At 59.3% G+C, this 230686-nt stretch carries 192 protein-coding genes, 6 tRNA genes, 2 CRISPR repeat arrays and 1 riboswitch (2 of these 201 cut by a window edge); of the genes, 116 read left to right on the top strand and 82 right to left on the bottom strand.

The window, feature by feature from the left end:
• Positions 1-489, bottom strand: the 5' end (the start) of a protein-coding gene (locus CCANI_RS11185; RefSeq protein WP_146324434.1) for a class I adenylate-forming enzyme family protein. 930 nt of this gene lie to the left of the window's left edge; the window shows 489 of its 1419 coding nt (coding positions 1-489); its start codon is at positions 487-489; its stop codon lies beyond the left edge, outside the window.
• A 1-nt stretch (position 490) separates the two neighbouring features.
• The gene (locus tag CCANI_RS11180; protein WP_146324435.1) at positions 491-2428 is read right to left on the bottom strand and encodes an ATP-dependent DNA helicase; all 1938 of its coding nucleotides are present in this window, start codon (positions 2426-2428) and stop codon (positions 491-493) included.
• Between the two features lie 178 nt (positions 2429-2606).
• Between CCANI_RS11180 and CCANI_RS11175 the strand changes: the two genes are divergently transcribed.
• Positions 2607-3605 carry a hypothetical protein gene (locus CCANI_RS11175; protein ID WP_146324436.1) on the top strand — a complete coding sequence of 333 codons (999 nt, stop codon included), beginning with the start codon at positions 2607-2609 and terminating at the stop codon, positions 3603-3605.
• 102 nt (positions 3606-3707) lie between these two features.
• Here the strand turns inward: CCANI_RS11175 and CCANI_RS11170 are convergent, their stop codons facing one another.
• The gene (locus tag CCANI_RS11170; protein WP_425457333.1) at positions 3708-5051 is read right to left on the bottom strand and encodes a nicotinate phosphoribosyltransferase; all 1344 of its coding nucleotides are present in this window, start codon (positions 5049-5051) and stop codon (positions 3708-3710) included.
• Between the two features lie 78 nt (positions 5052-5129).
• Here CCANI_RS11170 and clpS point away from each other — a divergent pair, with 78 nt between their 5' ends.
• From clpS to CCANI_RS11145, 5 genes are read left to right on the top strand one after another with little or no spacing between them, the layout of a single operon-like run.
• Entirely contained in the window at positions 5130-5438 is a 309-nt protein-coding gene (gene clpS, locus CCANI_RS11165; protein WP_146324472.1) for an ATP-dependent Clp protease adapter ClpS, read from the top strand.
• A 7-nt stretch (positions 5439-5445) separates the two neighbouring features.
• On the top strand, positions 5446-5988 hold the full coding sequence (locus tag CCANI_RS11160; protein WP_146324438.1) for a DUF2017 domain-containing protein: 543 nt from the start codon (positions 5446-5448) through the stop codon (positions 5986-5988).
• Positions 5989-5991: 3 nt separating this feature from the next.
• Positions 5992-6972 carry a P1 family peptidase gene (locus CCANI_RS11155; RefSeq protein WP_146324439.1) on the top strand — a complete coding sequence of 327 codons (981 nt, stop codon included), beginning with the start codon at positions 5992-5994 and terminating at the stop codon, positions 6970-6972.
• The gene (locus tag CCANI_RS11150; protein WP_146324440.1) at positions 6969-7595 is read left to right on the top strand and encodes a rhomboid family intramembrane serine protease; all 627 of its coding nucleotides are present in this window, start codon (positions 6969-6971) and stop codon (positions 7593-7595) included. Before CCANI_RS11155 ends, CCANI_RS11150 begins: the two co-directional genes overlap by 4 nt.
• Entirely contained in the window at positions 7592-8638 is a 1047-nt protein-coding gene (locus tag CCANI_RS11145) for a hypothetical protein (protein ID WP_146324441.1), read from the top strand. Before CCANI_RS11150 ends, CCANI_RS11145 begins: the two co-directional genes overlap by 4 nt.
• A 4-nt stretch (positions 8639-8642) precedes the next feature.
• Here CCANI_RS11145 and CCANI_RS11140 read toward each other — a convergent pair whose 3' ends face one another.
• Entirely contained in the window at positions 8643-9194 is a 552-nt protein-coding gene (locus tag CCANI_RS11140; protein WP_146324442.1) for an NAD(P)H-dependent oxidoreductase, read from the bottom strand.
• 133 nt (positions 9195-9327) lie between these two features.
• Here CCANI_RS11140 and CCANI_RS11135 point away from each other — a divergent pair, with 133 nt between their 5' ends.
• The 6 genes from CCANI_RS11135 to CCANI_RS11110 all read left to right on the top strand — a co-directional run bounded on the left by CCANI_RS11135 (position 9328) and on the right by CCANI_RS11110 (position 14143).
• Positions 9328-9981 (top strand): hypothetical protein, encoded by a 654-nt coding sequence (locus CCANI_RS11135; protein ID WP_146324443.1) that lies wholly within the window; start codon positions 9328-9330, stop codon positions 9979-9981.
• Positions 9982-10090: 109 nt separating this feature from the next.
• The gene (locus CCANI_RS11130; RefSeq protein ID WP_146324444.1) at positions 10091-10786 is read left to right on the top strand and encodes a hypothetical protein; all 696 of its coding nucleotides are present in this window, start codon (positions 10091-10093) and stop codon (positions 10784-10786) included.
• An 18-nt stretch (positions 10787-10804) separates the two neighbouring features.
• Entirely contained in the window at positions 10805-11602 is a 798-nt protein-coding gene (gene murI, locus CCANI_RS11125; protein ID WP_186750243.1) for a glutamate racemase, read from the top strand.
• 61 nt (positions 11603-11663) lie between these two features.
• A complete protein-coding gene (locus CCANI_RS11120) occupies positions 11664-12434 on the top strand; it encodes an MBL fold metallo-hydrolase (protein WP_146324446.1) in 771 nt (256 codons plus the stop codon).
• Between the two features lie 178 nt (positions 12435-12612).
• Complete coding sequence (locus CCANI_RS11115) at positions 12613-13275, top strand: hypothetical protein (RefSeq protein WP_146324447.1); 663 nt, start codon at positions 12613-12615, stop codon at positions 13273-13275.
• Entirely contained in the window at positions 13259-14143 is an 885-nt protein-coding gene (locus tag CCANI_RS11110) for a hypothetical protein (RefSeq protein WP_146324448.1), read from the top strand. Before CCANI_RS11115 ends, CCANI_RS11110 begins: the two co-directional genes overlap by 17 nt.
• 1295 nt (positions 14144-15438) lie before the next feature.
• Here CCANI_RS11110 and CCANI_RS11105 read toward each other — a convergent pair.
• From CCANI_RS11105 to CCANI_RS11095, 3 genes are read right to left on the bottom strand one after another with little or no spacing between them, the layout of a single operon-like run.
• Positions 15439-16215: an ABC transporter permease gene (locus tag CCANI_RS11105; protein ID WP_146324449.1), complete on the bottom strand. Its 777-nt coding sequence runs from the start codon at positions 16213-16215 to the stop codon at positions 15439-15441.
• A complete protein-coding gene (locus CCANI_RS11100) occupies positions 16212-16337 on the bottom strand; it encodes a hypothetical protein (protein WP_281284995.1) in 126 nt (41 codons plus the stop codon). The genes CCANI_RS11105 and CCANI_RS11100 overlap by 4 nt, the downstream gene beginning before the upstream one ends.
• Complete coding sequence (locus CCANI_RS11095; protein ID WP_186750250.1) at positions 16334-16957, bottom strand: ABC transporter ATP-binding protein; 624 nt, start codon at positions 16955-16957, stop codon at positions 16334-16336. Before CCANI_RS11095 ends, CCANI_RS11100 begins: the two co-directional genes overlap by 4 nt.
• A 67-nt stretch (positions 16958-17024) precedes the next feature.
• On the opposite strand from CCANI_RS11095, the gene rph reads away from it, so the two are divergent.
• Positions 17025-17753 carry a ribonuclease PH gene (gene rph / locus CCANI_RS11090; RefSeq protein ID WP_146324451.1) on the top strand — a complete coding sequence of 243 codons (729 nt, stop codon included), beginning with the start codon at positions 17025-17027 and terminating at the stop codon, positions 17751-17753.
• A 3-nt stretch (positions 17754-17756) separates the two neighbouring features.
• A complete protein-coding gene (locus CCANI_RS11085; protein WP_146324452.1) occupies positions 17757-18449 on the top strand; it encodes a non-canonical purine NTP pyrophosphatase in 693 nt (230 codons plus the stop codon).
• Here CCANI_RS11085 and CCANI_RS11080 read toward each other — a convergent pair.
• From CCANI_RS11080 to CCANI_RS11070, 3 genes are read right to left on the bottom strand one after another with little or no spacing between them, the layout of a single operon-like run.
• Entirely contained in the window at positions 18435-19364 is a 930-nt protein-coding gene (locus CCANI_RS11080; protein WP_146324453.1) for a S41 family peptidase, read from the bottom strand. The genes CCANI_RS11085 and CCANI_RS11080 overlap by 15 nt on opposite strands.
• Positions 19365-19373: 9 nt before the next feature.
• Complete coding sequence (locus tag CCANI_RS11075) at positions 19374-20351, bottom strand: S41 family peptidase (protein WP_146324454.1); 978 nt, start codon at positions 20349-20351, stop codon at positions 19374-19376.
• A gap of 5 nt (positions 20352-20356) precedes the next feature.
• Positions 20357-20560 carry a helix-turn-helix domain-containing protein gene (locus CCANI_RS11070; protein ID WP_146324455.1) on the bottom strand — a complete coding sequence of 68 codons (204 nt, stop codon included), beginning with the start codon at positions 20558-20560 and terminating at the stop codon, positions 20357-20359.
• 301 nt (positions 20561-20861) lie between these two features.
• Between CCANI_RS11070 and CCANI_RS11065 the strand changes: the two genes are divergently transcribed.
• On the top strand, positions 20862-21410 hold the full coding sequence (locus CCANI_RS11065; RefSeq protein WP_146324456.1) for a hypothetical protein: 549 nt from the start codon (positions 20862-20864) through the stop codon (positions 21408-21410).
• A 3-nt stretch (positions 21411-21413) separates the two neighbouring features.
• On the opposite strand, the gene CCANI_RS11060 is transcribed toward CCANI_RS11065, so the two are convergent.
• Positions 21414-21752 (bottom strand): DUF3817 domain-containing protein, encoded by a 339-nt coding sequence (locus tag CCANI_RS11060; RefSeq protein ID WP_146324457.1) that lies wholly within the window; start codon positions 21750-21752, stop codon positions 21414-21416.
• Positions 21753-21758: 6 nt separating this feature from the next.
• Complete coding sequence (locus CCANI_RS11055) at positions 21759-22148, bottom strand: hypothetical protein (protein ID WP_246118221.1); 390 nt, start codon at positions 22146-22148, stop codon at positions 21759-21761.
• Between the two features lie 76 nt (positions 22149-22224).
• On the opposite strand from CCANI_RS11055, the gene CCANI_RS11050 reads away from it, so the two are divergent.
• The 3 genes from CCANI_RS11050 (at position 22225) to CCANI_RS11040 (ending at position 23153) form a co-directional block, all read left to right on the top strand.
• A tRNA-Leu gene (locus tag CCANI_RS11050) sits at positions 22225-22309 on the top strand.
• A 161-nt stretch (positions 22310-22470) separates the two neighbouring features.
• Positions 22471-22713 carry an ADP-ribosyltransferase gene (locus tag CCANI_RS11045; protein ID WP_345364437.1) on the top strand — a complete coding sequence of 81 codons (243 nt, stop codon included), beginning with the start codon at positions 22471-22473 and terminating at the stop codon, positions 22711-22713.
• A 62-nt stretch (positions 22714-22775) separates the two neighbouring features.
• Positions 22776-23153 (top strand): hypothetical protein, encoded by a 378-nt coding sequence (locus CCANI_RS11040; RefSeq protein WP_146324459.1) that lies wholly within the window; start codon positions 22776-22778, stop codon positions 23151-23153.
• A 1417-nt stretch (positions 23154-24570) separates the two neighbouring features.
• Here CCANI_RS11040 and CCANI_RS11035 read toward each other — a convergent pair.
• On the bottom strand, positions 24571-25554 hold the full coding sequence (locus tag CCANI_RS11035; RefSeq protein ID WP_146324461.1) for a putative endonuclease domain-containing protein: 984 nt from the start codon (positions 25552-25554) through the stop codon (positions 24571-24573).
• A 659-nt stretch (positions 25555-26213) separates the two neighbouring features.
• Here CCANI_RS11035 and CCANI_RS11030 point away from each other — a divergent pair.
• Both CCANI_RS11030 and CCANI_RS11025 read left to right on the top strand, forming a co-directional pair.
• Positions 26214-26417 carry a hypothetical protein gene (locus tag CCANI_RS11030; protein ID WP_146324462.1) on the top strand — a complete coding sequence of 68 codons (204 nt, stop codon included), beginning with the start codon at positions 26214-26216 and terminating at the stop codon, positions 26415-26417.
• Positions 26418-26566: 149 nt separating this feature from the next.
• Positions 26567-35503 (top strand): fatty acid synthase subunit beta domain-containing protein, encoded by an 8937-nt coding sequence (locus tag CCANI_RS11025; protein WP_425457336.1) that lies wholly within the window; start codon positions 26567-26569, stop codon positions 35501-35503.
• A 488-nt stretch (positions 35504-35991) separates the two neighbouring features.
• Here the strand turns inward: CCANI_RS11025 and CCANI_RS11020 are convergent, their stop codons facing one another.
• Together CCANI_RS11020 and CCANI_RS11015 are read right to left on the bottom strand one after the other, a co-directional pair.
• The gene (locus CCANI_RS11020; RefSeq protein ID WP_146324463.1) at positions 35992-36243 is read right to left on the bottom strand and encodes a hypothetical protein; all 252 of its coding nucleotides are present in this window, start codon (positions 36241-36243) and stop codon (positions 35992-35994) included.
• Between the two features lie 524 nt (positions 36244-36767).
• Positions 36768-37676, bottom strand: coding sequence for a PIG-L deacetylase family protein (locus CCANI_RS11015; protein ID WP_146324464.1), 909 nt, complete (start codon positions 37674-37676; stop codon positions 36768-36770).
• A gap of 579 nt (positions 37677-38255) precedes the next feature.
• On the opposite strand from CCANI_RS11015, the gene acpS reads away from it, so the two are divergent.
• Positions 38256-38681 carry a holo-ACP synthase AcpS gene (gene acpS, locus CCANI_RS11010; RefSeq protein ID WP_146324465.1) on the top strand — a complete coding sequence of 142 codons (426 nt, stop codon included), beginning with the start codon at positions 38256-38258 and terminating at the stop codon, positions 38679-38681.
• Here the strand turns inward: acpS and CCANI_RS11005 are convergent.
• The 3 genes from CCANI_RS11005 to bcp all read right to left on the bottom strand — a co-directional run bounded on the left by CCANI_RS11005 (position 38630) and on the right by bcp (position 40380).
• Positions 38630-39199, bottom strand: a complete 570-nt coding sequence (locus CCANI_RS11005) for an isochorismatase family protein (RefSeq protein WP_146324466.1) — start codon at positions 39197-39199, stop codon at positions 38630-38632. The genes acpS and CCANI_RS11005 overlap by 52 nt on opposite strands.
• A 61-nt stretch (positions 39200-39260) precedes the next feature.
• A complete protein-coding gene (locus CCANI_RS11000) occupies positions 39261-39905 on the bottom strand; it encodes a TetR/AcrR family transcriptional regulator (protein ID WP_146324467.1) in 645 nt (214 codons plus the stop codon).
• A 4-nt stretch (positions 39906-39909) separates the two neighbouring features.
• A complete protein-coding gene (bcp, locus tag CCANI_RS10995; RefSeq protein ID WP_146324468.1) occupies positions 39910-40380 on the bottom strand; it encodes a thioredoxin-dependent thiol peroxidase in 471 nt (156 codons plus the stop codon).
• A gap of 217 nt (positions 40381-40597) precedes the next feature.
• Here bcp and CCANI_RS10990 point away from each other — a divergent pair, with 217 nt between their 5' ends.
• On the top strand, positions 40598-40873 hold the full coding sequence (locus tag CCANI_RS10990) for a DUF3618 domain-containing protein (RefSeq protein WP_146324475.1): 276 nt from the start codon (positions 40598-40600) through the stop codon (positions 40871-40873).
• Between the two features lie 172 nt (positions 40874-41045).
• Here the strand turns inward: CCANI_RS10990 and CCANI_RS10985 are convergent.
• A tRNA-Lys gene (locus tag CCANI_RS10985) sits at positions 41046-41121 on the bottom strand.
• 394 nt (positions 41122-41515) lie between these two features.
• Between CCANI_RS10985 and CCANI_RS10980 the strand changes: the two genes are divergently transcribed.
• Positions 41516-42706 carry a L,D-transpeptidase gene (locus tag CCANI_RS10980; protein ID WP_290211192.1) on the top strand — a complete coding sequence of 397 codons (1191 nt, stop codon included), beginning with the start codon at positions 41516-41518 and terminating at the stop codon, positions 42704-42706.
• A 32-nt stretch (positions 42707-42738) separates the two neighbouring features.
• Positions 42739-43206: a hypothetical protein gene (locus CCANI_RS10975; RefSeq protein WP_146324469.1), complete on the top strand. Its 468-nt coding sequence runs from the start codon at positions 42739-42741 to the stop codon at positions 43204-43206.
• A 63-nt stretch (positions 43207-43269) separates the two neighbouring features.
• Here CCANI_RS10975 and CCANI_RS10970 read toward each other — a convergent pair whose 3' ends face one another.
• The 6 genes from CCANI_RS10970 to CCANI_RS10945 form a co-directional block, all read right to left on the bottom strand.
• Complete coding sequence (locus CCANI_RS10970) at positions 43270-44766, bottom strand: peptide MFS transporter (protein WP_146324470.1); 1497 nt, start codon at positions 44764-44766, stop codon at positions 43270-43272.
• A gap of 358 nt (positions 44767-45124) precedes the next feature.
• Complete coding sequence (locus tag CCANI_RS10965; protein WP_290211189.1) at positions 45125-45553, bottom strand: hypothetical protein; 429 nt, start codon at positions 45551-45553, stop codon at positions 45125-45127.
• A complete protein-coding gene (locus tag CCANI_RS10960) occupies positions 45553-45840 on the bottom strand; it encodes a hypothetical protein (protein WP_290211188.1) in 288 nt (95 codons plus the stop codon). Before CCANI_RS10960 ends, CCANI_RS10965 begins: the two co-directional genes overlap by 1 nt.
• Positions 45841-46281: 441 nt before the next feature.
• Positions 46282-46662 carry a transposase family protein gene (locus CCANI_RS10955; protein ID WP_146325725.1) on the bottom strand — a complete coding sequence of 127 codons (381 nt, stop codon included), beginning with the start codon at positions 46660-46662 and terminating at the stop codon, positions 46282-46284.
• Positions 46663-46678: 16 nt separating this feature from the next.
• The gene (locus CCANI_RS10950; RefSeq protein WP_146325724.1) at positions 46679-46963 is read right to left on the bottom strand and encodes a helix-turn-helix domain-containing protein; all 285 of its coding nucleotides are present in this window, start codon (positions 46961-46963) and stop codon (positions 46679-46681) included.
• 236 nt (positions 46964-47199) lie between these two features.
• On the bottom strand, positions 47200-47343 hold the full coding sequence (locus CCANI_RS10945; protein WP_186750460.1) for a hypothetical protein: 144 nt from the start codon (positions 47341-47343) through the stop codon (positions 47200-47202).
• Between the two features lie 369 nt (positions 47344-47712).
• Between CCANI_RS10945 and CCANI_RS10940 the strand changes: the two genes are divergently transcribed.
• Positions 47713-48018, top strand: a complete 306-nt coding sequence (locus CCANI_RS10940) for a transposase family protein (protein WP_146325727.1) — start codon at positions 47713-47715, stop codon at positions 48016-48018.
• 748 nt (positions 48019-48766) lie between these two features.
• Positions 48767-54956: a CRISPR direct-repeat array (repeat unit 28 nt; unit sequence GGAACATCCCCGCGTGAGCGGGGAAAAC).
• Positions 54957-55091: 135 nt separating this feature from the next.
• On the top strand, positions 55092-55874 hold the full coding sequence (locus CCANI_RS10935; protein WP_290210929.1) for a transposase family protein: 783 nt from the start codon (positions 55092-55094) through the stop codon (positions 55872-55874).
• 7 nt (positions 55875-55881) lie between these two features.
• A CRISPR array of direct repeats spans positions 55882-66534; the repeat unit is 28 nt; unit sequence GGAACATCCCCGCGTGAGCGGGGAAAAC.
• 85 nt (positions 66535-66619) lie between these two features.
• Here the strand turns inward: CCANI_RS10935 and cas2e are convergent.
• From cas2e to cas3, 8 genes are all read right to left on the bottom strand, one after another.
• Positions 66620-66961: a type I-E CRISPR-associated endoribonuclease Cas2e gene (gene cas2e / locus CCANI_RS10930; protein ID WP_146324096.1), complete on the bottom strand. Its 342-nt coding sequence runs from the start codon at positions 66959-66961 to the stop codon at positions 66620-66622.
• 3 nt (positions 66962-66964) lie between these two features.
• Complete coding sequence (cas1e, locus tag CCANI_RS10925; protein ID WP_146324097.1) at positions 66965-67930, bottom strand: type I-E CRISPR-associated endonuclease Cas1e; 966 nt, start codon at positions 67928-67930, stop codon at positions 66965-66967.
• A gap of 7 nt (positions 67931-67937) precedes the next feature.
• Complete coding sequence (cas6e, locus tag CCANI_RS10920; RefSeq protein WP_290211553.1) at positions 67938-68579, bottom strand: type I-E CRISPR-associated protein Cas6/Cse3/CasE; 642 nt, start codon at positions 68577-68579, stop codon at positions 67938-67940.
• A 17-nt stretch (positions 68580-68596) separates the two neighbouring features.
• Complete coding sequence (gene cas5e / locus CCANI_RS10915; RefSeq protein ID WP_146324099.1) at positions 68597-69298, bottom strand: type I-E CRISPR-associated protein Cas5/CasD; 702 nt, start codon at positions 69296-69298, stop codon at positions 68597-68599.
• Positions 69298-70437 (bottom strand): type I-E CRISPR-associated protein Cas7/Cse4/CasC, encoded by a 1140-nt coding sequence (gene cas7e, locus CCANI_RS10910; protein ID WP_146324100.1) that lies wholly within the window; start codon positions 70435-70437, stop codon positions 69298-69300. Before cas7e ends, cas5e begins: the two co-directional genes overlap by 1 nt.
• Before the next feature lie 29 nt (positions 70438-70466).
• The gene (casB, locus tag CCANI_RS10905; protein ID WP_146324101.1) at positions 70467-71090 is read right to left on the bottom strand and encodes a type I-E CRISPR-associated protein Cse2/CasB; all 624 of its coding nucleotides are present in this window, start codon (positions 71088-71090) and stop codon (positions 70467-70469) included.
• Complete coding sequence (casA, locus tag CCANI_RS10900) at positions 71087-72703, bottom strand: type I-E CRISPR-associated protein Cse1/CasA (RefSeq protein ID WP_281284994.1); 1617 nt, start codon at positions 72701-72703, stop codon at positions 71087-71089. The genes casB and casA overlap by 4 nt, the downstream gene beginning before the upstream one ends.
• Positions 72704-72822: 119 nt before the next feature.
• Positions 72823-75672, bottom strand: a complete 2850-nt coding sequence (gene cas3 / locus CCANI_RS10895) for a CRISPR-associated helicase Cas3' (protein ID WP_146324103.1) — start codon at positions 75670-75672, stop codon at positions 72823-72825.
• Between the two features lie 446 nt (positions 75673-76118).
• On the opposite strand from cas3, the gene cmrA reads away from it, so the two are divergent.
• The 7 genes from cmrA to CCANI_RS10860 all read left to right on the top strand — a co-directional run bounded on the left by cmrA (position 76119) and on the right by CCANI_RS10860 (position 82644).
• On the top strand, positions 76119-76919 hold the full coding sequence (gene cmrA / locus CCANI_RS10890) for a mycolate reductase (protein ID WP_146324104.1): 801 nt from the start codon (positions 76119-76121) through the stop codon (positions 76917-76919).
• Positions 76919-77551, top strand: a complete 633-nt coding sequence (gene orn, locus CCANI_RS10885) for an oligoribonuclease (RefSeq protein WP_146324105.1) — start codon at positions 76919-76921, stop codon at positions 77549-77551. The genes cmrA and orn overlap by 1 nt, the downstream gene beginning before the upstream one ends.
• Positions 77552-77596: 45 nt before the next feature.
• Positions 77597-77669, top strand: a tRNA-His gene (locus CCANI_RS10880).
• 350 nt (positions 77670-78019) lie between these two features.
• Positions 78020-78247: a hypothetical protein gene (locus CCANI_RS10875; RefSeq protein ID WP_146324106.1), complete on the top strand. Its 228-nt coding sequence runs from the start codon at positions 78020-78022 to the stop codon at positions 78245-78247.
• A 235-nt stretch (positions 78248-78482) separates the two neighbouring features.
• Positions 78483-80399, top strand: a complete 1917-nt coding sequence (locus CCANI_RS10870; protein ID WP_146324107.1) for a beta-glucoside-specific PTS transporter subunit IIABC — start codon at positions 78483-78485, stop codon at positions 80397-80399.
• A 17-nt stretch (positions 80400-80416) separates the two neighbouring features.
• Complete coding sequence (locus tag CCANI_RS10865) at positions 80417-81829, top strand: glycoside hydrolase family 1 protein (RefSeq protein ID WP_146324108.1); 1413 nt, start codon at positions 80417-80419, stop codon at positions 81827-81829.
• The gene (locus CCANI_RS10860; protein ID WP_146324109.1) at positions 81826-82644 is read left to right on the top strand and encodes a PRD domain-containing protein; all 819 of its coding nucleotides are present in this window, start codon (positions 81826-81828) and stop codon (positions 82642-82644) included. The genes CCANI_RS10865 and CCANI_RS10860 overlap by 4 nt, the downstream gene beginning before the upstream one ends.
• 303 nt (positions 82645-82947) lie before the next feature.
• Here CCANI_RS10860 and CCANI_RS10855 read toward each other — a convergent pair.
• Positions 82948-83021: transfer RNA gene (locus tag CCANI_RS10855), tRNA-Arg, on the bottom strand.
• 106 nt (positions 83022-83127) lie between these two features.
• Here CCANI_RS10855 and CCANI_RS10850 point away from each other — a divergent pair.
• Complete coding sequence (locus CCANI_RS10850; protein ID WP_146324110.1) at positions 83128-85164, top strand: bifunctional copper resistance protein CopD/cytochrome c oxidase assembly protein; 2037 nt, start codon at positions 83128-83130, stop codon at positions 85162-85164.
• Positions 85165-85668: 504 nt separating this feature from the next.
• Positions 85669-86244 carry a single-stranded DNA-binding protein gene (locus tag CCANI_RS10845; RefSeq protein WP_146324111.1) on the top strand — a complete coding sequence of 192 codons (576 nt, stop codon included), beginning with the start codon at positions 85669-85671 and terminating at the stop codon, positions 86242-86244.
• On the opposite strand, the gene fepB is transcribed toward CCANI_RS10845, so the two are convergent.
• On the bottom strand, positions 86234-87310 hold the full coding sequence (fepB, locus tag CCANI_RS10840) for a Fe2+-enterobactin ABC transporter substrate-binding protein (RefSeq protein WP_146324112.1): 1077 nt from the start codon (positions 87308-87310) through the stop codon (positions 86234-86236). The two genes, CCANI_RS10845 and fepB, sit on opposite strands and share 11 nt — an antisense overlap.
• 275 nt (positions 87311-87585) lie before the next feature.
• Here fepB and CCANI_RS10835 point away from each other — a divergent pair, with 275 nt between their 5' ends.
• Genes CCANI_RS10835 through CCANI_RS10825 form a run of 3 tightly spaced genes read left to right on the top strand, consistent with a single transcriptional unit; the run spans position 87586 to position 90343 of the window.
• Complete coding sequence (locus CCANI_RS10835; RefSeq protein WP_146324113.1) at positions 87586-88497, top strand: FecCD family ABC transporter permease; 912 nt, start codon at positions 87586-87588, stop codon at positions 88495-88497.
• On the top strand, positions 88494-89561 hold the full coding sequence (locus tag CCANI_RS10830) for a FecCD family ABC transporter permease (RefSeq protein ID WP_146324114.1): 1068 nt from the start codon (positions 88494-88496) through the stop codon (positions 89559-89561). The genes CCANI_RS10835 and CCANI_RS10830 overlap by 4 nt, the downstream gene beginning before the upstream one ends.
• On the top strand, positions 89552-90343 hold the full coding sequence (locus CCANI_RS10825; protein ID WP_146324115.1) for an ABC transporter ATP-binding protein: 792 nt from the start codon (positions 89552-89554) through the stop codon (positions 90341-90343). Before CCANI_RS10830 ends, CCANI_RS10825 begins: the two co-directional genes overlap by 10 nt.
• Position 90344: 1 nt before the next feature.
• Here CCANI_RS10825 and CCANI_RS10820 read toward each other — a convergent pair whose 3' ends face one another.
• Positions 90345-92069 (bottom strand): siderophore-interacting protein, encoded by a 1725-nt coding sequence (locus CCANI_RS10820; protein WP_146324116.1) that lies wholly within the window; start codon positions 92067-92069, stop codon positions 90345-90347.
• A gap of 178 nt (positions 92070-92247) precedes the next feature.
• Here CCANI_RS10820 and ettA point away from each other — a divergent pair, with 178 nt between their 5' ends.
• The 4 genes from ettA to CCANI_RS10800 all read left to right on the top strand — a co-directional run bounded on the left by ettA (position 92248) and on the right by CCANI_RS10800 (position 96398).
• Positions 92248-93918, top strand: coding sequence for an energy-dependent translational throttle protein EttA (ettA, locus tag CCANI_RS10815; protein WP_146324117.1), 1671 nt, complete (start codon positions 92248-92250; stop codon positions 93916-93918).
• A gap of 216 nt (positions 93919-94134) precedes the next feature.
• On the top strand, positions 94135-94575 hold the full coding sequence (locus CCANI_RS10810; RefSeq protein ID WP_146324118.1) for an acyl-CoA thioesterase: 441 nt from the start codon (positions 94135-94137) through the stop codon (positions 94573-94575).
• Complete coding sequence (locus CCANI_RS10805; protein ID WP_146324119.1) at positions 94576-95181, top strand: DUF8185 domain-containing protein; 606 nt, start codon at positions 94576-94578, stop codon at positions 95179-95181.
• 86 nt (positions 95182-95267) lie between these two features.
• The gene (locus CCANI_RS10800; RefSeq protein ID WP_146324120.1) at positions 95268-96398 is read left to right on the top strand and encodes a cystathionine gamma-synthase; all 1131 of its coding nucleotides are present in this window, start codon (positions 95268-95270) and stop codon (positions 96396-96398) included.
• A gap of 36 nt (positions 96399-96434) precedes the next feature.
• Here the strand turns inward: CCANI_RS10800 and CCANI_RS10795 are convergent, their stop codons facing one another.
• Positions 96435-98045 carry an FAD/NAD(P)-binding protein gene (locus CCANI_RS10795; protein ID WP_146324121.1) on the bottom strand — a complete coding sequence of 537 codons (1611 nt, stop codon included), beginning with the start codon at positions 98043-98045 and terminating at the stop codon, positions 96435-96437.
• A 4-nt stretch (positions 98046-98049) separates the two neighbouring features.
• On the bottom strand, positions 98050-98430 hold the full coding sequence (locus tag CCANI_RS10790) for a globin (protein ID WP_186750198.1): 381 nt from the start codon (positions 98428-98430) through the stop codon (positions 98050-98052).
• Here CCANI_RS10790 and CCANI_RS10785 point away from each other — a divergent pair.
• Both CCANI_RS10785 and CCANI_RS10780 read left to right on the top strand, forming a co-directional pair.
• Positions 98429-98947: a hypothetical protein gene (locus tag CCANI_RS10785; protein WP_146324123.1), complete on the top strand. Its 519-nt coding sequence runs from the start codon at positions 98429-98431 to the stop codon at positions 98945-98947. The two genes, CCANI_RS10790 and CCANI_RS10785, sit on opposite strands and share 2 nt — an antisense overlap.
• Positions 98944-99783, top strand: a complete 840-nt coding sequence (locus CCANI_RS10780) for a PrsW family intramembrane metalloprotease (protein WP_186750201.1) — start codon at positions 98944-98946, stop codon at positions 99781-99783. The genes CCANI_RS10785 and CCANI_RS10780 overlap by 4 nt, the downstream gene beginning before the upstream one ends.
• A gap of 1055 nt (positions 99784-100838) precedes the next feature.
• On the opposite strand, the gene CCANI_RS10775 is transcribed toward CCANI_RS10780, so the two are convergent.
• From CCANI_RS10775 to pepN, 7 genes are all read right to left on the bottom strand, one after another.
• The gene (locus tag CCANI_RS10775; RefSeq protein WP_246118197.1) at positions 100839-102344 is read right to left on the bottom strand and encodes an alpha/beta hydrolase family protein; all 1506 of its coding nucleotides are present in this window, start codon (positions 102342-102344) and stop codon (positions 100839-100841) included.
• A gap of 76 nt (positions 102345-102420) precedes the next feature.
• Positions 102421-103638 carry a glycerate kinase family protein gene (locus CCANI_RS10770; RefSeq protein WP_146324125.1) on the bottom strand — a complete coding sequence of 406 codons (1218 nt, stop codon included), beginning with the start codon at positions 103636-103638 and terminating at the stop codon, positions 102421-102423.
• Positions 103639-103672: 34 nt separating this feature from the next.
• The gene (locus tag CCANI_RS10765; RefSeq protein WP_246118198.1) at positions 103673-105223 is read right to left on the bottom strand and encodes an SLC13 family permease; all 1551 of its coding nucleotides are present in this window, start codon (positions 105221-105223) and stop codon (positions 103673-103675) included.
• A 4-nt stretch (positions 105224-105227) separates the two neighbouring features.
• On the bottom strand, positions 105228-105890 hold the full coding sequence (locus CCANI_RS10760; protein ID WP_146324126.1) for a response regulator transcription factor: 663 nt from the start codon (positions 105888-105890) through the stop codon (positions 105228-105230).
• Positions 105887-107326, bottom strand: a complete 1440-nt coding sequence (locus CCANI_RS10755; protein ID WP_246118199.1) for a sensor histidine kinase — start codon at positions 107324-107326, stop codon at positions 105887-105889. The genes CCANI_RS10760 and CCANI_RS10755 overlap by 4 nt, the downstream gene beginning before the upstream one ends.
• Positions 107327-107376: 50 nt before the next feature.
• Positions 107377-107766 (bottom strand): hypothetical protein, encoded by a 390-nt coding sequence (locus CCANI_RS10750; RefSeq protein ID WP_146324127.1) that lies wholly within the window; start codon positions 107764-107766, stop codon positions 107377-107379.
• A 110-nt stretch (positions 107767-107876) separates the two neighbouring features.
• Complete coding sequence (gene pepN, locus CCANI_RS10745; protein ID WP_146324128.1) at positions 107877-110429, bottom strand: aminopeptidase N; 2553 nt, start codon at positions 110427-110429, stop codon at positions 107877-107879.
• Positions 110430-110516: 87 nt separating this feature from the next.
• On the opposite strand from pepN, the gene CCANI_RS10740 reads away from it, so the two are divergent.
• On the top strand, positions 110517-110738 hold the full coding sequence (locus CCANI_RS10740; protein WP_146324129.1) for a hypothetical protein: 222 nt from the start codon (positions 110517-110519) through the stop codon (positions 110736-110738).
• A gap of 5 nt (positions 110739-110743) precedes the next feature.
• The gene (locus CCANI_RS10735) at positions 110744-111364 is read left to right on the top strand and encodes a mycothiol-dependent nitroreductase Rv2466c family protein (RefSeq protein ID WP_146324130.1); all 621 of its coding nucleotides are present in this window, start codon (positions 110744-110746) and stop codon (positions 111362-111364) included.
• A 100-nt stretch (positions 111365-111464) separates the two neighbouring features.
• Here the strand turns inward: CCANI_RS10735 and CCANI_RS10730 are convergent, their stop codons facing one another.
• Complete coding sequence (locus CCANI_RS10730) at positions 111465-111938, bottom strand: Panacea domain-containing protein (protein WP_146324131.1); 474 nt, start codon at positions 111936-111938, stop codon at positions 111465-111467.
• Between the two features lie 1120 nt (positions 111939-113058).
• On the opposite strand from CCANI_RS10730, the gene CCANI_RS13580 reads away from it, so the two are divergent.
• The 8 genes from CCANI_RS13580 to CCANI_RS10695 all read left to right on the top strand — a co-directional run bounded on the left by CCANI_RS13580 (position 113059) and on the right by CCANI_RS10695 (position 119159).
• A complete protein-coding gene (locus tag CCANI_RS13580; protein ID WP_146324132.1) occupies positions 113059-113199 on the top strand; it encodes a subtilosin A family bacteriocin in 141 nt (46 codons plus the stop codon).
• Between the two features lie 130 nt (positions 113200-113329).
• The gene (locus tag CCANI_RS10725; protein ID WP_146324133.1) at positions 113330-113509 is read left to right on the top strand and encodes a hypothetical protein; all 180 of its coding nucleotides are present in this window, start codon (positions 113330-113332) and stop codon (positions 113507-113509) included.
• 4 nt (positions 113510-113513) lie between these two features.
• A complete protein-coding gene (locus tag CCANI_RS10720; protein ID WP_146324134.1) occupies positions 113514-114284 on the top strand; it encodes an ATP-binding cassette domain-containing protein in 771 nt (256 codons plus the stop codon).
• A gap of 64 nt (positions 114285-114348) precedes the next feature.
• The gene (locus tag CCANI_RS10715; RefSeq protein WP_290211159.1) at positions 114349-115350 is read left to right on the top strand and encodes a hypothetical protein; all 1002 of its coding nucleotides are present in this window, start codon (positions 114349-114351) and stop codon (positions 115348-115350) included.
• Positions 115351-115376: 26 nt separating this feature from the next.
• Positions 115377-116747: a radical SAM/SPASM domain-containing protein gene (locus tag CCANI_RS10710; RefSeq protein ID WP_146324136.1), complete on the top strand. Its 1371-nt coding sequence runs from the start codon at positions 115377-115379 to the stop codon at positions 116745-116747.
• Between the two features lie 15 nt (positions 116748-116762).
• On the top strand, positions 116763-117563 hold the full coding sequence (locus CCANI_RS10705; protein ID WP_290211153.1) for a hypothetical protein: 801 nt from the start codon (positions 116763-116765) through the stop codon (positions 117561-117563).
• Positions 117560-118303 carry a hypothetical protein gene (locus tag CCANI_RS10700; RefSeq protein WP_146324138.1) on the top strand — a complete coding sequence of 248 codons (744 nt, stop codon included), beginning with the start codon at positions 117560-117562 and terminating at the stop codon, positions 118301-118303. The genes CCANI_RS10705 and CCANI_RS10700 overlap by 4 nt, the downstream gene beginning before the upstream one ends.
• A gap of 73 nt (positions 118304-118376) precedes the next feature.
• On the top strand, positions 118377-119159 hold the full coding sequence (locus CCANI_RS10695; protein ID WP_146324139.1) for a hypothetical protein: 783 nt from the start codon (positions 118377-118379) through the stop codon (positions 119157-119159).
• Here the strand turns inward: CCANI_RS10695 and CCANI_RS10690 are convergent.
• Both CCANI_RS10690 and CCANI_RS10685 read right to left on the bottom strand, forming a co-directional pair.
• Positions 119084-119920: a GmrSD restriction endonuclease domain-containing protein gene (locus tag CCANI_RS10690; RefSeq protein ID WP_146324140.1), complete on the bottom strand. Its 837-nt coding sequence runs from the start codon at positions 119918-119920 to the stop codon at positions 119084-119086. The two genes, CCANI_RS10695 and CCANI_RS10690, sit on opposite strands and share 76 nt — an antisense overlap.
• 24 nt (positions 119921-119944) lie before the next feature.
• On the bottom strand, positions 119945-121090 hold the full coding sequence (locus CCANI_RS10685; protein WP_146324141.1) for a TIGR04053 family radical SAM/SPASM domain-containing protein: 1146 nt from the start codon (positions 121088-121090) through the stop codon (positions 119945-119947).
• Between the two features lie 115 nt (positions 121091-121205).
• On the opposite strand from CCANI_RS10685, the gene CCANI_RS10680 reads away from it, so the two are divergent.
• Positions 121206-121676, top strand: a complete 471-nt coding sequence (locus CCANI_RS10680) for a ribose-5-phosphate isomerase (RefSeq protein ID WP_146324142.1) — start codon at positions 121206-121208, stop codon at positions 121674-121676.
• 125 nt (positions 121677-121801) lie between these two features.
• Here the strand turns inward: CCANI_RS10680 and CCANI_RS10675 are convergent, their stop codons facing one another.
• Both CCANI_RS10675 and CCANI_RS10670 read right to left on the bottom strand, forming a co-directional pair.
• Entirely contained in the window at positions 121802-122632 is an 831-nt protein-coding gene (locus tag CCANI_RS10675; RefSeq protein WP_146324143.1) for a DUF1542 domain-containing protein, read from the bottom strand.
• A gap of 198 nt (positions 122633-122830) precedes the next feature.
• Positions 122831-123073 (bottom strand): hypothetical protein, encoded by a 243-nt coding sequence (locus CCANI_RS10670; RefSeq protein ID WP_146324144.1) that lies wholly within the window; start codon positions 123071-123073, stop codon positions 122831-122833.
• A 210-nt stretch (positions 123074-123283) separates the two neighbouring features.
• Here CCANI_RS10670 and CCANI_RS10665 point away from each other — a divergent pair.
• The 6 genes from CCANI_RS10665 to clpX all read left to right on the top strand — a co-directional run bounded on the left by CCANI_RS10665 (position 123284) and on the right by clpX (position 128415).
• Positions 123284-123355, top strand: a tRNA-Gly gene (locus tag CCANI_RS10665).
• 621 nt (positions 123356-123976) lie between these two features.
• A tRNA-Pro gene (locus CCANI_RS10660) sits at positions 123977-124050 on the top strand.
• 95 nt (positions 124051-124145) lie between these two features.
• Complete coding sequence (gene tig / locus CCANI_RS10655) at positions 124146-125546, top strand: trigger factor (protein WP_146324145.1); 1401 nt, start codon at positions 124146-124148, stop codon at positions 125544-125546.
• Between the two features lie 201 nt (positions 125547-125747).
• Positions 125748-126326 carry an ATP-dependent Clp protease proteolytic subunit gene (locus tag CCANI_RS10650; protein WP_146324146.1) on the top strand — a complete coding sequence of 193 codons (579 nt, stop codon included), beginning with the start codon at positions 125748-125750 and terminating at the stop codon, positions 126324-126326.
• Positions 126327-126350: 24 nt separating this feature from the next.
• The gene (locus tag CCANI_RS10645; RefSeq protein WP_146324147.1) at positions 126351-126977 is read left to right on the top strand and encodes an ATP-dependent Clp protease proteolytic subunit; all 627 of its coding nucleotides are present in this window, start codon (positions 126351-126353) and stop codon (positions 126975-126977) included.
• A 148-nt stretch (positions 126978-127125) separates the two neighbouring features.
• Positions 127126-128415 carry an ATP-dependent Clp protease ATP-binding subunit ClpX gene (clpX, locus tag CCANI_RS10640; RefSeq protein WP_146324148.1) on the top strand — a complete coding sequence of 430 codons (1290 nt, stop codon included), beginning with the start codon at positions 127126-127128 and terminating at the stop codon, positions 128413-128415.
• On the opposite strand, the gene CCANI_RS10635 is transcribed toward clpX, so the two are convergent.
• Both CCANI_RS10635 and CCANI_RS10630 read right to left on the bottom strand, forming a co-directional pair.
• Positions 128412-130313 carry a vWA domain-containing protein gene (locus CCANI_RS10635; protein WP_146324149.1) on the bottom strand — a complete coding sequence of 634 codons (1902 nt, stop codon included), beginning with the start codon at positions 130311-130313 and terminating at the stop codon, positions 128412-128414. The two genes, clpX and CCANI_RS10635, sit on opposite strands and share 4 nt — an antisense overlap.
• A gap of 315 nt (positions 130314-130628) precedes the next feature.
• A complete protein-coding gene (locus CCANI_RS10630) occupies positions 130629-131354 on the bottom strand; it encodes a TetR/AcrR family transcriptional regulator (protein WP_146324150.1) in 726 nt (241 codons plus the stop codon).
• Between the two features lie 677 nt (positions 131355-132031).
• Between CCANI_RS10630 and CCANI_RS10625 the strand changes: the two genes are divergently transcribed.
• Positions 132032-133012 (top strand): malate dehydrogenase, encoded by a 981-nt coding sequence (locus tag CCANI_RS10625; RefSeq protein WP_146324151.1) that lies wholly within the window; start codon positions 132032-132034, stop codon positions 133010-133012.
• Here CCANI_RS10625 and CCANI_RS10620 read toward each other — a convergent pair.
• Positions 133009-134484, bottom strand: coding sequence for a PucR family transcriptional regulator (locus tag CCANI_RS10620; protein ID WP_146324152.1), 1476 nt, complete (start codon positions 134482-134484; stop codon positions 133009-133011). The genes CCANI_RS10625 and CCANI_RS10620 overlap by 4 nt on opposite strands.
• A gap of 118 nt (positions 134485-134602) precedes the next feature.
• Here CCANI_RS10620 and gabT point away from each other — a divergent pair, with 118 nt between their 5' ends.
• The 5 genes from gabT to CCANI_RS10595 all read left to right on the top strand — a co-directional run bounded on the left by gabT (position 134603) and on the right by CCANI_RS10595 (position 142067).
• Positions 134603-135949 carry a 4-aminobutyrate--2-oxoglutarate transaminase gene (gene gabT / locus CCANI_RS10615; RefSeq protein WP_146324173.1) on the top strand — a complete coding sequence of 449 codons (1347 nt, stop codon included), beginning with the start codon at positions 134603-134605 and terminating at the stop codon, positions 135947-135949.
• Positions 135939-137405, top strand: a complete 1467-nt coding sequence (locus CCANI_RS10610) for an NAD-dependent succinate-semialdehyde dehydrogenase (protein WP_146324153.1) — start codon at positions 135939-135941, stop codon at positions 137403-137405. The genes gabT and CCANI_RS10610 overlap by 11 nt, the downstream gene beginning before the upstream one ends.
• 74 nt (positions 137406-137479) lie before the next feature.
• Complete coding sequence (locus tag CCANI_RS10605; protein WP_146324154.1) at positions 137480-140173, top strand: valine--tRNA ligase; 2694 nt, start codon at positions 137480-137482, stop codon at positions 140171-140173.
• On the top strand, positions 140170-141645 hold the full coding sequence (gene folC / locus CCANI_RS10600; RefSeq protein WP_146324155.1) for a bifunctional tetrahydrofolate synthase/dihydrofolate synthase: 1476 nt from the start codon (positions 140170-140172) through the stop codon (positions 141643-141645). Before CCANI_RS10605 ends, folC begins: the two co-directional genes overlap by 4 nt.
• Positions 141642-142067, top strand: coding sequence for a DUF4233 domain-containing protein (locus tag CCANI_RS10595; protein WP_146324156.1), 426 nt, complete (start codon positions 141642-141644; stop codon positions 142065-142067). Before folC ends, CCANI_RS10595 begins: the two co-directional genes overlap by 4 nt.
• A gap of 51 nt (positions 142068-142118) precedes the next feature.
• Here the strand turns inward: CCANI_RS10595 and CCANI_RS10590 are convergent, their stop codons facing one another.
• The 6 genes from CCANI_RS10590 to CCANI_RS10565 all read right to left on the bottom strand — a co-directional run bounded on the left by CCANI_RS10590 (position 142119) and on the right by CCANI_RS10565 (position 149562).
• Entirely contained in the window at positions 142119-143720 is a 1602-nt protein-coding gene (locus CCANI_RS10590) for a monocarboxylic acid transporter (protein WP_146324157.1), read from the bottom strand.
• Positions 143717-144040, bottom strand: coding sequence for a DUF485 domain-containing protein (locus CCANI_RS10585; RefSeq protein ID WP_246118200.1), 324 nt, complete (start codon positions 144038-144040; stop codon positions 143717-143719). The genes CCANI_RS10590 and CCANI_RS10585 overlap by 4 nt, the downstream gene beginning before the upstream one ends.
• Positions 144041-144319: 279 nt before the next feature.
• Complete coding sequence (locus CCANI_RS10580; protein ID WP_146324159.1) at positions 144320-145903, bottom strand: APC family permease; 1584 nt, start codon at positions 145901-145903, stop codon at positions 144320-144322.
• Positions 145900-146742: a universal stress protein gene (locus tag CCANI_RS10575; protein WP_146324160.1), complete on the bottom strand. Its 843-nt coding sequence runs from the start codon at positions 146740-146742 to the stop codon at positions 145900-145902. The genes CCANI_RS10580 and CCANI_RS10575 overlap by 4 nt, the downstream gene beginning before the upstream one ends.
• On the bottom strand, positions 146742-148118 hold the full coding sequence (locus tag CCANI_RS10570; RefSeq protein ID WP_146324161.1) for a flavin monoamine oxidase family protein: 1377 nt from the start codon (positions 148116-148118) through the stop codon (positions 146742-146744). The genes CCANI_RS10575 and CCANI_RS10570 overlap by 1 nt, the downstream gene beginning before the upstream one ends.
• A 16-nt stretch (positions 148119-148134) precedes the next feature.
• Positions 148135-149562, bottom strand: a complete 1428-nt coding sequence (locus CCANI_RS10565; protein WP_146324162.1) for a gamma-aminobutyraldehyde dehydrogenase — start codon at positions 149560-149562, stop codon at positions 148135-148137.
• Between the two features lie 238 nt (positions 149563-149800).
• Here CCANI_RS10565 and ndk point away from each other — a divergent pair, with 238 nt between their 5' ends.
• The 4 genes from ndk (at position 149801) to rpmA (ending at position 154209) form a co-directional block, all read left to right on the top strand.
• The gene (gene ndk / locus CCANI_RS10560) at positions 149801-150211 is read left to right on the top strand and encodes a nucleoside-diphosphate kinase (RefSeq protein WP_146324163.1); all 411 of its coding nucleotides are present in this window, start codon (positions 149801-149803) and stop codon (positions 150209-150211) included.
• 375 nt (positions 150212-150586) lie between these two features.
• On the top strand, positions 150587-153421 hold the full coding sequence (locus CCANI_RS10555; protein ID WP_146324164.1) for a translation initiation factor IF-2 N-terminal domain-containing protein: 2835 nt from the start codon (positions 150587-150589) through the stop codon (positions 153419-153421).
• Between the two features lie 168 nt (positions 153422-153589).
• The gene (gene rplU, locus CCANI_RS10550; protein ID WP_146324165.1) at positions 153590-153898 is read left to right on the top strand and encodes a 50S ribosomal protein L21; all 309 of its coding nucleotides are present in this window, start codon (positions 153590-153592) and stop codon (positions 153896-153898) included.
• A 44-nt stretch (positions 153899-153942) separates the two neighbouring features.
• The gene (gene rpmA, locus CCANI_RS10545; RefSeq protein WP_146324166.1) at positions 153943-154209 is read left to right on the top strand and encodes a 50S ribosomal protein L27; all 267 of its coding nucleotides are present in this window, start codon (positions 153943-153945) and stop codon (positions 154207-154209) included.
• A gap of 79 nt (positions 154210-154288) precedes the next feature.
• Here the strand turns inward: rpmA and CCANI_RS10540 are convergent, their stop codons facing one another.
• Entirely contained in the window at positions 154289-155329 is a 1041-nt protein-coding gene (locus CCANI_RS10540; protein WP_146324167.1) for an LLM class flavin-dependent oxidoreductase, read from the bottom strand.
• A 103-nt stretch (positions 155330-155432) separates the two neighbouring features.
• On the opposite strand from CCANI_RS10540, the gene obgE reads away from it, so the two are divergent.
• From obgE to proB, 5 genes are all read left to right on the top strand, one after another.
• Positions 155433-156935, top strand: a complete 1503-nt coding sequence (obgE, locus tag CCANI_RS10535; RefSeq protein ID WP_146324168.1) for a GTPase ObgE — start codon at positions 155433-155435, stop codon at positions 156933-156935.
• Positions 156936-157218: 283 nt separating this feature from the next.
• The gene (locus CCANI_RS10530) at positions 157219-158010 is read left to right on the top strand and encodes an ABC transporter ATP-binding protein (RefSeq protein ID WP_146324169.1); all 792 of its coding nucleotides are present in this window, start codon (positions 157219-157221) and stop codon (positions 158008-158010) included.
• Positions 158007-158789: a transposase family protein gene (locus tag CCANI_RS10525; RefSeq protein WP_290210929.1), complete on the top strand. Its 783-nt coding sequence runs from the start codon at positions 158007-158009 to the stop codon at positions 158787-158789. The genes CCANI_RS10530 and CCANI_RS10525 overlap by 4 nt, the downstream gene beginning before the upstream one ends.
• A 204-nt stretch (positions 158790-158993) precedes the next feature.
• Positions 158994-159842 (top strand): ABC transporter permease, encoded by an 849-nt coding sequence (locus tag CCANI_RS10520; RefSeq protein ID WP_146325760.1) that lies wholly within the window; start codon positions 158994-158996, stop codon positions 159840-159842.
• 100 nt (positions 159843-159942) lie between these two features.
• Entirely contained in the window at positions 159943-161046 is a 1104-nt protein-coding gene (proB, locus tag CCANI_RS10515) for a glutamate 5-kinase (RefSeq protein ID WP_146325765.1), read from the top strand.
• On the opposite strand, the gene CCANI_RS10510 is transcribed toward proB, so the two are convergent.
• Entirely contained in the window at positions 161043-161888 is an 846-nt protein-coding gene (locus tag CCANI_RS10510; protein WP_146325761.1) for a hypothetical protein, read from the bottom strand. The two genes, proB and CCANI_RS10510, sit on opposite strands and share 4 nt — an antisense overlap.
• A gap of 81 nt (positions 161889-161969) precedes the next feature.
• Between CCANI_RS10510 and CCANI_RS10505 the strand changes: the two genes are divergently transcribed.
• The 8 genes from CCANI_RS10505 to CCANI_RS10470 all read left to right on the top strand — a co-directional run bounded on the left by CCANI_RS10505 (position 161970) and on the right by CCANI_RS10470 (position 169320).
• A complete protein-coding gene (locus CCANI_RS10505; protein ID WP_146325762.1) occupies positions 161970-163247 on the top strand; it encodes a glutamate-5-semialdehyde dehydrogenase in 1278 nt (425 codons plus the stop codon).
• A 90-nt stretch (positions 163248-163337) separates the two neighbouring features.
• Entirely contained in the window at positions 163338-163661 is a 324-nt protein-coding gene (locus CCANI_RS10500) for a hypothetical protein (protein WP_146325763.1), read from the top strand.
• A 778-nt stretch (positions 163662-164439) separates the two neighbouring features.
• On the top strand, positions 164440-164940 hold the full coding sequence (locus CCANI_RS10495; protein ID WP_146325764.1) for a transposase: 501 nt from the start codon (positions 164440-164442) through the stop codon (positions 164938-164940).
• A complete protein-coding gene (locus CCANI_RS10490) occupies positions 164940-166028 on the top strand; it encodes a DDE-type integrase/transposase/recombinase (protein ID WP_290211129.1) in 1089 nt (362 codons plus the stop codon). Before CCANI_RS10495 ends, CCANI_RS10490 begins: the two co-directional genes overlap by 1 nt.
• 562 nt (positions 166029-166590) lie before the next feature.
• A complete protein-coding gene (gene nadD, locus CCANI_RS10485) occupies positions 166591-167241 on the top strand; it encodes a nicotinate-nucleotide adenylyltransferase (protein ID WP_146325775.1) in 651 nt (216 codons plus the stop codon).
• A 57-nt stretch (positions 167242-167298) separates the two neighbouring features.
• On the top strand, positions 167299-167766 hold the full coding sequence (rsfS, locus tag CCANI_RS10480; RefSeq protein ID WP_146325776.1) for a ribosome silencing factor: 468 nt from the start codon (positions 167299-167301) through the stop codon (positions 167764-167766).
• The gene (locus CCANI_RS10475) at positions 167763-168482 is read left to right on the top strand and encodes a histidine phosphatase family protein (RefSeq protein WP_146325777.1); all 720 of its coding nucleotides are present in this window, start codon (positions 167763-167765) and stop codon (positions 168480-168482) included. Before rsfS ends, CCANI_RS10475 begins: the two co-directional genes overlap by 4 nt.
• 22 nt (positions 168483-168504) lie before the next feature.
• Positions 168505-169320, top strand: coding sequence for a DegV family protein (locus CCANI_RS10470; RefSeq protein WP_146325778.1), 816 nt, complete (start codon positions 168505-168507; stop codon positions 169318-169320).
• A gap of 19 nt (positions 169321-169339) precedes the next feature.
• Here CCANI_RS10470 and CCANI_RS10465 read toward each other — a convergent pair whose 3' ends face one another.
• A complete protein-coding gene (locus tag CCANI_RS10465; RefSeq protein ID WP_290211123.1) occupies positions 169340-170110 on the bottom strand; it encodes a DUF4352 domain-containing protein in 771 nt (256 codons plus the stop codon).
• Between the two features lie 341 nt (positions 170111-170451).
• Between CCANI_RS10465 and CCANI_RS10460 the strand changes: the two genes are divergently transcribed.
• On the top strand, positions 170452-171234 hold the full coding sequence (locus tag CCANI_RS10460; RefSeq protein ID WP_290210929.1) for a transposase family protein: 783 nt from the start codon (positions 170452-170454) through the stop codon (positions 171232-171234).
• 159 nt (positions 171235-171393) lie between these two features.
• Here the strand turns inward: CCANI_RS10460 and CCANI_RS10455 are convergent, their stop codons facing one another.
• A complete protein-coding gene (locus tag CCANI_RS10455; RefSeq protein WP_146323547.1) occupies positions 171394-172668 on the bottom strand; it encodes an alpha-hydroxy acid oxidase in 1275 nt (424 codons plus the stop codon).
• 290 nt (positions 172669-172958) lie between these two features.
• Between CCANI_RS10455 and CCANI_RS10450 the strand changes: the two genes are divergently transcribed.
• The 5 genes from CCANI_RS10450 to holA all read left to right on the top strand — a co-directional run bounded on the left by CCANI_RS10450 (position 172959) and on the right by holA (position 177925).
• Positions 172959-173468: a ComEA family DNA-binding protein gene (locus CCANI_RS10450; protein WP_146323548.1), complete on the top strand. Its 510-nt coding sequence runs from the start codon at positions 172959-172961 to the stop codon at positions 173466-173468.
• Between the two features lie 147 nt (positions 173469-173615).
• Positions 173616-174290, top strand: a complete 675-nt coding sequence (locus CCANI_RS10445; protein WP_146323549.1) for a ComEA family DNA-binding protein — start codon at positions 173616-173618, stop codon at positions 174288-174290.
• Positions 174287-175939: a ComEC/Rec2 family competence protein gene (locus tag CCANI_RS10440; protein ID WP_146323550.1), complete on the top strand. Its 1653-nt coding sequence runs from the start codon at positions 174287-174289 to the stop codon at positions 175937-175939. The genes CCANI_RS10445 and CCANI_RS10440 overlap by 4 nt, the downstream gene beginning before the upstream one ends.
• A gap of 195 nt (positions 175940-176134) precedes the next feature.
• The gene (locus CCANI_RS10435) at positions 176135-176968 is read left to right on the top strand and encodes a TspO-related membrane protein (RefSeq protein WP_494337370.1); all 834 of its coding nucleotides are present in this window, start codon (positions 176135-176137) and stop codon (positions 176966-176968) included.
• A 12-nt stretch (positions 176969-176980) separates the two neighbouring features.
• Entirely contained in the window at positions 176981-177925 is a 945-nt protein-coding gene (holA, locus tag CCANI_RS10430) for a DNA polymerase III subunit delta (RefSeq protein WP_146323671.1), read from the top strand.
• An 80-nt stretch (positions 177926-178005) separates the two neighbouring features.
• On the opposite strand, the gene rpsT is transcribed toward holA, so the two are convergent.
• Positions 178006-178269, bottom strand: a complete 264-nt coding sequence (gene rpsT, locus CCANI_RS10425) for a 30S ribosomal protein S20 (protein WP_146323552.1) — start codon at positions 178267-178269, stop codon at positions 178006-178008.
• Between the two features lie 245 nt (positions 178270-178514).
• Positions 178515-178711, top strand: a riboswitch (cobalamin riboswitch).
• A 46-nt stretch (positions 178712-178757) separates the two neighbouring features.
• On the opposite strand from rpsT, the gene CCANI_RS10420 reads away from it, so the two are divergent.
• Genes CCANI_RS10420 through CCANI_RS10405 form a run of 4 tightly spaced genes read left to right on the top strand, consistent with a single transcriptional unit; the run spans position 178758 to position 181356 of the window.
• Positions 178758-179480: an energy-coupling factor ABC transporter permease gene (locus CCANI_RS10420; RefSeq protein WP_146323553.1), complete on the top strand. Its 723-nt coding sequence runs from the start codon at positions 178758-178760 to the stop codon at positions 179478-179480.
• The gene (locus tag CCANI_RS10415; RefSeq protein ID WP_146323554.1) at positions 179477-179809 is read left to right on the top strand and encodes an energy-coupling factor ABC transporter substrate-binding protein; all 333 of its coding nucleotides are present in this window, start codon (positions 179477-179479) and stop codon (positions 179807-179809) included. Before CCANI_RS10420 ends, CCANI_RS10415 begins: the two co-directional genes overlap by 4 nt.
• Positions 179806-180543, top strand: a complete 738-nt coding sequence (cbiQ, locus tag CCANI_RS10410) for a cobalt ECF transporter T component CbiQ (protein WP_186750064.1) — start codon at positions 179806-179808, stop codon at positions 180541-180543. The genes CCANI_RS10415 and cbiQ overlap by 4 nt, the downstream gene beginning before the upstream one ends.
• A 15-nt stretch (positions 180544-180558) precedes the next feature.
• Complete coding sequence (locus CCANI_RS10405) at positions 180559-181356, top strand: energy-coupling factor ABC transporter ATP-binding protein (RefSeq protein WP_146323556.1); 798 nt, start codon at positions 180559-180561, stop codon at positions 181354-181356.
• Positions 181357-182401: 1045 nt separating this feature from the next.
• Here the strand turns inward: CCANI_RS10405 and CCANI_RS10400 are convergent.
• Positions 182402-183022, bottom strand: coding sequence for a type II toxin-antitoxin system PemK/MazF family toxin (locus tag CCANI_RS10400; RefSeq protein ID WP_246118161.1), 621 nt, complete (start codon positions 183020-183022; stop codon positions 182402-182404).
• Between the two features lie 156 nt (positions 183023-183178).
• On the opposite strand from CCANI_RS10400, the gene lepA reads away from it, so the two are divergent.
• The 4 genes from lepA (at position 183179) to CCANI_RS10380 (ending at position 188017) form a co-directional block, all read left to right on the top strand.
• Complete coding sequence (gene lepA, locus CCANI_RS10395) at positions 183179-185026, top strand: translation elongation factor 4 (protein ID WP_146323557.1); 1848 nt, start codon at positions 183179-183181, stop codon at positions 185024-185026.
• 562 nt (positions 185027-185588) lie between these two features.
• A complete protein-coding gene (locus CCANI_RS10390; protein ID WP_146323558.1) occupies positions 185589-186371 on the top strand; it encodes a hypothetical protein in 783 nt (260 codons plus the stop codon).
• 33 nt (positions 186372-186404) lie between these two features.
• Positions 186405-186965, top strand: a complete 561-nt coding sequence (locus CCANI_RS10385) for a hypothetical protein (protein ID WP_146323559.1) — start codon at positions 186405-186407, stop codon at positions 186963-186965.
• Positions 186966-187042: 77 nt separating this feature from the next.
• Positions 187043-188017 (top strand): hypothetical protein, encoded by a 975-nt coding sequence (locus CCANI_RS10380; protein WP_146323560.1) that lies wholly within the window; start codon positions 187043-187045, stop codon positions 188015-188017.
• Between the two features lie 282 nt (positions 188018-188299).
• Here the strand turns inward: CCANI_RS10380 and CCANI_RS10375 are convergent, their stop codons facing one another.
• The 3 genes from CCANI_RS10375 to CCANI_RS10365 are packed head-to-tail and all read right to left on the bottom strand — an operon-like array spanning position 188300 to position 190724.
• Entirely contained in the window at positions 188300-188980 is a 681-nt protein-coding gene (locus tag CCANI_RS10375; protein WP_146323561.1) for an energy-coupling factor transporter transmembrane component T family protein, read from the bottom strand.
• Entirely contained in the window at positions 188977-190206 is a 1230-nt protein-coding gene (locus tag CCANI_RS10370) for an ATP-binding cassette domain-containing protein (protein ID WP_186750072.1), read from the bottom strand. The genes CCANI_RS10375 and CCANI_RS10370 overlap by 4 nt, the downstream gene beginning before the upstream one ends.
• Positions 190203-190724: an ABC transporter permease gene (locus CCANI_RS10365; RefSeq protein ID WP_186750074.1), complete on the bottom strand. Its 522-nt coding sequence runs from the start codon at positions 190722-190724 to the stop codon at positions 190203-190205. Before CCANI_RS10365 ends, CCANI_RS10370 begins: the two co-directional genes overlap by 4 nt.
• A 110-nt stretch (positions 190725-190834) precedes the next feature.
• Between CCANI_RS10365 and CCANI_RS10360 the strand changes: the two genes are divergently transcribed.
• The 5 genes from CCANI_RS10360 (at position 190835) to CCANI_RS10335 (ending at position 199968) form a co-directional block, all read left to right on the top strand.
• Positions 190835-191452 carry a TetR/AcrR family transcriptional regulator gene (locus CCANI_RS10360; RefSeq protein ID WP_146323563.1) on the top strand — a complete coding sequence of 206 codons (618 nt, stop codon included), beginning with the start codon at positions 190835-190837 and terminating at the stop codon, positions 191450-191452.
• Between the two features lie 279 nt (positions 191453-191731).
• Positions 191732-193474, top strand: a complete 1743-nt coding sequence (locus CCANI_RS10355) for an IS1096 element passenger TnpR family protein (RefSeq protein WP_146323564.1) — start codon at positions 191732-191734, stop codon at positions 193472-193474.
• 600 nt (positions 193475-194074) lie between these two features.
• On the top strand, positions 194075-196666 hold the full coding sequence (locus tag CCANI_RS10345) for a hypothetical protein (protein WP_146323566.1): 2592 nt from the start codon (positions 194075-194077) through the stop codon (positions 196664-196666).
• 134 nt (positions 196667-196800) lie between these two features.
• Positions 196801-198828 (top strand): 3'-5' exonuclease, encoded by a 2028-nt coding sequence (locus tag CCANI_RS10340; protein WP_146323567.1) that lies wholly within the window; start codon positions 196801-196803, stop codon positions 198826-198828.
• Positions 198829-198840: 12 nt separating this feature from the next.
• Positions 198841-199968, top strand: coding sequence for a hypothetical protein (locus CCANI_RS10335; RefSeq protein ID WP_146323568.1), 1128 nt, complete (start codon positions 198841-198843; stop codon positions 199966-199968).
• A gap of 19 nt (positions 199969-199987) precedes the next feature.
• Here CCANI_RS10335 and CCANI_RS10330 read toward each other — a convergent pair whose 3' ends face one another.
• The gene (locus CCANI_RS10330) at positions 199988-201055 is read right to left on the bottom strand and encodes an alpha/beta hydrolase (RefSeq protein WP_146323569.1); all 1068 of its coding nucleotides are present in this window, start codon (positions 201053-201055) and stop codon (positions 199988-199990) included.
• Positions 201056-201064: 9 nt separating this feature from the next.
• On the bottom strand, positions 201065-202993 hold the full coding sequence (locus CCANI_RS10325; RefSeq protein ID WP_186750076.1) for a solute carrier family 23 protein: 1929 nt from the start codon (positions 202991-202993) through the stop codon (positions 201065-201067).
• Between the two features lie 113 nt (positions 202994-203106).
• Between CCANI_RS10325 and CCANI_RS10320 the strand changes: the two genes are divergently transcribed.
• From CCANI_RS10320 to CCANI_RS10300, 5 genes are all read left to right on the top strand, one after another.
• A complete protein-coding gene (locus tag CCANI_RS10320; RefSeq protein WP_146323570.1) occupies positions 203107-203313 on the top strand; it encodes a DUF4177 domain-containing protein in 207 nt (68 codons plus the stop codon).
• A 131-nt stretch (positions 203314-203444) separates the two neighbouring features.
• Positions 203445-204980 (top strand): PTS transporter subunit EIIC, encoded by a 1536-nt coding sequence (locus CCANI_RS10315; protein WP_246118162.1) that lies wholly within the window; start codon positions 203445-203447, stop codon positions 204978-204980.
• Entirely contained in the window at positions 204973-205473 is a 501-nt protein-coding gene (locus CCANI_RS10310; protein WP_146323571.1) for a PTS sugar transporter subunit IIA, read from the top strand. The genes CCANI_RS10315 and CCANI_RS10310 overlap by 8 nt, the downstream gene beginning before the upstream one ends.
• A 1-nt stretch (position 205474) precedes the next feature.
• The gene (locus CCANI_RS10305; RefSeq protein WP_186750085.1) at positions 205475-205948 is read left to right on the top strand and encodes a CAT RNA binding domain-containing protein; all 474 of its coding nucleotides are present in this window, start codon (positions 205475-205477) and stop codon (positions 205946-205948) included.
• Positions 205932-206291 carry a PRD domain-containing protein gene (locus CCANI_RS10300; RefSeq protein WP_186750093.1) on the top strand — a complete coding sequence of 120 codons (360 nt, stop codon included), beginning with the start codon at positions 205932-205934 and terminating at the stop codon, positions 206289-206291. The genes CCANI_RS10305 and CCANI_RS10300 overlap by 17 nt, the downstream gene beginning before the upstream one ends.
• Here the strand turns inward: CCANI_RS10300 and CCANI_RS10295 are convergent.
• The 3 genes from CCANI_RS10295 to CCANI_RS10285 all read right to left on the bottom strand — a co-directional run bounded on the left by CCANI_RS10295 (position 206288) and on the right by CCANI_RS10285 (position 209264).
• Positions 206288-207544, bottom strand: coding sequence for a protein adenylyltransferase SelO (locus CCANI_RS10295; RefSeq protein WP_146323574.1), 1257 nt, complete (start codon positions 207542-207544; stop codon positions 206288-206290). The genes CCANI_RS10300 and CCANI_RS10295 overlap by 4 nt on opposite strands.
• Positions 207545-207587: 43 nt before the next feature.
• Positions 207588-208088: a neocarzinostatin apoprotein domain-containing protein gene (locus CCANI_RS10290; RefSeq protein ID WP_146323575.1), complete on the bottom strand. Its 501-nt coding sequence runs from the start codon at positions 208086-208088 to the stop codon at positions 207588-207590.
• A gap of 99 nt (positions 208089-208187) precedes the next feature.
• Complete coding sequence (locus CCANI_RS10285; protein WP_146323576.1) at positions 208188-209264, bottom strand: DUF418 domain-containing protein; 1077 nt, start codon at positions 209262-209264, stop codon at positions 208188-208190.
• A gap of 33 nt (positions 209265-209297) precedes the next feature.
• Here CCANI_RS10285 and CCANI_RS10280 point away from each other — a divergent pair, with 33 nt between their 5' ends.
• Positions 209298-210569: an alpha/beta fold hydrolase gene (locus CCANI_RS10280; protein ID WP_186750095.1), complete on the top strand. Its 1272-nt coding sequence runs from the start codon at positions 209298-209300 to the stop codon at positions 210567-210569.
• A gap of 228 nt (positions 210570-210797) precedes the next feature.
• Positions 210798-211940 (top strand): hypothetical protein, encoded by a 1143-nt coding sequence (locus CCANI_RS10275; protein WP_146323577.1) that lies wholly within the window; start codon positions 210798-210800, stop codon positions 211938-211940.
• Positions 211941-211960: 20 nt separating this feature from the next.
• Here the strand turns inward: CCANI_RS10275 and CCANI_RS10270 are convergent, their stop codons facing one another.
• Positions 211961-213331 carry an HNH endonuclease signature motif containing protein gene (locus CCANI_RS10270; protein WP_146323578.1) on the bottom strand — a complete coding sequence of 457 codons (1371 nt, stop codon included), beginning with the start codon at positions 213329-213331 and terminating at the stop codon, positions 211961-211963.
• A 492-nt stretch (positions 213332-213823) separates the two neighbouring features.
• Between CCANI_RS10270 and CCANI_RS10265 the strand changes: the two genes are divergently transcribed.
• The 3 genes from CCANI_RS10265 to CCANI_RS10255 all read left to right on the top strand — a co-directional run bounded on the left by CCANI_RS10265 (position 213824) and on the right by CCANI_RS10255 (position 216787).
• Complete coding sequence (locus CCANI_RS10265; protein ID WP_146323579.1) at positions 213824-215092, top strand: AAA family ATPase; 1269 nt, start codon at positions 213824-213826, stop codon at positions 215090-215092.
• A gap of 18 nt (positions 215093-215110) precedes the next feature.
• Positions 215111-215761 (top strand): RloB family protein, encoded by a 651-nt coding sequence (locus CCANI_RS10260; protein WP_146323580.1) that lies wholly within the window; start codon positions 215111-215113, stop codon positions 215759-215761.
• A 114-nt stretch (positions 215762-215875) separates the two neighbouring features.
• Positions 215876-216787, top strand: coding sequence for an ADP-ribosylglycohydrolase family protein (locus CCANI_RS10255; protein WP_146323581.1), 912 nt, complete (start codon positions 215876-215878; stop codon positions 216785-216787).
• Here the strand turns inward: CCANI_RS10255 and CCANI_RS10250 are convergent.
• From CCANI_RS10250 to CCANI_RS10240, 3 genes are read right to left on the bottom strand one after another with little or no spacing between them, the layout of a single operon-like run.
• Positions 216784-218436, bottom strand: a complete 1653-nt coding sequence (locus CCANI_RS10250) for a phospho-sugar mutase (protein WP_146323582.1) — start codon at positions 218434-218436, stop codon at positions 216784-216786. The genes CCANI_RS10255 and CCANI_RS10250 overlap by 4 nt on opposite strands.
• Positions 218433-219101 (bottom strand): deoxyribose-phosphate aldolase, encoded by a 669-nt coding sequence (deoC, locus tag CCANI_RS10245; RefSeq protein ID WP_146323583.1) that lies wholly within the window; start codon positions 219099-219101, stop codon positions 218433-218435. Before deoC ends, CCANI_RS10250 begins: the two co-directional genes overlap by 4 nt.
• A gap of 31 nt (positions 219102-219132) precedes the next feature.
• Entirely contained in the window at positions 219133-220419 is a 1287-nt protein-coding gene (locus tag CCANI_RS10240; RefSeq protein WP_146323584.1) for a thymidine phosphorylase, read from the bottom strand.
• 157 nt (positions 220420-220576) lie between these two features.
• Here CCANI_RS10240 and CCANI_RS10235 point away from each other — a divergent pair, with 157 nt between their 5' ends.
• Entirely contained in the window at positions 220577-220984 is a 408-nt protein-coding gene (locus CCANI_RS10235; protein WP_146323585.1) for a cytidine deaminase, read from the top strand.
• Between the two features lie 44 nt (positions 220985-221028).
• Positions 221029-222243 (top strand): NupC/NupG family nucleoside CNT transporter, encoded by a 1215-nt coding sequence (locus CCANI_RS10230; protein WP_146323586.1) that lies wholly within the window; start codon positions 221029-221031, stop codon positions 222241-222243.
• 14 nt (positions 222244-222257) lie between these two features.
• Here the strand turns inward: CCANI_RS10230 and CCANI_RS10225 are convergent, their stop codons facing one another.
• Complete coding sequence (locus CCANI_RS10225; RefSeq protein ID WP_146323587.1) at positions 222258-223214, bottom strand: sugar-binding transcriptional regulator; 957 nt, start codon at positions 223212-223214, stop codon at positions 222258-222260.
• A 494-nt stretch (positions 223215-223708) separates the two neighbouring features.
• Between CCANI_RS10225 and CCANI_RS10220 the strand changes: the two genes are divergently transcribed.
• Entirely contained in the window at positions 223709-227344 is a 3636-nt protein-coding gene (locus CCANI_RS10220; RefSeq protein WP_146323588.1) for an exonuclease domain-containing protein, read from the top strand.
• Here the strand turns inward: CCANI_RS10220 and CCANI_RS10215 are convergent, their stop codons facing one another.
• The 4 genes in view from CCANI_RS10215 to CCANI_RS10200 are tightly spaced (at most 8 nt apart) and all read right to left on the bottom strand, a layout consistent with a single transcriptional unit that may run on beyond the window.
• Positions 227345-228838 carry an ATP-binding cassette domain-containing protein gene (locus CCANI_RS10215; protein WP_146323589.1) on the bottom strand — a complete coding sequence of 498 codons (1494 nt, stop codon included), beginning with the start codon at positions 228836-228838 and terminating at the stop codon, positions 227345-227347.
• Positions 228835-229632 (bottom strand): ABC transporter permease, encoded by a 798-nt coding sequence (locus CCANI_RS10210; protein ID WP_146323590.1) that lies wholly within the window; start codon positions 229630-229632, stop codon positions 228835-228837. The genes CCANI_RS10215 and CCANI_RS10210 overlap by 4 nt, the downstream gene beginning before the upstream one ends.
• Before the next feature lies 1 nt (position 229633).
• Positions 229634-230569 (bottom strand): ABC transporter permease, encoded by a 936-nt coding sequence (locus CCANI_RS10205; protein ID WP_146323676.1) that lies wholly within the window; start codon positions 230567-230569, stop codon positions 229634-229636.
• Between the two features lie 8 nt (positions 230570-230577).
• On the bottom strand, positions 230578-230686 hold the 3' end of the coding sequence (locus tag CCANI_RS10200; RefSeq protein WP_146323591.1) for an ABC transporter substrate-binding protein. 1415 nt of this gene lie beyond the right edge of the window; 109 of the gene's 1524 nt are visible here — the last part of the coding sequence; the start codon falls outside the window, past its right edge; the stop codon is at positions 230578-230580.

Genomic DNA, 230686 nt, shown 5'->3' with positions numbered 1-230686 from the left:
TTTCGAAAATTGCACCGTGTTGGACACCAAATTCGCGTGCGTAAGCTGCACCGCCTTCGGCAGCCCCGTAGTCCCCGAACTCATGGGCAAGCACGCGACGCTCTCGGCCGATGGATAGGCGCCTGACCAGCGGTGGGGAAAGCTGCGGAGTTCGGCGATGGTCGCGGGGTCGATAATCAGTTTGGAGTGCGTAAGGGTGAGTTGCGCCTGTACGTCGGCCGCCGTGGCGTAGGTGGCTACGGGGGTGACGATCGCGCCGCACGTCAGCGCCCCGTGAAACGCCACGGTGTAATCGATGCTGTTCGGCAGGCGCAGCGCAACCACGTCCCCCGGTTCGATGCCGCGTTCGATTAGCGCCGCCGCCACGTACGAAACCTCCGTTGCGAGCTGCGCGTATGTCACCTCGCGGGCCTCGTCGATCATGGCCACCTTCGAAGGCAGCTGGCGAGCGAACAAAAGTTCGGGCAGGGAGCAGGAGGGGAAGTGCATGTTAGCTAACCAGTCGGGTCAGGGCCGCGCGCACAACGGCCGGATCGGTGGTGCGCCAAAACGGGGGCAGGGAAGCAAGGAGGAAGTTGCCATAGCGCTTGGTTGCGATGCGGCAATCGAGCATGGCCACCACGCCGCGGTCCGTGGTGCTTCGCAATAAACGGCCCGCACCCTGCGCCAATAGCAAAGCCGCGTGGGTGGCGGCGATCTCCATAAACCCATTGCGGCCCTTCGCATCGGCGGCCTTTTTGCGGGCCTGCAAGAGCGGGTCGTCGGGGCGGGGGAAGGGGATGCGGTCGATCAGCACGAGCGAACAGGAACGGCCGGGAACGTCCACGCCCTGCCACAAACTCAGCGTGCCAAACAAACACGTATTCTCATTTTTGGCGAACTTTTCCACCAGCGCGCCGGTGGCATCATCGCCCTGGCACAACACCTCAAACGGCAGCCGCGCCCGCATCGCCTCCGTCGCCTGCACCGCCGCGCGTTTTGAGGAAAACAGCCCCAGCGTTCGTCCGCCAGCGGCCATGATCAGCTCGTAGATTTCGTCCAAGCATTCGTTTGAAAGCCCGTCGCGCCCAGGTTCGGGAAGATGCCTTGCCGCATAGAGGATTCCCGCCTTCGCAGGGTCAAACGGCGTGCCCACATCCAGCGCATCCCACGTTCCGCGTGCCAAACCCCAAGACGCCGCCATCGCTTGAAAATTGCCGCCAAGGCTCAAAGTCGCCGAGGTCAAAACCACCGTTTTGCGCCCGAACAATTGCGAGTGCAGCAACCCGCCGATCGACAGCGGAGCCACCCGCAACGTGCCCTCGCTCCACCACACCACATCCTGGTGTTTTGCGGGGTTGACCTCTTCGAATACATCGAGAATCCGGACGAAACTATCGTGAAGATCAACGAGGTGATTGCCCAGCGTTACGCGCTCGGCGTGGCGGTCCGGATCATTTGCCGCCTCGCCGTCCGGGGCGCGCGACACCTCCACCTTTAATGACCACAGCGCGTCCCGGAGCGCCACGAGCGGCCCGTCCATGCCCGCAGGCAATCGCTCCCAGCGGCCCTCGCGCGCGGAATCCAGCGAAATTTTGAGCTCTTCCGCAAGGTCCGCAACCTTGTTTTCCGCACCGATTTTCGATGCCCGCTTTGCCGCAAGTTTGAGCGAAGCTACGGTGATCTCGGAGGTCGCCACCGCCGTGATTCTGCCATCCAATTCGTGCGCCTCATCCACGATCACGGCATCGTGGTGCGGCAGGATATCCACATCCGCGAGCGCATCGATGGCCAGCAGGGCGTGGTTGGTCACCACAACGTCGACGTTGCGCGCTTCGCGCCGGGCCTGTTCGCCAAAACATTCCTCCCCGACCGGGCATCGAGTGGCCCCCAAACACTCCTTGGCTGACACGCTGACCTGCCGCCACGCGAGGTCCGGCACGCCGGGTTCGAGGGTGTCCCGATCCCCGGTCGTGGTTTCATTCGCCCATTCGTGCAATCGGCGAATATGCTTGCCGAGCCACGAAATGTCCTTTTCATCAATCAGCGCTTCCTCGACGTCCTCGTCCGGCGCCAGCTTGTTTTTGCACAGGTAATTCGAACGCCCCTTTAGAATCGCAAACGTGGGGCGGCGCGACAACAGCGGTTCCAGGGCGTCGACAAGCCGGGGAAGGTCGCGATCAACCAGCTGCCGCTGCAATGCAATAGTTGCCGTGGAAACTACCACCGTTGAATTCGTTGCCTGCGCGTGCCTAATCGCTGGAATCAAATACGCGAGCGATTTTCCCGTGCCCGTGCCCGCCTGCACCGCGAGATGCCGTTCCGCCTCCAACGCCTGCGTTACCGCGTGCGCCATCCGTTCCTGGCCGGCACGTGGCTGTCCGCCAATACTTTCGACGGCCGCGCTGAGCATGTCCGCAGTCGAAGGCGCGGGCGGCTGGTCAGTCATCGGCAGGCTTTCTACAGCAACGGGTAAGGAGCTACCACATTGTAAAGCTTGCAGCTTCAACAATGGTCCTCCGGCGGGGTTAGCGGGTGTGCAGAACCGCGCGCCCACCAAAGGGCCTTTCCATTCCCCGCTGATTAGGGCACACTAATGCAAAGCGGCGCGGCGAAAAGGAACCGACATGATGCACCAAGTTGGCAACAACGAATACGTAACACGTGCGCGCAGGATCGGCGTGCGGCGAACGATCAGCCAGGGCTTTGCCAGCTTCCGCAAGGGGCTGCTGGGGCAAAGCGGCATTCCGGTTGGCGTCTTCCTCTGGTGGCTGATCGCCTCGATCTGGTGGATCCCACCCCTATATCCGCTGCTTATCCCGATAGTGTTGGCGGCGATTATTACGGGGCGAGGGCTGCCCGCGGCGTCGAGAAGCATATTGGCGGTGAGCTTCCTTATCGCCACGGTGGCGCTGAATCCGCTTTGGACCATGGTCGAATGGCTGGAATCTGTCGACGTGCGGGTGCTGCTGATGGGGCCGACCGTGTGTTTCGTGGTGTGCATCGCGGCGATGATGCAGCTTTCGATCGTGGGCGATGTGGCGGCGGAGCAACGTGGCGAACGAGAGTTCTATTGGATGGCTGCCGCTCGAAAGTTTATGCCAAGAGGGGAGGGCGGCGAATGGAACGCGCGTTTCGCCGCGGCCGAAGACCCGACGGAACGGACGCGGATCGCCAAAAGTGCAACCTGGCACGCGCTGAAACTCCGCGGCGCCGATGCTATCGGCAGCCTGCTCGGCGAACGCGGCTTAGGTTGGGGGCTACTCGCCTGGGTTGCGTTAGTGATCGTGGGCTGGTCGCCATTGTGGTTCCAGGTCACCGCGCCGGTGGTGGTAATCGCCGTTTTGTTTGGGCTGATCGTCAGCAGCGAAGCGACCCCAAGTCGGCGGGCAGCGATTGGCGCGTGCTTCGCTTTGGCGACCGGGGCCTACTATTACATGACCGTGGCGTGGCGGATCGGGTTTGATTATGCAGACGCCGGCAAAGACATTCCGTATGTGTGGGATTATGTTGGAACGGCATTGTTGATCTGGTTGGGATTCGGGGTCGCCGGGTTTGCCATCACTATGGTGAGCGCACTGCGGGGCATGCGGAAGGCCAGGAGCGCGGCCGGCGGCTCCGAGTAGGTTGCGGGCGGCCCGCCCCGCCGTCCACGCAACCCGCCCCTCCGTCCACGCGCCCCGCCGCCCAACGCAACCCGCCGCCGGGGTAAACCTCGATCCGACAACCTATTCGGATTCGAAGCCCACGAACCGGGTGTTCAGCACGGGCTCGTCGCGGGAGAGGGCGAGGCCCTCCCAGGGGAGGGTCACCAATTGTTTGGCCAGGTAGTCGCGCGAGTCCTTAAGCGTGGGCAGGCCGTCGACAATCGCGCCGTCGCGAATCAGTGGAACGGTGAGTTCGGTGGCGTGCAAGGTGCCAATATTGGGCTGCTCGGAAGCGAACGGATAGATAATTTCTTCGACGGCGGTTCCGGAGCTGCGGTGTGCGCGAAGGGCGCGTTTTGCCCCGCCGACGCTCTTTTTGTGCCGTGAGCGTTTGGCTACGGGCATGCCGTCGACTTCCACGAGTTTGTACACCATGCCTGCGGTGGGGGCGCCGGAGCCGCTGACTACGGAGGTGCCTACGCCGAACACGTCGACGGGGTCTCCACGCAGGCCGGCGATGGTGAATTCGTCGAGGTCAGAGGATACGACGATGCGTGTGTTGTGCGCGCCCAGCGAGTCTAGCTGTTGCCGCACTTGGCGGGTGAGTACGCCGAGGTCGCCGGAGTCGATGCGCACGCTGCCGAGCTCAGGGCCCGCCACTCGAATGGCCGTATCGACGCCGCGTGCGATGTCGTACGTGTCCACCAGCAGCGTCGTCCCCACCCCGAGCGCCTCCACCTGGCTGCGGAAAGCCGCCTCCTCGTTGGGGGTGCCGTCTTCGTTAATGTGTACGAGCGTCCATGCGTGCGCGGCGGTGCCGGAAGCGGGAATGCCGTACCGGTACGCGGCTTCGAGGTTCGAGGTGGCGTCGAAACCCGCCAGGTATGCCGCGCGGGAGGCGCTCACGGCGGCGTACTCGTGGGTGCGGCGGGAACCCATCTCAATGATCGGCCGGCCATCGGCCGCGGTGACCATGCGGGCGGCCGCGGTAGCCACGGCGGAATCCGCATTCATGATCGAAAGCACGACGGTCTCTAAGACCACGCATTCGGCAAACGTACCGCGCACGGTAAGCAGCGGCGAATACGGGAAGTAGAGCTCGCCTTCGCGGTAGCCATCGATATGGCCGCGGAAGCGATAGTTGCGCAGGTATTCTAGGGTTTGATCGTTGAGGAAATCTAGGTCTGCCAGCTGTTCGTCCGTAAACACAAAGTCCTGCACGGCCCGCAATACGCGCGGGGTTCCGGCGACCACGCCGTAGCGGCGCTCGCCGGGGAGGCGGCGGCCAAAGACTTCGAATGCGCACTGCCGGTGTGCGGTACCGTCGGCTAACGATGCCTGCAGCATGGTCAGCTCGTATTTATCGGTGAGCAGCGCACTTGAGCGATTTGCGGGCAAAGAAGATCCATTTGAGGGGTTATTCACGTCACCCATCGTAGACCTTAATACGGTGGTGCACAGCACGAAATGTATCGACCCACTAATCTAGTCCACATGAACGCGATGAGTACTCCGTCCGCCCCCATGGCGATGCCGGACCTTGACGAGCAGATCGAAGTGGACGTTGCCACGAGCGAAAACCTGCCCTGGATGTGCATCGTATGGGATGATCCCGTCAACCTCATGAGTTATGTCGCCTACGTGTTCCACACCGTTTTAGGATATGACAAGAAACGCGCCCACGAATTGATGATGCAAGTGCACACCGAAGGCAAAGCGGCAGTCAGTTCGGGTGAGCGTGACAAGGTAGAAGCAGACGTAAAGAAGCTGCAGGTCGCTGGCCTTTGGGCCACTATGCAACAGGCTGGGTAACAAAGAAATGGCACTTTGGCGGAAAAAGAAAGGGCTGATGAGGGCCCCCAAGTACGTGGCTACGTTCGATCCGATGGAGCGTGAAGTCCTGGGGGAATACGCCGCAATCGTTGCGGAGGCCCTGATTCAACGCTGCCGCACCGCGCCGAAAGACGATCTCGCCGAGCTTACCGGCATGCCGAGTGGGCACAAGGAGCCGCCGCAGGATCCGTCGCTCGCCCGCCTTCTCCCGGATTTCGAACGGGAAGGCGATGAGGAGTATGACGGGGACAACGCCCTGCTGCGGTCCCTGCACGAAAACGATATTTGCCGCGCCAAGCTGGAAAACCTCCAGGTGATCGCCGAGGCCCTCGGCCCAGACGGCGGCGTTTCCGTACAGGCGAGCGAGGCCCAGGCACAGGCGTGGTTGTATGCGCTCAACGATATCCGCCTCTATATCGCGTCTGGCGAGCTCGAGGGCGGGGAGGCCGTTGAGCAAGACCGCGATAACGTGCTGAACTGGCTCGCGTACAACGAGGAGTCCCTGCTTAACGCCATTATGGGGCCGTAGGCCATGGCACAGCGTTACCTTTCGGACGCCGGATACCTCAGCGATGTTCCGGGTTTGCATGTCGGGCACACCAGTTTGGGGGATACCGGCGTGAGCGTTATCGTTGCGCCGCAGGGGGCTACCGCGGCTGTCGACGTCCGCGGCGGCGGCCCCGGCACGCGGGAAACGGATTTGCTCGAGCCGCACAATACGGTCCAGCAAGTACATGCGATCACCCTGTCTGGGGGTTCCGCCTACGGCCTCGCCACCGCGGATGGGGTGATGGCCGAGTTGGAGCGCCGCGGCATCGGCTTCCCCGTGATCAATGACATCATCGTGCCCATCGTCCCCGCCGCCGTTATTTTCGATCTCCTCGTGGGCGACCCCCAGCATCGCCCCACCGCCGACGATGGCCGCCGCGCCGTGATCGCCGCCCTTGATGCACCCTCCCAAAACCACGCCGCCCAGCCCGAATCCGGCAATGTCGGCGCTGGTTGCGGCGCTACCGCCGGGGCGTTGCGCGGCGGCTTCGGCCAGGCGAGCGTGAAGGTCGGGGAGTTCGTGGTGGCCGCGGGGGTGGTGGCCAATCCGGTGGGCGCGGTTATTGATGCCCGTGATGGCTCGTTATGGGCTACGCACGATATTCCCCCCGTTGATCTCGCGGCGTTCGCTGAGCTGCGCCCGTTGGCCACTAAGCTGAACACTACGATCGGCGTCGTGGCTACGGACGCGCCCGTGAGTAAGCAGCAGGCGAAGCGCCTTGCCATGGTTGCGCATGATGGTTTGGCGCGCGCGATTCGCCCCGCGCATTCTCCATTGGATGGCGACACATTGTTTGCGCTTTCCACGGGGGAGCCGCGCGGTGTGCAGCTCGAAGACATGGTGCAATTGTCCTCCGCCGCCGCAGAAGTTGTGCACACAGCTATTATCGACGCCGTGACTTCCGCATCCCCCGGATACGGGCTCACGTGCTACCGAGACATAGCTCTGGAGGCCAATACATGACCACAACCAATAACCAACCCGGCACGTTGCAAAAGGGGACTCAGCGCGTTGTGGGCGCGCTGTTTCTCGCCATCGGCTACCTCGTGGTGATCTGGGCCGTTTTTCTTATCGACGCCGCGAGCGGGGGCGCCCTGCGCTTCTACGGCATCCACCCGCTGGACGTCAGCGGGTTGACCGGGATTTTCACTGGCCCGTTTCTGCACGCGGGCATTGAGCACTTGGTGGGCAATAGCATGCCGGGTGCGGTGTTTGTGTTCCTGATCGGGCTGTCGGGAAGACGGGTGTTTTGGGAGGTCACGCTGATCGTGATGCTTATCGCCGGGGCGGGCACCTGGGTGTTGGGTGGTATTGGCACGAACCATATCGGTGCCTCCGGGCTGATTTATGGGTGGTTCGCGTATTTGGTGATCCGCGGCGTGGCCAACCGTAGCTTTACCCAGATCGTGTTGGGCGTGGTGCTGGCGTGCGCGTATTCCTACTACATTTGGGGGATCATCCCTGGCACCCCGGGCATCAGCTGGCAGGGACACCTGTTCGGCGGCATCGGCGGGGCGCTGGCCGGGTGGTTTATTACTTCCGATGATCCGCGGCCGCGCGCCGTGGAGAAGCGGGTCCGGATATGACCCGACCAGGCGGGCCCGGCGACGACGAACCTACGGAATGGATCGGCCAGCAATCCGGGCACGTCGGGGCGCGGGGCCTCGGCGCGCAGAGTTTCGGAGCACAGGCTGGGGCGCGGGGGAATCGCGAGATCGGTTGGCCCACGGCGGCGGCGGGGGATTCGCTCTCCGGCGGCGATCCCCACGGTGCGAGCGAGGCGTCTGGCGCATCGCACATAGATCCGCCTACCGAGCACTTTGCCCCGCAATCCCACGCCCCGCAGTCTCACGGCCAGCCGCAGGCCGTGCAACCGCAAGCTTCCCTGCATGGCGGGGTCCACGGGGGCGTCGATAAGCAGTTCGGTGGCGGGTATTTCGCTCACGGTGAGGATGCGCACAGCGACTACGCCCCCGCCGGGGAATACGAGCCGGCCGAGGCCGCGGACGCGCAAGCTGGCGATGAATACGGCCAATCTTTCGGCCCGGACACTGGCGAACACGTTGCCTATCAGCGCCCTTCCAGGCAAAACACCGGGCTGTGGATTTTGGTGATGTCGCTGGTCTTGGTTCTTGGGCTGTTGCTCGGCGTGTCCGCGTATTTCTTGTACGCCGGTTTTCCGAATCAGCGTTCTAACGATCAACCTGCGGAAACCAGCGCCGGTGCGCCCGATAGTAATGCGGGGGATTCTATCGGCGAGGATTTGCCGATCACGTCGGACGCGGAACGCCCGCCGGAGGAACCTGTGGACGATTCGGACGGCTATGGGTCGCGGCCCACCGATGTTGACCTGCCGGCCGACGCGACCCCCGCGAACCTTTTCGCACGCACGGGCTATAAGAACGGCATGTTGTTTAACCTGTATGTGGCGGGCGGCGCTACGGACGAATTCGCCTTGTCCGTTCAAACTGAGTATCGAACCAAATGGCCGGGTTTCGATCCCCCGCGCGGGGAACATTACCTGAGCGTGGACGTCGCTGGCCAGGGCGAAGTGGATCTGGCGTGCAACGATAACGGCAGCTACGTCCTGTGCGCTACCGCCTCCGGCAAGAAGGTATATATCGTGTAGCGCCTCAACGCCCGTATTTGCGCAGGTGTTCGACGTAGTCGGCGGCGTTTTGGGCGAGCGCGGCGAGTTGCTCCGCGGAGGGTGCCACGTTGCTGTCCGGGCCGTGGAATCGGAAAACTGGCTGATAGTTGGCCTGGATGTAATTGGCCGTGAGTTCGAATGGCCGGAGGGTTTCCGCCACGGTGTAGCCGACCGCGCCGTCGTGTGCGTAGGAGCCTTCCGGGCTGCCGAATGATACCGCGATGCCGAGGTTGCGGCCGCGGAATGCGTCGCCGCCGGGTCCGTACGCCCATCCGAACGCGAGGACATCGTCGAACCATTGTTTGAGCAGCGGCGTGCAGTTAAACCAGTACACGGGGAATTGCAGCACAATGTTTTCGTGCTTTTCCACGAGGCGTTGCTCGGCCGCCACGTCAATCTTGCCGTCGGGGTATTCGCGGTAAAGTTCGTGCACGGTGAATTCCTCGGGGTACTGCTCCAATTCCTGCACCCAGCGCTTATTGACCACCGAACGTTCAATATCAGGATGGCTCACAATCACGAGCGTTTTTGCCATGCTTAAAGCTCCTTTAATAGGGACGGTATTCGGTTACGACCCTACGCTTTGAACCCATGCACGGCAGCACATGGCAGAATATGTTCATTGCGTAAGAGCAACCTTTCACCGGCGTAGAAACAAGGGCAATACCGTGACCTTTCACAACAATGAGCAGCCTCAGGGGGATGATCAACCCACCACGTATTTCCCGCCCGCGCCGGAGCCCGAATACGCCGCCTACGAGCAGCAACAGTGGCCTCAAGGTTACGAAGGGTACGCGGAATACGACGCCGCGCCCCCAAAACGCTCGAACGGGATCCTCGTTTTCCTTGGGGTTCTGGTTTTCGCGCTCGCCGTGTTTTCCGGCGCGGCGGCGCTGTATATTTTCGGCCCGCGTACCCCCGATCAGACGAATGCGCAGCAGGCTTCGGATTCGGAAGAGCAGGAAACCACCGAGCCGGAGGTGGAGAATCCGGCCGAGGAATTCGGTCAGCGCCTTGAGGCTTTGGATCGGCCGCAGCAGGCGAAGTTGCCTCCGGAGGCGCAGCCTGTGAACGTGGCTGCGAAGCAGAATCACCCCGCTGGGAACCTGTTTAATGTGTATAAATCTGGGCCAGTTTCGGATGAATTCGCAGTTGAAACTCAGTATGAGTACGTATCCTTGTATACGGAGCCACCCGCCGGTGACCATTTGCTTTTGGTGTTCGATTCGGGTGCCGATGATTTTGTGGAGCTGCATTGCCAGGATTATTCGTCGTATGTGCGCTGCGTCGCCCCAGGGAACCGATACGTGTATATCGCGTAGGGGTGCGCGCTAGCTCCGCAGATCTCAGGGTCTTGCCAAGCTCTTCTTTGTCAGGTCTACTCGTAGGAACAGCAGGGCCTAAGCCTTATATGCGGAACAGGATGCAGCGATGACCACCAATGGCTACCCGAAGCCCACCGGTAATTGGGGCGGTGGCAATAACGACCCGACCATGCAGTTCGATCGCGTAAACACCTCCAACGATTTCAGCTACCCAGACTCATATCAAGCGGAACCACCCTACGGGCGCAAGCAACGCAACCCCATGCTCATTGCGCTGATCGTTATTACTGTGCTGGTGTTTATCGTCCTTATCAGCGCCGCGATCTTCGCCTACCAGACCATGAAAGAGCCCCCGATCAGCGGCGGCACGGATACCTCCCAGGCGCAATCAACCACCCAGGAAGAAAAGCCCACCGCAACCACGAGCACACCGCGAACTTCGAAAACAACGGCGAGTACCACGACGTCGAAAAGCAGTACTACTACGCCGGGGGCGCCGCCGGGGTCGCGGCCCACTGAGGCGAACCTGCCGCCCGGCGTCGAACCTGTAAATAGTGCGGCGCGCAACGGTGCGGAGGCGGGGTATCTTGTGAACCTGTATAAGTCGGGCAATACTTCGGACGAATTTGCGAATGCCGTGCATCAGGCGTACCTGGCGCAGTATTCGAAACCCCCGGCCCGCGCGCATACGGTGACCGCGGAAAGCCCCGTGACGGGGAAGACCTACGAAATGACATGCACGGACGAAGGTTCGTTTGTGCACTGTACGGGAGGGGTGGGCGCGCACGTGTATATGGCGTAGCTCGCTACGATGGGGTGCGTGAATAATGCGCCCATAGGTATTTTCGATTCCGGTGTCGGCGGGCTGACGGTGGCGCGTGCGATCGTCGATCAGCTGCCGCACGAATCGATCATTTATATCGGCGATACCGCCCACGCACCATACGGGCCATTGCCCATGGAGACGGTACGCGCTCACGCCACCCGCATCGCCGATGAACTCGTGCGGCGCGGCTGCAAACTCATCGTTATCGCATGCAACACCGCAACCGCAGCCTTCCTCGACGAGGCGCGCATGCGTTACGACGTCCCTATCCTCGGCGTGATCCACCCAGCGGTACGGCGCGCGATCGCCACCACCCGCAACGGGAAAATAGGTGTGATTGGTACGGTAGGCACGGTCAACTCAGGCAGCTACCAACGGCAATTCGCCCAGGCGTCGGGCGTACAAGTGTTCGCGCAGCCCTGCCCCAGTTTTGTGGACTTTGTGGAGCGCGGAATCACCTCCGGCAGGCAAATCCTTGGGGTGGCGCAGGCATATATCGAACCCCTGCAAGCGGCGGGGGTAGACACGCTGGTGTTGGGTTGCACCCACTACCCCCTCCTAACGGGGGTGATCCAGTTGGCCATGGGCGACAATGTGACGCTTGTCTCCAGCGCCGAGGAAACTGCAAAGGACGTGCTGCGGATACTGAGCGAACGGGACATGCTTGCGAGCGAGGGGTACACGGCGACGCGGACATTCGAATCTACGGGTGATCCGGCCCTGTTTGCCCAGTTAGCGGAGCGCTTCCTTGGGCCGCATGTGACGGAAGTAAGTTTATTGGAAGGGATGTAATCTTCGCGGCTTCCACGCCATTTGAATACGCCATTTGGGGGATTCGTGGCAAAGTAACCGTATGAAGTTGACCATTCTCGGGTGTAGCGGCAGCTTAAGTGCGCCCGGCAATCCTGCCTCCGGCTACCTCATCACGGTGGACAACGCCCCGTCGGTGCTTATGGACATCGGACCTGGCGTTCTCGCCAGCCTGCAGGAGGTTCAAAACCCCTCCGACACCCACGTAGTGTTAAGCCACCTCCACCCGGACCATTGCCTGGATTTCCCCTCCTTGCTGGTGTGGCGGCGGTACCATCCGACCGCGCGCGCAGAGCAACGCCACCTTTGTATCGGGCCCATGGATACGACCCACCGCCTGGGGATGCTTTCGAGCGACGACCCCGACGGCGTCGATGATATGTCCGATAGTTTCGCCATTACGTCGTGGGTGGCGCGGCAATCCGAAATCGTGGATAGATTGCGCATTACCCCTTACCCGACCGTGCATCCGATCGAGTCTTATGCGATGCGCGTGGTAGAGCCCCACACCGGTGCCGTTCTCGCATACTCTGGCGATTCCGCATACACCGACGAACTTATCGAATGCGCCGCGGCCGCCGACCTTTTCTTATGTGAAGCCACCTGGGGCGCCAGCAGCGAGGGCATGACACCCAATATTCACATGTCCGGCGCCGAGGCGGGGCGCATCGCCCAAAAGGCAGGCGTACGCGAGCTTGTGCTGGTGCATATTCCGCCGTGGGGCGACCCCGAAGGTGCTAAAACCGCAGCTGAGGCCGAATTTGACGGCAAGGTGACCATTGGGCGGCCCGGGATGGAGTTTACGTTCCTGTGATAGTCTGCGCGTGCGCTATTAGGTGAGCGTCGCGTTTATTTTGGGTTGTGAATGAGTGCCACAGGGGTTGTTTATAAACCTTAAGGTAAGCTTGGATTCCGCTAGTAATTAGATTTTAGTAGCGGTGGGATTTTCGCGCGGGCGATGATCTCACTACACGCGTGAGGAGAACTACACGGTGAGCAGCCAATATCCGGGCCAAGGTGGTCAACCAAATCCGAATAACCTGCCGCAATACAGGGTGCCGAACAATCCGCCGCAAGCTCAACCGCAGCAGCCCCAACCGCAGCAGCCGTTTTACCCGCAACCCATGCCCAGCCAACAGCAACCGTCCGGTGGTTCGCGCGCCGGGCTGATTATTGTGGCCGTCCTTGCGGTGATCTTTGTGGCCGGTGGCATCGGCACCGCGATCTATTTCCTTTCGGGCAGCGTGACCGATTTCGTGGGCAAGGTCACGGGCTCCGCGACGACGACCTCCGTGCAAGCTCCTCAATCTAGCGCGGCTGCGGCGACTCGTGCGCCGAAAACCGTCACCCCCACTTCGGCGGCGAATCAGGCTGTGAATTTGCCGGTAGATGCCGTGCCGGTGAACGAAAACGCAATGCGTAATGATCCGCCGGGAAGCTACCTTAATTTGTACAAGTCCGGTCCCACTTCGGACGAGTTTGCGCACAGCGTTCATAACGCATACCTGCAGCGTTACTCCACCCCGCCCGAGCGGATGCATACCGTGGATGCTTATTCCCCCGTCACGGGTCGAATTTACACAATGCATTGCCAAAAGCGCGGTCAGATGGTGCACTGTCAAGGTGGCAACGACGCGAATGTCTATTTCCAATAGTGTCAAATTAATCAGCGTTTTCCTGGCGGCGGCGACCGCGACGGCGTGCACGATCGGCACCCCGAAGCCCACGTCTGCGCCGAGTCCGACCGTATCCTCCAGCGCCGCTCCGACCGCCGTGTCCAGCAACCCCGGAATCGAGCACGTGTACGACACGGTTACCGACCTCGAACACCAGGGCCATAGCGTCGGCATCGTTGTCCTCGGCGAGGAAGGCGCTGCCCAATTCGGCGCCTTGCGAGAGGGCCCCGCATGGTCCACAGCCAAAGTTCCGCTCGCCACAGCCGTCCTTCAAAGCGAACACTCTGCCGAATCCACTCCGCTTATCGACGCCGCGATACGCGAGTCCGACAACAACGCCGCTGACACCATGTGGAACTCGCTCGGAACGCCCGATCAGGCCGCCTTAAAAGTCTCCGAAGTGATCCATCGCGCCGGTGATGGCCGCACCCAAGTGCCTTCTGAACAGCTGCAACCCGGTTTCTCTGTGTTCGGGCAGACGCGCTGGGATCTCGCCGGGCAGGCAAAATTCCTCGAAGGCTGGCGTTGCGACCCCGCAGCCGCCCCGGTTTTAGCCGCCATGCGTGATGTGGTCAGCGAGCAACGTTACGGCCTCGGGCGTATCGAACACACTGCCGTAAAAGGGGGTTGGGGTCCAGATCCCGATGGCAAGTATTTGGTCCGCCAATTCGCCTTGGTCCCATGGGCCGGCGGTGACATAGCCGTGGCAATCGCGGTGCAACCCCAAGACGGAAGCTACGAAACCGGCAAAACCCTCCTCGATGTTCTTACCGAAAGCATGCGGGAGTTCCTCGCCGCCCCACCCGGCCAATCCAATTGGAAACCCTTCGCCCCCTGCGGCACCTAACTCTTTAACCGCCCACTTCAATCGCCTCGCTCGGACGTCCGCCTCGGCCCTCGGTCGGGCCCTCGGTTCCGCGACCTCGGTCGGGTTCTCGGCTCGACTGCCTCGGAAGCGATGGGTTGTGCGCTGCGCGTGAGGTTTTTTACACACGAATCCCGGATTCTGTGTAATTTTCATCGCTCAGGACCGCCTGAGGCCGTCGGTGCGACATTTTTTACACAGATTTCGGGATTTTGATGTAAAAAATATCGGTAGACACCGTTCAACTCCGGATGGGACGATAGGTTGTGTGTGACCGACCATATCAAAATGGGGCACGAAAGGCAATTCGGCAATGGTTCAACAAGAGTGCCAAATTTCGAGGGCTCAGCGGGGTTGCTACGGCGATTCTCTGGAAAACATTGGCATGTAAAACATTTATGGCCAAATTGAATTAGGCTAGGGGTCGACGTGAGGTGAGCCGTCGGCGGGCAGGTAATTGTCGCCTAAGCGACTGGCAGTCGGGGTTGGGTTCTCCTAATTCGGCGGGCTGCCGGGCGAGGGAGTCCATTCACAGTCCTTGTTTGAGTGACCAAGAACGCTTCAAAAATATTCTCCTGGGCCGACTCGTTGTTGCGCGCCATCGGTAGCGGCCGTTTGGAAAACACTGGAAACGACATCGGTTGTGCGCCGCCGGAGTGTACTGCCGGACTCCACACCACACGCCCATGTACGATCTGCCTCGCCGCACAGGATCTGCCTCGCTTTCGGGCCGGATTATCCTGAGGAAACGCGGCCACGCAGGATCTGCCTCAGGCACATCTGCACGCGGCTAGCAGCAGATGTGCAGCGGCCGGGATTCTTGTTCGCCCAAATTAGCCCCGTGAATAAACCCCGAGTTTCAACTTCGGCGGATTATTGCCGAAACGCCGGGGCAAGCGCGTCGAGACGCCGAGGCATGGGGGTCGAAACGCTGGGACATGGGTGTGGATTGTTGGCTGGCTGCCTGGACGATGGTGTCGAGGGGCCGATTGGGTTGTGTGCTGTACATGAAGTTTTTTACACACGAAACGCGGATTCTGTGTAATTTTCATCATCCTGGGCCGGCTGAGGCCGCTGGCGCGATATTTTTTACACAGATTTCTGGAATTTGGTGTAAAAAATATCGGTAGACATCGTTCAACTCCGATCGGACCGATAGGTTGTACACTGTTGAAAGGCGCGCATAGGTGATTTGGGGGATATAAAGGTATGGGCGCGAAGCTCGCAAGGCCTTAGAGGGGATTTTTGGGTTGTGCGCAACTATAGCTGGGGTGTGGTTAGCGGTCGACGAGGCGCTCCAGGCGAAGGCGATGCGAGGTGTCGAAGAGGCGAAGGAAGGCGAGGGTAAGGATCCAGACGCTGGCGAGGGTAGTTCCAGCGGCAATGGTGAACATGATAAAGATTTGGTAACGGACGGCGGTGGTCGGGTCGGCACCGCCAAGGATTTGGCCGGTCATCATGCCGGGGAGGGACACGATGCCCATCACCGCCATGCTGTTCAGGGTGGGGATCATGCCGGCGCGCATGGCTTCGCGGAAGTGGGTATGGGTCGCCTCCCACCGGGTGGCACCTAATGCGAGTCTGCCTTCGATAAGGTCGCGCTCGGTTTCCAAGGCATTTGTGTAGCGGTCGAGGGCGAGGGAGACACCGGTGAGGGCGTTGCCAAGCACCATGCCCAAGATCGGGATGGCGTGCTGCGGGTTGAACCAAGGCTCGGGGCGCAGGATACCAACCAAGGCGATGCCGCTGAGGAGGTAGGCGGAGCCAAAGACGGCGAGGAAACTATCAAGGAGAATCTCGGGGTATTTGCGGGCGGGCCGGCTGGCGGCAGCGTGCGCGGCGAGAGCCGTCATGATCAGCCCGATCCCGGCGACCAGCCAGCCGGAGGAAAGGGTAAACACCCAGGTCAGGATCATTCCCACCAGCAAGAGCTGGGCGGTCATGCGGACACTGGCCACGATAATGGAACGTTCCAGGCCAAGCCGCAGTGCGATCGAAAAGGCCAGGGCAATCAGCATAAAACCTGCCCCGAACGCAAGTTGTGTCAGGCTCATGCTTCCTCCACCAGGGCTTCCTCCGTCAGGGCCGCATCCACCAGCACAGCCTCCACCAGCGCTTCCTCCACTAGGGCCGCCTCCACTAGGGCCGCATCCACCAAGGCCGCCTCCAAATTCATGCTTTCTCCAATGTGATCGCTGCGGTGCCCACCCGCTGGTTTTCGGCATCGTTGTGGCCGACCCAAACCACTGCGCGCTGGTCCTCGGCGATGGACCAATCCAGCAGGAAGGTTTCCACGCGGCGCGCTAGGTCCGCATCGAGGGCGGCGGTGATTTCGTCGGCAAGTAGGACGCGGGGTTCCAGCAGCACGGCGCGCACCAAGGCGATGGATTGGGATTCCCCTCCAGAAAGCCGCATCGTCGATTGGTCCAGCAACTCCGCGGGCCGCCCCAACAAATCAAGCAATTCCAAAGCGCGCGCCTCCGAATAGGAACGCCCCTGGTGGGCGCGAAATGCAAACCCGGCTTGCAGCGCCGCGCGAACCGTACCTGTGGGAAAGGTCGGCCGCTGCGGGATATACATCACGTGCGAACGCCAAGCGGGAATGCCCCAGGTGCGGGAGGAGCGGGCGTCGAGAAGCACGGTGCCTTCGTGGGGGTCGAGTTCGGCGATGCTCCGCAGCAACAAAGTTTTCCCGCAGCCGGAAGGGCCGGCAACCACCATGCGTTGTCCGGGGCCGACGGTGAGGGTGACCGGCCTGAGCAAGCCGTTGCGGGCGACGTCGCGCAATTGGAGCATAGTATCGAATCTACTCGTGCGCGGCGGTAAAGCGTGGGGCGCCGGAGGTGGGTAGTACTGTGTTTGCATGACTGATTTTTCTCGTGCCGACGGCCGCGCCCTCGACGAACTGCGTCCCGTCACCATAACCAGGGGTTTTACTAGCAATCCGGCGGGTAGCGTACTCGTTGAATTTGGAAATACGCGGGTGATGTGCACCGCCAGCGTGGAGGAGCGGATCCCCCGGTTTAAGGTCGGCTCCGGGGAAGGTTGGCTTACCGCCGAGTACGCCATGTTGCCCGCCGCCACCCACGAGCGCATGCCGCGGGAATCGTTGAAGGGGAAGGTGAAGGGGCGGACGCATGAGATTTCTCGGCTGGTAGGGAGGTCGTTACGCGCGGCCATTGATTTGCGCCAGCTGGGGGAGAACACGATTGCGATTGATTGCGATGTATTGCAGGCGGATGGGGGCACGCGCACCGCGGCGATCACCGGCGCGTATGTCGCGTTGGCCGATGCCGTGGCGGAGCTTCGGCGGCGCGGGGTACTCACCGGGAATCCGTTGCTTCCTCCGGTCGCCGCCGTGTCCGTGGGCATTATCGAGGGCAATGTGTGCCTTGATCTCCCGTACGAGGAGGACTCCCGCGCGGAGGTGGACATGAACGTGGTGATGACGGCCGCAGGCGAGTTCGTTGAGGTCCAAGGCACCGGCGAACACAACACCTTCAGCCGCGCACAATTTAACGCGCTTCTCGACGCCGCGGAAAAGGGCTGCGCCGAACTCATCGCCCTTCAGAAAGCCGTGTTGGAGAGCTAGATCATGTTATTGCACGTCGCATCGCACAACCCCAAGAAGCTCAAGGAGCTCCGCCGCGTCCTCGACGCCGCCGGCGTGGCGGGAATCGAACTGGTGTCCTCGGAAGACCTGCTGGGCTATCCGGAACCGGTGGAGGACGGCCGCACCTTTGCCGATAATGCGCTGATCAAGGCGCGGGCCGGGGCGAAGGAAACCGGGGTGACCACCATTGCGGACGATTCGGGCCTTACGGTGGAGGCGTTGAATGGCATGCCGGGGGTGCTATCCGCCCGGTGGAGCGGTAAGCATGGCGATGATGCGGCGAATAACGCATTGCTGTTAGATCAGTTGAGCGATGTGCCGCATGGGCGTCGTAACGCGGCGTTCGTATCTGTGTGCGCGGTGGTCACCCCCGATGGGGAGGAGTATGTGGAAAAGGGCGTGTGGGCGGGTCGCCTCGTGCGCACTCCCGTAGGCGCAAATGGGTTCGGTTATGACCCCCTCTTCGTGCCCGCCGAGGAAGACGAACGTGTGTCCGGAAGCGACGAGCGGCCGCGCACCTCCGCCGAACTCACCGCGGCGGAAAAAGACGCGCTTTCCCATCGCGGCAAGGCGCTTGGCCTGCTGGTGCCCGTGCTGGTGCAGCTCGCGGCGGAGGCGGCGGCGCGCGGCGAAGGTGTAGGGCCGGAAAACAATAGCGCGCTATCCGTGGAGTGAGGCCCAAGTGAGTGCGTCGGTAACTGGGTCCGCCGTGGGGGAATCCGGCTCGATCGGCTCGCCGCAGAACTCCGCACCCGTGCGCGCCAAAATGGTGTTTGTGGTGAGCACAAAGCTCGTGCCGTCCGGCATCGGAAACACCGCGTTCCAGCAGGTCAAACCGTAGGTTGGGGTGCCAAAGGTGCGGGTATCCACCAGCCCGCGGAACGCTAAGGCCACCGCCTCCCCGGTGCCGCGGGTATGCTCCCCAATGAGCAGGGCGACGGGCACGGTGTACTTCTGTTTGCCGTCGATCACCGCCTGGTATTCGCCGTCATCCACCTGGCCGTAAAACAGCGACACCGGGGTGAGATCGTTGGTGTTATCCCGGTAGGAAAACGCCACGCCGTCCGGAAGCAGGGGGCTCACCGCGGCGAGCATTTCCGCCAGCTCACCATCGTGGGCGGCGCGCAAATCAATGACCACTGATTTCGCCCCGGATTCCAACTCCCGGATAATGCTTTTCGACGTCGCGTTCGCATAATCGGAGGCGCTAAACCCCGGCAAGGTAACCAACACTGTGTTCTCCTTGCGCTCTACCTTCGGTACCCCGGTGGGAATCGGGGCGGGCGCCGAATCAATCACGCCGGAACGTTTACCGCCGGCGGCCTTAAGCAGGGCGTCGGCAATCTCGTGAGCCTCCGCCATGCTGTGGGCGCGCGGCATCTTCGCACGCGCAACTAACTGCCCCTTATGCGCGGTCATCGACGCGGCATCAATGCCGTAGCGCATAGCTAATTCGAGCGCCAATTCGCAATAGCGGCGCGGCGAAGGCTTAATCAAATAGAACGGGCGGCCAAAATACCTGGCGCCGAGCGACGGGCCATACCGATACACAGCCCCGGCCCCAGCAAGCACAATCAGTGGGAGATTCATGCTACTAGGCTAGCTGCATTCGTGCTTCAACCATTCCGTTGCTTTCTCTACAGGCTGGTCCGTGTCTACGTCGGGGGCAATCGGATCCTCCGCAAACGCCTCCCCGGTGCGGGCCACATCCTGCGCATTGGTCAGCAGAATCGCCGCGCCATCCGGCATGTTCACGTTCATATTGGAGGATGCGTAACCCGCCGTGGGTTTGCCGAATGACCTGGTATTATCCAGGCCTCGGAAGGACAACAATGTGGCCTCCCCGGAGCTCGCCGTGTGGTCATCCGTAAGCAGGGCGACCGGGACCGTAAACTTCTCGCTCGCCTGCGCCGTAACGGGGGTACCGCCGCCCGCCACGGAGGAACCGGAAATAGTCACATCGCTGGAGCCCACACGCTGCCTAAACGTGAGCACCGTGCCGTCCGGCAATAGGGAACTCAACCCCGCCAACATCGGGCCCATATCGCCGCCCGTATTGCCCCGCAAATCCACGATCACGCCGCACGCGCCGGGGACATGCGTGCTTAACCCCGCGGCCAGCGTGTCCGCGTACTCCTGGGCGATCGGTCCTTGCAGCAACTCCGGAACTTTTGCCTGGACGATATCATCCTGGCGGGTCACCGTGGGCAACTCCGAATTCTCCTTGGTACCCTGCTGGTTTTCCGCCGGCGGCACCAGGCGGGAATGCTTGCCGCCCGCAGCTTTGAGCACATCGTTGATCAGTTCGTGGGTGTCCGCGACGCTCTCCGCCTGCGGAAGCTTGGCCTCCGCCGCCTCGCGTGCCGCGGCGAACTCGGGGGAATCCGCGTACAAGCCGTGCCGTTCGGCGAAGTCAAAAGCGAAGGTGGCGTAGCGGTGCGGTGTGGACACCATGAGAATCGGGCGGCCGAGCAACGCGGCACCCAATTGCGGACCGTAAAACCAGGTGCCTACCAGCGCCAACACAACGAAAAGGATTGCGAACCCCCCGAAGCAGCCCAGGACTTTCTTCTTCATGGCTCTTACCTCACAGTGAATAGGTCTCCCGGCTGGCAATCGAGCGCTTCGCACAGAGCTATCAATGTGGAAAACCGGACCGCCTTAGCACGGTTGTTCTTTAGGATGGACAGATTGACTACGGTCACTCCCACTTTCTCCGCCAAGGCGGCGAGCGTTAGATTGCGTTCCGCTAGCAATTTGTCCAAGTGGCAGTGCACTTCAGGCATTGGATGTGTCAACCCTTCGTTGTTCCTCCGCGCAATTGCGCCGTTGAATGCGGTTGCGAGCGGGCGTGCGCGGTTAGTTTCGTATAAGGTATCGATTACCGTCAGCATATATCGAATCGCGATATGCTGCAAGGGTGCGGTTTGTTGGAGCGGGGGAGGGTGCCCCTTCTTGGGGGTGCTTGTGGTGCGCGATGGGCGTTGGTGAGGGGCGCTAGTGAGGGGTGTTAGTGGGGGCTTGTCTGCCGCGCAACTTATGTGTGGGTGGTGCCTCAATGTTCGACGATAAATTAGGGTGTAGAACATGAGTTACCAGAGGTTCGCGCCCAACGTTCACTCATTGGCGATCTGGCTGTTATCCGCATACCTTTTCTATTGCTTACTACTGTTCTACGCCATTCCCGAGCTCATGGCGTACACGGGTCCTAGCGTTCCGCTGGGCATGCGGCTGCGCTACACCGAGGACGAGGCCTTCATATGGCTAAGTAGCCTGCGCGACGACGGCAGCTTTTACTACCTGTACTTTTATAGCGCCCTGGACATGGTATTCCCTGCGCTATACGGGTATGCACTGTTCCGAGCGATACGTTATTTATTGCAGCTGACGGCCCAGCGGTGGCGCGGCGCGCAAAAACTGCGCTGGTTAGCGGCGCTCCCCGTGATCGGCGCTGCGTTCGATTACCTAGAGAATTGTAGCATTATCGCTATGGTTGTGGGCTTCCCAGAATTCCCCGAGAGCATCGCTGCCGCCGCGAGCCTAGGCACATCGCTGAAAACGGTGTGCATGGCTGCCGCGATGTTGACGTTTTTGGCGTTGCTCCCCACCGCCGCCGTCAGTCGAACTAGAGGTTGAACGCTAGAGGTTGAACGCCGCGCTGACTTCTTTACGACGTCGCGCCTCCACCACAAACGACAAGAACGGCACCGTCCCCGCAAGCGCCGTGGTGATCCACTTGGTCGGTTCCCAGCGGGCCTTTGTGCCCAGGTTCAGGGTGGCCACGAGGTACAGCATGTAGAACAAACCGTGCAATTGGCCGATAATGTTCGCCCACGCCGGCATCTCTATGCCTACGATGTAGTGCAGGACCATACGAGCGCACAGGATAAGGAGCCACACGCCGGTGACCCAGGCGGCGATAGAAAACAATTTCAAAGCCTGGGCGACGCGGCGGGCGCGTTCGGGGTTTACAGTCACAGTTCCTTAATCCTTGCTTTCATCTGATTGCCGCTTCCGACGCCGCGTGGGCGTGTTCAAGCGATTAAACGTTTCAATATCCATGGTGGGGCGCTGCGGCAACACCGACGCATCGATCTCCGTGACCACGCCGCGCTTTTTGGCCTCGTGCTGCTCCCGCTCTACCGGGGAGACGCCGGTCTCCTTCACCTCAGACTCGTACTGATTGAACTTCCGATACGCGTACACGAAAAACGCGCCGAAAGCAGGCCATTGCAAGGCGTATCCCAGGTTTTGGAACGTGCCGCTGCCAGACTGGAAACGCGTCCACTGCCAATAGGCAAGACCAAACGTCGCCAGCACCGCGAGGGTCAAAAAGACGATAGGTACAATGCGCCGAGGCCGGATGTTGCTCACAGTGCATAAGGGTATCAGCCTCAGCAAAACGCCGGGTTTGATCCTTCCGCCTCACTCTGTAAAATGCTCCCATGAGGCGCCCGTGGCGGAATTGGCAGACGCGCTGGATTTAGGTTCCAGTGCCTTAGGGCGTGGGAGTTCAAGTCTCCCCGGGCGCACCACGCAAACCCCCAATAACTGGGGGTCTTTTCGTGCCACCCGCAAAATCCGACCATTTCACGGAGCGTCAACGGAGTTCGAAAGCGCATCACCCCTTGCCAACGCTAGCCTGCGTTTGGGCGGTTAATCGGCTGCGCGGGCACCTTATCAGTGGTGGCTAAGGATTATCGACGCCGCAGATACACTTTCGTGGATTCGTAAAGGGATCAAGGCGTGGGGGTATATGTCCACGTCGACGCACGCGGACGAAGGTTTCGGCCCCATCGAATTGCGGCTGACCGTGCCGAAGGGGACGAAAGCGATCTATGTGGGTTGGGATAGCTCGCGGGATAAGCACACGGCGTTGTCAGAGTACCCTTTTGAAGAAGAGCTCATCCTTGGTTCTTGGCCGGCAAGTTCGGTATAGAATTGATCGCGTTGAGAATAATAATGGCGCGACGACGGTGTTTGCGGAGGTGATTGGGCAAGATGCTTGACCGGTATAAGGAAATGGGCTTAGAGAGGTTGCCCACCAAACGCTACATGGTCGACTCTGAACATGGCACCCCAGGAACAGCATGGATTTATCGGGGCGCGCGGGGGTTCGGCGCCGTATGCTTCGATGACATTGATGTACTCCGCTCGGGTGGTGAACAGGAGTTCCACAAGTGCACTGACTGGGATTTAGCGAACCGGATTCAGGGCTTGGCCAATGATTGCGCCAAGCGTGACCTGTCGATACCCCAAGCACTCGAGCACATTAGGGAGGTTCTGGGTGCTCCGGTTTTAGTTGTGCCGTTGAAGAACATCAACGAAGCTGATGCAGACCTAGTACCCGCAGTCAAGTCCATTTTGGATAGTGAGTAGCGTTTCTTGCTATGAGCCGTCACGTTTGTGGCGGTTTTTGTTATGCCGCTGGCTTGGTGGGAGGGGCAAGCCAGTGGCGGGCTGGAATAGCCAATGAATGGCGTCGTCTAGTTGGTAGATTGACCGGGTTCGATGCCCGGCGGCGCGCGGAAACCCCACACCTGGTTTGGTTGTGGGGTTTAGTTATGCGTCAGGCCGAAACGGTGGGCGTTGCCGAAAAGGGAAACAAGCAGGAGGAAACTATGAAGACACGGGTCCCGTTTTGGGTTCGGCGTATTGAGGGCGGGCAAGGTGATGCTGCGGCAGACAACCAATGCGGACGCCAGCTCCGCGCCTCCACAAACGCAGGACGCGGAAAGCGCCACGGAGCATTGGAAAGCGCAGGCACGCAAATGGGAACGCGGCGTGGTCTCTTGCCGTGGCAGATGTGCCTGAGGCAGATCTCACGCGGCGGTTTTGCGTTCCTGCGAAAACACCACTGCGCGACGACCGGCATGTCGAATCTGCCTGACCGGGGTTTGTGGGCCGATCTCGGCCCCCAACTCGCCGCATCACTTGGTGTGTTGGTGCGGATCTGCCTGGTTTTCCACCCGCGACAGATCTGCCTGAGGCAGATTCGTCGCGGCCGCATTTCCCCAGGAAAACTCGGCCCAAAAATCAGGCAGATCCGGCGGGGCGAGGCGGATCGTACATTGCCGAAGAGTGGCCAGGCAGATTGTACGTGGCTGTTGAGTGTGGACTTTGGTGGTTGACAATCGATGTGGTTCCAACGTGTTTGAGGCGGCCGTGACCGATCGCAGGTAAGGATGCGCCGCCCCTGCAGCATGGTGCGGGATCGGGTGGTCGGGGAGGATCTGCCTAGTTTTCTGCCGTGGCAGATGTGCCTGAGGCAGATGTAACACGGCCGTTTCGCGTTCCTGCGGAAACACCACCGCGCGACGACCGGCGTGTCGAATCTGCCTGGGCATGGAAAATCGTCAGCTATGAGCGCGGAAAATTCCGGCCTCCAACGCGCCACTTCACCTGGTGTGGAGGATCTGCCTGCCTTTCCACCCGCGACAGATGTGCCTGAGGCAGATTCGTCACGGCCGCATTTCCCCAGGAAAACTCGGCCGAGAAACCAGGCAGATGTGACGGGGCCGGACTGCAGCCAGGCAGATTGTACGTAGCCAGGGAACAGGGGCGCTTCAGCTACGGGCAGTTGCGGGGTGTTGCGGGTAGACGGAAGTGGCAGGGCAGGCGCGGTGCACAAATTGTGCCGGGGTGCGCCGGGTTTCGGGCTCACCGAAAAGTGTGGGCGCGCACCAACAAGGTGGGTCGGCGACCACGCCAAGATAGTTGGGGTGCAGCGAATGATCGCCGTGAGGATTCGGCCGTCAGGATTTAGCCATCAGGGTTCAGCCGTTAAGGTTCGGCGTCAGGATTCGCCGTTTGGTGTTGGTGGTTGTGTGTTGGTTTCGGCGCGGTGGATGGCGCGGCGCAGGGTGGTGATCAGTTCGCGGGGTTGTTGCAGCAGCCCGTGGGTGATACGTAGTGGTTCCCACCCGAGTTCGCGTAGCCGGATCAACACTTTCGCGTCGTAGTCACGTTGGCTGCGTTGAAGGTGGTGGGCACCGTCGTAGAACAAACCAACACGAATATCGGGCCAGCCGGAATCAAGCACAGTCAGCAGGGGTGTGCCATCGTCGACCAGCGCACCGGAATCATAGATCGGGATTTGCACCTCCAGGTGTTCGCGAAGCTGCTCGGCAATCAACCGCAACACAGTCTCCTGGGGCGACTGCGCCCCGGTGCGGGACAGGTTCAGCAGTTTTTTCAGCTGGCGGGCGCTGAAAATATTCCGCGCGATGTCACGCACCAGCTGAAAGTTTAGTGTGGTGCATGCGCGCAGCGCGTCGATCAACTGGATGGCGCGGACCTCCCAGTTAGCAAGGTTAGGCACTTGGTAGACCCACCAGGAGTGGCGGTCGCGCTGCAGATCAATCAAGCAATCCACCAGGGCGTATTCGGGGGCGACGACCTGCATGCCGGGTAGTTCCTGGTCCGGTGTCCACACCCTGGTGCCCGGCCGCAGTCTGCGGCGGGTGGCGTCGAACACGCTGTGGCTGCGTTGGAAATTACTGGCCACATGCACGGTGATGTGGGCATCATCCACCCAATACTTCAGGCCGGCATAAGCTGCGGCGGCCCAGCCGCCGATAATGACATTCGGGGTTTGGGTGAAATGCGCCCGAGCCCGCAGCATGATCGGGGCGGCAAACCCCAGGCGCTGCGGGTGATACCGCGAACCCCACTCCACCTCCCGGCTCGCACGACAGTACCCACGCGGCATCGCAAGCCGACGAGTGATGTTGATGAAAGAGGTGTCAAGCAGTTTGGTGCGACGCTGAAACAAACCCATAGCACCAGGGATAACCCCAAAACAGCACAAAACCTAGGGTTTTCCCAGACACACCCCACCAACCTGTGGATAACTTGAAACTATCCACAGGCACACGGGGTTCCAACGGCAACAAGGTGGCGCGAAGCACGACAAACTGGTATAAGCCGAACGCTACTGCAGGGGAGACGGCGGAAAACAACGTTGCAGGCAGGTGGATTATTTGCGTGCCCCTAGAAGTGCAGTGGCGAGTCGGATACGCATCAGGGCCGGCGGACGGGCTCATCCAGTGGTTGTTTATCAAACCAGCCAGCTGCAAAGAATTCCCTGCAATTGATGTCCGCTCCAAAGGCGAAACGGCTAATCCAACGCCACAAGCCAGAGCTGTTTCATCCACCCCGACCACCAATATCCTCGCGCGCCTCGGTAACATCTTCGCCGCATCCGAAGCCGCGTCTCAGGCACCGGAGATGCGCCAGCCGGAGGCTCGCTCCGAGAGATAGTGAAAGCTTGGGTACGATTCGGGCATTTGGGTGTGCGTGGATGCCCAGTGTGGCGCGGCGTCGATAAGCGCGGGGCGCTGTCGTGTGAACGTGCTTGCGGGGGTTGGGTGAGGGCGTGAAACGCTGCTTTGGCGGCTGCTCTTGCTCTTGGCGCGCTCGTCGGGTTGGGTAGATGCTATGAGCATTTCGCGGCATTTGGATCGGTATATGGATGATCAGGGCATTGTTCCCACTGCCGAAGTGGAGCCTGATCACCCTTGTCAGGTGTTCGAAGGCGCGGAAGGGCTGCGGGTTGTTGAGCTAACCCCGCAGGTGCGCTTGGATGAAGCTCGCGAGGCGGTTCAGGAAATCTTAGGGGTACCCGTTTGGGGGGTGCGTTGAACTATCCTTAATGGGCAAATCCGTGCCGCGCCAGCGCCGCCCATGAGTAAAATATGACAACTTCCTCATGTTCTGTGGCATATTTGTTTATCTAATATTTTGGCACCTCTGTGTGCCGGAACGAATCAACCAAGGGAGCGAGTATTATCGTGACTGATCATCAGCGTTATTTCCGTACTGCATCCAATGGGGAAAGCCTGCTGGGCCGCCTCCGCGACGAGCCGTTTGCGCTGTGTTTTGCCGGGCAAGGGTTCGATTGGATGGGTACGCTGCGGGAGTCGCTGGATGCCGGGGTTCGTGAGGATGTTCGCCAGATCGTCGACGCCGCCGCGCAACTTATCGCTCCCGTTATGGATGACCTCGCCGGCACCCGCCCGCAAGGCTTCCACCCTTTGGAGTGGGCCGCGCAGGAGGAGCCGGCGCTGGATTATTCGCGCGCGGTGGTGAGCGTGCCCGGCATTTTCCTGTCGCAGATCGCCAATCTGATGACGTTGGAGGCGCAGGGGCTCAATGCGGAGGCCGCCGTGGCAGTCATCGGGCATTCGCAAGGAATTTTGGGTCGGCCGCTGCTTAAGGATGCGTCCCGTGCCGCCGAGGTGCTGGCCTACGCGGAGCTGGTGGGCGCCGTGGCCACGCATACCGCGCTGGCTACCGGGCTGATTGTGCAGGGGGAGAAGCGCCCGATGGTCATGGTGCAGGGCGTGACCAACCAGCAGCTCGTGGATATTATCGACGCCTTGTACCCCGCCGGCACCACGGACATCGCCGAATGCCCGTGCGTGGGCCTGCGCAATGGGTTCGATTCCTTTGTCATTTCCGGCCGTCCCGCAGCCGTCGCTAGGGTGTGCGATACCCTCGCTGAATTGGCGGAGCGCGATGCCGAACAAGTGGCCGCCAAGGTGCGCGGCGGCAGGCCGTTTTCCCCGGTGTTTACGCCGTTGAACGTGGAGGTGGCGTTCCACCATCCGGCGCTCGCCCCTGCCGTCGATCTGGCTGGCGAATTGGCCGAGAAGTGCGGCTTGGATCCGGAGGTGGCGCGGTCCCTGACCCAGGAGATCCTTGTGGATCACGTGGACTGGCTTGCGGAGACGAACAACGCTGCGAATAGCGGCGCGCGTTGGATCTTGGAGATCGGCCCCTCGGGCGGGGTTTCCGCGCTCACCACCGCCGCGCTGGCGGGCCGTGGCATCGGCGTGCTGGACGTTTCCAGCGCGGAGGGCCACGCGGCGCTTTTCGACGCCGGAAAGGCCCCCGCCGACCCGGTCGATTACTCCACCTTCCTCCCGCGCGTGATTGCTGGTCCGAAACCTTATGTGGAAACCGCCTTTACCCGGCTGACCGGGCGTTCGCCCATGCTTTTGGCCGGTATGACGCCCACTACTGTGGATCCGGAGATCGTGGCGGCCGCCGCCAATGCCGGGCACTGGGCCGAGCTCGCGGGCGGCGGGCAGGTCACCCCGGAGATTTTGGACGAGCACCTTGCGCAGCTCGATGAATTGCTAGAGCCCGGCGTAAACGCCCAGTTCAACTCCATGTTCCTGGATCCGTACCTGTGGAAGATGCAGGTCGGCGGCAAGCGCCTGGTGCGCCGCGCCCGCGCGAACGGTGCCCCGATCGATGGCATCGTGATCACCGCCGGCATGCCGGACCACGATGAGGCCGTGGAACTTATCCGCGAATTGCGTGCCGAGGGCTTCCCGTGGGTGTGCTTCAAACCGGGTGCGGTCAAGCACATCCGCAATGTATTGTCCATTGCCAAGGATGTTCCGGACGTGCCGATCATTATGCAGGTGGAGGGCGGTAAGGCCGGCGGACACCATTCCTGGGAGGATCTCGATGAGCTGCTGATCGCCACCTATGCCAGCATCCGCGAGCACAGCAATGTGGTGCTCTGCGTTGGTGGCGGCATTGGCACGCCCGAACGCGCAGCCGATTACCTTACCGGTGCGTGGGCGGAAGCCTACGGGCTGGCCGCGATGCCCGTGGACGGTATCCTCGTGGGCACCGCGGCGATGGCTGCCAAGGAGGCCAAGACCTCCCCGGCCGTCAAACAATTGCTGGTGGACACCAAGGGTGCGGACGAATGGGTCGGCGCTGGCCAGGCGAACAATGGTATGGCTTCCGGCCGCTCCCAGCTCGGTGCGGACCTGCATGAGATCGATAACTCTTTCGCCCGCGCGGGCCGCTTGCTCGACGAGGTGGCGGGGGACAACGAGGCCGTGCAGGCCCGCCGCGCGGAAATCATTGAGGCCATCGGCCGCACCTGCAAGCCGTACTTTGGCGATCTTGCGGACATGACCTACGAGCAGTGGCTGCGCCGCTACCTAGAACTTTCCGGGCCGGTCGAGGGGGAGTGGATCGACTCGTCGTGGCGCCGCCGCTTCGAAGAAATGATCGAGCGTACCGAGGCTCGTTTGAGCGATGTAGACCATGGCCTGTTCACCCCGCAGGTTGCGGTGCAGGGTCCGGCAGCGGCGGTCGTCGATACGCTGCTGGCCACGTATCCGAACGCGGGTACGGATACGCTGCACCCCGCGGACGTTGCCTGGTTCTTGGAATTGGCGCGTACCCCGGGCAAGCCCGTGAACTTCGTACCTGTGATCGATGCGGACGTGCGTCGTTGGTGGCGTTCGGATTCCCTGTGGCAGGCGCACGACCCGCGCTACTCTGCCGATGAAGTGTGCGTTATCCCCGGACCTGCGGCCGTTGCGGGCATTACGCAGGTGGATGAGCCGATCGCCGATCTACTTGCGCGTTTCAACCAGGCCACCATCGATCGCCTGACCCCGGTGGAGGCCGAACCCGCCGGTGTAATCGAACGCATTATCGCCGCGCCGGGCACTTGGTGGGCGGGCCGCAACACGGTCTCGCTGATTACGCGCCTCGGCGATGAATCCGCATGGGTGATCGAAGGCAAGAGCGCCTCGCATCCCACCGGCGCCACACTTACGGAACTCGATGACTCGCACGCGGAACTCGTCGTTCCGCTCGCAGGTTCGACAGCCTTTGGCACCGTTGCCGAGCTGCGTATTCGAATCACTGTTCCGGAGCTGCGCAGCGCCGTGCCGCAGGTGACCCGCGAGGACGCGGAAGCCGCAATGTCCGAACTCACGCGCATCGCGGCGGGCGGCACCCTCGCGGAGGTAACGAACGGTGTGGCCACCTGGACCACGCGCATCGACGCCGATCACGTGGCCAACTACATCAATGTCACCGCCGGTTTCCTGCCGCTGGAGGTGGCGCCGAGCGGGGTCGCCCCAGACGTATTGGTTGGGCGCGCCTGGCCCGCAGTATTTGCAGCTGTGTACGATGCGATGATCCCGGGCACCGAAGACCACCGCGTGGTGGAAGGCATGCTCAGCCTGGTGCACCTGGAACACCACGTCACCCTGCTGCGCGAGCTGCCGGAATTCACCGACAATGAGCTGATTGTTACCGCGAGCACCGATGAGGTCACCGATACCGATATCGGACGCATCATGGTGGTGCGCTGCCGGGTCGCCTGCGACGGCGAGCCGCTGGCCACGCTCACTGAACGATTTGCGGTGCGCGGCCGCACCGGGAAATCCACCGCACGTACGAACACCTCTGCGTTGCCTTCCGTGGTGAATACCCCGCACTCGTTCCGCTCATTTGTTCAGGTCAAGGCGCCGACGAACCTGCGTTCCTTTGCGGTGGTTACCGGCGACCGCAACCCCATCCACGTTTCCGATACCGCCGCCGCGCTGGCAGGATTGCCCGGCGTGATCGTGCATGGCATGTGGACCTCCGCCATCGGCGAGCTTGTTGCCGCAGGTTCCTCCGGCCGCGTGGTGGAGTACACCGCCACCATGCTTTCGCCGATTCTGCCCGGCGCTAAGGTCGAATTCAATGTCGAACGCGTGGGCGTGGATAGCCGCCCCGGTTGCGCCGAGGTGCGTGAGGTTACCGCCACCGTCGACGGCTCCCCGGTACTCACCGCCACCGCCGTGATGGCCGCGCCGAAGACCTTTTACGCTTTCCCAGGCCAAGGCATCCAATCCCAGGGCATGGGCATGGAGGCGATGGCCAGCTCCGCCGCCGCCCGCGACGTGTGGGAGCGCGCAGACCGCCACACCCGCAGCAAGCTGGGCTTCTCCATTTTGGAGATCGTGCGCAATAACCCGAACGAAGTGATCGTGCACGGCGAGCGCTTCCACCACCCGAACGGCGTGCTCTTCCTGACCCAGTTCACGCAGGTGGCCATGGCCACCCTTGGTGTCGCACAAGTTGCCGAAATGCGGGAGGCGTCCGCGCTGAACCAGCGCGCCCTGTTCGCCGGGCACTCGGTGGGCGAGTACAACGCGCTGGCCGCCTACGCGCAGGTGCTATCCCTGGAATCCGTGGTGGAGATCGTGTACCGGCGAGGCCTGACCATGCACCGCTTGGTGGACCGTGACGAGCACGGCAATTCCAACTACGGCCTCGCCGCGCTGCGCCCGAACAAGATGGGCCTTACCGCCGACAATGTTTTCGATTACGTGGCAGAGATTTCCAAGGAATCCGGCGAATTCCTGGAGATTGTGAATTACAACCTCGCCGGGCTGCAATACGCCGTGGCGGGTACCGTCGCTGGCCTGCGGGCCCTGCAGGAAGCCGCGGAAAAGGCCGGCCCCGGCCAGCGCGCCTTTATCATGATCCCCGGCATCGATGTGCCTTTCCACTCCTCAGTGCTGCGCGACGGCGTCGACGATTTCCGCCGCCACCTGGATTCGCTGCTGCCGGAAACCGTGGACCTGGATGTCCTTGTCGGCCGCTATATCCCGAACCTGGTCGCCCGCCCGTTCGAGCTGACCCAGGATTTCTTGGCCGCCATCGCCGCGGTGGTGGATTCGCCCTACATTTCGGATCTCCAAGAAAACTTCGACGATGTGGAAGAGCAAAAGCTGGCCCGCACCGTGCTTATCGAGCTGTTGGCCTGGCAATTCGCCTCCCCTGTGCGCTGGATTGAAACCCAGGACCTCGCGCTCACCAAGCTTGGCGTCGAACGTTTCGTCGAGGTTGGTGTGGGCTCGTCGCCGACCATCGCCAATATGATGAGCCAGACCTTGGCGCTGCCGCAGTACCGCGAAGTCGACGTGGAAGTGCTCAATGTGGAGCGCGAGCGCGCCATCGTGTTCGCCACCGATGAGATCACCCGCGACGTGCCCGCGGCGGAGGCTGCGGAGGAGCCCGCCGAGGTCAAGGTGGAGGAAAACCAGGCGGTGCAAAACACCGAAGCCACCTTTGCTCCCGCGCCTGCCGCGGCTGGTCCGCGCCCTGATGACCTCGACTTTACCCCCGCGGACGCCACCGCTATGTTGATCGCATTGTGGACCAAGGTTCGCCCGGATCAGATGGGCACCAGCGATTCGATCGAAACCTTGGTCGAGGGCGTGAGCTCGCGCCGCAACCAGCTGCTTCTCGATCTCGGCGTGGAATTCGGCCTGGGTGCCATCGACGGCGCGGCCGATGCGGAGCTCAACGATTTGTACGCAACCGTCGGCCGCATGGCCAAGGGTTACTCCGCGTTCGGCCCCGTGCTTTCCGACGCCGTTGCGGATTCCCTGCGCCGCATTCTCGGCCCGACCGGCAAGAAGCCCAGCTATGTATCCGAACGTGTGACCGGTACGTGGCAGCTCGGTCAGGGCTGGGTCGACCACGTGACCGCCGCCGTCGTCATGGGCGCGCGCGAAGGCGCCTCCCTGCGCGGCGGGGACCTTGCCACCCTGCCGATTTCCGACGTCGACGCGCTTATCGACGCCGCCGTGGCGCAGGTCGCAGCCGACCACGGCGTGGCCGTCGCCCTGCCAGCCGCTGGTGGCGGTGCCGGTGGCGTGGTGGATTCCGCCGCGCTTGGCGAGTTTGCCGAACAGGTGACCGGTAAAGCCGGTGTCTTGGCGGCCACCGCCCGCACCATCTTGACGCAACTCGGCCTCGACCACGCCCCGAAGACCGCGCAGCTCACCGGCGAAGAAGCCGACGCAGCTCTGTTCGAATTGGTTTCCCGCGAACTGGGGTCCGATTGGCCGCGCATGGTCAGCCAGAGCTTCGACCCCAATAAGGCCGTGCTTTTGGACGACCGCTGGGCCTCCGCCCGCGAAGACCTCGCCCGCGTGGCACTCGGCGAAGATATCGCCCCCGATGTGACCGGTGCCGGTGAGGCCGTGGCGCGGCAAGCCGAATATTGGGGCCTGGATGAGCTGGCCAAACAGGCCCGTTCCACCGCTGGCCTGGACTTTGCCAACGAGGTCGCCGTGGTTACCGGCGCATCGCCGAACTCCATCGCGGCGGCTATCACCGCCGAATTGCTGCGCGGCGGCGCCACCGTGGTGGTCACCACCTCCTCGCTGAATCACAAGCGCCTGACCTTCTACAAGGACCTGTACCGCACCCACGCCCGCGGCCAGGCGGCCCTGTGGGTGGTCCCGGCGAACCTGAATTCCTACACGGATCTCGATTCCGTGATCGAATGGATCGGCACCGAACAAACCGCCACCGTGAACGGCGAAAAGAAGGTGCTCAAGCCGGCGCTCGTGCCATCTGTGCTCTTCCCATTCGCCGCGCCGCGCGTCACGGGATCCCTGGCGGACGCCGGCCCGCGCGCAGAAAACGAGATGCGCCTGTTGCTGTGGGCGGTCGAACGTCTTATCGCAGGGCTGTCCGCGCTGGGCGTCGATACGCAGGTTGGGCATCGCCTTCATGTGGTGCTGCCGGGCTCCCCGAACCGCGGCCGCTTCGGTGGCGACGGCGCGTACGGTGAGTCCAAGGCCGCGCTCGATGCGCTGGTGACGCGCTGGCATGCGGAACCCGTGTGGGGGCAACGCACTTCGCTCGTACATGCGCTTATCGGCTGGGTGCGTGGCACTGGCCTTATGGGCGGAAACGACCCGCTTGTGGAGGCTGTTGAGGCGGCTGGCGTCACCACGTTCTCTACCGAAGAAATTGCCGAAAAGCTCGTCGCGCAGATCGCGCCCAGCGTGCGTGCCGACGCCGCGAGCGCGCCCGTCATCCTCGACTTCACCGGGGGACTCGGCGCGGCGGACCTAGATCTTGCCGAGCTGGCGCGTAACGCCGCACGGCCCGCAAGCGGCCCCAAGGGCGAGCAACCCCGAAGCCTACGCGCGCTGCCGACCCCGTACCGTCCCATCGTGCCGACCACACCTTCGTTCGAAGGCAAGGTGACCCAAAAACTCGACGATATGGTGGTGATCGTAGGCGCCGGCGAGCTCGGGCCGCTGGGCTCCGCACGCACCCGCTTCGATGCCGAACTGACAGGCGATCTCACCGCCGCCGGCGTGGTGGAGCTCGCGTGGAGCATGGGCCTGATCCGGTGGGAGGACGGCTGGGTAGACGCCGACGGCGCGGACATCGCCGAATGCGATATCTACGAGCGCTTCCACGACGAGGTAATGGGACGAATCGGCGTCCGCCGCTACCACGATGACTTCGGCATGGTGGATAATTTCGCCCCCGAGCTCACCACCATCTACCTGGACCGTGACCTGCAATTCAGCGTCGCCGACCAGGCAACCGCACGCACGTTCGTGGACTCGGATCCGGAGCTCACCAGCACCTGGTTTGATGAGGAATCCGGCGAATGGATCGTGGTGCGGCGCGCAGGCTCCGCAATCCGCGTGCCCCGCCGCATGGCCATGACCCGCTTCGTCGGCGGCCAAATCCCCGAAGGTTTCGACCCCGCCGTGTACGGCATTCCGGCCGATATGATGGACAACCTCGACCGCGTGGCCGTGTGGAATATCGTATGCACGATCGAAGCCTTCCTCACCTCTGGGTTCTCCCCGGCTGAGCTCATGCGTTCGATTCACCCGACGCGCGTGTCCTCCACGCAGGGCACCGGCATGGGCGGCATGGAATCCCTGCGCTCCCTGTATGTGGACGGCATCCTCGCGGAACCGCGCCAGAACGATATCCTGCAGGAGGCGCTGCCAAACGTTATGGCCGCGCACGTGATGCAGTCCTATGTCGGCGGCTACGGTCAGATGATTCACCCGGTCGCCGCGTGCGCCACAGCTGCGGTTTCCGTGGAGGAGGGTACCGATAAGATCCGCCTGGGTAAGGCCGACTTTGTGGTCGCCGGCGGTGTGGACGACCTTTCGATCGAAGGCATCACCGGCTTCGGCGACATGGCGGCCACCGCGCCTTCCGCCGAACTCGTGGGCAAGGGCATCGAGGATCGTTTCTTCTCCCGCGCCAACGACCGCCGCCGCGCCGGCTTCGTGGAATCCGCCGGTGGTGGCACCATCCTGCTGGCCCGCGGTTCCCTGGCCGCCGACCTTGGCTTGCCGGTCCTCGGCGTCATTGGATTCGCAGAATCGTTCGCAGACGGCGCACACACTTCCATCCCCGCTCCGGGCCTCGGTGCCCTCGGCGCGGCACAGGGCGGACCTGAGTCCCGCCTGGCGAAATCCATGGCTGCGGTGGGTGTGGATGTCGACGAAATCAGCGTGATTTCCAAGCACGATACCTCCACCACGGCCAACGATCCGAACGAGTCTGACCTGCACGAACGCTTGGCCACGGCGATGGGCCGCAAGCCCGGCAACCCGATGTTCGTGATCTCGCAGAAGACGCTCACCGGCCACGCAAAGGGCGGCGCCGCGGCCTTCCAGATCATCGGTCTGACGCAGGTGCTGCGTTCCGGTTTACTGCCCGCGAACCGTTCGCTCGACTGTGTGGATCCGGTGCTGGCCAAATACGAGCGCCTCGTGTGGCTGCGCAAGCCGTTGTCCTTCACCGCCAAGGCCGGCCTTGTCACCTCCCTCGGGTTCGGACACGTTTCCGCAATGATCGGCGTGGTGCACCCCGGCGCCTTTATTGAGGCGCTGCGCCAAGAACGCGGCGGTGACGCCGTGGCGAATTGGGTCCAGGCCGCCGTGGCACGCGAAAATGGTGGCTATCAGCGCATCTTGCGAGCCATGCATGGTGGCGACGTGCTCTTCGAACGCCCCGTCGATCGCAACCTTGGCGGCGGCGGCACTTCCGCCAAGGAGCGCGAGGCCGCCATCCTGCTCGACGCCGGTGCACGGCTTATCGACGGCGTGCTCCGCACCAGCGACGAGTTTTAACCGGCATCGCTGGGTCTGGCGGGGCTAGTGGGTCTGGTGGGGCTAGTGGGTCTGGCTGGGCTGGTGGGGCTGGCTGGGCAGGTTGCCCGCCGGTCCGCCTGGCCCGGCTGTGTTGTTGGCTCTTGCCAGCTCGGTGGGCGGGCAGTCTGGGTAACGGGTGAGAGTTTGATATATAACTAACACTTTTCGTGCTACTACGCCTTCCGCCGTAGCAAGCCCGCTGAGGCCTTGAAATCCGCTACCCTTGGTCGACTATGGCCAACTTCCCAAAATTGCGCCATTTTGCTACGGTAGGACGCACGCAACTTATTGGCGGGTTCGGAGTTGAACGGTGTCTACCGATATTTTTTACATCAAAATCCCGAAATCTGTGTAAAACATATCGCGGCGGACGCCCTGGGCGGCCCCGGATGATGAAAATTACACAGAATCCGGCTTTCGTGTGTAAAAAACTTCATGTGCAGCACACAACCTATTCTCGCGGACGGCTAATGGCCCGCCGATCGCCTGGATTGCGCCGTCACCACCGATAGCCCGCCGCCGAGCGCCCTACGTGACTCGATCCAACCCCGCGCTTCCGCCTTTTCCGTGCCACGATACGCGGAAGGTTTCGCCAAAGCCAATGAGAAGGCTATGAATTCATAGCGAGTGGCGCCGAGGCTGGGGCGCGAGCACGACAGCTCTGGAAATCGGGGATAATCCGCCAGGCCGATGCCCGCCAAGCCTAATTCTGGGATCATAGTTTTTAACTCGGTAGCGTATATGAAACTATATATGTTGAACAATTCAAGGTTTACGCCGTAGCAGCCCCGCTGAGGCCTTGAAATCCGCTACCCTTGGTCGACTATGGCCAAGTTTCGCAAAACGCGGCATTTTACTATGGTAGGCCGCGCACAACTTATTGGCGGGCTCCGAGTTGAACGGTGTCTACCGATATTTTTTACATCAAAATCCCGAATCAGTGTAAAACATATCGCGGCAGCGGCCCTGGGCGGTCCCGGACGATGAAAATTACACCGGATCCGCGATTCTGGTGTAAAAAACTTCATGCGTAGTGCACGACCTAATGCTAGTGAGGAATCTGGCGCTTGCTCGGGCCATGGTATGGCGGCATCCCTGTCGGGAAACCTAGTCGGGCACCCCAGTTAGGCATCGCAGTTGGGCATCGAGGCTGGTTACCGCAGCCGGGCATCGCGGCCGGGCACTCCAGCTGGGTACCGCCGCTGGGCTGCGGCGCGACATTGCCGCCGGCGCGAACCCAGCTCTACATGCCGGCGAGGGAGGAATCGACCAGCCGCACCACCTCGAAACCTTCGGCGAATTTCATCTTGGCCTGGGCACCGCGGAACGCGGCGATGCCCTTGATCTGCTCGGGCCCCATATACGGTTTGCTCAACTGATCTTTGTGCTGCGCCACGGCATGCAGTTTCACATTGACGTAGTCGGTTAAGTCCACAAAAAATGAGGGATTGAAGTCGCGGGTGGTCGAGGGGCTTTCGTAGCACAAAACCGAGGGGTTCCGGCGGGCGGCGCGGAGCGTGGCAAAGTGCACGGCAAGGTGGTCTTGGTGCTGGTCGTTGCGGGAATGCGTCAAGATCACATTGGGCTGAAAGCTATCAATCTTACGTTCGATTGTTTGCATGATTTCGAGTTCGTGCTTGGATAGCTCGGTGTCCGTGAAATCGTAGACGTCGAGTTGCGAGATGCCCATAAAGGTCGCGCCGTTGCGCGCCTCGCCGGGCCGCACTTCGGCATTGCCGCCGACTTTACCGTTGCACATGACGATGGCGTGCACGATATGTCCGGCGTCGGAAAGCTTCGAAATGGTTCCCCCGCACGCTATTTCTAAATCGTCGGGGTGCGCACCGATGGCCAGCACCCGCATTGGGTGCACCACCTGGATAGAACGGATTTTCTGGTGGGCTATTAGGAAAACTAGGTAGCCGAGGCAGCCGCATACGCAGGTGTGCAAGATGCCTTCGACAATTTGATGTTGGTGGAAAAGTACTAGGATCGCCTGCGCCACGCATACGGCGCTGCCTATGGCGATAAAGGTGCGGTGCATGCTTCTTCCGTTGCGGAAGCTGCGATGAAACCACCGCGCTTGTCGGGGTTGGGCGAGATACACCGTGAGCGCGACCGCGGCGCATGTGCCCAGGATGTGACCGTACATGCCTTATGGTGCTTTCAGGAAATAGACGAGGCCGTTAGTGTGCTGGGGGCGGTAGCTGCTAGGAGGCCCGCATCTCACTTGCCAAATGTGCTCCACTTCACTTTCCTCTGCAAATTTATTTAGTAAATTGCGAATTAGACTTTATCACACGCCAAGACTTCCGGGGATGTATAAAAAAATAAAATGAGGGAAATTTAATGAAGCGATTCCTGTGTGGAGCGTGATAGTTGCTGCGATACGTCAAAAAGGTTTTGTATAACAATTTGGGTATCTCTTGTGCAATATCTTAGCTGAACCCGCGAAGTTCCGCATCTCTGCAGCTCGGGTAGCTCACAAACTGCCAGCGGTTTTCAGGTTCGCCGCCCGGAAAAACCAAAACCTGGGATTTTCCACAACTGATCGCCCGAAATATTCGCTCGCACCATTGTGCGGATAAAAGCATGAAAGTAAACAAATAGTCCCAGTTCAATTGCAGTTTGGTGGAAGTGTGCAGCGCGCGGCCGTCGATAATGGCGACGATGCCCGGAAAGCCGCCCCAAACGCCTGCAGCTGAGAAATCTGTGAGGGTAAGATTTTGCCATGGGTATTTCGGTTGGCATCGACATGGTGCACATCCCCGGCTTCCAGGAGCAATTGGCCCAGCCGGGCAGTAAATTCGCCGCCGTGTTCAGCGCCTACGAACTACGCCGAGCGAACAAATATACGGGTAAGCGCAGGGCCGAACATCTCGCTGGTAGATGGGCCGCGAAGGAGGCGTTTATCAAGGCCTGGTCGCAGGCGGTATACGGAAAGCCCCCGGTCATTGCGCCGGAGGCTGTGAATTGGGCGGAGATTGAGGTCCGCGCGGACGCCTACCATCGGGTGGCGTTTATGTTGCACGGGGCCATCGCAAAAGGGCTCGAATCGAGCGTGGGCGATGTGGAGCTACAGCTGAGCATCACCCACGACGGCGATTACGCTGCGGCGAGCGTTTTGCTTATCGACACCCCCGCCTCCCGCATCTGATCCAGCGCGGGCTGCGGGTCGCCGACAGCTGCGGTGAGGTCGTGCAGGATTTCCACCTGGAAGCCCTCGCGCACGGCGTCGAGCGCGGTGGCCTTGACGCAGAAGTCCGTGGCGATGCCGACGATGGTCAATTCCGTGATGCCGTGGTCCCGCAGCCAATCCGCAAGTCCGATCGAAGAACCGGCCAGGTGGCCTTCGAAACCGGAGTAGGCGGCCGTGTGTTCGCCCTTGTGGAACACCGCATCGATGAGGTCTGCATCGAGGTTCTTGTGAAAGTCCGAACCGGCGGTATCTGCCACGCAATGTACCGGCCAGGTATCAATGAAGTCGGGGTGGGGGGAGAAGTGCCCGGCCGGGGAGACGTGCCAATCCTTGGTTGCAACGATATGGGAATAGCGCCCCTCAGCTGCGCGAATGTGTTCCGTGATGCCGGCGGCTACTTCGGAACCATGGATGGTGGCAAGGGAGCCCCCTGGGCAGAAATCGTTTTGAACATCAACAATCACGAGTGCCTTCATGTGGCACAGTCTAACCCGAATGAGGTAAGCGCGATAGGCCTGCCGGAAACTCATAGCAAGGCTACATCGTTGCCACAGCAAACAGATACGCTAAGATCATGCGTTTGATTTCTGCCACAGTTGTTCGGAAACGCGGCTCGTTTAATTGATGGTCGCGCACGGCATAGTTCAGCAGCGAAGACACCGTATGCACCATGATCCCCGCCAGCGCAAAACGCTCCGCATCCGAAGCCGTTGTGGCGAGCGGCCGCATCACTTTCGCTATGATTTCTAAGACTTCTTGCTCAGTTGCCGCCGCCGTGGCGCGCGTCGCGGGCGTGGATTGTACCGCGTGCCACACCGCCCGCCGGGATGGATCGTCGTGCCACAGGGAAGCCAGGTGATCAATAAACTCATCCAGAAAGTCCGGCCATTGCAACGCCGGGACGCGGGTGGAAAACTTGGTCAGCTCCGAAACCACCCCGGCGGTATCCTGACGATCCAGCTCGCAGATCATCACATACTTATTGGCAAAATACTGATACAACGTGCCGATCGGCACACCCGCCCGACGAGCCACCTCATCGAATGTAAAAGATTCAAAGCCGACGTCCACAAGCACCCCGCGGGCCGCCGCCAGAATCCGCGAATACTTCTCGCGGCTCCGCTGCTGCGCAGGGCGCTTTCGAGGGACGAGGATCTCCGAATCCTCCACTAGATCCGACATACACCTATTCCAAATCTCGCAAGATCCGGGCCACATGGCCCGTCGCCCGCACATTATAAAACGCCTGCTCGATCTTGCCATCGGCGCCAACAATAAAGGTAGAACGAATCACGCCTTGGACAACCTTGCCGTAATTCTTCTTTTCCCCAAACGCACCCCACGCCCGCATTGTCGATTTCTCGGGATCCGAAAGCAACGGGAAATTCAACTCATGATCCTCGCGGAACTTAGCCAATTTCTCCGGCGTATCCGGCGAAATGCCTACCACCTTCAAATCAAGACCGTTCAATTGCCCCAAACTATCCCGAAAATCGCAGGCCTCCTTCGTGCACCCAGGCGTATTCGCCCGCGGGTAGAAGTACACAATGACCCGCTCGCCCGCGAAATCACCCAAGGACACAGTGTTACCCGCATCATCTTCTAAGGAAAAAGCCGGCGCCGCATCACCAATAGCAAGGCGTACTGAATCAGTCATGTTGTTAACAATACCGTGACCCCAGAAATTGGGTACCCCCAGGGTCCGAGCATGCAATGCGATCCTTTCCGCAGGTAAAAACGGCGACCCGCTACGGTGGAAAGCATAAGCGCGGCGTCGAAAAGCGCAGGTAGGAGGGTGGGCGTGCACACACAACTCCCATGAACTACCGTTAACGGTAATTAACGTACACATCGACCAAGACGTGGAGAACGACGTGGCCCGCAATATTGACGCCATCGAGCGCGACATCGAACGTACCCGCCGCCAACTGGCAGGCACCCTCGACCAGATCGCAGAGCGCAGCCGACCACAAAACCTCGTGGACGACGCACGCAAAGGCCTCCTCGAACGCCTCAAAGACCCTCGCGTACAACTCATCCTCGGCGGTATTGCAGGCGTAGTAGTCCTTGGCGTGGGCCTAAGCATCCGCCGCAGCCGCAAATACCACCGCGACCTACGCGAATTGCAATTAATTCTGGCGCAACGCTAATAACGCGGCTATCCAATGCGAAAGCGCCTGGGACGCGACCGTGCGGAATGGGCGCAGATAGTTTGCTGCCTAAATTAACTTACAGGCAATGAGAATCGGGGGTGGGTGGGGGAAAGCGCATCCGCGCGCAACAAAAAACCGGCACTGAAGTATACCTCAGTGCCGGCTTAGGTGGTGGGCCATCAGGGACTCGAACCCCGAACCCGCTGATTAAGAGTCAGCTGCTCTGCCAATTGAGCTAATGGCCCGTGCTGTGCAACGAGATAGAATATAACCCGCACTATGGAGTCAGGGCAAATCGGCTGGTCAGCGGCCCTTTTTACGGTTGGGTTTGGCGCGGTGTTTTGGGGAGGCGCGGCGTCGAAAAGCGGTGCGAGGGCGGGCCGTGCGGGGAGGCCGTGTATGGGCCGCATTGGGGGATTATTTTTGGGGCGCAATTGGGGGTCGCGTAACTTTTGTAAAACGCAAACCCGCAGCTTATAGGTGGTGCACGAGGCAACCGGGGGCTTTTGCAACGTTTCGGCAACGTTTTTTGTTCGCCTGGAAAACCGTCATCTTTTGGGCAGACGTGCGGTGTATTCTCGGGTGGCGTGCACACCGTGCATGTACCTGTTGAGGTTGGTGGCAGAAAGACAGTTGAGGATGAGTGTTTCTGGTGTGGCCCGTTCCAGAATGGGCCGTGTTGGTGCGGCGATACTCGCCGTAACCGCAGCGGCGGCATTGCTCGCCGGATGCACCATTGATAATGGTGGTACCGATAGTTCCGCGGCCTCCACTACGAAAGCGGCACCTGAAAAGCCCGAAGTAAGTGTGAAAAACGGAGCTGTTGACGTGAATCCGGCCGAGCCGGTCACAATAAAGACGAAAAAGGCGCGCCTCAAAGAGGTGACCATGACGAACCAAGAAGGCAAAGTAGTAGCCGCGGAGCTAGCTTCGGACGGGAAGTCCTGGACCACCACCGAGGAGCTAGGGTTCTACCGTGATTACACCATTGACGCCGTGACTAGCGAGGGTGAAAAGGTGCACACCACGTTTTCCACGGTGAAACCAGCGGCGGAGGCCAACGTAGCACTATCCCCAATCCCAGAATCGGTGGTGGGGATCGGCCAAACCGTATCCTTCCAATTCGGCGTGGGTATCCCGAACCGCAAGGCGGTGCAGGATGCCATCACGATCACCACGGAACCGAAGGTGGAAGGCGCCTTCTATTGGATTAGCGATAGCGTACTGCGCTGGCGCCCAGAAAACTTTTGGGAGCCGGGCACGCAGGTAACAGTGGACGCCAAGCTTTACGGCGTGGATCTTGGCGAGGGAGTATACGGCGGGCTGGACAACCAATCTTCCTTCACCGTCGGCGATAGCGTAATCGCCGAAGTCGATGATGCAACGAAGATTATGACCATTTCCCGCGGCGGGGAGCAGGTAAACTCCATGCCTGTTTCCATGGGGTCGGCGAAGTTCCCAACGCCCAACGGCACCTACGTAGTAGGCGACCGTAACCCCCAAATGGTGATGGATTCCTCAACCTACGGTTTGGATGTGAATTCCGCGGACGGCTACCGCACTGACGTGCAATTTGCCACCCAGATTTCCTGGTCTGGTATTTACGTGCACGCGGCGCCATGGTCGACGTGGGCACAAGGAAGCCAAAACGTTTCGCACGGGTGTATCAATGTATCTACTGCCAACGCGCAGTGGTTCCAAGACAACGTGAAACGCGGCGACGTGGTGATCATTAAAAACACGATAGGTGGGGAATTATCAGGCTACGATGGGTTGGGAGATTGGAACATCCCGTGGGAAACCTGGAAAGCAGGCAACGTCGATAAGTAACGCGCTTCTCGACGCCGTGGAAAGGAGTGCTCGTGCGTACCTTCCTGGTGGCCTGCAGCATAGCGGCCACTTCCGCGGCACTAGTTGCTTGTAACCTGGAGCCCACGCCGGCCCCCGCCACAAGCCCTCACGCCATATCCATCACGCCCGTGCCCGAGGGTGCGGGCGTTGGCGTTGGTGTCGGTGTTGGTGGGGATGCGGCGGCGGGCTCGGCGCAGCAGGAGGGAAGCGCCGTGGGACAGCACGCGGACCCAATGGCGCTGGACATCGACCACAGCTATTGCCGCGACTTTGCCGCGCAAATCGGTGCTACGGACGCGGACAACGCAGTGGAGACAGAACGCACCTGCACCGCAGCAATAACCGAGGCCGTGGCCCGGCAGGAACCCGTGGCGATCGACATCGATGGCGACGGCACCGCCGCAACATGGGAGCTAAACCAGGCATTTGGCGAGGCCAAAGCCTTTATGGCACCCTTCACCGCCGCGCCGCGGGGTTAGCGCGGGGCGGCGGGGGTTGGTGGGGGGTGGTTGGTTGTGGCGGGTGCGGTTGGTTGTGGCCGGTTAGCGGATCCCGCCGAAAGCCTTGATGATCGGCTTGGCCAGCAACCACATGATCACGCCGAGCAAGATTGCCGTGGTGCCGAGGGACATGAAATATGTTTGCTCGGCGGCCCCATCGTTGGGGTTGTAAAAGCCCGCAAGCGTGCCCGAAAGCGCGGTGCCGATGGACAGCGATAGCATGTGCAAACTCATCATGCGCGTGGGGAACGCGTGCGGCGCTACCTTGGTGGCAAGCGACAATCCGACCGGGGAGATGAGGAGCTCAGCCACCGTAAAGATAAACAGGATCCACACGATGAGCAGGAACGGGGTGGAGTTAGGCCCGCCGCCCGCGAACGGGATAAAGAAGAACGGTGCCGAGCCGACAACGATCAAGGCGAGGGCGTACTTTACGGGGCTGGATGGTTGACGGTCCCCAAGTTTCAGCCACATTGTGGCGAAAACGCCGGCGAAAATAATGATGAACACGGGGTTGATGGAGTTAACCCACGCCGGGGTGATTTCAATAGAACCGAACGTGCGGTTGAGGCGTTGGTCCGAATACACGGCGAGCACCGTGAATTGCTGTTGGAAAATAGAGAAAAAGGCCACCGACGCAAGGAACATAGGAATGAAGCCGAGGAGGCGGCGCTTTTCCGCCGGGGTGGTTTCGTGCGACATAAACATCTGCAGGAACAGAATGATTGCCGACAACCCCGCGATAATAGACACAACGTTTGAAAGCTGGCCGGGTTGAATGATGCCCGATTGGGTGACCACAACGATAATCACCACCACAAGAACGGCAATAATTGAATAGGGCAAGTACTTTCCCTTAGGCAGCGGATTGGAAACGCGGCGCCCGGCATTGCCCAACGAACGCTTACGCAGCAGCGTGTATTGCGTCAAGCCGATTGCCATGCCGATTGCTGCGAGGCCGAAACCGAAGTGGAATCCGAACTGCCCCCAACCCCAGCCGGTAAGCAGCGGGCCGAATAGCGCGCCGATATTGATACCCATATAGAAGATGGAGAAACCGCCATCGCGCCGCGGGTCGTCCTTCTCGTACAGCTCGCCAAGAACTGTCGACGCCGTGGTTTTCAAACCGCCCGAGCCAAGCGCAATCGAAACGAGGCCAATGACGAGGCCCGGATACCCCGGAATCAGCGATAGCGAAATATGGCCGATCATAATCAAAATGGCCGAATAGAACAGAGTTCTCTCCGGGCCGAGAATTCTATCTGCAACCCAGCCGCCACCGATGCAGGCGAGATAGACCATGCCGCCGTACGCGCCAACAATGGCGGTAGCAACAGTTTCATCAAGCCCAAGGCCGCCATCGGAGGCCGAGTGGTACAAATAAAACACCAAAATGGCCTGCATGCCGTAGAAGCTAAACCGCTCCCAAACTTCAACGCCAAACAGGTTTGCTAAGCCCCATGGGTGGCCGAAAAACGTCCGGCCATGCTCGGGAGCTTTTCCTTCCGAAGCAACAGGTGTCGCAGATCCAGTAGTCATAAAACTAGCGTAGAGACCGGAAATACCTAAAGCTATAGAAATTAGAGGATCTAACGATGATTAAAAATGTGTAATTCGACTAAAGGTGCGAGCGTGGGCGCATGGAGGCGGCGGTGAGGCGTGAAATGGGGCCAAGAGTGGGCTACTGGATAACCTTCTTGATAATTTAAATACCCCGCGTAAGCAGGGACGACATGGAGCTGGCTTCCTCTACTTCGGTAGAGGACGGAACATCCCCGCGTGAACAGGGAAAACAAGGTTGAAAACTGTAAGTATCGTGTCCGACACGGAACATCCCCACGAGGGCGGGGAGAACTAGCATCTATGCTACCATGTGGTATTGCATCGCGGTACATGCTTACGTGAGCGGGGAAAACCCGAATTCATTGCTGTGGCGCAGCGGTGCTGGCACCGTTTTGATTTCATTGTTCACGCGGTAAAACGTTCGCAATCCGCCGAGCAAGGGCTCCTCGGAATCGACATGGCTGAAAAAGATTTTATAGACCGATAATCCCTGCTCACGACCGTCGCGAAGCAATGCGGCGATACGTTGACGCTCCGGGGCGCTAATCGTTTTCGGCGGCGCGGCCTTTGGGTGTTGTGGTGGTTTCTTCGGCCGCGGATGCCGCCGGTAATACAGGGTTGTTTTCGCAAGCCCAAGCAGCTTCAACGCCGCGTTTTGGGTATAGCCAGCCGCCGCAAGCAACTCTAAAATATGGTCTTCAAGCTTAACGAACTCATCGAAATCGGCTTGCTGCTCTGGGGAAAGTTTCCGGCCACCACGCATCAACGATCGGTATATTTTTGCATGGCGGCGATAGCTTTTCCCATCGCCTCCACCGCCTTGGCATGCGCAGTGGTGGCAGCATCCTTATCCGCAACCACCTTTTCCAATTCAGCGATCCGCGCCTCCAATTTGGCGTGACGTGTTTCCCACTTCGCGCGCGCAGTCTCCCACTTCGCGCGCTCGGTCTCCAGCTTCGCACGCTCCGCCCCCAGCTCGGCGTTAAGCGCCTCCAATTCCTGATTGCGCTGTGTCAGCCGAGAAAACTCCACGATATTTTCATCACTCATAGGAATATTTTTTTCGCGGTGTTAACCCGATGTCGAGCGTGCCCGCCGCAAGCTGCCGCCGCCACAAATACAACTGCCGCGGCGTCACCCCGGCTAGCCGGAGTGATCTGCACAGACATTTTGAACCTTCCTTCCACGTCTTCGTGACCGTCATGGGGAAGCTTCCGAAAGTTCGCATCTTCAATAGCAAGGTACGCCGGAGGGAAAACGCGTGTAGTTCGGAGTTCGGCAAGCTTATGATCCGGAGCATCCCCGCGTGAGCGGGGAAAATGTTGGGGTTCAGTTCTCAAACCCCCTGATAGACGGAACATCCCTGCGCGACGTGAGCGGGGAAAACTTGCCGCAGGCTGCGGCGCAGCTCAGGCGCCCCGGAACATCCCCGCGTGAGCGGGGAAAACGAAACAGGAGTCTTCGCTCTTCTAGCTGCGCATGGGGGTCTATTCATGGCGTTTGAAGAAGAATAGTCCGATTATTATTGAGAGTGTTGTGCGGAATGTTGGGTGTGGTCTGCGGTAGCGGAGTGCTCGGCATTTGAATTCTTTGAGGTGCGATGATTGCTTCGATGGCCCAGCGGATGTGGTTGACCGAACGGTTGTATGTTTTGTCGTGTTCGGTGAGTGTGCCGCCGGGTGGTTTCCGTACTGGGGTGATATCAGCGCAGCCGATATAGCCACGGTCACCGATGATTCGGGCTGGGCTGTTGGCAAAATATTCCAGCAGTCCGGTTGCCTGTAATGTTGCAGCGTCATGGGTGCTTCCTGGCAGTGGATCGGAGATAAACACTGGTTCGTGGTAGAGATTGCAGGCCACTTGGATATTCATTCCTGCTTGGTGGTGCTTACCGGAGTAGTTTTCGTAGGTGGTCCTGGTAGTCCACGGTGGGACATAGGGTGCCGTCAACAATGATGTCTTCGTTGGGGTTGATGGACTCGACGGTGGGGATATAGCGGTGCAAGTAGGCACATAGGTGCTTGCCGAGTACGTTGATCAGACGGCTGACGGTGGCTTGGCTGATGCCATAAAGCTCGGCGATGACTTGTTGCGGAATGTTCAAGCGCAAGTACATCAACACAACCACGACGCATGTTTGGATAGCGGGAATACAACGGCAGCCATACGTCATGGTGCCTTGGCCGTACAGCGTGGCTGCATGTTCGACAAGGCAGGATAGTTGCTGGGCGGTAATCCCCGTGGTGGAGCATCCAACAATTGAAACTTTGGTGGTGGTCTTGTTTGATGGTGTAATCCTCTACCCGTAATCCTTTACCAAAGGCTTCGCTATATGTGGTGACGCGCCACAGCGCGGGCGGTGTTTTTGTTCACTCAAACAAGCCCCGTGAATAAACTCCCCAGTTTCAGTTAAAATAAATCATTAATATCCTGATGTGTCACCGGATCAATTAGGGGATCGTATTCCAAAAACTCTTCCTCGCTAATTAGTTCGATTTGAGGTTGCGGGGTCGATGGCGGTATGGTAAAAGCTGCGCGCAGGTTCATCTCCATTGCAATCATTGTATTTCTCTTTTCTCGTCTTGCTGGTGTCTTGTTTTTGGAACCATTCTACCAAGAGCGCGGTTCGCTATGATGCATGTTGGGTCAAGGGCAATTAGCTATGAGGGTAGTTCAACCGCTGGGGCTTTGCCTGGCAGACTTTCCGACCTCAATACCCCCGAGCGCAGCAAAGGCTTTTGCAAGGTTTACGCATAATGAATTTATGCCTAACCGCAAATGCCTTGTACGCTTAAGCCAATACGAGCAAATGTTCGACTGATGAGATTGTCGCGTTGGCCAACGACATCGAAACCGCAGGTTATACGCATCATTGCCCCCTTAGTTTGGGGTTAGTCAGCAGCCTGGAATGCGCCTTGGTCTATTACTGGAGTAAAAAACCTCCCGCAACGTGTGATCGCCACGATCTATGGGGTGTCCCAACCGACTATTTCCCGCGCCATCAACGCAGTCCTTGACCTTTTGGAACGCTTTCTCCCAGCCGCACCAACCGTGGATGATCTCGTGCCAACGCGCCATCGCGTCCTCGATGGGACATTGGTCCCATGCTGGTCGTGGAAAAGGCACCGACAGCTGATCAGCGGCAAACGCAAAGCCACCGGCCACAACCTCGCGGTCTTAACCGATCAGAGCGGCAACACCTACGTACATCAGCCCGCCAATGCCTAGGAGCTCCCACGATCAGCGCATTGCAGACAAACTGCGCATCACCACCGTGCTGCCAGGCGACTCTGTCACCGCCGACCTTGGATACGAAGGTACCGGTTTTGACATCCCCCAAAAACGCAAACACGGGCAAAAAGTTCTTGAGCCCTGGCAGCAGCGCTGCAACAATGCCCTTGCATCCATCCGCTGGGTCACACGAACAAGCAATCGCCCACATCAAAAACTGGAGAATACTTCACACCGACTGCCGATTACCCATAGCCACCACGAAGCGCACAATACTAACCCTCACCAAACTATTCTTCTACAGAAACACCTGAATAACCTTCAAGATGTTCATATTGGGTTTTGTGAATTGCATGATATTTCTATCTTCCGGGTAAATAGTTTCGTTTGCAGTGCAGGCGGATCGGAACATCCCCGCGTGAGCGGGGAAAACTGGTTATTGTGGAGGGGTAGCCCCCTGGTTCTGGATGGTTGTTGCTTCCAGAACCAGCGGGGCTACGGAACATCCCCGCGTGAGCGGGGAAAACTCGAGAATTCCCTCGCCCGTGCGTAGCTACCCAGGAACATCCCCGCGTGAGCGGGGAAAACCCCGAACCTCTCATCTACATAGCCCTCGTGATCGGAACATCCCCGCGTGAGCGGGGAAAACCTGGCTGGAGACAGGAAAAAACCCCGCTGAAAAGGAACATCCCCGCCGCGTGAGCGGGGAAAACCCCGGCCACCTGCGCGATGAGCGGCGCGACCGCGGAACATCCCCGCGTGAGCGGGGAAAACGCTCGACTCCTGGACGTTCGAAGGCCTCGGACGGGAACATCCCCGCGTGAGCGGGGAAAACTACCACCCCAAAAAATGTGGTTTGACCAGCGGAGGAACATCCCCGCGTGAGCGGGGAAAACTCTCTGGACCTGGTGCGCTCCCCATGTCCCGCGGGAACATCCCCGCGTGAGCGGGGAAAACACATCTGCCATGACAGCGCCGATTTCTCGAGCCGGAACATCCCCGCGTGAGCGGGGAAAACGGCAACCTCCCAAAATGGGGTGCAGCGCACGATGGAACATCCCCGCGTGAGCGGGGAAAACGCCCAGCTGCTCCAGGAGCCCGACGAAATGATCGGAACATCCCCGCGTGAGCGGGGAAAACAGGAACCCGAGTTCCACCAGCCCGTCTGCGGGGGGAACATCCCCGCGTGAGCGGGGAAAACCGGCGCTGTTCACTGTGGAATTTTTCAAAGATCGGAACATCCCCGCGTGAGCGGGGAAAACGGCAACCTCCCAAAATGGGGTGCAGCGCACGATGGAACATCCCCGCGTGAGCGGGGAAAACCGAGCGCCTGGAGCCCACCACCCTCGATGGCCGGGAACATCCCCGCGTGAGCGGGGAAAACGCTGTGGTTTTGGCCGTGGATAATGCAAGCGAAGGAACATCCCCGCGTGAGCGGGGAAAACCGTGCCAAGGAGTTCGAGGGATCGTGGGATGACGGAACATCCCCGCGTGAGCGGGGAAAACTTTGGCGGATGCTGATTTGCAACGTCAGTCGGCGGAACATCCCCGCGTGAGCGGGGAAAACGCCTGCTCGGCCACCGCCTCGGAGGCGGCGGTTGGAACATCCCCGCGTGAGCGGGGAAAACGTCGGCTGCAACGTTGCTTGTGTCTTCGAGACTGGAACATCCCCGCGTGAGCGGGGAAAACAGGGCGCTTCGCAGGATCCGAAGCCTCCTTAAAGGAACATCCCCGCGTGAGCGGGGAAAACTTAATGACACTTCGACTGGTCGGCCGGTGGAAAGGAACATCCCCGCGTGAGCGGGGAAAACCCCCGTCTGTGGGTGGTGTGAAGAATCTCACAAGGAACATCCCCGCGTGAGCGGGGAAAACAGGATGCGAAGCGTATGAAGGCTGATCGTCAGCGGAACATCCCCGCGTGAGCGGGGAAAACGCCAGTGTTCCGGCCATTCTGCAACTGGGGTACGGAACATCCCCGCGTGAGCGGGGAAAACCGGCCCACTCAGCGTCGAGCGTCGCTTTCAGGAGGAACATCCCCGCGTGAGCGGGGAAAACGGAATCGGAAGTTCAGTCAGGAGGTTGAGGTGAGGAACATCCCCGCGTGAGCGGGGAAAACCTACCCCATCGATTTGCGAATAGCCAGCGATAAGGAACATCCCCGCGTGAGCGGGGAAAACCTGTTTGAGTCAGGGCGGGCGCTGATGAAGGGCGGAACATCCCCGCGTGAGCGGGGAAAACGCCACGGATAATCCAGGTGGGCCAAAGTGGCGCGGAACATCCCCGCGTGAGCGGGGAAAACCTCATCCCCATCCGCGTCCGCGTCGTGTTTGGCGGAACATCCCCGCGTGAGCGGGGAAAACTGCCATGATGCGGATTTCGTGCACGCCACTGTAGGAACATCCCCGCGTGAGCGGGGAAAACCGGAGGTGAAGACCGCGCTGCCGAGTCATGGAGGGAACATCCCCGCGTGAGCGGGGAAAACCGGAGGTGAAGACCGCGCTGCCGAGTCATGGAGGGAACATCCCCGCGTGAGCGGGGAAAACGACCTCGTCTGCGAACGTCTCCGGGTCGTAATCGGAACATCCCCGCGTGAGCGGGGAAAACGTGAAGTCACACACGGTGAGGGGGCGCTGGTCAGGAACATCCCCGCGTGAGCGGGGAAAACCGCGGTCGCCGCTGTCGATGGTGTAGGGGTCTGGGAACATCCCCGCGTGAGCGGGGAAAACATAGGTGATTCGCGACTAAAGGTCGACAGGGTAGGAACATCCCCGCGTGAGCGGGGAAAACGCGAGAAACCAGAAACCCGCGGAGGCTCCCAAAGGAACATCCCCGCGTGAGCGGGGAAAACATCGTGATCAGCCGGTGTTGACGGCTGCCGCGCGGAACATCCCCGCGTGAGCGGGGAAAACGGTTCGCCTGGTGTGTGGAAGGCGGTGGTTCCGGGAACATCCCCGCGTGAGCGGGGAAAACATAGGTGATTCGCGACTAAAGGTCGACAGGGTAGGAACATCCCCGCGTGAGCGGGGAAAACGCGAGAAACCAGAAACCCGCGGAGGCTCCCAAAGGAACATCCCCGCGTGAGCGGGGAAAACATCGTGATCAGCCGGTGTTGACGGCTGCCGCGCGGAACATCCCCGCGTGAGCGGGGAAAACGGTTCGCCTGGTGTGTGGAAGGCGGTGGTTCCGGGAACATCCCCGCGTGAGCGGGGAAAACCCATTCTGCCGCGCCACCATCAAAACAATATTCGGAACATCCCCGCGTGAGCGGGGAAAACCCGTCGCCTTCAAATGAAACGAATTAAACACCAGGAACATCCCCGCGTGAGCGGGGAAAACACCGCCTCAATCACCCGCTCCGTCACCAACCCAGGAACATCCCCGCGTGAGCGGGGAAAACCCATTCTGCCGCGCCACCATCAAAACAATATTCGGAACATCCCCGCGTGAGCGGGGAAAACTCCTGGGGATTGTTTGATTCGTGTTCACGGTTAGGAACATCCCCGCGTGAGCGGGGAAAACGGACCACCCACCGACTGAGTAATAATCGCAGCCGGAACATCCCCGCGTGAGCGGGGAAAACCAGGAGTGGTTTGTTATCCATGCTTTTGAGTTGGGAACATCCCCGCGTGAGCGGGGAAAACAAAAAAGTACGTGAGAATCAGTTCCGGTTTGTCGGAACATCCCCGCGTGAGCGGGGAAAACGTACAAAACTCTCCAATCCTACTGGGTAGTGCGGGAACATCCCCGCGTGAGCGGGGAAAACTTGTTCGGTAGCTTTTTCAGCCTCTGCAAACCCGGAACATCCCCGCGTGAGCGGGGAAAACACAAAGGACATGGAGCCTGCCTATTTGAAGTTAGGAACATCCCCGCGTGAGCGGGGAAAACTTCCACGAGCAGCCAGGACTTCATCAGCAGCAGGGAACATCCCCGCGTGAGCGGGGAAAACGCGAGGCCACGGCCTCCGGCGAGGCGAAAGATAGGAACATCCCCGCGTGAGCGGGGAAAACAACACGGAGCTCATCGATTTTTGCCTAGCGCCAGGAACATCCCCGCGTGAGCGGGGAAAACAAACCCGTGACCACCTCCTCCACCACTGCTACGGGAACATCCCCGCGTGAGCGGGGAAAACATGTCGTCGTCACCGCTGTCGATATCGTCGAGGGGAACATCCCCGCGTGAGCGGGGAAAACGGACAGGCTCGCAGACAGAAAGGAAAAAAATGCGGAACATCCCCGCGTGAGCGGGGAAAACAGCAGCGAGACAGGGGAACGAAATGTAAAGCAAGGAACATCCCCGCGTGAGCGGGGAAAACGCAAGGGCTGGACCACGTATTCCGGCAGGGCGCGGAACATCCCCGCGTGAGCGGGGAAAACACGCTTCCGGGTGGTAGACGGTGTGCTACACGGGGAACATCCCCGCGTGAGCGGGGAAAACGCACGTCTACAGCGATTGAGCTGTGGCACGCTCGGAACATCCCCGCGTGAGCGGGGAAAACCAGGGTCTTTCTGGTCGTACGGCGCGTTGGATGGGAACATCCCCGCGTGAGCGGGGAAAACTCGATGAGCGCGTGGCACACTCATCCATTGAGAGGAACATCCCCGCGTGAGCGGGGAAAACGCTTGCCCTGGGTTGATTGCGTCTTTCCGAGCAGGAACATCCCCGCGTGAGCGGGGAAAACCGCGTCCCCCACCAACGCTTCGCCGACGATGACGGAACATCCCCGCGTGAGCGGGGAAAACGGCGTCCGTCCAGCGAGCTCTGAGGCGAGGAGAGGAACATCCCCGCGTGAGCGGGGAAAACAAAAGAAAAGGAGAACCTGTGAACAATATCGCCGGAACATCCCCGCGTGAGCGGGGAAAACAACGGGCATCCGGTGCATCGCGTAGACCATTCGGGAACATCCCCGCGTGAGCGGGGAAAACACGGTTTCTCGAACAATGACCGATTCGAATTTCGGAACATCCCCGCGTGAGCGGGGAAAACCTGATGGAGAGGGTGAGGTGAATCTCGCTGCGCGGAACATCCCCGCGTGAGCGGGGAAAACCTACTTTGGAGGTGTTCATGCGCACACTCATTGGGAACATCCCCGCGTGAGCGGGGAAAACCGTATCCCCCCATGGGGTGCGCTACAAATTTGCGGAACATCCCCGCGTGAGCGGGGAAAACTGCTCCGCCAGCAGGGCAGCTGCCTCAGCGCGCGGAACATCCCCGCGTGAGCGGGGAAAACTTCGGCTTCCCAAAAACGAGGGCTCCTGAATTCGGAACATCCCCGCGTGAGCGGGGAAAACCACTGTCACCACCACACTGTTTTCGGCAAACAAGGAACATCCCCGCGTGAGCGGGGAAAACCAATGCCTTCCGCCGCGGCGTGCTGCTTGAGAAGGAACATCCCCGCGTGAGCGGGGAAAACGCCCCTCTCGCCTTTCTCGCCGCGCTCCGGCACGGAACATCCCCGCGTGAGCGGGGAAAACCAAGGTGCGGGCTTTCAGTTCCGCCGCCTCAACGGAACATCCCCGCGTGAGCGGGGAAAACCATAATGGCGGTCCAGTCTGTACTGCCTGCGATGGAACATCCCCGCGTGAGCGGGGAAAACACGACGTGCACGACGATCTCCCCAGCATGGAGCGGAACATCCCCGCGTGAGCGGGGAAAACGGTACGGTCTCCCGTGGGTGCATCAACGCACTAGGAACATCCCCGCGTGAGCGGGGAAAACAGTTTTTGGCGCGGTGGATTTCGTCTGCGAAGAGGAACATCCCCGCGTGAGCGGGGAAAACTTGTGTGAATGTGGGCATTCCGACACATTGCCAGGAACATCCCCGCGTGAGCGGGGAAAACCGTTTCCGCATTTCCCCAACCACATCAATCAGTGGAACATCCCCGCGTGAGCGGGGAAAACTAGCCTAAAGCACTTTCGCTGTCAAGAATCTGTGGAACATCCCCGCGTGAGCGGGGAAAACCTAGAACCAGGTAGGGCAATAAATACTCAACCCGGAACATCCCCGCGTGAGCGGGGAAAACTGCACCACAGCCTCCGCACCTGCACACAGGCGCGGAACATCCCCGCGTGAGCGGGGAAAACTCGAACAAACGACTGCCGCGCCGCTCGTAATGCGGAACATCCCCGCGTGAGCGGGGAAAACTGTACTCAACTCCTCCAGCCAGGATTGCCATACGGAACATCCCCGCGTGAGCGGGGAAAACCGCGGGGATGAACTTGCGTTGATAGCGCACGCCGGAACATCCCCGCGTGAGCGGGGAAAACGGGTTGGATGGTCAGAGAGAATGCGGGGCAAACGGAACATCCCCGCGTGAGCGGGGAAAACCATTCTGCGGTTGTGCTGTGGTTCCGCAGGAGCGGAACATCCCCGCGTGAGCGGGGAAAACTCAAAAGTCGCGGTGGGGTTTTTAGTTTATCGGGGAACATCCCCGCGTGAGCGGGGAAAACTAAGTCCTCGGTTGGAGGCATCCCATCGAGCAGGGAACATCCCCGCGTGAGCGGGGAAAACCGTATTCCTGGAGAATGTGGCCGGACACCGGTCGGAACATCCCCGCGTGAGCGGGGAAAACTGAGATTCTATGTTTTGGGCTATCCATGCCCGTGGAACATCCCCGCGTGAGCGGGGAAAACATCGTAATGATCGCGTGCTTGAGCATCATCGCAGGAACATCCCCGCGTGAGCGGGGAAAACTAAATTCCTCGGTGGTGAGGTTTGACAGATCATGGAACATCCCCGCGTGAGCGGGGAAAACTTAAGTATGACCTTCGCCACATGAGTCTTCCCAGGAACATCCCCGCGTGAGCGGGGAAAACTTGAGGCGGGCGGCGAGTTCTTTGCCTGCCCGGGGAACATCCCCGCGTGAGCGGGGAAAACATCAACTCATCACTACCCTCAATAAACGGCAAAGGAACATCCCCGCGTGAGCGGGGAAAACCCCAACGGTGGGGCCTTATCACCACGCGCACGAGGAAGAGGGTTATTCAACCGCTGGGGTTTTGCCGGGTGGACTTTCCGACCTCAATACCCCCGAACATAGCAAAGGCGATACAAGGTTCCGCATAATGAATCTATGACAAAACAAAACACAAATGCCTTGTACCGCTGGGCCAATACTAGCAAATGTTCGACTGATGAGATTATCGCGCTAGCCAACGACATCGAAACCGCAGGTTATACACATCATTGCCCCCTTAGTTTGGGGTTAGTCAGTAGCCTGGAATGCGCTTTGGTCTACTACTGGAGCGAAAATCTCCCGCAACGTGTGATCGCCACGATCTATGGGGTGTCCCAACCCACGATTTCCCGCGCCATCAACGCAGTCCTTGACCTTCTGGAACGCTTTCTCCCAACCGCACCAACCGTGGAAGACCTCGTACCAACGCGCCATCGCGTCCTCGATGGGACATTGGTCCCATGCTGGTCATGGAAAGGGCAACAACAGTTGATCAGCGGCAAACGCAAAGCCACCGGCCACAACCTCGCAGTCTTGACCGACCAGAACGGCAATATCGAGTACATCAGCCCGCCAATGCCTGGGAGATCTCACGATAAGCGCATCGCAGATAAGCTGGGCATCACCACCGTGTTGCCAGGCGACTATGTCACCGCCGACCTTGGGTACGTAGGTACTGGTTTTGACATCCCCCAGAAACGCAACAACGGGCAAAAGGTTCTCGAACCCTGGCAGCAGCGCTTCAACAACGCTCTTGCATCCATCCGCTGGGTCGTCGAACAAGCAATCGCCCACATCAAAAACTGGCGAATACTTCACACCGACTGCCGATTACCCATAGCCACCACGAAGCGCACAATACAAACCCTTACCAAGCTATTCTTCTACAGAAACCCCTGAATAACCTTCGAACATCCCCGCGTGAGCGGGGAAAACCATGCATGTGTGAACTCCTTCACAAATAAAAACGGAACATCCCCGCGTGAGCGGGGAAAACGGTTACCGTGTACCGCACGGTCGCCCATGGGTGGGAACATCCCCGCGTGAGCGGGGAAAACCCACTACTACCGAAAGGGATCACAATGTCTATCGGAACATCCCCGCGTGAGCGGGGAAAACATCACCCCCGTTAGCTGGTTTGAGCTGCGGTTAGGAACATCCCCGCGTGAGCGGGGAAAACTGTCGATGGATAGTGCTATGGGAAACGCCGATCGGAACATCCCCGCGTGAGCGGGGAAAACGACAGGGCACACGGATGCCGCAATGGTGGACTAGGAACATCCCCGCGTGAGCGGGGAAAACGCTGGAGCAGGTGGGTACGGGTCTCGGGGAGCAGGAACATCCCCGCGTGAGCGGGGAAAACCGGCGCTTTCCGGGCGGCTGGTCAGGACGGCGCGGAACATCCCCGCGTGAGCGGGGAAAACTTTCGAAGAATAAATCACGGTCTACCTGGTAGCGGAACATCCCCGCGTGAGCGGGGAAAACGGGCAGAGCGCGTTTTCGTGGTAGAACATTTACGGAACATCCCCGCGTGAGCGGGGAAAACGGTCAATGACCAGCCCGTGCATCGCGTGGACCAGGAACATCCCCGCGTGAGCGGGGAAAACGACACCCGGCCAGCCCGTCACGTAGAGTGAGTCGGAACATCCCCGCGTGAGCGGGGAAAACCGCTGAAATATGCTGCTCCGTCTGCCGCGACGCGGAACATCCCCGCGTGAGCGGGGAAAACAAAGTTCGTGTCGTTGAAGTTTGATGCTTTGTCGGAACATCCCCGCGTGAGCGGGGAAAACCGGCGCTTTCCGGGCGGCTGGTCAGGACGGCGCGGAACATCCCCGCGTGAGCGGGGAAAACTTTCGAAGAATAAATCACGGTCTACCTGGTAGCGGAACATCCCCGCGTGAGCGGGGAAAACGGGCAGAGCGCGTTTTCGTGGTAGAACATTTACGGAACATCCCCGCGTGAGCGGGGAAAACGGTCAATGACCAGCCCGTGCATCGCGTGGACCAGGAACATCCCCGCGTGAGCGGGGAAAACGATGTCGGATGAGGCGTTTGTGTCGGCGGCGGCGGAACATCCCCGCGTGAGCGGGGAAAACTCTCGCCCTTACATGTTGGTCGCCTTTCGCTTCGGAACATCCCCGCGTGAGCGGGGAAAACGGCTTTTGATTAACTCGGAAACAATTTCAGTGAGGAACATCCCCGCGTGAGCGGGGAAAACTGGTGGTGGTTCAGCTTTTTGCTGATAACACCAGGAACATCCCCGCGTGAGCGGGGAAAACGCACCGATCTGCGATTTGGTCGATATCGAATTCGGAACATCCCCGCGTGAGCGGGGAAAACCTCTCGCGCTGGTCACCGACCGGGGAGCTCTCAGGAACATCCCCGCGTGAGCGGGGAAAACAAGGTAACTATTGCGGGGGCTGGTGCGTAATGAGGAACATCCCCGCGTGAGCGGGGAAAACCGGGAAATCCACGGCTGTGCACGGATTTGCCGCGGAACATCCCCGCGTGAGCGGGGAAAACCGGGGCTGTGCCCCGCCAAGAGCTTCACTTGACGGAACATCCCCGCGTGAGCGGGGAAAACTGGAATTGATTTGCCATTTGTATTCCTTTTCCAGGAACATCCCCGCGTGAGCGGGGAAAACTCGTCTATATCGCCGGAATTGTGTCCGGCATGAGGAACATCCCCGCGTGAGCGGGGAAAACCGGGAAATCCACGGCTGTGCACGGATTTGCCGCGGAACATCCCCGCGTGAGCGGGGAAAACCTTGTCGGTGAACAACATTTTTGGCTCCTCGCCGGAACATCCCCGCGTGAGCGGGGAAAACATGGGGCTGAAAAGCAACGGTCGAAAGAAATGCGGAACATCCCCGCGTGAGCGGGGAAAACTTCGTGGGATGCCACTGGTGCTACTGGTGCGAAGGAACATCCCCGCGTGAGCGGGGAAAACCAAAGCGCATTCTAGCGCTTCCAGCCCCCCACTGGAACATCCCCGCGTGAGCGGGGAAAACACCCCACCTATCACACGAGTATTCCCCCGAAACGGAACATCCCCGCGTGAGCGGGGAAAACATACACGGAATCGTCCCATGGCACCTCGTCGAAGGAACATCCCCGCGTGAGCGGGGAAAACGTCGGCGGCGAGCGCCACTGACGCGATGCTCGCGGAACATCCCCGCGTGAGCGGGGAAAACCCTCGTACCACGCGAAAAGTTGATTGGGATAAGGGAACATCCCCGCGTGAGCGGGGAAAACTGCCAGCCGGCTTTCAACGCAGACACGATATCAGGAACATCCCCGCGTGAGCGGGGAAAACAAGCGATCCATCGCACCATTCATACCCGCCAACGGAACATCCCCGCGTGAGCGGGGAAAACCCGAACTTTTGGGTATTGAAGAGGATTCGTTTAGGAACATCCCCGCGTGAGCGGGGAAAACACATGCGAAACACTATTCCGCTCACACCACTTCGGAACATCCCCGCGTGAGCGGGGAAAACTCGGGACGCCTTTGGGTGGATTGTTGACGCCGCGGAACATCCCCGCGTGAGCGGGGAAAACCCGTGAAGTTGGTCACACCTATGGGTGTGAAACGGAACATCCCCGCGTGAGCGGGGAAAACGCAACTTCTCCCACTGCTTACCGAATTCCTCAAGGAACATCCCCGCGTGAGCGGGGAAAACCCGCTAGAAGCGGGGTGATAGCTTTAGTGATACGGAACATCCCCGCGTGAGCGGGGAAAACGAACGTCTACAGTAGCCGAGCTGTGGCAGGTTCGGAACATCCCCGCGTGAGCGGGGAAAACCTCATCAAAGAAGTGCCCGTCAAGGCGTGCTCAGGAACATCCCCGCGTGAGCGGGGAAAACCGATCAGGCGGCGGGGGTCGCCGACCCGATAGCGGAACATCCCCGCGTGAGCGGGGAAAACTCATCCTCAGTCAAAACCCCAGTGACTGTGATAGGAACATCCCCGCGTGAGCGGGGAAAACCGTGTGTGCTTTGTCCCGCCCTGGGGCGTTGTCGGAACATCCCCGCGTGAGCGGGGAAAACAGTTGGATTGTTTGGGGTTGTCAACTATGACGAGGAACATCCCCGCGTGAGCGGGGAAAACATCTTTCGCAAAACCCTGTAGGACCTTTTTGTCGGAACATCCCCGCGTGAGCGGGGAAAACTAGCCACACCTAGAATCATTGGGTGGTCCCGTGGGAACATCCCCGCGTGAGCGGGGAAAACCGTTTCCGCATTTCCCCAACCACATCAATCAGTGGAACATCCCCGCGTGAGCGGGGAAAACAGCTGATCGCGTGGGAAATGTTGAACAGGTAGCGGAACATCCCCGCGTGAGCGGGGAAAACCAATTGTTCCTAAAGGGTTTTGTGATTATTTTCGGAACATCCCCGCGTGAGCGGGGAAAACGAAAACGACCAGCACCCCCTCACCGTGTGCCGCGGAACATCCCCGCGTGAGCGGGGAAAACGCTGATGCTGTCCTGCATCTCGCCGAGCGTGTCGGAACATCCCCGCGTGAGCGGGGAAAACCTTCGACGCAACAACTCCTCCAGGATCTGCCGAGGAACATCCCCGCGTGAGCGGGGAAAACTCAGGTGGAGCTCATCGAGCTAACCATAGCCACGGAACATCCCCGCGTGAGCGGGGAAAACTGACGGGGTCGAGGTGCTTGGAAATGAAGATGCGGAACATCCCCGCGTGAGCGGGGAAAACGCCCCCGCCTGCCGTGGTAGTGATGTATCAGCAGGAACATCCCCGCGTGAGCGGGGAAAACGGTGTGAATACAGAATCCGGCTTATCAAATTCAGGAACATCCCCGCGTGAGCGGGGAAAACCGGGGGTAGCCCCCGTGGGGTAGCCTAAAGCACGGAACATCCCCGCGTGAGCGGGGAAAACCCCATCTTCACGACGCCTTTCGAAGTGAGCCGCGGAACATCCCCGCGTGAGCGGGGAAAACCACCACCGCTTCGGGTAACAAAAACCTGGTTGAGGAACATCCCCGCGTGAGCGGGGAAAACCGCAGGCATCATACGCAACGTAGCCACAAACTCGGAACATCCCCGCGTGAGCGGGGAAAACGATTTCGATTGATGTTGTGGACGGCGATAAGGCGATGCGGAGGAACATCCCCGCGTGAGCGGGGAAAACGGGGTTGAAAACCGGTTGGCAGTGGCTTGTGAAGGAACATCCCCGCGTGAGCGGGGAAAACGCGTGGGGGTCAGGGGCCTCTCTCTCCGGGGTGGGAACATCCCCGCGTGAGCGGGGAAAACGTGGTACGCCGCAAGCACATCAAAATGGTATGCGGGAACATCCCCGCGTGAGCGGGGAAAACCCGTGCATCGCGTGGACTACGGCTACTGATTGAGGAACATCCCCGCGTGAGCGGGGAAAACAGAGCGCTCCACCGCCAGGGCGGAAACCCAGGAGGAACATCCCCGCGTGAGCGGGGAAAACTGGGGCACCGCAACAATCCTGCGTTCATGCGTCGGAACATCCCCGCGTGAGCGGGGAAAACCGCCCAAGCTGCTCAACCGAAAGGAACACGTGCGGAACATCCCCGCGTGAGCGGGGAAAACCCAATCGAATCGAGCTAAACCACATGGCATCAAGGAACATCCCCGCGTGAGCGGGGAAAACCCCGGCGACCTGCGCGATCAGTGGGGCGACGGCGGAACATCCCCGCGTGAGCGGGGAAAACGAAAGCTCAAGCCCAGGCCTGGGCAGACAAAAAGGAACATCCCCGCGTGAGCGGGGAAAACCAACTGTTGCTCGTACGCTTCAACCGCCATGGCGGAACATCCCCGCGTGAGCGGGGAAAACGTCCAAGAACTCACCGACGGTGAAAACGGTGTCGGAACATCCCCGCGTGAGCGGGGAAAACGAAAACGACCAGCACCCCCTCGTGGTCTGCAACGGAACATCCCCGCGTGAGCGGGGAAAACCATCATACCAGGATCTGGAGTCAAATGGCCTCAGGAACATCCCCGCGTGAGCGGGGAAAACCGCTCGTGCATAGCTGCCCATCTTCACCACGCCTGGAACATCCCCGCGTGAGCGGGGAAAACGCGCACGCACCGCCGCAGAGGCAGCGGAGCGCCGGAACATCCCCGCGTGAGCGGGGAAAACGTACTGCCCTTCAACAAAATCGGCCGCACCTCCGGAACATCCCCGCGTGAGCGGGGAAAACGTAGGAGTAACACCCGATTACACGAACACCAGCGGAACATCCCCGCGTGAGCGGGGAAAACATAACCCGACGTTCGGCCCTGCGATCTGTCAGAGGAACATCCCCGCGTGAGCGGGGAAAACGGACCTGCTGCGCGAAATGAATTTGCTCCCCTCGGAACATCCCCGCGTGAGCGGGGAAAACGCTCGATTCCAGCCTCGATGATCGATGCCACGCGGAACATCCCCGCGTGAGCGGGGAAAACCGGGTTGCCTGCCTACTTCGTTGCGATCGTCAAGGAACATCCCCGCGTGAGCGGGGAAAACAAATCAAGGAACACGGCAGCATCAAAGAACACCGGAACATCCCCGCGTGAGCGGGGAAAACCACGCCCCGGATATCGGTGGGCGGTGGAACGAAGGAACATCCCCGCGTGAGCGGGGAAAACATGCGCTTGGCGTCTTCGACCTCGATGGTGAGAGGAACATCCCCGCGTGAGCGGGGAAAACAGTGCGGACAACCAAGCTGCATATTCCTTGCCCGGAACATCCCCGCGTGAGCGGGGAAAACCTGGTCACCGCCGGTAAAGGCGGCTTTGAGTTCGGAACATCCCCGCGTGAGCGGGGAAAACATCCAACCATTGTGTCAGCGTAGGGGCGATTAAGGAACATCCCCGCGTGAGCGGGGAAAACGGGCCGCCCGCGTAGTACTGGCCATTGCCGTCCGGAACATCCCCGCGTGAGCGGGGAAAACTGGGCCACAGCGGAAAGTCACCATGGTTGGTAAGGAACATCCCCGCGTGAGCGGGGAAAACTGGACGGCGACAAGGCTATGCGCATTGTGTTGCGGAACATCCCCGCGTGAGCGGGGAAAACTTCCACACATAGGCAAGCGAATTGATAATCCAAGGAACATCCCCGCGTGAGCGGGGAAAACGCCGTCCGGAAGCGCGAGAGTCTGCACCTGCAAGGAACATCCCCGCGTGAGCGGGGAAAACTCGACGCGCACCGCGGTCGGAAAATACGTTTCCGGAACATCCCCGCGTGAGCGGGGAAAACAATTTTCGCTACCGCGTCAGCGGCGAGTTTGGCGGAACATCCCCGCGTGAGCGGGGAAAACATGTCACAACATATTCATATCGCGGGTCCATAAGGAACATCCCCGCGTGAGCGGGGAAAACAATTCGGCGTGCCCGAATTTGAGCACAAACAAAGGAACATCCCCGCGTGAGCGGGGAAAACAGCGGCAATCATTACCCAATCGGTAGGCGGGCCGGAACATCCCCGCGTGAGCGGGGAAAACGCCGTGCCCAAGGGCACGGCGGTGCTTGGCGCAGGAACATCCCCGCGTGAGCGGGGAAAACGCCACAGTTGCCGCGAAGGGCGGCGCCGCCGCCGGAACATCCCCGCGTGAGCGGGGAAAACCTGATGGGGTCCGCTACCATGACCAACGCTACGGGAACATCCCCGCGTGAGCGGGGAAAACGACCGATATACCTTGGAGGCTCGGCCATGACGAGGAACATCCCCGCGTGAGCGGGGAAAACTTGCCACAGTGTGATCTTCACCGCTTTGACGGAGGAACATCCCCGCGTGAGCGGGGAAAACTTCAGGTATGTTCGGCGGCGAAACATACCAAGCGGAACATCCCCGCGTGAGCGGGGAAAACAGTTCGAGGCCCGTGTGAAGTGGGCCACCATCCGGAACATCCCCGCGTGAGCGGGGAAAACTTGGGTGACAATGAAGTCCTTGAGCGCGACCAAGGAACATCCCCGCGTGAGCGGGGAAAACTCGAGTATCGGGCGAGTATTGTACGGGTCCGACGGAACATCCCCGCGTGAGCGGGGAAAACACGGCGTTACCCCCGCTACTATCGCCTTTGCGCGGAACATCCCCGCGTGAGCGGGGAAAACGAGGCTGTGGTGCATGCAGATGGGTGGCGGCTGGGAACATCCCCGCGTGAGCGGGGAAAACTTCCCAGCGCTCCCATGTATTGGTGTTCGGGAGGGAACATCCCCGCGTGAGCGGGGAAAACGCACCATCGCATCCATTCTCGCGATGGCGAACCGGAACATCCCCGCGTGAGCGGGGAAAACACAGTGAGCTTCTTCCGCATCAATCACCCGGACGGAACATCCCCGCGTGAGCGGGGAAAACTTTCTCCCACTTGATGAGCCATCGTCCGAGGCCGGAACATCCCCGCGTGAGCGGGGAAAACCTCGAGCCGATCTGGCCCGTCATAATAGATGCAGGAACATCCCCGCGTGAGCGGGGAAAACTCGGAGCCGCCCTCGGCCCCGCCCTGGGCCTGAGGAACATCCCCGCGTGAGCGGGGAAAACCGAATCTTCGCGCTGCGCGCCGCCAGAATCTCCGGAACATCCCCGCGTGAGCGGGGAAAACTGCCGGTGGATAGTGCTGTGGGAAACGCCGATCGGAACATCCCCGCGTGAGCGGGGAAAACATTCTTCCACGTCAACGATGCACTCGAAGACCCGGAACATCCCCGCGTGAGCGGGGAAAACGCTCTGGTGCCGGATTTCCAGCAGTTTTACAGCGGAACATCCCCGCGTGAGCGGGGAAAACGCGGCTGTTGCATGGTCGCCCGCTGCCGGAGTCGGAACATCCCCGCGTGAGCGGGGAAAACCGATCCTGCCGCTGTTGCCGCAAATCATCGAGCGGAACATCCCCGCGTGAGCGGGGAAAACCGGTGGTGCATTTTGGCTGGCCGAAGCGGCAAAGGAACATCCCCGCGTGAGCGGGGAAAACCCACCGCCTGGCCACCCCACATAATCTGACCATGGAACATCCCCGCGTGAGCGGGGAAAACAGCAGGCCCTAAAAAACGCATCTGCGCTGCGACGGAACATCCCCGCGTGAGCGGGGAAAACCGCCTGCTCGGCGACCGCCTCCGAGGCGGCGGTGGAACATCCCCGCGTGAGCGGGGAAAACCGGTGGTGCATTTTGGCTGGCCGAAGCGGCAAAGGAACATCCCCGCGTGAGCGGGGAAAACTTGTGAGTAGCCTACAAGCGGGCTGGCAGTGGCGGAACATCCCCGCGTGAGCGGGGAAAACTCGCGGTCAAAGCGGCACGCCTGTCACATTCACGGAACATCCCCGCGTGAGCGGGGAAAACTGATTACTGTCATATCTGCACTTGTCGGTGCGCGGAACATCCCCGCGTGAGCGGGGAAAACATAGTCCGTCCACCTGTGGCGTGAATTTGCGAAGGAACATCCCCGCGTGAGCGGGGAAAACGTGCGGTGAACCGGTACCGCCACGCGCGTCATAGGAACATCCCCGCGTGAGCGGGGAAAACTCGGTTTGTTGGATAACGCAAATTACTCGAACGGGAACATCCCCGCGTGAGCGGGGAAAACCGCGGTCAAAGCGGCACGCCTGTCACATTCACCGGAACATCCCCGCGTGAGCGGGGAAAACTTCCGCCGTTTTTAAATTTTTTGTCGCTTGCGCGGAACATCCCCGCGTGAGCGGGGAAAACAGTGCGGTACAAATTGCCGCCGCTGAAGAAAAAGGAACATCCCCGCGTGAGCGGGGAAAACAGACGGCATCGATGAGCTGCTGGAATGCATCTAGGAACATCCCCGCGTGAGCGGGGAAAACAATGCGCTGATTATCACCGCCATACAGCGTTAAGGAACATCCCCGCGTGAGCGGGGAAAACCTCCGAGGCGGTCGCAGAGCAGGCCGCCCCCGGGGAACATCCCCGCGTGAGCGGGGAAAACACCTGGGAGTCCCTCGCCGACCGCCTGGCCGAGGGAACATCCCCGCGTGAGCGGGGAAAACTCACGCCCGTAATGCGGTTTAGCGTCACAAGGTGGAACATCCCCGCGTGAGCGGGGAAAACGTTTGCGAACACGGACTGAATGCGAGATGGGAAGGAACATCCCCGCGTGAGCGGGGAAAACCAGGAACCTGACCTCGGTCATGCGTTCTTGGGCGGAACATCCCCGCGTGAGCGGGGAAAACTCGTGCAAGCGGAGGCGTTTCGTGCGGCGACCAGGAACATCCCCGCGTGAGCGGGGAAAACCGACCCGATCGCGCCCAGGACTTCGCCTTGAACGGAACATCCCCGCGTGAGCGGGGAAAACGATGTTGCTCCGCCGCGAATAGTTCATCTCGAAGGAACATCCCCGCGTGAGCGGGGAAAACCGTTTGACGCAGCTTAAGCGCGCTACACAGGAGGGAACATCCCCGCGTGAGCGGGGAAAACCCGCATTCGCGGATCCGTGACGATGCGGAGCTCGGAACATCCCCGCGTGAGCGGGGAAAACCTGGGATCACGATCCCCTGATCGAGAACACTTCGGAACATCCCCGCGTGAGCGGGGAAAACTTGTCCAACTTTCCACGCCCGAATTCATGCAACGGAACATCCCCGCGTGAGCGGGGAAAACTTCGTCGGCACCTTCGCCGGGTCGCTCGCTTCCGGAACATCCCCGCGTGAGCGGGGAAAACCTAGGCACCGCGTGGGAAGAACTCAAAGCCGCCGGAACATCCCCGCGTGAGCGGGGAAAACCAGGCTGAAGCCACCCATATAAGCTGCGGCGGCGGAACATCCCCGCGTGAGCGGGGAAAACCGAAGATACGTCCCTCGAGCTGGCTGCGTTGACGGAACATCCCCGCGTGAGCGGGGAAAACCGTCGATCAGCGGGCGTTCATCGCCCCATCCGCGGAACATCCCCGCGTGAGCGGGGAAAACCAATCACACATAGCGTCATGCCAGATGTCCGCAGGAACATCCCCGCGTGAGCGGGGAAAACGATCCACGCCTTCGTGAATCGTCGGCGAGGATGGGAACATCCCCGCGTGAGCGGGGAAAACTAGTAGCGGGGGTAACGCCGTGGTCAGATGGCAGGAACATCCCCGCGTGAGCGGGGAAAACGTGTGCGTGGATTTTGGCAGGGCGGGCGGTGGAGGAACATCCCCGCGTGAGCGGGGAAAACCCATTTGAGACGCATGCACAGGTCCGTAAAATCGGAACATCCCCGCGTGAGCGGGGAAAACCCATGGCTGGTGCGCGACATATGCGTTCACCACGGAACATCCCCGCGTGAGCGGGGAAAACTCACCCGCGAAGGCGACCGTACAGAGATTGGTCGGAACATCCCCGCGTGAGCGGGGAAAACTCGGATTGACCACAATAGGCCAGCCAACCTGTCGGAACATCCCCGCGTGAGCGGGGAAAACTGAAAGTCCGCGGAGATGAAAAAATCCGTGGGCGGAACATCCCCGCGTGAGCGGGGAAAACTGTACGTCGCTGTATTGGTCTCGGTCGACCAGCGGAACATCCCCGCGTGAGCGGGGAAAACGCTTTGTATCCATGTGGGGGGCGGGGCTGTGAGGGAACATCCCCGCGTGAGCGGGGAAAACACTTGTTCAGCAGCGAGTTTGGTTCCGCACTCCGAATTCTACATTTAATTTAGCCTAAATGTAAATATGGGGCTGATGTGAAGTGTCAGCCGAACCTGCGGCGTCTCGCAGCATTTGACCAACCAGGCTTAAGGTTTGTTTTCTGCACCTGTTTGGTTGGCCTTCGTATGAGTAGTAGTCCGTCATGGTCTTCGGGAATCCAATCGTGGCGGTGTACTTTGTACGCATAGCCTTGTTCGGTCTCCCTAGTGCTGTAGGTCATGAGAGCTCTTCCGGTTTTCACCTCCGTTTTCACTAAGTCCCATAGTTTTTCGCGTATGCGTGGGTTGACCTTGCCGACGAACACTCCGGCGCTGATCTCGGCTAACCATCGAGTTAGGTGTCCGCGAAGACTTTCGGGACACGACGTTAGTATTACTGTGATCACGGCTTACTCATTAGCGTAGTTTCTTCCACCAGCTACGTTGGCTCTTCGGTTGTCCCATAGTTCGACGATTTCGGCCTCAAATCCTGTGTCCGCTGCTACGGGGTCATCGGGGAGCAACAAGTGTTTGATGTCGGTCACTAGTCGTTCAACAATCTTGGACTGTTTAAAGGCGTTGCGGCAGGCGCGGCGTACGTAGGAAGGCAGTTCGTCTGGCATGAATCCCATGTCTTGCATTGTTTGCACAGATTCAAACGCAATAGGGATCGTGACTTCTGCTTTGTACAGGTCTGCCACATCGTACACGAATGATCGATCGTGCCCGGTGTGAATAATCCCCAGCCCGGGTGAGCAACCTAGCGCAACGATTGCCGCATGTGTAATGCCGTACAAACTGGTGTGGGCAGCTGAAAGGGCCATGTTAATAGGGTCAGACGCTGCGAAATTGTCCATTTCGTACTCTCGTCCGTTCCATTCCACGCCGGTGGCTTTCGCCGATTCTCTATACACTTTGCGTACTCGTGCGCCTTCGCGCCCGCGTAGTTGTTGCATGGTTTGTTTGCTTACGTTTTCGCCTTCGAATCGCATGTTGTACATTTGCCGAGCGGCAGCGAGTCGGAGTCGTTCGTTGCTCACAATTTTTGCTTGGGCTTCGAGTAGGCGAGTGCTGCGTCCGATGGGTCGGCCGTGTGCGTAATAGCGCACGCCTTCTTCCCCCACCCAGATGACCGACATGCCGCTGTCGGCGATGACGGTCATGGCTTGGTGCGTTACCCGGGTGCCTGGCCCCAACATAAGTACGGAAAGTGTTGCACTGGGTATGTGCACCACTCCGCGTTCGTCCGTCGCGGTGAGCGCGCTTGAGCTTTTGCCGATGGTGCAATGCTCGAGGTAGAGGAAGCTCACACGATCCTCAGCACGTAGTAGCTCCGAGGGTTTCGATGGTCGTATGCCGGGGATTTCTTTGCTCATTGCTTGCTCACATTGCCGCCAGCGTCAGCATGCCGAGGCCGTAACCTTTTCCCTTGCCGACGCCGCGTACCAGGGCGTCGGCAAGCAGCTTAGGGTCGGTGACAGTCAGGACGCCGTCGAGTTGTACCCGCGCAAGGGTGACGGTTTGTTTCTCACGCCGGAAACGTAGGGTTTTGTCTTCGGTGACGGTTATTGCAGGGATCTCTGCGCCGTCGTTGTCGGTAGTGAGGAATCTGGCGCCGATTTGTTCGGATCGGTTGGTCAGCCACGAGATTTGTTCGTGCTCACGTACGAGTGGAAGGCGGCGCTTTTTGCCATCTTCGCAGCGTGCGGTCACCACAGGGTTTGCTGCGAGGCGAAAGCGGTATTGCTGTCCTTTGATTAGGCGGTTCAGCAATGGCGCGTAGTCGCGTGTTTCCCAAGTGACCTCGTTTGCCCATCCGGCTTGTTCTTGCAGGTGCTCAAATGATGGGACGGTGCTGCTGGTCAGCCAAAGTGTAACTTCGTGCTGATTGCGATCGATGCGCCAAAGGATGCGGGCATCGGTCTGTTCCTTGTTGGGAGGGAAACAACACATGACAGCTGCGTGGAGCGATCGGGGGTTCGCTAGGAATTGTGCCGTCTTCCGCCGGTGTGGGTTCAAATCCATACGGCTTAAGTAGGGCATTAGGCACCTCCAATCAGTTCGAATGGGTTGTGATCTCGAGTTTGGCGACCGTCGGGGTTTTCGAATAGCGGTGTAAAGCGATGGACCACCCCGCGTAGGTTGTGTTGGCGGTGACGTTGTTCGAAGTTAACCGGAACGTCGCGGATGAATTCATCTGCTTGTTCGCCAGGTAATTGGTCGCGTGAGATCGCTAGTTGTACCCGTGCTGGCTGCTTCTTCCTGTACCAAGTGGCGGCGAGCCACTCGTGGTTTACTAGAGCCTTATCGAGTGTTTGTTCGTGAATTCCGAGGGTGATGTTCCCTGATGGGGGACACGAACGGCGGCCCAGAAACAATGGGTATGCCGGGCTTTTTACTGCCGCTTCGAGGGATTCTAGGAAGGTCCGGTTGCCCTCGATCACTACAAGGAAGCGAGCATCCGCAAGGTAATCTCGGTAGGTCAGAGCTTTGGATTTGCCGGTGCGCCAGTCGATTTCGGTTTGAAAATCTGTGATGACACGGCCGACCTGATCTGTGCGTACGCCAAAGCGTAGGTCGAGCAAGTCTTCGAGGGGGTCGCTGCGGCGTCGCCCTTGGGCGGCGGCTAGGAGGCCGAAAACACCGCTTTTGGTGGGTTCTCGGCGAGTCGCTCGATGGTTAAACCTCGAGGAATCTCCCCACGCCTGCATTGGCCCCGCGAAACGGAGGAGCAATACTGACATTAGGCATCCTCATTAAGCTTGATGTTGCGGACGGCATCACCGGCGGTAGAGATGAGCTCGGGCAGATTTACCTTGTTGCCCAGTTTTTCCAGCGCGGAGATAGCCTCTGCTGCGGTGGCGCCACCTGTGGCAAGGAACACGCAGGTTTCGGGCTCGCTGCCGTAAGCTTCGTCGGACTCGAAGGCATGTTCGGCGAGTTTGCGGGTGGCTTCCGTTACGCGGCCGGAAGTGTTGGTGATCGCCGTTTCAAATGCCTCGACAAAGTTGACGGGCTGATCGGAACGTACCGACAGCAGTGCGAGTTCAGGGCGAGTCCGGTTGGCAAAGGTGTTTTGCTTGCCGGTGGGCATCGAAGTGATGAGCGACTGCGCAAACGCTTCAACTGCACGGACTGCTGCTTCCTGAGAACCGAGGTTCTTGATCAGCTCGGTGACGTTGATCGTCGCGTAGCGGTACAGTGTAGAGCTAACGAATTCCACGGTTCCGATCATGCCGGCACCAGCGTTGTCTTCAGGAGCGTTGTCATCAACGGCCGTGAAGTAATCAAACTCAGTGTCGCTGGCATGAACGCCGATTGCGTGTGCGACCTGGCAGCAAGCGTCGGCGTTGAGCTCTGGGGCGTCGGCAATCATGCGGCCAAATAGGCTGACGTCGATGGAGTGCTGGTCTTGCACGGCTGCCTTCGCCTGCTTTTTGTCCACCTTGCCGCTTTCCGCGGACTCGACGGCCAGTTTAGCCAGGGCCTGGATTTGGCGGCGAGCGAGGAACAGAAGATAACCAGTGACAGGACGCGTAGCATCGGCATCAGCCTCTTTCTTTTTGGGAGCTTGGACCTTGATGCCTGAAGCGGTGAGCGCATCCTTTGCGAGCTCTTGGGCACGATCCGCCAGTTCAGGGTTGCTTTCGATGATTGCCTCAGCGATTCGGTCGACCGCGAACATGGTGCGCTCACCGAGATCGTTGCGATCGAGGAATTTTTCGAAGTCTTTGCGGATTGCGCGCTTCCATGCTTGGCTGGAGACGCGGGCACGGCGTACACCACCGAATACCGCAGACTTGGGGCTACCGCTGTCATCGCGGTTGATGTTGGCCGGGCCGACAGTCTGCAGGATGTGGAAGTCAAGGTAAAGATTGGACATGGGTAGACCTTTCAGATCAGTGAGGTGGGTTAGGAATCTTTGTGGGTGCGGTACAGTTGGCGCGCCCAATTGAGACGAACCGACTTGGCGGATTCGGGGAATTGCAGCTCGTACAAATCCGAGGCGAGGCGACCGTAGTCCAACGCAATGTTTTCGGTACGGAACAGCTTGATTAATCCGCGCAGGTGGTACACGAGGGCATCGAAAGTCTGAGCCGTTGTAATTGCGGTGAATCGGCGCATGATTGCTTTGGATTCGTCAGGGTTGGCGGGATTGGCAAGCTGGCGGATCGCATCGCCTAACCCTGGTGAGGTGGTGAGGCGATTACCTTCATCCTTGGATGCGACATGCATGTATTTGTCGGTTTTAGATTGCTGATGCAGCGCATACAGGGTGATCGCGTGATAGGCTGCGTTTTCCGCCTTGCTTGGGGCATCGCCCCGACCGATCAGCTCTTCTGGGAAGCCTTGCGAAAATACTTGCCAGGTTTCTGGGGTGGCACCCAGCGGTTTTCCGACCGCTCGGCGAAAGCGGGCGAGGTCTGCGCGGGCTGCGGGGTTTCCGGTCGTGTATTGGTTTTGCAAATACTCGATGCGGGCACGAGTGAAGCCTGCGACGCGGGATCTTTTGGGCATTGGTTTTGTGTCCGTCATTGCTGCGGGTCTCCTTTCGGTTTCGGTAGGGATTTGTTGATTTCTGCAAAGAACCAGGCCTCGGCTTGACCGACTGTGTAGAGGCGATCGTCTATTTCGCGGCCGGTCCAAGCTGCGGGGGAGGTTCGTTGCACTAATGTGGCACCTTCATCTTTTACGAGATATCGAAGTTGGTCGGTCCATTGCTGGAGTTCGACTTCCGCTTCTTTTTCGGAAATGGTGAGGCGACTAAGCCAATCGCGGAACAACGGGTCAATGAGACCGAATACTGATTTGCGAGTGGACTCGGTTGCAGTGGCTGGTTCTCCACCTTCAGCGCGGGCAAGATTTCCAGCGAATTTGGCAAGTGCGTTGGCGGCGATATCGGCGCGTTGCACAGCTGTTGCCACGATTGCTCGTAGCTGTTCCCCTTCAGTTGTTGCGAGGAGTGCAGGGAAGGTCAGGGAATCTTGGATCACTTGATCTATCACTGCGCTCTGGGTTCCGTAGATGACTGAGGTGACCTCGAGGTTCATTCGGAAAGATGTAGGTAATATCCGGCGGGTAGTGAGTTCGCCGACCCATTCCACGGTCGTTGCTGGGTATGAAGCGTGGACCGATTGCTTGTCGGGTGCTTTTACCATGTTCTCGGAACTTGGGGGGAGTAGTGTTTCGAGTCCACGCCACATTGCTCGGCCGGGCTGCAATCCACTTGGCATGTAAATTGGTTGCTTGGCTTTGGATGATTGTGGTTTGGAGTAACGCCAGGGGGACATGTATTCATTGCCGCGTTGATTCGTGTAATCGACTGGATCACCGTTACAGATGAGTACCCCGGTAACCAGTCCGTGTTCTTCCTTGAGCCGAATCCGACGTTGAGGCCAAGTGATTAGGGAGACTTGACCCCATGCCTGTGCTTCGGGCCGAGCACTGGAGGTCAATGGCTTTTCTTCCCAAATTGGAAGATCCTTTTCAAAGGTATCGTCGTCGAGTTCACGATTGGCTACAAAGTTGAGAGCAAGTGTTTCAAACAGGTTTTGACCTTTGATCGTGGTGCATCCCAGCCAGCCGCTCCACCCGATACCCATTGGGTAGCCTTTCCCGCCTTTCACGCGTTTATCGCCGACTGCGCCAGATTTTATTCCGGAGTAGTCGAACGCGTTGGCGTGAATCAACCAGCGAGCTGCGGTTGCAGGATCGATCGGAGCATCTGGATCGAGTTGGTTGTACAAAGCGCCTGCCCCGGGGCTGTCTGAAATCAGCACACCGAGGTCTTTCCAATCGCCTTTCTGGGTGTGAAGGCTTGGAGTTTGGAGAAACGGAGCTGTCTCGTCGAACAAATCGAAGCGGTGTTCCCAAGTGTCCAAGTACGCATTAATAGAATCGCTTGGGAATTCACCTGCAATCCACCACAACTTCCAGATTTCGAAGGGGTCTCCTTCTTCCAGTTGTTCGATGGTTGCGCGGTAGAGAATAGCGAGCAGAATTCTGCGAATTCCGAAGTCCATGCTGGGTAGTTCGGCGGCAACGTCGAGGTAGTCTCCCGCATGGTTCAGTGCAGTTCTGATGCTGATGAGTTCGGTGGATCCGCTCGTATTAATCACGGGGATCCACGGTGAACTTACCAGGTTCATCGAGGTTGGGGGCATGGGCTGATCCTTCTTGAGAAATCAAGCTCGAAGTTTTCTCGAGCAACCCAAACGTTAGTACCCGTTGACTCGATCGTCAACCCCACACCCCAACAGCGACTAAGTTAAACACTTCTTTCGGGGGTGGTCACTGTGAGCCCGAGCTTCCTATCGTAGCGAACTAAAAGCCCAGCTAAATCGGCTTTTAGATCTTCATCCAGAATGAGCGGCAACTCCCCTCGGAGCCAATGCGAACGTTGCCATGATTCTATTCCATTTTGCTCGAGCTCACTGATTACCCGATTGGCAAGAGATCCTCTGGCAAGGAATGCGGGTAACGATACGGTGCACATTGACGTGCATCGCGCGAGCTCATCGTCGATGCCAGCAGTCATATCTACGCGCGCGCCGGGATACGTGTCTAAAAACGGCAATGTGCGGAGCTCATCGTTAACTCGTTGCACCAAGATCACGTCTAAGGAGTCTTCTGCATCGCGAACTTGAGCTCGTCCACGGTGGTTATCGTCGGCCTCCCCAGCCGTCCCAGTATCAAACCCTGTTAGCGGTTCAGTCTTTGGAATTTTGATGCGGTAACTCTTTGCTTTTTCAATTAAGGCAGCCTCGTGTTCCCTTCTCTCTTGCTCCGCTTCTTCCCATATGGATTCCCAGCCAACTGGAGGGGTTAGATCCTCCGAATACGCGCTGCGGACCAGTCCAGAGACATCGCGCGGAGACTCGATCGATGAGCCACTTGTTTGTATGTGGCCCTGAACAGTAGCGAGTGTTTTTAGCAGCAACGCTCTTCCGTAGACGGCTTCACTTCCTCCGTCGAAGGTTGGCGGCTGGGAATTCGTAAACCCTCCAGTTACTAATCGCGCGGTTGATAGGTTTGATGGGCGGAGATTGTGGTGTTCAGCGTGTCTGTGCAATCGCCCAGCTCGCTGGATCAACAAATCCATAGGCGCTATGTCTGTGTAGAGCAGATCGAAATCGATGTCGAGGGATTGCTCAATTACCTGTGTCGCGACCACGATTAACTTCTTTGGCCGGTCTTTTTGTTGCGGGCCAAGCTTTCGTACTAGTTCTTTTTCCATTTTCCGACGTTCCGTTGCCGCGAACCGAGAATGTAGAAGAACAATTTCATTTTCTGAAAAGTGGTTGGAGAGCTGTTGGTAGAGCGTTTGCGCACGATTGACTGTATTGCAGATTGCGGCGATGCAGCCCCCGTTCGAAGAGTTTTCGATGATTAGCTCCGCTATGTCAGAGACTTCTTCACCAATAAATTCCAGATTGTATTGGGCTTTCCGTGTCGAAGGTTTTAGAGCTTTGAATTCTGTGTTATCTGAAGCGGCAACACTGATTAATGGATAACCAGTTTGGGATTGCGCTTCAGTTTCGTCTGTTTTCCGTGTCGAACGACCGTACGACTTCGCGCTGAACATGCAGGCACCTTGCTTGTACGCGGAAAGGAGCGCGGCTCGGCGTTTCGGGTGTAGCGTGGCGGACAGTGCGATGACTGGGACTCCCATGGCGCCAAGCCATTGGAGAGCGCGCTCCAAATACACCATCATGTATGTATCGGATGCGTGAATCTCATCAAATATGACGACCTTGCCACTGAGTCCAACGTGCCTGAGCATTAAATGTTTCGAACTAAGTGCTGCGAATAGGACTTGATCAATCGTCCCCACCGTAAAGTTTGCGAGAGACGATGTTTTTCGGCCACGCAGCCACCAGTGGGCGTATATCGATTTTGGCCTCGTTTCGTCATACCTTGATTGATCATCGTCATAAACATTTTCGATGTATTTCGGGGCGAACAATTCGCGATACGTTTCGTTGAATTGCGCGCGACCATGAGTTAAGACTGCACTTGCTTGGGTTCCTGCCTGCAATGTAGTTCCTAGCCACGCGATAACTCGTGGGAATATTCCGTCGCTCGTTGCGCAAGTTGGAAGTGCAAACGTGATTCCATTTAATTCGAATTTACAAGCAAGGATTTCGGCTGCCGCAAGGGCGGCTTCGGTCTTTCCTTCGCCTGTCGGTGCCTCAATGAGCATGAGGCACGGTTCATTGGCGTCCCGCGCGAGACTTATCGCGGCCTCTTGTATTGGACGCAGGCTAGCTTCGCTCGGAAGTTTGAAACGTGACGCAAACAATTCGGCGTCGCTGGTTGGCGGTAAAGGCTCCCACTGGGGTGGTAACTGGAGCTGATCCAGTGCATTGTCGGTGCGTTCGTCGCTGGGGGATAAATCGGTGAGGGGAAACAAGCTCTGATTGGAAGCGATCCAGTCGCACATCACGAGGAGTCCGCTGAGGATAAGTTGGCTCGATTGCGATAGTTTGATCTGCCTCAGTGTTTTGAGATCTTCGTCCGTTATCCCGGCCGTAGCAATGGCGCGTTCCCACCAGCCCATTCGCTCTTGGTGCCATTCTGGAAACTCAATTTTTTCCCGTAGGTACTGGGGGTTATTGTTCATGAGCTGATGGCTCGGAAACCGACCGTGGTGGGAAGCAACGATCGAGGCGATCGCTTCAAAAGCTTGCAAATAGTTATCTTCGATGGCCTCCTGGTACCAGTCTCGGAAACTCAACCCACTAACTATGGCGTGAGGCACCATTCGGCGTTCGTCTGGCGTCAGGGTTAAAAACTTGGCCCCGCCATCAATCATGTGGTCTTTGAGAGATGGAACCTGCATGGCAAACGCACTGCTATGTTTGCCGATGTCGTGGCCGGCAGCGACGAGCACTGCGATCTTTTTCGCCAGGAGCGCATCGCCACCGCATTCTCGCGTAATCAATGAGCGCGCATTGCCAGACAACCATTCGTCCCACAGACACCAAGCGACGCATGCGGCATCATCAAGATGTCGAAACAAGGGCATCCAGTCTTTTGTATCGAATTGAAACTTGGCCCAAGTTCGTTGTGGCACTCCCACCGGTTCCGGTTGGAGGTTGAGACACTGATCCTTCATGGTTGGAAAGCTCTCTCGAGACCGACAAACTGATTCAATAATATGCGAATGTCGAGCAGAGAAAGTGTAAGGCCCCTCACGCAAGCAAGTGTGAGAGGCCTGTGAATCCCCACTCACGTGGGGAAGGTTGTTCCCCCAACTGCCACTAACGGAACATCCCAGCGGGGTGCGGGGAAAGAGGGGGACGGGTCACAGTTTATGCGGAATTTGAAGCTTCGCATATTCGAATGAGATTTGTTGATCGATCCGAGACGGTATTGTCGCTGTCTTGTGCTGTCATTGGGCCTATCGGATGGCACGTCAGCTACACATTCCCTTCATTCCCTTGCCGCCACGCACACACTGGGACCCAAACCACCCACACCACCCACACCTAAACCCCACCTGCAAGACCGAGGTACCGGGTACGATGGTCGGCGAAGTGGAACTCTACTGGAAGGCATCGTATGTCCCTCCCTTCTCCCAGCGCTTCCGCCCGGGCGCTTGTTACCGGCGCTAGTCAGGGTATTGGCCGGGCGATTGCTCGGGATTTGGCCAAGCTTGGGCACAGCGTGATTCTGGTGGCCCGCCGCGAGCAGGTGTTGCAAGAATTCGCCGCGGATTTGGCCTCGCGCTATGGCGTTACCGCCGAGGTTCGCGCGTGTGATCTATCGGATCCGGAGCAGCGCGGAGCGCTTATTGCGGAGATCGCGGATCGGGAGGTGAACATCATTATTAATTCCGCCGGTACGGCGACTTTTGGCCCGTTTATGTCCCAGGATTGGCGGCGGGAGCAGCAGCAATTCGAACTGAATGCCACCGCCGTGTTTGAGCTTACGCGGGCGGTATTGCCGGGCATGTTGGCCCGCCGCGAGGGCGCGATTTTGAACGTCGGTTCGACGGCTGGCAATGTGCCCATCCCCAATAATGCGACGTATGTGTTCACCAAGGCCGGTGTGAACGCGTTTACGGAGGCGCTGCACTACGAGCTCAAGGGCACGGGCGTCACCTGCACGCTGTTGGCCCCCGGCCCGGTGCGGGAGGCCCATATACCCGCCGCGGAGATGACCATCGTGGACCGCGTGGTTCCGGGCTTTTTGTGGACCACCTATGACGCCTGCTCCGTGGAGGCCCTCGCAGCCCTTGCTGCTTCTCGACGTCGCGTCGTTCCAGGTCCGCTGTCAAAGCTTATGCACGTACTCACCGCTGTCCTGCCTACTGGTGTTATTGCGCCGGTGATCGGCGGGTTCTACAAGAAAATGGCGTAATGGAAATACCCCCAAAGAATGACCGGCTGGTCTGGATTGATCTTGAAATGACGGGGTTGGACCCCAAGCGCCACGTCATCGTCGAGGTCGCCGCATTAGTCACGGACGCCCAACTCAATATCATTGGCGAGGGCGTGGACCTAGTTATCCACGCCACCGAGGAAGAGCTGCGGGAAATGGATGGCTTTGTGGCCGAGATGCACCGCAGCAGCGGGCTTATCGACCAAATTCGCGAATCCGAGATCACGCTGCAGGACGCTGAAAACGCCGTTCTCGCGCTCGTCGAAAAGCATTGCGAAAAGGATCACCCCGCGCCGCTGGCTGGCAACTCCATAGCCACGGATCGCACCTTTATTCGGCAATACATGCCGCGCCTCGACGCCGCGCTGCATTACCGCATGGTGGATGTCTCCAGCATCAAAGAGCTCGCTAGGCGCTGGTACCCGCGGGCGTACTACAACCAGCCAACCAAAGGCATGGCGCACCGCGCGCTCGCCGATATCGTCGAATCCATACGCGAACTCGACTACTACCGGCGCAGCGTGTTCACCCCCGCGCCCGGCGTAACCACCGACCAAGCGTTGGAAGCATCGCGCGAATCCACCCACGCCTACCAGCAGTTTTTGCAATAGGCGGCCGGTGGGTTACTATAGTTCTCGCTGCATAACACAGCGATGGTGGCTGTAGTTCAGCTGGTAGAGCACCAGATTGTGATTCTGGTTGTCGCGGGTTCGAGCCCCGTCAGCCACCCCGAATTGAAACCCCGCATAGGCGAGACCGCCCGTGCGGGGTTTCGCTGTGCTTCCAGAGCTCTCGTTGTACACGTTATATTTTGTGAGGAAATATATTATTGGGTGGGGCGGGTTTTCGCGGGTACCCCCTTTGTATTTTCGCTGCGGCGAGTTTGAATGCAAGGCAGTATTATTGGCCTGAGACTTTGCTGATATTTAGTCGTGTGCCACTCAAATAAAAACTCGGCTTAATATATACCACCGCCCGAAATGCCTTAATCCGCACAACAACTTCGAACACACTTCCGTAAGCAATCGAGACTCAAGCCATGGGAGAACATCAATAATGACACATCCAAGGATCCTGCGGTGAAACCTATCATTATCGACGAATCGACTGGACAGCGTCTGTGGACTTCCGCGGAGGCCGCCGAAAACTGTGGGCTTTCGATCAAAACCTGGCACACCCATGTTGGCAGGAGCGCCCCGCAGCCCGTGGCCAAGCTTGACTACCGGACACCGTTGTGGGACCCGCGGGAAGTGCAATTTTGGCACGCCACCCGGCCGAAAGCCGCCAGCAGATTCCAGAATCACTGATTCGAACTCCCAGGCGCCGCAGCCCGCGACACGCCCCCAAAACCCCACATAAGTAATCCCCGTCACACCTATTGCTTTTGTGATGCAGCACGCCATACTTGATGTTCAAGTACCCATTCCGTTGGGTTTGAAGGATTGTGACCCGCTCCAGCGGGGCAAGACCTAAGCAGTTCGGTTTTCCGTGCGGCTTAGGTCTTTTTGCGTTTCAGGGCAGTTTTTAGGAAAGGAAAGGGCGATGGCCGTCAAGGCTGATTTTGAGGATTTGGCGCGGGAGGTGGTTGCCGCGTTCGGCGGTGCGGATAATATTCGCGGCGTGGTCCACTGCGCCACGAGATTGCGTTTCGCGCTTATCGACGCCGCGCGTGCGGACGTTAAGGCCGCGGAGTCGGCGCCGGGCGTGCTCACGGTGGTGACCGCAGGTGGCCAACACCAAGTGGTTGTGGGTAATGACGTCCCGTTTGCCTACGAGGCCGTGGTCGCCTTGCCGGGCATGCAAGGCAAGGGCGGTAAGGAATCTTCCACTGCGGAGCCTGCACCCAAGGAGAAGAAGAATCCGCTGGATGCCTTCGTGGATATCATTTCCGCGATTTTCACGCCGGTGTTGTGGGCCCTTGCCGGCATCGCGCTGGGCAAGGCCGGGTTGAGCATGGTGGCGCAATTCGGCTGGTTAAGCCCCGAAAGCACGGAATACATCGTGTTTAACGCCGCCGTGGATGGGTTGTTTACGTTCCTGCCGCTGTTTTTGGCGGTGACGGCGGCCCGCCGATTCCGAGCCAATGAGTTTATCGCGATGGCGGTGGTGGCGCCGCTGCTGCATCCCGATCTGGTTGCGCTGATGGGTGGGGAAGAGGCGCTGCGCTTCTTTGGGCTGCCGCTAACTTCCATGTCCTATGCGTCTTCGGTGATTCCCGCGATTGTGAGCGTGTGGGCGTTGAGCTATGTGCAGCGCGGTTTGGAAAAGGTGCTACCGAGCGCATTGCGGAACTTTATGGTCCCGTTGCTGTGCGTGATCGTTATGGTGCCGTTGGTTTTGCTCACCATCGGCCCCTTGACCATGCTGCTGGCCAATGGCATTTCCTCCGGTTTGCTCGCCATCTACCAGGCGATGCCCTGGCTGGCGGGCGCGTTGCTGGGCGGATTCTGGCAGGTACTGGTCATTTTCGGCTTGCACTGGGGCCTAGTGCCGGTGATGCTGAATGATCTTGCCACGGTTGGATACAGCACCATTATGGCCCCGCTGATGCCGGCGGTATTGGCCCAATGCGGCGCGGTGCTGGCGGTGGCGATTCGGACCCGAAACGCAAAGCGCCGCAAGCTTGCCTCCCCGGCGGCGGTGTCCGGATTCCTTGCCGGGGTGACCGAGCCGATCATTTACGGTGTGAACCTGCCGCTCAAGGTTCCGTTTATTATCGGTTGCGTCTCGGGCGCGATCGGCGGCGCGATCGTGGGTATCGGCGGCAACGCTCAAGACGCATTTGTGTTCCCATCGCTCTTGGCGTTTTCGGCGTCCTTTACCGTCGGCTCCATTTACACACAGGTGTTCGCCTCCGGGCTTGCGATCCTGCTGGCGTTTATCGGCACCTTTGTGATGCTGCCGTCCATCGAGCGCAAGGAAGAAGCCGAGGCGGCTGCCGCGGAAGCCGCGGCGGGGGAGGCGGCCGCGGAGGTCGCGGGCGCGGCGTCGATAAGCGGTACGGTGCCAGTCCTGTTGCCGGTGGCGGGCGAGGTAATCCCCCTGGCGGAGGTCGCGGACCCGGCGTTTTCAAGCGGAGCGATGGGCACGGGAACGGCGGTGCTGCCGACCAGCAACGAGTTCTTTGCCCCGGTCAGCGGCAAAGTGGTGGCGGCGCCGGCATCCGGGCACGCATACGGCATTCGCACGGAGGAGGGCGCGGAAATCCTCGTGCACATCGGCATCGACACGGTGAAGCTCAAGGGCGAGCATTTCGCGCCGCAGGTGCACAAGGGCGACACCGTCACCCGCGGCCAGCTGCTCGGCACGGCGGACGTGGCGGCTATCGCCGCCGCCGGTTTTGATCCAACAACTATCCTCGTGGTGACCAATCCAGCGAAATTCGCGGCCGTGCGGGTCCCCGAACACACTGGCGCCCCCGCCGTACGTGGGGAAGCCGGATTCTTGATCACCCTCTGATTAGAAAATAGGAGCAAATGATGGCTTTTCCCAAAGGTTTTCTCTGGGGCGGTGCGACCGCGGCGAACCAGATCGAAGGCGCATACAACGTCGACGGCAAAGGGCTATCCATCCAGGACGTGCTGCCGCGCGGCGTGATGGCACCGCCGACGCAGGAGCCCACGCCGGATAATCTCAAGCTGGAGGCGATCGATTTCTATCACCGCTACGCGGAGGACATCGCGTTGTTTGCGGAAATGGGGTTTAAGGTGTTCCGCTTTTCCATCGCCTGGTCGCGGATCTTCCCGCGTGGGGACGAGGAGGAGCCGAACGAGGCGGGCCTGGCCTTCTACGACCGTGTGTTGGATGAGCTGGAAAAGCATGGAATCGAACCCTTGGTCACGCTGAGCCACTATGAAACGCCGCTGGCACTGGCGCGCGAATACGGCGGCTGGCGCAACCGCAAACTCATCGGGTTTTTCGAACGTTATGCCGAAACGGTGTTTCGTCGCTACCGGGGCCGCGTGCGCTATTGGCTTACCTTTAATGAGATCAATTCGATCCTGCACCAGCCGTTCCTGTCCGGCGGCATCGAAACGCCGCGCGCGGAATTGACGGAGACGGAACTGTATCAGGCGATCCACCACGAGCTGGTGGCCTCCGGCAGCGTGACGCGCCTGGCGCATGAGATTGATCCGGAAAACAAGGTCGGGTGCATGGTTATCGGGATCCCGCGCTACCCGCTTACCCCGGCGCCGGATGATGTGTATAAGGCGCTGCATGAGACGCAATTAGATATTGCGTTCGGTGATATTCATTGCCGCGGTGCTTACCCGGGGTACCTGCTGCGGCACTTCCGTGAGCACGGCGTGGAGCTGGAAATCACCGATGCGGACCGCGAGGCAATCGCACACACCGTCGATTTTGTTTCCTTTTCGTACTATATGTCGGCGTGTGAATCCGCCGATCCGGCGAAGCAGACGAAGGGCGCGGGCAACCTTATGGGCGGCATCCCGAACCCCACCCTGGAGGCCTCCGAATGGGGCTGGCAGATCGACCCCGTGGGCTTGCGCATATTGCTGAATTTGTATTGGGACCGCTGGCAGAAACCGCTGTTTATCGTGGAAAACGGCCTCGGCGCCCGCGATGTGCTTGTCGACGCCCCGGCAGGCCCCACCGTGCACGACGACTACCGCATCAACTACATGCGTGATCACCTCGTGCAGGTGGGCGAGGCCCTTGCGGATGGGGTTGAGATCCTTGGCTATACCTCGTGGGGTTGCATCGACCTGGTGTCCGCTTCTACCGCACAAATGTCCAAACGCTATGGGTTTATCTATGTGGATCGCGACGATTCCGGGGCGGGCACCTTCCGGCGCTACCCCAAGGATTCCTTCGCCTGGTACCGGGATGTGATCGCTTCGAACGGAGAGGCGTTGAACAGCAGGTGAAAATCCTCCGGGTGCTGAACAATAACGTGGTGCTGGCCACCGATGATTCCGGCGGCGAGGTGATCCTCACCGGGTGGGGCGTGGGCTTTCAAACGAAGCCGGGCCGCCCGGTTGATCAATCGAAAGTCCAGCGGGTGTTTATCCCGGAGGGCAATCGCTCGAGCGATCACCTCGGCGAGCAGCTTGCCGCCATCCCGCCCGAGTTCATCGCGGCGGCCGACGATGCGCTGCAGGTTGTCGGCCGCAACCCCGGCACCGCGACCATTGTGGCGCTGGCAGATCACCTGCACCAGGCCAGCCTGCGGGCGGCAAAGCTGCAGGAGGAATACCACCCCTTGGCCACGGAAGTGAAGCACTTATACCCGGAGGAATATGCGGACGCCCGGCGTATCCTGGCGGCGATAAGCACCCAATTGGAGCTGGAATTGCCGCAGGTAGAGGCGGTTGCCATAGCCCTGCACCTGGTGAACGCAGGGCTGCGGGAAGGCGACCTGACGGACACCTACCTGATGACCGGCGTGTTTACCCAACTCTTTGAAATCATCGAACACAGCCTCGGTATCGAGGTTCCCCGGGAATCCGTCACGGCGGCGCGGTTTATTACACACATGCGATACCTCTTCGTCCGCGCCCGCCAGGGAACACAATTGCGAGAAGGTATGGCGGTGCTCAGCGAAAGCCTGCAGTATAGCCACCCCGAAGCGGTGGCCTGCGCCGGCCGATTGGCCGCCGTGCTCGCATTGCGCCTCGGCGAGCCGCTTACCGACGATGAAATCGCCTACCTAGCCCTGCACGTGGCGCGCCTGGAAGCTTGATTGGTCGGCTGGGGTTTGGAAACTGCCTGGCTGGACTGGGACCCTGCCCGCTCCGGATAGGTTGTGTGCAGCCGTTGACCTGCGATCGTCCTGAATTTCTTCATTGGGGTGCCGAACGAAGAATAAAAAGACGATTTGCAGCCTTTTTGGGCCAGATTCGTCCTGAATTTCTTCGTTAGACCCCCGAATGAAGAATAGAAAGACGAGCCCCAGGTCGGCGGTTGCGCACAACCCATCGCGGCGCGGCTGATGAGGGCGGTTGCGCACAACCCATCGCGGCGCGGGCGACCTGACATTAAAAAGCGCCCCCTGCAGGATTCGAACCCGCGACCAGCCGGGTAGAAACCGGATGCTCTAATCCACTGAGCTAAGGAGGCTTGAAGGTAAAAACCTTACTTCGGGAACTTTACCGCACACCCGTTTGCGGTCACCAACGTGGTGGTGGAGTAGGGTGGCTGGAATCTACAAACTACCCTGGGGGACATGTCTAACGTTGCAGTTGATACCCCCGCCGTGAGCGCGGCGTCGAAACGCGGGCGAGTGCGGGCATCATGGCCGTTATATGTGTTGTTCTTTTTCGTCGCGGGTGTGGTGGGGGCCTGGATATCTTGGCGCTTTTTGGGGGCGTCGCTGGCCGCGCTGGGTATTCCGGACCCGGGCGTGCTCACCACGGTCGGCTTGCCGTTGCTGCGTGCCGGGGGTTGGGTGCTGGCGGCGTTAAGCACGGGATCCTTCCTGCTAGCGGGGTTTTTGGTCTCGCCACGCAGCGATGAGTTGCGCACGGCGGAGCTGAGTGTGGACGGCGCGATTGCCTCCCGCACAGGCGCGATCTCTGCACTTTTCCTCGCGGCGATAGCCTTCCTTATGGTGCCCATGTACCTTTCGGACGTGTCCGGCGAATCACTGCTGCAGGCCGCAAAAATGGAAAACTGGGCGATAGCAATAAACCAGGTATCGACGTCCCTTGCGTGGCTGTGGGTGGGCATCCTCGCCGCCGCAACGGGGGTAACGGGAGTGTTCTCGCGGCGCTGGATCATGCAACCCGTTTTATTCTTCGGCTCGGTGATTATGATCGTGCCGCTCGGGCTGGAAGGGCACTCCGCCACGGGCGGCGACCACGATTATGGCACGAACTCCTACCTGTGGCACCTGCTGTTTACGGTGCTGTGGCTGGGCGGGTTGATGGCGCTTATCGCCCACGGCCGGCGTCGCGGCCTGGAACTGCGGCAGGCGGTGTCCAGGTATTCGAAGATCGCTCTGGTTTCGGTGCTGGTGATGAGCATTTCCGGGCTGATCAACGCGGGGATCCGGATCGAATTTTCGGATTGGTTTACCACCGACTATGGCTGGCTGATCACCGCGAAGTTTATCGGCGTGCTGGTGCTGGCCGCCTTTGGCTTCGCGCACCGAGTGTGGGCGATCCCGAAACTGGACGAGCGCCCGCAATTGTTCCGCCAGGTGGCGGTGGTAGAAGTGCTGGTCATGGCGGCAATCTGCGGCGTTGCTGTGTCCTTGGGGCGCACCCCGCCACCGCCGCCGCGGGAACCCGACCTGAACACCATGGATATCCAATTGGGCTACAAATTGTTTGTGGAGCCGACGATTTGGAACGTATGGACCATGTGGCGATTCGATATCGTGTTTGGCACGCTGGCTATCTTGCTGGCCGCCGCTTATCTCTGGGGCGTGTGGCGGCTGCGCTCCCGCGGCGAACACTGGGCGTGGGGACGCACCGCCTGGTTCCTCACCGGCTGCCTGATGCTGCTGGTAACCATGTGTTCCGGCATCGGCATGAATATGCCCGCCACGTTTTCCATGCACATGGTGGGGCACATGATCCTCTCCATGGGCGTGCCCGTGTTCTGGGTGCTGGGTGGGCCTTTGACGCTATGGTTGGCGGCGTTGGAACCCGGTGAGCCGGGGCATCCCGGGCCGCGCGAGTGGCTGGAGGTGGCTATTGATAATCCCGTGGTGCGCTTTTGCACTCACCCTGCGGTGAATACCATTCAGTTTCTGGTGATCTTCTATATCTTGTACCTCACCCCGCTTTACGACGTCGCGGTCACCGAACACGCCGGACACCTTGGCATGAACGTGATCTTTATATGGTCCGGCTGCATGTATTACTGGGAGCTCATCGGCATCGACCCCTTGCCCGGTCGCGGTGGCCCAATGGGCAGGTTGGCATGGCTGTCCGGCTCCCTGCCGTTCCACATGTGGTTCGGCGTGACGCTTATGCAGATGCAAACCATCCTGGCGGAGGATTTCTACGCTACGCTGGGGCTGCCTTGGGAAATGAACCTGCTGCACGATCAGAACGTGGGCGGCGGTATCGCCTGGGCCTCCGGCCAATTCCCGCTGGTAATCGTGTTCGGCGCGTTGCTGGTGGCTTGGTATCGGGACGACCGGCGGCAGATGCGCACCTACGACGAACATGCGGACGCCACGGGCGATGAAGAAATGGAGGCATACAACGCCATGCTGGCGCAGATGAATGCCGGCGGGGATCGCATCAACTGAGAGTTGGGGCGGGGGCTCTAGGGCGCTCGGGCGGGGTGGGGTATCTTGAGCGCTCATTTCGGGGAAAGCTTGGGTTAGTTGGATCCGTCGCGCCGCCATTTGCGTTGTCATGTTGCTGCGGTGGTCGGTCCACGAAAACCCTTGGTCAGGCAGATCTGACACGCTGAGGTGCTGGGGGTGGTGTTTCCGCAGGAGCGCGAAACGGCCGTGTTAGATGTGCCTGAGGCAGATCCGACAGGGCCGATGGTGCTAAAATTATTCACACTTTGCGCGGAAGGTTCGGTGCGGAAGCTCAGGGTTTCACGCCGCTGCGTGCCCATGCTTCGGCGATTGGGCATCGGTTGGAAAAGGTTTTGGGGGTTGGTGCGCGCTTGGCCTGTGGATAACGCATAGTTATCCACAGGTTGGCGGTCGATGCATGGCAAAACACTTCCCAAAGGTGGGGTGGGAGAGGCAGGCTAGGTGGAGAGATAGCAAAACTACTGAACGCTAAAGGAGCTCGCCATGGCGCAGCAAACTGTCACTGTTACCGGCCATTTGGTTTCGGATCCACTGTTGAAAAAGATCAGCGAGACTGGGGAAATCGCCCGGTTCCGCCTCGCATCGAGCAGGCGCAGGCTCAATCAAGGCACTGGGCGGTGGGAAAGCTATGACAACCTGTATATCGGCGTGGAGTGTTGGGGCCAGCTGGCGCGCAATGTGAAATCGAGTTTGCGGGGCGGCATGGCCGTGATCGCAACGGGCACGATGGTCAGCAGTGAATGGGATGATAAGGACGGTAATCGGCAATCTCGAATTGTGCTGAAGTCCACGCATATTGGGGTGGATTTGAGCAGGTACACGGTGAATTCGTTGCCCACTGCGCCGTTGCAACCGGTGGGGGATAAGCGGGTGAAGGCCCCGAAGGCCTTCGACCCGGAGGCGGAGGGTGGGTACGATGAAGACCTTACGGCCACCTCCGCTATCGACCCTGCACCGCAGCCGGGAGCCAGCGACCCTGCACCGCAGCCGGGAACCATTGACCCTGCACCGCAGTCGGAAGATGAGGGGCAGGAGGTTCGGGTGGAGGTTACTTCTTAAAGAGTTTCTCTATCTGATCCAGGAATCCGAGGGCGCTGTAGTAGTCCACGCGGAAAATCTCGGGGTCGATGGCATAGACGTGATCGCTATTAACCACTTCGGCGTCGGCAAGCTGCGGGTTCGACTTGATTTTGGCAACCGGATCTTCGGTGCCGTCGACATTGCTTACCAAGAAGGTTTTGCCGGTGAGAGCCTTGTCTAGGTTCTCCGGTGTGACGCGTTTAACGTCGGTGCGTTTGCCGAATTGCCCCGAGGTGTCCACGATATCCGCAGCGGGTTCCGCCACCTCAAAGCCGAGCTCGGCAAGCAATTCGCCCTGCGCGGATTGCTTGGTCCACAGGCTCATGCCTTCGCCCTCGGCGAGCGCCAACCCAATGTTCGTTGGTTGGTCGGGGACCGTGATCGCGTCCTTGACCTCATTTAGGCGCTTATTAAAGGATTCCAGCGTGCTTTCCGCATTGCTTTCCAAACCGGTGATCGTGCCCAGTTCGGTGATCAGGGCTTCCCAGCTCTTGTCGGAATAGTCCACCACCACGACTGGGGCGACGTCTTTGAGCTGGTCGTGGAGTTTCGTCGCGGAGTCGGCACCCGCGGCGGAGACCACGATCAGGTCCGGCTGCTGCCCCACGATTTTTTCCAGGTTTGGATCAAGGTGATAAAGGCTTTCCACATTGCGGTCCTCGGCAACCTGTGCCCACTGATTGAAGAATCCTTTGTCGGAGGCTGCAGGGCCGGGTTGCGCACCGCCGGTGGCGACCACCGGGGCGTCGATAGCCAATAAACTGCCGGTGACGGTGACGGTGGTGGAAACGATGCGCTTCGGCTGCGCGGGGATTTCAACTTTTTCGGTTTCTTTGGTGGCTTTGCCGTCCTGCACCACCAGCGAATCGACGGTGCGCGGCCACTGGCCTTGGTTTTCGCTGTCAGAGGCGCTGCTGCTGGCGGCGGTGGATTGCGCGCTTTCGGTGGAGTTTTCGGCCGGGGAGCAGGCGGCGGCGGTCAGCCCGACGGTAATGAAAAGACCTGCTGTGAGAATTCTAGTTCGAATGTGGGAACGCTGCGTCATGGTGGAGGTCCTCTCCTAAGTGCGCCATACAATTTGCTTAGGGTTGCTTAGCCTAAATTAGCGTATGGTTGCTGTCAATAGTTTTTGCCGAGTCTGAACACCGGAATGTAGGGAATTCGTGCCAACGTTAGAAACGAACATCGTCACGCATTCAGCGCCACCGACGCATTGGAAAACTCGCAGCATATGGCTTTTCTTATTGGTTTTGGCGGTAGCGGCGGGCAGCGTAATAAGTCTGTTTATTGGCGCTCGGGCAAATAAGTGCCGCACAAATTATGGGTAATCTTTCAAATATTCTGGCGGCGGTACACGATCCCCTTTCCGTGAACGCCGATTTCCGAGTTATTTCCGAACAAAGAATCCCCCGCACCCTGATCGCCGTATTTGTCGGCGCCGCCATTGGGGTCGCGGGGGCGCTGATTCAGGGACACACGCGCAACCCGCTCGCGGATCCCGGCATCGTCGGCGTGTCCGCAGGCGCGGCGCTGGGGGTGGTAGCTTTCACCGCTTTCACTGGGATCGCCAGCATGGCGTTTACTTCCATTGCGGCGTTCCTGGGTGCTATCGGCGCGACCGTACTGGTGTTCGTGCTGGCGAATGTGGGCGCGGGGCAGCTCAACCCCATGACCCTAGTGCTCAGCGGGGCGGCGCTTTCGGCGGTGCTGAGCGCGTTTACCACCTCGCTGATCCTCAGCGATGCCGGCGCACTCGAACGTATGCGCTTCTGGACAATCGGCGCCGTGAACAAAGGAAACCTGGAAACCCTCTACGTCCTGATCCCGGCCACGATCATTGGGATTACCATCGCCTTCCTAATGGCGCCGCAGCTTAACCTGCTCAATTTGGGTGATGACGTCGCGCAATCGCTCGGGGTAGATGCGGCGCGGGCGCGGGTGACCGGCATTGCCGTGATCGCGTTCCTTGCCGCCGTGGCCACCGCCGCCGCTGGGCCGATCAGCTTCCTTGGGCTCCTTACCCCACAGATCGCACGTTCGATTTGCGGGGTGGATTATCGGTGGGTGCTCCCATATGCGGCGGTGATCGGTGCGGCGCTGCTGCTGGTTGCGGACATGGTGGGACGGGTCGTCGCAAAGCCGGGGGAGATAGAGGTGGGCATCGTACTGGCGTTCGTCGGCGCGCCGGTGTTCCTGTACCTGCTGTGGCGCAATAGGGTGGTGCAACTATGACGGTTCGGGAACTGCCTCCGCTGCGGCTTGGCCCGATTTCCCGCGTGCGGCGGCCGTGGGTTGCGGTGGTCATCGGCGCGCTCACGGTCCTGATTGTGCTGCTTATGGCCGCGGGCATAGCCATCGGTGACTATCCGCTTTCCGTGCCGCGGGTATTCGGCATTGTGTTCGCAGGCACCGACGCGCCGATGGAGCGCTTGGTGGTGTGGAAGTGGCGCATGCCTCGCGTGGTGACGGCGCTGGTGGTAGGCATGGCCCTTGGCATCGCCGGTGCGCTCACACAATCGGTTGCGCGTAATGCGCTCGCCAGTCCGGATATCCTAGGAGTCACTTCCGGCGCCTCCGCATTCGCCGTTGCCGCAATTGTCTTGGGTAAGTCCGATACTGTGTTCGCGTGGCTGGCGGGCGTTGGGCTTTCGCTTGCGGCACTGTTTGGAGGGCTGTTCGCTGGCGCGATCATGTGGCTGCTGGCGTGGCGTCGAACCACCGACCCGCTGCGGCTGGTGCTATTTGGCATTATCCTTTCGGCGCTGTTCCAGGCGTGCCTGTATTTTCTGATCAGCCGCGCCGATATTTCGGACGCCGGGCAGGCCACGTTTTGGCTGCATGGTTCGCTGAACAGCCCGAATTGGGATCGGCTCCGCCCCGCCGCGCTGGTGCTCATGGTGTCCGTGTTATTGCTGGGGTGGTTGGGTTTTCTGGTCCTGGCGCATTCGCTCGGCCCCACGCTCGCCCAAGCGCTCGGCCAGGGGATGGGTCGCACACAATGGTCCATGCTTGGTGTGGCGATTGTGCTGTCGGCGATGTCCGTTTCCGTGGCGGGCCCGATCCAATTTATCGCGTTCGTCGGCCCGCAGATCGCGTTGCGGCTGCTGCGGAGTCCCACCCCGCCACTGTTTACGTCGGCGCTGGTCGGCGCGGCATTGTTGCTGGCTGCGGACATTGTGGTGCAGCTCCTGCCGCACGAATTGCCGGTCGGCGTTGTCACCTCCGCCACGGGCGGCGTATTCCTCGTGTACCTGTTAGTTCGTCAAAACCGAATGCTGGCCTCAACATGGAAATAGCAAAGATTTTTGGTTCGTCCGTGAGCTCTGGGTATCAGGAGCGCCTGATTCTCGACACCGTTGACGTGGCAATTCCCGCCCGCCGCATCACCACGATCATCGGCCCGAACGGTTGCGGCAAGTCCACGTTATTGCGAACACTTGCTCGATTGCTGCCGCTGCGTTCCGGCACGCTTACCCTCGACGGCGCCGATATGCACGCTTTTCGACGCCGCGACCTCGCCCGCCGCATTAGCCTCCTGCCGCAGGCGCCCCTCGCCCCGCCTGGGGTGACAGTGGCCGATTTGGTTTCCCGCGGCAGGCATCCGCATCAAAGCTGGTTGCAACAATGGTCCGCCCAGGACGAACGCGAGGTCGCCGACGCATTGGATATGGCCGGGGTTTCCGATTTAGCCGGGTCGCGGGTGGATTCGCTGTCTGGCGGGCAGCGGCAACGGGTGTGGATCGCCATGGTTTTGGCACAGCAAACGGACGTTCTATTTCTTGATGAGCCCACAACCTATCTGGATCTGGCGGCGGCCACCGAAATCCTGAACCTAGTGGCCTGGCTCAATCGGGAATTAGAACGCACGATCGTGCTGGTATTGCACGACCTAAACCTCGCCGCTCGCTATTCGGACCACCTGATAGTGATGCGCGAGGGCGCGATCGTGGGCGACGGCGCCCCCGCACAAGTGATCACCACGGAATTGCTCGCAGAGGTGTTCGGTCTGCGGGCGGTGATCATCGAGGACCCCATCACCGGCGGCCCGCTGATCGTCCCCTCCGACCTGCCCGCCTGACCTACCCGCGGGTCGCCGAGTCGAGCCGGAGCAGCGCGTCACCGAGGCCTATGGGTTGATTGCTGGTGATGCGCAGGCGGGCGCGCCGGGCGGCTTCCGTGATGCCGGCCAGGGTGGGGATGTGCCCGCCGGAGGAGCACATGCGCACCATGTCTTCTTCGAAAAGGTGATCGTTGATATTGCCGGGTTCGGCGAGGGTGGTGACCACATACACGGGGCCGCCGCCGACCCGCTTGGCAAATTCCGCCAGCCGTGAGCTCAGGGCGGCCGGGGCGCAGGTCGCGCCGGGGTCGATAAGAATGCCCATATTTGCGCCCTCGGTGCGCGGTGCCTCGTGCGGGGCCTCCACTTGGATATCCAAGGTCGCGGCGTTGCCGCCGTGTTTTGCCCGCACCTCTTCCGCATATACCGCCGCCGCGTAGCCTCGAATAAGAATTCGGACATCATCAGGGAGTTTGCCCAGGGCACCGGCCATTGGCTCGGCGCTCCACTGCGCGGTAATGCTCTGGAATTCTTCGAATGCTTGGTCGGTGGCGGCGTATTCGGCCACGGGCACCCCGGTGCGCATGACCCGTTCCGCGTGCGCCAGGCTTAGGCCCCGCCGATCCACCTCATGAACCAGCAGCCGCACCATAAAGCTTTCCTCATCGGCGAATTCCCGGCCCAATGGCGTGAGCCGTACGCGGCCGTCCTGCAAGGTCACCAGCGATTCCCCGGCTAGGAACCGCAGGAGGCGGGCGAGCCGCTCGGCGTCGAGTTGGAGGTGTTCGGCGAGCTTCGGGGCGTCGATAATCCCGTCGTCGATGGCGGTAAACACGCCGAGCTTAATGGCGGCGCGGATCAAAAACGCCGGGGCAAATTCCGTGAGTTCGTGCGCTTGTTCCATAACGGAGAAGCCGCCGCCGGTGATGGAACCGTCTTCCTCCACGGTCACGGGATTATCGCGCCAATAGCCCGTGAATTCGGAATCCTCTTTGGCAAAACCGCGGGCCCGCAACGTTTTCCGGGCGGCGCGCAGCTTTCCGGCCTCGCCGGCCACCCACGCGTACCCGGGTTGCGGCGGGAAATCGAGGGTTTCCAGGGCCTTTTGGAATTCGTCACCCTCGGCGCGCACCAGCCAGGTGATGGTGGCGTCGGCGTCCGTTCGCAGCTCGAAGATATGTTCGCGCCGAGCCACCTCAATCACGGCGTGGACAGGATACCCGGCGGGCAATTCCTCCAAGCCGCGCGCGATGGCGGGCAGGGCGGTCTCGTCGCCGACCAGCAGCAGCCAATCACGGTGGGTGGGCAGCGCGCGGCACGCCTTCGGGCCGACCACCCACAGCTTGTCGCCGACCTGGGCGGTTTGGGACCAGTTCTCCGCAAGCCCCACCCCGTGGCGGGCGAAATCGATAGCCAGTTCCTGAGCAGATTCGTCGAACCAACGTACGGTATAGGTGCGGAACAGGGCCTTAACCGTGGCGTCCCAGATCACGGTACCGTGCTCATTGAGCTGCGGTCGGGGACGCTCCCCGGTGGCGGGGTCTGGAAAGATCAGCCGCACGTCGTCGTCAAACCCCGTGCTGTGCAGGCGGTCGATGCGGTGCGGGCCGAAATCGTGGGCCCGCAGCTGCGGTCCGCCGAAGATAATGCGGCGCATGCCGGAGGTAATGTCTTCCACGCGGAGCACTTCGAGTTCGCGGACTACAATGGGGTGCATCTGCATATTCCGTTGATGTTTCGGCATGATCCGACCTTCCGAAGCGCGCAATAGTTGGTTAGGTTTTCCTAACCCTATGGAATTGCATTCGGGGAGTCAACGGGTGGTGCGGTACCCTTTGACGTGACTGACTCTGAGTTTTATCCTCGGGTATCCAAAGTTTTTAGCAGTTCAACCGCAATTCCAATCATTCTTAAGGGGAAACATGGGCGAGTTCATCTACACGATGAAGAACGTGCGCAAAGCCCACGGCGAAAAAGTCATCCTTGATAACGTCACCATGGCCTTCTACCCGGGCGCCAAGATCGGCGTGGTGGGCCCGAACGGCGCAGGTAAATCTTCGATCCTGAAGATCATGGCGGGCATCGACCAGCCCTCCAACGGCGACGCCTACCTTGAGCCCGGCGCCTCGGTGGGCATCCTGCTGCAGGAGCCGCCGCTGAATGAGGAGAAGACCGTCCGCGAAAACGTGGAGGAGGGCCTGGGCGAAATCTTCCAAAAGAAGCAGCGCTTCGAGGCCATCGCCGAGGAGATGGCGACCAATTACACCGATGCGCTCATGGAGGAAATGGGCAAGCTCCAGGAAGAGTTGGACGCCGCCGACGCCTGGGAGATCGACTCTAAAATCGAACAAGCTCTCGAGGCGCTGCGTTGCCCGCCCGGGGACGAGGCGGTGACGCACTTGTCTGGTGGTGAGCGGCGTCGAGTAGCACTGGCCAAGCTGCTGCTTTCGGAGCCGGACCTGCTGCTGCTGGACGAGCCGACCAACCACCTCGACGCGGAAAGCGTGCTGTGGCTGGAGCAACACCTGGCGAAATACCCCGGTGCCGTGCTCGCCGTCACCCACGACCGGTACTTCCTCGACCACGTGGCGCAGTGGATCTGCGAGGTGGATCGCGGCAAGCTGTACCCCTACGAGGGCAACTATTCCACGTACCTGGAAAAGAAGGCCGAGCGCCTCGAAATCGCCGGCAAAAAGGACCAGAAGCTGCAGAAACGCCTGAGGGAAGAGCTGGCGTGGGTGCGTTCCGGCGCGAAGGCTCGGCAGGCGAAAAACAAGGCGCGTTTGCAGCGCTATGAGGAAATGGTGGCGGAGGCCGAGCAATACAAGAAGCTCGACTTTGAGGAAATCCAGATTCCCACGCCGCCGCGCCTGGGGGCACAGGTTGTGGAAGTGCACAACCTGAACAAGGGTTTCGACGGCCGCGTCCTCATCAAGGACCTTTCCTTTACCTTGCCGCGCAACGGCATTGTGGGTGTGATCGGCCCCAACGGTGTTGGTAAGTCCACCCTCTTTAAGACCATTGTCGGCCTAGAGCAGCCCGATTCCGGCGAGGTGAAAATCGGGCAGACGGTCCAGCTTTCCTATGTGGACCAGGGCCGCGAAAACATTGACGGGGAAAAGACCGTGTGGCAGGTCGTGTCCGACGGGCTGGATTATATCCACGTCGGCCAGAACGAAATGCCTTCCCGCGCGTACCTTTCCGCCTTTGGTTTCAAGGGCCCGGATCAGCAGAAACCCGCCAAGGTGCTGTCCGGCGGTGAGCGCAACCGCCTGAACCTGGCGCTGACGCTGAAGCAGGGCGGCAACCTGATCCTGCTGGACGAGCCCACCAACGACCTCGATGTGGAAACCCTGTCCTCGCTGGAAAACGCGTTGCAGAAGTTCCCGGGCTGCGCCGTGGTGATTTCCCACGACCGCTGGTTCCTGGACCGCACCTGTACCCATATCCTCGCCTGGGAAGGCAATGTCGAGGAAGGCAAGTGGTTCTGGTTCGAAGGTAACTTCGAGGAGTACGAGAAGAAGAAGGTGGAGCGCCTGGGCCAGGACGCGGCTCGCCCGTCCCGCGTGACTCACCGCAAACTCACCCGCTAGCTCGCCAGTTTGTTCGATTTTCGGGGTTTCCATGTCGGTGCCCGCCCGGCCGCGCTTTTCAGTTAAAGTTCACTGCAATGCAAGGGCGGGTGGGGGCACCCCATCCCAGATTGCTATGATTTCCTTTGCAAAAGATATATAGCTGGAAGACCTGAGGGTCTTCTTCGGTGTACCCTGCAGGGTTAGCCGACCCCCATTGAAAGGATTGGAAAGAGCATGGCTGAAGCTACCGTAAAGTCTGGGCAAGTTGAAGGTGGTCTGATTCACACCTGCAAGGTGAAGCTACGTTGGTCGGACTTTGATCGCTTTGGTCACGTAAACAATGCTTCCTATATCGAGCTCGCGCACGAGGCCCGGGCGAAGTTCGCGGCCGACGGGTTCGGCGACAATGTGTTCGAGGAGCTGCCGGCGGTGTATATCCGGCGCCTCGAGGTGGATTACCTGCGCCCGATTCTGCCCGATACGGAGCTTGTGGAGATCGACACACAGGTCACCTATGTGGGCAGAACGTCGTTTGCCACCACGCAGCGCGTCAAGGACAGGTTTGGTAAGCCCTGCTGCGTGATCATCTGCACGCAGGTGTTTATTGACCTCGGCACCGGCATGCCGCGCCCCATCCGCGACGATGAAAAAGCCATTCTGTTGCGGGGAAAGTAGATGCCGCGCGTAGCACTTACTGATGGCCAGCAGGGCGCGGTGGCGATGCTGCAACGTGCCTTGCGTATCGACGCCGCGACCCTCGCCCGCCTGCGTCAGCGCGGCGACCATGTGGATATCTTTGTGCAAACCCCCTTTGGCGTGTTCGGTTCCCGCACCGCGGTGGGCACCTTGGAGGGCGGCGAGGTGGTTGCCCGCGCGGAAGATTTGGTCACCGCCTTGGCGGGTGGCGAGGTGGCGGATGCGCAAGTGTTGTGGCAGGGGGTATTGCCGCCCGAGACCGGCTTTCAGCTGGTAGATGAGGTGCCCGCCGGTGTGGTTTCGGACCTTGCGCGCAAGGGGAAGGATTTGGTGCGCCAGTTTTCCGGCCCGCTGGGCCCGCCGGTGTCGTTGCTGAACCAGGATGTGCTGCAGGTTTCCGGTGGTGGCGTGGAGGTTGGGATTCCCATGCGCATGATTTTTGCGGCCGTGAATCTGGGGTTTGTGCCGGGTGCGCAGCTGGATGTGCCGCGGCATTTGCGGGTGTCCGCGAATGGTCGGTGGGTTCGCTTGGATGCGGCCTTTGGCACGGTGTGGTACCAGCGGGGAGGCATGAGCCTTTTCTAGACTAAGCGGTATGGCACCCCAAGTCGCTTCTATGGACTGCTTAGTCTATTGTCGTTGGTATTAGTTACCGACGAAAGGATTCCACCATGCCAGGTTTTGCCACCTCCGCCATCCACGCCGGCTACGATCCCGACGCAGTGGGCGCGGTCAACCCGCCCATCTACGCTTCCACGACCTATGTGCAAGATGGTCTGAATCAATTACGCGCGGGTTTTGAGTACACCCGTTGTGGCAATCCCACCACCGCCGTGCTGGAATCCCTGATCGCCCAGCTGGAAGGCGGCCAATTCGGACGTGCATTCGCCTCCGGAATGGCGGCCACCGACGTGTTGCTTCGCGCCGTGCTGCGGCCCGGCGACCATATCATCCTGGGCAACGATGCCTACGGCGGCACCTATCGGCTTATCGACTCCGTCTTTGCAGCCTGGGGCGTGGAATACTCCGTGGCCAACCTTTCCGACCTCGATGCCGTGGCCGCCGAATTGCGCCCCAATACGAAACTAATCTGGGTGGAAACCCCCACCAATCCCGCCCTTGGCATCGCCGATATCGCGGGGATCCGTGCCCTCGCCAGCGCCCCAACCTTGGTGGTGGACAATACCTTTGCCACGCCCTACCTGCAACAACCCCTAAGCTTGGGTGCGGACGTGGTGCTCCACTCGTCGACAAAGTACCTCGGCGGGCACTCCGACGTTGTAGGCGGCTTGGTGGTGACCAACGATGCCGAGCTTGACGAGCAGCTGGCATTCCTGCAGGGCGGCGCCGGTGCGATCCCCAGCCCCTTCGACGCCTATCTGACCATCCGGGGCATTAAAACCCTGCCCGTCCGCATGGCCGCGCATTGCCGCAATGCGCAAGCCATCGCCGAATATCTGGAAGGGCTCCCGCAAATCAAACAAGTGCTCTATCCCGGGTTGCCCTCCTGCGCCGGACACGAGGTGGCGCGCCGCCAAATGAGCGGCTTTGGCGGCATGATCTCCGTGCGCTTCCACTCCGAGGAAGCCGCCCGCCACTTCTGTACCAATACCAAACTCATCTACCTCGCGGAATCCCTCGGCGGCGTCGAATCCCTGCTCGAACATCCCGCGACCATGACCCATCAATCCGCCGCCGGATCCCAGCTGGAAGTCCCCCGTGACCTAGTGCGCATCTCCGTGGGCATCGAGGACCTGGACGACCTCCTCGCGGATATCACCGCCGCGCTCCCCGCGGCTTAGCCCGCTGCGTTGCTGGCCACGGCTGCGCGCATTCGCTCACCCTTGCCAACCAAGCAGGCTCCGTGCCACACGGTCGGTTTCTTGCAGCATGGGGGCATCCGTGCCGGGTACCGGGCTGATGGTGGTAAACCCGATCAGCGTATTGAGCGGTATGCCAGCCATATGCAATGCCTCGTCCACGGTCCCATCGCGGTGGATAACCCGCCCGGTGGATATTTCAACATCGATCGAAGCGGTTGGCGAACCATTGCTTAGGCAAAACGGCCGGATTCGCCCCTGCTCCAAAAGGTCCCGAAGCACGGGGTCGGCGGTGCGGCGGATATCCGGTGCGGGCAGGCGGGCCTCAATCAGATATTCGGCATGCACCGGCTGAGTAAGGTCGCGCGAGCGCAAACTAAAGCTGCCGCTCAGCGATTCCGCGCGGCCCGCGAACCTTACGATCCCGGCCTCCACCAGCGCCAATAGCTCGCGGCTCCGGAACGCCGGCGGGCCGAAACCCACCAGCCGTGCAAAGGCCATAAAGTCCTTGAACGTGCTGCGCATGGAATCCGGGGTGTAGCGCCCACCCGCGCCCAACAGGGTTATGGACTTCCGTGCGGCACCGATCTCCCGCAGCGCGGACTTCAACGGTGAGGCCGCGCCACGTGCCGCTTCGGCAATATCCTCACGCAGCCCATCCGCGATCAATTCGGTAATGCTTTCGAGCGTTCCCGGGGCACCCCATGGAGCCGCCACCCGTTCCAATACCTGTGCGAATTCCGCGGCGCTCGCTTGAGGATCGTATGCGAGCCGCGCATCCTCCATGATCGCGGGCAGCACCTCCGCGCCGAAATCGATGCTCGGTCGATCCCGCAGCTCCCGCGTCACCCGCCGGGTATTGGCCAATACGGCGGGCGGCGGAAGTTCGCCACCATATTCGGGTTTCGGCAGGAACGGGTAGCCCCGCCGCGAGGTGACAATCAGCCTGGGTGCCCTCCCGCTCGCCACATAGCGCAGCTTGCCGCCGCCAGCTTCGGTAAAGCGCCCGCCGCGGCCGAGGGTCAGCAACGCCATCGTGTCAAAGAAACCCATGCCCAACCCGCGCACCAGCACATTCGCACCGGCGGGGATGCCGGAATAGTCCTGGTCCACCGGATTATCCGGTGCCACGCGCCGCGGCACCGGTGTATCTTCAGTGCGCAGCCAACCACCCGCATAGACGATGCGGGAGGCGGTAATGCTGCGCCCGCTGGCGAGCTCTAGCGTCTCGCCTTCGATGCGCACGACTCGGTCTGTATGTTCGATCACCGTCACGTGATCGGGCAGGTGTTCGAGCACCCAGGCGTAGACCCAGCGCAAATACTCGCCATACACGGCGCGCTCCGGATGCGACCCGGCGGGCCAGGCGCCGCCCGCCCATTCGAACAGCGTGGGGCCCTCGCGCACCGGCAAGCGCACCGAGGCGCCCGGCTCGGTAAACAGCGTGACCTCGCCGGCCAGGGTATTCATGCACAGAATGCGTGTTTGATCCGTGCGCCAGATTTCGCCGGCGCCAGGCTGCATGGCGTCGATGAAATGGATGCGGAGGGGCTCGGCGGGCGGTACCGCGGTCAGGCGCTCCAAAATGGAGATCCCGCGCGGGCCACCCCCGATGATGGCGATTTCCATGCGATTATTCTACGTTGACGAGCATATTGGCCACGCGCTCCATGTGATCCCACAAGGCTGCGCGGTGCGCGTCATCCAGCGTGTCAGCGTCAATGGTGTCGATGGAATTGCGCATGAGTTGCAGCCAGCGGTCGCGGGCCGCGGCGTCGATAGTAAACGGGAAGTGGCGCATGCGCAGCCGGGGGTGACCGCGTTCGGCTTGGTAAGTCTGCGGGCCGCCCCAATATTGCGCGAGAAACATGCGGAGGCGGTCCTCGGCGCCCTGCCAATCATCCGCCGGATACATTGGGCCCAAGATGTCATCAGTGCGTACCTGCTGGTAGAAGTGGTGGACGATGCTCCGAAACGTTGCCTCGCCGCCGACCGTGTCATAGAAGGTTTCCATGCCAACCACTGTATTCCTACACGATGTTCGACTCGCATTATTGGTCCTCTTTTTGCTAGCCGTGCCGTGGGCAGTACCAGCGTCGCTGAACGCAGTCGTGCCACGTCACACCGTAGCCGCAGGTCAGGAGGAGGTTCGCGTGGGCCAAGGCGCCGCGCGCTTCCAAGTGCCCCAAGGCTTTGAGCGTGTTTTAGGCACCAATCGCGACGCTCGAACATATGAGCGAGGGACGCAGCGGATTGCTGTGCGCATAGTCAGCGGCGTGCGCGACCCAGACGCCGGCGCTCAGCGCTACATTTCCAACCGCATGGACAACGCGCGTATCGACGCCCCCCTCCTCGGCGCCCGCTACCAAGGCTACCGGTGCAGCCTGCACGCCGACGCCATGAGCGGGGGACAATGCACCGTGATCACACACCAGGACTACCTGGTTGCCATCACCTCTACCAGCACCGATGCGACCCAGCCGGTGGCCATCGAGGAACTACTCCGAGAGCTGACCGTGGAGGTGACATGAACCGCGTTTACCAGCCGCGATCCGCGCTGTGGTGGGTGATGCTGGCGTTAGGGGTGGTCGGGTACCTCTCCTATATGGAACTCATGGCCGCGCGGGTGAACTCCGCCGTGCTGGCCGGCGGGATGGTTGTGCTGCTCGCGCCAGTCCTTTGCGGGGTGGTGATCTGGCATTGCTCCCAAAGCCGGCCCTTGCGGCCGAGCGTTGCCAGCGTGGCGTTTCTGCTAGGCGCGTGCGGGGCGACCTGGGTGGCCATGCAAGGCAATCAGGCGTTCGGATTCCTTTATTATGTGATCCCGAACCATGCGGAAGATTGGCAGCCCGCCATCGCTGGGCCGTTTACTGAAGAATGGGCAAAAAGCGTGCTTATCCTGCTAATCGCCGTCCTGTGCGGGCTGCGCCATCCCGTGCAGGGGTTTTGCATCGGGGCCTGCGTCGGGTTGGGTTTCCAGACCGCCGAAAACATTTTCTATGTGGCGCGGGGTGCTGTGGAGGATCCGAACAGCGATGTGGAAGGGGCCCTGATCACCGCCGTGCTGCGGCTCTTTACCGCCCTGGCGTCCCACTGGGCATTTTCCGCCTTCGCTGGGGTGGGCGTGATGTTGCTGCTGGCTCGGCGTTGGTTGAGCGGGATCGCCCTGGTGTTTTGCGGCTACCTGTGCCATTTTCTTTGGAACACCCCCGTGGAGATCGGTAATGGGCTCGGCGTGCTCGCCCTGAAAATGCTCATTGTCGACGGCGCATTGTTCCTGCTAGTCCGTTGGATGGTCCGCGCGGATGTTTCTCAGGTTGCGGGGGAGGGGCGCGGGCGATGCGCAGGCGATGTGGTTCCGGGGTGAAGCGGGCGCGGCGGGGATGTGATGCTTCGGGGGTGAAGCGGGCGCGGCGGGGTTCCATTAGTTGCGCGTGATCTAAAAATCCTCTCTGAGCGCCCGAATTTCGCTGTGCTATAACTATGGCGGCCGAATTTCGTCACAGTGACGTTATTATGGACTTTCGGTTGTCCGCAACCTATTACTACATCTGGAGTTGAACGGTGTCTACCGATATTTTTTACATCAAAATCCAGAAATCTGTGTAAAAAATATCGCGGCGGCGGCCCCAGGCGGCCCTGAGCGATGAAAATTACACAGAATTCGGCTTTCGTGTGTAAAAAACTTCATGCGCAGCACACAACCTATCCTTATCGGGCGGGGACCGCCTGCAAGCCACTCGGTTTGCGCCGCTTCGGCCTATACCCCGCCGACTCACTTGCCATGGGAGCAGGTTGTGCTGCGCACTTTTGCCCTGTCGGCGCCACGGCGTGCGGAGGGGTTCGAGGATGGCTATGGATCCATAGCAAGTGGCGCCGAGGTCGGCGCCGTGAGATCGGCGATGCCAGAAACCCGAAAGAATCCATCACGCAGAGGCCCGCCAAGCCAAATTTTGGGCGCATCATTTCCAGCCAAGAAGAACATATAACCTCATATATTGAAGCCGATGGAAATATGGCGCCGTAGCAGCCTCGCTGAGGCCTTGGAATTCGCTACCCTTAGTCGACCATGGCCGAGTTCCGTTAATCGCCCCATTTTGATACGTTAGGCAGTGCACAACCTATTCGAACTTCGGGAGTTGAACGGTGTCTACCGATATTTTTTACATCAAAAGCCAGAAATCTGTGTAAAAAATATCGCGGCGGCGGCCCCAGGCGGCCCTGAATGATGAAAATTACACAGAAATCGGCTTTCGTCGTGTGTAAAAAACTTCATGTGCAGCACACAACCTATCCTTATCGGGCGGGGACCGCCAGCAAGCCACTCGGTTTGCGCCGCTTCGGCCTATACCCCGCCCGGCAGGCGAGGGAGATCGCCGGGCAGGGCGCGGATGTTTAGCCGAGGGATCTGACCGCGCGCGTTTAGCCGAGGGATTTGACCCAGTCGATGAATTTGTCTGGATCTTCGTTGGCGCCGTGGCCGCCATCCCAATAGTAAGCGGTGTCCACCGAGTCTCCGATACCTCTCAGTAACGAGTCAAGATTGCTTACTATTGTGAGGCTGGTGTCAGAGTCCTTTGTGCCAACGCGTAGGAACCAGTGCTTGGCGCGCTTTTCGTACTCGTCCGCAAGGAATCGCATGGGATTCATGCGTATTACTGCTTCTTGGACGTCGTCTTCTACCTTTCCGCCTTGCCCACGTTCGGTGAAGTGGCGGGCATTTTCGGTACTGCTGCCGAAAAGGATGTTTTCGCCGGTACTGAGATCCGGTTTATCAAAGGCTGGAGAGGTCTTTTTGTGCCCAACGTAGGAGATGTATTCTTCCCAACTGAAGTCATCCTTCACCCAGGAGTTTTCGCCCTCATACGTGGCGCGGTCTTCCTCGCTGAGATTTTCAAGGTAGCGTTTCGCGGCCGGTTGCACGTGGGTCTTCAGGATGTGTTCTGCCAAGTTATCTGCGGTGAGTTCCTTGCCAGATGAATCCTTTAATCCAAGTTCTTTCATGCGGGCCGAGAATGCTTCTGCCAGCTCTTTTGCCTCGTCGCTGGTTTCTAGGAAGCACCATGCGTAGGCGGCGTCAGCGTATTCAAGATCTGTAATCGGGCAGTATCCGGCGGCTGCGTGGATAGCGTCGGAAGTCTCGGCAGCACCGATGGCTTTGAGGTCATTTGTATAGAGGTCGCTGTCGCCCGAGGCGCCGAGTAGCACGGAGAGAGCTCCACCGGCGGAGCTGCCGGAAGAGACGATGCGGTTGGTGTTGCCCGGGATGGTGTCCGCATTGGCCTTGAGATAGCGAACTGCGGCCTTGAGATCCACGATGGCTGCGGGTGCTTTTCCATAGTAAGTGCCATCGTCGGCTTGATTGTCTCGGCCGCGGGCCCCTGGTACAACCACAGTCAAACCATTGATCAAGGCGTAGTCACCGACATCAACGCGCTGTCCGCGAGCCATTTGTTCGCCGGATCCAGAGGGTACCTCGCCGCCATCACCACCACCGTTGGGCGGACCGCTCGGATTATCGGTTGGTGGGGTCTGCGTTGAATCGATGGGGCCACCAGGGCCGCCCTGATTATTCGGCGAGGAGGAAATATATCCGCCGATATTCAGGGCGAACACGATCGGCATCCCGGACGGGTCCACATCTTTGCCGCCCACCTTGGTGGGTTGCTTGATGTTCAGGCATTGGTAGTTGGTGTCCACGGGCTTGGATACGTACACCACTCCGGACCATTCCCGGTATTCCACTTCCACATCGTTGATGGTGGTTGTCTTTTCCGTATAGCCCTTCGAATCAAACACCAATTCAGATGGCAATTCGGCACTGGAGGCGGCGGCACCAGTGGAATCCTCGGTGGTTGTGCCGCTGTTTGAGCAGGCCGCAAGCACCGATGAGAATAGAGCGAGCTTGATAAATCCACGGCGTTTCATAGTGCAAAGCTTAGGCGCGCTTCCTGAATATTCGCTAGTGGAAACTTGAAAATGTGCCGAATTTTAAGGTTGTTCGTTACACAGCTTGAAGCCTTAAGGCCTTGCGCGCGCTCCGCCCATTGATGGCTGAGCCGAGTTGCACGAGCCGCATGGTGCGTTCCGTGGCGTCGGCAAGCAGGGTGCCGCCATTCTTGACAGCCTGTTCGAAATCCATGGGTACGTTCATGATGGAAGCGATGGCGCTGATACCCACATCGTGCACGCTCGGCGCCCCTTTGCCCAACGATCCGGCCAACGCCAGCACGGGCACTCCGGTGGTTTGTGCGCGGCGCGCGATTTCGGCGGGAACCTTGCCGTGTGGCGTTTGGAAATCGATGGCGCCCTCGGCGGTGATAATGAGGTCCGCCTGTGCGATGAGTTCGTCCAAGGAGCCGGTCGGTCCAGCGGAAACGCTACCCAACAGCACATCGAATCGGTTTTCTAGCTGTGCGCCGAGCGCGGCAAGGCCCGCACCCAGGCCTCCGGATGCGCCGGTGCCTGGTCCGGTGTACAGGTCGACGGTGGGGGAGCAGTGTTCGGTAAGCAGGCGAGCAAAGTTGGTGAGCGCGGCGTCGAGAAGCGACACTTGCTCCGGAGAAGCCCCCTTCTGCGGCCCGAAAACGGCGGCCACGCCGCGCGGTCCCGTAAACACATTATGCATATTACAGGCGAGCTGCACCTTTGCGCATTTCCACGCCGGATGCAAACCAGACGTATCGACGGCCGCGGCATCGATGAGCGCAGCACCGCCCGCCGGGATTTCAGCTCCACGCGCGTCGAGTATGCGCACGCCAAGGGCCTGGAGGGCACCCGCGCCACCATCGCTGGTGCCGGAATCCCCGCAGCCGACGATGATGTGCCGCATGCCGTGGTCCAGGGCATCCGCAATGAGCTGTCCGACCCCAAATGTGGTGGTCGCGCCGGGGTCGCGCTGGTCGTGCGGAACCAAGCGCAGGCCCGCGGCGGAGGCCATTTCGATCACGCCGGTGTGGTTTGGCAATTCCAGCCAGGTGGCGGTCACGCTGCGCCCGACCGGGCCGGTGACTTCGAGGCTGTGGGGGATGGTTTCGGCGCGGGTGGCCAGGATCTCCAAGGTGCCTTCGCCGCCGTCGGGAACCGGGTAGGTGTCCACGTGGACGCCGGGGTACACGCGCCGCACACCTGCGGCGATGGCGTCGGCAACTTCGATGGCGGAGAGGCTTTCCTTGAAACCTGATGGGGCAACAAGAATACGCTCGGGCATATATACAGTCATTGTGTGACTCAGTCCTTGAAAGGTCGTTGGAGGGTTATTGGAATACCGGAAGTCCCAGCAGCGGCCAAATGCCAAAGGCAAACACTAGGCACAGCACTAGGTGCATTGGCAGGAGGAATACGGCTACGCGGAGCAGCTGTTTTTCATCGAATACATCGACATTGGTTTCATTGCCTACGGCCTTAAACATGGCCAACGGCTTAGCAGATGCCGGCAAAGTGTGGCAGAACCCGGCGGCGGCGGTGGAAATAAACGCCGCGGCGATGGGGTTCACGCCCACGCTGGGGGCCAGCAAGATCACCAGGGGGATCAGCACTGCGGAACGGGCAGATCGCGATTGCACCACCAGGTGCGCGAATGTGGAGAGCAGGATCACCGTCACGATAAAGATGATCCCGGCGAACACATTGTGCGACGGCGTGCTGAGCAGCGCGTGCGCCAGTACCTCGGCGGCACCGGAGTGGGACAATGCGCGGCTCATGGTCAGGGTGGATGCCATAAAAAGCAGCAGTGACCAGGGGATCTTTTTGATCGCGTCGCTGAGCGTGACGGAACCGAAACACGGGCAGGTGATCAGCAGGCCGCCGATCAGGGCCACGAGGGCTGGATGGATTCCGTGTAGGTTTTCCGTGCTCCACAGCACCACGGAAATAATCAACACCAGCAGCGTGCGGATCTCCCAAGAGGTCAGCGCGCGGGTGTTTTCGCTGAAGGCGTCCGCATTGATATCGATCTCGGAGCGGCGCTGTTCCTTGGTGGTGGTCAGGAACAGGATCACCTCCGCCGCCCCGTGGGAGGAAATGAGCGCCAGCGGCAGGCCGAAGAGCAACCACTGGGTGAAGCTGATCGCCTCCAGGCTGTTCGCGGTGAGGATCTGGTTGGTGATCAGGTGCGCGCCGGCGCCGATTAGGGAACCCACGGCGGAGAACAGGATGGTCACCGGGAAGATCAAACTTAGCGATTGAGTCAGCCAGCGATCCCGTTCCCCGAGGGCGTGGGCGAGGGCGAGGAACACTGGGATCACCAGTGCCGCGCGCCCTGAGGTGGCGGGCACCGCATACACGGTGCACACGATGGTCAGGGTAATGAGGTGGACAAGGACGCGCGGCGAGGTCACGCCGCGGGTGATACCGATGGCGCCCCGCTCCGCGAGGCCGGAGGCGGATACAGCAGATGCGATGATAAACGCGCCGATCAGCAGCCACACGGTGTCATCCCCGAGCGTGCCATAGAGCTCGGATACGGGGATGACACCGGCGACCGTGAGGATCGTCGCGGCGCTGAGCGCGATATACGTATCGTCGATATCCGTGAACACCCAGAACCAAACCGCGGCCGCGAAGGTGGTCAACGTGAGTTTCGCATCGGAGTTGAGGTCCTCCGGCATGCGGGTGAGCAGCGATACGAGGATCAGGAAGCCGACTATCGGCGGCGTGATCTTTCGCCATGGGGGCATGGAGAATTGGGTACGCGGGCGTTCGTATTCCTGCGTGCTCGGAGGCTTGGTGGACCACCGGGCGGGGCCGGATTGTTCGGGGAGTTCGACTGCTTTTATTGGAACTGTAGCTGCACAGTCGTCGTGCATTGTTTCACCTCAATCGATACCCAGTGCCGCGAACCGTTTCCACGCGCTTCGCGCCGATCTTCTTGCGAAGGGTGCGCACGTACACGTCGACGACGTTCGAGCCTGGGTCAAAGTCCATGCCCCACACCTTGCTGAGCAATTGGGCGCGGGACAGAACCTGGTCGGGGTGCCGCAAAAACGTTTCAAGCAGGCTGGCTTCGCGGCGGGTCAAGTCGTGAGTTTTGCCTGCAACATGGACTCGTTGGGTCCGTAAATCAAGGGAAAGATTTCCACGGGACAAAATATTGGTATCGCTGTCCCGAGTATTGCGGTCCGTCAGGCGCAGCTTTACGCGCGCCAACAATTCCGCAAACTGAAAAGGCTTCGGCATATAATCATCGGCCCCTCCTTCCAGGGTACGCACCCGGTCTTCAATCTTCGTGCGCGCCGTGAGCACGATCACCGGGAGGTTGTTTTTCGCCTTTCGTAATTGGCTGAGCACCTCGCCGCCATCCACCTCGGGCAGCCCCAAGTCCAAGATCAGGAGATCGTAGGCACCCGAATTGGCCAGCGAAAAGGCCTCATCGCCGCTTTCCGTAATCGTGCAGGCGAAGCCTGCCGCGGTGAGGCCGCGGTGGATAAAGTCTGCAATGCCGTGATCATCTTCAGCGATCAGGATGCGGCTCATGAAGGGTCCTCCAAGGGGTCTAGGTCTAAGTCTTGGTCGATGAATTCGGGGGCCGGAAGATCTAGGCCGAACGTGGACCCCACATTCACAGTGGACTCCACCCAGGCGCAGCCATTATGGGCGTCTGCAATCGCCCGGACGATGGACAAGCCCAAACCGGCACCGTGCTTATTGCGGGTGCGGGTATCCCGGCTCGCGCCATCGGCGCGGGTAAAGCGGTCGAACAGCGTGGGCAGCTTGTCCTCCGGGATGCCGGGGCCATGGTCCTTCACCCACAGGCGCAGCAAGCGGTCCGGGCCGGTATTCAAAAAGGCGCTGCCCAATTCGATCTGGTCGCCCGGCATGGTGTGGCTGACGGCGTTATTGTAAAGCTCCAACATCGCCTGCGTGACGCGCTGCTCATCCAACACCACCTGGCCCTCTGCTACGCCTGTAATTACAACGTCACGGATGGCCATGACCAGCGCCTTTTCTTCGATATCGATCAGAAGTTCCGCAGCATCGACCTTGGCGGTGGTAATAAAATCTGCGGAATTCGCGATGGCCAGCGTTAACAGATCCGTCACAATGCGGGTCATGCGATCCAGCTCGGTGATCGCGAGGGCGACCGAACGATCACGCTGATCCTCGGTGGCAACTTCCAACAACTCGAGCTGGCCCCGGATCACCGTAATGGGCGTGCGGAGCTCGTGTCCCGCGTCGTCGACAAACTGCCGTTGCACCTGGTATGCGGCCTCCAGCCGGTCCAACATATCGTTGAAGGTAATCGCGAGCTGGGCAATCTCGTCATTACCGGCGACTGGGACGCGCCGGGTGAGATCAGTATCGGTAATGCCGGACGCCACCTTCCGCAGATTTCGGATGGGAACCAGGATCTGGCCGGCCACCAGCCACGCGATCAGCACCGTCATGGCCAAACCGCCGGCGCCGACGCTCGCGATCACCGCGGTCTGCTCCGTCACCTGGCGTTGCGATTCATCCGTAAACACCATCACGGCGAAGGAACCGGTCTCCTTGTTATTGGTCACCACGTCCACACGGCCCCAGTGAATCGTGCCCAGCTCATCGTCGTGCATAACGCCGGAAACCTTATCGGAATCCATGATCGTGCCGACAACCTTGCCGATCTTATCCTTATCTTTAGGGATATAACTTTCCGTGAGGGCGGACAGGTCTACCTGCAATAATGCGTCATTAGCGCGGCCCACAAGCAATTCGTCCGGGCCCACCATCTGGCGGGCCAAATACAGCTCGATCAGCTCGCGGGTATCAGTAATCGGTTTCGAGGTCTTAGGGTTGGTGCCTTGCTGAACAAAGGCTCTAAATTCGTTGATTTCTAGTTCGACGGAGGAATTCGCTTCGGCGACGACTTGGGATCGCAAAATCGTACGCGTGGTCAGCGTTACGGCTAACAGCGCCAACAATACGGTCGCCACAATCCAAAGGACGATCCGCCAACGAACTGAAGTGCCAATCCAATTCAAAATCAATCATCCTCAAAGTCAAAGTCGTCATCATCAAGAACCACCGGTGGAACGAAAGGTGGGATATGGATGGGGATTTCGATTTGAGGCAGTGGAGGTAGGGGAGGGGGCGCCGCCGGTGGAGGCGCCTGCTGCTGCGGGGCCGGCGCCGCCGGATTGTTTTGAATGGGCTCCGGCGCCGGCGCGGGGTCAGGTTGGGGTTCCGGCGCGGGCTCCGAGGTCAGTGTTTCCTCCGTTTTTTCTGGGGGAGTTGTGGTTACCTTAAACGTGACGGGCTTGGGATCAATCTTGGGTTCGGCTGTGCCACCCGCGAGTGCCGTGCCACCCACCGCGAGCACCACGAGACCTCCGAGTGCTCCGACGAGAGGCACAAAGCGACCAAGATTTTTCATACATTTCAGTATGAAACGCGAAGGTGAAGCTCGCGTGAGATTTAAATGAAATGCTCTTCATCTTTACTACCCCCGCTCAACCCTTCGCGTTTAGGAAAGACCACGATTTGTTAAGGTTTCTGGCCGTCGTACCTGCGGTTTCTTAGCGCGCGTTCGACTCTAGAACGCTCTTCCGAGATCACGCGAACTAACCCCGCCGGGTGGGTAGCAGATGTGAGGAATGCGTCCGCGCGGGCGAGGCCTGCGTCGGAAATGTCCCACGATGGGTAGAGGCCCACGAGCGTTTTCAGTGCGATTTCGGAGGAGCCGCCAGCCCAAATGCTTGGGGCCAACTCGAAAAAACGCTCATTGAATTGCTGAAGATTCGGACTCGATCCAGCCCATGTGAAGCCCTCCAGCTGATGGCGCAATTGGAGGTTGCTGAGCGTGCCAGAGGTCAACGATTCGAAGGCGGTGAGTTTCGCCGCAGCGGTGTTGACGGCTGTTTGCGCACGCTCAGCAAACATTTGGCTTGTGGAGGAATTGTCACGGGAAAGTTCCCCCGAAATGGTGGACGTGACATCCTTCACTTTTCCGTGCGCGATCAACGCCGTCAGCGCCAGCCACCGCAGATCCCGGTCCACAACCAGACCAGCCAGATCCAAGTCGCGGAAGAAGTCCAGCGCCTCTTCGTGCAGCTGGACCCTGGCCAAGGCCTTGACAAAGGCTAGCTGGAAGTCCGATCCTGGCTCGGCGGCGCGGGCACCGGCGAGGAGGAAACGCGATAGCCGGGCGTTGCCGACCTCCCGCGCCCATTCGGGGTCGGCGTACGAGGTGACGGCGATGCGCGCCTGATCCAGCAGCCGTTCCAATACAGAGATTTCGGTTTCCGCACCCGCTCCACGGATCACCAACTCGAGGAAGTCGCGCGCCCGCAGCTGCGCGTTGCGGGTCATTTCCCAGGCGGCCGACCAGCACAGGGTGCGCGGCATCGGATCGCTAATATCGCCAATGTGTTCGGTGATAAAGCGGAGCGATTCGGGGTCGAGGCCGATGGTGCAATACGTGAGATCGTCGTCATTGACCAGCACGAGATCCGCCACGGGAACTTCCTTGAGTTCCGGGACCGGCGTCGTGGCACCGGCGACGTCGAGTTCGACGCGGTGGGTGCGTTGGACGCGGCCGTCGATAAGCGAGTAGAGGCCGATTGCGATGCGGTGGTCGCGCGGCTCACCCCCGGATTGCGCCACATCGAAGGTGAGGTAGCAGCCGTTCTGTACTGTGAATTGTGGGCGTAGCGTGGTGATGCCCGTCGTGGTCAACCACTGGTTTGCCCACCCCGACAGGTCGCGTTTCGACGCCGCGGCCAACGTCCTCAGCAGGTCCGCAAACGTTGCATTACTGAACGCATGATTGGCAAAGTGGCTGCGCACGCCCGCTAAGAATGCGTCGCGGCCCACGTATGCTTGGAGCTGTTTGAGCAGGGAGGCACCCTTCGCATAGGTGATGCCATCGAAGTTCTGTTCGGCCGTTTGGACGTCGGCCGCGTCGGCGAAAACGGGGTGGGTGGAGGGGAGCTGATCCTGCTGATAGGCCCAGGACTTTTGCACATTGGCAAAGGTCACCCAGGCGTTGCGGTACTCGGTCGCCTCGGATTGGCTCAGCGCTGCGGCCCAGGTGGCAAAGGATTCGTTGAGCCACAGATCGTCCCACCATTCCATGGTGACGAGGTCGCCGAACCACATATGGGCGAGCTCGTGCAGCACGGTATCGGCGCGGCGTTCGTACAGGTATCCGGTGACCTTGGAGGCGAACACGTATTCATCACGAATGGTGACGCAGCCCGCGTTTTCCATGGCGCCCCAGTTGTATTCGGGGCAGAAGATCTGATCGTACTTGTGGAAGGGGTACGCCATGCCGAAGTGCTCGTGGTACCAGTCGAAACCCTGTTTGGTCTCGGTAAAGAGCCGTTCCGCATCGAGGTGCTCGGCCAGGGACTTGCGGCAGTAGATGCCCAGCGGGACCTCCAGCTCGTGCGGCTGATCGGCCGGGGTTTCCGGGTGGTGCGTCAGGGTGCCGCGCCAGGTATCCGTTACCTCGTGATAGGGGCCGGCGCATACGGCAACGAGGTAGGTGGACAGCGGGTAATCCACCTGGGAGGTGTGGATCAGGCGCTCGCCTGAGGAATCCACCTGCTGCGCACCATTGCCGATCACCCGCCACCCCTGGGGCGTGATCACCTGCAGGGAATAGGTGGCCTTCATGTCCGGCTGATCGAAGCATGCGAACACTTGCTTGGCAAAGGCCGTTTCGAACTGAGTATATAGGTATGGCTCATTGTCGGCCGGATCCACGAAACGGTGCATGCCCTCACCCGTGTGCGTGTATTCGCAGGTGGCGGTGATGCGAAGGGCATGTTCACCTTCCGTAAGGTCGAGCGGAAGGCCCGCTTCCGGTGAATATACGGTGGGAGTGATGTCGCGGCCGTCGAGAAGCACTTCGGAGACTTTCGCGGCGCGCAGGTCAATAAAGGTGGAGCCGGCGCCGGAATGGAAGCGCACAACGGTAATCGAAGAGAACGTAGATTCGCTTTCGGAAAGGTCGAGCGAAATATCGTAATGCTGCACTTTGACGAGTGCCGCGCGGGCCCGAGCCTCCGCCCGCGTGAGGTTAAGAGAGGTCATACTTACCTAGCGTAGTAAGCCCAAAATGTGACCGAGAATTGGCCTAGAGCCCTCCCGCGCGGGCCCACCGGTGATTACTATGAGGGAATGACCCAAGCCACCGCAAGGCGCACCGTCGCCGTGATCGATACAGAAGGTGCGACCTTGCCGCAGGACACCGTTGCCCCCTTGAAAATTGCAAACGGGTTCGAGCAACGTACATTGCGAACGCTGCGAACCGTACCGCTACCACAAGGCGCGTACATGGATGAACTGATGGGATTAGCAGCAGACTCAATGAAAACACATCGATCCTCGGAAGCATGGTGAGAAAAATGACCACAAATGTCACGTTCTGGTTTGACGCAACCTGTCCGTATTGCTGGATCACGTCACGCTGGATCAAAGAAGTGGAAAAAGTCCGCGACGTCACAGTGGAATGGCGGCCCATGAGCCTGTCCGTGCTCAACCACGGGCGCGACCTGCCCGGCGACTACCAGCGCATGATGGAAGCAGCATGGGCACCCGCCCGCGTCTCCGCAGCCGTAGCCGTCAACGACGGGCTGGACGTTCTGGACAAGTTCTACACTGAACTGGGCACCCGCATCCACAACGGCGGAGTGGCACCGAAATTCAGCAAGTCTGGATACCAAGAAACGCTCATCGCCGCACTTGAGGCGTGCGGGCTGCCCGCCGAACGTTTCGACGCCGCCTACACCACCACCTTCGACGGCCAATTGCGCTCCTACCACAACGAAGCAATGGACGCGGTCGGAGATAACGTTGGAACCCCAGTGGTGAAGGTCGGCGACGTGGCCTTCTTCGGGCCCGTGCTGACCCGGATCCCGCGCGGCGAAGACGCCGGCAAAATCTTCGACGCCGCCGTGCAGCTCGCCGCGTACCCGCACTTCTTTGAAATCAAGCGCACGCGCAACGAGGAGTACAAGTTTGACTAGGTAGTAGGCGGGGCGGGCCGGTGCGTTCGGCTGGGCCGGTGGGGGTGCCGGTCCGCTTGCCGCTGGTCCGCGCCGACCGCCCGCTGTGGCCACGCCCGCGCTACACCAACCCGAGCTCGCGGGAATACGTCGTGTCCGCCGCGATGTTCGCCGAGGTTACATACGGGTTTTCCGCCTGAAATGATTTGTGCCAGGCCGAGTTTTCCAGCTGGATAATGTGCGAGAGTTCTTCGACGCTTCGCGCTTTCGCCGCATCCCACACGCGTTCGATTGCGCGGTGTAACGCTGGGTCTGCGCTTTCGTGGATCATGGGTGGCTCGGTGCCGCCGTCGCTGGCAAAGCGTGTGATGTTGTCGCGTTGAAACTCGCGGAATTCATACAGCACGCTGCGTAATCGCGAGCCGTATTGCAGGGTTTCAAAGGGTTCATCAAACAGCGGTTCGTGTGTTTCCTTTTGGTATTCGCTGGCAATGAAGTACAGGATGGCTTGCAGTTTTGCCGGGTTGATGGCGTTGTTTTCTGCGAATGCTCGCCGTAATACATTGTTTGCTATGAACGTGGGGGCGTATTCCATCGGTACCACCTCTTTTTACTTTGCACTGTAGCAATGCGCGCGGGTTCGCGGTGGAGGTTGCACCGAGCCTGTTGTACCGGTTTTCGACGCCGCGGCCCCCTCCGCAGCCGTCATTTTTAGCCGTTTCACGTCCCCGATGAGGCATCTTCGGGCCCGCCATTCCCTCCTTGAAACGCTCGGGGAACTATCGCGGGCGCGCTCGGGCGTGTTACGTAGTCCCCTAAAATGGGGGCGTTTGCGATTGGGGCTCGTGTGTTCCGCGGTGCGCCGCATTGCCCGCCGATCCGCTGCGCGAGCTTAGCCCATTTCGGGGGTGTTAAACGGAGCTTGGGCTGTCTCGTTGGATCGAGCATTCGGGGGCGGCGGATTATCTGTGCATATTGTTAAAGTTTGGTTTTGCTTAAACCTTGCTGGATGCCCCGATTTCCCGAACGGATGAGCGAAACTTTAGATGGCTTGCGCCTTTTATCGTGGGCGTAGTGAGTGCTGCAATATTCCTACTTAAACGAAACGCACTCCCAGCAAAAACAAACTTACGTTGTGCGAATCTATTTCGCTTGGCGTGTGGTGTATGTGGCAGTTAAGGAGTGTTCGAATTAAATGGTCGGCTAACGGTGCATCGCCGTTCGCGTGCCTGAAATACACGGCATTTGGTGTTGGTTTGCATTGGTGTCTCTTGGTGGGCGATTTTTAGAGTTTGTTTATGCATGTAAGAACCACGTTTTGCAAAATGACTCATTTTGGTAAATATTTGCTAACCTACCGTTCTATGTCGCCTGGGTGTGTAACGAAGTTTGCGCGTTCTTTATGTCAATGTGATTTCAAAGTGTTGGTTTGTGATTTCCTCGCAATAACTACACCTTGCGCCAAGGTAAAGCGTGCGGCAGGCATTGATCTCGCGGCTTTTGCGCAGGTCAAAGCCGTTTCGGAAGCGTGATCTCCCCCCCTGTTTGGCCCCGAATTTGCGGCATTTCGCCCGCTCAGAATAAGAAAAATGAAAATAACATGAGGTTTTTTCGGGCGGCAATATGAAATATCTTACAGCCGCAAATGAAAAATGAGCTAGCGCAAAAAATATGCGTCGCGTACGGTCGGTTGTGTCGAAAGAAAGGAGGCGAAAATGTACACCGATTTAACACCGGCTGAGGTTGTTAATGGATCGCGGTGCTCTGCCTGCTCTGCAGGAGCAATCTGTGCACTTACCGGTCCAATTCCGGACTTTGAGTTCGGACTGGGGCTCGCACTCTTTCATCTGAATTAGTGCAAGCCCCAATCCTCCAACCCCACCGAGCGTTCGTTTATTTTCCGAGAGTCTGAGCGCTCGGTGGTGTTAGGGGCAATGATACCAAATCATTGTTTCGCACAGTGTAAAGATGCACAAGGAGAGGATCATGAACTTCGTCATCAAAGCAATTCTGACCCTTATTTTCGCTGCTATTACTGTCATGCTGTTCGTGCGCAATGGGGTAGGCCCAGATAGTTTAATCATGGGTGCAGGTACAGTCGTGCTGGCCGTGGCCACCATTCAGGCGGCGGCGAAGCGTTCGAGTGAACCCAAGAACGCCGAGTAGCCCAATGGCACCGGAGGAACTCAAGGCTCCCAGGTTGGCGGCCGAGGATATTAAGGTCTGGTACCAACCGGACACGATTATCGCCTCGGCTGCGCGGCTTGAAATCCCAGCAGGCAAGGTCGTCGGATTATTGGGCGGCAACGGTGCCGGGAAGACAACTTTGATCAAGGGGATTTCGGGTATCCTGCCCGGCTGGCAGTGCGGCAAGTTTTCCGTGGATGCCAAGCTCACCTCCCCAGCCGATCGTGCGTTCAAGGCGCAGCGCTATACCGTCTTCGCCGACGATCGTAGTTTTTTCACCTGGAGTTTCCGCCAATTCTTGGATTATTTGTGCGGCGTGTATCGAGTCGAACCGCAGGAGGAGTTTATTAGCTCCTTGGTGGAGGGCTTTCACTTTGCACCGCACAAGGATAAGCAGATGCGGGACCTGTCCAGCGGCAACAATAAGAAGGCGCGCCTGATCTGTGCGTTTGTGCTAGGCAGGCCGTTGCTGATCTTGGACGAACCGGTGGATTTCTTGGATTTCGTTGGCACGGAGTTTTTGTATCAGTGCATCAATGCCTATTCCGATCAGGGCCATTCGGTGTTTTTGAGCTCGCATATTGCGGAGTCGTTTACTCGCTGTTGCGACCTGTTGTACGTACTGAAAGAAGGTCAACTCAGCGGCCCGTTCGCGGTGCCGCGGGAAGCTAAAGATGTTGTCCAGCTCCTCTCTGAAAAACCTCGATCTGCGGTGGAGTATCCACGCCGTTATCGGCGAATTTTTGAACCGTAGCGTTCTTATTACGTGCGCTTCGGTCCTGATTTTGCTGTATTTCCTGTCGGACATGATTCCGTCCATGGAATATAACGCCCTGTATCTCGGGCTGAGCCTGAGCGCGGTGTTTTTCGTCCGTACGATTCAAAACGGCTGGCTTGCCGAAGGGCGTCTGGAGCGCCTGCTGCTGTACCCCTTCAGCGAAAAGACACTGGTCGCGGCGTATGTTCTCGTCGCGAGCGGGGTGTTTATTCTCGAAGTCTGGATTCCACTGTTAGCACTGCTGTTCATGGTGGGCAAAGGTACGGCCGGCGCGTTTGCCGCACTTATGCTGTACCTTTTGCTTATCGACGCCGTCTTGTTCCTCACCCAAACTATTCCCGTGCGGCGCGCAGGATACATTGGGTTCGGGATAGTTGCTGCTATCGGCTTGGCGGCGCAATACGTACATCCCTGGTTGGGTATTGCGTTGTGCGTGATCGCGTTGGTTGCATTATCTCTGCTTCCGTGCAGGATTCCGCGATTGCGCACGGGGAAAGAATCCGCGGTTTCGAGGTTTGTGCGCACCAAGGTCAATAACTACTTTGTGGTCAATGGGCTTTTGGATACCCGTGCGTGGAGCAGCTTCCTGCTTATTAATGCGTTTGCGGCCATGGTCGTATACGTCATTGGCAAGGAGGACGGTCCGGTGCGATTGTTCTGGATCCTGGCCTGCGTGAATACCCCACTGACCTCGATCTTGAGCCGTGAGGACGATACCCGCAACCAGATTCATCTTATCGGTGATGAGCGGGGAAGCGCGCTGCGCATGGGTCTTGCGATCTTCCCGATCTTTGTTATTGGCATTGCGTTTCTAAATACTGTTGCGGCGTGGTTGGGGATCTTCCAACCGCTCGACATTGCATTTGGTTTGTTTATCGCGCTGCTTGCCACGGCGATCAGCGTGTTTCTCGAAATCAAGTTCCCCTTGGTGAACGTCAAGACGGAACGTGATGTGTTTCGGCATCCCCGCAAATACATCGCACCCGTGATCGCCGGCGCGGTGATCGTCGCCTACGAGTTCACCTTTGGGGCGATGGTGTAGCACACCATCCCGACCGAGGTAACCTTATGCCGCTTCTACTCGAACCAGCCCCCGAACTAAAGATATATTCCACCACAAACGGAAATACCGTTGCGTACAAGAAACCCAATGATCAAGGCGCCCAGGTATGGGACGGTTTCGACGTCAACGATTCAGCGGTATTGCTGTTACAACACCTCCAAGAGTGCCAGCAAGCATCAACATTTGTTTCTTCGTTTTGCACAAAGCATCACCTCGATGAGGCGAAGGCTCGCGATTGGATCGAACGCTTCGTCCTCCAAATGGTGGAGCGCAAGGCAATCACGGTGAGTGAGTCGGCGGGGCGTGGCAAAGCACCCGCCGTGGAAATCCCCGTGCTGAAGTCCGCGAAAGCCTCCTCGCCGCGTTCGGTGATTGTAGAAATCACAAACACCTGCAATGAAGCGTGCGCGCATTGTTACCTCGCTGCGGGGCCGAAACGTTTGGACAAAATGGATCTTGCGGCGTTTACTTCGCTGTGCCAACAGATGCGCAAAGCCCATGTGTATCGCATGCAACTCACCGGTGGGGAAGTGTTTATGCACCCCAAGTTTCCGGCAATGCTGGAGGTGGCGCTGGCGGAATTCTCCGAGGTAGCGGTGTTTACAAACGCCACGATTCTTACCGAACGCGTGCTGGAACTCTTGGTGGCGCATCGCGAACGCATCACCCTATCCATTTGGTTGGATTCCGCGAATCCGGAAACGCACAATAGGTTGCGGAATCATCGGCGCGCCTACGAGAAAACCGTGGCGAATATTCGCAGGCTCACCAATGCAGGAATTTTCGTGCGCATCAGCGCTGTGTTGTTCGATGAAAACATGTGGGAACTCGAAGCGATGGCGCAGCAGGCCCACGAACTCGGCGCCAAAATGTTTGTGTTTAATTTCATCGAAGGGTTCGGCCGTGGCAAAGACATGGTGGAACAGCAGGCGGGCCAAGGCGGCCAAGAATACCTGGATTATCTCGCCGAAGTGGTAGAGAAATACAAGCACATTCTGCCCATCGTGGAGGAGGAGCAACGCTCCGAAATAGCCGTGCGGGATAATTGCGGCGCCGGTTCGAATTCCGTTGTGGTGAGCGCCAATGGTGATCTGCGTCCGTGCAATCTATTTCCAGAATCGTTTTCATTTGGAAATGTGCACCGCGATTCCTGGGAGGATCTCTTTGCCCAGCCTATGGCGCTGAAATTGCGGGAAACCCCCGCACCCAGCGAGGAGACTGGGTGCCCGCCGGAATGCGAACATCTCACGTATTGCCGCGGATGTTTGTTGCATGCGCTCAATGTGAATGCGGTGGATCGCGCCGAGAATTATTGCGCCTGGGTGCGCGACAATCGGGCCGAAGCGCTGGTTACGTTGTTTGCAAAGTCCGTGTAAGGCGGAGTGATTGCTATGGCGCAACACGTGACCATTTCCCCCACGCGATTCACGTATCCGCAATACCTGAGCGTGATGCCGTTTCTGCGGCGGTGCTCGGCCGCATATACGAGCCCTTATCGAAAGAATAAAACTCAGGTGAGGTACGGAATCGTTGGCAACTATTATACTGGATATTACCCAGTGGCTTTCTCATCCGAACTGGGGTTTGTGCCTACGGTAGTTACGCCAGTGGGCAAAGAGTTGAGATACGTCTCTGAGGAAGAATTCTTTGCCCACCACGAACCGCCCGAGGCGAATATTGGTCTGGTAGCAAAGACCAATCTCGCCGGCACGGCACACACTTCTGGGGCGCTGATGTTTGAGCCACTTGGGTTTTTCTCCCTAAAACGCCTGATTGCGTGGCGAATGCTGGAGAGAATGTTTCAAAACAACAATCCGCATTCCCCAATCAGAAGCGTTATTGAAAACGGATTGTGTTACGACTGTGAAGTGATCTTCGACGAAATCACACTCGCATTGCGCCTTTCATTTCGCTTCCGAAAGCCCACCGGATTCGATCCGATCGCCGATTGCGTGGCCGCCAGCCTGCGGCATCCGGATTGGATCGCAGATTCGCTAGCCGGTACGAAAGCGGGCATGGTGTTAAACCTGCGCTTCCAGCCACCCCATTTCAGGGGTACAGCGCTGCTTCCGTATCGGCTCATGGAACCCCGCTGCACCTGGGACACGCTCCTCGCGGAAATCCAGACCATGACGGCCGAAACGCTGTGCGCCGAGCTGTATTCGACAGATTGTTCATTGGATTTTGTATGAGCATCTCCGCATTACTTCAGCGCCGCGCCAGCGAATTCCGAGACGCCGACGAACGCGGCCTCGGCCCCATCACAGCTTGCCGCATCGCGTGGCCGTGCGAATGCAAGGTCGTGATCATAGACCTGCGTTTGCCTATCGACGCCGCGCATCCCACCCGCCTTCATTTCCTCGAGCATTACATCTTGCGGAGCAACGAGGACTCCCTGGCCCGGATATATAACGCCGGTGGTACCTGCAATGCCTTTACCACCACTGCCGGTATGCAGTTCTTTTTCGTGCTGCCCGCCGGGTTTGACCTCGACGTGTCGGAGTTTTTGACCAAGCGTTGTGCGCCGGAAGCCTGGCGCAAGGAGCAACGGATCCTTGCCGCGGAGCTGGAACGGTATCGCGGGCTCAAGGACCCGCGGGTTCTCGGGCGTGCGAGCGAACTCGCGGCGGTGCGCGTGCCGCACCTTGAGGCGTTGCGCGCCCACGCGCTGCGGGAATGCGTGGTGGTGGAGGCGGATCATAGCGCGAACGAACGTATGTGGGTGGATCTCTCCGAGGTTGTCGCCGTGTGCTGCGCGAACGCTGCGGTGGCGCAACGCCTCGGCCAGCGCATCTACGGCGCACAATGGGATCCCGAGGATACCGGCCTGGTGGGCCGTCCGGTGGTGCAGGCGGATTTCGAAACTGCGTTGCAACAACCCTTCCAGCTGGTGCAAGTGCTTTTGGAGTTGGTGCGCGATGGACAGGCGTAGCCGGTTGCTAATGCGCCTGCGATACTTCGGGTTTGTGGCGTGCGCCTTTGTGCTTTCCATTGCATCCGTCCGAATGAACTTTCCGAAACAGGATGCGGGCGAACTATCCAGCTTTGCATTGCTTTCCATAATCGGTTGCCTGATGTGTGCCTCCTGTTTGAGCGGCCTGGTGTATTGCGTGCTGTTTTGGTTGATGGGAAATATGCGTAATGCCGACCCAATTAGCATCGCGCAGGCCCTTGCCTCGGTGATACCGATGGGATTAATTGCGCCGAGTCTTACCTTTATTCTGTTTCGCGCGCTGGGTATAGAGCCGCCCCGATTGCCCATCCCGCCGGACCTGTTTCCCTGGCTGGTGGGCGTGGTAAATATGCTCGTGTTTTTCAAAGGCATGCCACCCACCCGGGAACGCATGACGCAATGGAAATATTGTGCGATGGTGGCGGCGGCCTTTCTGGGGTCTGCGTACCTGGGATCCTCCCTGACCGCGGGCGACCTGTTCCTGCTGATCCCCGGCCTGACAGTCGCGTGGTTGCTGGGCATCCTGGGCATTCCGCCGGGCGGGCTAAAGACCTACCTGATGGTTAGTGTGCACGGCACGTTTTTATGGGGGTTGCTGACCGTCGCGGCTGGTGTGTTTGAGACACGAACCATGACCATACTGGGCCTTAGCCTGGTGGTTTTTATTTCACTGGCCGGGCTTATCACGGGCAACCACCTGTGCGAGGTGGATGCGACGATAGCGCGGCCGGCGCGGCGTCGACACGCAAAGGCGGGACGTCACCGCGCGGATTCGCAAGCAATGCCGTCGCCGTCGCCATCCATTTCGGGGCGGTACCCCGGCTGGCCGCGGTAGATCGGGGCGGCACCCGCCGCGCGCGCTGCCTTGCAATCCGGATACAGCACATCCGAATCTTCTTGCGAAGGCGCGGGGGTGGGATCGGCGGGCATCTGCTGCTGCCCGCAGGAGGCCAAAACGCGGGCCATGGCTTCCTTTTCCGGCGGGGTGACCCACAGCCCGTAACTGGCCTTGACCTCGATCTGGCGCTGCACGTACTCGCAGCGGAACGCGGCGTTCGGGGGGAGCCAGGTCGCGGCGTCGCCATCGCTTTTTTGCTGGTTGGTGGGGCCATCCACGGCGAGTAGGTTGCGCGGGTCGTTGGCAAAATCCTGGCGTTGCTCGGGCGTAAGTTGCTGCGCACCGGTCTGCCAAGCGTTCGAAAGGGAGACCACATGGTCGATTTGCACGAGCGGGGAAGTGGCCTCGCCGCGCTCGAAGGCGATCTGGGTGTTCGTGTACGGGTCTTGCAACGTGCCGCTGAGCACCAAGCAATCCCGCGTGCCCGGCTTAAAAGTGATGTTCACCAGGTCGCGGCCGAGTATATCGTTGCGGGTATCGCAGCCGTTATGGCCGCCATCAACGGTGACGTTATCCGACCAACGCTCCCCAAACGCCTCGCGTGAATACCCCGTTTTTGGCGCGCGGCCCTTCACCGGCAGCGCGTTCAATTCGGGGAACTCTTGTTCGGGTTGTGGGAGGGGTTTGGTATCTATGATTTGGGAGCCGGCACAGCCCGTGAGCAGCAACGTTAAAGCGCAAATCCACGCAAACCTCATGGGCCATGATGTTACGCCACCGGCCTAACTTGCCGCCTTCCATGCGGGGGGAATGTAGGCGCACGTGGGGTCGGAGGCGCGATAATCGCCGGTCAGCGCGTAGGCGGTGGAGCGGGAACCACCGCACACGCCGTGGAACTCGCAAACGCTGCACTTGCCGTGCCAGTTATCGGGATCCCGCAGGCGCTTGAACACCGGGGAATTGGTGTAGATATCGTGGAAGTCCGTTTCCGCCACATTGCCGCAGTGCAGGGGTAGGAAACCGTTCGGGTAGACATCGCCAATATGGTCGATAAACGCGAAACCGGAGCCGGAGTTTACGGCCATTGGCGCGCGCGGCGGGCGGGGGCGTTCCGGCTTCGCGCCGAGCAGGCGGGTGGTCTCCTCGGTCAGCTCGCGGTACAGCTTGCCGCCCACAAAGGGCACGCCCTGTTTGTTTTGGATAACCACGCGCCGGTACTGCGGGGCCTCTGTCGTTTTAATAGCAATTCTGTTCGAGATGTCCGCGAGCCAGTGCAGCGCATCCTCCCGCTCCAATGGGTCCAAGCAATTCAGCGCCGCGCCCCGGCCGGTGGGCACCAGGAAGAACACGTACCACATCTTCGCGCCCATATCCATGACGCGCTTGAGCAGCGCCGGGGCCTCGTGGATATTGCCGCGGGTGAGCGTGGAATTGATCTGCAGCCGGTAGCCGAGCTTGGTAATCTCCGGAGCCATCGCGATTGTTTGATCGAAGGTGCCGGGGAAGCCGCGGAAGGCGTCGTGGGTGGCCGCCGTCGCGCCGTCGAGAGACATGGACATCGCCTTAGCGCCGGCCTCGCGCAAACGTGCGATGCGTTCCACGGTCAGGCGCGGGGTGACGGAGGGGGACAAGGAAATATTGAGCTCCAAGGACGTGCCGTACGCCGTGAGCTCTTCCAAATCCTCGCGTTCGAACGGATCGCCGCCGGTAAGCACGACCAAGGGGCGGGGCTTGTCGTATGCCGCCAAGTTTTCCAGCAGCGCCCGCCCCTGTGCGGTGGTGAGTTGCAGCGGATTCGGTTCGTGCTGGGCGTCCGCGCGACAGTGTTTACACACCAGGCTGCAGGCGCGCGTGACCTCCCAAATCACGATAAAGGGTTTTACGTTGATGTCATGTCGAACCTTGCGGACCACTGGTGCGTGGGACATGAGTAGCTCCTCTGGGTGAGAAAATCTTTGCCCTCTAAGCTAAACACATATCAACCGAAAGTTGGATTCTGTGATCCAACTCCGAGCCGCTCAGACTGCGGGTAGGATAGCTAGTATGCGCGTTTACCTAGGAGCAGACCACGCCGGTTTCGAGATGAAAAACACTCTTGCGGAGCATCTGAAAGACAAGGGACATGAGGTGATTGATTGCGGCGCACACGTGTACGACGCGGAGGATGATTATCCAGCGTTCTGTATCGAAGCCGCATGGCGCACCGTCAACGATCCTGGATCGTTCGGCATTGTCCTAGGCGGCTCCGGAAACGGTGAGCAAATCGCAGCTAACAAGGTCAAAGGCGCCCGCTGTGCGCTGGCCTGGTCCGTGGAAACCGCCCGCCTCGCCCGCGAACACAATAATGCGCAATTGATTGGCGTCGGTGCGCGCATGCATTCGGAGGCGGAAGTGCTGGAAATCGTGGACGCGTTCCTGGATCAGGAGTGGAGCAAGGCGGAACGCCACCAGCGCCGCATTGATGTCCTAGCCGATTATGAGAAGACGGGTATTGCGCCCGCAATTCCGGAATAGAATTCGCCGCCGCACGCCATTTGCAAAAACAAGTGCGGCGGAATTTAGTAGCCTTTTCAACAAAAACAACGCCCCGCAAAACTTTGCGTGGGCGTTGCCGTATTTTTGGGGGTGGGGCGGGGGTGTTAGAACACGTCGAAGTCCATGCCACCCTCGCCGTCGAACAGGCCGCCGAGGAAACCGTCGTCCCCGCCGCTGTCACCCCCGCAGTCGCCGCCCCCGAAAATGCCATCGAAGAAGCCACCCTCGTCACCGCTCAGCTGTTCGGTAGCGCCTTCGGCGCCCGCAGCTGCGTCACTAAGCCCCTCGGCGTAACCTTGTTCGAATGCCGCGGCGGGGTAGGTGACGCCGACCATGCCTTGGAACATCGCGGAAAACAGCATGACCGAACCGGCGGTCCAAATACCTGTTTGCAGCGCGTCTGCCCACCACGGGCGGGAGTACCAACCCGCGGGGACAGGGCGCCCAGCGACCATACCGCCGGGGTAGTAGTTCGGCGTATCAGCCGTAGCAACCGGAGATGCGGTGATCTGCTGGCCTTCGTGGGTAATTGTGCGTTCCTCGGTGACTTTGCCGGCGGCCCGCTGCCCCTCAAGCGGCGGTAATTCCGGACCGGCGGGCATGCCCATGATTTCCCGCGCGGCGTTCATGTAGTGCAAACCTTCGAGCGCGGATTCGCGTGCCAGTTCGGCTTGACGCACGGTAGATGCGGTACTGATCTGCGAAGACGCTGCGTTGAAACGTTCGGAAGCGTCTGCGATGGCCTGTGTCGACGCGGCGTCGGTACCCGCGATAGTGAGGACTTGGGAGCCGAGGCGGTCAATCCAGCGGCGGGCGTCTGCGACGGCGTCATCAAGCTTGGCGGTTTCGAGCTGCTGCTGATTCGACTGGCTCTTGCGCGAGACGATAAAGACGGCGGCACCGACGGTGATGGCGATGAGCAGAAGGACTTCCACGGAGACGAACTCTCTTTCCAAGTGGGCGTACAGGGTTACCTGTAAAACGCCCCACAAGGCGGAATTGTTCCGGCCGCTTATCGACGCCGCGACCGCGCGACGTGGCAGCGTACTGCACAGCCTTGCCTATGGCCGCGCTAGATGCCGTGTAGTGGCGTTGCGCGGCGGGTGGGTGCCTGTCGTAGTGGTTTGGGTTGGTTAAGCCTCTCCCGCGAGCTCTGCGGCGCGGCGGCGGGCTTTCTCCCGGCGCTCGTCCGTCCACTCGCGAACAGTGTTGGAGTCCCATAGGGTGAGACCGTGTAATTTCGCCACAGGTTTGGGGGCGCGGCCGCGCCCCGCGTAGCTCGTAAAGGTGCCCCGCGCGGTTCCTGAGAAGGTGGCGCACTCAATGGCGGTCCAGAGTTCGGTGCCGGTATCGGCGTCAATAATCTTCGGTTGCATGGGGGGTACATTACGGGACAACACAATTGGGGCATAAGTGAAAGCATGAAAATTTAGAAAAAAACCAAGCATCCAAACCTATTAAGTGAGCAAATTCACATCTTGAGGTGATACCCCCGAATTTGAAGGATTGGATTTTTCCTGGGGATTTGGCGTTTTGGTTACGTTGGGGTAACGTAGTGGGCCGAGCGTCACTTAAGTTGGCGTTGTGGGAACGTCGTATAGTGGCTAATACCTCAGCCTTCCAAGCTGAAGACGCGGGTTCGATTCCCGTCGTTCCCTCTCTGGCCCTCCGCCCGGAAGATGTACTTCCAGGCGGAGGGTTTTTGTTTTTCCAGCGCTTGGGCCATGGTGGGGCGGGTCGGGGATCGGTGCTGGTGAGGGGATTTATGATCCCGTTACGTTTTGACCAAAAGTGTAACGCGCGAAAAACCTGCAAATGTGCTTTTCTAGAATCTAAAGCAAGGTACCAGTATCAAGGTCACTATTGCCCGATAACATAAAAGATGAATCTGTCAAGTAGGATTGGTGCGACAAATCGATATTGAAGCTTTTAATTATGTCCGTTTTAAGTTTAAACCTAATGTACGCTTAATAATTGCACGCTTTATTCTTTCTCTCTCGCGCTTCCCCCACGGTGGTTTCGTTACTTAAAAACCGGAAAGAAATGTTGGTTTTTCACGCATCGGGGGTGACGGTTTCACCTGCCCCCGAGTGTGCACGTGCGCGGGTGTGTGGCGGGTCTGCGGAGGGTGGCCGTTACAGGCCCCGTAAAACCTGCTGAAAACCTGCCTGTTACCTGCTTGTTTCGTGTTAACGGGACCCCTAAGTGGGCCTACATATATCGTGTGGGTACACTTGACATCCGAACCGCCAAGCAGTGGTGGTCGGACAGTTAAATAACGGGGCGTGGCGCAGCTTGGTAGCGCACCTGCTTTGGGAGCAGGGGGTCGCAGGTTCAAATCCTGTCGCCCCGACTAGGACTCACGCAACAGAGTCTTGGAGATGACGCGGTTACTGTATTCCGCGTCGTCTCTTTTTCATCACAGCAATATATCCAGGAGAGTGGCTCGTGAAGAGTTCCGTCGAGCACCTGAACGACACACGCGTGAAGCTCACCGTCGAGGTTCCCTTCGACGAGATGAAGCCGGAATTCGACCAGGCTTACGAGGCTATCGCGCAGCAAATTTCCGTCCCCGGTTTCCGCAAGGGCAAGGCACCCCGCCAGCTGATCGAGGCCCGCGTTGGTCGCGGCCCCATCTTGGAGCAAGTGCTCAACGATGTGGTTCCGTCCCGCTATTCGCAGGCGGTCGACGAACACAAGCTAGTTGTCTTGGGCACCCCTCACTGGGACCTCTCCAAGGTAGAGGACGGCCAATTTATCGAATTCGTCGCCGAAGTTGATATCCGCCCGGAGATCACCGTCCCCGACTTCGCTGAGATCAGCGTTGAGGTCCCCGCCATCGAGGTAACCGAACAGGATGTCGCATCCGAATTGGATGACTTGCGGTCCCGTTTCGCCTCCCTTGTCGAGGTTGACCGCGCGGCGGAGAACGGCGACTTTGTTTCCATCGATTTGGCGGCGATCGTCGACGGCCAGGTCGTTGAAGAATCCGTGACCGAAGACCTGTCCCACGAAGTTGGCTCCGGCAACCTGATGGAAGGCCTCGACGAGGCTTTGGTCGGCGCGTCCAAGGGCGAGGAAAAGGAATTCAACACCACTCTGCTCGCCGGTGAGCACGAAGGCAAAGAAGCCGCCGTGAAGATTACTGTCAAGAGCGTGAAGGTGCGGGAGCTGCCGGAGGCCGACGATGAGTTCGCACAACTTGCCTCCGAGTTCGATTCGATCGAAGAGTTGCGCGAAAGCCTGACCGCTTCCATCGAGGAGGATCGCAAGAGCTCCCAGGCCGGCAATATCCGCGATGATGTGCTGAAGGCCGCCCTCGATAAGACCGAGTTCCCGCTGCCCGAAGGCTATGTGCAGTCCCAGGTTGAGGGTCAGCTGCAGCAGCTGCTGGCCCAGGTTGGCGGCGAGGAAGCGATCCTTAACAGTATGCTCGAGGCGCAGGGTACCACCCGTGCACAATTCGACGAGGATTCCCGCCGGAACGCCGAGGAAGCCGTGCGCACCCAGCTGTTCCTCGATGCGCTGGCCGATGAGCTCGAGCCGACGGTGACGCAGCAGGACTTTACCGACCACATCGTGTTTACCGCCCAGAGCTACGGCATGGAGCCGATGCAATTTGTGAGCCAATTGCAGCAGAGCGGTCAGATCGCAAACGTGTTCGCGGATCTGCGTCGCGGCAAGGCGCTCGCGGCCTCCATCTGCAAGGCCACCGTCACCGACTCCAATGGCGCTCCCGTGGACGCTAAGGCATTCTTCGGCGAAGAGGACGAAACCCCCGCCGAGAACCACGAGCACCACGATCATGACGATCACGACCACGACCACGATCACGGCGAGAACGCCTAGCAGGCGGACTAGCCACAACGGCGCGTTAACCTGAACAAGGCCCAGCTTCGGCTGGGCCTTGTTTGTGGGCGCGGTGGGGCGCGCGGCGTGGATACGCAGCAGGGGCGTTACGCTGACAGCGAACAGAAGGCATCTTTGGCCACAACCTGCGTTACATTGGGTGACAGCATAAAAAACATCAATCGAATTAGGAGCATTTTCATGACTTCACCGGCTGGCATGAACCTCAGCGACTCAGTGTTCGAGCGACTCCTCAGAGAACGCATTATCTTCCTGGGAAGCGCCGTTGACGATGAAATCGCCAACAAACTGTGCGCGCAAATCCTGCTGCTTTCGGCGGAAGACCCCACGCGCGACATCTCACTGTACATTAATTCTCCCGGTGGTTCCGTGACGGCCGGTATGGCTATTTACGACACCATGAAATACTCCCCGTGCGATATCGCCACCTATGGCATGGGCCTGGCCGCATCGATGGGCCAGTTTCTGCTTTCCGCAGGCACCAAGGGGAAGCGCTATGCCCTGCCGCACGCCCGCATTATGATGCACCAGCCTTCCGCGGGCGTCGGCGGTACCGCGGCGGACATCGCTATCCAGGCGGAGCAGTTCTCTCACACCAAGCGGGAAATGGCCGAACTGATTGCCGAGCACACTGGCCAGACCGTGGAGCAGATTACCAAGGATTCTGACCGTGACCGCTGGTTTACCGCAGCGCAGGCCAAAGAATACGGTTTCGTTGACCACGTGATCACCGCCGCCAAGGGCGACATTTCGAACTAATCCCCGAAGGAGAAATACACCATCATGAGCAACGGTATGCAATTGCCTTCCTCCCGCTACGTGCTGCCCTCCTTCGTGGAGCATTCCGCATTCGGCGCCAAGGAATCCAACCCCTACAACAAACTCTTCGAAGAGCGCATCATTTTCTTGGGCACCCAAGTCGATGATGCGTCCGCCAACGATGTCATGGCGCAATTATTGGTGCTCGAGGGCCTCGACCCCGACCGCGACATCACCATGTATATTAATTCGCCCGGCGGTTCTTTTACCTCCTTGATGGCCATCTACGACACCATGCAATACGTTCGACCAGACGTGCGAACCGTATGCCTGGGTCAGGCGGCTTCCGCCGCCGCCGTCTTGCTCGCCGCAGGTGCTCCCGGCAAGCGCGCCGCCCTTCCGAACGCCCGCGTGCTTATTCATCAGCCAGCCACCGGAGGCATTCAGGGTCAAGTTTCCGATCTTGAAATTCAAGCCGCGGAGATCGAGCGCATGCGGAAGCTGATGGAAGAAACCTTGTCGCGCCACACCGGCAAGCCCGCCGAGCAGATCCGGATTGATACCGATCGCGATAAGATTCTCACCGCGCAGGAAGCCGTAGAATATGGAATTGTTGATCAGGTATTCGACTACCGTAAGCTCAACGCATAGGCGAATAACACACGTGTAATTGGGTGTGGGCGCGGCTATGACACGATCTAGCCACCCACACTCTTGGCGTATAACCGGTTAGAGTGTGTGAAGACCCGTTTCAAGGGCGTGCATATTCCCCAATTGATTGCGAGACGAAAAGCTCCTCATGGCACACATGCAAGAAAGCGCAGACCTGTTGAAGTGCTCGTTCTGTGGAAAGAGCCAAAAGCAGGTGAAAAAGCTCATCGCCGGCGGCGGCGTGTACATCTGCAATGAGTGCATTGACCTATGCAATGAAATCATTGAAGAAGAACTCAACAACGCCGCAGCGGAAAATGAGCACAGCGAAAAACTGCCGCGCCCGACGGAAATCTCCGCTTTTCTAGACAAATACGTGATCGGACAGACGGCCGCGAAACGGGTCCTTTCCGTCGCCGTGTACAACCACTACAAGCGTCTCCGTGCGGAGGAACAGCGCACCATGTCGCGCCGCGCGGAGGACGATGTGGAGTTGGCGAAGTCGAACATTCTGATGTTGGGGCCCACCGGCAGCGGCAAGACTTACCTCGCCCAGACCCTCGCCAGGCTTCTCGACGTCCCGTTCGCCATCGCCGACGCCACCTCACTCACCGAGGCGGGCTATGTTGGCGAGGACGTGGAGAATATCCTGCTGAAACTGCTCCAAGCTGCGGATTTTGATGTGCAACGGGCGCAGCGCGGGATTATTTACATCGATGAAGTGGATAAGATTTCCCGCAAGTCCGAAAACCCGTCCATTACCCGCGACGTCTCCGGCGAGGGCGTGCAACAGGCGCTGCTCAAGATCTTGGAAGGCACCGTGGCGGCGATCCCGCCGCAGGGCGGCCGCAAGCACCCCAACCAGGATTTTATCCAGTTGGACACCACAAACATCTTGTTTATCGTCGCGGGCGCTTTCGCCGGATTAGAAAAGGTGATCCAAGAGCGCCGCGGCCGCAAGGGCCTCGGGTTCGGTGCAGATATCACCCCTGGCGCGGAACAGGATGAGGTGGATATCTTCCGCGACGTGCGCCCCGAAGACCTAGTGAAGTTCGGCCTGATTCCCGAATTCATCGGCCGCCTGCCCGTGGTGGCAACGGTGGGCAATTTGGACAAGGACTCGCTGATCTCGGTATTGACCGAACCCAAGAACTCGCTGATCAAGCAATACAAGTGCTTGTTTGAAATGGATGGCGTGGATCTGCGGTTTACAGACGAGGCGCTCGCCGCAGTGGCCGAGCTCGCCCTCGAACGCAAGACCGGTGCCCGCGGCCTGCGCTCGATCATGGAAGAGCTCCTTGTTCCGGTGATGTTTGATATCCCGGATCGGGAGGACGTCAAAGCCGTGCTGATCACCGAATCCGCCGTGCGCGGCGAATCCGAGCCGGAATTGCTTCCGCACAGTGCGGAAGACGAGGCCTCCCGCACCACCGCCTAGCGGCGCCGACGTCGCGTGATAAACACGATCACGGCGATCGCCACGATAATGATCGCCAGCAGGATGTCGATCAGTGTGCCGTAGCGCAGCAACTTCGCCAGGTTGCTGGTCTGCGCAATATCCGTGGCGGTGGTCGATTCGCTGGACTGGGGGGGCGTGCTGGTTTCCGAGCTGGTGGCGCTGCCCGCTTCGAACGTTGGGCCGGTCACGGCGTCGCCACGCGGGGCGACGGTGATGCGGTACTTCACGGGGATGGATTGCGTGTCTGCGGTGGCTTTTTCCTCGCGCCTGTCATGGGAGAAGCTGACCTGGATAAAGTGCTTGCCGCCGTACCACGCGGGGCTGCCGGCTTCGGCATTGCCAAACGAAATCGGCCGCTCCGTGCCAAATACCGTGGGCGAGTTTAGCTCCGAAACTCTGAGCGATTGTTCCCCGACCAATTTTTGGGGTTGCTGCAATTCATTGAGCACATCGAACGAGAGTTTGCGGCTAGGTTGCCGGCTGAGCTCCACCTTGTCCGCGCCGAGGTCTTCGATGACTTCAACGCTCACATCTAGGGTTTGGCCCCACTCCACATCGACGGGGAAGTATTGGGTTTCGCCCTCCACGATATCCGCAGTAATAGAACTTTTGATCGATTCCCCGGTGGGGTCCGGAAAAGCGAGCGCCGGCACCGAGGCTTCGGTATCCGTTTGCTTCGGTTCTTGGATGCTTTCCTTGGTGCGCGCCGCAGACGCGTTTTTGTTCGAATCGTCGCCGTAGTTCGAAGGTTTTGTCGGAACAAAGGCGAGGGTCATATCCATATCGTCGGGAGCGTCGAAGGTCTCATGGGTATGCAAGTAAACAAAGTCCTCGTCGCAATCAACCCCTTTTTGGCTCTTGTCTTTGGAAATGATAAAGCCAGACGATGGGTGATCGCCAACAATATCGACTAAGCCGCTGCGTTCGACATGGCAAGGTCCGTCGCTTTGATTGTTGGCAGTGATAAAGAACCCATAGTTATCCTCGAGCGCCCTGCGCGTGCCAAACTCCGGAACGAGTGTGTAGCCTACCTGAAGGCGCATGTTATCCGGCAGTTTTACCTTGGCATAGGCTTCTTTTTTGCCGCCTGGAGGAAGCAGCGCGTGGATGCGTGTGGGGTTCTCGATATCGCCGACGCTGATTTCCGGGGCGTCATGAAGCGTGTTCGAAAATTGCACTTGCTTTGTGGGCAGCTGATATTCCGTGCCGGAGCGGGTGGCCGCGCGTGTGAGCGTTTCCGTAAGGCCGTCGGTGCTGGAGGCGTCGGAATAGGTGCCGCCGGTGGCGTCGGCCACGCACTGGAGTTCGGCGCGGGCGGCTTCATCGACCATAAAACCGATGGTATGTACGACGAGGTCCGTGCCTTGCTCCTTCAATTGCTTTGCGACGTCGCACACTGGCGGCGGGGCGCACGTGTCTATGCCGTCCGAAACCAAAACGATGGAGCGTTTCCCTTCCTTGGGCAATAGCTCATTCGCACGTAGTAGCGAATTTCCGATGGGTGTGTAGCCGCGCGGGTCGAGGCCATTCACGGCGTCCTTGAGCGCGCCGGAGTCTTTCTCGCCGAGTTCGGCAAGCACGGTGATATCGCGGCAGCCGGCCTCCTTTTCCTCTTCGCCGCTGCCGGTGCCGGTGCCATAGGTGACTAGCCCTAGCTGCGCATCCCCGGGGACCTGATCTAGGAACCTCGTTACGGCTTGCTTGGCGGAATCCATGCGGGATGTGCCGTCAACGTCTTCCGCAGTCATGGAACCCGAAGCGTCTAGAACGACCACGGTCGGATCAAGGGTAGTGCCCTGTGCGTGAGCGACGGGTGAACTGAGAAGCGCCAAACCAAGCGTTGCCACCACCGCTACCGCAGAACGAAAACTTCGCATGATAGGTCCTGTGTATGTAATAAATAACCTTTGACTGACTATTTAGTAAATTACACGACCCAAACGGATATTGATATCATAAATGCTGGGCTTTTCGCCGCATCAAGAGATGTAGCCGCAGGTAACCTCGCATAAATTCAGTATTAAGAAATTGATTTGCTGGCAACACATCTGAGGGATCGTGCGGCGATTCGGTAGGCGTGTGCGGTGGGCTTGGGCGGGGCGTCGATAAGCGGGGGCGGCGGTGAGCTCGGGACGGGCGCTGCAGGTTCCCCAATTGCAACGACCCCGCCGAGGGTGGCGGGGTGAGTTGGGCTAGATTCCGTAGATGTCCCCGGAAACGTCTTGGTCATCGCCGCCCTCGGGAGCATCGTGGGGTATCACGTAGCTCATGCCGCCCGTATTTGGCATGTTCGAAGTGAGGAACGACAACGCCGCATCCGTGCACAATCGGAGCATGCCGTCCGTGTTTTCCTCGCTGAGCAAGTCCGTTTTATACAGCATCAAGAAGGTGTCGTGGTTGGACACGCGGAACATGCAAATCGATGCGATCAGGATGTACACGTCGAGAGCGGAAATGCCCGGGCGGAAGGCGCCCGCGTCCTGGCCCAGCATAAGGAGTTTATCCATCTGGAGCAGCACACTTGATTGCTCCGTAAACGCCTTTGCGGTATCAATTTCGCCATAACCGAACAGGTTTTCCATTAGGAAAAGGCGGACGGCATTCGGGTGAGTTTCGAATTGCCGATAAATCACTTCCACTACTTTGCGAACGCCATCGACGGGGACGGTCGTTTCTAATTCAAGCGCTTCTGGGGCGGGGCGGAGTTGCGCAATGGCTAGGTAGAAAGTTTGTAAATACAAACCTTTCTTATCGCCAAAGTGGTAGTGGATCATTCGCTTTGACATTCCGGATTCTTGGGCGATGGCCTCAAGTCTAGTTTCGTCAAATCCATGTGTGGCAAAACTGTGGAGAGCGACCTCAACGACCCTATCTGTGGTGACTACGCCAGCCTCAGTATCGGTCAGTGGGGCGTTCATGTTACTTCCTTTCTAGTGCTTTGGGCATGCGAATGATTCGGGCAAATGGTGCTGCACTATTCAATGAACAATGTTGCTACAAGGTTGAAGAGACGGTGATAGATCGTGTGATAGATGTCGGCATGGCAAAACGACGCTTTAACTACGGGAACTAAAGGTATTGGTTTCATCGTGCCCTATTCCTGAATTCTTTCAAGGGTCAGACGAGAGAGGCGGCTGTTGCCGCAGGTCAAAAATCCGAATTTGGCTATTTCGGGGGTAATTTTCGGAAGTCCTCGGACATCTGGGGTGACGCCGTTGGGCGCCTAAGTTCGGTTCGACCACGTGTCTCTGTGGGGGTCCGGTGGATGTGAGTAGTGACCTTTGCCACAGCGAATCGTGCCTTGTCGGTTCGGAAATGGGGGTGAAATAGGGGTAAAAACTGGCAGGTTGGGAGGGGTCGAAAGGTGCCGTTCGGGCACCGAGACTCGCCGCTGGCACCGATACTAGAACGCTTGGTTGGGTAGGTGTTTGATTGTGTTTATTCGGGCAATGCGAAGCAGAGCTGCAACGGCTAGAGTTGTTCGTGGACGACGGCCGTGAATCCAAGGGCATCTGCTATTTAACTAGCCCAGTTCTCGGAGCGGAATCAGCCGTCGAAGAGAACTATTCACACCAAGGAAGAAGAGGACCATCCCATGACCGTTACCCCGAAGAAGATCGTCGTTACTGGCGCTGCCGGGCAGATCGCGTATTCCCTGCTGTGGCGCATCGCTAATGGCGATGTGTATGGCAAGGATGTTCCCGTGGAACTCAACCTGCTGGAGATCCCCGCTGCGCTCGGCGCTACGGAGGGTGTTGCGATGGAATTGCTCGACTCCGCGTTCCCATTGCTCAAGGCGATTAACATCAGCGACAACCCCGATGTGGCTTTCGACGGCGCGAACGCGGCCTTCCTGGTAGGCGCAAAGCCGCGCGGCAAGGGCGAGGAGCGCTCGGACCTGCTGGCGGCTAACGGGCGAATCTTTGGCCCCCAGGGCAAGGCGATCAATGACCACGCCGCCGATGATGTGCGCGTGTTGGTGGTTGGTAACCCCGCGAACACCAACGCCCTGATCGCCATGAACCATGCTCCGGACGTTCCGAACGAGCGTTTTAATGCCATGATGCGTTTGGACCACAACCGCAGCCTTTCCCAGCTTGCCACCAAGCTTGGCAAGGACTCCGACGCCTTTGAAAAGGTAGTCGTGTGGGGCAACCACTCCGCTACGCAATTCCCGGATATCACCTGGGCAACCGTAGATGGTGAAAAAGTTTCGGACCTGGTCGAGCGGGACTGGTACCTCAACGAGTTCATTCCGCGCGTTGCCAAGCGTGGCGCGGAGATCATCGAGGTACGCGGCAGCTCCTCTGCGGCATCCGCAGCTTCCTCCGCCGTTGATCACATGCGCGACTGGATCCAGGGCACCGAGAAGTGGGTTTCCGCCGCCATTCCGTCCGAGGGCGCGTACGGTATCGACGCCGGCCTGGTCGCGGGCGTGCCGACCGTGTCCCGCAACGGCCGCTGGGAGGTTGTGGAAGGCCTCGAGCTTTCTGACTTCCAGAAGGAGCGCATCGCCGCAAACGTCGCCGAGCTGAAGGAAGAGCGCGACGCCGTCGCTGCCGCAGGTTTGATCTAATCTGGGCGCGGTTTGCGGGTCACCGTCACGATAAGTAATTCGGCGCGGGTGACAGGGTCATCGAGGTTGACCTCGCAGATCTCCGAGATTTTTGCGAGGCGGCTGCGCACCGTGTGGCGGTGAATCCCGAGCGCTTCGGCTGTGGCTTTGATTTGCGCGCCGCGCTGCAAATGCGTGGCGAGCGTAAGCCGCAGGTGGGCGCCATACAATTCGTCGTAGTGTTCGAGACGGCCGATGGTTTCGTGGGCGTGTTGATCCAGCGCCTCCATGACGGCCGCGCCGCGCAACCAAGCCAGCGCGTTATCTTGGGGGCCTACGTAGCTGCCTACGGGGATGGATTTGGCGGATGTAACCAAGGATCCGACGAGGGGGTGGTCGATATTTTGCCAGGGCCTGGCACCACCAACGCAGATGCGAATCTGGCGCGCGAGCTCGCCAAAGAGTTCGATCACGCTTTCGACGGAGCGGGAACCGCGGACGAGCAGTAGGGCGGTGCAGGAGTCCAGGTTGATGGTGCAGCGCTCGCGGGTGCCGGCCCATAAGCTGTGCTCGAGGGCGGCGAGCGCTTTGGCGAGATGATCGGCCGTATCGGCGTGGATCACCACGGGGCGCACCTCGCCGCGGGAATCGGCGATGCGGGCGAAAACCGGTTCCATTTGGGCGGCTTCGCCGGCGAGACCAAGCAGCATGGAAAGCGCCATGGAGTTCAGTTCGCTGCGGGCATTGCGGAGCGAGCTTGGGCGCTGCAGCAGCAGGTCGGCAAGGCTGCCGCAATGTTGAATCAATATTCGATGTTCGGGGCGCAGCGGGGAACGGCTCACCGCGATCAGGCGATGGTAGCGCTCGCCGAAAGTGAGCATCTTGTGGCGCGTCACGTGGCCAGCCGGATCCGGCACCGAGGCGTCGTATTTACCGTGGGTGACGTGCGCTATCACGCGCTGATCATTGTCCTGGATACACAATGCGGCGTGCACCTCGTCGGCCACACATTCCAATAGCTCGGGGATGCCGCCAGCGATGGCGGCGCGATGGGCGCGCCGCTGCGCGGCATTCAAACGCTCTTGCTGGCGCATGTGCTGACGGGAGATTTCCGTATTGACGGTGCTTTGGATCGAGATAAACGGTGTGTCGTGCGGAACCTCGAACAGGCCTACGTGGTGGGCGGTCGCGGCGTCGATAAGCGCGGGCGGGACGGTGGCGAAACTGAGGCCGGTGCCGAAGCCAATGGCCACGACATCGGCGGCGGCCAGGGTGGCAACGTACTCGTCGAACGCTTCGGGTTTATGTTCGAATGCCATGCCGAGGGTGAGGACGATGGAATCGGGGAGGAGGAAGCGTGAGGGGTCGGCAAGTTCGCTAATGTGTACGACCGTGAAACGGTGCGGTGTGGGGACGATTTCGCGCAAGGCGAGGCCGTGTTGATTGATAAGCCAGCGGACCGTGAGCTGCCCTTGACCGGCCGTGGCGTGCATAATGACCCTCCCAAGTGGCTATTCGCGCGCGATTCTTTCGCCCTTGTGCACATGGCATGCGTTGTTCGTCACAATACATGATGTTCGGTGAATTAGATATCGCCGAAAGGAGCCCATGATGTTTGACCTAGAATATAGGCTACCTCAGGAACGTCGCATAAAAACCCCGCTGCCTGGGCCGAAAAGCGCGGCGCTCGGGAAGCGGCGGGAAGCTGCCGTGGCGCGCGCCCTGTCGCCCGGGCTGCCCGGATTTATCGTCGACGCGGATGGCGGCGTCCTGGTCGACGCGGATGGAAATTCGTTTATCGACTTCGCCTCCGGCATCGCGGTGACCACCGTAGGCGCCAGCAACCCCGCCGTGGCCCGTGCCGTGGCCGAAGCCGCCAGCCACGTTACGCACACATGTTTTATGGTCTCCCCGTACGAGGCGTATGTGAAGGTCGCCGAGGAGCTTAACCGGCGCACCCCCGGCGATCACGAAAAGAAAACCGTGCTGTTGAATTCCGGCGCGGAAGCCGTAGAAAACGCCGTGAAAATCGCACGTACGTACAGCGGGAAAACGGGCGTTGTGGTGTTCGATTACGCCTATCATGGGCGGACCAACCTCACCATGGCCATGACGGCGAAAAACAAACCATATAAATCCGGATTCGGGCCGTTTGCCAGCGAAGTGTACCGCGCACCCATGTCCTACCCGCTGCGCGATGGCCGCACCGGCGAGCAGGCGGCGGCGCGGGCAATCACCATGATTGAGCAGGAAGTAGGGGCGGAAAACCTCGCTTGCGTGGTGATCGAGCCAATCCAGGGCGAGGGCGGCTTTATCGTCCCCGCGGATGGGTTCCTGCCGGCGATAGCGAAGTGGTGCGCCGCAAACAATGTGGTGTTTATCCTCGATGAAATCCAATCCGGGCTCGCACGTACTGGCGATTGGTTCGCGGCCGAACACGAGGGCGTAGTGGCGGACTTGGTCACCACCGCAAAGGGTATCGCTGCGGGCATGCCGCTGTCCGCGGTGACCGGTCGCGCCGAGATCATGGACGCCCCAGGTGTCGGCGGGTTGGGCGGCACCTACGGCGGCAATCCGGTCGCATGTGCGGCAGCGCTGGCGTCGTTGGAACAAATGGAAACCCTCGATCTGTGCGGCCGCGCGCGGGAGATCGAGGCCATTATTCGCACGGAACTCGCGCCCGTGGTGGAGCTCGATGTGGTGGCCGAAATCCGTGGCCGCGGCGGCATGATAGCCCTCGAATTTATTACCGAAGACGGCGCGCCCAATGCCGCTTTGACCAGCGCCGTTGCTGCGGAGTGCAAACAAGCTGGCGTGCTGATTCTTACCTGCGGTTTGGATGGGAACGTGATCCGCCTGCTGCCGCCGCTGGTGATCCCAGAGGCGCTGCTGCGTGACGGCCTTCAGGTGTTGCGCGCCGCCATCGAACGCCATGCTGGGGGCAGCGATGAGCGCTAACATTGGGCCGCGCGGGGTTGCCGTGCCGACGCAGCTGTGGCTGGGCACCCGCCAGGCGAGCTCCAATGGTGGAACCTTCCCCGTAATCAACCCCGCAACCGAACAGATGCTCGCAGAGGTTGCCGACGCCACCAGCGCGGATTGGCAGCATGCGCTCGACCTTGCCGACGCCGCGCAGACCGAATGGGCGAGCGTACCGCCGCGCCGCAAGCAGGAAATCCTGTACGAGGTGTTTACCCAGGTCACCGAAAGGGCACAAGATTTCGCCGATGTGATGACGGCCGAAATGGGCAAACCCGTTGCGGAGGCCCTCGGCGAGGTGGCCTACGGCGCCGAATACTTCCGCTGGTTCGCGGAGGAAGCCGTCCGGATCCCGGGCAGGATGGCCGCCGCACCCGCAGGTAATGGCACCATTTTGGTTACCCGCGACCCAGTGGGGCCGGTGCTTGCCATCACGCCGTGGAACTTTCCGCTCGCCATGGCTACGCGTAAGATCGCGCCCGCCTTGGCCGCCGGTTGCCCCATTATTGTGAAGCCCGCGGCGGAGACGCCATTGACCATGCTCTTGCTCGGCGAAGTAATAGCAAATGCGTTCCGCAAGTTTGGGGTTCCGGAGGGGGTGGTCAGTATCGTGACCACCACGGACGCCGCCGGATTGTCTAGCGAACTTATGAGCGATCCGCGGTTGCGCAAGATTACCTTTACCGGGTCTACGCCGGTAGGCCGCCTGCTGGTCAAGCAAAGCGCCGAGCACCTGCAACGCGCGTCCATGGAGCTCGGGGGCAATGCGCCTTTCGTCGTGGCCGCGGATGCCGACCTCGACCTCGTCCTCGGGTGCGCGCTGCAGGCCAAGCTGCGCAATGGCGGCCAGGCGTGCATCGCCGCCAACCGTTTCCTTGTGGACGAATCCATCGCAGAGGCGTTCGTCGAGCGCCTTACCGAACACATGTCCGGTTTCACCTTGGGTGACGGGTTCGACGAGGGCACGAAGCTGGGTCCCGTAATTACCGCCACCCAACGCGACCGCATTGCCACGCTCGTTGAAGACGCGCTGGCCAAGGGCGCCACGGCAACCACCGGCGGCAGCGTCCCCGAGGGGCCCGGATACTTCTATCCCGCAACGGTATTGGTAAACCTGCCGGAGAACTCCGCGATCTTGAGCGAAGAGATATTCGGGCCTGTAGCCACCGTAACCACGTTCAAAACCCTTGAGGAGGGCGTGGAGCGGGCGAACGCTACGCCCTTCGGGCTGGCGGCCTATGGGTTCAGCGAAAACGTGCACACCGCGCAATACCTGGCGCAGCACCTCAAGGCGGGCATGGTCGGCATCAATCGCGGCGCGATTTCCGACCCTGCGGCGCCCTTTGGCGGCATCAAGGCGTCCGGGTATGGCAGGGAAGGCGGCACCGAAGGGATCGAGGAATACCTGAGCCCCCGATATATTGCTTGGACCTAGGAGATGTGTAAGCCGCGTCGGCGCTTAGTACCTAGTCGGCGGGGCGAGTTGCGGTGCTGCTTAAGATAGATTGCATGACTCAACAACGCCGTGCCGATGCATTGCCCGCACAATGGGATCCGAAAGCCGTTGAAGCGACGCTGTACGAGGAGTGGGTGAGCCGCGGGTACTTTACCGCCGACGCGGCTTCAGATGCGCCAGCGTTTTCGATTGTGCTGCCGCCGCCGAACGTGACCGGCCAGCTGCATATGGGGCACGCGTTAGATCATGTGCTGATGGATACCATTGCCCGCCGTAAGCGCATGCAGGGTTTTGAGGTGTTGTGGTTGCCGGGCATGGACCACGCCGGCATCGCCACTCAAACCAAGGTGGAGGCGATGCTGAAAGAAACGGAAGGCAAGGACCGTTTCGATTACACTCGCGAAGAATTCGTGGCCAAGGTGTGGGAGTGGAAGCGGGAGTACGGCGGCCGCATCGGTGGGCAGATGCGCGCGCTCGGCGATTCCGTGGATTGGTCGCGCGAACGGTTTACGCTCGATGAGGGTCTGTCCCGCGCCGTGCAGACAATATTCAAAGAGTTGTTCGATCGCGGGTTGATCTATCGGGCGAACAGGCTTGTGAACTGGTCGCCGGTGCTGGAAACCGCCGTGTCCGATATTGAGGTGGTGTACAAGGACGTCGAAGGCGAGCTCGTGTCCATCCGCTACGGCAGCTTGGATGACGCCGAGCCGCACGTGATCGTAGCCACCACCCGCGTGGAAACCATGCTTGGCGACGTCGCGGTGGCCGTCCACCCCGAGGACGCCCGCTACTCGCACCTCGTGGGCCAGCGCTTGCCGCATCCGTTTATCCCGGACCGTGAATTGCTGGTGGTAGCCGATGAATATGTGGACCCCGAGTTCGGCACGGGCGCGGTGAAAATTACCCCGGCGCACGATCCCAATGACTATGCGTTGGGGTTGCGCCACGGCCTGGACATGCCGACGATCATGGACGCTTCCGGCCGGATCGCGGGCACGGGTACGCAATTTGATGGCCTGGATCGCTTTGCGGCGCGGGTGCAGGTGCGGGAGGCCTTGGCTGCGCAGGGCCGGATCGTGGCGGAGAAGCGCCCCTATGTGCATTCCGTTGGCCATTCCGAACGTTCTGGCGAGCCCATCGAGCCGCGGCTTTCCGAACAGTGGTTTGTAAAGGTTGAAAGCTTGGCCAAGATGGCCGGCGACGCCATCCGCGAAGGCGATACCAAGATCCACCCGGCCTCCTTGGAGCCGCGCTACTTCGACTGGGTGGACAATATGTATGACTGGACCATTTCCCGCCAGCTCTGGTGGGGGCATCGAATCCCAGTTTGGTACGGTCCCGAGGGGGAAGTGGTGTGCGTCGGCCCGGACGAGCAGCCCCCGGCGGGGTATGTGCAGGACCCAGACGTGCTGGATACCTGGTTCTCCTCCGCCCTGTGGCCGTTTTCCACGATGGGCTGGCCGGACGCCACCGCGGATTTGGCTAAGTTCTATCCCACCTCCGTGCTGGTCACGGGATACGATATTTTGTTCTTCTGGGTGGCGCGCATGATGATGTTCGCCACGTTCGCCGCGTCGCTGCCCGATTCGCCGTTGGGCGCCACTTCGCAGGGCCGCCCGCAGATTCCGTTCCTCGATGTTTATTTGCACGGCCTGTTGCGCGATGAAAAAGGCCGCAAGATGAGCAAGTCGCTGGGCAATGGCATCGACCCGATGGATTGGGTGGAGCGCTACGGTGCCGACGCCCTGCGTTTCACCCTGGCCCGCGGCGCGAACCCCGGCGTGGACCTGCCGGTGGGTGAGGACGCCGCCCAAAGCTCCCGCAACTTTGCCACGAAGCTTTTCAACGCCACGAAGTTCGCGTTGCTGAATGGGGCCGAGGTGGGCGAGCTTCCGGAGGTTGCCGAACTGACGGATGCGGACCGTTGGATCTTGGACCGCCTAGAGGCCGTGCGCGCCCACGTTGACGATTGCCTGGACCGCTATCAATTCGCAAAGGCATTCGAGGCGCTGTATCAATTTGCCTGGGGCGAATTCTGCGACTGGTACCTAGAAATCGCCAAGGTGCAGATTCCGCGCGACGCGGCCGCCGCCGCCCCAGAAGAGCTGACCTGCGGCACGAATACCCGCCTAGTGCTCGGACATGTGTTGGATAACCTGCTGCGCCTGCTGCACCCCGTGATGCCCTTTGTCACCGAGTCGCTGTGGCGTGCGCTTACCGACGGCGAGTCGCTCGTCGTCGCAGCTTGGCCCGCCGCCCGCACCCCGCGGGAGGACGATGCCGTGGCCGCGCGCCGCATGGCAGACCTGGAGAAGCTTGTCACGGAGATCCGTCGTTTCCGTTCCGATCAGGGCGTGAAGCCTTCCCAGCGGGTTCCCGCCCGCTTGGATTTCGCCGCCGCCGACCTTGCCGGGCAGGAAGCGATCACCCGTTCCCTGGTGCGGGTCACTGCCCCGGATGCCGGGTTTACGCCTTCCGCCGCCATCGAGGTGCGGTTGAGCCAAGCCACCATCGTGGTGGAATTGGACACCTCCGGCACCGTGGACCTTGCCGCCGAGCGCAAGCGTTTGGAAAAGGATCTGGCGGCCGCGCAGAAGGAGCTCGATGGCACCGCCAAGAAGCTTGCCAATGAGGCGTTCTTGTCCAAGGCGCCGGAGGCCGTGGTGGCCAAGATCCGTAAGCGCCAGCAGGTCGCCCGCGAAGAATTCGAACGTATCAGCGCTCGCTTGGAGGAGTTGGGTTCATGATTTCTTTCGATGAAGACGGCCTCACCTTGCCGCTCAGCGAGGAGCCCGCGGCGCCGCCGCCGCTGGAGGTGACTCCGGAGGATTTGCAGGAGCTCGCCGCGGTGGAGGCGGAGCTGGATCAGCGCTGGTCGGAGGTGAAGATCGACCCCACGCTGCGCCGCATGGAAATGCTTATGGACCTGCTGGGTAACCCCGAGCGTTCCTTTCCCGCCGTACATGTCGCCGGCACCAATGGCAAAACCTCGACCGTACGTATGATCGAGTCGCTGTTGCGGGCGTTTCATCGCCGCACCGGCCGCACGACGAGCCCGCACCTCCAGCTGGTTACCGAACGTATTTCCATTGATGGCGTGCCGCTGCATCCGCGCGATTACGTGCGCATCTGGCGTGAAATCCAGCCTTATGTGGAAATGGTTGACGCCGAATCCGAACGCCAGGGCGGGCCGAAGATGAGCAAGTTCGAGGTGCTTACCGCCATGGCCTACGCGGCGTTTGCCGACGCCCCCGTGGACGTCGCCGTCGTGGAGGTAGGCATGGGCGGGCGTTGGGACGCCACCAATGTGATCAATGCCGATGTCGCTGTGATCACCCCCGTGGGCGTGGATCACACCGATTATTTGGGCGATTCGCTCACCGAAATTGCGGGCGAAAAGGCCGGCATTATTAAGTCGCGTTGGGACGCCACGGATTTGCTTGCTCCCCCGGATAACGTGGCGATTGTCGCGGAACAAGATCCCGAGGCCATGCGCGTGATCCTCGAACAAGCGGTCAAGGTCGATGCGGCCGTCGCACGGGCGGGATCCGAGTTCGGGGTGGTGCAATCCACCATCGCCGTCGGCGGCCAGCAGCTCACCTTGCGCGGCCTCGGCGGCACCTACGAGGACATCTTCCTGCCGCTGTCCGGGGAGCACCAAGCGCGCAATGCGGCCTGCGCCCTCGCGGCCGTCGAAGCTTTTTTCGGTGCCGGTTCCGGCCGCACCTTGGATATAGATACCGTGCGCCAAGGTTTTGCTACCGTGCAATCCCCGGGACGACTCGAACGTGTGCGATCCGCGCCCACCGTGTTTATCGACGCCGCGCATAACCCACATGGCGCCCGAGCCCTCGGCGCTGCACTCGATAGGGATTTCGACTTTCGGCGGTTGATCGGGGTCGTTGGGGTGCTTGGAGACAAGGATGCACGCGGCGTCGTCAAGGAATTGGAGCCGTATCTCACGGAGCTGGTGTGCACGCAAACATGCTCGCCACGCGCCCTCCCCGCGGAAGATCTCGCGGAAATCGCGCGGGAAATCTTCGGCGAGGAGCGCGTGCATGTGGCGGACGAACTGCCGAACGCCGTAGCCCTCGGAGTGTCCCTCGCGGAGGAAGTTTCCGACTATGGTGAACCAGTATCAGGCTCCGGCGTGGTGATCACAGGTTCGGTAGTCACCGCCGGTGAAGCTCGCACACTCTTTGGAAAGGACCCCGCATGAGCGAGTCCAACGAACAGGTTGAATACGGTCCGCTCGGGCCCGGCCACGCGCCGGAAAAAGACCCGCTCAAAGGGCTGCGCGGGGTGATCGCTGGGACGCTGGTCATGGAAGCGATCGCCATTCTGCTCGTGCTCACCGTGATCGCCCGAGTGGACAACGGCGCATACTGGACCACCTTCAACTGGGTGTATGTCACCGCAGTCGGCGTGGCCATGCTGCTAGCGGCATTCGTGCAAAGCCGACCGTGGGCGATGTCCGTCAACTTGGTGCTGCAGGCATTCGCACTGATCGGCTTTATCGTGCACCCTTCGATGGGGATCATGGCCCTGATCTTTATCGCAGTGTGGTGGTACATCCTGCACCTGCGGCGCAACCTTATCGCCAGGATGAAGCGCGGGCTGCTGACCACCCAACACACGTGATCGGACCCGGCGGCCGGGAAGGGCTACCGGGTCAGGTGCGCGGGGCTTTCCTTAGTGGGAGATAGCTTTCGCTACTCCGGCACCGGTGAGGGAACGAACCTCCATTTCAGCGGCTAGGTCGTCCAAATTATCAGGTTTGCCGATCTTGCTACCAATGATTCCCAAAAGGAATCCCGCTGGTACGGAAATAAGGGCTGGGTTGGTGAGTGGGAACCATGCAAAATTTAGGTTCGGAAGCATGGCCGTCGGTACGCCTGACACTGCGGGAGAGAAAACGATGAGGATAATCGCAGTGAGTAGGCCGCCGTACATTGAAAATAGTGCGCCGGTGGTGTTGAACTTGCGCCAGTACAGCGAGTAAATGATGGTGGGCAGATTTGCGGACGCCGCGATGGCCAGCGCGAGGGTGACCAAGAAAGCGATGTTTTGCCCCATTGCACCGATCCCTAAGAAAATGGAGGCGATACCGATAACCACAACGGTGATGCGGGAAACACGAACTTGCTCTTCTTCTGTTGCCTTTCCATGGCGCAGGACGGAGTTATAAAGATCATGTGCGACAGAAGCGGATGCGGAGATAGTCAAACCAGCAACCACCGCGAGGATTGTAGCGAAGCCAATAGCGGAGATCACCGCCATAAAGAAGGAGCCGCCAACCCTGGCTGCGAGTAGCAAGACGGCGGAGTTGCTACCACCCGGAGCGTTTTGAATAGCTTCCGTGCCTACCAGTGCGGTGGCACCGTACCCCATGACCACGGTAAGTAGGAAGAATAATGCAACGATAGCGATGGTCCAGGTCATTGAGCGACGGGCGACGCGCGCGGAAGGAACCGTGTAAAAGCGCATCAACACATGCGGCAGGCCAGCGGTGCCCATAACGCAGGCAATGGCCAAGGACATGAAATCAAGCTTGGTGAGGGTGTTAGCCCCGTAGCGCAGGCCAGGACCTAGGATTTCCTCGCCGCGGGGGTGCTGGCTCACTGCCGCCTCGAGTGTTGCTTGGAAACCTCCCTGGATGGCTACGAAAGTGAGGAGGGTGATGATCGCAGAACCACCAACCAGTAGCACGGCTTTAATCATCTGCACATATGTGGTGCCCTTCATTCCGCCGACGAGGACATAGACGATCATCAAAATTCCAACGATTGCAACCACGGCTGCTTGGGCGGCTTTGCCTTCGAGCCCCAAAAGAAGAGCAACCAAACCGCCGGCGCCAGCCATTTGGGCGATGAGATAGAACAGGGAAACTGCGAGGGTGGTGATTGCCGCTGCGGTGCGAACTGGTCGTTGCTTGAGGCGGAAAGACAAAACATCCGCCATGGTAAAGCGCCCGGTATTGCGTAGTGGCTCGGCTACTAGCACGAGTGCAACGAGTAGCGCGATGAGGAATCCGATGGAGTAGATGAAGCCATCGTAGCCGTACATCGCGATGGCGCCAGTGACGCCGAGGAAAGCTGCTGCGGAAAGGTAGTCCCCAGAGATAGCCAAGCCGTTTTGCCAGCCGGAAAAGGCAGCACCGCCGGTATAGAAATCGGAACCTTTTTGGGAAGTCTTGCGGGTGGTGCGGATGACCACTGTGAGGGTAGCGACAATGAAGATCGCGAAGATGGAAATATTGAGAATCGGATTGCCGGTATCTACGTTTTGGTTCATGGGGAGAGCTCCAAGCGGTTGCGAATTGCCTCGGTGGCGGGGTCAATTTTGTTGTCAGCGAAGCGAACATAGGCCCAAGTGACCAGGCCTGCGGTGACAAACTGGGCGAGGCCCAGGATCATCCCAATGTTGATGACTCCGAGGACAGGGGTTTTCACAAAATCGGCGGCAAAGGTAGCCGTAACAATGTAGAAGAGGTACCAGCCAAGAAAGCCGATGGTGACGGGGAAGGCGAAACCTCGGAAGGTTTTTCGCAATTGCTGGAATTCGGGGCTGTTCTGCTCAGCCACGAAGGACTCGGATTCTATAATCGGGGACACAATTCTCCTCTCAAGTGGTCTGGATCACTTTTAAGGAATTGAAACCTTTTTAGGTGCTGCTGAGAAGAGGTCTGCGCGATGCATTTTTTAAAAGAGGGGGAGGAGCAGCACTTATAGGTGTGGCCTAAAACACAAAAACGCCCCTTTCGGGGGCATTTTTCAAGCGCTTAAGCTTATCTTTCGGAGAGGTCGGTCACAGAGCGGTTCTCCTTTGCGCCGCACTTGGACAGGCGTTCGCGCGCGGGGTCAGAGAACACCCCATGAATACACCCCAAGGAGTTAGGGTTTTCGCTGCGCCGTCGAGGCCACGGTCTCCGTCTCGGCGGGGTGGTCGAAGACGCTGATGGTTGTGTCCTCCATAAGCACCACATCGTCGGTGGGCAGCCCGCGCCGCAACCCCTTGCTGCGGAAGAAATCGGGGCTGCGAATCCAGGTGACGGCCAGCACCAGTAATCCGCTGACCAGCACGGCCACGCCCAGGATAAACACCAGGCCGATGCCGAATAGCGAGGAGCCGGAGCCATAACTCGGATCCATTGCGTCATAGGAGGTTTGCACAAAGAACACCAGGAGCAGGATGCCCCCAATAAGCGGGCACACCAGCTGGCTTACCAGGGTCTTTGCGCTGCGCCAGCTTTCCTTGCGGAAATACCACACGCAGGCGAAGGCGGTGATCGCGTAATAGAAGCACACCATCATGCCCAATGCCGTAATCGTGTCCCACAGCACGGCCTCGCTGATCACGCGCATGATCGCGTAGAAGGCGAAGGAGATTCCGGCGGCAACCCATGTGGCTACGTCCGGACTCTGATGCTTCGGGGAAATATGCGCAAAGCTTTTCGGAAGTGCTTTGTAGTAGCCCATCGCCAGCAGCGTGCGCGCCGGGCTAATAAAGGTGGATTGGAGCGACGCCGCGGAGGATCCAAGCACGGCCAGCGACATCAGGATCGCAAGCGGCCCCATCACCGGCCCCGCCAGCTCGGCGAAAATATTTGCTTGAATCGCCTGGTTGCCCAATCCATAGCGCCCATCGCTGGTGCCGGAAAAGCTCACAGTTGCGAATGCGATTAATTGGTACAAAAAGACGATCACCAGGATCGTGGCGGTGGCCGCCCTGCCCGGTGTGGAGTGCGCGCCTTCCGTCTCCTCGCTCATGGTGAGCACCACGTCCCAGCCCCAATAGATAAAAACCGAAAGGGCGATCCCCGCGGCAAAGGCGGAGAAACTTTCCACGCCGAAGGGGTTTAACCATTCGAGCGAAATCGGGGTAGCGTCGAACGCTTGTCCGGTATTGGCTTTGAAGAGCGCCATGCAGCTAAAGAGCACCAGCACCACGAGTTGGAAACCCACGAGCGCGTATTGCAGGGTCTTGGTCGTGTCCATGCCGCGGTAGGAAATATACGCCGCGATCACGATGAATACGAAGCAGGTGGCAACGTTGACAGCGGTGTTATTCGCAAGGTCCGCAAGCTCCGGTTTTCCGAACACTTGGGCGAGCAGTAGGTAGAAGAACGAGACCGCAATGCCAGCCAGGTTTGAGAGCACCAGCACCGTCGCCGCAAGCAACCCCCACCCGCCGAGCCAGCCGATGACCGGCCCGAATGCGCGCGTGGCCCAGGTGAAGGTGGTGCCCGAATCGGGCATCGAGGAATTGAGTTCCCGGTACCCGATGGCCACCAAGAACATGGGGATAAAACCCACGAGGAAAATGGCCGGGAGGTGTTCGCCCACCTCGCTCGCCGTGGGACCTAAACCGCCCGAAAGGGTGTACGCCGGGGCGATGCAGCTGATGCCGATAACGGCCGCCGAAATCATGCCGACGGAATTGCTGGATAGGCCTTTTTGAACAAAGGAGTCACTCATGGTGAACCTCCATGGGATATGGTGTAATCGCGCGGCACGACGATCATTGGAACTTCCAGCTCACGAAGGATTTTCATGGACACCGCCCCGAGGAATACGGTGCGCGATGTGGCCACCCGGGAGGAGCCCACGAACAGCAGATCGCCGTCGTGCCAACCCACGCTGCGTGCCGCTTCCGCAACGTCTTCACCCTCGCCGATTTTGATCTCAACCGGCAAGTCAATCCCCGTGGTTTCGATAGCTTGTTTGAGCACGTGTTCGGTGTGCGTTTGGGCGGTGCCGGAATCGGTAGCCAAGGCCACCAAACGCAGCGGAAGGCCCGAATGCTCCGCCAGCGTCAAACCCACGCCTACCAGGGGATTCGCGCCGGGAAGCCGTCCGACCGCACAATTTAAACGCTCGATTTTTGTGCTGCGATGCCCGCGCGGCGCCAACGCGATCGGCACCGGCGAACCGTACAGCAAATCCTGCGCCACGGTGCCCAACCGATGCCGCTTTAACGGGCTTGTCGACGCCGCGCCCACCACGATCATGCTCGCCCCGGCGTGTTCCGCCGCCCGGACCAAACCTGCGGCGGTGGAATGCGCTGATACCAGATGTCCGGTTGCCGTCACATCCGGCGGGATCATCTTGAGCGCGCCCTCAAGCCACGTGAATCCCTGTCGAACAAAGATATCGTCGTTGTGGCCGGTGGGCGGGTATGCCTGATTGAATTCGTCGTGGTGCCGCAGCACCAGCACGATATCCAGCTCGAGTCTGAGGCAACGCGCCAGATCTATGCCGGCGGTGATGGCATCGATGCCAGTGGGGGTGGCCTCGTAGCCAACGATGCACTTCATTATTGCTCCCGCAACAATTCGCTCAAAGTTGCGGCAACCCGGTGCCCCATGCGGACCGCACCGTCGACGTGCTGGTAGCCCGCTCCCGCGATATCGGCGCAGGCGAAGTGGATGCGATCCACCGGGTCGTTGTTATAGCGGCCGAAGCGGCTCAATCCACCCAGATCGTAGGAAGCGGCGTATGCGCCCCGCGTCCACTCTTCCGAACCCCAGTCCGACTCGTAGTAGGCGACAGGATGTTTGGTTTCCTCGCCCAGCATCTCGGCCATTGCGGCGAGGATGGTCGCCTTGCGTTCCGCGGCGCTGAGCTTAAACATCTCGTCGGCCTTCTCGTCCGCCACAAAGCCCACGAGGGTGCCGCGCTGGTCGCCGTGGTTGGTATTGTCGTAGATCTCCTGCACTAGGTGTGCCGCTGAGAAACAGGTGCCGGAAAGGCCCTTGTCCCGCCAGAACGGCGTGTCATAGGTGGCGTGCACCTTAATTACCAGACCCATGGATTGGTATTGGTGCATCAGGTGTTGCAGGCGTGGCATTTCCGGTACGTAGCTGATGCGGTGATACAGGGTGGGTGGCACCGCCAAGATGACGTATTTGGCGCGCACCGTGACGCCGTTGTCTCCGTACACAGTTACGAATTCGGGGTTTGAATAATCGATGGTTCGCACTGGGGTTCCCAGCGTGATGTGTTCGGAACCGATGCGCTCAGCCAGTGCCAGCGAAACTTTCTGCATGCCGCCGATGACGCGGGCGTCGAGAATGAAATCCTCGTCCACGAGGTTGGAGAAACTGCCTGCCGACGCCGCCATATGCACCGCCTGCAACGCCGAAAACGCGTGCGCAGGCTTGGTGAGCATGCCGCCGGCGATAAACAGGCCGATATTATTGCGAGCCTCCGCATCGTCGGATTCTTGCTCCAGCCAATGCTTGAAGCTGACGGTGTCCAGCTCGCGGGCCTGCGGGTGATCCCACGGTGCCTCGGGGTCCATGGCGGCGGTCAGGTCGTCGAGAATCTTGATCAGGCGTTCGATTTCGCGTTGCGTCTCGGGGGCGCAGGGGAAAATTTCGCCGGTGTAACGGCGCACCTCACCGTTCGGCGCAAGGTAGATGGAATCGCCCTCGCGGTAGCGCTGGTAGGTCTCCAAACCCAGTTCCGAAAGCAGCACTTTTAACTCGGTCTGGTCGGGGGACACCCATTGGCCGCCGATTTCGTACCATGCGCCGTCCATGACGTCGCTTCGAGTGCGTCCGCCGACGCGGTCCCGCGCCTCCAAAACGTGGCAGGAAATGCCCTGCTGTTGGAGCCGGTATGCGGCCGAAAGGCCGGCGGGACCCGCGCCGACGATCGCGACTTCGACAGTGTGGTTAGGTTCAGTCATCAGTGTTCTCCTCGAATTAGTGTGCGACCATAACGTGCTTGATGCGGGTGTATTCCTCCACGCTGTAGAGGGAAAGGTCCTTTCCGTAACCGGAATCCTTGAACCCGCCGTGCGGCATCTCGGCCACCAGCGGGATGTGGCAGTTCACCCACACGCAACCGAACTCGAGTTCGCGGCTGGCTCGCTCGGAGGTATGCAGGTCGGTGGTCCATACGGAGGACGCGAGGCCATAGGCGACGTCGTTCGCCATGTGCAGCGCCTCGTCGATCGTGTCGAAAGTTTGCACGGTAAGGACGGGGCCGAAGATCTCTTCCTGGATCTCCCGATCGTCCTGCCGCAGCCCCGTGATCACCGTCGGGGCCAAGTAGTAGCCCTTATCGCCGACGCGGTTGCCACCGGTGCGAACCGTGGCGTGCGGCGGCAGTTCCGCGAGTATGCGCTGCACCTTGGCAAAGTGCTTGGCGTTGTTCATGGCGCCGTAGAACGCGTCCTCGTCCTTGGGGTGGCCGGGCTTGAGTTTTTCCGCCTCGGCGACCAGCAGGTCCACGAATTCAGCCGCCACGCTCGCCTGAACAATGATTCGAGTGGCTGCGGTGCAGTCCTGGCCGCCATTGAAAATGCCGGTGGCGGCGATGGTTTCCGCGGCGGCGGGCAAATCGGCGTCGGCGCACACGATCACCGGCGCTTTGCCGCCCAGCTCGAGGTGGCTGCGTTTCAGGTTTTCCCCGGCAGAACGCCCGACGGCGCGCCCGGCGGGGACGGAACCGGTAATGGCGGCCATGCGAACCACCGGGTGTTCGACGAGGGCGGCGCCGGTGCTGGCGTCGCCAAGCACGATATTGACCACCCCTGGCGGCAGGATCCCGCCGATGAGTTCCGCAAGTTTGAGCGTGGAGCTCGGGGTGGTGTCGGAGGGTTTCAGCACCACAGTATTGCCCGCCGCGAGGGCCGGGCCGAGCTTCCAAAACGCCATCATCAGCGGATAATTCCACGGCGCCACCTGGGCGATCACCCCGAGCGGCTCGCGGCGAATGGAAGAGGTGTGGCCCGCCATGTATTCCCCCGTTGCGAGGCCGTGGAGCATTCGCGCCGCGCCCGCGAAGAACCGCAATTGGTTGGCGCCCGCGAGTACCTCTTCGGATTTCACCATGGCCACCAATTGGCCGGTCTCTTCGCACTGGATTTCGGCGAGTTCGTCGGCGTGCTGCTCCACGGCGTCCGCGATATCAAGGAGGTATTTCTGCCGTTCGCCGGGCGTGATATTGCGCCAGCTTTCGAAGGCTTTTGCGGCGGCCGTGACGGCGCGGTCTATGTCGGTCTTGTCTGAGATCGGGCTTTCGCCAACGGGTTCCTCCGTGACCGGGCTGATCAGCGTGATGCGTTCCGTGCCGTGGGCGTCGCAGAACTCGTTGTTGATAAAGTTTTGTTTATAAAAACTGGACATTGAACTTGCTCCTACCGTGTGCGGGCGGGTGGCCGCAATCGCCGACCGGGCGGGGATAGTGCGTCACCTCACCGAGTATGAGAGGGTGTTAGCTGTGCAACATGGTTGCTATGGTGCCTGTCACAGTGGTATCCGTCTTTAGTCATGGTGGCGAATTTTCCGCATCAATTTGTCCACTTTGTAGATTCGCCTGTTGGGCGCTGACGGCGCGCCAGAAAAGCAAGGTAAGTTATTAACCATGACTGAACGTACCCTGATTCTGATCAAGCCCGATGGCGTCGAACGCGGCCTTATCGGCGAAATCATTTCCCGCATCGAGCGCAAGGGCCTGAAGATTACCGCCATGGACCTGCGCGTTGCGGACAAGGCCACCGCCGAAAAGCACTATGCGGAGCACGTGGATAAGCCGTTCTTCGGCGAGCTTGTCGAGTTCATTACGTCCGCACCCCTCGTCGCAGGTGTGGTCGAAGGCCCGCGCGCCATCGAGGCTTGGCGTCAGCTCGCCGGCGGCACCGACCCCGTGGCGAAGGCGACCCCCGGCACCATTCGCGGCGACTTTGCTCTTGAGGTTGCCGCCAATGTTGTGCATGGTTCCGATTCGCCGGAGTCCGCCGCCCGCGAGATCGCAATCTGGTTCCCAAACCTGTAATTTGCCAACGCACCGCGTGTTCGCCGCTCCGCCGAGGGGCGGCTTTCGTTTTGGTTGTGGGCACTGAGTATCGAATGCGGTGGACTTGTTTATACCCCCGTATTGGGGTGCGGGGGCGCTCCCGTTCGACCCTGGGTGAGCGGAGGTCTGACCAAGCTTACGCGCGAGCTTGAGCCACCATGCGACGCCCTAGGGTCTTACTGATAACGCTTATCGACGCCGCGGCAGTTACGCAATCTGGCAAGGTTCTGGGGGTGCGGTGTGAAACAATGGGTTTGGCGAGGTGCCAAGCACCTTGCGTGAAGCTTGAAAAAGTTCATTCCCTGTGCGGCTCGCGATCTAGGTTTGTGTGCCTCGCGCCCGGGGAATTTTTGCATGCGCGTGGTTAAAGGAGAAACGGTGGCTGACACCACTGGAGATAATTTGAAGAATTTTGATCGTTCCCAATTGGGGGCGAAAACAAGGGTGCACGCATTGGCCAAGATGCTTGGCGTGCCTTCCCGAACACTCGTCATCGAACTCGATCGACTCGGCTTGGTTAAGGTGGCGCAATCCACCCTCAGCCTGTCCGAAGCGAACCTCTTGTTGGATGCCCTTACGCCCGCCGCGGAGCCTAGCGAACCGGCACCGGCAGCAGCGGCACCGTCGGAAGAGGCGAGCGCAGCAGAGGCCGCTACGGAACAAGATGCGGCGAAACAAGGTGCAGTGGAAGAGGCCCCGGTAGCAGAAGCCGCCGAAGATCAGGAGAAGCTGCGGCATCGGGTGGAAAAGAACGTTGCCAATGAGATCCGGCAGATCGAACAAAAGGTCAATAAGCAATTAGAGGATTTCGCGGCCGCAGTCGAAGACGAACAACAGGCCGAACTCCTCGAAGACGTCGTCCCCGAGATCACTCCCGTCCCGGCGGCTGGCCCCAACTTTGTCACGCCGATTTTCATGGCGCCGGAGGATGAGGCGGCTGCGGAGGCGGTCGCGGCGTCGATAAGCGAAGATGAGGAAGCCGAAGACAGCGCCGAGGATGGCGCGCGGCGGAAACGCCGTGGTCGCAGGGGGAAAGGCCGTGGTCGCGGGGCAACGGATACGCTCGAGACGGTGGTGGAGGAGCCCTCGCCGGAACCCGTGGCCATCAAGGGGTCCACGCGGCTGGAGGCGCAACGGCGCAGGCGGGCCGATCGGCGGGAGGAAAACCGCAAGAAGCGGCACATCGTCAGCGAGGCCGAATTCCTTGCGCGGCGCGAATCCGTGGACCGTTCCATGGTGGTGCGGGAACGTCAACGCAGCGACCATTGCGGGCTGATCACGCAGGTTGGGGTGCTGGAAGACGACCTGCTGGTCGAACACTTTGTCACCTCGGAATCGCAAACCACCATGGTGGGCAATATCTACCTTGGGCGGGTGCAAAACGTGCTGCCCAGCATGGAGGCCGCCTTTATTGACATCGGCAAAGGCCGCAACGGCGTGCTCTATGCGGGCGAGGTGGACTGGCGCGCCTCCGGGCTTGGCGGACGCTCCCGACGCATCGAACAAGCGCTCAAATCCGGGGATCAGGTATTGGTGCAGGTAACCAAGGACCCGGTCGGGCACAAAGGCGCCCGATTGACCACCCAAATCTCGCTGGCCGGGCGGTTTTTGGTGTATGTGCCGCACGGCAATAGCGCAGGTATCTCCCGGAAACTGCCGGAAACGGAACGCCGGCGGCTCAAGGACATGCTCAAAGACATCCTGCCGGAGCAGGGAAGCGCCATCGTGCGCACCGCGGCCGAGGGCGTGACCGAACAGGAGATCGCCGCCGATGTGAAGCGCCTGCATGGCATGTGGGAACACATTGCCGAACGCACCGAGGAGGAGAAAGCCGCACGCGGAGCCAAACCGGTGACCATGTACGAGGAACCCGACATGCTGGTCAAGGTGGTGCGCGACCTGTTTAATGAGGACTTTAGCCGGCTCATCGTGGAAGGCGAGCGGGCCTGGAACACCGTCCACTCCTATGTGCAATCCGTGGCGCCCGACCTGCTGCCGCGGCTGGAACGCTACCACGCGGAAGACCACGACGGCGTGGACGTGTTTGCGCACTATCGCATCGACGAACAGCTGACCAAGGCGCTGTCGCGCAAGGTGTGGCTGCCCTCCGGTGGCACACTGGTGATCGATCGCACCGAAGCCATGACCGTGATCGACGTGAATACCGGGAAATTCACCGGCTCCGGCGGCAACCTCGAGGAAACCGTCACCCGCAACAACTTGGAGGCCGCCGAGGAAATCGTGCGCCAAATGCGGTTGCGCGATATGGGCGGCATGGTGGTCGTGGACTTTATCGACATGGTGCTGCCCGAAAACCAGGACCTAGTGCTGCGGAGGCTGACCGAAGCGCTCGGGCGGGATCGCACCCGACACCAGATCTCCGAGGTCACCTCGCTCGGATTGGTGCAAATGACCCGCAAGCGGCTGGGCACCGGGCTGCTGGAAACCTTCTCCACCGAATGCGAACAATGCGGCGGACGCGGCATTATTCTGCACGACGATCCCGTGGACTACCAGGAAACCCGAAGCGGCGGCGGATCGCGGCGCAAGCACGAGGTCGCGGCACGGCCCGCGCAGCAGCCGAGCGCTAAGGCGGAGCGGCGCGAAGAGGAACACGCCGCCGAAAAGAAGCCGACCATTGAGGAACTCGCGGCCGCAGTGGTGATCACGACGGAGGAAGAGGAACAGGCCCCGCAGCGGATGACCTTCGAAGAGGCTGTCGCCGCCTTTGAGGCGTCGCCACGCCGAAAGCGGGCCACCCGCGGCAATTCCCGTTCCGATCGGCGGCCAGACCCCGCCGATTATGTGGAGCCCGAGCAGGCGACGCCGGTTGTGGCGGATGACGATGCCGATGATGCGGTCGCAGAAGTGATCGAAAAGCGTCGCCGTGGCCGGCGCCGAGCGGCCACCAAGCGGCGCGGCGAGACGGTCGAACGTGTGGATGCGGAGGCGGGTGAGAAGCCGCGGCGTCGACAAGCGGCCGATGCGGTAGCCGAACACGTGGAAGCTGTGGTAGAAACCTCAATTCGTCGCGGTCGCAGGCGGGCGGTGCGCAGGTCCGCGGCCAGCGTTGCCGCACCAAAACAAGAACGGCGTACCGAAACCGCCGCGGCGCAGACAGCCACCACAAAGGTGCAGTCTTCCCGCGGGCGGCGACGCGTGGTTCGGAAATCCTACCGATCGAACTAGGCGGTTTGGTGTTTACACCCCGCAAGGGGTAGGCTTCGAAAGTCGCAGTTTCAGGCGGGGTTCGGCCCTGCCGTGGAGCTCAAATGCAGTAAGACAGTAAATTCAGGCCACTGCTTGTTTGAAGTGCGGTGCCTGATCCGAGTTTATAGATAAAGGGGTAGCCCTCCTATGTACGCGATCGTCAAGACCGGCGGCAAGCAGTACAAGGTTGCCGAAGGTGACCTCGTCAAGGTCGAGAAGATCGAGGGTGAGCCGGGTGCGTCCGTGGCTCTCACCCCGGTTCTGCTCGTCGATGGCGCCGATGTGACCACCACCGCTGACAAGCTCGCAAGTGTGAGCGTTAACGCCGAGATCGTCGAGCACGTTAAGGGCCCGAAGATCCGTATCCTGAAGTACAAGAACAAGACCGGTTACAAGAAGCGCCAGGGTCACCGTCAGCCCCTGACCGTTGTCAAGGTCACCGGGATTTCCAAGTAAAAGCCGGTAGGCTGAACATATTTTCCAAAGGAGGGAAATAGACAATGGCACACAAGAAGGGCGCATCCAGCTCTAACAACGGTCGCGATTCCGAGTCAAAGCGCCTTGGCGTGAAGCGATTCGGTGGCCAGCAAGTCAAGGCCGGCGAAATCCTCGTCCGCCAGCGTGGCACCAAGTTCCACCCGGGTGAAAACGTAGGCCGCGGCGGCGACGACACCCTCTTCGCACTGAAGGCCGGTGCCGTGCAATTCGGCGTGAAGCGCAACCGCAAGGTAGTAAACATCGTAGAAACCGAAGCAGTTTCCGCGTAACTTACACATACAAAAACGCCGCCCCGCTGCGTGAAACCGCGCATCCGGGGCGGCGTTTTTGTGTTCGAACGGTGGTGGGTTAGCGGAGGGGGTAGCCGGTGACGGGACCGGCGGTATTGGGCTGCCAACCGAGGGCGGGGGCGACGTGATCGGCGAAATTCTTCAGGATATTGAAGTTGATGTCTGGGCCGAGCTGATTCGGGATGGTGAGCATGAGGGTGTCCGCGGACATGACCGCGGCATCATTGCGCAATTGTTCGATGAGCTTGTCGGGCTCGGCGGCATAGGTGCGGCCGAACGTAGAGGTGAAGCCGTCGATGCTGCCGATCTGGTCATTGCTCTGCGCGTGCTGGCCAAAGAACTGGTGGTCCTCGGCCGTGACTAGGGGGAAGATCGTGCGGCTGACGGAAACGCGCGGGGTGAAATCGTGGTTCCACGCCTTGCGGAAACGTTCGATCTGCTCGGCCTGGAGGTCGGCGAAAGCCGCGCCGTGAGTCTCCGTAAGCAGGGTGGAGCTCATCAGGTTCACGCCCTTTTCCGCGGCCCACTCGGCCGTTTCGCGGGTGCCGGCGCCCCACCAGATGCGTTGCCGCAGGCCGGGGGAGTGCGGCAACACCGGCAGCTTGAGGCCCGCGCCATAATGGGCGGGATCCGCCGCGGCGAGGCCTTTGCCGGAGACCGCTTCGAGAAAACGATCGAATTTGTCGCGGGCTATATCGGCGCCGCGCGGGTCGCGCGAGCCCGTGTAGCCGAAGGCCTCCCAACCCCGCAACGCCTCCTCGGGCGACCCCCTGGAAACGCCGAGGGCCACGCGGGCGTCGGCAATGTAATCGAGCGCCGCAGCTTCCTCGGCGAGGTACAACGGGTTTTCGTAGCGCAGGTCAATGACGCCGGTGCCAACCTCAATGTGCTTGGTGCGCGCCGCCACCGCCGAAAGCAATGGCATCGGGGAGGCGCCTTGGGTGGCGAAATGGTGCACGCGGAAATAGGCGCCGTTCACGCCGATCTTATCCGCACGTTCCGAAAGTTCGATGGCGTCGTGGAGTACTTCGCGGGGGCCGGGTTTGCGTCCCGGGGCCATGCTGTAATGGCCGAAACTTAAAAATCCAAATGCCTTCATACCAGATATAACTATGTTGACGGATCACCCATTCCCGGGTGGTTTGCAATGCATTGGAATGATACTATTAAGCGCTTTAGTAGATAGAGAAATAGGGAAGCTCATGTCTCGCTTTGTTGACCGCGTTGTGCTCCACCTGTCGGCCGGTGACGGCGGGAACGGCTGCGCCTCCATCCATAGGGAAAAATTCAAACCGCTCGGCGGGCCTGACGGCGGCAACGGCGGACACGGCGGCGACATTATTTTGGAGGTCAGCCCGCAGGTGCATACGCTGCTGGACTTCCACTTTCGCCCGCATATGAAAGCCCAACGCGGCGCCAATGGGGCGGGCGACCACCGCAACGGCGCGCGCGGGCAAAACCTTGTGCTTCAGGTGCCGGCGGGGACCGTGGTGATGAGCGAACAAGGCGAAGTGCTGGCAGATATGACCACCGAGGGCATGCGCTATATCGCCGCTGCCGGCGGGCACGGTGGGCTTGGCAACGCCGCGTTGGCCAGCCGCGCAAGGAAAGCCCCGGGATTCGCACTCAAAGGCGAACCGGGGGAACGCCACGATGTGATCCTAGAACTCAAATCCATGGCCGATGTCGGGCTCGTGGGCTTCCCCTCGGCGGGCAAATCCTCGCTGGTGTCCGCGCTATCCGCCGCGAAGCCGAAGATCGCGGATTACCCATTTACCACCCTGCAGCCGAACCTCGGCGTGGTCAACGTTGGGCACGATACCTTTACCATCGCCGACGTGCCCGGCCTGATCCCCGGCGCCTCCGAAGGCAAGGGGCTCGGGTTGGACTTCCTCCGGCACATCGAACGTACGGCAGTATTGGCGCACGTGGTGGATGCTGCGACGCTGGAATCGGGCCGCGACCCCATTTCCGATATTGAGGCGCTGGAGGCGGAACTCGCCGCATACCAATCCGCGCTGGATGCCGATACCGGGTTGGGCGATCTGCGGGACCGGCCGCGGGTGATCATCCTGAACAAGGCGGACGTGCCGGAGGCCCGCGAGCTCGCCGAATTCGTGCTGGAAGAATTGCAGGAAAAATTCGGCTGGCCGGTGTTTATTATCTCTACCGTCGCCCGCCAGGGGCTGGAGCCGCTGAAGTATAAGCTCATGGAAATCGTCGCGGAACACCGCCGCAACCGGCCCAAACAAAAGGCCGAACAGCGGACGATTGTGCGGCCGAAGGCCGTGGCCGGGCAGCGCGAATTTGTTATCGAAGCGGACCCCGAGATCCCCGGTGGATTTCTGGTGCGCAGCGAAAAAGCTGAGCGGTGGATCCGGCAAACCGACTTTGAAAACGACGAGGCCATCGGCTACCTCGGCGATCGCCTTGCCAAACTCGGCGTGGAGGAAGCCTTGGCGAAGGCGGGCGCCCAGGAAGGTTGCACCGTCACCATCGGAGAGCTGTCCTTTGAGTGGGAGCCGACGACCATCGCGGGCGTGGATACGCCCCTTACCGGTAGGGGAACGGACGTGCGTTTGGAGCGCAGGGAACGCACCTCCGCATCCGAACGTAAGCGCGCATCGCAGGTGCGGCGCGGCTTGATCGACGAATACGACTACGGCGACGGGCAAGTCGCGGACCGCGAGCGCTGGGAAGGCTAGCCGATGATTCGGCCTTGGCCGTAAAGCGTGGCTACATGTTTGATAAAGCAGGATGGTTGCTGGCAGGTAATCCCCGTGGTAGCGTCCATAATTAAAGCCTTTGGTAGAGGGTTTGTTTAATCACGTAACCCTCTACCAAAGGCTTTGTTGTATGTGGTGGCACGCCACCGCGCGAAAGGTGTTCTTATTCGCTCAGGCAAGCCTTGCGAATAAAGCCCCTTATCTACCTGCACTTTTTCGTGAGCCATTGAGCGTGCCGAACAATTTTTAAAGGTCAGCGACGATGAATGAAAAAGAATGTACGGATAATGATGTGCTTTTAAAGTGCGATGATGTCGGTATGGTTTTCGGGGAGAAGGTTGCGCTGAACGCGGTTTCGTTTAGGGTGCGGCCTGGGGAAAAGATTGCGCTGCTGGGGCCGAATGGTGCGGGAAAATCCACGCTGATTGAAACGCTGTGCGGGTTGCGTTTACCAACCACCGGCACTGTTTCGTTTATGGGTACCCGCCCGACCAGCGATCCGCACCACCTTAAAGAGCGGGTGGGGTTCATGTTGCAAAAGTGGACCGACCACGGTGAATGGACCGTTGAAGAATTTTTGACCTACCTCCGCTCCGCCTACGAATCGGCAACTGTGAATCGCTGTGAAACCCTTGTCCAACAGCTCGGGCTAGGCGAAATGATGCGGCGGCGGTTGGCCAAACTATCCGGCGGTGAACGGCGCCGGGTGGATGTTGCGGCGGCACTTATGGGGGATCCTGACGTGCTGATTCTAGACGAACCCACCGCCGGGTTTGATGTGAGTATGCGGCGTAAATTCCACGGCACCCTGCAATCCCTCACCAACGAAAAAACGGTGATTTGGGCTACGCACGATTTGGTGGAAGCGGAGGCCGTTTGCAACCGGATTATTTTGCTGAATCACGGGGGAATTGTTGCTGATGGCAGCCCGAGCAGCCTTAGGGAAAAGTTTGAGGGTTATTCAACCGCTGGGGTTTTGCCGGGTGGACTTTCCGACCTCAATACCCCCGAACATAGCAAAGGCGATACAAGGTTCCGCATAATGAATCTATGACAAAACAAAACACAAATGCCTTGTACCGCTGGGCCAATACTAGCAAATGTTCGACTGATGAGATTATCGCGCTAGCCAACGACATCGAAACCGCAGGTTATACACATCATTGCCCCCTTAGTTTGGGGTTAGTCAGTAGCCTGGAATGCGCTTTGGTCTACTACTGGAGCGAAAATCTCCCGCAACGTGTGATCGCCACGATCTATGGGGTGTCCCAACCCACGATTTCCCGCGCCATCAACGCAGTCCTTGACCTTCTGGAACGCTTTCTCCCAACCGCACCAACCGTGGAAGACCTCGTACCAACGCGCCATCGCGTCCTCGATGGGACATTGGTCCCATGCTGGTCATGGAAAGGGCAACAACAGTTGATCAGCGGCAAACGCAAAGCCACCGGCCACAACCTCGCAGTCTTGACCGACCAGAACGGCAATATCGAGTACATCAGCCCGCCAATGCCTGGGAGATCTCACGATAAGCGCATCGCAGATAAGCTGGGCATCACCACCGTGTTGCCAGGCGACTATGTCACCGCCGACCTTGGGTACGTAGGTACTGGTTTTGACATCCCCCAGAAACGCAACAACGGGCAAAAGGTTCTCGAACCCTGGCAGCAGCGCTTCAACAACGCTCTTGCATCCATCCGCTGGGTCGTCGAACAAGCAATCGCCCACATCAAAAACTGGCGAATACTTCACACCGACTGCCGATTACCCATAGCCACCACGAAGCGCACAATACAAACCCTTACCAAGCTATTCTTCTACAGAAACCCCTGAATAACCTTCTTTGATAGCGGTACGCGTGTTTCGTGGGTGGACGCGCAGGGAGATTACCGGGAAACGTGGACCGCTGATCCGATACCTATGTTGCGTGAATTGTTGAGCACGCCGATCCGAGATCTGGAGGTGCGGCGTAGTTCTCTGGAAGACCTGTACCTGGAAATAGTTAAGCCCAAAAACTGACAGCAGGTGGTGATTGCAATGAGCATTGGAACTCAATCAAAAACCACGCGACGCGCCAAACAACTGGTTAAAAGCGCCGTTGTTCGCAGCGGCGTGGAAATCCGCCACAAATTTCGTCCGCTGGCGATTGTGCTGATTGTGGTTGCCCCGGCGGCGCTGTTTGGATTTCTCCTGTACTTTCGAGGAGACCTGCCGGGTGATGATTCCGCCTATGGCACCGTTATGGCCTCCCTACCGGCGATTTCGTTGTCTATGACGGGGATGCTGACGGTATCTTCGCAGATCATGGTTGATCAGGAAAACGGCACAATTTTGCGCGCAAAGGTTCTGCCGTACGGTATGTCGAGCTATATTGCCAGTAAGATCTCCGCCCTGTTTTTGGCCAATTTTCTTACGGTGTTGTTGCTTTTTCTGGTCATGTATTTCTTCTCTAATGTTGAGGTTGGTGACCCAGCACGTGTGTTCCTTTTGGTGTTCCCGCTGTCATTGTTTGTGATGTTGTGTGTGGCGCCCATTGGGGTGTTGTTGGGCGCGATTTCGCCAAGCCAATTGTGGATGTTGCCGGTGATGTTTGTTGGGTACCTTATTTTGTCTATTTCGGGTGTGCTGTTTCCGATTGATTTTCTGCCGGATGCTGTAGCCGCAGTGGCGAAGGTGTTCCCGATTTATTGGCTTGGTGAGATTACTCGTCCGCTTCTTGCTCCAAACGTGTTTGGTTCGGTCGAGTACAAATCGTTGCTGGTGCCTGTGTTGTGGTTTGTTGGCGGTTTGGCGTTTGCCCCGCGTGCGCTTTCCGTTCTCTCGCGCCGTCAGTCGGGCAGCCGGCTGGCACAAATCCAGGGGCGTCGTTTGCGGCAGGGGTATTAGCCGTGTGCATTACCATATACCCATGAGTTCTATGTTGCCGGTGACGCCGTATTTGTCTGATCAGTCCAAGCGTAAGACGTCCAACGGCGTTCCGGGGAGTTTGCGGGAACGTATTTCCCAAGCCAAACGTATCGTGGTCAAGGTGGGTTCTTCGTCGCTTACGGGTCCTGGTTTTGTGGTGGACCCTGCACGAATTGACGCGCTTGTCGACGCCGTTCAAACACGCATGTCAGCCGGCTCCGACGTTGTTGTTGTGTCCTCCGGCACGATCGCGGCGGGTATGGCGCCGTTAGGCTTGACGCAGCGGCCGGTGGATCTTGCCACCAAACAGGCCGCGGCGAGCGTGGGTCAGGTGCACCTAGCCCATGAGTGGGGGCGTAGCTTTGGCCGTTATGGCCGGGTTACGGGCCAGGTGTTGCTTACCGCGGGTGATGCGGGTCGCCGCGATCGAGCCCGCAACGCGCAGCGAACAATTGAGCGATTGCGGCAGTTGCGTGCGGTGCCGATTGTGAATGAAAACGACACAGTGGCTACCACCGAGATGCGGTTCGGCGATAACGATAGGCTTGCGGCGATTGTCGCTCACCTTATTACCGCCGATGCGTTGATCCTGCTCTCCGACGTGGACGGGCTGTACGATAAGAACCCCGCCGAGCCGGATGCGCGCTTTATTGCGGAGGTGCGCGACGGCAACGATCTTAAAAACGTGGTCGCTGGCGACGGTGGCATCGTGGGCACCGGCGGCATGGCTTCGAAAGTATCTGCGGCTCGGTTGGCGTCTCGCTGCGGCATTCCGGTGCTGCTTACCTCCGCCGCAAGCATCACCGATGCCTTGGGTGCGGCAGAGGTGGGTACTGTGTTTTATCCAAAGAAAAACCGCTTGTCTGCGTGGAAGTTCTGGGCATTGTACGCCGCCGACGTCGCTGGCACATTGCGTATCGACGCCGGCGCGGTCACCGCAGTAACCAGCGGCGGGAAGTCACTGCTCGCCGTGGGCATCGAAAGCCTCGAAGGGGAGTTCCAATCTGGTGAGATTGTAGAGATTATGGGGCCTGGCGGGGAGATTATCGGCCGCGGTGAAGTGAACTATGACTCACAGTTGTTGAGCTGGATGATAGGCAAACATACGTCCGAGCTGCCTGCGGGCATGCACAAGCCCGTCGTGCACGCGGACTACCTGAGTGACTACGCCTCGCGCGCCTAGCTTTGCTCGCTCATTTCCGTGAGCGGGTGGATATTGTCAAAGCCGGCTTGACGGGTCGTGATTTGGAATTCCCCGAGCGGAGTTCGGCAGATAAGCGCGGCAGTTTCCCCGGCGCACTGGACGTCGTCACGCGCAACGGTGATCGGCCCGGGCTTTGGGTTGTCCGCAAACGGTACTTGGGGGCGGGCGGTGCCAAGGTCGGACAACTCGGTGCCTATGCGGAACTGGCCGCTCAGCGCGTCCTTGGTTTTCGCGCCGCAGATGATAAACGTGGGGTCCTCGGTAATCCGCTGGTTGCTGGGGATAAAACATGCGAGCTGTCCGCCATCCGGGTCCCGCATCGCAAACTTGTGCCCACGCATGCCGGCGAATTCGGTGAGCACCCCGCCGTGCGGTTCCATCCTGGTGTTCGTGGTGTACAACTCGCCGGACGCCGTTTCCATGCGTTCCCCATCGCCGCGGAAGAAATGCCGTTTCCCCTTCGCGCGAATCGAACACTCGAGTGCCTTTTCGGTGACGGTGCACTGGGCGGGTCCACGTTCAATACGCGCGCCGACGGGTAGGATTGCCGGCTGAGGTTTCTCGTCGGCAGGCTGCTGGCGTTCCTCGTGCTTTACCCCGTTTGGGGTGAGCTTTACCTGGTGTTTTCCCTCCCGGCATTCGATGTGGGAATCCTTGATGGTGCAGCTATGCCCGAATCGGGTGAGGAACTCATTGCCGTGAAAGTCTACCGTCACCGGGCTTGCGGCGGCGGTTGAGGTGCTTGCCGGGCTCGCCTGAAGGGGCGCGCTACATGCGCCGATAAACACGATACTGGCGGCTATCACAAGGGTGGGGCGCATGAGCTTTGGTCCTTTCTATAACTACACCCTCCAGCGTATCTGCCAACCGGGTCCGGTGGGGCGCACGCTACACTTGTGCCCATGAGTGACGCGCGACAACAACAACGGGACGAGGTGCTGGCCAAGGCGCGCGCCGCCAAAGCCGCCAGCCGAGTGATAGCCACGTTAACCACCGACGTGAAAAACAAAGTGCTGTACGCCGCCGCGAAGGCGCTGGAACAGCAAAGCAGCCGGATTTTGGGGGCGAATTCCCAGGATATAGCGGCAGGCAGGGAGGCCGGATTCCCGGATTCCCTGATAGATAGGTTGGCGCTCACGGAAGAGCGCATCGTCGGCATCGCCGGCGGATTGCGCCAAGTGGCGGCCCTGCCGGACCCAGTTGGAGACGTGCTGGCCGGTAAAACCCTGCCCAATGGAATTCGCATGCAGCAAGTTCGGGTGCCGCTCGGGGTGATGGGCATGGTGTATGAGGCGCGCCCGAACGTCACGGTGGATGCCTTCGGGTTGGCCTTAAAATCCGGCAATGTCGCCCTGCTGCGCGGCTCGAAATCGGCCAAGCATTCGAATACTGTGCTGGTGGAAATCCTGCAAGAAACCCTAGCCAAGCACGATCTACCGCAGGCAGCCGTGCAATTGCTGCCCTGCGAAACGCACGATAGCGTGCAAGATTTAATTACCGCCCGTGGCCTCGTGGACGTGGTTATTCCCCGCGGCGGCGCCGGTTTGATCAACGCCGTGGTGTCCAAAGCGACGGTCCCGACAATTGAAACAGGCACCGGTAACTGCCACTTTTATATCGACCATGATTGCGATCTCGACGAGGCCATTGGGCTATTACTTAATGGGAAGACACGCCGCGTCAGCGTGTGCAATGCCACCGAAACCGCCCTGCTCGATGCCGCGCTTGATGACGCTGCAAAGCTCAAAGTTGTGGAATCGCTGCAGGCAGCAGGGGTGACGGTGCACGGGGACGTCGAAAAGCTCGAAGCGTTTGGTGCGGAAAACGTGGTGGCAGCTGCGGAAACGGACTGGGCGGAAGAGTACCTTTCGATGGACATCGCGGTGCAAATCGTCGCCGGCGTCGAGGGGGCAATCGAACACATTGCGGAATGGAGCTCTGGGCACACCGAAGGCATCTCCACGCGCAATATCGCCACCGCGCAACGCTTCGCGGATGGCGTGGACTCCGCAGCGGTGATGATCAACGCCTCCACGGCCTGGACCGACGGGGAGCAATACGGGTTCGGTGCGGAAATCGGCATTTCAACGCAGAAGCTGCACGCACGGGGGCCCATGGCGCTTCCCGAACTTACGTCCAGTAAATGGGTGCTCACTGGCAATGGTCACATGAGGCCATAAAAGTTTGCTGAAACCTCTAGCCTCATGCGCTGCGGGCGCGATACCCTCGGCCTCGGCACGAACCTTCAATCCCGAGTGGAAGGACGAGGAATGCGCACACACGGCGAAACCACCAAGGAAACTCGGCAGGGAATCCGCATCTTCACGGTGCTTACTGGCATGACCGCCGCCGGGACGCTCGCCTGGCACTTCGTAAAAATGTTCGTAGCCGGCGGGGGTTTGGGGGTGGTGGCGACAAACCAAGATTATGTGCTCGCCGCCGCGCTCTTTGGGGTGTTCCTCGGGGGCATTTACCCCGGATTTCTGGGCAGGCAAAGCCTCGGCGGCACCGTAGCGATGTGGGTTTGCGCCAGCCTGCCGCTGGGTACGATGCTGGGGCTGAGCGTGGCCTATATTATTTGGCTAATTGGTTAGGGTGGGGTGGTTGGGCTAGGTGGGGTGGGTTTGTCGGGCTAGGTGGGTGGGCTTGTTGGTTGGCTTGTTGGGTTGGGTTTGTCCGCGCGCTCGCTGCCAAGGCGGTGTTGCGGAGGGTACCTTGGCCTGATGGGGATAGGTTGTGTGCTGTGCATGAAATTTTTTACACCAGAATCGCGGATCTGGTGTAATTTTCATCATCTGGGGCTGGCTGGGGCCGCCGCCGCGATATGTTTTACACAGATTTCTGGATTTTGATGTAAAAAATATCGGTAGACACCGTTCAACTCCTGGCGTGCCGATAGGTTGTGGACGGCCTACCATGTTAAAATGGCGCGATTATTGAGGCGCAGTAATGGTCCAACAAGGGTAGCGAATTTCAAGGCCGCAGAATGGCTGCTATGACGGATCGTTTAAAGAGTTCAAAATTTATATGTGCATCACTATTGTCTTGGTGGCGAATGAAGCGCTTGGATTGGGTGTCGCCTAGTGTCAGTCCGTCAAGGTTTTGCTGTAGTCGACTGCGGGAGTTAGGGAGCGCCTCGGTCGCTATGGATTTATCACATAATTGCGGTGGCTTGCCGATGGTTGGCGTGCTGGGCCGGGAAACTGCGTGCATATCGTGTCGAATGGGGTGTTCGGCAGCCAATGGGATAGGTTGTGTGCTACGCATGAAATTTTTTACACCAGAATCGCGGATCCGTACCTTGCCATTGAAGATGTGAACTTTCGGAAGCTTCCCCGTGATGGTCATGGGGATGAGGAAGGAAGGTTCAAGATGTCTGTACAGATCCCTCCGGTAGATCCGGACCGGACGTTTACTGCGGAGCAGCGCCGGGAGATCGTGTTGGCCCATGCGGAGACCAAGCATGGTCTGAAGGGAGAGTTCCTCCGGGCGGCCGGGGTGACGCCGCGGCAGTTGTATTTGTGGCGGCGGCAGCTTGCGGCGGGCACGCTCGACATCGGGTTAACGCCGCGAGAAAATATTCCTATGAGTGATGAAAATATCGTGGAGTTTTCTCGGCTGACGCAGCGCAATCAGGAGTTGGAGGCGCTTAACGCCGAGCTGGGGGCGGAGCGTGCGAAGCTGGAGACCGAGCGCGCGAAGTGGGAGACTGCGCGCGCGAAGTGGGAAACACGTCACGCCAAATTGGAGGCGCGGATCGCTGAATTGGAAAAGGTGGTTGCGGATAAGGATGCTGCCACCACTGCGCATGCCAAGGCGGTGGAGGCGATGGGAAAAGCTATCGCCGCCATGCAAAAATATACCGATCGTTGATGCGTGGTGGCCGGAAACTTTCCCCAGAGCAGCAAGCCGATTTCGATGAGTTCGTTAAGCTTGAAGACCATATTTTAGAGTTGCTTGCGGCGGCTGGCTATACCCAAAACGGAGCGTTGAAGCTGCTTGGGCTTGCGAAAACAACCCTGTATTACCGGCGGCATCCGCGGCCGAAGAAACCACCACAACACCCGAAGGCCGCGCCGCCGAAAACGATTAGCGCCCCGGAGCGTCAACGTATCGCCGCATTGCTTCGTGACGGTCGTGAGCAGGGATTATCGGTCTATAAAATCTTTTTCAGCCATGTCGATTCCGAGGAGCCCTTGCTCGGCTCATTGCGGACGTTTTACCGCGTGAACAATGAAATCAAAACGGTGCCAGCCCCGCTGCGCCACGGCGCGCCACGGGCGCCGCAACCACCACGAATAGTGACCGCGACACGGCCCGGCGAAGTCCTGTGCTGGGATATCACCTGGCTCCCCGGATCCTTTATGACCAAGGGATTTCACCTCTACACCGTGCTGGACTTGCACTCCCGTAAAATCGTCGGCCACACCGTACAACTGCGCCAAGACAAACACATCGCCACCGACCTCATCGCCCAAGTCATCGCCGCCGAGCAGCTCAACCACACCAAGGTCCGAGTCCTGCACACCGACAACGGTGCTGTCATGACCTCCACCCAAATGCGCCAAATGCTCGACGCGAACGGCGTAGAACTCTCACTCATCCGCCCCGGCGTATCCAACGACAACCCTTTCGAAGAATCCTCCCACCGCACACTCAAACACCACCGCTACGCCTTAACCAGCTACCCCAATATCAAGGCCGCCGCCAACACCATGGCCTCCATCATCGACGCCTACAACAACCACGACCCACACAGCGGCCTCGCCGGATTCACCCCACAACAGGTCTACACCGGCGAATGGAAACCACTACTCAAACACCGCAAAGCAAAGGAAGAAATCTACTACAACACCTACCCCCAACGACGCCCACCACGATCCATGTTCCAACCACCACCAGCCACCGTCGGCATCAAAATCGGAACACCACCACCAACCCCACAAAACCAAGTACAATAAAACCAAGAACAATCAAAGAAGTTCACAACTCAATGGCACGCGGCGATCTGGTGTAATTTTCATCATCTGGGGCCGCCGAGGGCCGCTGCCGCGATATTTTTTACACAGATTTCTGGATTTTGATGTAAAAAATATCGGTAGACACCGTTCAACTCCTGGCGTACCGATAGGTTGTGGATGGCCTACCATGTTAAAATGGCGCGATTATTGAGGCGCAGTAATGGTCCAACAAGGGTAGCGAATTTCAAGGCCGCAGAATGGCTGCTAGGGCGGCACTCTTAAATTGATCAAAACATATGGTTGTATATGCCCCACCGAGCCGGAGCCGATGTGTCTCAGAACTAGGTGCGGCGGGCGTCGCCCTGTCGGGTCTGGCAGCGTTTCTAGTGCTGTCAAACGCGCGGGCACCGGCCGCGCAGAAGTGCAGAACACATCCCGTCGCTTTGGCGCGTTTGGCTCCGCACCGTGTGAGGGTCCGCACCGCGTGTGGCTCCGCACCGTGTGTGGGTCCGCACATTCGCGGGTGGCCTGTGGCCCGCGCGGCAGGGGTACAATGCCAGCTATGCCTTTTCCGAATACCGAGGGACCGCTGTCCCGTCCGGCCGCCACCCCGCGGCGCGTCGGCATTATGGGCGGTACGTTCGATCCGATCCATAATGGGCACCTCGTCGCGGGCTCTGAGGTGGCGGATCGGTTCGGGTTGGACCTGGTGGTGTTTGTGCCCACGGGGCAACCGTGGCAAAAGGCGGACCGGCAGGTCACTGCGGCTGAGCATCGTTACCTGATGACGGTGATCGCCACGGCGTCGAACCCGCGTTTTCACGTGAGCCGCGTGGATATTGATCGCGGCGGGCCGACCTATACCGTGGATACCCTTCATGACCTGCGGAAGGTGTATCCTAACGCGGAGCTGTACTTTATTACCGGTGCGGACGCGCTGGCGAAGATCGTCACCTGGCACAACTGGGAACATATGTTTGAACTAGCGCATTTTGTCGGAGTGACGCGGCCGGGGTACGAACTCGCGCACGATCTCCCCGTGGAGCAGGGGAGTAGGGTGTCATTGGTGGAGATCCCGGCGATGGCGATCTCGTCTACGGATTGCCGGGTGCGCGCAGCCGCCCGTCGCCCGGTGTGGTACTTGGTTCCGGACGGGGTGGTTCAGTACATTGCCAAGCATCGCCTGTATCAACACGCGGTGTCGCGTGACTAGCTTCAACCAGGTTTCTTGTGGGAGACTTGACCGGTAACCAAAACTATAAGGACTAGTGTGACTGCTTCTGATTACTCTCTTTCGTTGGCTCGCACTGCCGCGCTTGCGGCGGATGATAAGCGCGGCCAAGAAATCGCGGTGATTGACGTCTCGGATCAGCTGATTATTACTGATTGCTTCGTCATTGTTTCCGCCGATAACGAACGCCAGGTGAGCGCGATTGTTGACGAGGTGGAGGATAAGCTGCGCGAATTGGGGGCGAAGCCCGTGCGCCGTGAGGGGGTCCGCGAAGGCCGCTGGGCGTTGCTCGATTATGGCGATGTGGTGATCCACATTCAGCGCAAGGAAGAACGTGAGTTCTATGCGCTTGATCGCCTGTGGCGCGATTGTCCCCTCGTGGATATTGCGGGGATCGATACTCCCGTTCGCCCTGAGGCGTGGGCGGGTGACGTGGACGTGCGGAACGTGGCGTCGATAGACGAAATTCCGTTGGCGGATAAAGAGCCGGATGCGGACGAGCTGTGAGGCGCCTCTATTTATTGCGCCACGGGCAAACGGAGTATAACGCCAGCCGCCGAATGCAGGGGCAGCTGGACACTAAGCTCAGCGAATTCGGTATCGAACAGGCTTACAATGCCGCCCGCTACCTCTCGCAGAAGAACATATGCGCGATTTTATCTTCGGACCTGAGCCGCGCTTACGACACTGCGCTCGAGGTAAGTCGGCTTATCGACGTCCCGGTGGTCACCGATCCGCGGCTTCGTGAAACGAACCTGGGGCAATGGCAGGGGCAACGCCACAAGGATGTGGACGCTAAGTATCCGGGCGCCCGCGCGCGGTGGCGTCACGATGTGACTTGGGCCCCGCCGGGTGGGGAAACCCGGTTGGAGGTCGCCGCCCGCGCCCGCGAAGTTGTGGACGAACTGATGCGCGATCTGCCCGAGTGGGAGGATCGTGCGGTGCTTATCGTTGCCCACGGTGGAACCATCAGCGCATTGACCGCCAGCCTGCTGGGGTTGACCAAAAACGAGGACTACATCATGTTTTCTGGGCTGAAGAACACATGTTGGGCGCGGCTCACCGCGCGGCCTCGCTATTATGACGGTAGCCTTGATGCTGACGGCGAAGGCGATCCCGTGGTTGCTGACGCACGTTTTGACGAAACCAATATCCACGACCCCCAGTGGTATCTCGATGGCTGGAATATGGGTGTGGCGCTAGGTTTGGAACTCGACCGCTAGATCAATTTGTGAAGGGGCCGAAGTGGCTGTTCGCGTAGTCACCGACTCATCCGCCTGCCTGCCCGAAGCCGTGGCGGAAAAATTTGGCATCACCGTTGTGGATCTGCACGTGGTACAGACGGGAGGGGATCGTTCTACCTCGGGATTGAATCCCCTAGAACTCGTCGCCTGTTACGCCCGACAACTCGAACGCGGAGGCGACGACGGGGTGGTGGCGTTACATATCTCGAAGGAGCTTTCGGCCACTTGGTCGAATGCGGTCACGGCCGCCGGTGTGTTCGAAGGCGGGGTGCGGGTGGTGGATACGAACAGCGTTGGCATGAGCCTTGGGAAAGCCGCGATCGCGGCCGCCGAGCGTGCGCTGGCCGGAGACGATCTGGATACTTGCGCTGAGGTCGCCGTCGATGTGCTGGATCGTTCCGAAACCTGGCTGTATGTCCACCGCATCGATGAACTGCGGAAATCCGGGCGCGTGTCCGCGACCACCGCGCTGGTGTCCACCGCGCTTGCTACGAAGCCGATCATGCATTTGAACGATGGCAGGTTGGAGGTGGTGGGCAAGACCCGCACCCAGGCGAAAGCATTTACCAAAATCGTGGAGATCGTGGCCGCGAAAATCGGCGACGGCCACGCCAGTATCACGCTGGCGCAGCACGAGGCCCGCGAGGCCGTACGCAAACTCCGCGATATGCTGGTGGCAGCGTTGGGGCTGGTCGATCCCAATGAAATCGACATCATCGAAATGGAACAGGTGCTCGCGGTTCACTCCGGGCCAGGCGCGATAGCCATCACGGTGGTGATGGATGCGCCAAGCCCGACCGAGGAAACCGCTGTGTAGGTGTTGCGTCGCGGTGGGCCTAGAGGGGAGCCTTCCACGTTGCCTTATCGGTGGAGAACAGGCTAAGCGTCGGCTCGTATGTTAGGGAGTATTCGCCGGGTTCCGTGGTGTCGAAGCAGACATTTCCGGAAACGGTGCCGCCGGGGGCAAGTTTGCCGCTCTGCAGGTCGTTTTCGCCCGCGTACGTGGGTTGATCAATCACACCGCTGGGGTTCTGCAAAGACCAATCGAAGAACTGCTCGAAATTAGCCTCGCCCGATCCTTCATTCACATAGGTGATGAGCGCGCAGGAATGCGGGCCGAGGATAGGTGTTTCAATAACCTCGAAGGAGCTAACGGTGATTTTCAGGCCGTCACTGCCGTTAAAGGTATCCCCGACGCTGAGGTTATCGGCGTTTTGGGTTCCTCCGACCGCGTCGGCGTTTTGCGTTGTGCTGGTGGCCTGGCCTGAAGAAGAGGAATCACTGTTATTGACAAACGCGACTACCGCGATGATAACGCTAATGATTGTCAACAATACAAAGATGCCGACAATGATCAATCCCCATTTTAAACAGCCGCTGTTTTTCTTAGGTTGTTGCGGCATCTGACCAAAATTCTGAGGATACCCTTGGGGGTTGAATTGCGGCTGCCCTTGCGGGTATCCGGCGGGTTGCTGGGCGTTGTAGTTCGCCTGCGGAACCGCAAACGGATTGGAAGCATGAGGGAAGGAAGGCTGCTGACCTGCGGAGTTCTCGGGAGTTTCATTGGGTTCTTGTGGCGTGGTCATCGCTGCTCCTTTATCAAACAAAATGATGTATTACTGCCTTCGTATCGAACAACACAAGAATATATTAGACCCAGAATTTACTCTAGTAATAGATTTTCCTAAGATTCATTAGGGGTGAATTCTGGGGGTAATAACGTCTGATGTCTTTTGGGATTTCGCAACAGATCAGATTCGCCGCTTATTAACAATGTTGCTATTTTACAATTCCCCCAAAAGGCATAAAAATGCAGTTTTGCTAAATATAAAGAAGGGCTATCAATGTTTGAGGGTTATTCAACCGCTGGGGTTTTGCCGGGTGGACTTTCCGACCTCAATACCCCCGAACATAGCAAAGGCGATACAAGGTTCCGCATAATGAATCTATGACAAAACAAAACACAAATGCCTTGTACCGCTGGGCCAATACTAGCAAATGTTCGACTGATGAGATTATCGCGCTAGCCAACGACATCGAAACCGCAGGTTATACACATCATTGCCCCCTTAGTTTGGGGTTAGTCAGTAGCCTGGAATGCGCTTTGGTCTACTACTGGAGCGAAAATCTCCCGCAACGTGTGATCGCCACGATCTATGGGGTGTCCCAACCCACGATTTCCCGCGCCATCAACGCAGTCCTTGACCTTCTGGAACGCTTTCTCCCAACCGCACCAACCGTGGAAGACCTCGTACCAACGCGCCATCGCGTCCTCGATGGGACATTGGTCCCATGCTGGTCATGGAAAGGGCAACAACAGTTGATCAGCGGCAAACGCAAAGCCACCGGCCACAACCTCGCAGTCTTGACCGACCAGAACGGCAATATCGAGTACATCAGCCCGCCAATGCCTGGGAGATCTCACGATAAGCGCATCGCAGATAAGCTGGGCATCACCACCGTGTTGCCAGGCGACTATGTCACCGCCGACCTTGGGTACGTAGGTACTGGTTTTGACATCCCCCAGAAACGCAACAACGGGCAAAAGGTTCTCGAACCCTGGCAGCAGCGCTTCAACAACGCTCTTGCATCCATCCGCTGGGTCGTCGAACAAGCAATCGCCCACATCAAAAACTGGCGAATACTTCACACCGACTGCCGATTACCCATAGCCACCACGAAGCGCACAATACAAACCCTTACCAAGCTATTCTTCTACAGAAACCCCTGAATAACCTTCTTTGTTTCCGTTCATGTGCCCGATAAGTAAAGCGGAAACATTGGCGTTCCCCCGAGGCATAGGTTTGGCCCCCGCAGCAGCTCGCGCATGTGCGATTTTGTCGCTGCTTTGGTGCGGGGGCCAGTGTGTATCGCTTACACGGTGTGGTGGTTACAGCAGTCCGCGGTCGAGGCGGGCGTCTTCACCGATATTGCGCGGCTTTAAGCGCGTCAGCTGAGTGACGTGGTGCGGGCCGAGCTCATCGATGGTTTCTACCTGCAGCAATTGCATGGTGCGGCGCACCTGTTCCGCCAGGATTTCAATGGCACGATCGACGCCGGCTTCACCGCCTGCCATCAGGCCGTACAGGTATGCGCGGCCGATAAAGGTGAATTTGGCGCCAACGGCAAGCGCGGCGACGATATCGGCGCCGTGCATAATGCCGGTGTCCATGGTGACGTCCAGGTCCTTGCCCACCTCACGCACCACTTCCGGCACGAGGTGGAAGGGAACAGGTGCGCGATCGAGCTGGCGGCCGCCGTGGTTGGACAGGATGATGCCATCCACGCCGAGGTCCGCGAGCTTCTTGGAATCCTCCACATTCTGCACGCCCTTGACCACGAGCTTGCCGGGCCAAATGGCGCGGATTTCTTCTAGGTCGGAGAATTGGATCGAGGGGTCCATCGCCGCGTTGAGTAGCTCGCCGACTGTGCCTCCGGTGCTGGTCAGCGATGCGAAGGACAACGTTGGGGTGGTGATGAAGTCGAGCCACCACCATGGGCGGGGGATAGCGTTGAGCACGGTGCCAAGCGAAATCTGCGGCGGGATGGAGAAGCCATTGCGTTTGTCGCGCAGGCGGGCCCCGGCCACGGGCGTATCCACCGTAAAAAACAGTGTGTCAAATCCCGCTTTGGCCGCACGTTCGACCAAGCCGTAGGAGATTTCGCGCTTTCGCATCACGTACAGCTGGAACATGTTGCGGCCGTTGGGGTTGGCGGCTTTCACATCCTCGATGGAGGTGGTGCCCAATGTGGAAAGGCAGAATGGGATGCCCGCCCTGCCTGCGGCCGCGGCGCCGGCGAGCTCGCCTTCGGTCTGCATAAGGCGCGTAAATCCGGTTGGCGCAATGCCGAACGGTAGTGCGGATGGTCCGCCGAACACCTCGCAGGAGGTATCCACTTTGGATACGTCTTTCAAGATGGATGGATGGAATTCCACGTCCCTGAATGCCTGCCGGGCGCGGTTCATCGAGATCTCGTCGTCCGCGGCACCGTCGGTGTAGTCGAAGGCCGCCGCCGGCGTGCGCCGCTTGGCGATCTTGCGGAGGTCATCGATCGTTTGTGCGTCTTGCAGGCGGGCGCGCTTCAGGTTGAGGTCCAGCTTTTTGAACTTCAGTAGCTCAAAGATTTCATTCGGGTTGGGTAGTTGCCGTTTGACGTGAGCCATCGGGTTCCTTCCTTCGATGTATGTATGGGGTGAGCCGAAAGGCCCACCTAAAAACCCTGTCCATGACAGGATACCCTTACCTAAATCAATTAGGTATGTGATTTGCTTGTTAACCGCCCGAACTCCACGATTCCCGTGGCACATCACGCTTCATTTGCCCAAACGTTCGAGGGCACAGGCGACGGCGCCGCCGGTAGCGCGTGTGAAACAGGTAGCAGAATTTGGATAATTACCCTAAAATGTGCTGCAACCCACTGACTAAAGCATGGTTGGTTGTCTAGCGTAGATGTATGGCAACAGTTGCAGGCGAAAACCGCGGTCAACAGCAGGAAATCGAAGATAAACACGCACCGCCATCCTGGCTGAAGTGGGGTCTGATGTTCGCGGTCGGCGTCGGCTGCTATGTGTATTTTTCGCAATTTTGCAGGCGCCCCCAATCGGCCGTCCTATCGCTTCCGACCAGCGAAAACAAGCCCGCGTTGCCCACCCCGATTGCGTTTTGCGAACCTGTTTCGCTTGTCGACGTCGCGCCTGCCGCCCCCGCCGAACCCGCCGACTCGGCCGCACAGATTGCGGAGCCTGCGGCGGAAGATGACCCCGTCGATGAGGGGAAAATCAATATCAATACCGCCACGTTTGACATGCTGGATAGCCTGCCCGGCGTGGGTACCGTGACTGCGCACGCCATCGTGGAGTACAGGGAAGCCCACGGTGGTTTTCAAAGCCTTGATGAGCTGCGCAAGGTGCGCGGCATCGGGCAGGAGAAATTTCGCTGGTTGGAAAGCTTGGTGACCATCTAGCGCAATACCTCATTCGCGCCCCGAAGGCAAGGTTTTTGCGGTTGCTAATGCCGTGGCCTGTGGATAACCTACCAAATTCCACAGGTTTGCTCAGCGGGTTGCTTCAAACCCTGTTGCCGCTGGTCATTTGCGGTTAGCGTGCGGGGTATGGGTACGAATACACGCGATCGGTTAAAGGAATTTACGGCTCCCACCGGCGAGGAAGAGCTGTTGGATGTGGAATACCCCACACCGCGGCTTGGGGTTTCAATAAAGCAGGCGGTGATATTGGGCGTCGTTTTGGTCGCCGGGCTGGTGGGCTACGTGTTGTGGTCCCGTCCGGCCCTTACCTCCGCCCCTGAACAGGCGTTTCCTTCCGCATTGATGGCCTCCACCGCGGCGGCCGCCCCGCCGAGCGAGGCGGTGGTTTCCGTGGTGGGCGAGGTGGAACGCCCTGGTCTTGTCACGTTGGCGCCGGATGCGCGCATTGCGGATGCCTTAGCGCACGCTGGGCCCAAGCCGGAGGCGAACATCCTTGCGGTCAATCAGGCGCAGAAAGTTACCGACGGGATGCAGATCGTGGTGCCTCCGCAGGGGCAACCGGTCCCCATCCCAGGGGCACCCGGGGCGAACCCCGCCGTCCCCGGGTCGGGCTCCACAAGCCTCAACACCGCCTCTGCGGAGGAATTGCAACAACTTCCCGGAGTGGGCGAAAAGACCGCGCAGGCGATTATCGAATTCCGCGAGGCGCACGGAGGGTTCGCCAGCGTCGATCAATTGCAGGAGGTGAAGGGGATTGGATCCGCCAAGTTTGAGCAGGTAAAAGACCTTGTCACGCTATGAGCGAGCTCCGCCTCGTGCCATTGGCGGCGCTCTTGTGGGCCGCCACCGCCATGGTGGTGCTACGCCACCCCGGCGTGGCGATCGCACTGGTAATCGCATCTTCTCTCGGTGCAGTGGCGCTGCGGAGCTTCGGCCAAGCGATCCTCTTGGGGTGCGGCGGAAGCGTGGCTACGGTGATCTCCCAGCTGCGTGTGCGTGCGGTGGGCGTCGATACGCCGGAACGTCTGCGTGGTGTGATCGCCGATCATCCCAAACGTCTGAGCGATGAGTTATGGCTGCTCAAGGTCGATGACCAAGGCTACCCGGTGACGCTGCCCGTGCTGTTTCGCGGGGCTGCGCCCCCAGCGGCCGGTGCGACCGTGGAGGCGACGGTTCAGGCGCGGCCGAGCGAGCGCGCCGGGTTGGTTGCGGAGTTGCTGACGGCGCGGGATCTCACCGTTGTGGCGCCGCCGCAAGGTTGGCAGGCGATCACGGGCCACGTGCGCCATACATTCGCTCAAGCTTCCGAATTTTGGTTGGGGGCCGAGGCGCGTGGGTTGGTGCCTGGCATGGTGCTCGGCGATACGAACATGCAATCGGAGGCGGACCGGCACCTGTATATCGAAACGGGGCTTTCGCACCTCACGGCGGTCAGCGGTTCCAATGTTGCGCTGGTGGTTACCATCGTGTTTACCGCCGCGCGTTTGCTCACACTTTCGCCTCGTGTGCAGGTGTTCGCGGCGGCGGTCGCGCTGATCGGATTCCTAGGGCTTGTGGGGCTGGAGCCGAGCGTGTTGCGCGCCGGGGTGACCGGTATGGTCGGCTTGCTTGCGGTGATAAATAGTTCGAAAATGCAACCGATTCATGGCTTGAGCCTTGCGGTGTGCGGCCTTGTGTTGTGGGATAGCGACCTCGCCGTGCAATACGGTTTTGCCTTGTCGGTTGCGGCCACCGGCGGGATAGTCGCCTTGCAACCCCTGCTGGTGCCTGCCCTTGCGCGCGTAAGTCTGTTCGGACGCAGAATGCCGGATGTGGTGGTGCGCGCGCTCGGGGTGGCGATCGCGGCCGACGTGGTGACCGCGCCGATACTCGCGATGGTGACCGGCACGATCCCGCTGGTCTCCGTATTGGCGAACATACTTGCGGCCCCCGTGGTGGGTGTGATTACCGTGTTGGGGTTGGTCGCGGTGGGCTGTTCGTTATTGCCCGGCGGTTTGGAATCAATTGCGCTCTTTCTCGTGGAGCCGTGTGCGCGGTGGATTCACTTGGTGGCGGTGACCTTGCACGGGCCGCAGCTGAGCGCGCCGGTATCCTGGGTGCTGCTCGGCAGCGCGTGGATCGTATACCTGTTCTATCGAGGGTGGGGGCGCTGGGTGCTTGGCGGGGCCGCTGCGGCGACGCTGGTGTGGCTGCTGCCCGGGGTCCCGCTGGGGGATCGTCCGGAGGAAATCCCGCTCCATCAGCTCAATGTGGTAACCGAACAAAAGATCGGCGGCGATTATGAGCCACCCGCGGGGACCGATGCGGTGGTGGTGCTCGATGGCGGCGGGAAGGCCCGCGACCGCCCGACGCGTACCAAAGGCGGAGTTCCGGTGCTGTACCCGAATCGTGACGGGGAGGTGGCGCTGTATAGCGATGGCACACAACATGCGCGCGACGGCAGATTTTAGTGCACGTGTTTGATGCGATGAATTCGGGTGGTGAACGTGTCCCTAATGTGCGTGTGGAGTACTGACTTGTTTGTTTATATTCGTTACAATTGATGTTAAGAACGGCGTTCCGGATGTTTTGGCGTTTATCTGCAGTGCAGTCATTGCCTTCCAGAGTCGCTCGGCGTCGAGGTTCGTTGAAAAAAGGAGTGGGCCGTGATTTTCGCAGCTGATTCAAGCGCCAGATTACGGGAAGAAAGGGCGCTTAAATGGTTATGCGTAGTTGCGCTTGCACTCACCTTGGTAATGAACATCATTGCAAACACCCTGCGCATCGGCGGTTTCACCACGGGTGAGGTTTCCGAGCGGTACGTCAACTATTTCACGCCGGCTGATTTTACCTTTTCCATTTGGATCGTTATTTACGGGCTTCTTATATGCTATGTTGCGTACCAATTTTCGCCGATTCGGCGGCGCCTGTTCTCGCTGGTGGACAAGGATATTTTTCTCCGAATTGGAGTGCTATTTATCGCTACTTGTCTGATGAATATCGGCTGGATTCTCGCCTGGCATTATCGCGCCATTGACGCCTCATTGCTTTTGATTATTGCGCTATTTGTAGTGCTTTCGATGATTGTCCGCCAAGTGCACAAGGCCACTTATGAGGAGCGTTCCACGGCGGACTATTGCTGCGTCGTGCTGCCGTTTATGGTGTACTTCGGCTGGATCACCATCGCGGTGATAGCCAATGTGAAGGCGTGGCTGGTAAGCATCGGCTGGCATCCGCTGTTTGAAAACCAATCGTTTTGGCTTGGCGCGGCGTTGTTCGTGGGGCTGAGCATGGGCATTTGGAATTCGGTGTATCTGCGTGATTTGGCGTATTCGCTGGTGTTGGTGTGGGCAGTGTTCGGCATCCTAATCAAACATATTGTCGGAGACGAGGGCGTGGGTTCCCACTCCGCCATAGTCGTGCTCCTCGCGGCCACCCTCGCGGTGACGATCGCGAATGCGGTGGGCGTCGGGGTGTTGCAATACCGGCATCGCGCCTAGGATGGTCGTGTGATTGCCCCAGTTCACCTGATCGTCGGCGATGAGCCTTTCCTCGCGGAACGCACTTGCCAGGAACTCACCGCGCAGATTCGACGCCAGGCGGGCGGCGATGTTCCCGTAACTTCGCTGCGTGCCGGCGATATTAAACCGAGTGAGCTCGCAGGCCTGCTCAGCCCCTCCCTGTTTGCCGAGGACCGCATTCTGGTGCTCACCAATACCGACGAAGCCGGCAAAGAACCCGCCCAATTGCTTCTCGACGCCGCGCAGCACCCCGCCCCCGGCATCTTCCTGCTGATCCGGCATTCCGGCGGCGGTCGCACGAAGGCAATGGTAAAACAATTCCGCAAGGTGGCCGAGGTCCACGAGGTCGCACAGATTTCCGCAAAGGATCGCCCTGGCTTTGTCATGGCAGAATTCCGACGGCACCGAGTGAAGGTAACGCCGGACGTCGTGCATGCGGTCCTTGAGGGCGTCGGCAGTGACCTGCGGGAATTGGCATCGGCGGTGAGCCAACTCGTTGCGGATACGGGCGGTGAAGTCACCGTAGAAAAAGTCCATGCGTATTACGCCGGGGTGGCCGAGGTCAGCGGCTTCGACATCGCCGACCTCGCCTGCACGGGGCAAACCGTCCGAGCGGTCGCCTCCACACGACGCGCCCTGCAACTCGGCATAAGCCCCGTCGTGCTGGCCGCCGCGCTCTCCGGAAATGTCGGGGCAATCGCACGCTTGTACACAACGCGCGGGGCCGTCAATACCTATCAGCTCGCGGGCGCCGCTGGCGTGCCAGCCTGGAAAGTAGACAAGATTGCCCGCATGGCTCGACGCTGGTCGGGGGACGCGGTGTCGAAAGCCGTCATAATCGTCGGGGAGCTCGACGCCGCCGTCAAAGGCCACGGCGCCGACCCCGAATACGCAATCGAAACAGCCGTGCGCGAGATCGCGGAGCTTGCGGGGTAGCGTGCGAGAAATGGAAAACCCACGCCGAATACGGCGCGGGTCACAGTGCGGGAACCTAGCGCAAAGCTAGGCAGACGCGTTTAGGCCATCTTGTTGAAGGCGCGAGCCATGCGAGACTTCTTGTTCGCGGCGTTGTTGCGGTGGAACACACCTTTGGTCACGGACTTGTCCAGGGCGCGGGAAGCAACACGGAGCTGGGTCTCCGCCGCAGCCTTGTCGCCAGCCTCGACGGCCTCGCGGAACTTGCGGATCTCGGTGCGAACAGCAGAGCGAATAGCCTGGTTGCGGACGCGGCGCTTCTCGTTGGTCTTGATGCGCTTGATCTGGGACTTAATGTTAGCCATGAAAGAAAATACCTCTTGGTCTTGATCGAATGTGATGCGACGCCTGCCAGGATTGTTAGGCGCGCGGCGCCGAGCTGCGTGTGTTGGGCGGACCCAAGGTCCTGACCGCCCGCGAACACACGCTCCTATCAAGCGAAGAACATTGGGAGTGTAGCAGGGGGAACCGGGGGAGGGCAAAGCGTTGTTGCTGCGTCACAAGCAGTTAACGTTCCAAGCGTTTTCGTTTCGATGCTTGTTTCAAAATGATACGTTGTTGATGTTGCAGTGTTCGGGAATGCCGGTGGGATTCCGGCAGCGGCCCTCGCCACTGTATGTTTTGTTGCTTCGTGTCTAGGCTCGGTGTTGGGTCAAGGTCACTGCGCCAGCGGGCGTGGGAAGGCTGAAGGGGCGCGCGGCGGGAACAGAACGAAGCCAGGAGACCGGCTGCAACCGTACACAATAATGTGGCCTGCGAGGTGTTCGGGCCCAGTGATAGAAAGAGTGACATCATGCATATTGCGGAAGGTTTCCTTCCCGCGTCTCATGCTATTGCGTGGGGAGTTGCTGCGGCGCCGTTTGTGGTTCACGGCGCCATGGCGGCGAAAAAACAGATCAAGGAGCAGCCGGAAACGGGGTTATTGTTGGGGGCTGCCGGGGCTTTTACTTTTGTGTTGAGTGCGTTGAAGATTCCGTCGGTGACCGGTTCGTCCTCGCACCCGACGGGCACTGGCCTCGGGGCGGTGTTGTTTAAGCCGCCTGTCATGGCGCTGCTCGGCAGTATCGTACTTTTGTTCCAGGCGTTGTTGCTCGCTCACGGCGGCATCACCACGTTAGGTGCGAATATCTTTTCGATGGCCATCGTGGGGCCTTGGGTGGGTTACGCCATCTGGAGGGTGTCTCGAAAGGCTGGTCTATCGGCGAGCGTCGCCATCTTCCTCGCCGCGTTTTTCGCGGACCTCTCCACCTATGTGGTCACGGCGCTGCAGCTTGCCGCCGCGCACCATGCGGCCGGCTTTGGTACCGCAGCCACGACCTTTATGGCGCTGTATGCGCCGACTCAAGTTCCGCTGGCAATCGTGGAGGGCATCGTTACCGTACTGGTGTTCCGTAGCTTAAGCGTTATCGCGACCAAGGAGCTGCGTTTGCTCGGCGTGCTCACCTCGGCGAAGGACGTATCGACGGCGCGTTCTGCGGCGTCGACAAGCACCGTAAAGGAGGGTGCAGTGCAATGAAACCTGCAACTTGGGGTCTGATCGGCCTGGCAATCATTATCGCGGCGTTTCCCATGTTCTTCCACTTCGGCGACCCCACATCCGAAGAACAGTTCGGAGGCACGGATGCTGCCGCAGAAGGCATCGTCGCGGAGCAAAATCCCGACTACACGCCGTGGTTTGAACCGCTCGTCGGCGAACTGCCGGGCGAGGTCGAATCCGGCCTATTCGCCTTGCAAGCGGCACTCGGCGCGGGCGTTTTGGGCTACGCCTTGGGCAACTACCGCGGCCGCTCCAAGGCCGTAATAGAACACGAAGCCGAAGATTCGGCGGGCGCTACCACGGCGTGAACGCACTGGAACTCGCCGCCGCGCGCAGCCGTTGGGCAGGGGTGAGCGTCGGCGAGAAAGCGACTCTGCTCCTTGGCATGACCTTTTGCGTCATCGCCTTGCCGCCGTTGCCCGCGCTGCCGCTCTTCGCCGCAGTCGTACTTGTGTGCGCATATCTCGCGCGTGTTCCTTGGCGTCTTTACGCCGGACTTGTCGCCGCCCCCGCCGCTTTTATCGCGCTTGGTCTTGGCCCGCTCATTTTTGCGATTACCACCGAGGGGATCGTGCTTATCGATGGCGGGGTGGCGCAGGCCGCCACCGTCCTTGGGCGCTCCATTGTGGCGATGAGCTCCACGATGTTATTCGCTTGCACCACGCCGATGGCGCAATTGCTTGGTTGGTGCGGGCGGATCGGGATCCCGAGTTCGATCGTGCATGTGATGGCGTTGACATACCGGATGATCGCCACGCTGATCGCCACGGCGCGGACCATGTGGGAGGCGCAAGCCGCACGATTGGGTCACACAAACATGCGAAGGTGGATTCGATCCGTCGCGGGGCTGATCGCAGCGCTCTTTGTGGTGGCCTTTACCCGCGCGCGGCGCCTCGGCGAAGGGGTCTCATTGCGCGGCGAACTCGCGACCATGCATCTCGTGGGCAGCTCCCAAGGTGCCGCCACGCGCTGGGGCTATTTGGCTGGTTACGTGGCGCTCTTGGTGGCTGTGACGTTAGTAAGTTTGTTTGTCCCGATGTGAGGCTTGTTGGCACCCATGAATCCCCCTACCGCGCTCGTACAAATTAGCGACGCCACATTTGCCCACGAGGGCAACCCAAACATCTTTGAAGGCGTAAGCCTAAGCATTTTGCCTGGCGACCGAATCGCCTTGCTTGGACCGAACGGATCCGGGAAATCCACCCTGTTTCGCCTGCTCTGTGGCGCTTGGTCGCCCACCGCTGGGGTGGTGCGCGTCAAGGGCCAGGTGTTGGATCGGAAGAAAAAGAGCCGCAACTACGCTCGGTCTGTGGTGCAATTGGTGCTTCAGGAACCCGACGATCAGATTTTCGCTTTGTCTGTGCGCGACGATGTTTCCTTCGGTCCGATGAATCAAGGTTTGGATTCGAAGGCAATCGCACAGCGTGTCGAATCCGCTTTGGTTGCCGCCGAGGTTGCGGATCTTACCGACCGCGTTCCCCAGCAACTTTCTTATGGCCAGCGCAAACGCGTCGCACTCGCCGGCGCCTTGGCCATGCAACCCGAAGTGCTCATGCTGGACGAGCCCACTGCTGGCCTGGATCCCGCTGGCTGCGCCCAATTGCTTCAAACGCTTGAGCGAATCGACGCGGCGGTAATCCTGTCTACGCACGACGTGAATCTCGCATATGCGTTCGCCAAGACGGCTGTTGTAATCCACGAAAAACGCCTGATCAGTGGTCCCGTCGATGAAATCATGTGCAATCAGCAACTCCTCAAGGCGGCTCGCCTCGAATTGCCTTGGGCCCCTTTTGTTTCCGCCGCCCTCGGTGAACCGGTTCGCACGCCTGAGGACCTCGTTACCCGCGGGCACTAGCCCAACATTGCGCGCGGCCTATCGGCGGAGGTGCGTTTGGCGGCCAGTTGGGATAGGTTGCGCGCGGCAGATGAAGTTTTTTACACACGAAAGCCGGATTCTGTGTAATTTTCATCATCTGGGGCCGCCCAGGGCCGCTGTTGCGATACTTTTTACACAGATTTCGGGATTTTGATGTAAAAAATATCGGTAGACACCGTTTAACTCTGCGCTTGGCAATGGCTTGTGTACAACCGACCGTATTAGAATGGCGCACGAAACGGAATTCGGCCATGGTCCAACAAGGGTAGCGAGTTTCAAGGCCGTAGAATGGCTGCTGCGACGGGTTGTATCGAGAGTCCAAAATATATATGTGTATAAGCTACTGCCTAGGTTACGGGTGGAGCTCCGGATTTGAGCGTTGACGGGTGTCGGTTTACCAGAATGTTGCCATGGCTGATCGCCAGGTCGGGGAGAATCCTTCGACGGTTACGGATATATCATATTTTCCTTAGCGTGCCTCCGTTTGTGGTGCTGGCTTTGGGAAAGTGCCTGCGCATCGCCGTGATTTGTGGTGAATTACTGTGGGGTGTTCGTGGAAGTGCGGTGGGATGGCCATTTAGGTGCCGAAGCTAGGGCGGTTTTTGAGTGTTTGGTGGCCAGTTGGGATGGGTTGCGCGCGGCAGATGAAGTTTTTTACACACGAACGCCGGATTCTGTGTAATTTTCATCATCTGGGGCCGTCCTGAGGCCCAGCCGCGATACTTTTTACACAGATTCCGGGATTTCGATGTAAAAAATATCGGTAGACACCGTTCAACTCCGCGCTTGACAATAGCTTGTGTGCAACCGACCATATCAGAATGGCGCACGAAACGGAATTCGGCCATGGTCCAACAAGGGTAGCGAGTTTCAAGGCCGCAGAATGGCTGCTACGACGTATCGGTTTGAAAGCCACGGCGAAAAATCAAACGCCCAACTCACACACGCACCAAGAAAAGCCAGACAACCCACACACGCACCAGGAAAGGCCAGACAACCCCCACACGCACCACGAAAAGCGGGTCTAGCCCCAGCCGTATTCTTTGCGCAGGCGGTTGGCAATGCGTTCGAAGCGTTGGCGGGGGATGATGGCACCTTGGCGGCGGATATGCAGTTCGGGCACTTCCAACACTTTGTCCAAACGCACCCAACATTGGCGGCTAGCTTCGTCCCAGGCACCGGCGCCAATGTCTAGCCAGTTGTGTTCTTCTTTGTGGGCGTCGTCGGGGGAGATCAGCAGGCCTAGGATATTGTGGGCGGCGCGCCCCACCACCACGATGGCGCGTTCCATCGGCGGTTTGTCTGGCCCGTTGGTGTTTACCATGATCCACACCACTTCGCCGGGGTCTGCTTGCCCGTCCATGTCGGGGGCGTAGTAGAGGCTCCGCGCCAGTGCATGTGTGGGTTTGGCGTTGACTACTGCGATGGCGCGCCGGCGTGGTTCGTCGTTGGGCGGGGCGTCGAGACCCAAACGGTCGCCTAGGTGTGCGAGTCCGCGGTCGAGGGCACGGTCGTGCAGGGACGCGTCTTTGTTTGAAGCCTTACGCAGCATTCGATCAAGTATGCGAAGCCCCACGAGGCGCCTAGTGGTGCGTCGAGCCAACGTAAGTAGCCGGGTGAATCGGCGGGAGTTTTTGCGTCCCATGAATGTCTAGCGTAGTACGGGGGGTTGGCGGTGTGTCACATTTGCACAAACACGCAGGTGAGCAGTGTCCAACTGTGCGAATGTGGGCAGCTTAAACTTCTGCCGCGCCTCGGGTAATGTTGGGTGGGTTATATCAGGAAAGGGACGCTCAATACTATGGCCAGCAATTTTGCGGAAGCGACGTTTACTAGCCCGGCGCAGATCCGGAACTTCTGCATCATCGCGCATATTGACCACGGCAAATCTACGCTTGCAGACCGAATTCTGCAGCTCACCGGGGTTGTGGAGGAGCGCGATATGCGCGATCAATACCTAGACAATATGGATATTGAGCGGGAGCGTGGCATTACCATCAAGGCTCAAAATGTGCGTCTGCCGTGGGTGCCGCGGAGTGGAAAGCATGCGGGCGAACAGATCGTTATGCATTTGATTGATACCCCCGGGCACGTGGATTTTACGTACGAGGTATCGCGCGCGCTCGAGGCCTGTGAAGGTGCCATTTTGCTTGTCGACGCCGCGCAAGGCATCGAGGCGCAGACCTTAGCGAACCTGTACTTGGCCATGGAAAACGATCTTGAAATCATCCCTGTGTTGAACAAGATTGACCTGCCCGCAGCGGACCCGGAAAAGTACTCTTTGGAAATCGCTCACATTATCGGTTGTGAGCCAGAGGATGTGTTGCGTGTTTCAGGCAAGACCGGCGCGGGTGTGCCTGAGCTTCTCGACCGTGTGTGTGAGCTCGTGCCTGCCCCTTCCACCGATGCCGCCCCGGATGCGCCCGCACGCGCAATGATTTTCGATTCTGTCTATGACACCTATCGCGGCGTGGTCACCTATATTCGCATGGTGGACGGCCGCCTGGAACCGCGGCAGAAGATCCGCATGATGTCTACCGGCGCCACGCACGAGTTGCTGGAGATCGGCATCGTGAGCCCCACGCCGAAGAAGTGCCAAGGTTTGGGGCCCGGCGAGGTGGGCTACCTGATTACCGGCGTGAAGGACGTCCGCCAGTCCAAGGTCGGTGACACCGTGACTTGGGCGAACAAAGGTGCGGAAGTGCCGCTAAAGGGTTACGAGGAGCCGAAGCCGATGGTGTATTCCGGGCTGTTTCCGATTTCCCAGGCGGACTATCCGGACCTCCGCGATGCGCTGGAAAAACTCCAGCTTAACGACGCCGCGCTCACCTTCGAACCCGAAACCTCCGTCGCCCTTGGCTTTGGCTTCCGGTGTGGATTCTTGGGGTTGCTGCACATGGAGATCACCCGGGATCGCCTGCAACGCGAGTTCGATTTGGACCTTATTTCCACGGCGCCTTCGGTGAACTACCGCGTGGTTGCCGAGGATGGAACCGAGCTTATGGTGCATAACCCCTCGGACTGGCCCGGCGGGAAACTCAAGGAAGTGTGGGAGCCGATCGTCAAGGCCACCATTATCGTGCCCGCCGAATTCGTGGGTACGACGATGGAGCTGTGTCAGTCCAAGCGCGGCCAGATGGGTGGCATGGATTACCTTTCCGAGGATCGTGTGGAACTCCGCTACACCATGCCCTTGGGCGAAATCATTTTCGACTTTTTTGATATGTTGAAATCCCGCACCAAGGGCTACGCTTCCCTGAACTACGAGGAGGCGGGCGAACAGCAGGCCAACCTGGTGAAGGTGGACATCCTCCTGCAAGGGGAGCCTGTGGACGCCTTTAGCGCCATCGTGCACAGGGACAACGCCCAATGGTACGGCAATAAAATGACCGTCAAGCTCAAGGAACTTATCCCTAGGCAGCAATTCGAGGTGCCCGTACAGGCCGCAATTGGGTCAAAGGTGATCGCCCGCGAAAACATCCGCGCATTGCGCAAAGATGTTCTGGCCAAATGCTACGGCGGCGATATTTCACGCAAGCGCAAATTGCTGGAAAAGCAGAAGGAAGGCAAAAAGCGCATGAAGAACATTGGTTCGGTTTCGGTGCCCCAGGAGGCATTCGTGGCCGCGCTGAGTACGGATGAGGGATAACCTGCTGGGGGTTTCTTCACGGTCCTTGGTTTGAGTGACCAAGAACGCCCCTAAAATCTGCCCCGGGCCGAGTGGTTGGTGCGCGCCGTGGGTAACGGCCGCCTGGAAAACCCTGGAAACGGCATCGGTTGTGCACCGCCGCACCGCCGGACTCCGCACCGAACGCCCATGTACGATCTGCCTCGCTGCGCGGGATCTGCCTTGTTTTCGGGCCGGATTTTCCTGGGGAAACGCGGCCACGCAGGATCTGCCTCAGGCACATCTGCACGCCGCTGACCGGGCGGCCTGGCTGACGCCGTTGCGCCCGGCGACGATGAAACCGTTAGCAAAAGCTCCATTATGTGTGGCGGCGCGCCACATCGCGGACAAGCTGCGCATTCACACCGTGCTTGGGCAAACGTGGGGAAGGCTTGTGGGCGGTTACACCCGATGGTTGCGGGCGGCCGAGGTTGGGATATTGTTGGGGTACATTCTGGCACGGAACTGAACATTGCATAACGACAATTGGCTGAATGAAATGAATACACTCCGGAAAATACTAAGGTTTACTACTCTATTGGTAGTGATCGTAAACGTATGCCTTGCGTACTTTCATTTTATTGAGCCACGGCAGGCAGTGTTGATCACTGTTGGGCTAGAGTTTTTACTCGCGTTGATTTTCATTTTCTTTGCTGGCGAAGGGATTCGCAGGTATCGTCAAGCGCGAAGCGAAGGTTTGAGCTTTTCGGAATCGTTGTTGCGGTTTGCCGCAGAGGTAGTTCCTGGCCCAGTAATGAAGCTGGCCAAACATGAGCTGGATATGTGGAAGCTGTTGGGGTTTTGGCTGCGACGCAAAATAAATGCACCGGCAGACGCGGTGACCTTTAAATATGGCACCGAACAACGGGCGATTTTTATCGTGCTTATCTTGGTGTCGATCGTTGAGATCGTGGTTATCGATCTCATTGTGCCCTGGCAAACCGTCCGCACTATCATCGTGGTTGTTTCGATTTACGGGGCTATTTGGCTTTTTCTGTTCTTTAAATCGTTTCGCATCAACCCCCACTATATCGATGATCGTGAACTCGTCTTAAGGGTGGGATTGCTCGCCGAATTGGTTATTGGGTTGCAGCATGTCAAGCAGGTCCGTGCCGCTCATAAAACGTGGGGGAACAAGTTTTTGTCCATTGAGGCCGGCCGAGCCGTGATTAAGCATGGCAGCGATACCAATATTGAAATTGTATTGCGTGAACCTGTTTCTGGCATTGCAAAGGATAACGCCGAACCAGTGGATCACGTTTATTGTGCTGTAGATAATCCGCAGGAATTCGTAGAAATCTGCAAGGGCAAAATACTCGATGGTTAACGCGGCGGGAGGGGTTTGCGGGGTGAAATTCTGGTGGCGGTATTTGGCGCGGCGTCGATAAGCGGCTGCGTAGTTATGCTGGGGGTTGTGGGTGTTGTTGAAATTGTGAGCATTGTTTCGACGGTTATTTCGGCGGGCGCGTTGGGGGCCGTGGTGGTGCAGATTCGGTCGGATTCGGCGTATCGGCGCGCGGAGGAAGAGATTAGGAAAGCGCTGCTGCGGAAGGTGTTCGCCAAGATGGTTTCGGCTTGGGTGGAGCAGCCAGACCAGCGCCGCATTACGGTACAGAATCGTGCTGACCAGCCGATATATCATGTGGTGGTCCGCTTGGTGCTAAAGGGCGCGGACGGCGTGACGGTGCTGCGGCAGATCCCAGAGTATGTGGTTTCGCCGGGCAGGTACACGCTGGAGATCGGGGAGGTAGATGTGGGCCCGCGTTCGACTTTTTGGGTGGATATCGTGTTTCGGGATGTGCTGGGCAATTGTTGGTGGCGGGATTGCGATGGGGTGCTGCACGAATTGACGGTGTCTTCGTTTGGCTTTGCGGGCGTGGTTGAGCCGTTCCGGACTGGGCAGTATGTTCGGGTAGATTAAACGCCCAGCATGCCGGGCGAATATTTGTGCGAATGGCGTGGGGTGGTTGTTTCGGGCGCTCGCTAAGCTTTGCTTTCATGATGCCAATTGAGGTTACGGTTTTTGCATTAAGTGCTGGGTGTCCACGCGCGGTGATGCTGGTGGACGGCGAGGATTCTGCGGGTGACTGCATTGATTTGATCGCGGCGGGGTTATCGGCGATTCCAAGCTCGGCGGTGTTGGTGCTGGGTACGCGCGGCGACAAGACGAAATGGATCGGCCCAGCCGCGGACTACCCAGAGGGGTTGATCGATGTGGACAGTTGTGCGATCAACTTTGATGAACTCTTAAACTACGACGAGCTTCAGCTGGTGCTTTCGGAGGAACATGGCTGGCGCTGCATGATGACATTGAACTTAGATGTGGATTTGCAGCCGTGGGATCGCCTGCCGCAGGTGGTTTCCCGCACCGGCCTGTGGGATCCGGAAACAAATTCGGATGTGGTGAGCGCTGCGCTGCGGTGGGAGGACGCCGAAGATTTGGAGCAGCTTAAGGAGGAGTTTTTCCCGGAGTTGCTCATTCCGGCGCTGGAGTTTTTGGCGAGCCTGCCGGAAGAACCAGATACGGCGGCGGACGCCGACCTGCGGATGAAACTTGTGTTCGCCTTGCAGCTTGGCTATTTGCCGGCGGAATTACTTGCCGAGGTTCCGAATATTGTTTCGCATACGACGCTGTGTAGCGTGTACGTGGTCGCCCGGTACCTCGTTCAAGAACACGGCCCGTTGACGGTATTGGAGGACGGCAGCATCGACCCGGATAGCGTGTTGGCGATCCTTGAATTCGATCAACTTGCGGACCGTTTTATCACAACCGCGGCGCCAAACAGCGCTGCGGAATGCATGGAGGAATTCGATAGCTTTATCGCAGACATTGAGGCCATGTGGGATATTGGCTACCTTGAGCTGCGGGAAGGGCGCCTTGAGCTCACCGAACGTGCACTCGAATTGTGGGAGCGGGGTGAGGCCCACGGGCTAGCGGAACTGGTGTTCGTCAGCGCGTTTGTTGAGCGCTAATATAGTATCGGCAAGGGGTCATTATCCACGGTGACGACGCCGCGAGCATTCGCTCACATGTGCGCCATTACCTTGCAACATGGCAGCCGTCTAGGGGCTCACCTATTTTCCCCTCCACCGCGGAACGCATGTGGAAGGCACTGACATTTGCCAAATTGCAATGACCCCTTGCCTTGCAAAACATTCTACTATGCTTCAATTGGGCTGCTCCGTGGGGTCAATAAAAACGCCGCAACCGCAGGTGATGCAGCAAAACCATGCCCGCGCTTATCGACGCCGCGGCTATACAACCGCTGCGGCCACGTATGGCACTGCGATCATCGCCGCCCAGATCGTAGCTAGTGCCAACCAGTCGAAAATTTGCACGTGCTGCTCGTGGTGAGTCGTTCGTGTTGGCGAAGACGCAAATTGGCGGTTTTCCAGCGCCAGGGCGGTCGTGTCGGCGTGCCGGAAGGACGCTACAAGCAGGGGAATCACCAGTTTTCGGCTCATGGCCAGCTGCTTGAGGCGGCTGCCGCGAGCATCGACCCGTAATTGCGTGGCCATGCTGGAGCATTCCCGCCGCATCACGGCATGGAAGCGGCCGCCGAGGGTAATGGCGTCTACGAGCGGGTAGGGGATTTTAAATTGCTGGATCAGGGTATCGGTAAGGACCGGCCAGCGTACGGCGCTGAGCGGCACGACGAAAATCAGCAATAAACTCGCCATGCGCACTGCGAGCATCGAAGCGGCGTGCAAGCCTAACCACGGCCAAAAGCTCACACTAATAAAGCAAAAGGTGACCACGGCGGCGCCCAGGATCTTGCCGGCTGTGCGGAGCCCGAGGAGTAGGGAACAGAGCGAGCAGATGACGATAAAGGTCAAGGGTACGTAGGGTTCCTTGGCCAGCAGGATCGACCAAATTGCTGGAAAAGGCAGGAGTACCAGCACCAATGGATGCGGAAAGGTTTTCGAATTGGTCATGGGGTGCTGGGGCCTTTCACCTCTTCGATGTCTTGGATTTCGCCGTTACGCAGGCGCAGACGGTGGGTGGCCAGGGCGTCGATAAGCAGGGTGTCGTGAGTGGCCATCAGGGTGACGCGGCGGCTGGCGTCGCGGGCAATCATATCGATGACTTGGCGGGTGCCCGTGAGGTCTTGCGAATACGAAGGTTCGTCGAGGAGGGCAAGACGCCGAGTGCGGTCGCCGAGGGCACGCGCCAAGGCGAGGCGCTGCCGTTGGCCGCCCGAAAGCATGAGCGGATGTGTGGTCGTTTCGGTGGCTAGGCCGACGTCGGCAGCTGGGAAAGCGCCGTCGAGCTCCTCCGCGACAGAGCCGCGCAAGAGGTAATGGGCGCCGCGTTGTGGCAACCACGCGATACCTTTTCGCAATAGCTTTCGATTTCTTGTGAGTTCGCGAAGCAGGGTGGATTTGCCGGAGCCATTCGGGCCCAATACTGCCATAATGCTGCCGAGCGGTAACTTGGCGAACCCAAGGTCGATGGTCTCCGCTTGCGCATGCCCGGTGTTGGAAATGGCGGTGGGGAAGCTCGAACCCGGCATTCGGATGCCGTAATCGCCCGGGTTTGGCGGCGGGGCGGGACCATCCCATTCGATCGTGCCTTCGGGGCCGAGAATGATCATGCGATCGAGATAGGGCAAGTGGCAATCGACATTGTGGTCGATAGCGATAATGGTCTTGTCGGTGGCGGAGGTCAGTGTTTGTAGGAAGGTGGCTCGCGCGGAACGGTCGAGCTGGGAGGTGGCCTCATCCAAGACTAAAACCGGGGTATCTTGCGCGAGGGAAGCGGCGAAGGCGAGGCGTTGCTGTTCGCCGCCAGATAGCCGCATGGGATCGCGGTCTGCCGGCAGGTGATCCAACCGCACCTTTTGCAGCAATTCGAATGCGCGAGCGGTACCCGTGGAGGCGTCTATATTGCGGTAATCAAGCGGGAGGCGAGCTTCGTCGAGAAGCGAACGTCCGCACATTTGAGCGGCGGGGTCTTGCCATACAACGGCGGCTGGTCCGCCATCAATCGTGCCGGTCACGGTGGCGGAACTACAGCCCGCGAGGGCGAACGCAAGGCTGGATTTGCCGGAACCCGTCGGGCCGCAGATGAGCGTGTAGCTGCCGGGTACAAAGCTTAGGTCTAGACCATGGAAAAGCGTGGTGCCGTCGCGGTATGTCAGGGTGAAGTCGCGGATAATCATGCGGTGCCGATGTTGAGTTCCTGCAATTTGCGGGCTAGGTAAAAGGCGAGCGCGCCGTACGTGGCACCGGTGGCTATGCGGACAACCAAAGCCGTGATTATCAGTTTTGCGGGCAGGCTGGTGAACTCTGGGAACATGAACATAAAGCCGAATGACATGATGCCAACGGCTACGCCTGCGGCCATCGCCCACCACACGTTTAAGCGCCATGTGGAGCGGAACGGAAGTGCGAATAGTTCGACGATTACGGCGGCAATAAACACCATTCCGCCGCCGCCCACGAGGCCGATAAAGCCGGTGATAAGCGCGGCGCCCGAGCGGCGAACCAAGAGCGTGGCCATGATAACCGGTACGAACCAGGGCAGTGGTGCTGGGAAGGAAAGCCAAGGTAGGGAGGCTGTGATGGCAATGGTTACTACGCGGGTGATGGCGACGATGCCCACCGCTAACGCGCCTAGCACGACGCAAATCATGAGGGGACGCGCGGTGAGCAATTTAGGGAATGGTGTAGCTGACATGCAGTGCTCCGTCGGTCGTGGTTAGTTAGTCTAACCTTAGTGGCAGGGCTAAGGTGTGTCTATGGGGCTGGTCACGGCTCGCACGCATGTTCTAACTTGAAGGAGAACTTATGCCCGGAAGGGTTCGGCCCGCGCCGCTCACCCGCGAACGTATTGTCGAAGCCGGCATTGCCTTGACGATGCTAAAGGTGACCGTACGAGGCGTGGCGCAGCAACTTGGCGTGAGCGAATTGTCGGTGTATCGGCACGCGAAAAACATCGAAGGCTTGCGGCGCATCGTTGCAGATGGGATTTGTTTACGGGCCGAATTTCCGCCGCCGAAAAGCGATGACCCCCGCGAGGCGCTACACGAACATGCGGCCTATATGTGCGAGTTTACTCGGGCGTACCCAGGAATTGCCGAATATCTGCTACGGCGCAACCCGGTGTCCGATCAGGTGCTGGTGGCGCTCAACGCACACCACGAGGCGTTCGCACACAAATACGGATGGGATCTAGGCGTTTCGAGCGTGATACTTTCCACGATTACGCGGTATGTTGTGGTGGGCGGGAGCTTTGTGCTTGAACAGGCGCCGTCGCACCACCCCGAATTGGTCGAGCTGATTGAATCCGACCGTTTTCCGGCGCTCGCCGCGGGCATTGCGCTGGGCGTCAAGCTCGGTGATCCGATGGTCTACACCACTTCCGCCCTTATTGACGGCTTGTTGCGCCGCTTCGTGGCAAGCTGAAACAACTCGCGCACACAGGCGCCGGCCCTAATATTGTTCGAACCTTTGTTTGTCTGCGCGGCGAACGTCCGGCGGGGTCGCGGCTGTGGAGCGGCGACCTTAGCACTTATTGAGCAAAGCGGGGGGAGAACATATTACCGATTGCCGACAATTGGTCGCGGCGAAAATCCGATACCTCCAGCGTGACCGCTTATATCGTACGCAACCAGCGCAAACATTGGGGGTATCGTGGGTGGTACCCATGTGTTGTCGGGAGGATTCGCTTTAGAGTCTGATTGTATGCGCCCCGTGAATGTGAAGTTGACTGCAAAGAATATCTATAACCCGCCGCGAGCGATCATGTTTATTGACGGCTCCCAGCCTATAGAACACGCGCTCGAATTGATTGTTGCGGGCCTGTACGGTACGCCGGATCCCACGATTACGCTGTGCGGCGAGCTCGACGGTTCACCGCAGTGGATGGGCTTTGCGGACTATCACTTCGACGGCACCCTCGATATCGATATCACCGGATGGGTGTTCGATGATCTTATGAAGTTCCGCAACTTGGAATTGGTGCTGATCGGCCTCACGAACTGGCGGTTTTCCATGCGGCTTTCGCACGGGGAGCCGCCCTCCACTTTCGAGATTCCCATGGTAGCGGCCGCTTCTGGCAAGGTAATTCCCTCGCTGCCATCGTCGCTTGTCGACGCCGCGAACCGAGCCGCAGATGGCATGTCCATCGATCCTTCGCTCTGCCGCCCCTTGGCTAATTTCGCAGAGTCTGTCGAATGGAAGCCATTTTTCCTGCCGTTTTGCAATCAGTATATGAAGCAGGTCCTTGCGTTGCGGGCCGCTGGCAAACCGGCGGCGTGGGTGCGATTCGCCGAGGAGATCGCCGACAAAGATGTGAACAAATGTGCGCCGATGGTGGCGGCGTATTTGCAGCGGGAGGTGAAGTTCCTGCGCGTCGGTGCGGACGGCCAATTGACGCCGACCGCGCTGAAAATGCTGCTCGAATATGACCTGCGCACAACGGGAGTGTTCAAAGGTCAGGTCGAGCACATGCGCCTGCCGCGCATCAAGCATTATCCGAAGCTCCAGAAAACCATCGACGTCATGCTTCGCGCCGACCTCCTGATCCAGGCCCCCGCCGGGATCTGCCTTACGGATCGCGCCCTCGAATTGCTCAAGGCCGCCGAACAGGGGAACTATTTGCCGCTGGCTTTCCTCGGCCCACTCACCGAAATCGCCATCGAAGACAATAGCGAAAGCTTGCTGAAAGACGAGTTCCCCGTCGTGCCGCGCACCAAGCTTCAGGGCGATTTTCACACCTTTGTTGAAGAACGCCTCAGCGACTTCCCCGACTTTTCCGAGGTTACCGAACGTCCGTTCCGGCGGCGCCAAGAGCTTGACGACGCCCCGCGCACACAGCGGGTACGTTTCCCCGGCGAACGAGTGGCGCGGGCGTCGACAAGCCGCATGGAACACCTGCACTTGCGTATGGTGCTCAAGGACGTGAAACCCGTGGTGAGCCGCGTGATTCGAATCCCGGCGCACCTGAGCGTGGAAGAGGGCGTGCCCGATCTGCTGAAGCTGTTTGGTTGGGGCGCGGAACAGGCGTGGCGGATCACCTATGTGCAGGACAAGCATTCGTACACAATTGCGCCCAGCGCGGAGGGCGTACACGACTCCCACTACGTTGCCCCGGCCGATGTTCAACTCGCCCAAGTGTTCGCACCGAAGTTTCGCGTTGCCCTTGGTTATGACTCGCGGGCCGGCTGGGAAATGGAAGTGGTAAATACCGGCAGCGATTTCGGGCCGCACTCCATCAAGGTGCTAAAAGCCAAACATGCGTGCCCACCCGAAGGTTGCGATGGGCCTAGCGGGTACCAGCAATTGCGCGACATCCGCCGTCAAGGTGCCAGCTACCTGCAACAACACCCCAATACGCCGCGCGAGTGGTTTGCAAAGGAGCGGCAGCTTGCGGAATCTATGCAGGATCCGCAGCAGCCGCAATACCCGGCAGGATACCAGCTGTAGAAACGTACAATTGTTCTATGGCTGGACGGCGAGGCAAAGCTGCGGGGCGCGATCCGTGGAACCATAACATTGCGTACCACCCCTGGATAGCTCGACGAGCGCGCGGCAGAGTGCTGGATGTGGGTTGTGGGGACGGGATGCTCGCGCAAAAACTAGCACAGACATGCGACACCGTGATTGGTTTGGAATGCGATGATATCGGGGTTCCTGTGCGAAAACCTTGTTTAAGCCTTGCTGAAATTCGCAGTATTGCATCTAAGGAATTGCCCGGGGCGTAAATTCGGCGCGGCATTTACTATAGGTATCTGTTGCGTTGGCGCTGCGAGCAAGGATGTGCGGTTGGCTGCGGGGCGCTATCGCGGCCTCGGGGCGGGGGCAATGCTCGTTGTGGGCAATGTTTTCGCAGGTCTACGGCGGATTTTAGGTACTAAATTTGCTAAACTCCCTCGTGAACTGGGTGATTGGCAGCAGGTGCGGTTTTGGACTTGCACAACCTTGAGCGAAGCGCTTATTCCGCTGGTTACATGCTTACCCCCAAAGCGGTTCCCCCGATGCGAAACATCGTTCTAGCAGGCGATCGAGCGTTCTACTGTAGTGGGCATGAACCAGCCTTCATACGCAGTGCTAGAGCTTTCGATCCTGGGCTCAGGCATGGATCAGCGGGTACTTGAGATTGGCGTGGTGCTGCTCGATTCGCAAGGCAAGATTGAACGGCGTTGGGCTATGTCAGTGGCATATATGGAAGACGAAGCGCCCGCGGATGCGCCGAGCCTCAGGCCAACTTTTCGGGATATCGCGCAGCATATGACTATTCTGCTGCGAGGGCGCATTCTGGTTGCAAATAATATTGATATGGTGTGCCACATTCTCCGCGATGAATACAATCGTATTGGGGTGCAATTGCCGCGGGAACGCTTCGGTTTTTCCTTGCGCGAATACGGTTACGAAGGCTTGCGGGATGCCATCGTGGATGACGTCGGAGACTACTTAGACGCAGGCGGCGTGTACAGCAGCACCGTGAACGAATATGCGGTTGTTTCTGGGGTATTGCGGGCGGCGGAGACTATTGCCAATACGTTGCAGGAACTCATGCCATATGTCATGGCGGACCTTGGGCAAGTGGCGCCGTTGCAATTTGAAGAACACGAACTGCGTGGCCTGCAACATCGGGGATCGATAGTTTCAGTCCAGGAGACGGTGCCGCCAGGCGACGGGGGCTCGCCTTTGACCCGCGGTGATTTCGCTGAGCTGTTTCCGTGGTTTAGCGGCGTGAACAATGACATTGAGGCGGTAATAGGTCAATGGATCGCCGAGTTTTCGATGCTTCCCCTATATAAAATTTCGCCGGTGTTGAACCCCAGCGCGTTGCCCGATGGGTTTGATAAAAACGTACATTATGTGCAGCGATGGTTGGCGCACTTTCCGAAACCCTTGTACGCGACCATGGATGATGTGCTGGGCGGGCAGGGGCTTGGAAAATCCCGAGCTGAAGCGTTTATTCGAACCCTAGTTTTGTATGCGATCTATGTCGGTTTTGCGCGGCATCATCCAGGTGAATATCCGCGATTGCTGCCTAGCGTTGATTTGATTGCGGGATGGTTAGACTTGCACGGAACTTGGCCGGACTACAAGGCGGTGGTGCATTCGCGTAATTGTTTCCCAGAAGCGTTTGTGGAGGCGATGGTACAAAACCCTAGCCCGGCCGGGCAGATATTCGATCGTGCCGTCAGTGAGGTGGTACGCGTGGTGGAGCAAGATCCGTTTCGCTTTACCGCCATCGTCTCGGGTAGGGCGTCGAAAAGCAAAACAGTCGAGGCGGTGGGCGCGGACCTAGCGATAACGCGCGATCGGGCGCGGCAATTGGAGGTGCGCATCGGGGAGCGGCTGCGGAAACATGGCGAGTTTTGCGAATTGCTCGCCAGTGCGATGATTACCAGGTTTTATCCGTGCGCGCGGGTGGAAACTATTTTGCGCGCAATGCCTATGCTCGGTGAGGCATTTGACACGCGCATGGAATGCACGATGTTTGAGGTATTGTGTTGGGCATATTCGCGGCAGGGTGTGCCGAATTCACGCCGTGCAGCTACACGGTGGGAAGTGCAAAACGGATGGTTAGTCTGTGATGAATTCAAGCCATTGCTTGCCAATCTTTTAAAAACGCTTGGTGATTCTTTTGGAATTGTTAAGACAGCAACGCTATTGGCGCAATTGGAGCGTCGTTCGAGAGCCCATTTTGTGGATGAATTTCTCGCGTTTACACTCGAAGAATTCCGCTATAAAGAGCGCGGTCCCGTATTGGTGTCAATCGAGCAATCAATAGCGCAAATGGCGGGTGTGGAACTCACGTTATGCGGGCAACCGATGACGACGAATCAGCTTTGTGATCGTATGCCGGGGCGCACCCAAACGTCTGTGGTAAGCGCCTTAAGTAATTCTGATAAATTCTATCGGTGCGCTATTGATACGTGGGCGCTGCGCGGCTGGTCGTACGAGGAGTGGACAAACTTGGCGAATCTGCTTACTCGGCGAATACTTAAACGCGGCGGCGAAGCCCCGATGGATTGGCTTATTGAACAAGCCACAGCGTTTGGTGTGACAAAGAGTTCCGTGGTGACGTATCTTCGCGGACCGGAATTTATCATCGGGGAACACAAAATGGTGCGGATCAACACGACCGAACCGGTGTGCCAGCAAACCCCAGAGCTATCCAAAGCGATGTACTACCGCGACGGTGCCTGGATGCAGCTGGTCACGGTCACGCAAGAGCATCTGCGTGGCTCTGGGACTGTGGTGCAGCAGGCCGTAGTGAACTTGTATGGCTTGGCGTTTAACCGCCCAGTGAAGATTCCCAGCAGACTTGGCCCGCAAGCGATCAGGTGGGGACGTTCGAATTGTGTTTTGGGAACGGTGCGTAGGTTTTTGGACGAACTCGGGTGCACGCTTGGCGATCGTGTGTTCTTTGTGTTTGGGGAAACCTTTGATGTGGTTCGGGCTGCTGATCAAGATTTGAAGCTGCGTGGCAAGCGCGCTGTATTGAACGCTATGGGTCTGGAAGAGCAGCCGAATGAGTCGCCGTTTGAAACCGTGAATAAGGCGCTGGGGTTGCCGGCTGATGCGGTGCGCACTCATGCGATAGAACGTTTGATTGCGCGGGGAGAGAAGGAACTAGCAGAGAAACTGCGCTGGGCATAACGTATAATTCTTCCGCATTCTGCCTTTTTGGTTGCGTTTGCTGTGCGCGTTAATCCGGCTTTGTTTTGGCTACAACTATGTGATTTGTTGTGTCCATCCTTACCGTTTGAATTGTGCACTCTAGAGTGGACTGTATGGATGCTCCTAAGTTTGCGGTCGTTGATTTTAAAACCACCGGGTTGGAAGACTCGGATCGAGTTTTAGAAATCGGTGTAGTGCTCCTTGATTCTTTAGGGTCAGTCGAGGGTACATGGGAAACTCTGATAGACCCAGACCGCGAGTTTCATAGCTCTGGCGAGAATGGCATTGCGGCAGATGATGTTGCGGACGCCCCGTATTTTGATTACATTGCTCGCGATTTCGCTGAACTCCTACGGGGGCGCATTCTTGTAGCCCATAACCTCGCCGAAACTGAACGTTTTTTGCGTAGTGAATTCAGCCGAGTCGGCGTGCGGGTAAAAGACGGCGGCGTAGGGGTGAGCACCCAGGTACTTGGTAAGCAATGCTTCTCGGAATGTTCCGAAGCTCTTCCAGCATGCTTGACCGCTGCAGGCGCGCCAGCTGCGGTGGGGGATTCGGCACTGGCGGTTGCCGTGGCTACCGCTACGCTATTTCAACTATTGCTGCCCAGCTGTAAGGCGGCGGTGAGTGATGCAGAAGTCTTGGAGTTTCCCGACGAGGAGTTCGAGCAACTCGAGGAATCGGGGTTTGACCCAGTGCCGCGATTGGAAAGCGGATCGCGCAGTGCGGCATGTGTGCAGGTCCTTGAGCAATGCGAACGTATTGACGATCCCTTGCTTGCGCCAAACGAAATCGCTTACCTGGATGCGTTGGTCCAAGCGCTTGTTGCCGGGGCGCTTACTCCACAACGGCGAGTGGAGTTATTGCAAATAGCCACGCAACAACAGTTGAGCCCAGCAGATATTGGTGCTTTGCACGAGATCTTCTTTTCTCAAATAGTACTCAGTGCTGGCCAGGCAGAATGGATCCCAGCGCTCGCTGCAGAACTCGGCGTAGCCGATGCGATTGATAGCGCGAGCGACATGCCCGATATCCAATTGCGTGCCGGTGACCGCGTGTGTTTCCTTGGGGTATTGACGCTGCCGCGTGAGCATTGGCACCGGCGTGCGCATGAAGCCGGTCTTATCGTCAGCGGACTTGATCGAAATGATGTTTGCGCTGTGACTGGTGCTCTAGGAGAGCACGGCGGTTTGGTGGAAATTGCCCGTGATCTTGAGCTTCCGGTGCTAGACGAGCGTGCATTTGCAAATTTGATCGGTCACATAGCGTCAGCAAGCTCCACCGTCGACCACCAGCAGACGGTGCCTCCGTTTGATCTTTCAGAAATGTTTCCATGGTGCCCGCCTGAATCTGGTGTTAATGACATTGCTGCGGCGGTGCAACATTGGCTTTTGGAACAAGCGTCCACGCCGCTGGTGGAGATTTCGCAGTTGTTGGACGCCGCAACATTGCCAGATGGCCTCGCTCCGACAGACCCAGCGGTGAGCACATGGCTTCAGCATTTTCCAGAGCCATTGACCGCCACCGTAGAAAATTTGCGCGAATTGCCCGGCGTCGGGGAGGTAAGGATCAAACGTTTTGTCTATGCCGCTGTGCTGTGTGCATACGACCAAGCGATTACCCGCCAAGGGGAACAAATATATGAAGAGGCCGAGCGTCCGTCTGAAACTATGGACCTCGCGGCAGGGTGGCTCGACCTCCTCGGCCATTGGCCCGATTTAGAACAAATTTACGTGGCGCAACTAGCGGTTCCGGAGCGGCTAGGACACGAGCTGGCTGCCGCAACTCGCCCCGGTGAACGCTTAGTCGCGCGCGCGGTTAATGAGATTGCTGCGTTGCTGCACACTGACACAAAGCGTCGCGCCGCAATTATTGCCGGCCGCGCGACTGGGGCTGAACACCTGCAAGAACTTGGCGACCGCTTTGGTATTACCCGGGAGCGGATTCGTCAACTCGAGGCGGCGCTCCTGAAAGAGCTGCGTTCCGACGCCCCGGCTTGCGAAACCGTGGTAAGCGCGTGCGCCGCCGCTTTTTCACCCTGCGCAAGCCTCGATACCGTATTCGATTTGATTCCGAGTCTTGGTGCGCGGATCAAACCAGATACGGGGAGGAACTTGCTCGAAATCCTTACTTGGGTCTAGGGGCATCCAGGGGTGGAATTCGCAAACAACCGCGTGGTGCAATGGCACCTATCGAACGGTTGGATTCTTTTTGAAGACTTCGAATCAGTGGTCGAAGAATGTGCTAAAGACGCAGTGGACCACAACGGGGTTTTACAGGAACAGCAACTGATTAATGCGGTACTCGAGCGTTTCCCCGGCGGCAACCCCGAGCGAATATCCGACTATTGCACCGAGCAATTGGGATACATCCGCCGTGGTCCGTTTTTTCTTCCGCCTCGCAGTTCGATTCTTGATCGGGTTGCTGTGGAGCTTGCGCTTCACGGTGCCCCGATGACCACAGATCAATTGCACGCCTTGATCTCCGATCGTAGCCGGGGATCAATTGTCAACGTCCTCGGACGCAGTGAAATATTCGTGCGATCAGCGATGGACACTTGGGCGCTCAAAGAGTGGGGGCTGCAGGAGTGGACAAATTTGTCGGACTTTCTCTTGCAGCGTATTGCCGACAACGGTGGTGAGGTACCCCTTGAACAGTTGAAACAGGAGGCTCAGCGCTTTGGTATATCCGAACATTCAGTCGGCTTTTACGTGTCCGGCCCTGAGTACGTACTTGAAGATGGGATCGTGCGGGTAAATACTGAAACGCCCGTGAATGATCGCACTCCCGAAGAATCCAAAGGAATGTACTTCCACGATGGTGCTTGGATGCTGCTAGTTACGGTTACTGATGATCATTTACGTGGTTCCGGAAGTGCAGTACCGTTGGGTGTCGCCGCACTTTATGGGTTGGAATTCAATGAACCATTTGAAATACCCAGCCGTCTTGGTCCTCAGACCTTACGTTGGGGCCGCGTGAACTGCTCGTTAAGCACAATTCGCAGATTCCTTGAACCAAGGGGCGTACAGTCAGGCGACCGCGTGTGGTTCGTATTTGGCGATGAATTTGACATTTTGCCTGCCCTACCAGCGAAAGATAATTTGACTGGGCTCGCCGCGCTGCTCAATGCGATGGCACTCGAAGCGGACACTGAAGAAGAGGCCATCGTCGAAGTCAACCTAGCACTTGGTTTGCCCGCTAACGCACCACGCCGCCAAGCCGTTCGCAGGTTACGCAACCGCAATGATGACGACCTAGCCGAACTCCTTAGGCAGGCATGAATAGACTATTCGAACTGCATTATGGCAGCCGAGGCAGGATCCAATCCCAGCCAGCCCGTAATTGTTCGGAGCAGTAGATCCAATCGTGGATGCCGCCACGTTGATACACCACGCGGTAGTTGTGGTGTCCGGCGGCGCTCATCGCGGCGTCGAGACGCTCTGTGCAGCACCAGGAAGCAAACTCGAGGAGCACGGATCCGAGTAATTCTTGGAACGGGCGCTCGGCGTGATATTCCAGGTCACGCGCGGTAATTCGGCCGTCTGCGGTGAACAGGTAGACCGGGGTATTGCGCAGGCCGGTGGGGTTGAGCGCGACGTCGGCACGCCGACGCGTTTCGGCGTTCCATAGGTGGCGCGTGTTGCCGCCAACGCAGCGGGTGATGGCGTTGTGGTACTCCCAGCCCACGGGGTCGGTGGTGGAATAGCAGCCCGAGATTCCGATGACGCCGTGAAATACATTCGGATGTGTGTTCGCTAATCGGACGGCGGCCCCAGCGCCCATGGAAAGCCCTGCAATGACGCGAGTGCCGTTACAATTTAGGCCATTCGTTCGATTATCCAGAAGTTTGGGAAGTTCGGCGGTAAGAAACGTTTCCCAGCGCATGTGTCCGAGCGTTGGGTCTTCGCTGAGCCAGTCGGCGTAGTGCGAACCGCTGGCTTCCGTGGGCATGACCACCACGACGTTATCGTTACGCAGCGTCTCGGTGATGCGTCCGCCGTTCAACCAGCCGTTATTGGTGGGTGCGGATGAGCCATCCAAAAGCAGCAATAGTGGCGCAGGTACGTTCGGATCGCCGATGCGTAACACCTGAACCTGAACTTCCCGACGCATCGCCGGCGATTCCACCCACCAGCGTTCCACACCGGTGTCCGCGTCCCGGGTACGCCGAGCTAGCCGCGTATCGACGTACGCGCCCCTCGCCGGAGGCAGGTACACTGCGTCGCCGCGGAACACGGCGGGAAACGGTAGGGTGCGGATGCCATGGCGGTGCAGCCAACAGAGCAAAATTTCGATGCGGCCGGAGGCGTTCGGCATGCGCGAAAACCGCGTGACGGCGTGGTTATAGGCGGAGCGCAGGTAAGACACGGATGACGATTATTCCACTTCGGTGAACTTGCGGTCCCAAGCGGAGCGAACGGGGTTAGCGTCGGCGAGGAGGATATCAAAGCGATCGTTGGCGATCTCTACGATTTCGGTGAGCGCGACGCGGTACTCTTGGTCTTGGGAATTTGCGAGGCGGCGGATGCCGGTATTGATCACACTTTCGACGGTGTCATTGGTGCTTAGATAAGCGACGTAGGGCATATTGAAACGCTCGCGGTACGCCTGCGATATCTCGAGTATGCGTTCGGTCTGCACATCGTCCAGTTCATCGAGGCCTATGGAACCGCGGTCGGCGCTGATTGTGCGGGAATCTTCGGCAGTTGCCAGCAGCAGCGTGGCCATATCCGGGTAATCGCGGATGAGTTCGTCTCGCTGTGCGGTGGGCGCGGTGAGCACCGCGACCTGGATGGCCTCGCGGAGCTCGGACACATCTGCGAAGGGGCGGGATTCCCAGGCGATTTCCAGCGGCCATGTTTGCTGGTTAAACAGCGGGCGTAGCGCGGCCACGAATTCGGCGCGGTCCATGGCGTTTACGTCGTCGAGGGTGACGCCGGAACCGCTGGTGTCGCGGGCGATATCGCCGCCGGATTGCCTGCCCACGTGGAAAAACAGAAGGTTTAGCACGATGGCGGTAATCGCTCCGATTGACATGCCGGAGGATACGAAAATGCGGCACCATTCGGGGAGCGCTTGTGCGATATCGGGTTTAAAGGTGACCAACATGGCTAGGCCCAATGCGGTGGTGACGATCACGGCGTTGCGGCTGTCCTTCATCTCCGCCTTGGCGATGGTCTGCATGCCCACCCATGCCACATTGGCAAACAAGGCGAGCGATGCGCCACCCAACACTGGGGCGGGAATTGAGGCTACGATCGCACCGGCTTTCGGCAGTACGCCGAGGATGATCATAAAGCCGGCGGCTGCGGCGGCGACCCATCGGGACTTCACGCCCGTGATGCGCACGAGCCCGACGTTTTGTGCGAAGCAGGTATAAGGGAAGGAGTTCATCACGCCGCCGAGGAACGTGGATAAGCCGTCGGCGCGGAGGGCGCGTTTAATATCGTCGCGGCGGATCCGGCGTTGTACGATCTCGCCGGTTGCGAACACATCGCCGGTCGTTTCCACCATCGTGATAATCATGACGATAATCATTGAGAAAATCGCGGCGAAGTGGAATTGCGGAATGCCGAAATACAACGGCGTCGTAATGCCCAGCGGCGCTGCTGTTGTCACGGCGTCGAGAGTCGCGTGGCCGAGCAGGAGCGCGGTGCCGGTGCCCGCAGCCAAGCCAATCAGGACGGCGAGGGTGCCCAAGAAACCGCGAAGGAAACGTTGCGCCAAAATAATTACGGCGAGGGTACCGAACGCGTATGCGAGGTCGGTGGAGCTTGGGGTGCCCGTCGCGTAATTGGTGAAATCCCCAGCGGAAACCGCCAGCAGCGACGTGCCCATGACGAGCAACACCGAACCCGTGACTACCGGCGGAAAGAATTTGAGGAAGCGGGCGAATAATGGGGTGATCAGGAAGGTAAACAACCCGGCCACGATCACCGCTCCGTACACGGTTGGCAGGGATTCGACACCGCCCTTGCCGTCGGTAACCCCGAGCCCAATGGCGATAATCGGGGCGACGGCGGTGGTGGTCACGCCCTGGACGATGGGGAGACGCACACCGATGTGTTTCCCGATGCCCACGCACTGGATCAAAGTTGCGATCCCGCAGGTAAGCAGGTCTGCGTTAATCAGATGAATGGTGGTTTCCGTGTCAAGGTTTAGAGACCCCGCAATCAGCAGCGGCACAATCACCGCGCCGGCGTAAAAGGCCAACACGTGCTGCAGGCCCAGCGCAGCTAGCCGCGGCGGACTTAACACTTCATCAACAGGGCTGCGCGGGACAGCGACGGCGGCAGTGTGAGCCACGGTGAAAACTCCTTGATTCGCTGATGAAATTACATTGGAAGCGTACAAGAAATCTTGTGGTAGGCGATACCGGCGGCCTTACTTTCGGGCGAAAACCCAGCTATTCTGGTGTCATGGCTATTGAATATAAAGTTGTGGAACTCCGTGAGGGGCTTATTGGCGGCAAGGTTTCCGGGAAGAAACTGGAAAAGCTGCTAAACGAGCACGCGGCGCAGGGCTGGGTGCTCAGGACCATTACGGCGACGGACGTGAAGGGCCGTATCGGCCCCGGCGGTGTGGAAGGCGTGATGGTCATTTTTGAGCGCCAAGTTCGCGGGTGAATCATCGCCCGCGGCGGATTATTATTATGGGTAATAAATTAACAGGGCTTCGGGATTGTTATTCCGCGGCGCGTGCGGAAGCATAACCTGAGCATTGAGCTTTCGATTCCCAGTCAAAGGGGATGATTGCTATGACGCGGTCTGGCGCTGCGTTTAAAACCATGCAAAAGGTCGGCAAGGCCTTTATGCTTCCGATTGCGATTCTGCCGGCGGCTGGTTTGCTGCTGGGCATCGGTGGAGCGCTGAGTAATCCGAACACAGTGGCGGCGTATCCGGTATTGGATAACCCGGCCGCCCAAGGCGTATTCCAGGTGATGAGCGACGCGGGTTCGGTGGTGTTTGCGAACCTTGCGTTGCTGCTGTCTACGGGTTTGTGTATCGGTCTAGCTAAAAAGGACAAGGGCACGGCGGCGTTGGCCGGTGTGGTGGGGTACCTCATCATGACGGGCACCACCGCCTCATTGCTTAAGGTGTGCGATCCGGAGGGCGAAGCGATTGATACCGGCATTATCGGCGCGTTGGCGATTGGCGCGGCGGCGGTGTACCTGCACAATCGTTTTTACAATATTCAATTGCCGCCAACGCTTGGCTTTTTCGGCGGTTCGCGATTTGTGCCCATTGTGACGGCCGGTGCGGCGATTCTGCTGGGTACGGCGTTTTTCCTCGTGTGGCCGCCGATCCAGGGACTTTTGGTCGCCGCCGGTGAGGGCATGGCAAGCCTGGGCTATTTGGGCACGTTCCTTTATGGCTTTTTATTGCGCTTGTCGGGCGCGGTGGGGTTGCATCATACGATCTATCCGATGTTTTGGTATACGGAATTAGGCGGGGTTGAGCAGGTAGGCGGGGAAACGGTGGTGGGTGCGCAGAAAATTTTCTTTGCGCAGCTTGCGGATTCCTCCCACCAGGGATTATTTACCGACGGCACACGTTTCTTCGCCGGTAGGTTCGACACGATGATGTTTGGTTTGCCGGGTGCCGCGCTGGCGATGTACCACTGCGTCCCGCAGGCGCGCCGGGCAAAGTTCGCTGGTTTGTTCCTCGGTGCCGCGCTTACTTCCTTTATTACCGGCATTACCGAACCGCTCGAATTCATGTTCCTGTTTACGGCACCGTTGCTGTACGTCATTCACGCGCTTTTCGACGGCCTGAGCTTCCTCGTCGCAGACCTGTTACAGGTCCGCATTGGGAACACGTTTTCCGGTGGCGTGATCGATTATCTGTTGTTCGGGGTGATTCAAGGCCAGGATAAAACGCACTGGATGTATGTGATTCCGGTGGGCGTTTTTTGGTTTGCTTTGTACTACGTGACCTTCCGTTGGTACATCACCAAATTCGGCGTTGCCACGCCGGGCAGGTTCGAAGATACGGACGATGAAGATATCCTTGATGTGGAAGCGGCAGCTGCCATTCCGGCCGATACGCTCTACCAGGAATCGGAACGTATTATCGTGGCCCTTGGCGGCAAGAATAATATCGAAGACGTGGACGCCTGCATCACTCGATTGCGGGTGTCTGTGCTGGACTCTTCTGCCGTAGATCGAAACTCTTTGCGAAGGCTTGGCGCGACCGATGTTCTCGATGTAGCAGGTGGGATTCAGGCGGTGTACGGTGCAAAGGCAGTGCTTTATAAAAACGCCATAGTTGACCTGCTTGGATTGGATGATTGATTTGTTCGGTTTTGGGAAAGCGAAACGCCCGACTGCGGGAACAAAGTTGGGTGTTGGAGCGCCCGTCCGCGGCGCTGTTTTCCCGCTCGAACAGGTGCCTGACCCCGTGTTTTCGCGCGGAATACTGGGTTTCGGGTTCGCCGTACACACCGCCGACGAGGTGATTGTGGCCCCCGTGTCCGGCCAGATTTTTCAGATGCTGCCCAGCTGCCACGCATTTTCGATCCGTACCCCCGAAGGGGTGGAAGTGCTGGTCCATATCGGTCTTGATACCGTTAATCTCAAAGGCAATGGGTTTCGTGCGTTAAGGATTCAGGGAGATTATGTGCAACGCGGCGAGGTTGTAGTGCAGCTGGAGAACGCTGCCGCGATCCGTACCGCCGTTGAGTGTTTGGACACCATGGTCGTGGTGACGAACTCCGCTGGCATGACGCATACTGACCCGCGTTTCGATGCCGTATTCGGCGAGGATGTTCTCGAAATGGAGTTCTAGCATGGGGTACACGCTGAAGCGCCGGTGCAATAACAACGTGGCCGAGGCTCTCGACGAGTACGGGCGCAGCGTGGTTGTGACGGGACGCGGCGTTGGGTTCGGCGTGAAAAGCGGGGAAGAGATCGCGCCGGAGCGCATCCAATTGACGTACGTTTTGGAATCCCAGCAGCGGGCCGGCGAAATCGCCGACGCGTTGGCAGCCATCCCCGCCGATGTGCTCGCGGCTGCCCGCAAGATCGTGATCGCGGCCCAAGATCGGTTCAATATGAACCCGATTTCCATGCTGTTGCCCTTGGCGGAGCATCTCGATTTCGCCCTGCGCAGGGTAGCCGCTGGTGATACGTTCGACGCGCCGCTCGCCTTTGAGATCGAGCAGCTTTACCCAGAGGAACACAAGTTTGGTTGCTTCGCGGTCAAGGTGATTCGCGCTGATCTCGGCGTAGATCTCCCTGCACGCCGTGAGCGCCCAATTTGATACTCATCGCATTTCCACGGCCGTCCGCATGACTGAGGATATCCGCCAGATCCTTACTATTTTGGAACGCACCTATGGGGTGGATGTGGATCCGAAAGCCACGGTCACCGCGCGTTTTATCACCCACGTACGGTACCTTTTTGCGCGGCTGGCTAGCGATCGCCGTTCCGATCACGAGCCCGTCGAGGTCCTCGCCGCCATTAAGCAAACCCTTGCGGCGTCGTGGCGCATTGCGCAATCGATCGCAGACTACTTGGGCGAACGCCGAAACACCCCACTCACCGAAGCCGAAATCGGATTCTTGGCGTTGCATGTTTCGCGCCTAGTGCACGTAAAACATTAGGTGCCGCAAAAGGTGCGGAACGTCTCCATAAAACCGGCCGGCGCCGCGTACATGAATTCGGGATGCTGGGCGGGAATATCGTACGGTGTGGTCAGTGAGGCATAGAGCGCGCAAAAGGGCTCCGTGTTGCCGTTGTTCGCCTGGTCGATCGCGGCCTCGACTAGGTGGTTGCGGGGGATCAGCACCGGATTCCGCAAGGGGGCGATGTCTTGGAAAAACGCAGTATGGTCGCCGGTGATATGGAAATCTTGGGGGATCGGGCCGTCAAGTTTCCGTTCCAGCACCGCCCTATATGCGTCGATAAAGCGGTGCGGGAAGGAATCGCACAAGCGTGTTGCTGCCGCGGCGTCGATAAGCGGGAGGAGCGATTCGGCTAGGCGGGCGAGGTTCCACGCGAGGATGCCGGGCTGGTTCCCAAAGCGGTAACGCCCGCGCGTATCAATGCTGCTGAAACAGGCGTATGCGTCATGTTGTTCGAGAAACGCGCAGGGGCCGAAATCGATGGTTTCGCCGGAAATCGTTGTGTTGTCGGTGTTCATTACGCCGTGCACAAAGCCGAGGCCCATCCACTCCGCAACGGTGCGCACCTGGGCGTCCATCACCGCCTCTAGGAGCGCCAATGGATCACCGACCGTATCCGGATAATGCAACTTTGCCGCATAATCCGTTATTCGTTTCAGCAGGTCAGGGCTTCGCGCGGCGTATTGGAACGTGCCGATCCGCAGGTGGCTCGCGGCCACGCGCACGAGCACGGCGGCGGGCAATACGCGTTCCCGCTGCACCGTATGGCCGGTGGTCAGCACGGCGAGGGAGCGAGTCGTAGGCACATTGACAGCGTGGAGAAAATTGCTTACCAAGAACTCGCGGAGCATCGGGCCTAGGGCGGCGCGGCCGTCGCCACCACGTGCGAACTTCGTGGGGCCGGAGCCTTTCAAATGAATGTCGTGTTGCGCTCCATGCATGTCGGTGATTTCGCCGAGGAGGCAAGCGCGGCCGTCGCCAAGCACGGGCGAAAACTGGCCAAATTGGTGGCCCGCATACGCCTGCGCAACCGCGTGCGGCGCGTCCTGGCCGAGCAGGAACTGAATCCCGTCCTCCGAACGCAACCACGCCGGGCTGAACCCCAATTCTAGCGCGAGCGGCTCATTCAACGTCACCAATTCCGGCTGCGGTGCTCTCTCCGGAATACACGCCACAGACAGCTCAGGAAACGCATCCGCAAAGCGGTGCTGAATAACCGGGGTAGAGAGCATGGGGAAATTCTACGTTGCGCTGGCGTAGGCCCGGCGCTATGCCCTAGTGTGCAAAAGTGACGGGCACGCTGGTGACGTCCGCAAAGTTTTGGGCGTGATCCCCAAATACCTTAAGCACGCAGGAATCGGTGGTGCAGTCGATGCCTTCGCCCGTGGAAACGGCGGTCAGCGTCACGGTCGCAGCACCGTTCGCGTCCATGGTGACGGTGCCACCATCGGACTTGATCCATACCTGCGATTCGGTATCGCCGCGGTTCCCGGTGCACACGGGCACGGGGGCGTTGTCATCAGCGCAGATCGCGGCGTAGTACCCCAATGTAGGGTCAAGGCCGGTGATATTCACCGTGATCTTGTCCCCGTCCTTTAACCCGGAAGTGCTGTCCACGGTAGCTTTCGTGGTGGACTTCGCCGTCTTCGTAGGGGCTGCTACGTCGGAAGCGGTGTCGATTTTCGGTTGCGTGGTGTCCTGCTGGTTGGGCGGACTGCAAGCGGCAAGGACGAGGATTGCGGCTGCAATGGACGCAGCGCGGAAGCGGGAGGTCATGGAATTTCCGGGGCCTTTCCGAACAGGGTGATTCTTTTATGTCCAAGGTGAGCCTACCTGGCGCACTTAGGTTGCGTCCATGCAAACGCGTTCGGTCCGCTAAAAACGGTCGCGTTCCGCTCGTTCTATCAACCTATGCATGACCCATTCTAGGGGGCCTCTGCGGAAGAACCACAGCCACAGCGGCGCGCACACCAGCCCCGCCGCGAGGGTGTACCAGAATATTGGTGTGTGGTCCGTTTCCTCTAGGGCGCTTTCGGGCACCGTCTGCGCGTAGAACTCTTGTTCTTCCGCGGCGAATTCGCTGTAGGTTTCGGCGGATCGCACTATTGTTTGGAATTTCTCCCAGTTTTTCGCCATGGGCTCGACGCTCACCGGCTCGCTTACCGAGTGGTCCATGATCGGCCCGGCGGTAAGCACGTGGCAGACGTAAAACGTCAGGCTCATCGCGCCCAATGCGCGTAACGGATACAGCGGCCTGTAGAACATTTGTACCAAGAGGAGGCAGCCAGCGATCGCCGCGCTTGCCGCACCGCAGGAGCACGCGACGTCGAGAAGCCCTCCCTGGTGCGGCTCCGGGCTGAAATATACGGACACCAGTTTGGGTATCCAGATGGCCTCGGCAAAGACGTCGCGTACCACGACGCCGGCCGCCCCAATCGCCGTGCCGAGGACGAGCACAATGCCCTGCAATGCCGCCGAGTGAACCAAATGCCGGTGAATAAGAATCCCGAGGGTTCCATAGGTTAACCAGGCGATTGCCGGATATGGCATGCCGAGCACTTCCGTATATGTACCGTTCCACTCGGACACCACTTGCACGCCGGGCCCGATGAGCATAAAACCGCCGCACAGCGCCGCCACCCAGCGACTTCGCCATCGCAAAACGGGCGGCAGAAGTACGAAAATAATGCCGATTGCCACGAGCACTACGGCGATGGAGCTTTGTGCGAGCTGCAGCAAACACCCGATCACCATGAGCAGTACGCCGCGCACCATGAGCCGGTAACTCGAGCTGATGATCGAAAGCGAAACTCCCGCTAGGACGGCAAAGGTTGCGGAGGCGTAGCCGCGGGTGAGCGCGTCTCCGAAATAATTCGCGGGGCCGACGTGCGCGAAAACCATGCCGAGGATTGCAAGTGCGCGGGCGAGGTCGATCCCGTGTAGTCGTGTCATGTGTGCTCCGTGGTAGTAGGTACGATCGACGCTATGACGCTCGCGCACCGCCGATTCGGATTCATCATACGTTCGCACACGCTCACCGTGCCATGGGATCGCAGCAGGCCAGAGCTAGGAACCCTCGACGTTTTCGCCCGCGAAATCATTCCCGACGGCGGCGAGGATTGGCCCATCGTCCTCTACCTCCAGGGCGGGCCGGGTTTTCCCGCACCCCGCTTTTTCGGCGCTACCGGCTGGATTGGCGAACTCTTGCGAAAGCACCGCGTTGTGTTGCTCGATCAGCGCGGGACCGGTCTTTCCAGTTCGCCGCTTATCGACGCCGCGACTCCCGGATATTTCGACCTCCTGCGGGCCGAACAAATTGTCGCGGATTGCGAGGACCTGCGGGCCGCATTGGGAGTGCAAACCTGGAGCCTATTCGGCCAAAGCTTCGGCGGCTTTTGCATTACCACGTATTTATCCCGGCACCCGGATGTTATCGATCGCGCCTATCTTACCGGCGGCCTGCCCGCCACGGCCTGCCACGCCGACGATGTTTACCGCGCAACCTTTGCCCGTACCCGCGCCCGGCACGAGCAGTTTTACCGCCAATTTCCGTGGGCGGAGGAGCGGATTCGCGAGATCTGCCACCACCTAGATTCCGCCTTTGAAACCCTACCCACCGGGGAACGCCTGTCCGCGCGGCGGTTTCGCACTATCGGGTTAGACCTTGGCAGGGGCACTGGTTTCGAGCAATTGGGCTACCTTTTGGAAAACCCTTTCGTGGTTACTCGTGGCGAAAAGCGCCTGCGGAAGGGCTTTCTGGCGCAGGTTGGGCAGAAGGTTTCCTTTGCCGGGAACCCGCTCTACGCTGTGATCCATGAGGTCATTTACGGTGGTACGGTTCCGGGTCCCACGAATTGGTCCGCCCATCGAATTCGCGAGGAAATCCCCGGCTTTGCGGAGGCCGCCGATCCCCGCGATTTCCGTGAACCCTTCTTCCTAACGGGCGAACACATTTTCCCCTGGCAGTTTGTTGAAGACCCCGCCCTTGCCCCGTACGCGGAGGTGGCCGCAGCCCTCGCGGTCAAGTCCGATTGGGGCTGTTTGTACGATCGCGCTGCCCTTTCCGAATCCCGTGCCGTGTGCGCCGCCGCCGTGTATTGCGACGATATTTTCGTTCCTATGGACCTGTCTTTGGATACCGCGGCTGCGTTTCGCGATATCCGCCTGCATATCACAAATCAATTCCAACATGATGGGATTAGCGTTGACGGGGGCGGAATCCTCGGCGTGCTATTAGCAAAGACTAACGAATATTAGAATGTGTGATGCAAAACATCTCCACTTTTGCTGCATCAACTTAAATTGTGTGACACAATTTAAGATTGGCGCTCGGCGCGGATGTGCTCGCAAACTCCCAGCAAACCCCTTTTAAGAACGGAAAAACCCATGCAATATGCCCCCTTATAGGGGTGTTGTTGCGACTCTGTCGTTCCAGAATGAGGCAAAGCGTTTCAGTTTTGGCGCGGGGGTACTAGCGTCTGGTGTATGGACCTGGTTGGAATGGAAATCTCCGTGTTTGAGGATTTCACAAGTGTGTTTTTCCAGCCCGAGGCATACCAGCAGATCGCTCACCTTTCTGTAGGCGTTGATGTGCCTATGTTTATGCCCTCGAGTTTGGATGTGTTTACAGACCTTGACGCTTACGTCGCCGCAGCTTATGGCGCCGTTGGCAACGATCCCACACAGATTCCCGCCGTCGATTCCGCAGTTGCCGTTTCCAATAACCGTTTCCTTATCGCCGCCCAAGTCAACGAGTTTTTGCCCATCGAAGGCTGCGCCGAGTTCGTTTTTGGTTCGGTCACTCTCGACGAGTTTGGCGATGCGATGCTGATCCTTCCCAGCGTGCTTGCCCAGCAATCACACGAGTTTCCGATTGTTTGGTGTGCGTGCGACAAGGTGGATTCGCTGGAGGATTATCATTCCTTTTCGTACCACGACCCGCATGTTTTGTTCCGCGCTGGGTTGCAGCTGGCAAGCCAGTATGCCCCCATTACGTTGTGGCAGCTCATGACTGAGGTGGGCGAAGGTTGGTCCGCTGTGCTCGCATTGATTACTACGCTGAAGTCCGAGGGCTACCGGGTGCGCCGAGCTAGCGGCCCCGCTGAACTTTTCTTCGTTGAACAGCTCCTTTCTTCGCACGTTCCATTGTCGCCGAGCGCCGATGCGGACATGGGTTGTGAGGCGATGCTGATCGCCATTGACTCCTTGCTTCGCGACGCCGCGCTCAGGGCCGATCCTGCCATCGGCGACGCCGCGAAGCTCCTTGCCCGTCAGGTTCTTTCGAAGATCCCTACTCGGGTCCTTGCGAAGTTTGCCGGTAAGGACACCTATGAACCGGTGAAATTCGAGCAGCCGGTGCAACCTCCTCAGGCTGTTGGCTGCCCAGCGATCATGCAGGGTTTGAAGATCAATGTGTATGACCATTCAACTTGGGAGCGGCTTCACCAGTCCCGTTCGCTGATTAAGGCCACGCTGTGTCATGGTCCCGATGGCGATTTTGCTTCCATTTTCACGGTTGGTTCCCTTGTCGGAGATTGCGTGGAGCTGGAGTGCATTGTCACTTCGCGCTTGCTGTTAGTCCATCCAAGTAGTCTCCGAGACATTTCGATCGCCGGTCACGCCGCCTAATTTGTGTGAAGGCATGCCTGCTAGCCCCGTCCTGCGGGGTGAGGCAAGCATGTGTCGGCTTGTGGTGGGTCAGCACCTTGCGCGCGGAGTTTGATGAACCTCCGGATGCGCCGCCGCTTTTGCTCCAAGGTGTAGCCCCACCGGCCGAGCCCGTTGCGGATCGGCGGATTGGTGTTGTCGTCCTTTGAGGTTTTCCCGGAATGCCGCGTGGTGATGCCGCCGATCAATCCCTCAAGCCCCGCCAGGGGACCTTTGGGCAGGGTTGTCCCGATGAAGGCGCCGTTGGCGCGATGCCAGGTGACGTGCCCTTTGGAGTTCATTGTTGCCCGGACTCGCCGGTCGGTTTTCGCGTTATGATGCTTCCGGCACAAGCTTTGCAGGTTCGAGGCGGTGGTCCACCCGCCGGCGGCGTGGTTGATCACGTGGTCGATGTCGCACTTGTGTGCGGGTACGTTGCAGCCGGGATAGCGGCATGTAAGGTCCCGTAGCCAAATGGTCGCCCGCAGCTCGAAACTAGGTTCGTGTTCGCGCCGGCATTGCTTAGCCACCTGGTGAGCGTCGTAATACACCTTCCGCACGGAGCCCAATTTGGCGCGCTGAGCGGCGGTGACGGGTCCGGTGTTATACAGCCATGTGGCATCCACGGTTTCCTCTGGGCGCGGCGAACCGAACCCCACAAGCACGAGCTTGCTCACCACATCGGTGCCCTCGGGCCGGTTGCATACCAAGGTTACCAACGCTTCCGATTTGCTTACCTCGTGCTGTTTGGCAAACACCTCAATCGTGTCAAAGACCACCTTGGCGTCCATGTCTGATAATTCTGCGGTCAGCAATGCGTTACCGCCATTGGCGCCCGAAGACAGCGCAACTGTGTTTGGTTTCGTGTCCGCCGTCTCCGTTGGAAGCAGCATCTCGCGCACAATTTCCTCGAGCCAGTGTGATACTTCGGCGGGGCTGGGTATATCTTGTCCGGGGACGGTAGCGGTGAACTTTTCCACCAGCGCAGCGTCGATTGTGCCGCATTGTTGCGGGGTGAGCGGTTCTTCTAGGCGTTCAAAAACACGTTCCATGCTTATCATGTGCCGCCATGACACCAGCCCCCGCGTTTTAAACAGTGTGCGAAACGTGGGAAGCTCGGTGTGCAGGCGGGCACACCAACTGATCGCGCGTTCCACCTCGCGCATCGAATGCGCGTGCCCCAGCTTCGCCGCAAGTTCCCCGCTGAGCGTATGCAGATCCTCCGTGGACATATCCACGCCAGCGGTGACATCCAGCAGCATCCGAGCAACGAGCCGCATGGCCTCGAGTTGCGCAGCGCCTTCTGCGCAGATTTCCGGCAAAAAGCGGGGTGACGACGCCGCGTCCAGCACAACGTTTTCAGCTTGCCTCATGTTGGTCGCGTCACCTCCCGAAATCCCGAATTGATTGTCCCTTGCTGGTACAACACAAACCCTACATACGTGACATATCTTCTACCAGTGTTTATGCTGCGTAAGGCTTAAATTTCCTGGTGTGAAAACGGGTGCCCGAACGGCTCCAGCTGTATCGTTCAAAAGCGGTTGCCTTTGCCGTTGTGAGCTGCGGGGATGCTGCAGAAGTGTTAAGTGGAGAAATCGCTAGCAACAAGCCTGATGTCGGCGCAAAATTGGTCTGAAAAATACCCAAAAACGGGGGTAGAAATCGAGGAAAACGGCGTTATATTCGCGGTCGGTCGCGGCTGGCGGGGCGTCGATAAGCGGCGTTTCGTTGATTGTTGGATGGTCGGATGCGATTGATGCGGAATTTTCTCGTCTAACGTAGGGTTTAGGGAGGAGGTCTGTCTCGTGTTGGTTGAGTTCGAGTTTTCAAATTTCCGGTCTTTTCGGGACTCTACGCTGTTGACGATGCGCTCAAGCCGTGAGCAGAGGTTTCGTCATCGTGTGCCGCGATTTGAAAGCAGGTATCGAATATCTGTTAATCCTATTGCCGCGATCTATGGGGCCAATGCTTCCGGCAAAAGTAATCTTTTGGATGCATTGTGGCAGTTACGTTCAATAGTTGTTGGTGGAATGAGCGTCGCACGTGTAGCGAACTGTGCCTTTAAATTGTCGGCAATGGCTAGGCAAGAACCGACTACTTTCAAGGTAATTTTCATGCATCACGGGCAGATGTATACCTATTTCTTAGCTGTGCGCAAGGGGCGAGTTATCGAGGAATACTTGTATTTGATACGTGCAGAAAATGAATTAATGATTTTTGATCGAAGCGAAGCGGAGGTGCAGCTTGGATTGCTATCCGACAACGTATTGCTGGCGGAGTTGGTAAAGAACGTCAAGCCTGCACAAGCGTTTGCCTCGATGGTAGCGCAAATGTTTGCGGGGAATTCGGAGTTTACGGATTACTTGGCACCATTTGCGTTTCTTGATCGCATTGTTTGGGCGTCGCCCGTGTCCGATGATGTATTTATGTTGGGTGCATACAAAATTAACACAATCGGACAGGCTCTTTCTGCATTAAGTATTGGAGTTGTCCGTCTGAATTTTACGCCTTTAAATGTTGAGGAAAGTCCATTTTCTGAGCAGGAGATCGAGGAGCGTTTTCCTGAGTTTATGGACTTTGGTCGCGAGGTGTACGTTGTGAGAAATGGCAGGTTGTTCGTGCTCGCAGTGGATGCTGAGGCAGAGGTTTCGATACATCACGTGGGCTTCGTTCATCAAGGCGAAGATGGGGGCGAGGTTGTTCTGGAATGGCGTGACCAGTCGGAAGGTACTAAACGAATAATTGCCATACTTCCGTGGTTGTGGTTAGCTGCGAATCATCCGGAACCTCCGATTTTGCTCATCGATGAGCTTGATCAAAGTCTGCATACACAAGTGGTACAACAGATTATTCAAGGATATCTTGATTCATGCACGAAGGATACCCGTGCACAATTGATTTTCACTGCTCACGACCTATTATTGATGGACTTGGATTATTTCCGACGAGATGAGATCTGGATTGTGGAGAAAGATCTGCAAGGTGAGTCACGGCTTATTGGGCTAAATGAGTATCGTGGTTTGAGGAACGATAAGGATATCCGGAAGAGTTATTTGCAAGGCCGGTTCGGCGGCGTCCCGCATATTTCTGGATTTCAGCTAGCGGAGCAATTTTCGGCTCTAGGCGGTGAATAGCGGTTGCCGCGTGCTGCGATGAATAAACGTCAACTGCGGCCAAAAGCAAGGAAAAATAATACGCGTGATTATCGGCGACTTGTGCTTATTGTTACTGAAGGCAAGACGGAAAAACTCTACTTCACTAACCCACTGCTGCTGGGGGATGCCGCACATTCTGGGCTGAATGTAAAAGTAGATTGCCGTCAGACATCGCGGGGAACTGAGCCGAAACATGTTTTGGCGTCGATGGTTGAAGTCGTTGAAGAGTATAAACGACGAGGCTTGTTGCGATCGGGTGATCCCGCGTGGTTGGTTATTGATGACGATGGGCGAGATGATCAGGCTTTCGCGGAGCTTGCGTACTGGGCGTTGAGCCGTGATGACCGCAACATTGCATACAGTAAGCCTCAATTCGAGTATTGGATTCTGCTTCATTATTGCGATGGGCACAACGTGGCGACACAAAAGGAGTGCTTGGAACAGCTTAAAAGGCATGATCCGAAGTACGAAAAGACCAGGAACCAGAGTTTACGATTCGACGAATCGGTAATGCGGTTGGCAATTCAAAGAGCTCAGAACCGCACTGCGGGTATTGGTGAGGACTTTAAAGGATTAAGGGCCGCGGGTTTTGCGGTGACTTCGGTACGCCTGCTTGTGGGATTTTTGCTGGGCCTGTCACTTAGGTGACCTGTCGTACCCGCGTTTGGTACCCCCACTTGGAGGATCCAACCTTGTTGCATCCGGTAGCGCCTTACCATTGGGGGCAACTGCGTTGAGGTTGTAAGGGAAGGAGTCGGCGTAATGGTCTCTGCATTAGATCGCGCCCAAGGCGTGTTGTATGGGCAGGCAATTGGCGATAATTTGGGCGCTTCGGTGGAGTTTCGGTCACCGGAGGCAATTAAGGAGATGTATCCGGACGGGATTCGGGAGTTACAGGACGGCGGTGCGCACAATATCATTGCGGGTCAGCCGACGGACGACACGGAAATGGCGCTGGTATTGGCGCACAGTATCGTGCGAAACGACGGGTATGACGTTGATGACGTGCGGGAAGCGTATCGCAAGTGGGCACGGTCGGAACCCGTTGATATTGGGGCAACGGTATCCAGCGCGCTGCTTCGGGACCGCCTTGATGAAACGAGTCAGGCCAACGGTGCGTTGATGCGGGTGAGCCCGCTCGGCATTTTCGCTTCCCGTTTTTCTGAGGCGGAGGCCCGCGAATTAGCGGTTAAGGATTGTCTGATTACGCACCCGCACCATATTTGCCAGGAAGTGAATCAGGCGTATGTTGTTGCGATTGCAGCCGCGATCCGTGACGAGCTTTCCGCGGAGGAAGTATTGGAGTTGCTGGCTGCTGATCCGAGCGCCGTTGTTCGCGAGCTTGTGGCTGCGGCGCGCGCGGGTGGGAAGCGCGACTTGATGTTTAGAATGAAGTCCGCCAAGAATGCGTTTTTCCAGGCGGTTTGGGAGCTTGCCCACGGCGATAGCTTTGAGGACGCCGTGGTGCACGCGATCAGCTTGGGCGGCGACACCGATTCGAACGGTGCGGTCTGTGGATCATTGTTGGGCGCAGTGTATGGGGTGGATGCCATCCCAGAGCGCTGGCGGAAGGTTGTGGATGCCTGCGAGCCTGGCCCCGGGACGCTGAATCCTCGAAGCGAGGAATACTGGCCGCGGGACCTTTCCAAGTTGGCCGAACAATTGCTCGGTTAGGGCATCGCCATGCCCACAGCTGCGGCGATCTCTTGCTTCAGGGAAGCAAGGCGTTCTTGAGCCGCCGCAGTGGGCACTTCGTCCGCGACGGGGAGCACTACCTCTAAATAGCACTTGAGTTTGGGTTCCGTGCCGGATGGGCGGACGATTACGCGGTCGTCGGCGGCGGTGCGGATAAGCACCCCGTCCGTGCCGGGTAAGCTTTGGTAGCCGTCCGCAAGGTCGGCGAACTCCACCACTTCCGAGCCCGCGAGCGCCGCCGGCGGATTCGCACGTAGTTTCGCCATGCCGTCGGCGATTTGTTGCAGGTCGGATACCCGGAAGGTCAACGGTGCCGTGGCGTGCAGGCCGTGTTGCCGCGCGAGGTCTGCCAGCGCGTCTTCGACCGTCCGGCCCTGTGCTTTGAGCTCGGCAACGAGGCTGGCCATGGTAATGCACGCGGTGATGCCGTCTTTATCGCGGACGAACTCGGGGTCGGTGCAATACCCAATCGCTTCCTCGTAACCAAATATGAGTTCGGGCGTGCGGGCGATCCACTTAAACCCCGTGAGCGTGGTTTCGTGATGCAGCCCGTGCGCCGCCGCGATGCGGGCGAGCAGGCGGCCAGAAACGATAGAGTTGGCCATCGTTCCTTTGCCGTCTGCGCGTTTTGCTAGGTATTCGCCCAGCAAGGCGCCGGTTTCATCTCCGGAAAGTTGGCGCCAGCCTGTGGCGGTTGGGATTGCTGCCGCGCAACGGTCGGCGTCGGGATCCAGTGCGAGGATAAGATCTGCGTTTAACTCGGTGGCCAATGCGAACGCAAGGTCGAGAGCGCCGGGTTCTTCCGGGTTAGGGAAGGAAACCGTGGGGAAGTCCGGGTCGGGGAGCGCTTGTTCGGATACCAAGTGGACATCGTCGAATCCTGCGGCGGCGAGTGCTTTCACCGCGACGCAACCGCCGACGCCGTGCATTGGGGTCAGCACGATGCGCAATGGCTTGGGGGTACCGCGCGTTGCGGCACGTTTCAGGTAATCCTCAATAACGTCGACGTGTTCGATATTGTCGGCGGAGCGCGGTATCTCGTCTGCGGGCGGCATGGCGGTGATATGCGCCGTGATTTCCGCATCCGCCGGTGCGACGATTTGTACCCCGTTACCTGCACCGAGAGCGATGCGGCCGCCGAGATATACCTTGTAACCATTGTCGGCTGGCGGGTTGTGTGAGGCGGTGACCATTGCGCCGGCATCCGCTCCGAACGCACGTACGGCGAAGGCGGTGACTGGGGTGGGTAGTTGCGCGGGTAGGAGGAGCGCCTTTCCGCCGGCTCCGGAGACGACTTCTGCGACGTCGCGCTGGAATTCGGCGGAGCCGTGGCGGGCGTCGCAGCCGACGACCACAACCGGGGTTTGAACCTTTGTTTGAAGCCACGACACCAATCCCGCCGTTGCTCGGATTACGACGGCGCGGTTCATGCGGCTTTCCCCAGCACCTACCTCGCCGCGCAGGCCTGCGGTCCCAAATGTGAGTGGTCCGGAGAAGCGGGAGGCGAGCTCGGTTTCGGCGGTTGCGTCGCCGTTGATCGCGGCGTCGATAAGCTGCGTGATAATGGAACGGGTGTTTGGATCGGGGTCGTGGTCACGCCAAAACCTGGCGCGTTGCAGGGTGTTCATTGTGCACTTTCTTCGTCGGGAAGGCCGTCGAGAATGGCGGCGGAAGCGGAGAGGCCGAGGCGGGTGGCGCCAGCTTCGATCATGGCGAGCGCGGCTTCGGGGGTGCGGATGCCTCCGGAGGCCTTGACGCCTAGGCGCCCGCCCACAGTTTCGCTCATGAGTTTGACGGCATGTACGGAGGCGCCGCCGGCTGGGTGGAATCCGGTGGAGGTCTTTACAAAGTCTGCGCCCGCGGCCTCGGCGGCACGGCAACACGCGACGATTTCAGCGTCGGTAAGCGCAGCGGATTCGATAATAACTTTGAGGAGGGCATTTCCGCATGCTTGTTTGATCTCGGCGATTTCATCGCGGAGGTCATCCCAGCGACCTTCCTTGGCCAGCGCGAGGTTGATCACCATATCGACCTCGTCCGCGCCCTGGCTGATTGCCTGGGCCGCCTCCGCCGCCTTGATCGATGGGTGCACGGCGCCGGACGGGAATCCGACGACGGTGGCCACCGCCACGCCCTCCGGTACCGCGACCGGCAGCATCGACGGGGAAACACAGATTGAAAACGTGCCTAGCCGCTCTGCTTCTGCGGCGAGTTCGGCAACTTGGGCGTGGGTCGCTTCCGGCTTGAGCAGGGTGTGATCGATCATAGCGGCGACGTCCGCGCGAGTGGTCATGGTGCGAAATCTCCTCAATAAAGTGTGCGAATTAGTCGATGCGCTCAAGGATGACAGATTCTGGCATCGAGGGCGCGGAATCGGTGATGGCAAACCCTGGCGTGAGCGCTTCGAGGGCGCGCTCGAAGCGATCGGGGGTATCCGTATGCAGGGTGAACAACGGTTGGCCACGCCGCACACGCTCGCCGAATCCGGCGTGCAGGGTGATACCGGCGCCAGCCTGCACGGGGTCCTCTTTACGGGCCCGCCCAGCCCCAAGCCGCCAGCTGGCCACACCTACCGCGAGGGCATCCAGGGTGCTGAGGTAGCCGTCGCGATCGGCGGTGATTTCGTGCGTATGTTTGGCTTGCGGAAGAGGCGCATCGGGATCGCCATTTTGTGCGGTAATCATGCGCTTCCACACATCCATGGCGCGGCCGTCATCGAGTGCCGCAGCGATATCAACATCGGGTTTCCCAGCCAGCGTCAGCATTTCCCGCGCCAACGCGATGGTGAGCTCGCGCACGTCGTCGGGGCCTCCGCCAGCCAAAATGTCCACCGATTCCTGCACCTCAAGGGCATTTCCGACGGCGCGGCCAAGCGGATGCTCCATGTCGGTCAACAGCGCCACGGTGGTTACGCCGGCGTCTTTACCCAATTGGACCATTGTGCTGGCGAGCTCGCGGGCGGTGTCGATGTTCTTCATAAACGCCCCAGAGCCGACCTTGACATCGAGCACCAGTGAGTCGGTGCCTTCCGCGATCTTCTTGCTCATAATCGAACTGGCGATCAGTGGAATGCTTTCGACAGTAGCGGTGATATCGCGCAGCGCATAGATCTTTTTGTCGGCGGGTGCGAGTCCCGGTCCGGCGGCGCAGATAATGCAGCCGGGGTCTGCCAGGATCTCCATCATGCGTTCCTTGGATACGCTCGCTTGCCAACCGGGAATAGATTCGAGTTTGTCCAGGGTGCCGCCGGTGTGGCCGAGCCCGCGCCCGGACAGTTGCGGAACCGCGACGTCGAAAACCGCGACAAGCGGTGCGAGCGGGAGGGTGATTTTGTCGCCGACGCCGCCGGTGGAATGTTTGTCGACGACGGGGCGGTTGAGCGCGCCGAAGTGCATTCGCTCGCCTGTTTCAATCATGGCGGCGGTCCAAGCATTGATCTCATCGTGGTCCATGCCGTTGAGGAAGATCGCCATGTTTAGGGCGGCCATTTGTTCGTCTGCAACGACGCCGCGCGTGTAGGCATCGATCACCCATGCGATTTGTTCCGCGCTCAGGCGGTGGTGGTCACGTTTGGTGCGAATGACGTCTACGGCGTCAAATTTCTCGGCCATGAGGTGCTCCTTAGGGATGATAGCGATAGAAAATAAGTGATATGAGTCACGATGGTGAGGTTCTTGTGTGCTGGCCTACCTCCGATTATCATGAGGGCTAGAACAATTGTCAAGGGTATGTTTATCAAGTGTTAATCAGTGTCGCGAGGAGGCACCCATGACCCCCACCGATTCCGAACTTCTCGAACTGGCTCGCGAAGCTGCGCAACACGCGTACGCTCCGTATTCCGACTTTCCGGTAGGCGCCGCCCTGCTGTTTTCGAACGGCCGAGTGGTCACCGGATGCAACGTTGAAAACGCTTCGTTCGGGCTCACGATCTGCGCGGAACGCACCGCCGTGACGCGGGCAATTATCTCCGGCGAGCCAAACAGGTCGGAGCGCCCTCGCATCGTGGCGGCCGCTGTGGTGGGGCTGAAGGCGCAACCTTGCTACCCCTGCGGTGCTTGCCGCCAAGTGCTTTCCGAATTCGGTTGCGAACGGGTAATCGTTGCCGAGCATGACCGCGCGCATTCCGTGCCCTTTGCGGAGTTGCTTCCGTATGCGTTCGGACCGGATTCGTTGTAGCCCCTCACCTCGTCCTTAGCCCGTCACTAGAAAGGCCCCACATCATGGATCGTCTTCAAGGTCTCCTCGGTATCGCCGTTATTTTCGGCGTGCTGATTCTCTTCTCACGACATCGAAGGCAGATTCGATGGCGCACGCTAGGGGTGGGGCTCGTGCTGCAAATCGCCTTCGCCCTTATCGTGTTGAAATGGGATTACGGCTTCCTGGCGTTAAAGAAGATCGCGGAGGGGCTGGAAAAACTCACTGAGTTCACCAACCAAGGCACCTCGTTTGTGTTCGGTGGTTTGTTCGGCGAGGACAATGGTTTCGTGTTCGCGCTCAACGTGCTGCCGGTGATTATTTTCCTCGGTGCGATTATCGGCGCTTTGTACTATTTGCGCGTCATTCAAATCTTTGTGGATCTGCTTGGCGGGGCACTGAAAAAGATCTTGGGCACCAGCAAGGTGGAGTCGGTGTGGGCGTCCACGGTGATCTTCCTCGGGCAAAGCGAGGCGCCGCTGGTCATCGCGCCGTACCTGCCAAAGCTCACGCGCTCCGAGCTATTTACCTGCATGACCGGCGGTTTTGCCTCCGTTGCGGGTTCTACGCTGATTGGTTATTCGCTGCTGGGCGCACCTTTGGAGTACCTGTTGGCGGCAAGCCTGATGAACGCGCCGGGCTCGCTGATTGTGGCCAAGGCGTTTTGGCCGGAGACGGAAGAGTCCAATTTGGATGCCTCGGTCCGCGATGTTCGTGATACGGAATCCAAAAATATTATCGACGCGATCGGTAGCGGCGCCATGTCCGGCGGGCGGATCGCCATCGCAGTCGGCTGTTTGCTGATCGCCTTTATTGCCTTTATTGCCATGATTTCCGCAATCCTCGGCGGAATCGGCGGTTTGTTCGGTCAGGACAATTGGTCGCTGGAAGGCCTGTTCGGCCTGATTTTCGCCCCTGCAGCGTGGCTGATCGGGGTGCCGTGGCAGGACGCGCAGCTCGTGGGCAATTTTATTGGCGAGAAGACGATTATTAATGAATTCGTTGGTTTTACGTCCTTCGGCCCGCACATTCCGGACATGGATCCAAAGTCCGTGATGATAACTACGTTCGCATTGGCCGGGTTCGCAAACATTAGCTCTATGGCGATTCAGATCGGTTCCATCGGCGGCCTCGTTCCGGAGCGCCGGGGTGAGGTGGCAAAGCTGGCACCGTTGGCGCTGATGACCGGGTTTGCCACCAACATGCTCAATGCGGCAATCGTCGGCGTAGTGGTGTTTTAGCAGGCAACGTTTGCTTATCGACGGCGGCTGGTTGCGGGATCTTCAAGCACACGGATCGCGGTACTTTGATCGATTACTACGTGCGTAGCCAGCCCCATCGTCAGCGCAGTCCGGATGGCTGCGGCCTTGTTGACGCCGCCCGCGACGAGGATTCGTATGGGCCGTGATTTGAGGTCTTCTAAGGTGATGCCGACTGTTCGTTCGTCCACGCTGGGGAGGGCGATTTCGCCGGTGGTGGTGTAGAAACGGGAGCATGCATCACCAACTGCATTGGCAACCAGCTTCGTTATTTCGGCTTTGGTGAGGTACCCGAGGTTGAGAAGCAGCGATTCGGGGTGTACTTCGCCGACGGTAAAGATCACGACGTCGGTCTCCCTGCCAAGCTGCAGGATATGCGCGATATGTCGGTCTTGTTCGACGATTCTTTTGGCCTCGACGTTATCGAAAATAACGGGCAATGGAAGCGTGCGGGCGTGTGCGTTAAAGGCGGAGCAGAAGCGATTGATGGTTTCGATATCGTTGGTGCTGTATTGCGAATGAGAGGTACCGCCCTTAAGTTGCACGATTTCCACGCCGTGCAGGTCGGTGGGTGGGAGGTGCTGTGCCACCGCGAACATGGTATTGCCCCAGGAAACGCCGACCTTCATGTCGTCGCGAACTTGCTCGGCGAGCATATCGGCGCCGGTGCGGCCAAGCTCGCGCAATAAGTCGGAATTCGTGCCGCGCGGTACTTGGGCGAGGCGCACATCGGCGAGCTGGAAACGCTCGATGAGTTCGGTAGCCAATTGCGAGCTGGCCTGGCGGGGGTCGTTGATTTGTATGGTGACAAAGCCCCGCTGCTTGCCATGGTGGATCAGCTTTGATGCGGTGGGTCGAGAAACCCCCATTTCTTGGGCGACTTCCGCTTGGCTAAGCCCTTCTTCATAGTAGAGCTTCACTGCGGTAAGTGCTTGCTCGTCCCGCGCGTCCACGGCTGTGTGTCGTCCTTCCACTAGCTGACATAAAGAATGGTCGAATCTGTTTTGTCACCTTATTATCCGTTATTGGTAATGAGGAACGCCAATGGGTTGATTACTAATTTTGGCCATGGTTAAGGGATGAAAACATGCCATGGGGGTAACGCACGGGGTAGGTGGTGTGCAACCTGTGGTGAGTGGTCTGCGATTATGCAAGGTTCAGACGTGTACATTTCTGATATACGTCTGCGATTCAACAGTATATTCGATATCACCCAATCGGGTGATATGCGGCGTGGCGTGCACAATATTGCGTTACAGCCGTGGGAAAATTTGGTCGAGGTGAGACCGTCCCTTGATCGGTTTGAGACCATTTATTACCGCTACGGGGGTAGTGCTTGCGTAAGGTTGCGCGGGATTTATTCACTTTTAATGCGGTTCTGGTCACCCCCGAACGATAAAGTGTTAGGGGTAATTCTCTTAACAAACATCCGGAGCCTTACCACGTCATGTCTCACCCTTTTGCTGTTGTCGATTTAAAGACCACCGGCTTCAGCGCCAACGACCGGATCGTCGAGATCGGAGTTGTGCTGCTCGAATCTGACGGTTCGATCAGCGATACATGGGAGACGCTCATTCGTCCGAATCGTAAAATCCCAAACCCGGATGTACACGGGATTACCGCATCGATGGCCGCGGCGGCCCCGCGCTTTCCCGAGGTAGCGGAGCATTTAGGGCGATTGCTGCAAGACCGAATCGTGGTAACCCATGATGCGCGCCTAAAAATACGCATGCTGCGCCGAGAGTTCGCCAGACTTGGTGTGGAATTGGATTTTTCTCCGGTGTGCACGATGCAATTGGCGGGGTCGTTGCCCGGCAGCCCGAAATCGTTGGATGATTGCCTAGTGGCGGTTGGGGAAGCTCGGCTGGCGGAACACGATGCCATTTCGGACGCTCAAGGTACCGCGACGCTGTTGCTGCGCCTATTGGATTCGCAGCCATTGCCCACCGATTGTGCCGTAACGTATGTGCCGCCGCTGCCCACCCCAGAGCAACGCCCCGCAGTGCCGCGATCCCATCCCCATTCCGGTAAGCATGGTGGTGATGATGAAGGGGTAGAGCCGCCCACCGAAGTGTTCCGTGCGCCCACGAAAAAGCGTGCGAAAAGAAGGACGCCGACACGGAATACTTCACCCGTAAATGTGGTCGATCCGGAAGCGGAAGCGCCCACCGAGATTTTTCATCAGGTATCGGAGCCGTTTGTGCGGCCCGCGGCGTCGTTAAGCAGGCACCGGAAACCGAAGTCGAACGCGCAAGCGGACGTGCTTACGGATGTGTTCGTGGCGCCGACCTCGCAGTTGCTGTCGGTGGGGGAATCGAAGCGGGCAATTACTAAACCGCTGCAGGATGAGGCGGTGGCGAATCTCGCCCCAGAAACCAAAGCCAAGGTCGAAGAATTATTCGAAGGCTTAGCGGAGCTGGAAACCGAAATCGACCCGATGGCGTCGTGGCTCGCGGGGGTCGCGGAGCGCGTTCCCAAAACCGGCGACCAGGATGCGGACTATTATCTGTGCTTTCTGCGGGCGGTGCTTATCGACGGTCAGATTAGCCCAACCGCCGTCGAGGCGTTGGTGGCGTGCGCGGAGGCGCTTGGGATTAGCCGCGATGAAGTGCAGGATTTGCACGGGAGATTCGTACGTCAGGTCGCTATCGAAGCGTGGGTAGATGGGGTAGTCACCGACACCGAGCGAGCGTATTTGCAGGATGCGGCCACGCAATTGGGCGTAGACCCCGAAATCGTTGAAGAATTGCTGGCGGAGCCCGAGGAAGACGCCAGCGATGTCACTCCAGGTGCGCTATTTGCGCCGGGTGACAGGGTGACCTTTACCGGCAATCTCGCCGTGCCGCGTGACGCGTGGGAAGCCCGCGCCCGCAGGGTCGGCTTGGACGTCGGGGAGGTCACCCCCGAAAGTGCTGTGGTTATCGCCGCAGACAAAAATTCCACAAGCGAACGGGCGCGTCGGGCCCGCGAACTCGATATCCCAATCATCGACGAAACTGTATTCGCACGGCAGCTAAGTGCGCTGAAGAATCTGCCGGTGAATGAAGAGGAACCCGCTGCGGGTTTCAATATGGTGCTGTTTCCCTGGGCGGCGGAGTTTTCGCCCGCGCCGAGCTCCGTGGGGGAGGTCGCGGCGCTGTGGATTACCAACCACCCGGGCGAGCCGTTGTATCGCATGTCGGCTGTGCTTAGCCCGGATCTGATCCCCGATGGATTAGACCGGAATTCGCGCATAGTTGCGGGTTGGTTCGCGGATTTTCCGAACCCGCTCAACGCCACCGTGCACGCCTTGTCTGAGCTGCACGGCGTGGGGAAGCTGCGGCTGCAACAATTTGTGCACGCCGTGGTTGATACCGCAATCGAACTGGCGGACCAAAAGGACCGGAGCCTCGCGGAGCTTCCGCCTGCTGATTACCTCGCCGATTATGAAGACGTCAACACGGTCGAATTCACCGCCGCTGAGGCGTTTGCGGACATTCAGTACGACGATTTCGCGCACATCGCTAGCAGTTCCGACGCGGACTACGTTGTCGACGCCGTGGTCATCGACGAAACCTGGTCCGCAGCGCCCGAGCTCAACGCCGACCTCACACATTTGGTCCAATGGTGCACCGTTGCGGCGTTCCGCCCAGACATGCCGGAACCCGTGGTGAAATGGGTGGATGCGCTAATCGCACAAGTGCCCGATCCGACCGAGAATGCCGTGGCCGCAGCGCTGGCGGAAATCGATGCGATCGTGTCCAAGGACCCGCGCGGCCCGGTGATTTTCGCGGGGCGTTTGCAGGGGTCGCGCACCCTTGACGATATCGGCACGGAACTCGGACTTACTCGAGAGCGTATTCGACAATTAGAAAAGTCGTTGCGTCAGCGCTTGGCCAATGAGTCGCCTTCGGTGAGTTTGCTTGCCTCCGCTGTGGCTTACCGTTTTTTGCCGCTCGCGCCCGCCGCCCGCGTTGCCGAACTGTTGACCGAATCCGGCTTGCGTACGCTGAGCGCGGTGACGGACATTTGGGAGCTTGACGAAGGCTGGGTCTGCGTCCCTGGTTTTTCCGATCAAGTGGCCGAAGCGCTCAGTACGTTTTCCGACGATTGGGGGGTTTGTTCGCTGTCTGCGATCGCCAAGCCGTTGGGCGTCGAGGCGGACATGCTGGCGGACTATTTGCGCCGCGATCGGCGGTTGCGTGTGGAGGACACCCGCATTTTTACCCGGAATGATTCCTACCAGGATCGTGCCGGCGCGGCGCTCGCCACCGCCGGGGAGCCGATGACTGCGGACGAGATTATCGCCGAGATCGGTTCCGGTAACGCCCGCTCCATGTCGAACCAGCTTTCGGCAGATCCGCGGTTTATGCGCGTGCGTCCGGAAACCTGGGCGCTTAGCGAATGGGGCATGGAGGAATACACCACCATTTTCGATTGGATTGCGCGCCGCGTGGATGCCGCCGGGGAGATTTCTCTCAACGATTTGATCCGCGATGCCCACACCATTGGCGCCGCCGAAAGTTCCATTCGAACCTATTGTTCAACGGGCGAATTTGTGATCGAAAACGGCGTGGTGCGGCGGGCGGAGGCGCCGGTGGTCAACGATGCGTCCCCGCGCGAGGTTCCGAACTTCTACCGCCGGGGGAACACATGGTCGTTGCTGCTGGTGGTCAATAGCGATCACCTGCGCGGCTCCGGTTTCGGCGTGCACCGCGGCGTGTGCGCGCTTGTCGACGTCCCGTTCCTCGGCGGCGTCGAACTGCCCAGCCGCCTAGGGCCACAGGCCGTCCGTTATAACCGGGCGGGCAGCACGTTGGGTACGATCCGCAGGTTTCTGCTGGATCTGGGCGTGGGGGAGGGCGACCGCGTGTGGCTGGAATTCCACGATGACGGCCATTTCGATATCACCCGCGCCACCTCGCTGACGGAGGAACCATCGGTGGCGAACCTGATGGGTCTCGATGTCACGCGGGAGCAATTGGTCCCGGCGGTGAATCGCGCGTTGGGTTTGCAGCCGAACGCCCCTCGGCGCCGAGCGGTGGCCATTTTGCGCCACCGCTACCAGGACGATCTCGCGGATATGGTGCGCGAACTCGTCTAGTTAGACGCGCAGCGGCAGGGCGGCTTCAAGCAGCTGCCGGGTGTAGGCGTGTTGCGGGTTGTGGTACACGGATTCCACGTCGCCGCGTTCGACCACGTCGCCGTTGTGCAGCACGATGATGTCCGTGCAGAGCTGCCGCACCACCGCCAGATCGTGTGACACGAACACCAAGCTGAGGCCGTGGGTGCGTACCAAGCGATCCAGCAGGTCCATCACCTGGGTGCGCACGGACATATCCAGCGCGCTTACGGGCTCGTCGGCGAGCAACACGCTGGGGTTCGCGGCAATCGCACGGGCGATCGAGATGCGTTGCCGCTGGCCGCCCGAAAATTCGTGCGGGAAGCGTTTCGCCGCATCGGGCTCCAGATCCACCTCCTGCAGCACTTCGGCCACGCGGGCTGTTTGCTCGGCCGCCGACATGCCGTGCAGCGGCTCCGCGATCGAGCGGCCCACACGCATGCGCGGGTCGAGGGAGGATAGCGGATCCTGGAACACCATCTGCACGGTGGTGTTCGCGCCCCGGGTAACCGAACCGGTGGTCGGATTATCCAGCCCGGCGAGGATCTTTAACATCGTGGTCTTTCCAGAGCCGGAACCGCCCACGATTCCCAATCGCTGGTGTTTGCGAAGCTCCACGGTGGTTTTCGCCAGCGTGGTGGTGCCGCGCCGCACCCGTGAAATATCGGTCGCGCTGAGCAGCACTTCACCATCGGCGACGTCCGCAACCGGGTAGCGCGGTTCGGTGAGGTCCGAGGCGCGCACCAGCATGCGGGTGTAATCCTCCTGCGGCGCGTGCAGGACGTCTTTGGTGCTGCCGGTTTCCACGATGCGGCCGTCCCGCATAACCACCAGGCGATCGCACGTGCTGGCGACCAGCCCGAGATCGTGGGTAATAAACAGCAACGCTGCCTGCAGCTGTTCCGCCAGCCGCAGGATCAGTTTTACGATGTGCTTTTGCACCGTCACGTCGAGCGCGGTGGTGGGTTCGTCGCACAGCAGAATATCGGGATCGCACGCCAGTGCCATTGCAATCAGGACGCGTTGACGTTGCCCGCCGGAGAGTTGGTGCGGGTAGGAATTCGCCATTTCGGGCGTCAGGTCGACGTCCTTCAGCAGCTGCGCAACCACGTCTGAACTGGCTGGCAGCCCGTGGGTGCGACGCACCTCCGCGATTTGTTTGCCCACCTTCATCAGCGGGTCCAGCGCCGACATCGGCTCCTGGAACACCATTGCGATTCGCTTGCCGCGGACGGTGCGCATAATGCGGTCCTTAAGCCCCAAGAGATTGCCGACGCCCTGCAGCTCCACCTTGCCGCTGGCGCGCAGGTTTTCCGGCAACAGGCCGATGATGGCCAGTGCGGTCAGGGATTTACCGGACCCGGATTCGCCAATCAGTCCGACTCGTTCGCCGGGCGCGAGGCTGAAGGCGATATCTTGAACAAGGTCCTTGCTGCGGGTACGAATCCGCAGGTCGGACACGTCGAGTAGGGTCATGCCACCCTCCTAGTCTTGGGGTCGATGAGGTCACGGAGGCCGTCACCAAGCAGGTTGAAACCAAGCACCGTGATGGCAATGGTGATGCCGGGCCATACGGCCAGCATCGGGGCGGAACCGAGGGAAGCCTGCGCGCTTTGCAGCATGCGGCCCCATGAAGGATCCGGGGGCGGAGTGCCCAAACCGAGGAAGCTGAGCGCCGCCTCCGCGAGGATGGCCAAGGCGAACGCCACGGAGGCCTGCACCGTGAGCATACCTGCGATATTCGGCAAGATGTGCGGAATGGGGGAACGGCCCGAAAGCCGAGCGGCGGCGATATAGTCCCGGCTCATAACCTGCATGGTTCCTGCACGGGCGACGCGCGCGAAGCTGGGGGCTGCGGCGATGCCAATGGCTACCATCGCGGAGACGGTAGAAGCGCCAAAGATCGCGCCCGCCACGATGGCCATGAGCAGCGCGGGGAAGGCGAGCAGCATGTCCGCGCCCCGCATAATCAGCTGGTCAATCATGCCGCGTTTCATGCCGGCGATAATGCCCATCGGGGTGCCTAAACCGACACCGATGCCCACCGCGATCAACCCCACGAGCAGGGTCACGCGGGAGCCCGCGAGGATTTGGGAAAAGATGTCCCGGCCGTAACGATCCGTGCCGAGCAAGTGGCTCAGCGAGGAACCCTGGAGGCGGTCGGTGGGGATGGCATGGACGGGATCGTAAGGCGTCCATACGAGGGAGAGCGCTGCGCCGAGGATCACTATCCCGACGATCACTGCGCCGATCATGCCACTGATACGCATATCAGGCTTCCTTTCCAATGCGGGGGTCCACGACGGCCGCGATGAGATCGACGATCAGGTTCGCAGCAAGAGTCAGGAACACCAGCACCATGACTACGGTCTGGACGGTGGGCAGGTCGCGGGTGACCACGGCGTCGAGAAGCATCGTGCCGAGGCCGGGGATAGTGAACACGCGTTCAACAACGACGGCGCCCACGACAAGCGCGGCCATCTGCACGCCGGTCACCGTGATCACTGGGATCGCAGCGTTGCGCAACCCCTGGCGGATCAGGGCGGCGGCGCGAGACAGGCCGGTGGCGCGGGCCGTACGCATAAAGTCTTCGTGAAGAATTTCGAGGACGGAGGCGCGCACATATCGCGTCATCATCGCACCTTGCACGGCGGCGAGGGCGATGGCCGGCAGGATCAACCGGGCAAGGAACTCCTTTATCGAATAGGAAGGCGGAACCCAGCCATTTGCGGGAAGCCAACGCAAATGCACGGCGAAGGCTGAAACCAATAAAATACCGGCGAGAAAGCTGGGGATAGCGATGCCGAACTGGCTGCTCGCGGTGATCAATGCGCCGTCGAAACGCTGGTGCCGAACCGCGGCCCACGTGCCCAGCGGAATGGCGGCGGCGAGGGCGAGGACCATGCTTACGCCGACGAGGATCAGGCTGACCTGGAGGCGGTCGATAACCAGCGGTGTGATGTCCAGTTTATTGGTCAGCGAAGTGCCAAAATCGCCGGTCAGAAGCGCGCCGATCCAGGCGAAGTATTGCGTAAATAAAGGTTGGTCAAGCCCAAGGGATTCGCGCGCGGCGGCCAGCAATTCCGGGGTGGCGGTGACACCGAGCGCAATCTCGGCGGGGTCGCCGGGGATCACGCGCAACATAACAAAAATTACGATGCTCGCCACAAACAATGTGATGGCAAAGCGCGCCACAATGCGCAGCATTTCGGTCACTAGTTCTTCTCCTTTCGCAGCGGAGCGAGCGGCAAACCTTCCGAAATCACATTCGCCTCCACCCCGGCCACATTGGGGGCGGACACCACGATGTTCGGATAGTTAAAC

The sequence above is a fragment of the Corynebacterium canis genome, assembly GCF_030408595.1.
GTDB lineage: Bacteria > Actinomycetota > Actinomycetes > Mycobacteriales > Mycobacteriaceae > Corynebacterium > Corynebacterium canis.
Note: the sequence above shows the minus strand (reverse complement) of the source record. Positions and strands in the feature narration are given on the sequence as shown.

Coding starts and splice junctions, on each gene's coding strand:
- CCANI_RS11180 (WP_146324435.1), bottom strand. CDS start 2,428: ATGACTGACCAGCCGCCCGCGCCTTCGACTGCGGACATGCTCAGCGCG.
- CCANI_RS11175 (WP_146324436.1), top strand. CDS start 2,607: ATGATGCACCAAGTTGGCAACAACGAATACGTAACACGTGCGCGCAGG.
- clpS (WP_146324472.1), top strand. CDS start 5,130: ATGAGTACTCCGTCCGCCCCCATGGCGATGCCGGACCTTGACGAGCAG.
- CCANI_RS11160 (WP_146324438.1), top strand. CDS start 5,446: ATGGCACTTTGGCGGAAAAAGAAAGGGCTGATGAGGGCCCCCAAGTAC.
- CCANI_RS11155 (WP_146324439.1), top strand. CDS start 5,992: ATGGCACAGCGTTACCTTTCGGACGCCGGATACCTCAGCGATGTTCCG.
- CCANI_RS11150 (WP_146324440.1), top strand. CDS start 6,969: ATGACCACAACCAATAACCAACCCGGCACGTTGCAAAAGGGGACTCAG.
- CCANI_RS11145 (WP_146324441.1), top strand. CDS start 7,592: ATGACCCGACCAGGCGGGCCCGGCGACGACGAACCTACGGAATGGATC.
- CCANI_RS11140 (WP_146324442.1), bottom strand. CDS start 9,194: ATGGCAAAAACGCTCGTGATTGTGAGCCATCCTGATATTGAACGTTCG.
- CCANI_RS11130 (WP_146324444.1), top strand. CDS start 10,091: ATGACCACCAATGGCTACCCGAAGCCCACCGGTAATTGGGGCGGTGGC.
- CCANI_RS11120 (WP_146324446.1), top strand. CDS start 11,664: ATGAAGTTGACCATTCTCGGGTGTAGCGGCAGCTTAAGTGCGCCCGGC.
- CCANI_RS11110 (WP_146324448.1), top strand. CDS start 13,259: ATGTCTATTTCCAATAGTGTCAAATTAATCAGCGTTTTCCTGGCGGCG.
- CCANI_RS11105 (WP_146324449.1), bottom strand. CDS start 16,215: ATGAGCCTGACACAACTTGCGTTCGGGGCAGGTTTTATGCTGATTGCC.
- CCANI_RS11100 (WP_281284995.1), bottom strand. CDS start 16,337: ATGAATTTGGAGGCGGCCTTGGTGGATGCGGCCCTAGTGGAGGCGGCC.
- CCANI_RS11095 (WP_186750250.1), bottom strand. CDS start 16,957: ATGCTCCAATTGCGCGACGTCGCCCGCAACGGCTTGCTCAGGCCGGTC.
- rph (WP_146324451.1), top strand. CDS start 17,025: ATGACTGATTTTTCTCGTGCCGACGGCCGCGCCCTCGACGAACTGCGT.
- CCANI_RS11085 (WP_146324452.1), top strand. CDS start 17,757: ATGTTATTGCACGTCGCATCGCACAACCCCAAGAAGCTCAAGGAGCTC.
- CCANI_RS11080 (WP_146324453.1), bottom strand. CDS start 19,364: ATGAATCTCCCACTGATTGTGCTTGCTGGGGCCGGGGCTGTGTATCGG.
- CCANI_RS11075 (WP_146324454.1), bottom strand. CDS start 20,351: ATGAAGAAGAAAGTCCTGGGCTGCTTCGGGGGGTTCGCAATCCTTTTC.
- CCANI_RS11070 (WP_146324455.1), bottom strand. CDS start 20,560: ATGCCTGAAGTGCACTGCCACTTGGACAAATTGCTAGCGGAACGCAAT.
- CCANI_RS11065 (WP_146324456.1), top strand. CDS start 20,862: ATGAGTTACCAGAGGTTCGCGCCCAACGTTCACTCATTGGCGATCTGG.
- CCANI_RS11040 (WP_146324459.1), top strand. CDS start 22,776: ATGCTTGACCGGTATAAGGAAATGGGCTTAGAGAGGTTGCCCACCAAA.
- CCANI_RS11035 (WP_146324461.1), bottom strand. CDS start 25,554: ATGGGTTTGTTTCAGCGTCGCACCAAACTGCTTGACACCTCTTTCATC.
- CCANI_RS11030 (WP_146324462.1), top strand. CDS start 26,214: ATGAGCATTTCGCGGCATTTGGATCGGTATATGGATGATCAGGGCATT.
- CCANI_RS11020 (WP_146324463.1), bottom strand. CDS start 36,243: ATGATCCCAGAATTAGGCTTGGCGGGCATCGGCCTGGCGGATTATCCC.
- CCANI_RS11015 (WP_146324464.1), bottom strand. CDS start 37,676: ATGTACGGTCACATCCTGGGCACATGCGCCGCGGTCGCGCTCACGGTG.
- acpS (WP_146324465.1), top strand. CDS start 38,256: ATGGGTATTTCGGTTGGCATCGACATGGTGCACATCCCCGGCTTCCAG.
- CCANI_RS11005 (WP_146324466.1), bottom strand. CDS start 39,199: ATGAAGGCACTCGTGATTGTTGATGTTCAAAACGATTTCTGCCCAGGG.
- CCANI_RS11000 (WP_146324467.1), bottom strand. CDS start 39,905: ATGTCGGATCTAGTGGAGGATTCGGAGATCCTCGTCCCTCGAAAGCGC.
- bcp (WP_146324468.1), bottom strand. CDS start 40,380: ATGACTGATTCAGTACGCCTTGCTATTGGTGATGCGGCGCCGGCTTTT.
- CCANI_RS10980 (WP_290211192.1), top strand. CDS start 41,516: ATGAGTGTTTCTGGTGTGGCCCGTTCCAGAATGGGCCGTGTTGGTGCG.
- CCANI_RS10970 (WP_146324470.1), bottom strand. CDS start 44,766: ATGACTACTGGATCTGCGACACCTGTTGCTTCGGAAGGAAAAGCTCCC.
- CCANI_RS10965 (WP_290211189.1), bottom strand. CDS start 45,553: ATGCGTGGTGGCCGGAAACTTTCCCCAGAGCAGCAAGCCGATTTCGAT.
- CCANI_RS10960 (WP_290211188.1), bottom strand. CDS start 45,840: ATGAGTGATGAAAATATCGTGGAGTTTTCTCGGCTGACACAGCGCAAT.
- CCANI_RS10955 (WP_146325725.1), bottom strand. CDS start 46,662: ATGAATATCCAAGTGGCCTGCAATCTCTACCACGAACCAGTGTTTATC.
- CCANI_RS10950 (WP_146325724.1), bottom strand. CDS start 46,963: ATGACGTATGGCTGCCGTTGTATTCCCGCTATCCAAACATGCGTCGTG.
- CCANI_RS10945 (WP_186750460.1), bottom strand. CDS start 47,343: ATGGAGATGAACCTGCGCGCAGCTTTTACCATACCGCCATCGACCCCG.
- CCANI_RS10935 (WP_290210929.1), top strand. CDS start 55,092: ATGACAAAACAAAACACAAATGCCTTGTACCGCTGGGCCAATACTAGC.
- cas1e (WP_146324097.1), bottom strand. CDS start 67,930: ATGAGCAAAGAAATCCCCGGCATACGACCATCGAAACCCTCGGAGCTA.
- cas6e (WP_290211553.1), bottom strand. CDS start 68,579: ATGGATTTGAACCCACACCGGCGGAAGACGGCACAATTCCTAGCGAAC.
- cas5e (WP_146324099.1), bottom strand. CDS start 69,298: ATGTCAGTATTGCTCCTCCGTTTCGCGGGGCCAATGCAGGCGTGGGGA.
- cas7e (WP_146324100.1), bottom strand. CDS start 70,437: ATGTCCAATCTTTACCTTGACTTCCACATCCTGCAGACTGTCGGCCCG.
- casB (WP_146324101.1), bottom strand. CDS start 71,090: ATGACGGACACAAAACCAATGCCCAAAAGATCCCGCGTCGCAGGCTTC.
- casA (WP_281284994.1), bottom strand. CDS start 72,703: ATGAACCTGGTAAGTTCACCGTGGATCCCCGTGATTAATACGAGCGGA.
- cas3 (WP_146324103.1), bottom strand. CDS start 75,672: ATGAAGGATCAGTGTCTCAACCTCCAACCGGAACCGGTGGGAGTGCCA.
- cmrA (WP_146324104.1), top strand. CDS start 76,119: ATGTCCCTCCCTTCTCCCAGCGCTTCCGCCCGGGCGCTTGTTACCGGC.
- orn (WP_146324105.1), top strand. CDS start 76,919: ATGGAAATACCCCCAAAGAATGACCGGCTGGTCTGGATTGATCTTGAA.
- CCANI_RS10870 (WP_146324107.1), top strand. CDS start 78,483: ATGGCCGTCAAGGCTGATTTTGAGGATTTGGCGCGGGAGGTGGTTGCC.
- CCANI_RS10865 (WP_146324108.1), top strand. CDS start 80,417: ATGATGGCTTTTCCCAAAGGTTTTCTCTGGGGCGGTGCGACCGCGGCG.
- CCANI_RS10850 (WP_146324110.1), top strand. CDS start 83,128: ATGTCTAACGTTGCAGTTGATACCCCCGCCGTGAGCGCGGCGTCGAAA.
- CCANI_RS10845 (WP_146324111.1), top strand. CDS start 85,669: ATGGCGCAGCAAACTGTCACTGTTACCGGCCATTTGGTTTCGGATCCA.
- fepB (WP_146324112.1), bottom strand. CDS start 87,310: ATGACGCAGCGTTCCCACATTCGAACTAGAATTCTCACAGCAGGTCTT.
- CCANI_RS10835 (WP_146324113.1), top strand. CDS start 87,586: ATGGGTAATCTTTCAAATATTCTGGCGGCGGTACACGATCCCCTTTCC.
- CCANI_RS10830 (WP_146324114.1), top strand. CDS start 88,494: ATGACGGTTCGGGAACTGCCTCCGCTGCGGCTTGGCCCGATTTCCCGC.
- CCANI_RS10825 (WP_146324115.1), top strand. CDS start 89,552: ATGGAAATAGCAAAGATTTTTGGTTCGTCCGTGAGCTCTGGGTATCAG.
- CCANI_RS10820 (WP_146324116.1), bottom strand. CDS start 92,069: ATGCCGAAACATCAACGGAATATGCAGATGCACCCCATTGTAGTCCGC.
- ettA (WP_146324117.1), top strand. CDS start 92,248: ATGGGCGAGTTCATCTACACGATGAAGAACGTGCGCAAAGCCCACGGC.
- CCANI_RS10810 (WP_146324118.1), top strand. CDS start 94,135: ATGGCTGAAGCTACCGTAAAGTCTGGGCAAGTTGAAGGTGGTCTGATT.
- CCANI_RS10805 (WP_146324119.1), top strand. CDS start 94,576: ATGCCGCGCGTAGCACTTACTGATGGCCAGCAGGGCGCGGTGGCGATG.
- CCANI_RS10800 (WP_146324120.1), top strand. CDS start 95,268: ATGCCAGGTTTTGCCACCTCCGCCATCCACGCCGGCTACGATCCCGAC.
- CCANI_RS10795 (WP_146324121.1), bottom strand. CDS start 98,045: ATGGAAATCGCCATCATCGGGGGTGGCCCGCGCGGGATCTCCATTTTG.
- CCANI_RS10785 (WP_146324123.1), top strand. CDS start 98,429: ATGCCAACCACTGTATTCCTACACGATGTTCGACTCGCATTATTGGTC.
- CCANI_RS10790 (WP_186750198.1), bottom strand. CDS start 98,430: ATGGAAACCTTCTATGACACGGTCGGCGGCGAGGCAACGTTTCGGAGC.
- CCANI_RS10780 (WP_186750201.1), top strand. CDS start 98,944: ATGAACCGCGTTTACCAGCCGCGATCCGCGCTGTGGTGGGTGATGCTG.
- CCANI_RS10775 (WP_246118197.1), bottom strand. CDS start 102,344: ATGAAACGCCGTGGATTTATCAAGCTCGCTCTATTCTCATCGGTGCTT.
- CCANI_RS10770 (WP_146324125.1), bottom strand. CDS start 103,638: ATGACTGTATATATGCCCGAGCGTATTCTTGTTGCCCCATCAGGTTTC.
- CCANI_RS10765 (WP_246118198.1), bottom strand. CDS start 105,223: ATGCACGACGACTGTGCAGCTACAGTTCCAATAAAAGCAGTCGAACTC.
- CCANI_RS10760 (WP_146324126.1), bottom strand. CDS start 105,890: ATGAGCCGCATCCTGATCGCTGAAGATGATCACGGCATTGCAGACTTT.
- CCANI_RS10750 (WP_146324127.1), bottom strand. CDS start 107,766: ATGAAAAATCTTGGTCGCTTTGTGCCTCTCGTCGGAGCACTCGGAGGT.
- pepN (WP_146324128.1), bottom strand. CDS start 110,429: ATGACCTCTCTTAACCTCACGCGGGCGGAGGCTCGGGCCCGCGCGGCA.
- CCANI_RS10740 (WP_146324129.1), top strand. CDS start 110,517: ATGACCCAAGCCACCGCAAGGCGCACCGTCGCCGTGATCGATACAGAA.
- CCANI_RS10735 (WP_146324130.1), top strand. CDS start 110,744: ATGACCACAAATGTCACGTTCTGGTTTGACGCAACCTGTCCGTATTGC.
- CCANI_RS10730 (WP_146324131.1), bottom strand. CDS start 111,938: ATGGAATACGCCCCCACGTTCATAGCAAACAATGTATTACGGCGAGCA.
- CCANI_RS13580 (WP_146324132.1), top strand. CDS start 113,059: ATGTACACCGATTTAACACCGGCTGAGGTTGTTAATGGATCGCGGTGC.
- CCANI_RS10725 (WP_146324133.1), top strand. CDS start 113,330: ATGAACTTCGTCATCAAAGCAATTCTGACCCTTATTTTCGCTGCTATT.
- CCANI_RS10720 (WP_146324134.1), top strand. CDS start 113,514: ATGGCACCGGAGGAACTCAAGGCTCCCAGGTTGGCGGCCGAGGATATT.
- CCANI_RS10715 (WP_290211159.1), top strand. CDS start 114,349: ATGGAATATAACGCCCTGTATCTCGGGCTGAGCCTGAGCGCGGTGTTT.
- CCANI_RS10710 (WP_146324136.1), top strand. CDS start 115,377: ATGCCGCTTCTACTCGAACCAGCCCCCGAACTAAAGATATATTCCACC.
- CCANI_RS10705 (WP_290211153.1), top strand. CDS start 116,763: ATGGCGCAACACGTGACCATTTCCCCCACGCGATTCACGTATCCGCAA.
- CCANI_RS10700 (WP_146324138.1), top strand. CDS start 117,560: ATGAGCATCTCCGCATTACTTCAGCGCCGCGCCAGCGAATTCCGAGAC.
- CCANI_RS10695 (WP_146324139.1), top strand. CDS start 118,377: ATGAACTTTCCGAAACAGGATGCGGGCGAACTATCCAGCTTTGCATTG.
- CCANI_RS10690 (WP_146324140.1), bottom strand. CDS start 119,920: ATGAGGTTTGCGTGGATTTGCGCTTTAACGTTGCTGCTCACGGGCTGT.
- CCANI_RS10685 (WP_146324141.1), bottom strand. CDS start 121,090: ATGTCCCACGCACCAGTGGTCCGCAAGGTTCGACATGACATCAACGTA.
- CCANI_RS10680 (WP_146324142.1), top strand. CDS start 121,206: ATGCGCGTTTACCTAGGAGCAGACCACGCCGGTTTCGAGATGAAAAAC.
- CCANI_RS10670 (WP_146324144.1), bottom strand. CDS start 123,073: ATGCAACCGAAGATTATTGACGCCGATACCGGCACCGAACTCTGGACC.
- CCANI_RS10650 (WP_146324146.1), top strand. CDS start 125,748: ATGACTTCACCGGCTGGCATGAACCTCAGCGACTCAGTGTTCGAGCGA.
- CCANI_RS10645 (WP_146324147.1), top strand. CDS start 126,351: ATGAGCAACGGTATGCAATTGCCTTCCTCCCGCTACGTGCTGCCCTCC.
- clpX (WP_146324148.1), top strand. CDS start 127,126: ATGGCACACATGCAAGAAAGCGCAGACCTGTTGAAGTGCTCGTTCTGT.
- CCANI_RS10635 (WP_146324149.1), bottom strand. CDS start 130,313: ATGCGAAGTTTTCGTTCTGCGGTAGCGGTGGTGGCAACGCTTGGTTTG.
- CCANI_RS10630 (WP_146324150.1), bottom strand. CDS start 131,354: ATGAACGCCCCACTGACCGATACTGAGGCTGGCGTAGTCACCACAGAT.
- CCANI_RS10625 (WP_146324151.1), top strand. CDS start 132,032: ATGACCGTTACCCCGAAGAAGATCGTCGTTACTGGCGCTGCCGGGCAG.
- CCANI_RS10620 (WP_146324152.1), bottom strand. CDS start 134,484: ATGCACGCCACGGCCGGTCAAGGGCAGCTCACGGTCCGCTGGCTTATC.
- gabT (WP_146324173.1), top strand. CDS start 134,603: ATGTTTGACCTAGAATATAGGCTACCTCAGGAACGTCGCATAAAAACC.
- CCANI_RS10610 (WP_146324153.1), top strand. CDS start 135,939: ATGAGCGCTAACATTGGGCCGCGCGGGGTTGCCGTGCCGACGCAGCTG.
- CCANI_RS10605 (WP_146324154.1), top strand. CDS start 137,480: ATGACTCAACAACGCCGTGCCGATGCATTGCCCGCACAATGGGATCCG.
- folC (WP_146324155.1), top strand. CDS start 140,170: ATGATTTCTTTCGATGAAGACGGCCTCACCTTGCCGCTCAGCGAGGAG.
- CCANI_RS10595 (WP_146324156.1), top strand. CDS start 141,642: ATGAGCGAGTCCAACGAACAGGTTGAATACGGTCCGCTCGGGCCCGGC.
- CCANI_RS10590 (WP_146324157.1), bottom strand. CDS start 143,720: ATGAACCAAAACGTAGATACCGGCAATCCGATTCTCAATATTTCCATC.
- CCANI_RS10580 (WP_146324159.1), bottom strand. CDS start 145,903: ATGAGTGACTCCTTTGTTCAAAAAGGCCTATCCAGCAATTCCGTCGGC.
- CCANI_RS10575 (WP_146324160.1), bottom strand. CDS start 146,742: ATGAAGTGCATCGTTGGCTACGAGGCCACCCCCACTGGCATCGATGCC.
- CCANI_RS10570 (WP_146324161.1), bottom strand. CDS start 148,118: ATGACTGAACCTAACCACACTGTCGAAGTCGCGATCGTCGGCGCGGGT.
- CCANI_RS10565 (WP_146324162.1), bottom strand. CDS start 149,562: ATGTCCAGTTTTTATAAACAAAACTTTATCAACAACGAGTTCTGCGAC.
- ndk (WP_146324163.1), top strand. CDS start 149,801: ATGACTGAACGTACCCTGATTCTGATCAAGCCCGATGGCGTCGAACGC.
- CCANI_RS10555 (WP_146324164.1), top strand. CDS start 150,587: ATGCGCGTGGTTAAAGGAGAAACGGTGGCTGACACCACTGGAGATAAT.
- rplU (WP_146324165.1), top strand. CDS start 153,590: ATGTACGCGATCGTCAAGACCGGCGGCAAGCAGTACAAGGTTGCCGAA.
- rpmA (WP_146324166.1), top strand. CDS start 153,943: ATGGCACACAAGAAGGGCGCATCCAGCTCTAACAACGGTCGCGATTCC.
- CCANI_RS10540 (WP_146324167.1), bottom strand. CDS start 155,329: ATGAAGGCATTTGGATTTTTAAGTTTCGGCCATTACAGCATGGCCCCG.
- obgE (WP_146324168.1), top strand. CDS start 155,433: ATGTCTCGCTTTGTTGACCGCGTTGTGCTCCACCTGTCGGCCGGTGAC.
- CCANI_RS10530 (WP_146324169.1), top strand. CDS start 157,219: ATGAATGAAAAAGAATGTACGGATAATGATGTGCTTTTAAAGTGCGAT.
- CCANI_RS10525 (WP_290210929.1), top strand. CDS start 158,007: ATGACAAAACAAAACACAAATGCCTTGTACCGCTGGGCCAATACTAGC.
- CCANI_RS10520 (WP_146325760.1), top strand. CDS start 158,994: ATGAGCATTGGAACTCAATCAAAAACCACGCGACGCGCCAAACAACTG.
- CCANI_RS10510 (WP_146325761.1), bottom strand. CDS start 161,888: ATGCGCCCCACCCTTGTGATAGCCGCCAGTATCGTGTTTATCGGCGCA.
- CCANI_RS10505 (WP_146325762.1), top strand. CDS start 161,970: ATGAGTGACGCGCGACAACAACAACGGGACGAGGTGCTGGCCAAGGCG.
- CCANI_RS10500 (WP_146325763.1), top strand. CDS start 163,338: ATGCGCACACACGGCGAAACCACCAAGGAAACTCGGCAGGGAATCCGC.
- CCANI_RS10495 (WP_146325764.1), top strand. CDS start 164,440: ATGTCTGTACAGATCCCTCCGGTAGATCCGGACCGGACGTTTACTGCG.
- CCANI_RS10490 (WP_290211129.1), top strand. CDS start 164,940: ATGCGTGGTGGCCGGAAACTTTCCCCAGAGCAGCAAGCCGATTTCGAT.
- nadD (WP_146325775.1), top strand. CDS start 166,591: ATGCCTTTTCCGAATACCGAGGGACCGCTGTCCCGTCCGGCCGCCACC.
- CCANI_RS10460 (WP_290210929.1), top strand. CDS start 170,452: ATGACAAAACAAAACACAAATGCCTTGTACCGCTGGGCCAATACTAGC.
- CCANI_RS10455 (WP_146323547.1), bottom strand. CDS start 172,668: ATGGCTCACGTCAAACGGCAACTACCCAACCCGAATGAAATCTTTGAG.
- CCANI_RS10450 (WP_146323548.1), top strand. CDS start 172,959: ATGGCAACAGTTGCAGGCGAAAACCGCGGTCAACAGCAGGAAATCGAA.
- CCANI_RS10445 (WP_146323549.1), top strand. CDS start 173,616: ATGGGTACGAATACACGCGATCGGTTAAAGGAATTTACGGCTCCCACC.
- CCANI_RS10440 (WP_146323550.1), top strand. CDS start 174,287: ATGAGCGAGCTCCGCCTCGTGCCATTGGCGGCGCTCTTGTGGGCCGCC.
- rpsT (WP_146323552.1), bottom strand. CDS start 178,269: ATGGCTAACATTAAGTCCCAGATCAAGCGCATCAAGACCAACGAGAAG.
- CCANI_RS10420 (WP_146323553.1), top strand. CDS start 178,758: ATGCATATTGCGGAAGGTTTCCTTCCCGCGTCTCATGCTATTGCGTGG.
- CCANI_RS10415 (WP_146323554.1), top strand. CDS start 179,477: ATGAAACCTGCAACTTGGGGTCTGATCGGCCTGGCAATCATTATCGCG.
- CCANI_RS10405 (WP_146323556.1), top strand. CDS start 180,559: ATGAATCCCCCTACCGCGCTCGTACAAATTAGCGACGCCACATTTGCC.
- CCANI_RS10400 (WP_246118161.1), bottom strand. CDS start 183,022: ATGGGACGCAAAAACTCCCGCCGATTCACCCGGCTACTTACGTTGGCT.
- lepA (WP_146323557.1), top strand. CDS start 183,179: ATGGCCAGCAATTTTGCGGAAGCGACGTTTACTAGCCCGGCGCAGATC.
- CCANI_RS10380 (WP_146323560.1), top strand. CDS start 187,043: ATGATGCCAATTGAGGTTACGGTTTTTGCATTAAGTGCTGGGTGTCCA.
- CCANI_RS10375 (WP_146323561.1), bottom strand. CDS start 188,980: ATGACCAATTCGAAAACCTTTCCGCATCCATTGGTGCTGGTACTCCTG.
- CCANI_RS10370 (WP_186750072.1), bottom strand. CDS start 190,206: ATGATTATCCGCGACTTCACCCTGACATACCGCGACGGCACCACGCTT.
- CCANI_RS10365 (WP_186750074.1), bottom strand. CDS start 190,724: ATGTCAGCTACACCATTCCCTAAATTGCTCACCGCGCGTCCCCTCATG.
- CCANI_RS10360 (WP_146323563.1), top strand. CDS start 190,835: ATGCCCGGAAGGGTTCGGCCCGCGCCGCTCACCCGCGAACGTATTGTC.
- CCANI_RS10355 (WP_146323564.1), top strand. CDS start 191,732: ATGCGCCCCGTGAATGTGAAGTTGACTGCAAAGAATATCTATAACCCG.
- CCANI_RS10345 (WP_146323566.1), top strand. CDS start 194,075: ATGAACCAGCCTTCATACGCAGTGCTAGAGCTTTCGATCCTGGGCTCA.
- CCANI_RS10340 (WP_146323567.1), top strand. CDS start 196,801: ATGGATGCTCCTAAGTTTGCGGTCGTTGATTTTAAAACCACCGGGTTG.
- CCANI_RS10320 (WP_146323570.1), top strand. CDS start 203,107: ATGGCTATTGAATATAAAGTTGTGGAACTCCGTGAGGGGCTTATTGGC.
- CCANI_RS10315 (WP_246118162.1), top strand. CDS start 203,445: ATGACGCGGTCTGGCGCTGCGTTTAAAACCATGCAAAAGGTCGGCAAG.
- CCANI_RS10310 (WP_146323571.1), top strand. CDS start 204,973: ATGATTGATTTGTTCGGTTTTGGGAAAGCGAAACGCCCGACTGCGGGA.
- CCANI_RS10305 (WP_186750085.1), top strand. CDS start 205,475: ATGGGGTACACGCTGAAGCGCCGGTGCAATAACAACGTGGCCGAGGCT.
- CCANI_RS10295 (WP_146323574.1), bottom strand. CDS start 207,544: ATGCTCTCTACCCCGGTTATTCAGCACCGCTTTGCGGATGCGTTTCCT.
- CCANI_RS10290 (WP_146323575.1), bottom strand. CDS start 208,088: ATGACCTCCCGCTTCCGCGCTGCGTCCATTGCAGCCGCAATCCTCGTC.
- CCANI_RS10285 (WP_146323576.1), bottom strand. CDS start 209,264: ATGACACGACTACACGGGATCGACCTCGCCCGCGCACTTGCAATCCTC.
- CCANI_RS10280 (WP_186750095.1), top strand. CDS start 209,298: ATGACGCTCGCGCACCGCCGATTCGGATTCATCATACGTTCGCACACG.
- CCANI_RS10275 (WP_146323577.1), top strand. CDS start 210,798: ATGGACCTGGTTGGAATGGAAATCTCCGTGTTTGAGGATTTCACAAGT.
- CCANI_RS10270 (WP_146323578.1), bottom strand. CDS start 213,331: ATGAGGCAAGCTGAAAACGTTGTGCTGGACGCGGCGTCGTCACCCCGC.
- CCANI_RS10265 (WP_146323579.1), top strand. CDS start 213,824: ATGCGCTCAAGCCGTGAGCAGAGGTTTCGTCATCGTGTGCCGCGATTT.
- CCANI_RS10260 (WP_146323580.1), top strand. CDS start 215,111: ATGAATAAACGTCAACTGCGGCCAAAAGCAAGGAAAAATAATACGCGT.
- CCANI_RS10255 (WP_146323581.1), top strand. CDS start 215,876: ATGGTCTCTGCATTAGATCGCGCCCAAGGCGTGTTGTATGGGCAGGCA.
- CCANI_RS10250 (WP_146323582.1), bottom strand. CDS start 218,436: ATGAACACCCTGCAACGCGCCAGGTTTTGGCGTGACCACGACCCCGAT.
- deoC (WP_146323583.1), bottom strand. CDS start 219,101: ATGACCACTCGCGCGGACGTCGCCGCTATGATCGATCACACCCTGCTC.
- CCANI_RS10240 (WP_146323584.1), bottom strand. CDS start 220,419: ATGGCCGAGAAATTTGACGCCGTAGACGTCATTCGCACCAAACGTGAC.
- CCANI_RS10235 (WP_146323585.1), top strand. CDS start 220,577: ATGACCCCCACCGATTCCGAACTTCTCGAACTGGCTCGCGAAGCTGCG.
- CCANI_RS10230 (WP_146323586.1), top strand. CDS start 221,029: ATGGATCGTCTTCAAGGTCTCCTCGGTATCGCCGTTATTTTCGGCGTG.
- CCANI_RS10220 (WP_146323588.1), top strand. CDS start 223,709: ATGTCTCACCCTTTTGCTGTTGTCGATTTAAAGACCACCGGCTTCAGC.
- CCANI_RS10215 (WP_146323589.1), bottom strand. CDS start 228,838: ATGACCCTACTCGACGTGTCCGACCTGCGGATTCGTACCCGCAGCAAG.
- CCANI_RS10210 (WP_146323590.1), bottom strand. CDS start 229,632: ATGCGTATCAGTGGCATGATCGGCGCAGTGATCGTCGGGATAGTGATC.
- CCANI_RS10205 (WP_146323676.1), bottom strand. CDS start 230,569: ATGCTGCGCATTGTGGCGCGCTTTGCCATCACATTGTTTGTGGCGAGC.